Raw genomic sequence first — 179,227 nt, 5'->3', positions numbered from 1 at the left:
ACGTGTTACTCACCCGTTCGCCGCTCGTGTACCCCGAAGGGCCTTACCGCTCGACTTGCATGTGTTAAGCACGCCGCTAGCGTTCGTCCTGAGCCAGGATCAAACTCTCCGTTGAAGACTCTCAACTCCATCCTTGCGGATGTAATTGGAAGAATTAACCAGAGTCCGAAAACCTTGGCAAAATCAAACGCCAGCAAAAAGTATTTGCTGACTAAATGTCCAACCTTCACACACGGGGGTGTGGAAGGCCGGAACCAATAAATTATTGGCACTGACATTCATCGACACACTATTGAGTTCTCAAAGAACACACGCACACAGAACTTCGCGGGCTCTTTGTCCCGGTCGGTCTCAGTGGCTGCTTTCAAAGCTTAACCCCACCAACGCAGCAGAACCAAATCCGCTGATCAGGAGAGCCAATGTGATCAGTCAGGCGCTCGCCGTCCAACCTCGTTTCCCTGACCTCTCGGTCCGGGTTGGTGTCCGTGTCGCTCTGACTCGAATAAAGTTACGTGTTGGTCATTCGCATGTCAAATCGGCTGTTCAGGAGGGGTTTTCGCGAACCCTGCCCGTCATCTGCCGTTCAATCTGCGGTCCCGACCCGCTCGATCTCGGCTCCGAGCGAGCGCAGGTTCTCCACGAAATCCGGGTAGCCCCTGTCGATATGGAAGACATCGTGCACTTCGGTCACCCCATCGGCGACCAGACCCGCGAGCACCAGGCCGGCGCCGGCCCGAATGTCCGACGACCACACCGGCGCACTCGACAAACGCGGAATCCCGCGCACCACAGCATGATGCCCATCGGTGCGGGCATCGGAGCCGAGCCGGATCATCTCCTCCACGAAGCGGAAACGCGCTTCGAAAATGTTCTCGGTGATCATCGAGGTGCCGTCCGCGATCGCGGCCAGGCCGATGGCCATCGGCTGCAGATCGGTCGGGAAACCCGGGAACGGCAGCGTCGAGAAGTTCACCGCGCGCGGACGATCCGACTGCACGACGCGGAAACCGTCCGGCTCGAACGAGATTCGCGCACCCGCGGAACGCAACTTGTCCAGCACCAGGGACAGGTGCTTCGGGTTGATACCCGTCACCCGCACATCACCCTGTGTCATCGCCGCGGCGATACCCCAGGTGGCGGCGACGATCCGGTCACCGATCACGCGATGTGTGGTGGGCGACAACGCGTCCACGCCATCGATCGTCAATACCGAGGTGCCCGCACCGGAGATGCGGGCACCCATACGCGCCAGCATGTTGCACAGATCCACGATCTCCGGTTCCCGCGCGGCATTGTCGATGACCGTCTCCCCCTCGGCGAGCACCGCCGCCATGAGGATGTTCTCGGTCGCGCCGACGGACGGGAAGTCCAGGCGAATCCGCGCACCCTGCAACTGGTCGGCGCGCGCCACCAGGCAGCCGTGCTCGATCTCGCTGGTCGCGCCGAGCAGGCGTAGCCCCTGCTGATGCATATCCAATGGCCGCGAACCGATGGCATCGCCACCCGGCAGCGCGACCACCGCGCGCTTGCAACGCGCCATCAGCGGACCCAGTACACACACCGAGGCGCGGAACTGGGTGACCGCGGGAAAGTCCGCGTGGTACTTGGGCTCCGGCGGGGTCACGATGGTGACCGTCCCGCCGTCGACCGTCACATCACAGCCGAGCCCGCGCAGCACCTCAGCCATCAACGGGACATCGAGGATGTCCGGGCAGTTGGTGATCGTCGTCGTGCCCTCGGCCAGCAGCGCGGCGGCCATCAGCTTGAGGACGCTGTTCTTCGCGCCGCCGACCGCGACCTCACCGACGAGCCTGCTGCCCCCGGTCACCAGAAACCGTTCACTCACGACGGTCAGCCTAGTGGTCCGGCTCCGCGCTCGTGGCCTCTCCGCCCGGCCGCCAGAGGATGTCGCCATCCGGATTGGCCACCCGACCCAGAATGAACAGCAGGTCGGACAGTCGGTTGAGGTATTTCGCCGGCAGCGCGCCGGTGTCCTCCGGGTGCGCGTCGACCGCGGCCCACGCCGAACGCTCGGCGCGTCGAGCTACGGTGCGCGCGGTGTGCAGCAGTGCGGCCAGGGGTGTGCCGCCGGGCAGAATGAACGAATTCAACGGTGCCAGAGGCTCATTGAACTCATCGCACCACTTTTCCAGGCGGTCGATATAGGGCTGGGTGATGCGCAGCGGCGGGTACTTGGGGTCCTCGACCACCGGGGTCGACAGGTCCGCACCCGCATCGAAGAGGTCGTTCTGGATGGCGCGCAACACAGCCAGGATGCGCTCATCGGGATTGCCGAGCGAGATGGCGACGCCGAGCGCGGCATTGGCCTCATCACAATCGGCGTAGGCGATCAGCCGGGGATCGGTTTTCGAAACCCGCGAGAAATCGCTGAGTCCGGTGGTTCCGTCGTCGCCGGTCCGCGTATAGATCCGCGTCAGATGCACACTCACGGGTTCACCCTATTCCCGTCGACGGCCGTGCTCTATTACCGCCGGCGGCGAATGCGCTCCGACGGGCGGGACTCCACCCAGGACAGGAAGGCCGCGAGCGCACCGCGATCGAGGGCGAGCTCGTAACTGCCCTTCTCATCGGAGACCTCGACGATGGCCTCGTCGTTCATGATGTCGAACTCATCGCCCTCGGGCTTGCGGCGACCGGTGCCGACCTCGATGCCGAGCCGGCGAATCGTGCAATCCGGACCCAGCTTGAGACTGGAGAGTTTGTAGAAGACGAGGGTGTCCTCGCCGTAGCGGATCAGACCGTGCCGCCAACCCGCACCGTGCCCGCGCACCGGGAGTACCCGAAGCAGCGCCGCGGTGCCCCCGCGACGCAGCATGATCAGGCGATATGTGGAAGCCAGGGCCAAACCGACAAGCAACAGCACCAGAATGATCAGAACCACCATCCCGGTCCGCAAAGTTGCTCCGTCCCTTCACCTGTCGAGCACGATTCCGGCCGGCGGCCGAGCCCCGTGTTTGGTCGATAGTAGCGACCGTGTGAACACGAGGTTCGGCCATCCACCGAATGTGACGTATGCCCTGCTCAGCCCATGCTGAACGGTTCACCCCAAAGCAGCACATTGCCGATGAACGTCGTCTCGTCGATTTCCACCGCGACGAAGGACCGCGCCTGCGCGTATCCGCCGCAACCGTCCACCGCGAAAGTCTCGTCAACCCAGGTGACACTCGTATGCGGACCCGGAATTTTGTTGTAGCGCTTGTGCGATTCCTGCCCGTAGTCGTCCGGCCGTTCCAGATCCAGCATCGGCTGCACGACAGCCTGGCCCGGACCGAGTGTGATTCCGTCGCCGAGGCTCTGCGACAACGACGGCAAGGTCGTCGGGTTCCAGTCGTCCTCGCCGGCACCGTTGTTGTTCGGACTCAACGAAGCGATATCCACCTGGCAGCCCACGACATAGCCGGGGCTGATCTTGATCGTTGCCGAGGAGGCACTCGGACCGGTGAGGTCCACACTGGCCCGACCGGTCACCCACACATTGCGGTGCACCGGCGTATCACCAAGGGAGCCACTGATCTTCGCTGATTCCCCGTCGATCCGGATGGTCACCGAGGTGCCGTCCTCCAGAGCGCGGGTGATCATTCCGCCCGGCAGCGGAATGAAGGTGTCGGCCCGCGCGGTCCCGGGCCGGCCCGCACCGGCCGCGGCCAGTACCGCCAGCGCCGCTCCGAGAACCCCGCCGAACCGCGCGCGATTTCCCGTGCAGAACATTCGATCCCTTCCTTCGGAGTGGACCCGTCAGCCGATGCTGAACGGCTGGCCGTAGAGAGTCACCTTGGCGTAATCGACACCGATGATCTCGACCATCGACACCTGCCGCGCCTGCGCGAAACCACCGCACCCCTGAATCTCCATCGGAATGTCCTGGTAATTGATGGTGTACGCGCCACTCTTGACGAGCTCGATGTTGTTGATCGCGACCCACCGCACCTGTCCGGGCGACAGCGGAAAACTGAACCCGGCCACGAGATTGGGACTCGCACTGATGGTGACACCCGCGCTCAACTGACCGAGCGCAACCTGACAACCGACGATGTATCCGGACGTGAGGTTGGAAGAACCGTGTGTTCCGGAGCTATTGGTGCCCGGAAAACTCTTCGGACCGTTGTTTGGTCCCACGGTGCCGTCCGGCGTCTCCACCTCCGCGGTGACATTGCCCGCTCACCCAGGAGGTGCGGCCCGGACCGTTCGCCGCGATGGAGGGCGAAATGATCGCTCGCCCGCGTTCGCCGCACCCGGCGAGAAGAATCCGATGCCTACCGCGACAGCCATTGCCGCGATGGTCCATCTACTTATTCGAAGCCCGTTCATTCACCCCTCGCTCATCGTGGGGCGAGGCCACACCCGCTCATAAACGAAAAGAGCGGCGGCTCTGGGATATTTCCCAGAGCCGCCGCTCTTTTGCTGAGTGAAAACTCGCGTATTTAGACCTGTGCGGCCTTCTCCACCGCGCGCAGGCGGCCCTGGGCCTTGGCCTGCGCGTCCGGGCTCGCATCCACATCGGCGAGAACGGCCTTGGCGGCCGCCCCGTCGATATCGGCTGCGAAATCAGCGGATTCGGCGAGCACCCGCACCGAAGTGCCGGTGACCGAGAAGAATCCGCCGTGCACGGCCGCCACAATGCGCTCGTCGCTGTCGGACACGATGGTCACCGTGCCGGCTTCGACCAGCTGACCGAGCAGCGGTTCGTGGCCGGCGAGGATGCCGATCTCGCCCTCCGTGGTCTGCGCCGAGACGAACTTCGCCCGGCCCGACCACAGCAGTCGCTCTACGGCGACCAGATCAACTGACATATCCGCCATGGTGGACTACTTCCCGGCGATCTTCTTCGCGGCCGCCTCGACGTCGTCCAGGCCACCACAGGAGTTGAACGCCTGCTCGGGCAGGTGGTCGAACTCGCCCTTGCAGACGCGATCGAAGTCGTCGATGGTCTGCTCCAGCGGCACAACCGAACCCGGCTGACCGGTGAACTTCTCGGCCACGATGAAGTTCTGGCCGAGGAACTTCTCCAGACGACGGGCACGGCCCACGAGGACCTTGTCGCCTTCGGAGAGCTCGTCCATACCGAGGATGGCGATGATGTCCTGCAGTTCCTTGTACTTCTGCAGGATCCGCTTGACCTCGTTGGCCACCGCGAAGTGCCGGTCGCCGACGATCGAAGCCTCGAGGATACGAGAGGTCGAGGTCAGCGGGTCGACGGCCGGGTAGATACCCTTCTGCGAGATCGGGCGGGAAAGCTCGGTCGTCGCGTCCAGGTGGGCGAAGGTGGTCGCCGGCGCCGGATCGGTGTAGTCGTCGGCGGGGACGTAGATCGCCTGCATCGAGGTGATCGAACGGCCACGGGTCGAGGTGATCCGCTCCTGGAGCTGACCCATCTCGTCCGCCAGGGTCGGCTGGTAACCGACGGCCGAGGGCATACGACCCAGCAGGGTCGAGACCTCGGAACCGGCCTGGGTGAACCGGAAGATGTTGTCGATGAAGAGCAACACGTCCTGGTTCTGCACATCGCGGAAGTACTCCGCCATGGTCAGGGCCGACAGGGCGACGCGCATACGCGTGCCCGGCGGCTCGTCCATCTGGCCGAAGACGAGGGCGGTGTCCTGCAGGACGCCCATCTCTTCCATTTCCAGGTGGAGGTCGGTGCCCTCACGGGTACGCTCGCCGACGCCCGCGAACACCGAGGTGCCGGAGAACTCGCGAGCGATACGGGTGATCATCTCCTGGATCAGCACGGTCTTGCCGACACCGGCACCACCGAACAGACCGATCTTGCCGCCCTTGACGTACGGGGTCAGCAGGTCGATGACCTTGACGCCGGTCTCCAGGATCTCGGTCTTACCCTCGAGCTGGTCGAAGGCGGGCGGCTGGCGGTGGATGCCCCACTGCTCGCCGTCGCGGCCGAGGCCCGGGGTGTCCAGGCAGTCGCCGAGCGCGTTGAAGACGTGGCCCTTGACGACATCGCCGACGGGAACCGAGATCGGCTTGCCGGTGTCGCGCACCTCGACGCCACGCACCAGACCGTCGGTCGGCTGCATGGAGATGGTGCGAACGATGTTGTCGCCCAAGTGCTGTGCGACCTCGAGGGTCAGCGTCTTCGCAACGGACGCGAGCGCGATGTCCACGTTCAGCGCGTTGTAAAGCTCGGGGATGGACCCGCGCGGGAACTCGACGTCCACGACGGGGCCGATGACACGGGAGACGCGGCCGGTGCCAGCGCCCACCCGGGTTTCTTTAGTGACAGCTGCGGTCATTGGTTCTCTTCCGTGTCTAGTCGCGGTCCGAGCTCGACGCCAGCGCGTTGGCGCCACCGACGATTTCCGTGATTTCCTGCGTGATTCCGGCCTGACGCAGCGAATTCGCGGTGCGGGTCAGTGAATTCACCAGATCCGTCGCGTTATCGGTAGCAGCCTTCATCGCGGTGCGGCGCGCAGCCGACTCCGACGCCGCCGCATCGAGCAGCGACGAATAGATCCGAGTGTTGATGTACTTCGGCAGCAGCGCGCCCAGCAGGACGTCCGCATCCGGCTCGAACTCGTACTGAGCCGTCGGCTCGGAGTTCCCGTCGGTGAAGCTGTCCTCACCCAGTTCGAAGTTCTCGTCCACATAGCTCACCTGAATGGGAGCCAGTCGACGGACCTCGGGAACCTGCGACAGCATCGACACGAAACGTGTGTAGACGATGTGCAGTTCATCGACACCGGCCATGGTGCCCTCACCGTTAGGCGCGGCCACCTCGCCGTCGGCGCCTGCCATGAACGCTTCCACCAGGTGGTTGCAGGCGGCGGAGGCGTCGACATAGTTGGGCGACTGGGAGAAACCGGTCCACGCACCGTTCACCTCGCGGCGACGGAAGGTGTAGAAGGTCAGACCCTTCGCACCCATGACGTAGAGCACCGGCTCCTTGCCCTGCGAACGCAGCAGGGTCAGCAGCTCCTCGGTGCGCTTGAGCACATTGGAGTTGTAACCACCGCACATACCGCGGTCACTGGTGATCACCAGTACCGCGGCACGCCGCGCGTTCGGCCGCTCGGTGAGCAGCGGGTGGGTGAGATTGCCACTGGCGCTTGCCAATTCGGCGAGCACCTTGGTGATCTCTTCCGCGTACGGCTTGGCCGCCGCGACCCGGGCCTGCGCCTTGCTGATTCGCGAGGTCGCGATCAGCTCTTGCGCCTTGGTGATCTTCTTGATCGAGCTCACGGAACGAATTCGGGAGCGCAGTTCGCGCACGCTTGCCATTAGCGGTTCACACTCCCTTCATTCCTCGAGTCAGTCAGTCGCATTCGCTTCGCCCGTCTTACTTCTCGACGTGCTTGCGAGTGACGGACAGCGACTCGACCTCTTCGTGATCGAGCTTGCCGGCCTCGGCCTCGTTCACGACACGGCTGCCATCAGAAGCGAGGAAGCCCTGCTTGAACTTGTCGGTCGCGACCTTGATCGCATCGGCGATCTCGCCCTCGATCTTCTTCGAGCCACCCTGAAGGGCATCGAAGGAGGACTGCACGGTGCCGTGCAGGAACTCGAGCAGCTCGCCGTTGAAGCGACGGACATCGCCGACCGGAACCGAGTCGTAGTAGCCGGCGTCGACCAGGAACAGCGAAACGATCTGATCCTCGACCGCGACCGGGGAGTACTGGTCCTGCTTGAGCAGCTCGACCCAGCGGCCACCGCGCTCCAGCTGCGCCAGCGAGGCGGCATCCAGATCGGAGGCGAACGCGGAGAAAGCTTCCAGCTCGCGGTAGGAGGCCAGCTCCAGACGCAGCGAACCGGCGACCTGCTTCATGGCCTTGGTCTGCGCGGCACCACCGACACGGGACACAGAGATACCGACGTTGATAGCCGGACGGACACCCTTGTTGAAGAGGTCCGACTCCAGGAACACCTGACCGTCGGTGATCGAGATGACGTTGGTCGGAATGAACGCCGACACGTCGTTGGCCTTGGTCTCGATGATCGGCAGCGCGGTCATGGAACCGGCACCGAGCGCATCGGAGAGCTTCGCGCAACGCTCCAGCAGACGGGAGTGCAGGTAGAAGACGTCACCCGGGTACGCCTCGCGGCCCGGCGGGCGACGCAGCAGCAGCGAGATGGCGCGGTACGCCTCGGCCTGCTTGGACAGGTCGTCGAACACGATCAGGACGTGCTTGCCCTGGTACATCCAGTGCTGGCCGATGGCCGAACCGGTGTACGGCGCAAGCCATTTGAAGCCGGCCGAGTCAGATGCGGGGGCCGCGACGATGGTGGTGTACTCCATCGCGCCGTGCGCCTCGAGGGCAGCCTTGACGCCCGCGATGGTGGAGCCCTTCTGGCCGATCGCGACGTAGATGCAACGCACCTGCTTGGTCGGATCGCCGGTGGCCCAGTTGGCCTTCTGGTTGATGATCGCGTCGATGCAGACCGCGGTCTTGCCGGTCTTGCGGTCACCGATGACGAGCTGACGCTGGCCACGGCCGATCGCGGTCAGGGCGTCGATGGCGGTGATGCCGGTGGCGAGGGGCTCACCGACGGGCTGGCGCTCCAGCACGGTGGCGGCCTGCAGCTCGAGCACGCGACGCTCGTCGGACTCGATTTCGCCGAGGCCGTCGATCGGGGCACCCAGCGGGTTCACGACGCGGCCGAGGAAGTTGTCGCCCACCGGGACCGAGAGCACGTCGCCGGTACGGCGGACCTGCTGGCCCTCCTCGATGGTGTCGAACTCACCCAGGACGACGGCACCGATATTGGTGTCCTCCAGGTTGAGCGCTACGCCGAGCACGCCGCCGGGGAATTCCAGCAGCTCGTTCGCCATCGCGCCCGGGAGGCCGCTGATGTGAGCGATACCGTCGCCGGTGTCGGTGACGACGCCCACTTCCTCGATGGAGGTTTCCGGGGTGTAGCTCTGGGTGTAGCTCTCGATCGCGCTACGGATCTCATCGGGGGAGATCGTCAGCTCCGCCATGTTCTTCCTGCTCTCGCTGTGGTCTCGAATGTCGGTGTTTTGTTGCGCTGCCGCGGGTCTCAAGCGAGAGACTGGCGCAAGCGCTGCAGTCGGCCGACGGCGCTGCCGTCGATCAGGTCGTCGCCCACACGCACGACGACACCGGCCAGCAGGCTCGGGTCTTCCTGCACGTGCACCGTGACGGGCTTGTCGTAGATGCGCTGCAGCGAGGAGGCCAGGTGCTCCCGCTGCTGCGCCGTCAGGGTTGATGCGGAGCGCACATGCGCCACGATCTGGTCCCGGAGCGACGCCGCCAGGTCGGACAGGTGGTCGAAGGCCTCGCCGATATCGCCCTTCTTGCTGCGGGCGACCGCCTGCTGGACCAGTTCGAGGGTGATCTCCTCGACCTTGCCCGCGAGCAGACGCTGCACCAGTTCACGCTTGGCCGCGGGCGGCTTGCCGTGATCGGTCAGCGCCTGCTCCAGCGTGGGGTTGTCTTCGACGATCCGGCCCAGACGGAACAGCTCGTCCTCGACGGCGCCGAGGCGGCCGCGATCCTCCGCGGCACGCAACAGCGCTTCGCGGCCGAGCAACACCAGGCTGTCGACCAGGTCGCGGGCACGGGACCAGTCCTGTGCCACGGCGGTGGTGAGCACCGTCTGGGTGGCTCCACTGACCTTGCCGCCGAAGAGGCGTTCGGCCAGTTCGGCGCGGGCCGAGCTGGACACCGACTTATCCGCGAGCGCCACACGCAGCGAGCGCTGGTCGTCGAGGACGGCGACAACGGCGAACAGTTCGGAGCCCGTCGTGGCCGCGACGGTGTCGCTTCCGGTCAGAGCGGCCCGAAGAGCTTCCCGCGCACGGGAGCTCGCCTCACGGCTCGCTGCGTACATGCTTCCCACTTTCGGTTCGTTACCTTCCGACCCCGATGCCGGCGTTCGCGTCCAGTTCCTGGAGGAACCGGTCGATCGACGCCGCCTGCTTGGCCTCGTCGGCCACCGACTGACCGATGATCTTCTCGGCCAGGTCGACCGCGGTGCGGCCGAGCTCGGAACGCAGTTCGGTCACGATCTGCAGGCGCTGGGCCTCCAGCTGGGTGTGACCCGACGCCACGATGCGGTCGGCCTCGGCCTGCGCATCGGCGCGCAGCTGCGCCAGAATGGTCTGACCCTGAGTGCGCGCTTCCTCACGAATGCGCGCGGCCTCGAGGCGAGCCTCGGCCAACTGCTCCTGGTACTGCTGCAGGGTGGCCTGCGCCTCGGCCTGGATGGCCTCGGCCTTGGCGATACCGCCCTCGATCTTCTCCGTGCGCTCGTCGAGCACCTTGGTCAGGCGCGGGACGACGTACTTGGCGAAGACAAAAGCGATAACGATGAAGACGATCGCAGACCAGACGATGTCATACGTCTTGGGGACGAGGGGATTGATATCCTCCTCGGCCGCGAGCAAATAAATGCTGTTCATCGTTGATTCCTAGTCTTTTGCCGGAATCAGAAAATGAAGCCGGCGACGAGACCGATCAGTGCCAGGGCCTCGGTGAACGCGATACCCAGGAACATGGTGGTCCGGATGGTGCCCTGCAGCTCGGGCTGACGGGCGATGCCCTCGATGGCCTTACCGACAACGATGCCTACACCGATGCCGGGGCCGATCGCAGCGAGGCCGTAACCGATGGCGCCGAAGCCCTTGGACTTGGATTCGGCAACTTCAGCAGCCAGGTACGAGAGGGTGCTCATGTGTGTTCCATTCCCTTTCTGTCGCCCACCCGCCGGGCGGCGTGTGAAGCAGGTTTGTGGTTCTTGCTATGTGGTTGGTCAGTGAGAGTCGGCGTGCTGCGCCATACCGATGTACACAGCGGTCAGCAGCGCGAACACGTAGGCCTGCAGGAAGACAACCAGCAGTTCGAAGAGGGTGAAGCCGAGACCCGCGAGGAGCGAGAACGGGGAGAACACCTTCATCCACGAGGCGGCGTCGAACAGGAAGAACTGGGTGGCGCTGAAGAACAGCACCAACATGACGTGACCGGCCAGCATGTTCGCCATAAGACGGACGGTGAGCGTGAACGGACGCAGAATGAAGGTCGAGAGGAACTCGATAGGAATCAGCAGCACGTGCAGAGCAGGCGGCACATTCGGCACCACGATGCTCGAGCGCATGTACTTCAGGAAGCCGAACTTCTTGATACCCACGTAGTTGAACGTGATGTAGGCGACGGCGGCCAGCACGATCGGCATGCCGATACGCGCATTGGACGAGATGTTCAGCCCTGGAATGACGCCGGAGATGTTCAGGAACAGCACGGCGAAGAAGATCGACGCGATGAGCGGGAAGAACTTCTTTCCGGATTCCTTGCCCAGCACCTCATCGCAGATCTGTTCCTTGACGAACACCAGACCGGATTCGGCGACATTCTGCAGACCGCGCGGAACCAACCGCGGACGACGGAAAGCCGCGAGCATCACGATGATGAGAACGGCCGCCATGATGATGCGAATGAGCATCAAACGGTCGAGCTCGAAAGGCGTCCCCTCGAACAGCACTGCTGGAGGGAAGAAGTCGTTAAGCGACGGCGCGTGGAACTCGCCCGCCAAAATGGTGACGCTCAGCGTTCTCTCCCGTGGTCGGGCCGCAGGAAATCCTTTTCCTGCGGTTCGATCGGACATTGACGATCTGGTGGTCGACTCAGGTCGGCTCGAAGTTCGTCAGCAGCTGAGGGGCTAAGCCCGGGCGTCTGTACGCGCGTCGGCGACATCGTCGACGGTGCAGAACCGGTGACCCGAAGGGGCCGGTACGGCAGTAAGCATAACCTGTTCTCAGGCGGGTCTCAGGTGACCCCCCCTTGTGCTTCGGTCGGCTACAAGTAAAGAGTTTATCAAGTTATCTACGACAACGTGTAGGGGGTGGCATAAACAGCCGATGAACGGTGTCGTGGTTAGAGCTCACGCTCCGTCTCGACGGTCGGAACCCGTTGCCGCAGAAGGCCGTACGTCTCCGCACCGAGCACGATGAGCAGCGCGCCGACGACCGTCAGGAAGAGCGCGACGGGGCTGTAGAAGTCGAATTGCTTCAGTACCGCGACGATGGCGAGCACCAGCACGATCTTGCCGACCCAGCTGCCGAGGATCACGATGCCCTGTAAACCGGACTCGATCTTCGCGCTGAAGAGCACCGAGGCGGCGGTGGTGAGAATGAAGCCGCCGCCGATGGCAGCGCCGAGCAGCGCGCCCCACAGGCCGGGCATGCCGGCGATGATCGACGACAGAATTGCCGAAACCACCACCAGCACAGCCAATCCCATGAGGCCGTAGCGCAGGGCCGCCCGCAGCGGGGCGTCGGGACCGGGGGTGGAAGGCGTGCTCACGACAGCGAACTCTACCGGGCGGCCATATCCGGACCGCGCGGCGGTTTACGCCCGGCACGCGCCCGCAGCTCCCGCCAGGACGGGACGGAGGTGACGATCAGGGCGAATACCAGGCCGGCCGCGAAGAGCAGGGCGACCACGCGCCGATCCATCAATGACGTGCCGACCGCACCGAATGCGAGCACGCTCACCCACAAGTAGATCAACAACACGACGCGGCGATGCGAATGGCCGATCTGCAGCAAACGGTGATGCAGATGCATTTTGTCCGGGGTGGAGAAACTCACACCGGCGCGAACTCGGCGCACGATGGCAAGAACAAGATCAAGTACCGGAATGAACATGACCGCACCCACCAGCAACAACGGCGACAGCAGACCGACGATGTCGCGCGGGCCGTAACCCTGCAGCGGAATTCGGCCCGAAGCGCCCGTGGAGACCGCGGCCAGCATCAATCCGATGAGCATGGAACCGGTATCGCCCATGAATATTCGGGCCGGCTGAAAATTGTGCGGCAGAAATCCCAGACAGCCACCCGCCAGTGCGGCGGCCAGCAAGGCCGGCGGATACGTATCGGTGGAACCGCCCACTTCGTAGAGCAGCCCGACACTGAAGACGAAAACCGCCACCGACGCAATGAAACCCAGGCCCGCGGCCAAACCGTCGAGACCGTCCACGAAATTCATGGCATTGATGAGCGTGACGGTGATACCGACGGTCACCAGACCACCCTGCAGCGGATCGAGCACCACGGTCTCATTGGTGAAGGGGTTGTAGATGGCCACCCAGGACAGGCCCATCACCGCCATCACCCCGGCCGCGGTCACCTGTCCGACGAATTTGGTGAGCGCGTCCAGACCCCAGCGGTCGTCGATGATGCCGACCAGCACGATGAGCGTGCCCGCGGCGAGCACCGCGGGAATGTCCTTCGGATAGTCGAAGCCGCGGCGCAGTGCGGGCAGTTGATGCGCGAACAGTACGGCCGCGATCACACCCAGGTAGATGCCGAGTCCGCCCATGCGGGGAATCGGCTTCACGTGGACGTCACGCTCGCGCGGTACCGCCACCGCGCCGAAGGTGATGGCGCCCACCCGGATTCCGCCGGTGCTCAGGAAGGTCACCACCGCCGCGACGAACAGCACCAGCAGCAGCTCCCGCAGCGGGACGACCGCGCCCTGGCTGAAAACGCCCTGACTCAACAGCATTTATCGGGCCGTCACCGCGTGCTCTGGGAAAGCAGCTCCTCCGGCGAGATGCCGAGGACCTCCGCGACCTTCTCGGTGGGGACGGCGCCCTCCCGCAGAATGCGCGGGACGTCGGAGGTCAGATCCACGATGGTGGAGGCGACCGCGTGATCGGCCGGACCACCATCGAGGTACACCCCGACCAGATCGCCGAGTTGCGCCTTGGCCTCGTCGACGGTCTTGGCGGGCGGCTGCCCCGAAACATTGGCGCTGGACACCGCCAGCGGTCCGACCTCGCGCAGTACCTCGAGCGCGACCGGATGCAACGGCATCCGCAGCATGACCGTCCCCCGGGTATCCCCCAGGTCCCAGGCCAGCGAAGGCGCCTGCTGCACAACAAGACTCAGCCCGCCCGGCCAGAACGCGCGAATCAACTCGCGCGCCTGCGGCCGCACCGAGAACACCAGTCCGTCGATCGTCGTCCACGACCCGACCAGCACCGGCACCGGCATATCCCGCCCCCGCCGCTTGGCGGCGAGCAGCGCGCTGACAGCCTGACTGTCGAACGCATCAGCAGCCAGCCCATACAGCGTGTCGGTAGGAATCACAGCCAACCGCCCCGACTTCAACGCACTCCGAGCCGCAATCAACCCCGCGGCCCGAGAATCGGAATCGGCACAGTCATAGACGGTACTCACGGCCAACATCTTGGCACGGATCCCTCCCGCCCCCACCGTCGCGGTAGCGCTTGAATCTGCGGGCTACAGCGACAGCGCTGCCGACAGCGCCATATCGACCTGCTCCATCGCCTCCACAGAGGCGCGGCCGACGAGCGTCTCAAAGCGAGCAGGATCGCCGGTCGAGATGCTGCGACAGCGCGCCCAGCCACCGAGTTCGGTACCCAATCCGACCGCAAGCAGCAACAATGCGGGGCTACCTGGCTCGATATCGGTCACGTCCACAATGATCGGAACACCGGCGGTGTTCAATGCTTCGGCCGATACCACCAGGACACGCCTGGTACGCGAGATGGAGCGATAGTCCCAGACTTCACCGCGCCTCATGCAGCATGGCCGGGTCGCCGCTGCTCATCGGCGATCCAGCGGGCGTCACGCTCGGCTTCGATGTCAGCCTGAGCGGTCGCGGCACCTGCTGTGTCCCAATGAGTTTCGGCGGCTGCAGCTCGCTGTAGTAGGTGCTCCATCACCGCCCGAGCGGCCAGCCCCGAGGGCGTGGTGCCTTCTTCTTCCGCAACAGCCTTGAGAACCTCGAGGTAGTTCTCCGGGAGCTTGATGGTCAGCGGCTTCAGCGACATGCGATTCAGTGTACCCATTGGTGCACCGACTGGTGTGCTAATCCAAGATGCGGTGGGCGACGACGAAGCGGGGTTTGCCTGCGAGGTCGGGGTGTTCGATTACCGAGGTGAAGCCTGCGGCGGTGAGTAGGGCGGCTACGTCGGAGCCGTTGGTGTCGTCGTGTTCGATGGCGACTGCGCCGCCGGGGCGGAGGAGGCGGGTGATGTTGGGGATCATGGGGCGGATTACGGAGAGGCCGTCGGGGCCGCCGAAGAGGGCGCGGTGCGGATCGTGGTCGGCTACTTCGGGATCCAGGATCGCGGCTTCGGGGATGTAGGGCGGGTTGGAGACGACTATGTCGACCATTCCGGTCAGCTGTGTGAGCAGGGTCGGGTCGGTGACGTCTGCGGCGTGCAGGTCAATGGGGGTGTCACCCTCGTCGGCCAGTTGCAGGGCGTTGCGGCGGGCCCAGGCCAACGCTTCGGTGTCGAGTTCGACGGCGTGGACTTGGGCATCGGGGCGGGCATGCGCGATGGCCAGGGCCAAAGCGCCTGAGCCGGTGCACAAGTCGACCACGACGGGCTGGTGGGCGTGGCCTACCGCCTCGAGCTGGGCCAGGGCCCAAGCGAAGAGGAGTTCGGTTTCCGGGCGGGGAATGAAGACGCCCGGACCGACCGCCAAGTCGATCTCACCCATCGCCGCGGTGCCCGTAAGGTGTTGCAGCGGAACGCGTTCCGCGCGGCGGGCCACCAGTTTGCGGAATTCCTCGAGTTGGTCGGCGGTCACCATCGGCACCAGGGCCAATCGCATGCGATCGACCCCGAGCACATGTGCCGCAAGGTATTCCGCGTCGGCGCCGGGGCTGTGCACCCCGGCGGACTCGAGAATTGCAATGGCCTCGCGGATCGCTGGACGCAATGGCGCGCGGTGCCCCGCCGCCTCCCCGGAACTTTTGCCGATCAGTGGGAGCCTCGATCCTTCCGTACCGGGCCGCCGGCCAGGTACCACACGAGTTCTGGGGGTACCCCAGGAGTTACCCATATTCTCACGAAATCAGTTGTCCCGTCCCCGACCTGAGCGTTTGCCCGCACCTTGCGACGGCGCGTCTTATTCGGCGGCGAGGCGGGCGGCGCGGTCGGCTTCGCCGAGGGCTTGGAAGAGGTCGTCGAGGTTGCCGTCGAGGACCGAATCGAGGTTGTGCGCCTTGAAACCGATGCGGTGGTCGGCGATGCGGTTCTCGGGGAAATTGTAGGTGCGGATGCGCTCGGAGCGGTCGACGGTGCGGATCTGGGTGGCGCGCCCGGCGGCGGCTTCCTGATCGGCCTGCTCCTCCGCGAGGGCCTGCAGTCGCGCGGCGAGGACCTGCATGGCGCGCATCTTGTTCTGCAGCTGGGAGCGCTCGTTCTGGCAGGTCACGACGATGCCGGTGGGTAGGTGGGTGAGGCGCACCGCGGAGTCGGTGGTGTTGACGCCCTGGCCGCCCTTACCGGAGGAGCGGTATACGTCGACGCGCAGATCCTTGTCCTCGATCTGCACCTCTTCCACCTCATCGGGTTCGGGGTAGACGAGTACGCCGGCGGCGGAGGTATGGATGCGGCCCTGCGATTCGGTGACGGGGACGCGCTGTACGCGGTGCACGCCGCCCTCGAATTTGAGCTTGGACCAGACCCCGTCCAGGGACGGTTCCTTGGCCTTGATGGAGAGAGTTGCCTCTTTGTAGCCGCCCATATCGGTGATATTGGCGTCGAGCACCTCGACCTTCCAGCCGTGGCGTTCGGCGTACCGGATGTACATGCGCGCCAGATCGGAGGCGAAGAGCGCGGATTCCTCGCCGCCTTCACCCGACTTCACTTCCAGCACAACGTCATCCGCGTCGTGGGGGTCGCGCGGTGCGAGCAGGTCGGTGAGGGTCTTCTCGAACTCCTCGACCTGTGCGCGCAGTCCGGGGATCTCGGTGGCGAAGGACGAGTCGTCGGCGGCGAGTTCCTCGGCCGCGGCCAGATCGTCACGCGTGGCGGTGAGCTTGTTGTAGGCCGCCATGATGGGGCCGAGTTCGGCGAAGCGCTTGCCGACCCGGCGGGCCGCGCCCGGATTATTGTGCAGGTCGGGATCGGCCAATTGCGCTTCGAGAGCGCCGTATTCGGCCAGAATGTCGTCGATCGCGTTCGGGGCCGCGGACTTGTCGGCCATCGCGGTTGCTCCTTCGATAGGACTAGGGGCTACACCCACCCCAAGTTCGCGGCCCGCCCCGGTTCTGGACTGACGGAGCGGGGGAGCGAAGCGGAGGAGCGGAGGAGGGAAGAACCGGGGTCACGAGGGCCGCGAACCGCCGGAGCGAAGCGGAGGCAGAAAATACAGCGACGCCCGGCCTGCATGCTGCAGGACGGGCGTCGACAGAGTAGCTACTTGGCAGCCTTGTCGCGCTTGCCGTAGCGGGCCTCGAAGCGAGCCACGCGGCCACCGGTGTCCAGGATCTTCTGCTTGCCCGTGTAGAACGGGTGGCACTGGGAGCAAACTTCGACCGTGATCTGGCCGGACTCCTTGGTGCTCTTGGTCTGGAAGGTGTTGCCGCAGCCGCACACGACCGTCGTATCGACGTACGTGGGGTGAATTCCTGCCTTCATGGTGTCCTTTCGAATGGCGCCGGGTCGCCTCGCGAGGCGTGAACCGGAACCGACTAGGCATGGTTGCCAAACGGAAAGTATAGACAATGCCGGGGCACGAAAAATTCCGGGCCGACCGAGCCGAGCAGTGAACCAACCGACAGGTCGGTTTCGTGTAACCCCAAGAAACTTCGGGCACGCGGGTTCACGGTTCTCGAGCCAGGCTGAAGACGAGTAGTTCGCTACTCGGGAATACGAACACCGTTGTTCATAGAGTGGTTCGCAGGTGAGAGCCTCGCGACTACGGGAAGGACAGCTGTGACCAGGAAGGATGCGGAGATCGCCGCAGGGGTGGTCCTGGGAGCACTGCTGCTGATCGTGGTGGCGGGGTGGTGCGTCCGGCCCGGCGAGTCCGGTCGTGCGGTACGGAACCAAATCCTGGCCCCAACCCCACCGCACGGAGACGGCACACTCACCTACACAGCGGTCACGGTGCCGGGCGCAGATTCCGGCGCCGTGACCGCGTCGATTCTCGCCTTCATGATCTTCGGCGCGGCCTTGATAGGCATGGTGTTCTACGGCCCGAAGCCGGATCGGCTACCCGCGCAGCTACCCGTGAAACGGCAACAGCCCCACCGGAGTGGGGCTGTTGCCGAGCTCAACCAAGCGAAATCGCCTGCGGCCGAACCTTATTCGTCGATCGCGCCCGGGGCCGTCTTGGAGACGGTCATCAGGAATTCGACATTGCTCTTGGTCTTCTTCAACCGGTCGACCATGAGGTCGATGGCCTGATGCGAATCCAGGCCGGAGAGCACGCGGCGCAGCTTGTGCACCACGGCCGTCTCGTCGGGCGACATCAGTAGATCGTCGCGGCGAGTACTGGACAGGTTCACATCGACCGCCGGGAACACGCGGCGCTCGGCGATCTTGCGATCGAGCTTGAGCTCGGCGTTACCGGTGCCCTTGAACTCTTCGAAGATGACCGTGTCACCGGTGGAACCGGTCTCGACCAACGCCGTCGCGATAATGGTGAGCGAGCCACCGTTCTCGATATTGCGGGCCGCGCCGAGGAACCGCTTGGGCGGGTACAGCGCGGTGGAATCCACACCACCGGAAAGGATTCGGCCCGACGCCGGCGAGGAGTTGTTGTACGCGCGGCCCAATCGGGTGATCGAGTCGAGCAGCACCACGACGTCCTGGCCCATCTCCACCAACCGCTTCGCACGCTCGATGGCGAGCTCGGCGACCGAGGTGTGATCGCCCGGCGGGCGGTCGAACGTGGAGGCGATGACCTCGCCGCGCACGGAGCGCTGCATATCGGTCACTTCCTCGGGACGCTCGTCCACCAGCACGACCATCAGGTAGCACTCGGGGTTGTTGGTGGCGATCGCGTTGGCGATGTCCTGAATGACCATCGTCTTACCCGCCTTGGGCGGGGACACGATCAGCGCGCGCTGACCCTTACCGATCGGCATGATCAGATCGATGATGCGCGTGGTCAGCTTGTTCGGCTGAGTCTCCAGCCGCAGTCGCTGATTCGGGTACAGCGGGGTGAGCTTCTGGAATTCCGGACGGCGCTTGGCGGATTCGATATCCGAGCCGTTGATGGTGTCCAGTCGCACCAGCGGATCGAACTTCTGCCGCTGATTGCTCTGATCGCCGTCGCGCGGAGCGCGGACCGCACCGGTGATGGCGTCACCGCGGCGCAGGCCGTTCTTGCGGACCAGGTTCATCGACACGTACACGTCGTTCGGGCCGGCCAGGTAGCCGGAGGTGCGGACGAACGCGTAGTTGTCGAGGACGTCGAGAATTCCGGCGACCGGCTGCAGGACATCGTCCTCGCGGATCTCCAATTCCCTGCTCTCCCGGCTGGTTTCGCCCGGCGCGCCCTCGCGGTCGCGCCCACGGCGACGCTCGCGGAAGCGACGGCCCCGACGGCCGCGGCCACCTTCGTCGTCGTCATCGGCGACGGCGGGTCCGCGATTGCGGTCGCGCTCGCTGTTGCCGCCGCGCGCGGTGCCGTTCTGATTGCTCTGCTGGTTCTGGCCGCCGGACTGCTGATTGTTACTGCGCTCGCGGCGACGCTCACCGCCCTCGGACTCCGACTTGGCTTCGCCGGTGACAGCGGTCTCCGAGACAGCGGCCTCGGTGCCGGCATTGCCGGTGCGCTGGTCGGTGCGCTGATCGCGGCCCCGACGCTGGCGACCGCGGCCGCGCTGGCCACCATCGCGGCTGTCGTCGCCTTCGGCACGGGCGTTGTCGCCCTCGTCCCGCTTCGCCTCACGCGGCTCGGCGGTCTTCTCGGCGGCGCTCTCCCGAGCGGGCGCGGAGTTGTACGTCGGAACGTCGGACTTGACCCGGGCGTTCTCGACCTTCGCGGAGGACTTCTCATCCTGCGCGGGAGCATTCTCGGCCTTGACGGCCTTCGCGGGAGCAGCATCGGCCGGCGCGGATTCCCCGCCGGTCGGCGCGGAATCGCCCTTGCCCTTGGCATTTCGCGCGGTGGTGGCCTTGCCGACCACCGCGGTCGCCTTGGCGCCACCGGACTGATTCTCCTTGATGGCGGCGATGAGATCACCCTTACGCATTCCGGAAGTACCTCGAATACCGAGTTCCCCCGCAAGCGCACGCAACTGCGGCAACAACATTCCAGTCAGCCCCGATCGTGCGATGTCAGTGTGTTCGCTCATCTTCGAAATCTGTCCGGATTCACTTTCGCGATCCGAGGAAGTTGAATCACTTTCCACCCCGGGTGTCGCGAGCAGGTCCGTATCTGTCACGGAAATCCTTTCCTTCCCTCGACTGCCGTGTGCCTTATCGAGGGTTCCTCCTGCAGTCCGGTCGTATGCCGGACTCGGATGCCGTATCGCTTGTCGCGCCGGGTCGATGGGGGTACCACCGCGTGGGCTTCGCCACCGAGTGAAAAGGTGGGAGAGATCATTCCAGTGAACTGGCTACCCCCAAGTTTCGAGCCTCAAGCCTCGAGCCTGAGCAAGGAGCCTCTGGAGCGATTTGCCCTGATGAAGCACCGGCGTCTGACGCGCACGATGTACGGACTCGCTCAGGATAGCTCTCGACCTTTACATCGGCAAGGCAGGCGCGCTGTCAATCCACCAGGACGCCGTCGGCGATGCCCGGTTCGAGCACGCGCAGGCCGTCGGCAATGGCGAGTTCGCGCAGTTCCGCAGGGAATTCGCTGGTCCCGAGGGCCAAGACGGTCGGGCCGGCGCCCGAGACGGTCGCGGCGATGCCCGCTTCCCGCAGGCGTTCGATCCACTTGGTGGTGAGCGGTAGCGCGGCGGCGCGGTAGCCCTGGTGTAGCCGGTCCGCGGTAGCGGGGAGCAGCAGGTCAGGGCGCTGCGTCAGCGCGACGACCGCGAGGGCGGCGCGGCTGGCATTGAAGGCCGCGTCGGTATGCGGGACGGTGTCGGGCAGCAGTCCCCGGGTGTGCGCGGTGGAGGAGCGCTCCTCGGGAATCAGCACGACGGGCCGCAGCGACGGATGTGGTTCCAATCGCACCGCGCGGTAGACGCGAATGTGATGGTCCGCCACGCCATTTGCCTCGGCGGGGCAGTCGGTTTCGGTCCAGGACACCACGATTCCGCCGAGCACGCTGGCGGACGAGTTGTCCGGGTGGCCTTCGAATTCGGCCGCGAGCTGCACCATGACATCATCGCCATAGGCCAGTGCCGCATCGAATTTCGCGGCCAGACCGCGACCGGCGGCGAGACCGCCGACCACCGCCGACGCCGAGGAACCCATCCCCCGCGAATGCGGAATCACGTTGCGGCACAGCACGTCCAGGCCATCCGCCCAGACACCCGCGGCCTGCAGGCCGCGTTCGATGGCACGCACCACGAGATGCGAAGGGCCCCAGGGCACATCGTCCGCGCCCTCACCCTCGACCCGAATGCTCAACCCGGAATCGGTAGTGGTGACCACGATCTCGTCGTACAGCGCCAGAGCGATGCCGAGGGTATCGAATCCCGGACCCAGATTGGCGCTGGACGCCGGAACCCGCACGGTGACGGTGATTCCGGCGGGCAGCGTCCTGGTCATCAATTGACCTTCGCGCGAATTCAATTCAGCCCAGCTCGAGTTCGCGGGCCACGGCGATCGGGTCGACCTGGATCGGCTTGATCTCCGGCATGCCCTTGAGCGCGTTGTCCGGATCCTTGAGGCCATTGCCGGTGACGGTGCAGACCACGGTGAGCCCGGCCTCCATCCAGCCTTCCTTGCGGGCGGCGAGCAGACCGGCGACCGAGGCGGCCGAGGCCGGCTCGACGAAGACACCCTCGGTACCGGCGACCAGGCGGTACGCCTCGAGGATCTCGTCATCGGTGGCCGCGCGGAACGCACCACCGGATTCTTCTTTGGCGGCCATGGCCTGATTCCACGACGCCGGAGCGCCGATCCGAATCGCGGTGGCAATGGTTTCCGGATTCTTCACCGGCGCGCCATTGACCAGCGGGGCGGCACCCGCGGCCTGCACACCGAGCATGCGCGGACGCGAAGCGGTGATGCCGTCGGCGAAGTACTCGCTGTAGCCCTTCCAGTACGCGGTGATATTGCCCGCGTTACCGACCGGGAGCACATGCACATCGGGCGCCTTGCCGAGCACATCCACGATTTCGAAGGCGGCGGTCTTCTGGCCCTCGATACGGAACGGGTTGACCGAGTTCACGAGGCCGACCTCGGGGAATTCCGCGGTGACCTTGCGCGCCAGCTCCAGGCAATCGTCGAAATTGCCCTCGACCTGAATGATCTTGGCGCCCAGCATGACCGCCTGCGCCAGCTTGCCCATGGCGATCTTGCCCTGCGGGATCAGCACCGCGCAGTGCAGGCCCGCGCGGGTGGCGTAGGCGGCGGCGGAGGCCGAGGTATTGCCGGTGGAGGCGCAGAGCACGGCCTTCTTACCGCTGGCCTTGGCCTCGGTCATGGCCATGGTCATACCGCGGTCCTTGAAGGAACCGGTCGGGTTCGCGCCCTCGACCTTGAGGTACACCTCACAGCCGGTGAGCTCCGAGAGGTGCGTGGCGGCGACCAGTGGGGTGCCGCCCTCGAACAGCGTGACCGGCTCCCAGTCGGCGCCGAGCGGGAGTCGATCCCGGTACGCGGCGATCAGACCGGGCCAGGGGGCGTGCACCCTCGCTGTCGTACTCATTCCTCGGTGCCTTCCAATCTCAGAACACTGGTCACGGATGTGACGGAGTCCAGTTCAGCCAACGCGGCAACGGTATCTGCCAGGTCCGATTCCCGCGCGTGGTGGGTCACCACGACCAGGCGAGCGCCCGCGTCGTGACCTTCCTGGCGGACCGTCGAAATGCTGACCCCATGCTTGGCGAATTCGCCCGCGACCGCCTGCAACACGCCGGTGCGGTCTGCGACCTGCATATTCACGTGGTAGCGGGTGGGGGTGTCACCGATCGAGGCGATCGGCAGCTCAGCATAAACCGATTCGCCCGGCGCACGGCCACCGTAGAACTTGTTGCGTGCCGCCATCACCAGATCGCCCATGACGGCCGAGGCGGTCGGCGCGCCACCGGCGCCCTGCCCGTAGAACATCAGGCGGCCGGAGTTCTCGGCCTCCACCACAACGGCATTGAACGCACCGCTGACCGAGGCCAAGGGGTGTTTGCGCGGAATGAGCGCCGGGTAGACGCGCACGGAGATGGACTCCTTGCCGCCTTCGTCGGTGACGCGCTCGGCCATGGCGAGCAGTTTGACGGTGCAGCCGACGGCGGCGGCGGTTTCCAGATCCTCGGCGGTGATCTTGGAGATGCCCTCACGGTAGACATCGGCCGAGGTCACGCGGGTGTGGAAGGCGACCGAGGCGAGAATCGCTGCCTTGGCGGCGGCGTCGTAGCCCTCGACATCGGCGGTCGGGTCGGCCTCGGCGTAGCCCAGGCGGGTGGCCTCGGCCAGCACGTCGGCGTAGGCGGCACCGGTCTCGGCCATGGCCGAGAGGATGAAGTTGGTGGTGCCGTTGACGATTCCGACCACACGGTTCACCCGGTCGCCGGAGAGCGACTGGATGAGCGGGCGCACAACGGGAATCGCACCGGCGACGGCGGCCTCGAAGTACAGGTCGGCGCGGTGCGCCTCGGCGGCCGAGGCGAGTTCACCGGTGTGGTCGGCGAGCAGCGCCTTATTGGCGGTGACCACGGACTTGCCGGCTTCCAGAGCGGTCTTGATGAGTTTGCGGGCCGGATCGATGCCACCCATGACCTCGACCACGATGTCCACATCGTCGCGGGCGACGAGTGCTTCGGCGTCGGTGGTGAGCAGCTCGGCCGGGATACCGCGGTCCTTGCTCAGATCGCGCACCGAGACACCGCGCAGTACGACGGGCGCGCCGACGCGATTGCAGAGGTCCTCGGCCTGGTTGCGAATGATGCGAACCACTTCGGTGCCGACCGTGCCCATCCCCAGGACCGCGATCCCGATGGGATGATCCGATCCCCACACGCCGGTCTTGGCTGCAGTGTCCTTTTCACGGCTTGCCGTGGTGGTCATGCCTTCACCTCCAAGCTGAGTAGGTCCTCCACCGTCTCGCGACGAAGGATCAAGCGCGCCTTACCGTCTCGCACCGCGACCACGGCGGGCCGGGTGAGCATGTTGTAACGGCTCGACATCGAGTAGCAGTACGCGCCGGTCGCCGCCACCGCGACCAGATCACCCGGGCCGACATCGGCCGGGAGCCAGGTATCGCGAATGACGATATCCCCACTCTCGCAATGCTTTCCGACCACCCGAGCGACCACCGGAGCGGCATCGCTGGAGCGCGACACCAGGCGGCAATCGTATTCGGCCTGGTACAGCGCGGGCCGGATATTGTCACTCATACCACCGTCGATGCTGACATAGCGGCGGCGAGCGCCCGCGTCCAGCACCACATCCTTGGTGGTGCCGACCTCGTACAGGGTGACGGTGCCCGGTCCGGCGATGGCGCGGCCCGGCTCGACCGCGATCTGCGGCTTGGGCAGTCCGATCTGCGCCGCCTCGGCCGCGACCAGATCGCAGACCTTCGCGGCGAACTCGTCCAGCGGCGGCGGATCGTCACTCGCCAGGTACGAAATACCAAGGCCGCCACCGAGATCCAGCGTCGCCATGTGTGCGGTGCGTTCCACCCCGAACTTGTCGATGACATCGTGCAGCAGGCGCAGCATGCGGCGCGCGGCCACCTCGAAACCGTCGATCTCGAAGATCTGCGAGCCGATATGGCTGTGCAGACCGACCAGCTTCAGATTGTCGGATTCGAAGACCCGGGCAATGGCCTCCATGGCATCGCCGCTGGCGATGGAGAAGCCGAACTTCTGATCCTCGTGCGCGGTGGAGATGTACTCGTGGGTGTGCGCCTCCACGCCCACGGTGACCCGCACCAGCACCTCGACGACCTTGCCGGCACTCTTGGCGACGGCCTCCAGGCGCTCGATCTCGATGAGCGAATCGAGCACGATGTGGCCGACGCCCCGCGCGACCGCGAGCTCCAGCTCCGGAACCGATTTGTTGTTGCCGTGCAAGGCGATTCGCTCGGCCGGGAAGCCCGCGTGCAGTGCTACGGCGAGCTCGCCGCCGGAGCACACATCCAGGTGCAGGCCCTCATCGCGGATCCAGCGGGCGATCTCGGCGGAGAGGAAAGCCTTGGAGGCGTAGTGAACTCGCGCGTCCGGACCGAAGGCGCGCACCATATCGCGGCAGCGCGAACGGAAGTCGTCCTCGTCGATGACGAAGAGCGGGGTGCCGTACTCGGCGGCCAGCTCGTGCACCGGCACACCGGCCAGGTGTACGACGCCGTCGGCATCGCGAGAGGCGTTGCGCGGCCACACATTCGCGGGCAGCTCGATCATCTGCGCCGAATTCTCCGGCCGCTCGGGCAGATTCTGCGCGGGCGGGATATCCGCGTGACGGGGACCGGCGGGGTGGGCACTCATCTACATACGCTCCGGGGCAGTGACGCCGAGCAGGCCGAGGCCGTTGGCGAGGACCTGACGGGTGGCTTTGACCAGCTCGAGGCGAGCGGCATTACGGGGAGTGACGGGCTCGTCTCCCATGGGGAGCACCCGCATCTCCTTATCGGACTGGAACGGGTGGTACACGCCCGCAAGCTCTTCCAGGTAGCGCACTACCCGGTGCGGTTCGCGCATCTCGGCGGCGGTGGACAGCACGCGCGGGTATTCGCCGAGCGTACGGATGAGCGCGCCTTCGCGATCGGCGGTCATCGCGCTGAAATCCGGTGCGACCGAGGCGAAATCGAAGGCGGCGGAGTTGCCGATGATGTTGTTGGTGCGCGCGTGCGCGTATTGCACGTAGTACAGCGGGTTTTCGGTGTCCTGCTTGGTCCACAGGTCCAGATCGATATCGATGCTGGAGTTCACAGAGGAGCGCACCAGCGAGTAGCGCGCGGCATCCACGCCGATCGCCTCGACCAGATCGTCGAGGGTGACCACGGTGCCCGCGCGCTTCGACATGCGTACTGCCACATCGCCGGCGAGCAGATTCACCATCTGGCCGATGAGCACCTCGACGGTGTCCGGGTTGTCGCCGAACGCGGCGGCGGCGGCCTTCAGCCGGCCGATGTAGCCGTGATGATCCGCGCCGAGCATGTAGATGCAGAGATCGAATCCGCGCGAGCGCTTGTTCTGGAAGTACGCGATATCGCCGCCGATGTACGCCGAATTACCGTCGCTTTTAATAACGACGCGGTCCTTGTCATCGCCGTACTCGGTGGAGGCGATCCACCACGCGCCGTCCTTCTCGTACAGCTTGCCCGAGTCCTTGAGCGTCTGGATGGCCTGCTCGACCGCGCCGGAGGCGAACAGCGAACTCTCGTTGAAGTACACGTCGAAGTCGACGCCGAAGTCGTGCAGGTTCTGCTTGATCTGCGCGAACATCAGCTCGACGCCTTCGCGGCGGAACAGTTCGTGCCGTTCGCCCTCGGGCAGGTCGGCGGCACCCGGGTTCGCGGCGACGAGGGTGTCGGCGATCTCCTTGATGTACGCGCCGCCGTAGCCGTCCTCCGGGGTCGGCTGACCGGTGGCCGCGGCGACCAGGGAGTTGGCGAAGCGGTCGATCTGCGCGCCATGGTCATTGAAGTAGTACTCGCGGGTGACCTCCGCGCCCTGCGCGGACAGAATGCGGCCGAGCGCGTCACCGACGGCGGCCCAGCGGGTGCCGCCGAGGTGAATGGGTCCGGTCGGGTTGGCGGAGACGAACTCCAGGTTGATCTTCGTCCCGGCCAGCGCGTCGCCGGTGCCGTAGTTCGCGCCCGCGGTGAGGATGTTCTCCACGATCGCGCCCTGCGCGGCTTTGGCGAGGCGGATGTTCAGGAAGCCCGGTCCGGCGACCTCGGCGACCTCGATACCCTCGGCCTCACCGAGCGCGGCGGCGAGCAGATTCGCAAAGTCGCGCGGGTTCATTCCAGCCCGCTTGCCTACCTGCATGGCCACATTCGTGGCATAGTCACCGTGCTCGGGGTTACGGGGACGCTCCACCTTGACCTCGTCGGGCAGGACCGAAGGGTCGGATCCACGTTCGACAAGTACCTTCGCCGCGGTTGCGCGAAGGAGATCTGCAAGGTCAGCTGGAGTCACGAGTCACTATCCTATGGTCTGAGCAGGTGTACGCCGCGCGCGGGCACCTCACGGGCAGGCGCCCACCAAACGATGCGGCCGCATCGCTTGATTGTCCGAACACGTCGAAGAGAGCACAACTAGTTATGCCGAGCAGGACCAGTGCCAAGTCGGCCAAGGCTATTAAAGCCGCGGGCAAAACGTCCGGTTCCTACCGCAAGGGCGGATCCGGGGGCAAGCTGCCCGTGAAGCGGAACATTCCGTGGATGACCATTGCCGCGGTGGTGGCCGTCCTGGCGCTGATCGGCGGAATCGCCGCATTCCTGGTGCCGAAGTACAACGCCAAGGAGGAGATCAAGAATCCCTCCGCGTATATCGACGGCGTGGTGAAGAAGGATTACCCGGCCGGTCTGCACGTGGCCTCGACGCAGCGCGTGGCCTATGACCAGGCGCCGCCGTTCGGTGGCCCGCATGATGGTTCGTGGGCGGCGTGCATGGGCAATGTGTATGCCAAGGCGATTCGCTCGGAGAATGCCGTGCATTCGCTGGAGCACGGCGCGGTGTGGATCACCTATAACCCGGACAAGGTCGATGCCGCGACCATCGACACCTTGAAGAAGAAGGTCGACGGCCAGCAGTACATGCTGATGTCGCCGTACCCGGGCCTGGATACACCGATCTCGTTGCAGGCGTGGGGACATCAGCTCAAGCTGCAGAGTGTCACCGATGCCCGGCTGGACCGGTTCATCAAGGACCTGCGCCTGAACTCGAACACCTACCCCGAGGTCGGTGCGAGCTGCGCGAACCCGACCTTCGATACCGCGAACCCGCCGCCGTTCGATCCGTCCAAGCCGGGCCCGGACGCGGTGCCGCTGGACGGTAAGGGCCTGACCAAGGACACCACCGAACTGGGTGGCGCGGGCCAGAGTCCGGGCGGTATCCCGAATCTTCCGGGTGGTATCCCGGGTATGCCCGGTGGGCTGCAGTCGCTGCCCGGTGGTGACGCGACCGGCAGCATTCCGACGCTGCCCGGCGGTATCCCGGCCATTCCCGCCCCGACCGACGAGCCGCAGCCGGAGCAGCCGGCTCCGACGCAGTAATGCCACCGTTCTTGTCGCACGCGAACGAGCCCGGCGATTCCGAGGCAGCCGATCCGGTGGAGGCGACCGGCCGTAGTCAGCGTCCCGCGCTGATCGTGCTCGGTGTAATCGCCGTGCTGCTGGTCGGTTTCGCCGCGGGTCTGCTGGTGGGTAAGCCGCTGCATGATTCGACGCAGCAGCCGAGCGCGGTGGATATCGGCTTCAGCCAGGACATGTCGGTGCATCACGCCCAGGCGGTCGAGATGTCCGCGCTGGCATTGAGTGGTTCGACCGATCCCGCGGTGAAGCGCCTGGCCTATGACATCCTCACCACGCAGCAGAATCAGGCGGGCCGCATGCAGGCCTGGCTGCAACTCTGGAATGAGCCGCTGCTGCCCACCGGCGGTTATATGGGCTGGATGACGGATATGTCGTCGCATCATCACAGCGGCACCGCCGAACATTCGGGTCCGGTTTCGGTCATGCCCGGTATGGCCTCCACCGACGAACTCGCCGCCCTGCGCCTGGCCACCGGCCCCGCGCTGGACACCATGTTCCTGCAGTTGATGCTCCGCCATCATCAGGGCGGTATGCCCATGATCGAGTACGCCGCTCAGCGCGCCGAGGTCGATGTGGTCCGTTCACTGGCCGAATCCATGGCCAAAACCCAATCCAGCGAAGCCCAACTGATGACCCAAATGCTCACCGAGCGCCACGCGACCCCCCTCCCCCTCAACTGACGTAATGGCCCGGGCGCCTCAAAACGCCCGGTCCACCCACCTTTTTGGCGCAACGCAGGCAATGCGATACGCTTTCCCAGCCCACTCGGAAAGTCGAGAAGTCCGAGCGGGTCCACCCCCGCCCTCGTAGCTCAGGGGATAGAGCGTCTGCCTCCGGAGCAGAAGGCCGCAGGTTCGAATCCTGCCGAGGGCACCGGAAAGTAAGGCCCCGAACGGCATTCGCCGATCGGGGCCTTACTCGTTCCGCGGCCGAATCCGCCCGTCCGGGCAAATCTGTTGGGGGCCTGTGCAATTGGCCGTGGCTTCGATCGGTTGGGCTGTGCCGCTCGGTAAACTGGCGGGGCCGGGGCGAGAGACGCTGCGACGGGTTCGATCCGCCACGCTCGCTTACGGCTTGCACATCAAGGGCGTCTCCGATCTGAGGAGACGTATCGTGGACAACTCGGTGACGACGTGGGGTGTCGGTGACTACCCGCTGATGGCCGGGCAGCTCCGGCCCGCGGCCGTGGCCGCTGTCGACGCGGCCGCCATCACATCGGGTGATCGGGTGATCGATGTGGCGACCGGCACCGGTAATGCGGCTTTGCTGGCGGCGGAGCGCGGCGCGAAGGTGGTGGGCATCGATTTCGAGCCGGAGCTGTTGCGGCTCGCAGGTGAGCGAAGCCGAAGTGCGGCAATCGAAGTCGAATGGGTGCCGGGAGAGGTGGGAGACCTGCCGGTTCCGGATCGCTCCGCCGATGTCGTGCTGTCCGTGTTCGGTGTCATGTACGCGACCGATCATTCGGTCGCCGCCCGCGAGCTCGCGCGGGTCGCCGCTCCCGGCGCCAGGGTTGTACTCGCCTCGTGGATACCCGGCAGCACGATGCCCGCGATGGGGCAGGTCCTGAGCGATTATCTGCCGCCACCACCCGCGAGCAGCGGCCCGCCCAGTCGCTGGGGTGATCCCGCCGCACTGGCCGACCTCCTCGAACCGCATCGGCTGTGGCTCACCGCCACCACGCCCGAGCGGATTACGCTGTGTTTCTCCTCTTCCGGCGAGGCTGCCGATTTCCTGGTGCGCACGGCGGGTCACATCGTGAGCGAGCGGGATCGGTTGACCGCGGCGGGCCGGTGGGACGAATTGCACCGGGAGCTATGCCGATTCGTCGAGCAACGGGCCGAGCCCGGCCTCGACGGCCTCCGGCTGCCACTCGATTACCTGCTGGCTTCGGCGGTCAAGGCGCTGGACTGACTGGTCAGGCCGTCCAGAGAGGCGAAGCTGACACTCGCTGGGGTGTGTTGCCTTGCGGCCGAATATCCGGACAGACCGGTATCTTTTGGGAATGTCGGACATCCAGGAGGGGTGCGGAGACCTACCGCAGAGGCGACATGTGTGGCGAACCCGACTGATCACGGGCGCGGCGCTGGCGGGGCTGGCCGGAACGTTGATAGCGGGCGCGCCCGGACAGGCCACGCCGGTGCTGCCCGATCCGATCGCGGATGAAGCGGCCGAAGTGGCGGCCTTCTATACCCCACCGGCGGATCGGGTGGATGGCACGCACGGATCGGTGATCCAGTTGCGGCCGATCAATGGGGATCCGGGCGTGGCCGGCGCCCGAAACTACCTGGTGCTGTACCGATCCGTGGATATGCGGGGGAATCCGGTGGCGGTATCGGGAACCTTGGCCGTGCCGGATTGGGATGCCCCGCCGGGTGGGTGGCCGCTGATTTCGTGGGCGCACGGCACCACCGGGGTGGCCGACACCTGCGCCCCCTCGAAGGACACCTCCGCGGAATTCCCGGCGCACGATTACACCTCGCTGGTGCGAAAGGTGCAGGCGCAGTGGATCGCCGCCGGATACGCCATCGCGCAGACCGACTATCAGGGCTTGGGTACGCCCGGCCCGCACGGCTATCTGATCGGGCCGGCGGAGCAGCGCGCGGTCACCGATATGGCAAGGGCCGCAAGGGAAGTGGATCCGGAGATCGGCACCCGCTGGGTGGCGATGGGGCATTCCCAGGGCGGCCAGGCGGCGGTGTTCTCCGATGCGCAGGCACAGCAGTGGGCGCCGGAGTTGCAGCTGCTGGGGGCGGTGGCGCTGGCTCCGGCTTCACACCAGGGCATCGGATTGCAGGCTTCGCATATGGCGACGGCGATCGGTGTCTCGAATGTCCTGACCCCGGTCCTCGGTGGCTCGACTTCGTTCCTGCCCTTGATCATTCGTGGTGCGCAGACGGTCGCCGATATCGATCCGACCCGCTTCCTCACCCCGCGAACGGCGTCCATGGTGTCGCTGGCCGACTCCGGATGCATTGCGCAGCTACGTGATTCGCAGGAGTGGGGCGGCATTCCGGCGAATGAGGTCTTCTCCCCCACCGGCGATATGAGCGCCCTCACCCGCGTCCTGAATGAAAACGACCCCAGCACACTGACTTTCACGCAGCCGCTGTTGGTGCTGCAGGGTCGCGCGGATACCACGGTCCCCGCGCTCGCCACCGATGCCATGGTGGTGCAGCAGCGGACGGCCGGTCAGCCGGTGCAATATCGCACCTACCCCGGGGTGGATCATCGGGGCGTATTGGAGGCGTCCTACACGGACGCGCTGAACTGGGTGGACGGCCGCTTCGGCAGGTGACCGGGCGGCCGCAGCCGGTACAGCAGCGCCAGACCGGCGACACAGCCGAGGCTGATCGCCACCGAAACCCAGCCGGGTACAGCCGATGTCACGCCCGTCGGATCCCGGTACCAGCGCGGCGAATACGCGACCCGCGCGAAGCTGCTGCCGCGCAAGGCGACCACGAGACATGGCACCAGTAGCATCGCGAGGGCCACGACGGTGCTCACCGCCGACCGTGAATCCGCCGCGTCCGCGAAGCAGTAGCCCAGCAGCGCACCCACCGCGGCGATGCCGAGTAGCGGAACAATCGCATCGGCGCGTCCCAGCCCAGCGGTGAACGCGGCGAAGACGCCGAGCGCCGCCGAACCGAACAGCCCGATCAGCGGTGAGCCCCATTTGCGCCCGGCGTAGTAGCCCGCCACCACCGCGAACAGCGGCAGCGGCGCACTCCAGTCGGGACGCGGAACGGCGATGATGGCGCTGCCGGAATTGGCCACGGCCACCGCCGTGAGCACCACCGCGCCATCGCGCCCCGGCAGCAGCAGGGCCGCGAGCGCCGCGACGGCCACCATGCCCGCCGCGACCAGCGTGATCTCCATCGGCGTCGCGGAACGTTTGACCAACCACTCGGTCGATACCGCTGTCGAGCCGACCAGGAACAGCGCGGAAAGGATCGGGCCGATGGGCAGGTCCCCGCCGTCAGCTTCCTCCGATTTCGGTTCCGCGCGTTGGATAACCGCGCCCGCGGCCAGAGCCGGCACCGCGAGCGCCACCATCCAGAGCGGCGGAGTCCCGCTCGCCGCCCATTCGACGAGTGAACCGGCGGATCCGCTCGAGGTGGGTAGTGAGGTGAGGTCACCGATCAGAATGCTGGACAGTGCGCCGATGAGAAACGCGGGGGTGGCGATGGGCCTGCCGAAGACCGCGACGGCCAGGGCACCGAGCAGAATGCCGCCGAAGATCGAGTCGACGTAATTGACGGTGACGAGCGATTCGGTGAGCGCGTCGTTCAGACTCCACACGTGATCGGCGAGCAGAATCACGGCACTGCCGAAGGCGGCGATCCAGGCGGTGCGCCGGCCCAGCGCCACCGCGAGCGCCGCGGCGATTACCGCGAACATCGCGCCGGCGGCGGCCGCGCGCGGCATATTCAGGATCAGGAGATCGAGCTTCAGCGGCCCTTGATCGGCCCAAGCCAGATCGAGCGGGGCCATCAGCAACAACCCGGCGATCACAGCGCCCAGGAATGCCGAGGTGGCCTCGACAACTCCCGTATACCGACGAATATCAGGCATCGCAGTCACGCCTACGGGTTGCACCAACGCGAACTTCGCGCCCATCTCGTCACCCTTTCACCGGTGATCGAACGCTTCTCGCGCTTCGGTAGAACGAACAGCTAACTGTTTGCGAGATTAACAGCAAATGAGCATGTAGGTCAGGGCAGTGACTTTGCCCATGACCCGGCTCGGTGCGCACCCGTCGGTGACCGGCCGGATTGTTGCGAAGGACCGAATTCGCTAGGCGCAGCGGAAACGGAAGGTGGCGATCGGGGTGATTCCGGGGACCGCGGACACCTGCTGGGCGGGATCGCCGTCGAGGGCGCACCCGGACGGGGTGGCGACCTGGACGCGGTAGCAGCCGGAGCCGCCGATATAGGTGGCACTGCCGTCGATACCGGTGGTGACGGTCGCGGCGGCCGCTCCACCCGCGCACGGGGTGACATCGGCGGTGACGCCCGCGATCGGGAACTGTTCGACGCCGTACACGGTCTGTACCTTCACCGCGGAGTCCCCGGCGGGCGGCTGAGCCGAGGCCGGCGGGGCCATGACGGTTGCCGCGCCGATGACGGACATGACGAACAGCGTGCTGCGCACCGGGACTCCTTCGGTCGAACCGGGGCAATTCGCCCCCGCGTCAATATAAGTGGTCCGACCGCGCCCCGGGGGCCAGCGCGCCCGAGGGCACGTGGTGCTGTCACATTCGCGCCGTGCCGGTGGTCATAGTCCCGACCGTTCGATCTCGCCCCTTGGGCGGCAACACTTGTCGAGGACAGATCATGGCCACACTGCTGCGCACCCCCGTGAGTACGCTGCTCACCACCGATAACCGAGCCCGCGCCATCACCTATTGAGTGCACGACGATTCAGACGGCGAGAGCATCCCGTGCGGTGACCGTGCGGGGTACTCCATTGTTCAGTACGGCAGCGGCCGCGCACTGCTCGGAGGTGAATGCCACTGCGGCACCGAGGACTTCGAGTTCGACCCGATCCCCCACCGTCGGCGCGGCCACGCTGACGCGGCGCACCTGAATGGGTTCGGCCCGCCCGTCCAGGGCCAGGGTGAGCATGACGTCCGCGCCCCGGAATTCGACCCCGCGCACGGTGGCGCAGCCCGGATCGCCAAGCGAAACCACGTGCGCCACAAGCTGTTCCGGTCGCATCATGACGGTCGCAGCGCCCGCCGGGGCATCGGCCTGGACCGGAATACGACCCAAAGCCGTTTCGGCGGAATCGGCCCGCAGGATCGCGTCCAGCAGCACGGTGTCGCCGAGGAATCCGGCGGTGAACAGATCGGCAGGTGCCGCGTAAACCTGTTCGGGCGTACCGACCTGGGTGAATCGGCCGGTGCACATGACCGCGACCTGATCGGCGAAGGACAGCGCCTCCTCCTGATCGTGTGTGACCAGAATGCTGGTCATTCCCGCCGCGCGCAGCGTATCGGCCACGGCTTGCCTGGTGGCGGCGCGCAATCCGGTATCGAGGGCGCTGAACGGCTCGTCCAGCAGCATGAGATCGGGTTTGCGTGCCATGGCCCGTGCCAGCGCCACTCGTTGCTGCTGTCCGCCGGAGAGCTGGTGGGGCCGCCGATCCGCGTAATCGGCTCCGAGTGAGACCATTTCGAGCAGTTCACGCACCTGTGCCCGGTGTCGCCGCCGGCCGCCCAGTCCGCCGTCGAGTCCGTAGGCGATGTTCTGTCCTACTGTCAGATGTGGGAAGAGCGCACCGTCCTGCGCCACGTAGCCGATCTTGCGCCGGTGCGGTGGTAGCGAGAACCCGTCCCGGGTAACGACTTCCGATCCGACGGTGACCGCCCCGGAGTCCGGGTTCTCGAACCCGGCGATGACCCGCAGCAGCGTGGTCTTACCGCAGCCGGAGGAGCCGACCACCGCGGTGGCGCTGCCGTCGGGGACCTCGAGCCGGATGCCGTCCAGCACTCGGGTCGCCCCGAAGGTCTTGCACACGTTCTCGACGACAAGACGACTCATAGCCCGGCCGCCTTCCTGGATTGAGTGAACAGCAGATATGTGACCGGCACCGCCGCGATGATCATGATCAGCGCATAGGGTGCGGCCGCCTCGTAGTCCAGTTCGCTCGAGAGCGACCAGAACCGCATGGCCAGGGTGCGAGTTCCATTGGGAGCCAACAGCAGCGTGGCGGTCAGCTCGGTGGCCACGGCGACGAATACCATGGCCGCCGCCGAGGCCGCGGCCGGCGCGGTGAGCCGCAGTGTGACGCGCAGGAAGGTGACGGTCCGGGATTTCCCGAGCGCCTGCGATATCTCCTCCAGGCCCACCGGCACCTGGGCGAGTCCGGCCCGCACGCCGACCAGGGCGCGCGGCAGGAACATGAGCGTGTAGGCGGCCAGTACGGTGGCGGCCGTCTGATAGAGCGCGGGCAGCCAGCGAATGCTCACCGTCACCAGCGCCAGCGCGATCACAATGCCGGGCAGCGAACTGGTGATGTAGTTGCAGCCCTCGATGATTCGGGCGAAGCGGGAGGTGGAGCGCACCGCGATCCAGGCGACCGGGAAGGCGCACAGCGTGGTGATGACGGCGGCGGTGGCGGCCAATCCGACTGTCTGGCCCAGGGATTCACCGATATCGGCCATATCCCAGACCTTCGAGCCGCCGAGTCGCAGCCAGCGGAGAATGGTCCACAGCGGTACCCCGAGCGCGATCACCAGGGCGACCGCCAGCAGCAGGAATACTGGAATCCTGTTGAAGCCCAGGCGAACCCGGACGGCGGCACGCGGTACGCCGCTGCCGATGCGGGCGTAGCGGGCATTGCCGCGCGCGGCGGCCTCACCCGCCAGCAGCACCAGGCACAGCACCACCAGTACACCGGCGAGGGTGCTGCCCGCGGCTCCCGCGAAGCTCGATTGGTACTGCTCGAAGATAGCGGTGGTGAAGGTGGGGAACCGGATCATGGCGAACGCGCCGTATTCGGCGAGCAGGTGCAGCGAGATCAACAGTCCGCCACCGAGAATGGCCAATCGCAACTGCGGCAGCACGATTCGCACGAAGACCGCGAAGGGCCCGGAGCCGAGCGCCCGCGCGGACTCCTCCACGGCCGGATCCAACCGCCGCAGTGTGGCGGCGGCGGGCAGGTACACCAGCGGAAAATACGAGACGGTGGCGATGAGCACGCCCGCCCACAATCCGTGCAGCGAGGGGAAGGCGCTCACCCAGCCGTAGCTGTTCACGAAGGCGGGAACGGCGAGCGGGGCCGCGAAGATCGGCCCCCACCAGGCGGTGCCCGGTACGTCGGTGCGCTCCACGATCCAGGCCAGTGCGATGCCGAGCACCAGGCAGACCGGCACCGTGATGACCACCAAACTCACTGTGTTGCGCAGCAATTCACCGACCCGGGGCCGAAAGACCAGCTGTGCGGTCTCATGGAATCCGGTGCTGAAGAGCGTGGACACGATATAGCCCAACGGCACGAACGTCGCGGCTACCAGAAGTAGCGCGACGATCGTGACGAGCAGCCCGGGCCGGATGGCCCGGGTGGCGACAGCGGTCCGGACAGCCATGATTTAGAGCAGGCCCGCCTCGGTCATGAGCTGGGTGACCTTCTTGGCGTCCAGCTTGCTCGGATCGACCTTCGGCGCGTCGAGGGTGGCCAGCGGCGGCAGCGCCGGGTTGGCGGCGACGGTGGCCGAGACCGGGTACTCCATCGAGTCGCCGTCGCGCAGTACGGCCTGCCCCTTCTCCGAGGCGATGAAGGCGAGGAACTTCTGCGCGTTCTCCTGCTTCTTGCTCGACTTCAGCACGCCGCCACCGGAAATGGAGACGAAGGCGCCCGGGTCCTGGTTCTTGAAGTAGTACAGCTTGGTGTTGTTGCTGTTCTCCTTGGTATTGGCCTGATCGCGGTACCAGTAGTAGTGGTAGATCACGCCGCCGTCGAACTGGCCGGAGTTGACGCCCTTCATGGTCGTCACATTGTTCTGCGAGGCGATGGCATTCTCTTTCATGCCCTTGAGCCACGCCTTGGTGACGTCCTCACCCTTCAGTGCGAGCAGCCCGGCCACAATGGCCTGGAAATCGGCACCGGAGACGCCGGCGCTCCAGCGGCCCTTCCACTGCGGCTGCTGCAGATCGAGCAGCGAGTGCGGCAGCTGATCGGCGGGGAGCTTGCCGGTGTTGTAGACGAAAACGGTTGAGCGGGCGGCGATTCCGGTCCACTTACCGGTGGAGGGACGGAACTGCTCGGGCACCTGCGCGAGGGTGTCGGCGTTCACGTCGGCGAAAAGTCCGGCATTCTCGACCAGCGCCATGGCCGGGGAGTTCTCGGTGAGGAAGACGTCGGCGGGCGAGTTCTTGCCCTCGGCGACGAGCTGGTTGCCCAGGTCGGTGTCGCCGCCCTGGCGCATGGTCACCTTGATGCCGGTTTCCTTGGTGAAGGCCTCGGCCCACTCCTTGGTCAACGACTCGTGCTGGGCGTTGTAGACCAGGATCTCGTTGTCGTCCTTGGACGAATTGGAGCATCCCGTCGCCGCGAGCAGGGTGATCGCGGCTACCGCGCCGGACACCAGTTTCCATCGAGCCGCTGCCATGACCGTCCTTTCGACATGCCAATCCCCATTCCTGAGGTTTGGCTAACCAACCTACCGCCTCACCGGCCGGACAGGTCCGGCACCCCACCGAATTGCAACCGTTTTGCCGTAGTCTGCGGACATTCAGTGGTGGACCGATCGAAGGAACTCGATGACCCTGCCGCCCGGCGGAGAACCGTACAGCGCCGCAACGGACGACCAGCAAGCTTTTGGCAAATCTCGTGGGGGAGGTCGCAAACCACTACTCGTCGGGCTGGCCGTGGCAGCGGTCGTCGTAGTAGGTGGCGGTATAGCGACGGCGGTCTCGCTCTCCGGCAAGGATTCTCCCAGCGACAGTCAGCGCATCGACTCCGCCATTCACGACTTCTACGGCACCCTGTCGAGCAAGGGTCCGGCGGTCGCGGTCACCAAGGCGTGCACCGCGGACCGCGCGGAGTACGACGCGCTCCCGGCCTCCCAGAAGGCCGCGGCCGAACAGGGCAGGATGGAAATCCGCATAGTCGGCGTCGACCAGATCACCGTCACCGGCGACCGCGCCACCGCCAAAATGGTAGGCGCGCTTTCCGTTCCGGGATCCGATGACAAGACCACCACGGCCACCGAGCATCTCCGCAAGGAAGAGGGCGCATGGAAGGTGTGTTCGACCGACGGCAGGTGATCCGGTCATGAGTTGCTGCGGGCCGAATCGGCGGCGCGTACTCGGCGCGTTCGCGGCGGCGGCGCTGTTACCGCTGGCACGGCCGGTTTCGGTGCGCGCCCAGGTAGGTTCGGTGGTGGCGACGGATCTGGAGGTTGTCACGATCACCGAGCAGTCGGCGGTGCTCACCTGGACCACGTTGGGGCCGAACGAGAATGGCGATCCGGTGCCGGTCGAGACCGACACCGAGGTGTGGCTGGGTCCGGTCGACGGTGCGCTACGACAGGTGTTCGCCGACGCCGAGCCGACGGCCTTCCACTATGCCGACGTCACCGGCCTGGAACCCGGACGGCGCTATCGATTCGAGGCGCGGTCGTTCGGCGTTCCGGCCACACCGGCGTTGAATGTGGCTACCCGACTACCGAATACGCCGGAGGCGACCGGCGAGTTCACCACCGCGGTGCCACCGCCAGGCCGTTTACTGCGGACCATCGCACTCGCCAATGATGTGCACTACGGCGAGGAGATCAGCGGGCTCATCACGGCCGGCCTGCCGCCGGGCGTGCGCCAAGAGCCCGGTCTCGCACCGTATCCCGAGGTCATGCTGGCCGCGATCCTGGATGATCTGCATTGCCCGGATCGTGCGGCCGACCATCTGCTGATCGCCGGAGATCTCACCGCCGAGGCCACACCCGACCAGGTCGCAGGCGTGCATCAGCACCTGGCTTCCTGGGGTACGGCGGACCGAGATTGGTTCGCGTGCAGGGGAAATCACGATCGCCCACATCTCGGCAGCGACTACGCGAGCTGCGAGGCATATCTGGACCACTTCGACTGCTGGGGCGAATCCTTCACCCCGCGACAGCGATTGGGTGAATTCGAGGTGGGCGAATTACGCCTGCTGGCCCTGGACACCACCGAGCTCGACAGCGCCGGCGGCACCATCGACCACGCGCAATTCGATCGCCTGCGCGAAGTGCTGCTGGCCGACCCGGATCGCCCCACCCTGGTCTTCAGCCACCATCCGGTTACCACCGAATCCGGCTGGTCCAATCTCGCGGGACCGGGTTTCATCCTCAATGCCGCGAATTCGGCCGAACTGCAAGCCCTTTACCGATCGGCACCGGGTGTTTTCCTGCATCACTCCGGACATACCCACCGAAACCGCCGCACCCGACCGGATCTCGCCATACCGGTCGAGTTCCTGGAGGTGGCCGCGGCCAAGGAATACCCCGGCGGCTACTCCCTGCTGCGAATCTACGAGGGCGGCTACACCGTCAATTTCCACAAGACTCGCACCGCGAACGCCCGCCGCTGGAGCGCCCGGTCCCGCGGCGAATACTTCGGGCTGCTCCCCGAATACACCCTGGGTGCAACCGCCGACCGCAATCACACTGTGCTACGCGATTTCTCGGGGCTGGCCCGCGCACAGTAAGGCACAGGCCCCCATGAATTATCATGGGGGCCTGCACATTTGGAGCGAGCGGCGGGAGTCGAACCCGCGTATACGGCTTTGCAGACCGCTACCTGGCCACTCGGTCACACCCGCATCGAAATCAATAATGGCGGGCAGGACGATTCGGGACCAGGGTTCGAATCACGCTGATTTCAATCAGGGTTCGGGTGCGGGCTCCGGGCCGGGCGGCGGCTCGGGCGCGGGTTCCGGGGCGGGCGGGGGCGGCGGCGGGGCGACCCCGGCTTCGGAGTAGGCGTCCGGTCCCGGCGGGTTGGGATCGAACAGCGGCGGGTTGTTGCTGTCGATCATCGGGTTGGAGCAGCTCGCGCCCGGCTCCGGGTAGGTGTACTGGTTCAGCCGCAGCGCGCTGATGAACTGTGCGACACGCGGATCGCGGGCATCGCTGAGCTTCAACTGGTGGCCCCAGGATTGCAGCGAGATCGGAGTGTCCAGCCCCGGATACGGCGACATGAGCATGTAGGGCTTGGCGATCACCTGCCCCTCGAGCACAGCCCGGCCGTCCGCGTCGAGGGTGGCCGGGTTGTAGGCGATCCAGACCGCGCCGTGTTCGAGCGCGTGCACGGCATTCTCATTGCGGATCGCGACGGTGAAGTTCACACCGGTGCAGGGCAGCCAGGATCCGTCGTGTGCGCCACCGAAGGGCGGGGTCTGGGTGTAGGCGACACGCTGGTTGCCCGCGACGTGTACGCCCGCCGGGTAGTCCTTGCGGACCACGCCGTTGATGCGGGTGGAGGGGTCGTGGTCGGCGGCGGTGGGTGCGAATTCGTCGGTGGCGGTGGAGTCGCCACCCGCGTTCTGCGGCCATAGCAGCAGGCCCGCGACACCCGCGGCGATAATGGCGATGACGACTCCGAGCAGCATCGGCTGCCGATTGCGCTTGCGCGGAGCGAACTCTGGGAACGGCACACTGTACGGGCCCCGAGGTGTGGATGGTGTCGGGTCGAACTTCGGGCCGAGCGGGTTGGTCACGTACTGCCTCCTTGTAGCGCAAAGACTACGACACCGAAATGGGGCTCGGTGCGGCGGAATACGGGTGCTTCGCATGCGATGATCGTGGGCATGTCCCGGCCACGTCCTCTGCCCCTGGATCCCATCGAGGAGGCGCATCGCCAGTGGACCGAGCACGGCTGGGGTGAGGTGGCCGATGGGATGGCGGCGGTGACCTCGCTGGTGCGGGCTCAGCAAATCGTGATGGCGCGGGTGGATGAGGCGCTCAAGCCCTCGGGACTGACGTTTTCCCGCTACGAGCTACTGATGTTGTTGAGCTTCAGCAAAACCGGCGCGCTGCCGATGGCGGTGGCCAGTGCGCGTCTGCAGGTGCATCCGACGAGTGTCACCAATACGGTGGATCGGCTGGAAGCGGCGGGGTTGGTGAAGCGGGTGCCACATCCGAGTGACCGGCGCGCGACGCTCATCGAAATCACCGATGCTGGAAGGGAATTGGTCGCCAGGGCGACGACCCAGTTGAACGGTCAGGTGTTCGCGAATGCCGGTCTGGAGCCGGAGCGTTTACAGCTGCTGCTGCAATTGCTGGCGGAATTCCGGCAGACCGCAGGCGACTTCGGCAGTGGCGACTCGCCGACCCGCTGGGCCCCGCAGTAACCATCCAGCATCCGGTCAGCCAATTTCCTGCGTCATAGCCTTGGCATCGGACGGCAAAAGGTTCACCATTGAGGCCATGGTGCTGGTCCTCGGAGTGTCAGCTGGCGTGGCTGGTGCGCGTGCCATGCTCACCCATTCCGACCAGCCGCATCTACCTCCGATCGACCGTTGCCGGGTGCCGCGCCGCACCGGTGGCGGGATCGAGGAGGGGGTTTTCGAAGCCATTCGGCTCATGCGCGGATCCGCTGAGCAGCGTGATGAATTCATTACCGGTATCGCCGTGACCTGCCGCTGTTCGGCGCACGCGGATGCCATTCGCGGGACGGCGGGCCGCAATCGCCTGACCCTGATCGACGAGCCGGTCGCCCAGCTCCGCTATCTGCGATTCACCGGCAAGCTGCCCTCCGAGGGCTCGATTCTCCTATATGACCTGGGCGCTTCGGGTTTGACGCTGACGCAGATCGATTGCCGCACCGATGCGATCCTGGCCAGTAAACGCAGTACTGTCCTGGGCGGTGACGGCCATGACGCCCTACTTCGCTGGTTGCTGGTGCGCGGCGGCGTGACCGTCGATCTGGCCACCAGTCGCCGCTACAAGGAGGCCCTGGCCACCGATCGCGTGATCACCGTCTGTGATCCGATCAACGGTCACCGCGCCGTCATCACCCGCAGCGACTTCGCCGATCTGGTCGCCGCCGGTATTCACCATTCGGCCTCGTTCGTCCGGCAGATGATCGACGAGACCGGCGTACACCCCACCGCGATGGCATTACTGGGCGGCTGCACCCGCAACAAGAGCATCCGCGACGAACTGGAACAGCAGCTCGACCTCCCCCAGATCTATGACCCCGAACCAGAATTCGTCTCCACCCGGGGCGCGGTCCTGCTCGCCGCCGAACGCCCCTCGGCCCGCCGGGTCCGCAGCGTCCGCTTCAACCCCGTCCCCGCATTCCGCGGCGAAGACACCCCCTCCCGCCGCAAACTGGTCGCCGCGATAGCGGTCACCGCCACCCTCGGCGGCACGATCGCGGGCGCGCTCGCCATGAATCACGAGGGCGAGCACACCGACGGAAAACCGCCGACCGTCGAAGTGGTCGGCCCGCCCAAACACTGAATGAAGTACGGCGCCACAGCCTTTGCGCGCACAGCAAGAAAAGGGGTTTGGGGGAAGCCCCCAAACCCCTTTTCCTGGAGCGTGTTTCGGTTACCGGTTGCTGAAGTTGGCGGGGCGCTTTTCGACGAAAGCCGCCATGCCTTCCTTCTGATCCTCGGTGGCGAAGAGGGAGTGGAAGACGCGGCGTTCGAAGCGCAGGCCCTCGGTGAGGGTGGTTTCGAAGGCGCGGTCGACCGCTTCCTTGGCGATCATGACCGACGGAAGGGACATGGACGCAATGGTTTCGGCTACCTCGAGGGCGGTGGCGACCAGGTCGGCGGCGGGGACGATGCGCGAGACCAGGCCCGCGCGCTCGGCCTCCACGGCGTCCATATTGCGGCCGGTGAGGATGAGGTCCATGGCCTTGGCCTTGCCGACGGCGCGGGTGAGGCGCTGCGAGCCGCCCATGCCGGGGATGACGCCGAGCTTGATTTCGGGCTGGCCGAATTTGGCGGTGTCGGCGGCGAGCAGGATGTCGCACATCATGGCGAGTTCGCAGCCGCCGCCGAGGGCGTAGCCGGCGACCGCGGCGATGATCGGCTTGCGGAAGGCGACCAGTCGGTCCCAGCCCGCGAAGTGATCGGTGAGGAACACATCCATGTACGACTTGTCGGACATTTCCTTGATATCCGCGCCCGCCGCGAAGGCGCGCTCGGAGCCGGTCAGTACGACCGCGCCGATCTCATTGTCGTTCTCGAGCTCGTCGAGGGCGGCCGATATATCGGCCAGGACCTGCGAGTTCAGCGCGTTGAGGGCCTTCGGCCGGTTCAGCGTGATGAGGGCGACGCGCCCCTTACGCTCCAGCAGAATCGTCTCGAAGTCACGCCCACCCGCCTCCCGGCCGCCGCCCCCCACGGAATCGCTGCGCGATGCGGTCATCACTGTTCTCCTCCAGATCGCTTACGGATATCGGTGACGATAGCCGAGAAATCCTTGCCCGCTTCGTCCTGGTTGAAGCGGTTGTAGATCTCCGCGGCGAGCAAACCGATCTGTCCGTCGACCCCATTGGCCTGCAAGGCATTCGCGGCCAGGCCGAGGTCCTTGGTCATGAGCGCGGTGGCGAAGCCGGGCTTGTAGTCATTGTTGGCCGGGCTGGTCGGCACCGGTCCGGGAACCGGGCAGTACGAGGTGAGCGCCCAGGACTGGCCCGAAGCCGTCGACACCACGTCGAAGAACTTCTCATTGGTCAGGCCGAGCTTCTCGCCGAGCACGATGGCCTCGGACAACCCGATCATGGAGATGCCCAGGATCATGTTGTTGCAGACCTTGGCGGCCTGGCCGACGCCCGCGCCGCCGCAGTGTACGACCTTGCCGCCCATGACCTCCAGCAGCGGGAGGGCGGCGGCGAAGTCGGCGTCCGCGCCGCCCACCATGAAGGTGAGGGTGCCCGCCGCGGCACCGGCCACGCCACCGGACACGGGTGCGTCCAGGGCCCGATGTCCCGCTGCGACAGCGAGTTCCGCGGCCGACTTGGCATCGTCGACGTCGATGGTCGAGCAGTCGACGAACAGCGTGCCCGGCTTCGCGGCCGCGAGCACGTCGTTGTAGAGGTCGAGCACAATGCGGCCGTTGGGCAGCATGGTGATGACGATCTCCGATTCGGCAACGGCCGCAACGGGTGTCGTGACGACGGTCGCGCCGTCCTGGCGGGCCTGCTCCTGTGCGGCGGGCACGGGATCGAAGGCCAGGACCTCGTACCCGGCCTTCACGAGGTTGGCGGCCATCGGCCCACCCATGTGACCCAGGCCGAGGAATCCGACCTTCTTACCAACGTTCTCAGTGCTCACAGCTCGTCCTTCGGTGTGGCCAAACCCAATTCGCGATCGCCGAGGGCGCCGAAGTAGGCGTCCACATCGGCCTCGGTGACATCCGCGAGCGTCGCGGGCAGCCACTGCGGATTGCGGTCCTTGTCGATGACCTGGGAGCGGATACCTTCCACCAGATCGTGGGTGTTCAGCGAGGCGGCCGAGACCCGGTACTCCTGGTTCAGCACCTCTTCGAGGCTGTCGGCCTTGCGCGCGCCGCGCAGCGACCGCAGCGTGACCTTCAGCGCCACAGGCGATTTCGACAGCACGTCGACGGCGGCCTGAGCAGCCTCGGCGCGCCCGTCGGTCTGCAGCCGGTGCACGATCTCCTCGACGGTGTCCGCGCTGTAGCAGTAGTCGATCCAGTCCCGCTGTGCGATGAACTCCGAAACCGGTGCGGGCTGAGCGAATTTGGCGATGGCATCGTCCGCATCGAGGGTGCGCAGGGCTTCGACGAGCGCCGGAATGTGCTCCACGGGAACGAAAGCGTCGGCGAATCCGGCCGCGATGGCATCACCGGCGGTCATGCGGGCGGTGGTGAGCCCGATATGGGTGCCGATCTCGCCGGGTGCGTGCGAGAGCAGATAGGTGCCGCCGACATCCGGAATGAAGCCGATACCGGTTTCGGGCATGCCGACTTTGGAGCGCTCGGTGACAATGCGATGCGAGGCGTGCCCGGACAGGCCGACGCCGCCACCCATCACAATGCCGTCCATGATGGCCACATACGGCTTCGGGTAGTTCCCGATATAGGCGTTCAGAATGTATTCGTCCCGCCAGAACCGCCCGCTCGGCGAATCGGCCGATGTCCACGGCGAATCACCTTGTGCGACAGCGTTCTTCGCGTCGGTGTGAATGGCGACGATATCGCCGCCCGCGCACAGCCCGCGCTCCCCCGCGCCGGTGAGCAGCACGGTGCGCACCCGATCGTCGGTCTCCCAGGCGCGCAGTGCGTCCAGGATGGACAGCGCCATGGAGTGGTTCAACGCGTTGATGGCCCGGGGCCGGTTCAGCGTGATCAGGCCGAGCCCGTCGCGCTGTTCGATCAGAACCTCGGGTTCGTTCGCCTCGCTCATGCTGCTCCTACCACCGAGCGGGCGACCACGACCCGCATGATTTCGTTTGTGCCTTCCAGAATCTGATGTACGCGCAGGTCGCGGACGATCTTCTCGATTCCGTATTCGGCCAGGTAACCGTAGCCACCGTGCAATTGCAGGGCCTTGTTGGCCACCTCGAATCCGGCGTCGGTGGTGAACCGTTTGGCCATGGCGCAGAGTTCGACCTTGTCGTCGGCGTCGGCGTCCAGGGCGGCGGCCGCGCGCCAGAGCAGGGTGCGGGCGGCCTCCAGGGAGGTGCGCATATCGGCGAGCTCGAATTGCAGTGCGGTGTTGTCCAGCAGTCGCGCACCGAATGCCTTGCGCTGCGCCAGGTACGCCACGGTCTGATCCATGGCCGCTTGCGCACCACCCAGCGAGCAGGCGGCGATATTGAGCCGCCCGCCATTGAGCCCGTTCATGGCGATGCGGAAGCCATTGCCCTCCGCGCCGAGCAGGTTGGCCGCGGGCACCCGGGCCTGGTCGAGAATGACCTGCCGGGTGGGTTGCGCGTTCCAGCCCATCTTGCGCTCGTTCGCGCCGAACGAGAGTCCGGGTGTATCGGCGGGCACGATGAAGGCCGAAATCCCGCGTGCCCCATTGTCACTGGTGCGCGCCATGACCACATACACGTCACTGCTGCCCGCACCGGAGATGAATTGCTTTACGCCGGTGAGCAGATAGTCGTCGCCGTCGCGAACGGCCTTGGTGCTCAAGGCCGCCGCGTCGGAGCCGACACTCGGCTCGGTGAGTGCGTAGCTGGCGAGCAGATCCATGGTGGTCAGCCCCGGCAGCCACCGATTGCGTTGCGCCTCATCGCCGTAACTGTCGATCATCCACGAGGCCATATTGTGGATGGAGATGTACGCGGCGATGGCCGGGCAGCCGGTGGAGAGCTGCTCGAAGATGCGCACCGCATCCAGTCGCCGCAGTGCCGAGCCGCCCACGTCCTCGCGCACGTAGATACCGCCCAGGCCGAGCTGCCCGGCCTTGCGCAACACATCTATCGGAAAGTGTTTGCGCTCATCCCATTCCAGTGCGTTGGGCGCGAGCAGCTCGTCGGCAAAGGAGCGGGCGGTCGCGGTGATCGCCTTCTCGTCCTCGTCGAGTGTGAACATGAAGTCAGTCCATGGTCGGGATGACGAAGGCGTTGCTCTCCTTGAGTCCGGAGGGCCAGCGCTGGGTCACCGTCTTGGTCTTGGTGTAGAAGCGGATCGAGTCCGGGCCGTGCTGGTTGAGATCGCCGAAGCCGGAACGCTTCCAGCCGCCGAAGGTGTGGTACGCGATCGGCACCGGGATCGGGACGTTGATGCCGACCATGCCGACCTGTACGCGCGCGGCGAAGTCGCGGGCGGTGTCACCGTCGCGGGTGAAAATGGCTACGCCGTTACCGTATTCGTGCTCGTTCGGCAGGCGCAGCGCCTCCTCGTAGTCCTTGGCGCGCACGATGGTGAGCACGGGACCGAAGATCTCTTCCTTGTAGATCCGCATCTCCGGGGTGGCGCGGTCGAAAAGCGTTGCGCCGGCGAAGAAGCCGTCCTCACCGCCCTCGACCACCAGGCCGCGGCCGTCGATGACGAGCTCCGCGCCCTCGTCGACACCGATCTGCACGTAATCGTTGACGCGGTCCACGCCGTCCTGGCCGACCAGGGGACCGAAGTCCGCGCCCGGATCGTCGGAGAGGCCGACATTGAGCTTGGCGATGCGCTCGATCAGCTTGTCGCGCAGGCGATCCGCGGTCTCCTCGCCGACCGGCACGGCAATGGAGATGGCCATGCAGCGCTCGCCCGCCGAGCCGTAGCCCGCGCCGATGAGCTGATCGGCCACATCGTCGAGGTCGGCGTCCGGCATGATGATGGCGTGGTTCTTGGCGCCACCGAAGCACTGTGCGCGCTTGCCGTTGGCGGTGGCGGTCTCGTAGATGTACTGCGCGATCGGGGTGGAGCCGACGAAGCCGACCGCCTTGATCCGGTCATCGTGCAGCAGCGTGTCGACGGCTTCCTTGTCGCCGTTGACGACGTTGAACACGCCCGCGGGCAGTCCGGCCTCGAGGAACAGCTCGGCCAGGCGCAGCGGCACGGACGGGTCACGCTCGGAAGGCTTGAGCACGAAGGCGTTTCCGCACGCGAGCGCGGGTCCGGCCTTCCACAGCGGGATCATGGCGGGGAAGTTGAACGGGGTGATGCCCGCGACCACGCCGAGCGGCTGGCGCATGGAGTACACGTCGATGCCGGTGCCGGCGCTCTCGGTGTACTCGCCCTTGAGCAGATGCGGGATGCCGACGGCGAATTCGATGACCTCGAGGCCGCGCTGGATATCGCCCTTGGCGTCCGGAATGGTCTTGCCGTGCTCGGAGGAGAGCAGTGCGGCGAGCGAATCCATCTCGTCCTGCACCAGCGCCAGGAACTTCATCAGCACGCGCGCCCGCTTCTGCGGATTGTAGGCGGCCCAGACGAGCTGCGCTTGCGCGGCATTGGCGATGACGGCCTCGACCTCGGCCTTACTGGCCAGGGGTACCCGCGCCTGCACCTGTCCGGTGCTGGGATTGAAGACGTCCCGGAATTTGCCGGAGGTTCCGGCTACGTGCTGCCCGCCGATGAAGTGCGTGAGTTCGCGAACCATGCCAGTCCTGTCTCGATGTCACCGCCGGTATCCGCAGAGGTGGGACGCCGGCTCCGCACATAGGTCGCGCGGTCTTAGGTCACCATATAGTTGGACATCCATGTATTTCCAGAGATGTTGCTGTGGCGGATCTCACCTCACATTTGATTTGACGTCCTACTATTGGGGTATCAACGGTACGGCCGCAGAGGTGGAGGATCCCATGGCCGATCTGCATGTTCCGGCGAACCCGGTACGGTTCGTGACCTCGGCGGCGCTGTTCGACGGCCATGACGCGGCCATCAACATCATGCGCAGAATCCTGCAGGCGCAAGGGGCCGAGGTGATTCATCTCGGACACAACCGGGCCGTGAGCGAAGTGGTGGATGCGGCGGTCAGCGAGGACGTGCAGGGGGTCGCGGTCAGCTCGTATCAGGGCGGACACATCGAATACTTCGAGTACCTCGCCGCCGCATTGCGGGAGGCCGGGGCGGGGCACGTGCGCATCTTCGGCGGGGGCGGCGGGGTGATCGTGCCCGAGGAGATCGCGCGGCTGGCGGCGGCCGGGGTGACCATCTTCTCGCCGGAGGACGGGCAGCGGCTCGGACTGCCGGGCATGATCAATCAACTGATCGCGGGCTGCGATGTGGATCTGACGGTCACGCCCGCACCGGTCGAGGCGGTGCTGAGCGGAGACCGGGCGGCACTGGCCCGGACCCTCACCTGCCTACAACAGGATGCGCTGGCGGCGGCGGACCTGGCCGAGCTGACCGCGGCGGCGGCACGACGGCAGGTGCCCGTACTCGGCATCACCGGTACGGGTGGGTCCGGAAAGTCTTCTCTCACAGACGAACTCGTTCGACGGCTGCGCACCGATCAGCAGGACAAGCTGCGGGTGGCGGTGCTGGCGGTCGATCCCACCCGGCGGCGCGGCGGCGGTGCGCTGCTCGGCGATCGCATTCGCATGAATGCCCTGGACCCCGAACGGGTGTACTTCCGTTCGCTGGCCACCCGGGGTGAGCGCGAGCTGCCGCGGAATATCGATGCCATGGTAATCGCTTGCAAGGCAGCGGGTTACGACCTCGTCGTGCTGGAGACACCCGGTATCGGGCAGGGCGACGCGGCGATCGCCGAACATGTGGATGTCTCGCTGTATGTCATGACACCGGAGTTCGGCGCGGCCTCCCAGCTGGAGAAGATCGACATGCTGGATTACGCGGATGTGGTGGCCGTCAATAAATTCGAGCGGCGTGGCGCGGAAGACGCGCTGCGCGATGTGTCGCGGCAGCTGGTGCGCAACCGGGAGGCATTCCATGCCGCACCGGAGGATATGCCGGTATTCGGCACCAGCGCCGCGACATTCAACGATGACGGCGTGACGGCGCTGTACCAGCATTTGCGCGGACTGCTCGGCGAACAGGGACTGCCGCTGGAACCCGGTGTACTGGCGCGGGTGAATACCCGAACCTCGACCCGGTTCGCGCAGATCATTCCACCCGCCCGGGTGCGGTATCTGGCCGAGATCGCCGAGACGGTGCGGGACTATCACGCCGCGACTGCCCGGCAAAGTGCTGCCGCACAACGGGTTCAGCGCCTGGAGCTGGTGCTTGACGAACTCACCCCTTCGGCAGCTGCCTCCCCCTCGTCATCCCAGCATGCTTTTGGCCGGGATCCACTGACCGGGGTGGATCCCGGCCAAAAACGCGCCGGGATGACGGAAGGGGCAGCCGCCATCGGGGAGCTGCTGGATCGGGCACGCGCGGATCTGGCACCCGAAAGCGCCACGCTGCTGGCGGAATGGCCCGCTGTCGTCGAGTCATATCAGGGGGCGGAGCAGGTGGTTCGGATTCGGGGTAGGGAGTTGCGGACGCCGTTGCGGCGGGAGAGCTTGTCCGGCAGTTCGATTCCCCGAGTAGCACTCCCCCGGTACACCGATCATGGTGAGCTGCTGCGGTTTCTGCGGGCGGAGAATCTGCCGGGGAGGTTTCCGTTCACCGCCGGGGTGTTTGCGTTCAAGCGGGACAATGAGGATCCGGCGCGCATGTTCGCCGGAGAGGGTGACCCGTTCCGCACCAATCGGCGGTTCAAGGTGTTGTCGGAACATGCTGAGGCCAAACGGCTTTCGACCGCATTCGATTCGGTGACCCTGTATGGACATGATCCGGCGGAGCGGCCGGATATCTATGGCAAGGTCGGCACCTCCGGCGTCTCGATTGCCACCCTCGACGATATGAAGGCGCTGTACGACGGCTTCGATCTGGACGCACCGAGTACGTCGGTCTCGATGACCATCAATGGTCCCGCGCCCACGATTCTGGCGTTCTATCTCAATGCCGCCATTGATCAAGCGCAGGAACAGTTCTCGGCGGCACAGGACCGCGAGCCCACCGCCGAGGAGGCTGCGGAGCTGCGCGCGCAGACCCTGGCGACCGTGCGCGGCACCGTGCAGGCGGACATTCTCAAGGAGGATCAGGGCCAGAACACCTGCATCTTCTCCACCGAATTCAGTCTGCGCATGATGGCCGATATTCAGGAATGGTTCGTGCGCAACAGCGTTCGCAACTTCTACTCGGTGTCGATCTCCGGCTATCACATTGCCGAGGCCGGGGCGAATCCGATCAGTCAGCTGGCGTTCACGCTCGCGAACGGTTTCACCTATGTGGAGTCGTATCTGGCGCGCGGTATGCGGATCGACGATTTCGCGCCGAATCTGTCGTTCTTCTTCTCCAATGGCATGGATGCGGAGTATTCGGTGATCGGGCGGGTGGCGCGGCGCATCTGGGCGGTCGCCATGCGGGACCGGTACGGGGCCGATGAGCGCTCGCAGAAACTGAAGTATCACGTGCAGACCTCGGGCCGGTCGCTGCACGCACAGGAGATGAGCTTCAACGATATTCGCACCACGCTGCAGGCGCTGATCGCCGTCTACGACAATTGCAACAGCCTGCACACCAATGCCTACGACGAGGCGGTCACCACCCCGACCGAGGAGTCGGTGCGCCGGGCGCTGGCGATTCAGCTGATCATCAATCGCGAGTGGGGCCTGGCGATGAATGAGAATCCGCTGCAGGGCAGTTTCATCATCGATGAGCTCACCGATCTGGTGGAGGAGGCGGTGCTGAGCGAATTCGAGCGCATCTCCGAACGCGGCGGGGTGCTCGGTGCCATGGAGACCGGGTATCAGCGGGGCCGCATCCAGGATGAGTCGATGCTGTACGAGCGGCGCAAACATGAAGGGAGCCTGCCGATTATCGGCGTGAACACCTTCCGGAATCCGCATGCGGAGGAGCATCGGGTGCTGGAGTTGGCGCGCGGCACCGAGCAGGAGAAGCAGTCGCAGCTGCGCCGGGTGCGCGAGTTCACGGCCCGGAATCGGGATGCGGCTCCGGCGGCGCTGGCCCGGCTGGCGGAGGCGGCGAGTACGGACGCGAATGTGTTCGAGGTGCTCATGGATGCCGCGCGGGTGTGCACGCTGCAGCAGGTGACCGACACCTTCTTCACCGTGGGCGGGCAGTATCGGCGCAATGTCTGATGCGCGAATGTCTGACGTGTTTATCCAAGATCATGTCGGACCCCGCCGTTAGGCTCGAATTCGTGCAGGCAACAGGAACTTTCAGTGTGAAGTCGTTCGTACCCACCGAGGTCGTCCCGGACCCGGCCGTCGCGACCGGTGTGCCCGTGGGCGTCATGTTGATGGAGAAGCAGTTCGAGGGTGAGGTGGCGGGCCGCGCGGCGACCGTATTCACCGCCGCGTTCGATCAGGCCACCGAGACCGGAACGTATCTGGCCATGGAGTCTTTCGAGGGTTCGCTCAACGGCCGTGCGGGAGCGTTCAATTTCGCGCATTCGGCCACCACCACCGGTACCGACCGCAGCGAGCAGTTCTTCATTATCGTGCCGGGCAGCGGCACCGGTGAGCTGGCGGGTATCACGGGCGCGGGCAGTATCGATATCGACGCGGACGGTACTCACCACATCAGCTTCGACTACGAGACCGCCTGATCTCCCGGGTGTATCAGGAGTCCGGTTCGGCGGCGAAGGCGGCGAGCACGCTCTGCCCGATCTGTCGTTGAATCGGATCGGCGTCGGGGCCGAACATGTGCTCGTCGACCTCGACGGCCACCTGTTCGGCCTTTCGCAGTAACCGGGTGCCGGCGTCGGTCAGTTCGATTGTCGACGCCGTTCCCGCGCGGGCGGTGCTGTCCCGCACCAGACCATTGGCGACCAGGGTTTTCACCGCGGTGTGCACGCTCTGCACACTGATGCCGGACAGGCGGGCCAGGTCACTGAACGAGGCGCCGGGGATGACGGAAATGTGTGCCAGCAAACCGAATCTGGCGACGGTGAGGCCGAGAGGGGTGAGCGCGGCATTGAGTTCGGTCTCGACGCGCCGGGCCAGGGTGAGCAGGACAATTCCGGCGCTGGTGATCTGCGGTCGGGGACGGCCGTTCTCGGTGGTCACGGCTCCAGTCTCGCGCATGAACCGGTTGCGGCCGGGCAACCGTGCGCTTTTCACCAACCTTCAGTATGGTTGAAGGTGAACCGAAACCCGGCTACGCTTCGTGACCATGAGCGAATCTACTACGGATCGTAGTAATTCTTTTGGCATGCCCCGGGTCTCGCGTCGCGGACTCTTCGGTTCGGCAATCGTCGCGGCGGGCGCGGCCACCGCGGGCGTGGTCGCGGGCCGGGTCACCGCCCCGGGCGAAACCACCTCTCGCACAGTCGCTTTCCACGCCGCTCACCAGGCCGGAATCGCCACCACCGCGCAATCGCACGCCCTGTTCCTGTCCTGCGATCTGGCGAGCCGGGACCGCGGCGTACTGCGGGATCTGCTGGCCGCCTGGACCGCGACCGCCGCGGCCCTGACCGCAGGCACGCGGGTACCCGACAAGCCCGGCAGCGCAGCGGGATTCAGTGATCACACCGATTTCGCGACGGGGCTCGATCCGGCCCGGCTCACCATCACCCTCGGCCTCGGCCCGGCGGTCTTCGCGGAGTGGTCGGGGCTGGCGGATCGGCGGCCCCGGCACCTCACCGACCTGCCCGAATTTCCGGGAGATAAGTTGCGCGGCAGCTGGACCGGCGGTGACATCATGGCGCAGATCTGCTCCGATGATCCGCAGATCGTCAGTCACGCCTTTCGCGCGCTGCGCGCCCGCATGCCGGGATTGGCCAAGCTGCGCTGGACCCAGCACGGTTTCCTGAGCCGGCCCGCCGACGGCGGTACACCACGAAATATGTTCGGGCACAAGGACGGGACCGCGAACCCGAGTGCGGGCAGCACCGCCTTCGACGCGGCGGTCTGGGTGAACGCGCCCGAGGAGCCCGAATGGTTCCATGGCGGAACGTATCTGGTGTTCCGCAAGATCAGGATGAGCACCGCCGAATGGGATCAGCTCTCGCGCCCGGAGCAGGACCGGATCATCGGGCGGCGGCGCGATGACGGGTCGCCGTTGAGCGGCAGTGTGGAGACCGATCCGGTGGACCTGGACGCACGCGCCGCCAATGGTGAGCCCGTCATTCCGGCGGATGCGCATGTGCGGTTGGTGCACGGCATTCCCATGCTGCGGCGCGGATACAGCTACGACTACGGCACGCTGGTGGCGACCAGTGCGGCCACCGACTCCGGTGCTGCGGCGGAATCCGTCCCCGCGCACAGTCATCCGGACGGGACCGACCCCGACCACAAGCACGGTGGTCATGCCCAGCTCGATGCCGGACTGCTGTTCGCGGCGTATATGAACAATCCACCGGAGCAGTTCATCCGGGCGCAGCGGCTGCTCGCCGCGACCGATCGGCTCAATACCGTTATTCAACACACCGGCAGCGCCATCTTCGCCATGCCGCCGGGAATCACGCTCGGTCAGCCGATCGGGGCGGGACTCGGGCTGTAGCACTCCGAATTCGGCGTTTCGCCGTGCGGGGCGTGGAACAATCCGCATCAGGCCGACCCGGACGGAAGGGACATCATGGACCTCGCGGGCATGACAGTCGTCGACGCGCACATCCATCAGTGGGATCCGCTGACCACACCGCGCGAATTCAGCGGGCTCGCCAAACTCTTCCGGGCCATACCGGTTCCGATCGATTGGGCCAAGCGGCTGGCACCGCGCCGGGATCGCGAATTCGTCGGCGACCCCGAACCGTTCGTACACCCGTATCTGCCCGCCGACTATCGGGCCGATGCCGGGGACGTGCCGGTCGAGGGCATTGTGCATATCGAGGTGGAGTGGGCCGGTAAGGGTCCGCTGGCACCGGTCGGCGAGACGCGGTGGGTGGCGAGCCTGCCGTTCGGTGTGGATACGCCCGCGCTCGGCGCGATCATCGGTGCGGGCGATCCGGCCGCGCCCGGGTTCGCGGAGCTGCTGGACGCGCATATGGCGGCGTCACCGCTGTTCCGGGGCATTCGGACCCGGGTCGAATACCATCCCGATCCGAAGGTGCGCGCGCACAACAAGACACCCGGCGCGCTCACCTCCCCCGAATTCCTGAATGGCTTCGGTGCGCTGGCCGAACGCGGTCTCGGCTTCGAGGCGTGGGTGTATTCGCAGCAGTTACCGGAGGTGACCACGCTGGCCGGGCACTATCCGGACGCCACCATCGTGCTGAACCATCTCGGTACGCCCGCGGGCATTTTCGGGCCGGTGGGCAGGGAGACCGGACGTAATCCGGGGCAGCGGCGCGAGCTGTTCATTCGCTGGCGCGACGACCTGAGCGCACTCGCCACCCATCCGAATGTGATGGCCAAAGTAAGCGGCCTGATGATGCCGATCCTCGGGCATCCCGTGCCCCCGCGCGGCAATCCCACACCGGTACCCGTACTGCTGGAACGTATTTCGCCGCTGCTACAGCACGCACTGGATGTCTTCGGCGCGGATCGGCTCATCTGGGGATCCAATTTCCCTGTGGACAAACCGATTACGAGTATCGGCAATGCCGCCGAGGCGGTGGCGACCGCCCTCACCGAGCACGGCGCGGACGAGAAGGCATTGGAGCAGATCTTCCGCGGTAATGCCCAGCGCGTCTACCACATCGACAATCTCTGAACTCGGGTTCACTCGGGAAGTGCGAGGTATTGCGCGCCGAGCAGGTTGGCGGTGCGGGTTACATGGTCGATTATGCGGTCGGTGTCGGATTCGATGGCGCCGGTGCGCCAGGCGGTGAGAAGTTCCACGAAACCGCCTATGCCCATGAGGGTTCCCATGCGGAGGTCGGACTCGTCGAAGCCGGGGCGCAGGTAGGGGCGGCCGGTGGCGATGAGCAGGTCGGTGGCCTCGGTGAGCATGGTTTTGCGGCGCTCCTCCAGGATGCGGCTGCCGGCGTGATCGCCGAAGAGGATGCGGGCGGGGCTGTCCACCTGCAGGGCTACGGCGCGGGCGATCACCTCGTGCAGGATTTCCAGGGGTCGCAGGTGCACGTGTTCGGCCACTACGCCGGACAATTCGCCGAAGACCTCGAAGCAGACCTCGTCCCAAACCGCGGCGAGTAGTTCGTCGCGGTCGGCGAAGTGCTCGTAGAAGTAGCGATCGTTCAAGCCCGCGGCGGTGCAGATACCGCGCATTGTGACTGCGGCCCAGCCGTTTTCGAGCCATATCGCCAGCGCCGCGTCGATCAGTCTGCGGCGGCGTTCGGTACGGCGTTCCTGCTGGGTTCGACCGCCCCAGGTCCGGGCCGGTGCGGGCACGTTCATCATTGACATTTTGCCCTATCGAGCGCCTAATTGGGGGCAGGCGCGGCCAATGGTGGCAGATGCCACCAGTTGCCGCACCGGACCAGACAGCTCCGGGAGTTCCCATGCGACTCAATCCATTCGGCGGTTCCCGCCGCACTCGGCAGGCGGATGCGGTGGTGACCGGTGCGGGCAGCGGAATCGGCCGCGCCTTCGCCATCGAACTCGGCCGGCGCGGCGGGCGGGTGATCTGCTCCGATATCGATGCCGGCCGCGCCCGGGAAACCGTCGAATTGGTCGCCGCCACAGGCGGAAAAGCCTTCGACACGGTCTGCGATGTGCGCCGGATCGAACAGGTCGAGGCGCTCGCGAATACCGCCGAGGAATGGTTCGGCAAAACCGCCGATGTGGTGGTCAATAATGCCGGAATCGGCCGTGGTGGTGCGGTGGTCGGGGATACACCCCTTGACGAATGGCATCAGGTCCTCGATATCAATCTGTGGGGCGTCATCCACGGCTGCCATGTCTTCGCACCCCGGCTGCGCGCCACCGGACACGGCGCGATTGTGAATGTGGCCTCCGCGGCGGCCTTCGGTGCCGCACCGCGCATGGCCGCCTACAACGTCAGCAAGGCGGGCGTACTCGCCCTGTCGGAGACCCTCGCCGCGGAGCTCTCCGGCACCGGCGTCAGCGTTACCGCGCTCTGCCCCACCGCCGTGAAAACCAATATCCTGCAGGGTGTTTCGATCGGCGACGAAACCGTCTCGGAGTGGGGTGACCGGCTGCTGCGCTGGACCGGCCGCCCTCCCGCCGCCATTGCCCGCACCACCCTCGACGCCGTGGACCGTGGCCAGCTCTACGTGGTCCCGCAAATCGAGGCCAAGCTCATCTGGCAGTCCAAACGGCTACTGCCCGAACCCTATACCCGCGCCGCCGGACTGCTGGAGCGGCTGGTGCGGTAGTTCGGCCATTCACGAGAAGGAGTGAACAATGGCGTTCGCGTATTCCGACATGCTCACGGTGATCCAGGACAAACAGTGGGCGCTGGTCGATATCGACTGGGACGCACCGGGAGCCGAGCTCATCACCGCGGAGCAGCGGCCAGGACTCGCGGCCTTCATGGCCGATCTCGTGTGGATAGAACATGTAGGGGCGCGCGGCTTCGCGGCACTCACCAAACGCGCGCCCGAGGGGCCGCTCAAGGAGATCTACCGGTACTTCCACGCCGAGGAGCAGAAGCACGCCAATGCCGAGCTCGCGCTCATGCGGCGCTGGGGCATGTTGACCGGCGATCGGATGCCGGTGCCCAACAAGAACATTCGCATGGTCATCCAATGGGTGGATCGATACGGGGACGATCTCACCCTGCCGGTACTGGGCACCGTGATTCCGTCACTGGAGTGCGCACTGGATGGGGCGCTGGTCAAATTCCTGCTCGATGAGGTGCGGGATCCGCTGTGCCATCAGGTATTCCGGCATATCAACAGCGATGAATCCCGGCATCTGGCCGTCGGATTCCAGGTGCTCGAACAGCTCGGCGCGGGGCCGATGCGGCGAATCGCCATCGAGACAGCGGGTTTCGCACTGCGGCCGTCACTGCTCCTCGGGGCACTGCTGTACACGCCGCTGCTGTCGCGCATGTCCACGAACATCATGGCCATGGGCCTCGATGAGGAGAAACTGTGGAATGCGGTGCGGCGCTATGAGAAAGCGGGCGACCGCGCGCCGAGTATCAAACGGCTGCCGCTGTTCCATGTGGTGCGCACGCACGGTATCGCCACGATCAATCGGTGGCAGCCGATTCAGGGCATCAATGATGTGCTGAACAAGGCCATCGACTACTTCCCGGTGCGGGTGCTCGGCAAGCCGCCGACCTGGTCGCAGGGGCTCACCTACGATCCGGTCGCGAAATGAATGCCGTTGCGAGCGCTGCCGGTTACAGCGGGCCACAGATCCACTGCGAGCACTGGCGAAATCAACTCGAGCTTCGAGGTCGGCACGCGGCTGTGATCGGCGGCGGCGCGGCCATCGCGCGGGTGCTGCCCGGCGTCACCGCACAGGCGCGCAGAGTCACCGTCTTCCAGCATGATCCGATCTGGATTCTGCCCACACCACCGATTCCGGGCCGCCTGCTGCGCGAACTGCCGGACGATCTGCTCGGCCTGCTCCCCAGCGACAGCGCACCACCGCTACCCGGGGAAACCGGGCCGGAGTCACCGCGGCGCGGCCTGGCATCCCGAATCACGCTCGGAATCCCCGCGGCGATGCTCCGCCTGGCCGCCACCGCGAATCTGCGTGTGTCCGTGCGTGATTCCTGGATGCGCCGGCAACTCACACCCGACACCGCCATCGGTGTCCGCCTGCACAGCGGCTACTACCGGGCGCTGACCCGGCCCAATTGCAAGCTCGTCACCTGGCCGATTGCCCGGGTCGCGCCGCTCGGTATTCGTACCGTGGACGGCGTCGAACATCGGGTGGACTGCATCATCTACGCGGAGGACAGATCGTGAACAGCACCGTGGTGGATCACGAGATCATTATCGTCGGAGCCGGATTCTCCGGTATCGGGACGGCAATCGCATTGCGCGAGGCCGGCTTCGACGATTTCCTCATGATCGACGATGCCGACGGGGTGGGTGGCACCTGGCATTGGAACACCTATCCCGGTATCGCCGTGGATATTCCGTCGTTCAGCTACCAGTACTCGTTCGAACAGCAGCGCACCTGGTCCCGGGTGTACGCACCCGGACGGGAATTGAAGGCGTACGCCGAGCACTGCGTCCACAAGTACGGGCTGCGGCCGCGAATTCGGTTCTCCACCACCATTACCCGCGCCGACTTCGACGAGACACTGCATCTGTGGCGACTGCGCACCGGCGACGATGAAGAGCTCACGGCCCGGTACGTGATCGCGGCGACCGGGGTACTGACCCGGCCCAAGGCGCCGGAAATCGCTGGAGCGGAACGATTCACCGGTGTCACCATGCACACCGCGCGCTGGGATCATGACCAGGATCTGCGCGGTAAGCGGGTGGGGATCATCGGTACCGGGGCCTCCGCGGTTCAGGTGATTCCGGAGATCGCACCCGATGTGGCGGAACTCGTCGTCTTCCAGCGCACGCCGATCTGGTGCCTGCCGCGCCCGGATACCGCGCTACCGCCGATGGTGCATCGGCTGCTGGGACTACCCGGCGGCACCCTGCTGACCCGCTGGCTCAGCCAGGCATTCGTCGAACTCACCTTCCCGCTGGCCGCGCACTATTACCGGGTGCTGCCCATGGCCAAACTGGGTGAACGCTCCGGGCTGGCGCATCTGAAAGCCCAGGTGCGGGATCCGGAGGTACGCGAAAAGCTCACGCCGAAGTACGCGCTCGGCTGTAAACGGCCGTCGTTCTCCAATGACTATCTGAAGACGTTCAATCGCGCGAATGTGCGCCTGGATACCGACCCGATCAGCGAGATCACCGCCACCGGCGTGCATACCGCGGGCACACATCATCAGATCGATGTGTTGATCATGGCCACCGGGTTCAAGGTCATGGAATCAGGCAATATGCCGACCTTCGACCTGCACGGCATCGATGGTGTCCGCCTGGAGGACTGGTGGGACACCCACCGGCTGCAAGCCTACGAGGGCGTCAGCGTCCCGGGCTTCCCCAACTTCTTCAGCATCATCGGCCCCTACGGCTACAACGGCTCCTCGTACTTCGCGCTCATAGAAATGCAGACCCGGCACATCCTGCGCCTGCTACGTGAAGCCCGCCGCAAGCACGCCACCAAGATCGAAGTCACCCCGGAGGCGAACGACCGCTTCTTCCAGGAAATGCTGAACCGCCGTGGCACACAGGTCTTCTGGCAGGACTCCTGCGCCCTGGCCAACAGCTACTACTTCGACAAGAACGGCGACGTCCCCCTCCGCGCCATGAGCACCCCCGAAGGTTTCTGGCGCGCAGCCCATTTCAACCTCGACGACTACACCTTCGACACCCTCGGCCGAAGCCGCAGCACCGCGCCCACCACCAGCAGAGCCGCAGCCCACTAGCCCCCGTCACCACACCACAGCCCCCGTCATCCCGGCATGCTTCTGGCCGGGATCCACATCCGCAACAGCCCAACTCGTCTTGGTGGATCCCGGCCAAAAACGCGCCGGGATGACGGGGGATGGTGTGAGTTGACGAGAGATGGCGAGGGGATTCAGCCCTCCAGTGCGGCGTAGAGCGCGCGCAGGTGGCGGTATCCGGTCTCGGCTGTGCGCTCGTCCTCGGCGGTCATCCGGAGCACTCGGCGGAGCAGGACCGCGTCCAAATCCTCCGGGGCAGGGTGGAATTCCGGTTTGGGCAGTGCGGGGAGCTCGATTCCGTCGCCGTACAGATCGGCGGAATCCAGTGGCGCGCTTTCGCGTTGGACACTGCCGATGAGCGCGTCCAACTCCACGCCTCGCAGGGTCAGCAGATCTTTCGGCTGCTCGTCCAGGCGTTCGGCGATCACGTAGCAGATGGCCGCCACATGCTTGCACGGCCAGCCGGAATCAGGACAGGTACAGGAGAAGTCGAGTTCCGAGGCTGTACTCGGAAGTAGCAGTGGCCCAAGGGTTTTGGGCAACGCACCCGAGGCGATCTCACCGAGCATGCCGGGTGTGGCGCGCACCAGGTCGACCAGTTCCGCCAGGCGGTCGTCACGGAGCTGGCGCAGGGTGAGCACCGAGATGAACGGCCGCGGCTGACTGCCCTGCACCTCGGCGGCGACCGCGCCCGGCTCCAGGTGATAGCTGATGACCTGCCCGGTGCGGGCATACGACCGGCCGCGAGTGAGACGGCCGGGATCCGCGACATTCTCCACGGATTCGAGAAATGACCGCCCCCACCAGGTCCGAGCGAACGCCGCACCCTTGCGACTACGCGGAGACACCCCGCCGCTGACCGCGCGACGCGGCCCGAACTCGCTGAAGTCGATATAGGTGTTCACTCGCCCACCGCCTCGGCACCGAGCGCGAACAGTGCGCGTAGTTCGTCATCGCCGAGTTCGGTGATCCACTTCTCGCCGGCGCCGACGGTGAGGTCGGCGAGCTGGGCCTTGCCGCGCAACATATCGTCCACTCGCTCCTCGATGGTGTCGACGCAGACCAGTTTGCGCACCTGCACATCCTTGCGCTGGCCGATGCGGAAGGCGCGGTCGGTGGCCTGGTTCTCCACCGCCGGATTCCACCAGCGATCCAGGTGCACAACGTGATTGGCGGCGGTCAGGTTGAGGCCGGTGCCGCCGGCTTTCAAGGACAGCAGCATGATCGGCGGCCCGTCCGGGTCCTCCTGGAAGCGGGTGACCATATCGTCGCGGCGCTGTTTACTCACCCCGCCGTACAGGAACGGGACCTCGGCGCCGAAGCGTTCGGACAGGTACGGGCCGACCAGATCACCGAATTCGGCGAACTGGGTGAACAGCAGCGCCTTCTCCCCATCGGCGATGACGGACTCCAGAATGTCCTCCACCAGTGCGAGTTTCCCGGAGCGATGATGCCCGCGCCGCAGTACCGCGGAGCCGTCGCGCAGATAGTGCGCCGGGTGATTGCACACCTGTTTGAGCCGGGTCAGCGCGGCCAGCACCGCACCCTTGCGCTCCATTCCCTTGGCGGCCTTCAGCTTTGCGGACATATCGTCGAGCACCGCCTGATACAGCGCGGCCTGCTCCACGGTGAGATTGGCGCGCATGGTGATCTCGATCTTGTCCGGCAGATCGGAGATGACCGCCGGATCGGTCTTCACCCGCCGCAAGACGAAAGGTGAAGTGAGCGCGCGTAGGCGGGTGACAGCGTTCTCATCGCGCTCCCGCTCGATCGGCACCGCGAACCGGGCATGGAATTCGGCGGGCTTGCCCAGCAGTTTCGGATTCACGAAATCCATGATCGAGCGCAGTTCTTCGAGACGGTTCTCCACCGGAGTTCCGGTGAGCGCCAGCCGATGTCGCGCGGGCACCAGCCGCGCCGCCCGCGCCTGCCTGGTCCCGGCATTCTTGATGTGCTGCGCCTCATCGAGCACCGTCCGCTGCCACCCCTGCCGCTTCAACTCCTCCACATCGCGCGCCAGCAGCGCGTACGTGGTCACCACCAGATCCGAATCCGCCACCGCCGCATCGAATTCCGCCCCGGATCGCCGCCCGGCCCCGTGATGCACCAGCACCCGCAGATCCGGTGCGAACCGCTCCGCCTCCCGCTGCCAATTGCCGACCACGGACATGGGGCAGACGAGCAGGGTGGGGCCGACGGATCGCCCCGCGACCGCGACAGCTTCGGAAGTCGCTGCGGCGGGCAATGTTTCGCGCTCATGTACGAGCAACGCGAGCACCTGCACGGTCTTGCCGAGACCCATATCGTCGGCCAGGATCGCGCCGCAGCCGAGGCGGCTCATGGTGGCGAGCCAGGCCAGACCGCGCTGCTGATACGGGCGCAGCTGCGCCTTCAGGCCGATCGGATCCGGGACCGGTTCATCGGCTCGTTCGGCATCGAAAAGCTGTGCGGCCCAACCGGTCGCGGAGACCGGTTCGATCGGCACCCCGATCGCCGGATGCGCGGCCAGTTCGGCGAAGAGCGCACCCGCGGTGGTCTCGGTGGCATCGGTACGGCCCGAGACATAGTCCGCCGCCGCCACGAGCATGCGGCGATCGGCCTGCACCCATTCCCCGCGCAACTGCACCAGATCCGATTTGGACTGCACCAGCCGCGCCATTTCGGCGGGCGAGAGCGTGGTGTCACCGAGCGCCAGTTCCCAGCGGAACGATACGAGGCCGTTCAAACCGACGGCGCTCTCGGTGGCGGCCGGACTCTGCACCCGCAGCCGGAGGGTGGGCGCGGCAACCCGCCAGGAGCGCGGCAGCAGTAGTCGAATTCCCTCCGCCTGCAACACATTCGCGCCGTGCGCGACCAGATCCAGCACCACCTCGGTGGGCAGGAACAGGTCCATACTGCGCCCGTCGCCCGGCAGGTCCCGCAATCGCGGATACGCCTGCTTGGCCGCCGCCAGCTTCTCCCCCGCCAGCCGCACCAGGTGCGGATCCCCCGGCAGCAATACCGGCTGCGGAGCCTCGCCCTCCTCCCGCAGGCAGACCTCCAACCGCCACAGCGCCCCCGCCTCGGCGGCATCCTCCGCCTCGGGCTCGAGCAGCCGCAGCAGCAGCTCCGGTTCTCCCGCGGTCAAACTCGTGCGCCAGTCCTCCAATACCGCCGCCACCCGATGCGAACCACTATCCAGCGGAACAGCTTCCAGCAACGCCGTCAGCATGGGATGCGACCGCGGGTCAGGGTGCTCATTGTCGTCGGCAGCCGTGAAACCCGGCTGCGCGCCCGAGTCGGGTAGCTCACGCCACGCCTCGGGAACGGTCGATCGAGGGGTCGCGGCCTCGGCGGGCACGCCCATCCCACCGAAATCCGCGGGCAGCCTGGGCATGAGGTATTGCCGGGTAATGGGGTCGGTGAGTTCGGCGGTGAAATTGTCCAGGATTTCGGTGGGGCTGCCGGGGACCTGGAGCGCGCCGGGCATGGCCACGGCCAGTTCGGCGAGCCAGGCGCGCTGGCGCTGCCCACCGACGAGCCGCCAGCGGACCCACCATTCACCATCGTCGCGGCGCACTTCGGGGGTGATCCGGCCCGCGCGCACCCAGCGGTCGATACCGCGGGCGACATGTGCGAGATAGCGCAGATCCGCCGCGACCAATCCGGTCGGAAGATCTTGCAGGAGCACCCGCGCCGCCGCCTCCGGTGCCAGGGCGTGCGCGCGGACCTGCGCCTTCTCCGGACCGTAGCTGCCCGCCACCAGCACCTGCGCCCTATGCCGGAATTTCGCGGCGCGCAGGATCTTGCCCAGTGGATCCGGCAGCGCATCGGGATCGACGTCGCCACCGGCCGGGTCGTGCCAGAGCACCAAGCCCGATCCTGGTGACCACAGTCCGTGCAGCATCCGACCATCCAACCAGCAGCCACCGACACCCATGCGCTGCCATGCGCGCATCGGTCGGGAAAGCCGGACGAACCGGTCACGAGGGTTCGATCCGTAATCCCGCGAATCACGACCCCTACCGGGTCTTTATTTCTGCCACGAACCAAGACATACTGATATAACCCCAGGTCACCGCATACGGCGGTGTCGGCTGTGCGTATCGACAGTGAAGCCGGAGTGCGCATTGACAGCCGGGCGGGGCGCATCCTGATAACACCGCGACTCAATCCGGAGCCGTGGCACATTCGAGACCGAGGGAGGCCGTGAAGATGACGATCCTGCTCCAAGTGCTAGAGCAGTCCTTCACGCCGACAACGCCGTGGGAACGACGCAAATTCACATTCGTGGACACGACAAAAATCGTGGACATGCGCCTGGACGGCCAAGCCGGGGTGTGGCTCGATCTATCCCGACCAGGGGAATCCCAGCGTCTGGCGCGCACCCTGGAGGCGCGCGACGCCATTACATTTCTGCTCACCACCTTCGCCAAGATCGCCGAATGCGAGGAGCGCGGCGGATCCTGGCTCATCGGACATGACGGGATAAGGCCCGAATCCATTGCGGCCATGCGGTTCCCGCCACAGCTCACCGAGACCGCGGCGGACGATCTGCTCGCACACGCCTGGTTGTAATTCTTTTCTCCGGCGCGCCGGGGTGCGAAGTCGCGCGGATACGCGACCAGCCCGGTGCACTCGGGTACATCTGAGATGTGCGGTCCATCGGGACGACATCACGGCTGATTCTCGCGACGCTCGGCGCCGCGGTCATGGTGCTGACCACCACCGGGTGCGAGGTGATCGGCCCGCAGGTGCCGCCGGCGCCGGGGAGTCCCAGTCGGGTACACCTCGAACAATTGCTGGACGTGGTGCGCACCGTGCCCAAGCGGGTGTGGCCGGGCGGGTACGAGCGCGGTTGTAAAGCCGGGCAGCGCTGCGTCTTCGGGCCGGCGTGGACCGATGATCAGGACGGTCCGGGCGGGCATGACGGGTGCGATACCCGCAATAATGTTCTCGCCCGCCAGCTTTCGGGTGCGGCCTTCCGTTCCGGTGGCAAGGATTGCGTTGTCGTGGGCGGCACCCTGGATGATCCCTACACCGGTACGCGTATCACCTTCGACAAGGCCGATGCCCAAGCCGTGCAGATCGACCATGTCTTCCCACTGGCGGCGGCCTGGGATCTGGGTGCGTCGGGCTGGACGCCACAGCTCCGCCTGCGCTTCGCCAACGACCTCGATATGGAGTTGCTGGCCGTCGACGGAAAAGCCAACCAGGACAAGGGTGATCGCACCCCCGCCGACTGGCTCCCACCCGCCCGCGCCAACCACTGCTTCTACGCGGGCAAGTACCTCACCGTCGCCATCCGCTACGACCTACCCCTGACAAAAGCCGATCAGACCGCCCTACGCGGGATCGCGCGCCACTGCCCCTGATCGGCGCGGCCCACCCGTCATCCCGGCGGCAGGCTCTGCCTCGTCATACCGGCATTTTTTTGGCCGGGATCCACCCCACAGCGCCGCGTGAACCGTCAACGCCCTGTGGCGACAGGGCGTTCGGGGTCGTTGGACCATTGCGACCAGGAGCCGGGGTAGAGGGCGGCGTCGATGCCCGCTACCGCGAGGGCGGCGACCTGGTGGGCGGCGGTGACGCCGGAGCCGCAGTAGACCGCCACCGGTCCGGAGCCGAATTCGGTGAAGCGCGAACGCAATTCGTCGAGGGGCTTGAAAGTGCCTTCGGTGGTGAGGTTTTCGGCGGTCGGCGCACTGACCGCGCCCGGAATATGGCCCGCGCGTGGATCGATGGGCTCGACCTCGCCGCGGTAGCGTTCGCCCGCACGGGCATCGAGCAGCAGGCCGCTCCAGCCGGCGGCGGCGTCGGCGTCGACAACCGGCATTCCGCCGGGGGTCAGCAGCACGTCGCCGGGTTCGGGATCGGGCTCCTCGCCCGCGATCACCTTGCCGCCCACACGTTCCCAGGCCGGCAGGCCGCCGTCGAGAATGCGCACCCCGGCCACGCCCGCCCAGCGCAGCAGCCACCAGGCGCGCGCGGCGGCCATGCCACCGGTCGCGTCGTAGGCGACGACCGTGTCACCGGTGCGCACACCCCAGCTGCGAGCACATTTCTGCAGGTGTGCGAGGTCGGGCATGGGGTGACGGCCCTTGGCGGGCGAGGGCGGATCGGCGAGTTCGGTCTCCAGGTCGACGAAGACCGCGCCCGGAATATGACCGTCCAAATAGTGCTGCGGCCCATCGGGATCGCCCAGCGCCCACCGCACATCCAGCAGACGTATCCGGGAATCCCCGTCGGCGAGCCGCTCTCGCAGCTCCTCGGCCGAAATCAGCACCGCGCTCAACCCAACTCCTCTTCGCAGAATCTCCACTCCGAAAATCAGACGCCCCCACCCTACTGCGCTATTCGACGCGCGGTCGGAGCATCCAGCGGACCAGCAGACCTGCGACCAGAGCCCAGAAGGCCGCGCCGATACCGAGGAGGGTGACGCCGGAGGCGGCCACCAGGAAGGTGAGGGCGGAAGAGGAGCGGTGTTCGGCGGGGGTCAGGGCGGCGGTGAGGGCGGCCGCGAGAGTCGCGATGAGAGCAAGGCCCGCAACGGTTTCCAGGACACCCTTGGGAGCCGCGGCCACGAAGGTCACCAGGGCGCCGGAGGCCAGGGCCAGCAGCAGGTAGGTGCAGCCCGCGGTGGTGGCGGCGATCCAGCGGCGCTTGGGGTCCGGGTGCGCGGCGGGCGCGGCGGCGAGGGCGGCGCTCACGGCGGCGAGGTTGATGGCGTGGCCACCCGCCGGTGCACCGAGCATGGTGCCGAGGCCGGTGACGGTCATGGCCGAACGCCACGGCACCTTGTATCCGAAGGAGCTCATGACGGCGGTGCCGGGAATGTTCTGCGCGGCCATGGTTACCACGTAGAGGGGTATCGCCACACCGATCAGCGCCTGAAAACTCCAGTGCGGCATGGTCAATTCGATGCGCGGGGCCATGGCGGCCCACTCCAGGCCGCGGTGCGTCACCGCGATATCGATACCCGCGCCGACCGCCGCGACCGCGAAGGCCGCCGGTACTGCCCAGCGCGCGGCGAACTTCTGCAGGATCAGCCAGGTGGCGATTACCGGCACCACCACTGCCGGGCTGACGGTCAGCGCCTTCATCGGCGCGAGGCACAGCGGCAGCAGCACACCCGCGAGCATGGCCTGCGCGATCTCCACCGGAATGGCCGCGATGAGCGCGCCGAGCCGCTGCCAGAATCCGGTCAGCACAATGAGAATGCCCGCGACCGCGAACGCGCCCACCGCCGCCGCCCAGCCGCCCGAGACCGCGCCCGTACTGGCCAGCAGTGCCGCACCCGGCGTCGACCAGGCCAGGGTGATCGGCATGCGATAGCGCAGGCTCAACAGCAGAATGCCCACCGCCATGGTCACCGAGACGGCCATGAGTCCCGAAGCCGCCTGTGCCGCAGTCGCTCCCATGGCATCGAGCCCGGCCAGCACCACCGCGAAGGAGCTCGTGAAACCGACCAGCGCGGTGACGATTCCGGCCCCGATGGGCTGGCCGAGACCCGCCTCGGGAGTGACGTCGATGGCCGGAGTGTCGGCGGTGGTAGTGCTCATCGAGTCATGGTCCCGGTCCAGTCGGCCTCGGGTCACCAGCCAATCCACCGAAACTGGACTGAAATTCGCGCTAGAGGTCCGCGGTCGGACCGGGCGTGGCGCCTATCGCACCCACGTCGTCATTCGCGCCGACGAGTCGGTCGAGCAGTGGCGAGGTGCGCGGGCCGACCAGCGAGCGCATGATCAGCGCCATATTGGTGCGTTCCACCCCCGGAATCTTCAAGATATGCCCGGCGATCCGGTACAGATCGTCGGCATCCTGTGCCACCACCCGCACGGTCAGATCGGTCGGCCCGGTCATTCCACACACCTCGGTGACCTCGGCGATCTCCGCCAATTCGCCTACCACCGTATCGAGTTGATGCTGATCCACGACCACTGCCACGAAGGCTGCCAGGGGATAGCCGAGCGCTCGCGGATCCACTCGCCGCTCGAAGCTCGCCAGTACCCTGTTCGCCTCCCAGCGCGCCAGTCTGGCCTGCACGGTATTTCGGGAAAGACCAAGGCGCGCAGCCAATTCCACCCCGGTAGCGCGCGGATTGGCCACCAGTTCCAGCAGTAGCCGGGCGTCGGTGGCATCAAGTGTCCCGGTCAGCGGCTCCCTACTGGACATGAGAGACAGTATGACACGCCGCATCCGACGCTGACCGAGCATTCTGCGCAGTTTTGCCCGCAATACTTGCGCAGTTAGCTCGATAGAGGATGCTGGTGATACAGGACACACATCGTTGTTCACGGGACACAATCCCACCGAGATAACGGTGTACCCGGTGTTTCCCAGGAGGCGATACCCATGCCCGAGAAGAACACCTACCCGGTGCAACTCGTCCAGCCCGACGGCCGCCGCGTGCTCGATCGCACGCACTCCCCCTTGGTCGCCGATATCGGTGTCGACCGATTGCGCGCCATGTATCTGGATATGGTCGTGGCCCGGCGCATAGATACCGAGGCGACCGCGCTGCAACGCCAGGGCCAACTCGGATTGTGGCCGCCACTGCTCGGCCAGGAAGCCGCGCAGATCGGCTCGGCGCACGCACTGCTCCCCGACGATTACGTGTTCTGCTCCTATCGCGAGGCGGGCGTCGCCTACTGCCGCGGCATTCCGCCCGAACTGCTGACCCCACTCTGGCGCGGTGTCGCGCACTCCTGCTGGGATGCGGACGAATACAAGATGACCAATCCGGCGATCGTGGTCGGGTCGCAGGGATTACACGCCACCGGCTACGCCTACGCCGCCCATCTCGAGGGCGCGGAGATCGCCACCATCGCCTACTTCGGCGACGGGGCCACCAGTCAGGGCGATATCGCCGAGGCGCTCGGTTTCGCCGCCGCCTGGAGTGCACCCGTGGTGTTCTTCTGCCAGAACAATCATTGGGCCATCAGCGCTCCGGTACGCGTACAGAGTGCGACACCCATCGCGCGGCGCGCACTCGGCTACGGGATTCCCGGTGTGCAGGTGGACGGTAATGACGCGCTCGCCGTGCTGGCCGTGACCCGGCAGGCACTCATGCGCGCCCGCGCCGGCGGTGGGCCCTCGTTCATCGAGGCCATCACCTATCGCATGGGACCGCACACCACCGCCGACGATCCCACCCGGTACCGCACCGCCGCCGAACTCGAGGTGTGGCGGCAGCGCGATCCCCTGGATCGGATGAAACGACTGCTGCAGCGGGAAGACATGTGGGACAGCGATTTCGAACAGGAGGTCGTGGTCGCGGCCGATGCGGTCGCGGCCCGGCTGCGCAGCGCCACGCTCTCGATGCCAGATCCCGAACCCCTGGAACTCTTCGATCACGTCTACGCCACCCCGCATCGCCTGATCGAACAGGAACGGCGCGAGTACGCCGCCTATCTGGAGGGAGTCCGGTCATGAAAACCACCTTCGCCGGGGCCATCAATTTCGGACTGCGCCGGGCACTCGAGGATGATCCGAAAGTCCTTCTCATGGGTGAGGACATCGGGCGGCTCGGCGGCGTCTTCCGGGTGACCGACACACTGCAGAAGGACTTCGGCAACAATCGCGTCATGGATACGCCGCTGGCCGAATCCGGAATCATCGGAACGGCTTTCGGAATGGCACTACGCGGATTGCGGCCGGTGTGCGAAATACAGTTCGACGGATTCGTGTACCCGGCGTTCGATCAGATTGTCAGTCAGGTGGCGAAGATCCACTATCGGACGAAGGGAAAAGTGGTCGCGCCCATCACCATTCGTATTCCGTTCGGTGGCGGGATCGGCTCGGTGGAGCATCACTCCGAATCACCGGAGGCGTATTTCGCGCATACCGCCGGACTGCGGGTGGTGTCGCCGAGTAATCCGGCGGACGCGTATCTGATGATCCGCCAGGCCGTCGCACTCGATGATCCGGTGATCTTCTTCGAACCCAAGCGGCGGTATTGGGACAAGGCCGAGGTGGATTTCGAACGACTCGATCAAGGTGGCGGGCTCGCGCTGGACCAGGCGCGGGTGTGTACGCAGGGTACGGATGCGACGGTGGTCGCGTACGGCGGAACCGTCGCCACCGCGCTGACGGCCGCCGATATCGCTGCGGCCGAAGGACATTCGCTGGAGGTGATCGATCTGCGGAGCCTGTCGCCGATCGACTTCGACACCATCGCGGCATCGGTTCGCAAAACCGGTCGGTTGATCATTGTCCATGAGGCACCGGTATTCGGCGGACTCGGCGCGGAGATCGCCGCGCGCATCACCGAAAAATGCTTCTATCAATTGGAAGCACCCGTACTACGGGTCGGCGGCTTCGACATCCCCTATCCCCCCGCTAAGCTCGAACGGCACCACCTGCCCGACCCCGACCGCATTCTTGCCGCGGTCGATCGCACGCTCGCCGCCTAACGGTCATGCCTTCGGAGGAAGCTCGGTGGAAGAACAGCGTCAAGTAATGGAATTCGCATTGCCGGATCTCGGTGAGGGATTGGCCGATGCCGAATTGGTGTCCTGGACGGTGCAGGTCGGCGATACGGTGGAATTGAACCAGGTCATCGCCGAGGTCGAAACCGCGAAAGCACGGGTGGCACTGCCCAGCCCATACGCCGGGACGGTACTGGAATTACTCGCGAGCCCCGGGGATACGGTGCTCGTGGGCGCACCGCTCATTCGCATCGGTAGCGCGCTGACCGCCCAGCAGGTGAACGCCGACACGCGGGCCGAGCGGCTGTACGGGAGCACGGACGCCCAGGCGGAGCAGACAGCCGCGAGCCCGGATGCCATGTCCCGGAGCTCAGCTCAGGAGGCACCGGCCGAACGGCAGTCCGTACTCGTCGGATACGGGCCGGACACCGAACAGGTTTCGCGGCGGGCACGTACGGCCGCATCGAAACTCGCCGCGCCCGTGGGTGAGTCGACGGCCGGGTCCGCCTTCGGGACCGATATGGGACGGCCCGCCGCGACCCCCGGAGCACGCAAGCTCGCCCGGGAGATCGGCGTCGATCTGAGCGGGATCGCCGGCAGCGGACCGGAAGGCGCTGTGACCGTTGATGATCTGCGCACCGCAGGAGGCCGTGCGGGCGAACACATTCCGATCCACACCGCGCCGCCGGTACCGCCCATGCATGCCATGAGCGGTCCCCGAGCCACCCCCGCCGAACGCGAAACCCGAACGCCCATAACCGGAATCCGTAAGCGCACCGCCGCCGCCATGGTGTCCAGCGCGCAGCATATTCCGCAGGCGAGCACCTTCGTCACCACCGATTTCACCGGCTCCATGGAGCTGCTGGACCATCTGCGCGCCACGCCCACCTTCGCCGGGCTGACACTCACCCCGCTGGCGCTGGTCGCCAAGGCGACCCTGGTGGCGCTGACCGAATTCCCGGAGCTGAACTCCTCCTGGGACGAGGCGAACCAGGAGATCATCACCAAGCACTACGTGAACCTGGGGATAGCCGTCGCCACCGAGCGCGGGCTCATGGTCCCCAATCTGAAGGACGCGCACTCGCACACCCTGCGCGATCTCTGCATGGAGATCGGCGATATCGCACACGCCGCCCGCAGCGGGTCGGCCACCCCCGCCGACCTCACCGGCGGCACCTTCACCATCACCAATATCGGCGTCTTCGGCGTCGATACCGGTGTCCCCCTGGTGAATCCGGGCGAGGCGGCGATCCTGTGCCTGGGCTCCATCCGCAAACGCCCGTGGGTGCATCGCGACGAATTGGCGATCCGCTGGGTGACCACCCTGGGCCTGAGCTTCGACCACCGCCTCATGGACGGTGAACAGGGCTCCCGCTTCCTCGCCAATATCGCCGCCCTACTGGAGGACCCTCTCACCCTCCTCGGCCGCGTCTGACGGGGGCTAACCGACCACCAGAGGCTCGGCGGCGGCGCGGATGACGGCGGGAATCGGGACCGGCTTGCGGGTTTCGTCGTCCACATAGACGTGGACGAAGGTGCCCGTGGCGGCCAGGTCCAGGGAGTCGCCGTTGTCCCGGAAGATGGCCAGATCGTAGGCGATGCTCGAATTGCCCAGGCGGGCAATGCGAATGCCCACCTGCAGCTGGTCCGGGAAGCTGATCGAGCCCACGAAGGTGCAGGAGGTCTGGGCTACCACGCCGATCGCGGGTAGATCGCGGATATCGGTTCCGGTGGCATGGATCAGCCACGCGTTCACGGCCGTATCGAAGTAGCTGTAGTACGTCACATTATTGACGTGGCCGTAGTGGTCGTTATCGGCCCAGCGGGTCGGCACGGGCCACAGCACGGGGTAGTCCAGATCACTCACTGTGCCTATTTTGCCCTCCGCTTCGCTGCGGGCGAGTTCGCGGCCCCGGGAGTCCCGTTTCTTCCCTCCCTCCGCTCCTCCGCTTCGCTTCCCGTGTCCGCTCCAAGCGCGGGGAGGCGGAGCGCAGTCCAGAAACGGGACGGGCCGCGAACTTTGGGTAGGTTCTCAGGCCGTGCGCTGGTCGGGGGCGTTGCGGTGGTCGCGGGGGCTGATGCCGTGATGGCGTTTGAAGGCGGTGCTGAGGGCGAAGGCGCTGCCGTAGCCGACTCGGCGGGCGATGGATTCCAGGGTGGCGTCGGATTCGTGCAGCAGATCGGCGGCCAGGGCCAGCCGCCAGTCGGTGAGGAATGCCATCGGTGGTTCGCCGACCAGTTCGGTGAAGCGGCGAGCCAGGGCGGCTCGGGAGACGCCCACTTCCGAGGCCAGGGAGGCGACGGTCCAGGCGTGCGCGGGATTGTGCTGCATCAGGCGCAGGGCCTTGCCGACCAGGGGGTCGCCGTAGGCGTGGTACCAGGCTGGGGCATCGGCTCGGGCGAACCAGGCGCGCAGGGTGGCGATCAGGAGCAGGTCCAGCAGGCGGTCGAGCATCGCGCCTTGGGCGGGAAGGTCCTTGGCGGATTCGTCGACCAGCAGGTCCAGGACTCGGGAGTCGACTTCGCCGCGGCTCAGTATCGCGATCGGCGGCAGGGCGCGCAGTAGGCGACGGCTGGCGGCGGATTCCTGCTCGTAGGTGCCGGTGACCAGCACGGTCTGGGCGTCGGAGCTGGTGCCCCAACTGCGGATGCCCAGGCTCAGGGTTTCGCACAGCACCTCACCGTCGGGGGTGGTGGTGATCTGGCCCGGATGGATGATCACCTGCGGTTCGGTGCCCGGATCGTCGGCGACGGTGTAATGGTCGGGCCCCCGGAAGAGCGCGATATCGCCCGCGCGCAATCGGCGCGGCGGAGTCGGCTTGCCGCCCTTGGGGTCCGGCAGAATCCAGCCGCCACCGCGCACCATCGCCACCAGGGTCAGCGGGGCCTCGTCCCGAATGCGTAGCGACCACGGTGGGTCGAATGAGGAGCGCATGACGAAAGCCGCCCGCGCACGTGGTCCTTCGAGCAGGCTGGCCAACGCATCCATGGGTAAGACGATGGCAAATGCCGGTGCGCTTCTCAACCATGTTCGCGCTCACGGATTCTCGATGTAATTGTGTCATGACGAACAAAGACATCCTGAACAGCGAAAACACCATTCTGGTCCTCGGCGGCACCGGTAAAACCGGTAGCCGGGTGGCGGCCCGCTTGACGGCCCTGGGCGCGCCCGTGCGGATCGGTTCCCGTACGGCCACAGTCCCGTTCGACTGGACGGACCGGGAGACCTGGGGGCCCGTACTGGCCGGAGTCGGCGCGGTGTACCTGTCCTATCAACCGGATCTGGCGGTGCCGAGCGCGGCCGCCGATATCAAGGCGCTGACCGTACGGGCAGCCGCCGCTGGGGTGCGTCGCATCGTGCTGCTGTCGGGTCGCGGTGAGCCCGAGGCGCTGGAATGCGAAGCGATCGTTCGGGATTCGGGGCTGGAGTGGACCGTGGTGCGCTGCGCGTTCTTCGCGCAGAACTTCAGCGAGGGCGCGTTCGCGGATTACATTCTGGCGGGCGAGGTGGCCTTGCCCTCGGGTGATGTGCCCGAACCGTTCGTGGATGCCGACGATATCGCCGATGTGGCGGTGGCCGCGCTGACCGAGGACACCCATATCGGCGAGGTGTACGAGCTCACCGGTCCGCGCGCGCTGACCTTCGCCGAGGCGACCGCCGAGATCACCCGGGCGCTCGGCCGGGAGATCGCCTTCATCCCGCTGTCCCGCACGGATTTCGTTGCGGCCCTGACCTCTTACGGTGTCCCCGCCGATGAGGTGAGCCTGCTCGACTACCTGTTCGGCACCATTCTGGACGGGCGCAATTCGCACACCACCGACGGTGTTTTTCGCGCGCTCGGCCGCAAGCCCCGGAATTTCGCCGAATACGCCCGCGACGTGGCACTTTCCGGTGTCTGGTCGGTCACAGCGGATGCGTAATCTGTCGGTGCCCGGGCATACAATCAGTACGAAACAGGTTGTACTACAGGGTTTTCGGATCACAGCCCGGAGCGTCGATGAAGCCGCGAAAGGTTGTGGCTGACGAGGAGCTGCCGATCCCGGTAGCGTCGTGCCGATGGTCGCCACGACGCCCGCTCCTCCGATCCGGAACGCACGTATCGCCCTGTTCGTGGTCTTCGGACTGAACGGGATGCTGGCCGCGCTGTGGATCGTGCACATCCCGGCCGTCACCGAGCGGACCGGGGTGTCACACAGCCTGCTGGGCATGCTCATCCTGCTCTCGGCGGGCTTCGCCATTATCGGCATGCAGGCCGCCGGTCCGCTGGCCGACCGATTCGGCAGCCGCATCCTGACTGCCACCGCCGCCACCCTGCTCTCACTGGCATTGATCGGCCCGGGACTGGCGACCAGCCCCGTCACCCTCGCAATAGCCTTGGCGGCCTTGGGAATCGGCATGGGCATGCTCGACGTCTCGATGAATGCCCAGGCCGTGCATATCGAGCGCGCCTATGCCCGGCCGATCATGTCGGCCTTCCATGCCTTCTTCTCCCTCGGCGGGTTGGCCGGGTCGCTCGCCGGGGCGGCCGCCCAGCGCGCGCACTGGAGTATCCACACCACCCTCGCGGTCTCTGCCGCGGTGGGTCTGGCTCTCGTGGCGATCTGCACACCGCGCCTGCTTCCGCACGTGCGCGCGACCCCAGCGGGCGAAAGTGCCACTCCCCCAACGGAAGACGACGCTGCCGGACTTGACGCGGCAATGGACGGGCAGCCGATCGGTAGCGAAGAAGGCCTCTCGGCACGCCGGGATCGTGCGGCCGTCGGCGCGGAGCTCGAGACCGCCACGCGTGCGGACTTCTCTCGAAAAGTGCTGGTATTGGGCGTGATTGCGTTCGCCGTCCTGATGTCGGAAGGCGTAGCGGCGGATTGGAGCGCACTGCAACTCCGCGATCGACTCGGCGTGGATGTCGGCAGCGCCGCACTGGCGTATGTCGCGTTCTCCACCACCATGACCGCCGGGCGACTGGTGGCCGATCGGGTGAGCGGGAAGATCGGCCGGGTTGCGGTGGTGCGGTGGGGAACTGCGCTGGGGGCCTTCGGATTCGGGCTGATCGCCGTCTCCGGATGGCTACCGCTGACCTTGCTCGGGTGGGCGCTGGTCGGGATCGGCCTCTCCGGGGCGGTGCCGCAGGTGTTCACTGCCGCAGGGAATTTGGGCTCGGCCACGGCCGCGACGGATATGTCGCGGGTTGTCGGGCTCGGCTATCTGGGACTGCTCGCGGGCCCGGCCATCATCGGCTGGCTCACCAAGCTGGTGCCCCTGACGGCGGCCATGGCGGTGCCACTGACGGCACTGCTGTTGTGCGCGTGGGCAGCTGGAGCGGTGCGGACGAGAACCGAGTCCTAGTCGGTGCGGGGTTCGCGGGCTGATGCGCCCAGGTCTCCCATTTGTTCGGCGTGGGCCAGGAAGCCGTCGACCATGCGGTGGTTGAGGACCGCGAGGGCCTCGAGGTCTTCGGTGGTCCAGTCGGACAGGGCCTCGGTCATCCAGTGGCGCAGGACGTCTCGGACGGCGTCGACGGCGCGGCGGCCGGCCGGGGTGGGGCAGACGCGTTGGGCGCGGCGGTCGTCGGGGTCGGTGACTCGTTCCACGTAGCCCGCTTTTTCCAGGCGCTGGATCTGGCGGCTGACATGTGGGGCCTCGACATCGAGGCGGGTGGCGAGTTCGCCGAGGCGCATGGGTTCGGCGGCGTCGGCGAGTACGCGCAGGAGTGGGACACTGGCCCGATCCATGGTGATTCCGCACTTGGCCATGGCGAGGTCGTGGCGGCGAAAGCGCGTGAGCAGGTACGTGACGCGGGCCAGTGCGCCTTCGAGTTCCACGATGTGAGCTGCGTCAACTTGGTGGACAGAGGTGGCTTCCGGCGGGGACATGTGGTTATCTTACGAAATCCCTTTTACTTAATTTTGGTAAGTAATCTGAAGGACTGCCGTATGACTACGACCGCTGTCGGTCAGGTCGCCGGAACCCCCACCGACGACCGCTCGCAGAGCCACCTCACTCTGACCCTGCTTGCCCTCGGCGCCGCCGGCCTGGTCGTCTCGCTGCAGCAGACCGTGGTCATTCCACTGCTGCCGCACATGATGGTCCAGCTCGGCACCACCGCCGCAGGCATCCAGTGGCTGTTCACCGCCGCCCTGCTCTCGGGCGCGGTCGCCACCCCGCTGCTCTCCCGCTTCGGCGATATGTACGGCAAGAAGCGCATGGTGCTCATCGCCATGGGCCTGCTCATCGCCGGCTCGATCGTCTGCGCCTTCGCCACCACGCTCGGCGTCTACATCATCGGCCGTGCGCTACAGGGCACCGCCTCGGCCATGATTCCGCTGGCCATCGGCATTCTGCGCGATACCTTCCCGCCGGAGAAGATGGTCACCGCCATCGGCGTGGTCTCGGGCACCATGGGCGTCGGCGGCACCGTCGGCATGCTCATGACCGGTCTCATCGCCGATCACACCACCAATCCGCACCCGGTCTTCTGGATCACCGCCGCGCTCGGCGTGGTGGCGATGGTGCTGATTCAGTTCAGCGCCAAGGACACCGGCGTCCGGCACGGCGGCTCCCCCGATTACGCGGGCGCGGCACTGCTGGCCGGTCTGCTCATCACGCTGCTGCTCGGCATCAGCGAGGGCCCGCGCTGGGGCTGGTCGTCGGGCAGCGTGCTCGGCCTGTTCGGCGCGGCCATCGCACTGACCGTGGTGTGGGTGATCGTGGAGCTCAAGGTGGAGCAGCCGCTGGTGCGGTTGCCGCTGCTGGTCGGCCCGAAATCGCTGACCGCCAACCTGATTTCGCTACTGCTCGGTGCGGCGCTGTTCGGATCCTTCACGCTGGTCTCGAATTTCGTGCAGACCCCGGCCGACAAGGTCGGTTACGGTCTGTCCGGTTCGGTGCTGGCGGTCGGCCTCTACGGCGTGCCCAGCGCACTGCTCATGACGCTGTTCTCCTTCCGCACCGGACGGATCGCGGCGCGCATCGGCGCGGCCTACACCCTGGCCATCGGTTCGGGATTCGCCGCCGCGTCGATGCTGTGGACCGCCGCGTTCCACGAGCACGGCTGGCAGATGGTGGTGACGAATGTGCTGCAGGGCACCGGCTTCGGTATCGGTTACGCCGCGCTCGGCACCCTGGCCGTCATGCATGTGCCGATGAGTGAGAGCGGAATCGCCAGCGGTATCAACTCGCTGGTGCGTACCGCGGGCGGCAGTATCGCGGGCGCGGTCACCGGATCGATCCTGACCTCACAGGTCATCGCGCACACCAAGGTGCCGACGGTTGACGCGTACGTACTGTCGTTCACCATTCTCGGTGTCGCCGCGCTGCTGGCCGCGATCATCGCGGTGATGCACGGCCTGCGCCACGGCGGCGATTAGTCCGGTAGGACAACGTAATTCGAAGGCCGGTCGATACTCGACCGGCCTTCGGCATGTCAGGTGAGAACCTCGGTGCTGTCGCCGTCGACGACCACCACGTGATCGTCGGTGAGCGCCCAGTGCGCGACGCCGGAGGCCAGGTAGTCGCGAACCAGCTTGCGGGAGTGGCCCTCCGGATCGGTGGGTGAATCCAGGTGCGGGACTATCCGGCGCGGCACCAAACCCAGTCCGTCCCAGCGCGGTTCGATACCGCAGGCGGTGCGCACCTCGGCCGGATCATCGGCGAATTCCAATCCGTGCAGGTCCGGGGTCATGACGCAGGCTCCCGCGCTGTAGCCCGCGTAGACCAGGGCATCGGCCGCAAGCAGCCGGGGCAGCACGATATCCGCTCCGCTGCGGGCGAATTGGGCGCGCAGTACGAAGGTATTGCCGCCGCGCACCCACACCATCGGGAAGCCCGAGAGCGTCTGTTCCAAGGCTTCGGTCCTGCCGATGTAGTCGCGCAGGTCCAGCACCTCCGGCTCGAATCCCAAGCGGCGCAGCGGAAACAGATCACTGGTGACCGCGCTCTGCCAGGCCGAGGGCCAGGCATCACAGGCATTGGCCACGACCGCGACCCGGCCGGGCGGGCCGACCAGGGCGAGGAGCCGGTTCGCATGCGCGCCGAATCGATAGCTGGACAGGAACAGTCGCACCGGGACTCAGATGGTGAACGTCAGGCCGCGGACCAGGCGATTGCCCAGCTCGGTATCGCCCGCGACGGTGAATCCGCCGAGATGCGCGTCGGCCGTGGTGCGGCCGCCACGCAAGCGGGCGAAGAGTCCGGACCCCATGGTGAGCACGACATCGGCTGGGCCGTCCAGGTTTTCGACCAGGCTCGCCCGGCCGCCGACCACGGCGACATGCAGCGTCCGGGTCACCGGCCCGGTGAGTTCGAAGGTGATGCGCGCGCCGTCCTGAGCGCCACCGCCCTTCACCACCGACCGGCCGAGGCCGAAAATCAGTTCGGTGAAGGCGATTTCGGCACGCCCGCCACCCTCCGCGATCGAAACCTCGAGGGCATCTGCGATATCGAGTTCATGCATCCAGCAATCGAAGAGCCGGATTCGCATGAACCTGCCGTAAGGGGTCATACCCACCGGCGACGGGACGCTCTTCGCCCAGGCCTCCGGGCTGAGCCCGGCCAGGGTCTTCAATCGACCGCCGGTCACCTCGAGGAATCGCTCCAGCAGTTGCGACCCCGCGAGCGGGCGCAGCGATTCGACCCACTTCTCGTTGAGTGCGCCGATGTCATTGCGAATGTGTTCGCCGGAGACGTCCAGATCCGGCGTCGGCTCCCCCGCCAGCATGGATTCGGTGCCGATCACATGCGCGAGCACATCGAATACGGTCCAGCCGGGCAGCGGCGTGGACACGCGGAAGCGGTCTTCGGGTAATCCGTCCACTAGTCGGGTGAGTGCGTCCCACTGGTCGGACAAGGCGGCGGTGATCTGTCCGCGGTCCGGCACCGTGTCGGTCATGCGGTGGTCTCCTTCTCCTCGTCGGCGAGCCGGTCCAGTCCGGCTCGGATGGCGGCGGCGGTGCGCTCCTGGTCGTGCGGGCGGCGCAGTACGAAACCCTTTGCGAAGGTCAGGGTGTCACCCTTCCAGCGCGGCATCACATGCAGGTGGACATGGTGCACTGTTTGGAAGGCGGCCTTCCCGTCATTGAGGACCAGGTTGGCGCCGTCGGCGCCGAGTTCGCTGCGGCGCACGGCCTTTGCGAGCCGATGACCGAAGGCGAAGAGCTGTGCGCCGAGTGCCGGATTCAGTTCGTCGAGATCGCTCGCGTGCTGTTTGGGAATCACCAGGGCGTGACCCCGGGTTATGGGCCTTATGTCGAGAAACGCCATGAGGATGTCGTCCTCGAAGATCTTGGTCGCGGGCGCCTCGCCCCCCACGATCCGGCAGAAGATGCAGCCGCTCACCTCGCAGACATTACGGCGTAAGAGTGATGCGCGACACCCCTCGCATGAGCGGGTTGTCCGGTTTTCTCGCCGCACGGTGTGACGCCTATCTCCGCTACTCTCACCGCGGAGCAGGTACAGTAGCGAGAATTCTCACGAACTTACTCATAAGTAAGTTCGGCCCGCCGTTTGGACCGGTGACACGGCCCATCAGGAGTACCGGGTGGCCCGGCTCACCACGAGAAGGAAGTTTGACAAGTGGACACAACGCAGAGCGATCCGAGCGGAGCGCCCACCAGCGTTGATTCTCGTGCTCCGCACGGCGCGCGCGTCGGCGTAGTTCGGGAAACGAACGCGGACGAACGCCGTGTCGCATTGGTGCCGAAGATCATTCCGTCGCTGCTGAAGCAGGGCGTGCAGGTGATCGTCGAGTCCGGTGCCGGTCTGGGCGCACTCATTCCCGATGAAGCCTACGTCGAAGCGGGCGCCAGCATCGGCGATCCGTGGAACACCGATGTGGTCGTCAAGGTGGCCCCGCCCAATGACGGCGAGATCGCCAAGCTGTCGAGCGGCCAGACCCTGATCGGCTTCCTCGCGCCCCGCAATGCCGACACCAAGATCGGCGCCTTGAAGGCCGCGGGTGTACAAGCCTTTGCGGTGGAGGCGATTCCGCGTATCTCCCGCGCCCAGGTCATGGACGCACTGTCCTCACAGGCCAATGTCGCCGGGTACAAGGCCGTGCTGCTGGCCGCCTCGGAATCCACCCGATTCTTCCCCATGCTGACCACCGCGGCCGGCACCGTGAAGCCCGCGACCGTACTGGTGCTCGGCGTCGGCGTCGCCGGCCTGCAGGCCCTTGCCACCGCAAAGCGCCTGGGCGGCAGGACCACCGGATACGACGTCCGGCCCGAGGTCGCCGATCAGGTGCGCTCGGTCGGTGCGCAATGGCTCGACCTGGGTATCGACGCCGCCGGTGAAGGCGGTTACGCACGTGAGCTTTCCGACGAGGAACGCGCCGCGCAGCAGACCGCGCTGGAGAACGCCATCAAGGGCTTCGACGTGGTGATCACCACGGCACTGGTGCCGGGTCGTCCCGCACCGCGCCTGGTTACCGCCGCCGCCGTCGAGGGCATGAGGCCCGGCAGCGTCATCATCGATATGGCCGGTGAGACCGGCGGTAACTGCGAGCTCACCGAGCCCGGCAAAACCGTTGTGCGACACGGGGTCACCATCGCCTCGCCGCTCAATCTGCCGGCCACCATGCCCGAGCACGCCTCCGAGCTGTACTCCAAGAACATCTCGGCGCTGCTGGAACTGATGCTGAAGGACGGGGCGCTAGCACCCGATTTCAGCGATCAGGTGCTGGCCGATTCCTGCGTCACCCGTGAGGTGGAAGCCTGATGTACACCGAACTTCTCGCGAATATCGCGATCCTGGTGCTGTCCGGATTCGTCGGCTTCGCCGTCATCTCCAAGGTGCCCAATACCCTGCACACCCCGCTCATGTCCGGCACCAACGCCATTCACGGCATTGTCGTGCTCGGCGCGCTGGTGGTGTTCGGCAAGATCGAGCACCCCTCGGTACTCATGCAGATCATCTTGTTCGTCGCGGTCGTCTTCGGCACGCTGAACGTGATCGGCGGCTTCGTCGTCACCGACCGCATGCTCGGCATGTTCAAGGCCAAGAAGCCTGCTGCGCAAGAGAAGGCGGACAAGTAAGCCATGGATAATCTGGTCAATATTCTGTACATCGTCGCCTTCGCGATGTTCATCTACGGTCTGATGGGTCTGACCGGCCCGAAGACCGCGGTGCGCGGTAATCAGATCGCGGCGGTCGGCATGCTCATTGCCGTTGTCGCGACGTTCATTTCGATTCGCGACACCAATAACTGGATCATCATCGTGCTGGGTCTGGTCGTAGGTATCGGCCTGGGTGTGCCGCCCGCGCGATTCACCAAGATGACCGCCATGCCCCAGCTCGTCGCCGCGTTCAACGGCGTCGGCGGTGGCACCGTCGCGCTGATCGCGTGGGCGGAATTCCTCGAGACGGACGGGTTCTCACACTTCCCGGCCGGTGAGCAGCCGACCGCGCACATTGTGATCGCCTCGCTCTTCGCGGCGATTATCGGCTCGATCTCGTTCTGGGGTTCGTGCATCGCCTTCGCGAAACTGCAGGAACTGTTGTCCGGCAAGCCGATCAGCGTCGGCAAGCTGCAGCAGCCGCTGAACCTGCTGCTGTTCGCGGGCGCCATCGCGGCCGCGGTGGTCATCGGTATCGGAGCCACCAAAGACGGTGTGCCGCAGTACTGGATGATCCTGGTGCTGGTGCTGGCGGGCATTCTCGGCCTGATGGTCGTGCTGCCCATCGGTGGCGCGGATATGCCCGTGGTCATCTCGCTGCTCAACGCTCTCACCGGATTGTCGGCTGCCGCAGCCGGTTTGGCGCTGAACAACACCGCCATGATCGTGGCGGGCATGATCGTCGGCGCGTCCGGCACCATCCTCACCAACCTCATGGCCAAGGCCATGAACCGATCCATCCCGGCGATTGTCGCGGGCGGATTCGGTGGTGGCGGAACGGCTCCCGGCGCCTCGGGCGACGGTGAGCAGAAGCAGGCCAAGGCCACCTCCGCGGCCGATGCGGCAATCCAGATGGCCTACGCCAACCAGGTCATCGTGGTGCCCGGCTACGGTATGGCGGTCGCCCAGGCCCAGCACGCGGTCAAGGAAATGGCGTCGCTGCTCGAGGCCAAGGGTGTCGAGGTCAAGTACGCGATCCACCCGGTCGCCGGTCGTATGCCCGGGCATATGAACGTGCTGCTCGCCGAGGCCGAGGTGTCCTATGACGCCATGAAGGAAATGGACGATATCAACGGCGAATTCAGCCGTACCGATGTCGCCCTGGTCATCGGCGCGAACGATGTCACCAACCCGGCCGCCCGCGAGGACGCCTCGTCCCCGATCTACGGCATGCCGGTGCTCAATGTCGATCAGGCCAAGTCGGTCATCGTGCTCAAGCGCTCGATGAACTCCGGCTTCGCCGGTATCGACAACCCGCTGTTCTACGCCGACACCACCTCCATGCTGTTCGGCGATGCCAAGAAGTCCGTCGGTGCGGTCACCGAGGAACTGAAGGCGCTCTAGGGTTTTCCCGCGAATACCCCGTTCTTGACCTACAGGTCCAGAACGGGGTATTTTCGTGTCATGGGCCGCCCGCGCGAATTCGAAGCCGACTCCGTGGTGGAGCGGGCGATGGAGACGTTCTGGACCCATGGCTATGCCAATACCTCACCGGCACTGCTCGCCGAGGCGACCGGCATCGGAAAAGGCAGTCTGTACAACGCTTTCGGGAGTAAGCGGGAGCTGTTCGACCTCGCCTTCGCCTGCTATGAACGGATGGGCGCGCAGTTGGCCACGGAGGTGCTGTCGCAACCCGGCACCACCCGCGAAAGGCTGCGCGCCTGGCTGCGATTCGCGGTGGACACCGATCTCGAGGGTCCGGTGCGACGCGGATGCCTGGTGACCAATACCGCCGTGGAACTCGCCGGGCACGACGCGCAAGCCACCGCGGCCGTGGTCACCGGCACCGAACGGATGACCTCACTGCTGGCCGAACGCATCGAGCAGGGCAAGCGCGACGGCGATGTGCCCGCGGAGATCAATGCCCGGGGCTACGCCGAATTCGTCATGAATACCCTTACGGGACTGCGGATTACGGCCAAGACGGCGGATTCCGCAATGCTGTATCGGATTATCGACACCGCACTCTCCACACTCTGACCACACTCGACAAGGGCTGCCCCCGGCAGCCTTTTCTTTTGCCCTAGTTTTTGACCCTTAGTTCAAGAAAGGCAATATCATGGATCTCGGACTCAATGGCAAGACCGCGATTGTCACCGGCGCGGGCCGGGGCATCGGGCTCGCCGTCACACAGGCGCTCGCCGATGAGGGCGTCCGCGTCGTCGGCATCACCCGCACCATTACCCCGGAACTCGAAAAGGCCGCGGCGGCAACCATTTCCGCTGATCTGAGCACCATCGAGGGCGCTACCGCGGCGGTCGAGGAGGCGCTCGCGGAGCTCGGCGGCCTCGATACCCTGGTCAATAATGTCGGCGGCGGCGATCCGGACAAACTCGTCCTCGGCGGTTTCCTCGACATTCCCGCCGAGCAATGGCGAAACCTGTTCGACCTCAACCTGTTCGGCGTCGTCGCCGCGACCCGCGCGGCACTGCCGAGCGTGCTCGAACGGCGCGGGGCGATCGTGACCGTCTCCTCGATCAACTCGCGCATTCCGGCGGTCGGACCGGTCGGCTACAGCGAGGCCAAGGCCGCGCTGACCTCGTTCAGCAAGCGACTCAGCGAGGAGTTCGGGCCGCTGGGCGTGCGGGTGAACACCGTCTCACCGGGGCCCGTCGGCACCGATATCTGGCGCGCCCCGGGTAATCTCGGAGCCAAGCTCGCGGCGGCGAACGGCGTCGCGCACGAACAGTTCCTGGACGCGATGGGGCCACAGTTCGGTATCGCCTCCGGTCGTATCTCCGAACCGGAGGAGGTGGCCGCGCTGGTGACCTTCCTGGCCTCGGAGCAGGCCCGCAATATCATCGGCGCGGACTTCGTCATCGACGGCGGGATTCTGAAAGCCGCGTGACCGGCTACAGGTAGAGACCCGTGCCGTGTTCGGCCTTCCCATTGGCGACGGCGTGGATATCGCGTTCGCGCAGTACGTAATACGCCTGCGCCTGGATCTCCACCTCGAACTGGTCGTCGGCGCTGAACAGCACCTGATCGCCGACCTTGATCGCGCGCACATGTGAGCCGACGCCGCACACCTCACCCCAGGACAGGCGCTTGGCCACCTGGGCGGTCGCCGGAATGAGAATGCCCCCGCTGCTGCGCCGCTCGCCCGCATCCTGATTGAGCTTCACCATGACGCGGTCGTGCAGCATTTGGATCTCGAGCTGAGGATCGGACACCGCGCCACTGTACTGCGGCGCGGTGACCGCACTCGGACCGACCGGTCAGGCACCCGACGCGGCCGCGTCCTCGCGCGGGGCGACAATGCGGCGGATGGCGTCCTTGGTCCAGGTGCGGGTCAGTTCGGGATCGCTGTCCACCCCGAGGGCGAACTCGGCGACCTGCGGGACGGCGAGCGGATAGTTGATCATGCTCATCAGCAGCATGAGGCCGGCATATCCTTGCGGATCAGGCCCTTGTCCTGCGCCACTTCGACTTTGGCGCGCTTCTCCTGATAGCGGCCGCAGCGCAGTTCGCCCGCGGAGGCGTTCTCCGCACCCAATTCCAGGGCCTCCCACATGAGCAGGCGGAGCAGCTCTGGATGATCGCGGTGATAGTCGATGTGCTGATCGATCCAGATATCGAGGTCCTCGATATCGGTGTCGCCGCATCCTCGCTGCAGCATGATCTGGGCGCGGGCGAGGCGGCACTCGAATTGGTGGTCGGCGGGTACGGGTTCGCCTATGCCAGCGGGCTCATTACCGGCGGGCGATTCGGCGATCTGTACGGGCATCGGCGCATGTTCGTGATCGGGATGCTCGCCTTCGCCGCCGCCTCATTACTGTGCGGATTCGCCTGGAGCGCCTGGGAGCTGGTCGGATTCCGTGTGCTGCAAGGCATTACGGCCGCCGCCATGGTGCCGCAGATGCTGGCGCTGATCAACACCATGTTCGCGCCCGCCGAACGACCCAAGGCCATGGCGGCCTTCGGCGCCACCGTCGGACTGGGCGCGGTCGCCGGGCAGGTGCTCGGCGGGGTACTGCTGGACCTCGACCTGTTCGGGTGGGGATGGCGGAGCATCTTCTTCATCAACCTGCCCATCGGCGTGATCGCGGCGCTACTGGCGGCACGGTGGCTGCCCCGGCACGAGCAGAACCATCGGCCTTCGCTGGACCCGATTGGGGCGCTGGGCATCTCGGCGGCACTCGCACTGGTGCTGGTACCTGTCACATTGGGCCGGCCCGAGGGCTGGCCGGTGTGGACCTGGGTGTCCATGGCCGCGGCACTGCCGGTATTGCTGCTCACCCTTCGTTACGAAAGCGGGCTGGCACGGCGCGGCGGACAGCCGGTGCTCGATACCGGGCTCATTCGGGAGCGGGTGTTCGCGGCGGGCATGCTGATCTCGGGCGGATACCTGGCGTTCTTCGCCGGATTCATGCTCTGCCTGACACTGCTGCTGCAGAACGGCCTCGGCATGTCGCCGCTGGCCGCCGGGCTCACCTTCGCTCCACTCGGTATCGCCTTCGCCACCAGCTCGCTGTTCGCCCGCAAGGTGGCCGAGCGGATCGGGAATCGAGTCATGGTGCTGGGCACCGGCATCAGCCTCACCGGGCTCACGCTGACCGTGGGCGTACTCGCCTGGTACGGGTCCTCGATCACCGCGGCGGCGCTGATTCCCGGCATGATGCTGGTCGGCACCGGAAACGGTATGACCATTCCATCGGCCATCGGAGCGGTGCTGTCCTCCGGGATTCCGGCACACCAGTCGGGTATGGCGGCGGGCGTACTCACCACCGCGCAGCAATTCGGAAACGCCATCGGCGCAACGGTTCTGGGCATGATCTTCTTCAGCGCACTGGGCGACGCGCACGGGGTCGGCGACTTCGTGCACGCCATGGAGATCGTGGCACTGGTCGCCTTCGGGATCGTGGCGGCGGTGCTCGGCGCGGCACTCACCCTCCCCCGCGCCACCACCCGATGACAGGGACTGAACGACGTCGAGCTCAGCTACCCGCGCATCCGACGGCGGTAGGTGACCTTGTCGAAATTCATCAACCGCGATTCGGGAATCGGACAGACACCCTCGATCGGGGGGCATCAACTAGGTTCTCAACTGTGGCCCCGCACACCGATCTCGACTCGCTCCGCGCCCTGCTCCCGGACGGCATGCTGGTGACCGATCCCGATGTGCTCGGGGCCTATCGACAGGACCGGGCACTGGATCCGGACGCCGGGACCGCGCTCGCGCTGGTACGGCCCACGACCACCGAGCAGGTGGCGGCGGTGGTGCGCTGGGCGCATGCGCATCGGGTGCCGATCGTGCCGCGCGGGGCGGGGACCGGACTCTCCGGCGGGGCCACCGCGCAGCACGGGGCGCTACTGCTCAGCACCGAGAAGATGCGGGAGATCAGCGTCGACCCGGTCACGCGGACCGCGGTCGTGCAGCCCGGACTGTTGAACGCCGAGGTGAAGCGGACCGTCGCCGCGCACGGGCTCTGGTATCCGCCCGATCCCTCCTCCTTCGAGATCTGCTCCATCGGTGGGAACGCGGCCACCAACGCGGGCGGGCTGTGCTGCGTGAAGTACGGCGTCACAACCGATTACGTGCTCGGCATGCAGGTCGTACTCGCGGACGGGACCACCGTGCGACTGGGCGGGCCGCGACTCAAGGACTCCGCCGGGCTGTCGCTCACCAAACTGTTCGTGGGCAGTGAGGGGACGCTCGGGATCATTACCGAACTCACGCTGCGGTTGCTGCCCGCGCAGCCACCGCAATCGACGGTGGTCGCCAGTTTCCCGACCCTGGGCTCGGCTATGGAGGCGATACTCGCGATCACCGGGGCGCTGCGGCCGTCCATGCTGGAGTTCATGGACGCGGTCGCCGTCAACGCGGTCGAGGACGAACTGCGTATGGGCCTCGATCGCGCCGCCGCCGGACTACTGGTGGCGCGGTCGGACGCACCCGGTGAGCATGCCGGGCACGAGGCCGACATCATGCTCGCCGCCTGCGAAAAGGCCGGGGCCACCGAGGCTTTCCGCACCGACGATCCCGCCGAGGGCGAAGCCTTCTGCGCCGCACGGAGATTCGCTATCCCAGCCTTGGAACGTAAAGGGCCGCTACTGCTCGAAGATGTCGGCGTGCCACTCCCCCGGCTCGGGGATCTGGTGCATGGGATCGCCGATATCGCGCGCGAACGCGATGTGTTGATCTCGGTTATCGCGCACGCGGGTGACGGGAACACCCATCCGCTCATCGTGCACGATCCGAATGATCCGGCCGAGTCCGAACGCGCGCACCTGGCCTTCGGCGAGATCATGGAGCTGGCCATCGGGCTCGGCGGCACCATTACCGGGGAACACGGCGTCGGACGCCTGAAGAAAGCCTGGCTGCCCGATCAGCTCGGACCCGACGTGATGGCGCTCACCCGGCAGATCAAGAACGCGCTGGATCCGCACGGAATACTGAATCCCGGCGCGGTCCTCTGACCGGCCACTCGGAACAATCCGCACCACAAGGGAGTTCACACCGACCATGAGTACCCGGCTGGAACACAATGTCGACGACACCCGCTACGAGATCTACCTCGACGACACACTCGCGGGCTACGCCGACTACGCCGAGCGCGTCGACAGCGAGCGCAAGATCCGCGATATCCAGCACACGCTCACCTTCCCCGAATTCCGCGGTCGCGGCGTCGCCGCGCAGGTGGTCGAGTTCGCGCTGAACGACGCACGCGCACAAGGATTCTCGATCATCCCGACCTGCTGGTACGTGGAGAAGTACATCGGCGAACATCCCGAATACGCCGACCTGGTCGGCTAATTCGCGCGACCGCCATCCGGGCGCTGCGCCCGCCACACCAGGAACTGCCGGTCCGCGGTACACACCATCGCCTCGACCACCTTCTCGTTGTCGAAGCCCGGCAGCGCCTGCAGGCGACCCAGAAACGCCGGGTCCGCCGCCGAATGCGGCACCACACAACCCTTACCGGTGGCCCCGATCAATACGAAGAACACATCCTCCGCGAACGGCCCATCGGCCGTGGTAATGATCCGCACCTCCGCCAGCTCTCGCCACGCGACTTCTTCCACCCGTCCGTCGGCCAGGGTGCGCCGGACGAAGGTATCGGTGATTTCGACTCCGGCCATGGCTCCATAGTGCCCCCGCTTTCCCACTTCGAACAGTCTCGAAACCTCTTATTTCCCATACCAACACACAACGTTCGAGGGCAAAGCCTTGCGGCACCCCGGAATTGGGGGCGGTGTCACACGCCGGACACGCGCGAAGGCGGCACCGGGAACACCCGATACCGCCTTCGAGACTCGTCCTCGGACGAAGAGATCAGCGCAGGATCTGGCGGGACATGACGACGCGCTGGATCTGGTTGGTGCCCTCGTAGATCTGAGTGATCTTGGCGTCGCGCATCATTCGCTCCACCGGGAAGTCGGTGGTGTAGCCGGCGCCGCCGAAGAGCTGGACGGCGTTGGTGGTGACCTCCATGGCCACGTCCGAGGCGAAGCACTTGGCGGCGGCGGAGATGAAGCCGAGGTTCTTCTCGCCGCGCTCGGCGCGGGCGGCGGAGGTGTAGACCATGAGGCGGGCGGCCTCGACCTTCATGGCCATATCGGCGAGCATGAACTCGGTGTTCTGGAAGGACGCGATGGTCTTACCGAACTGCTTGCGGTCCTTGGTGTATGCGATCGCGGCGTCCAGGGCACCCTGCGCGAGACCGACAGCCTGCGCGCCGATGGTCGGGCGGGTGTGGTCCAGGGTCTGGAGGGCGGTCTTGAAACCGGTGCCGGGCTCGCCGATGATGCGGTCGCCGGGGACCCTGCAGTTCTCGAAGTACAGCTCGGCGGTGGGGGAACCCTTGATGCCCAGCTTGTGCTCCAGCGGGCCGACGACGAAGCCCTCGTCGTCCTTGTGGACCATGAACGCGGAGATACCGTTGGCGCCCTTGTCGGCGTCGGTCACGGCCATGACCGTGTACCAATCGGACTTGCCGCCGTTGGTGATCCAGCACTTGGAACCATTGATGATCCAGCCGTCGCCATCCGCCTTGGCGCGGGTGCGCATGGAGGCGGCATCGGAACCGGCCTCACGCTCGGACAGCGCGTAGGAGGCCATCCCACCCTCGACGATGGTCGGCAGCACCTGCTGCTTGAGCTCCTCGGAACCCTGCAGGATCAGGCCCATGGTGCCGAGCTTGTTGACCGCGGGGATCAGCGAGGAGGAACCGCAGACGCGGGCGACCTCTTCGATCACGATGCAGGTGGCCACGGAATCCGCGCCCTGGCCGCCGTACGCCTCGGGCACGTGCACGGCATTGAAACCGGCCGCGTTGAGGGCGGTCAGCGCCTCCTCGGGGAAGCGGGCATCGCCATCGACAGCCTTCGCGTGCGGGGCGATCTCCTTCTCGGCCAGCCCGCGAATGGCCGCGCGCAGCTCATCGTGGAAATCCTCGAGCTTGAACAGATCGAAATCGGGGTTGCCCGCCATGGGGGTTCGTCTCCTGTGCGTTCGGGTCGGATCGCCGCTGGTCGCCCAGCTTCTCCAGCATCTCGGCACTCAGTGCCAATCAAAGCCGAGTATACGCTGCAATATCGCGGCCACATGCGCATACTGCCCTATAAAAGCGTGGCACGCAGTGTCATCTATGCCACTGCGGGCAAATCACAACGTATCGAGACGACGCGCCAGAAGATCGGCGACCTGCCGAGACGACATATCGCGCGGGAAGACCGCCACCACCATCTGATCCGCCGCCGCACCCACACGACCCGTCTCACCCCGTGGAATCGTGGCCAGCGCCGCCCGCAGATCCGCCGGACTCGCCGCGGACTCCCCCCGCACCATGCGCCGCAAAAGATAGTTGTGCGTAGCCGTCACCGCAGCCGTGAACTGCACCAGCGCCAAATCGAATTCACCACGCAGCCGCTCCCGCAGATAGTCGGTGAACAACCGCTCATACCGGAAAACGGTGACAATCTCCCGCTCCCGCAAGGTAGGCACCTGCCGCACCACCTGATATCGCCGAGCCGCCAACTCCCGCCACTGCGTGAACCGCTCGAACACCGCAACCACAGCCTCGATCACCGCATCCCACGGATCCCCCTGCGCCCCATCGAGAAACGCCCGAGCCTGCGCCAACTGCGACTCATGATCGGCGAAGACCACATCCTCTTTGGACCGGAACTGCCGAAAGAACGTCCGCCGGGAAATCCCCGCCGCCTCCGCAATCTCATCCACAGTCGTTGCCTCATAACCCTTTTCGGAGAACAACTGCAACGCGTGATCGATGACGGTCAGTCGACGAGCGGTCGAGTCCGCGTCGTTTCGACCACGAGTGAGGGGTTCAGCAGGCACCAGCCAACCGTAGCGAGGGAAGCCTCCCATCCCGCGCAACCACTCTAAACTGCTTCGGTTATTGCGTTTGTTTCGTATAATGCGATCAGAAGAGGAGGTGTCCCATGGCAGGGATCGACGCCGTGAAACGCTCCGAACCAGGCGCAATAGACGCCGAAGTGGCCGGGCGGGCAATGAGAAGGATCAAGGATTACCTGATGCGCCATCCCGATGAGGAGTTCATCCCCGTCACCGGGGAGGTCGGCAGCGAGGACGCGTTGGTGCTGCCCCGAGCCGCGGTCAGCATTCTCGCGTTCATCCTCGCGCAGGCCGCAGAGGGACGCGGCGTATCGGTTGTGCCATCCCATGCCGAGCTCACCACCCAGCAGGCGGCCGCCATGTTGAATGTCTCCCGGCCGTTCGTGATCACCCTGCTCGACTCCGGCGAGATCCCGTTCCGCCTCGTCGGTACGCACCGCCGCATCCGATTCGACGATCTCAAGACATATCAGCAACGCAGCGCGGCCAAGAGCAGATCCGCCGCTGACGAACTGACACAACTCGGCCAGGAGCTGGGAATCTGACGATGGCCTTCGTGGTGATGTACGACGCCAATGTGCTCTACGGAAACACCGTGCGCGACATGATGATCCGCCTAGCCCCGTTTTCCGCACTTGTTGATCTTTAAAGTTTGTTCGGTGTGGCGTGTCGGTCGCGGTCGGCTGGGTTGGGGCGGCAGCGTGCTGGTGTGAGACAACGTGCGCGGTTCGGTGCGTCGGCGCCGAAGAAGATGCTTGGGTCGTTGCCGGTGGTGGCTGAGTTTTGTGCTCGGTTGAGGATCCGTGATGTGGTCGATGATGCCTGCCCGGTGGCCGATAGGGCGGTGCTGACGCATGGGCAGGTGATCGAGGCGCTGGTGGCCAACCGGCTTACTTCTCCGGCTCCGTTGGTGCATGTGCAGGCGTGGGCGCACGAGTGGGCGGTCGGTGAGACGCTGGGCGTCGAGCCCGGTCTGCTCAACGATGACCGGGTCGGGCGAGCGCTGGATGCGATCGCGCCGCGGTTGGATCAGATCGCCGGGTCGGTGGGGGTCAGGGCGATCGAGGCGTTCGGAATCGATGTGGCCAGGATTCATTGGGACATGACCTCGATCTCCATGCACGGCGATTACGAGCAGCTCCAGGAGGGCTTCGCCGCCCCGAAGTTCGGGCATCCCAAGGACCGCCGCCCGGATCTGAAACAGGTCCAGGCCGGGATCGCGGTTAGCGGGGACGGCGGCGTCCCGGTGTTCCACCGCGCCTTCGACGGCGGCGCGGGAGAGGTCGGCCAGGTCATCCCGGTCATGAAAGCGCTGCAGCAGATGGCTACCCGCCGTGATCTGCTGATCGTTGGTGACTCCAAGCTGATCTCCTATGCGAACCTGGCCGCCATGGACGGCCAGGGTGTGCGCTTTGTCGCCCCGGCGTCCAAAGCCTACGTCCCGGTCGCCGAGCTGGCGGGCCTGTTGGTGCTGGCGGCGACCGCTGTGGACTACGTCGCCGGCCGTGATGCGGACAAGCCCGCCGACCGGCGGGGCACCTGGCATGTCATCGAGGACCTGATGAGTTTGGCCGGGCCACGCAAGAAGGACTCGGTCTTGAGGTTGCGCAGGGTGTTCGTGCACTCCTCGGCACGCGAGGCGGCCACGTCCACTGCCCCGCGCCAACAAACTTCAGCGAGCCCGTGATGACCTGACACGGCTGGAACGCGGTCTGGGCTCACGCCACTACCCCACCCAGGCCAAGGTCGAAGCCCGTATCGCGGTGATCGGCAAAGACCGGCGGGTCGGCGCCTACCTGCGCACCACCACAGGCCCCGACCCCGACACTGGTAAACCAATCCTGGCCTGGCACTTCGACCGCGACGCGATCGACGCCGAGGCCGCCACCGACGGCTGGTACGCGCTTTTGACCAACCTGCCGCCCGACCAAGCCGACGCCGCACAGGTCCTGATCCTCTACAAAGGCCAAGAAGCGGTCGAACGCCGCTACTCAGCCTTCAAAGGCCCCGTCGCCGCCCTGTTCCTCAAAAACAACCGGCGCATCGCCGCCCTGGTTACCGTCATCTGTCTCGCCCTGCTCATCTTCTGCCTGATCGAACGCCAGGTCAGACAGGCACTGGCCACTCAGGGCCACACCAAGATCGAAGGGCCGGACGGGCCGCCATCCCCACCGCCCGTCTCATCCTCACTACCCTCGCCACCATGAAGATCATCCCCAGCGACAGGCACAACCCACCCGTCATTCCCCGACCCACCCCCATCCAGATGCGGTTGCTAGACCTCCTCGACATCGACCCACGCCAACTCCGCTGACGATTATTCACGTGCGACGCTTCTGGGTGGCGGCTGCCGTCAGCCGTTGTTTTCGCGGTCGTAGGCGGCCTGAGCGGCGGCGACCGTGCTGCCGTGTCGCTTGGCCCAGTCGGTGAGCTCCAGCAGCGACTTGTGGAGTTCTTGGGCCATTTCCGTCAGCGTGTACTCGACCTTGGGCGGAACGACCGGATAAACGGTGCGTACGAGCAAGCCGTCCCGCTCCAGCTTGCGCAGCTTGAGTGTGAGCATGCGGCGACTGATCCCTCTGATCGAACGTTCCAGCTCCGTGAACCGAACCGGACCCTGCGCAGCGGCTACCAGGATGCCGATGCTCCACTTCCCGGAGACGTGATCGAGGACCTCCGAGACCGGGCACGCCTCGCTGGCCAGGGCTGACACATTGATGTGACTCTGGGACATGAAAGTGCCTTCTTCCGCCGGGCTTGACAGTCATCAATCATGTACTCCGTATCAAATCGTGCACCAAACCGGAAGGCGGCTCGATGCTTCAGGAACTCACAGACCGCGCCGCGATCGTGGACGCCGTCATCGCGTACGCGACGGCCGTGGACACCAGGGACTGGGAGACGTTGGGTGCGCTGTTCACCGACGACGCTTGCTGGGAGTACAGCGGTTCGGGAGAACGGCTCTGCGGGCCTGACGCGATCGTTGCCAGGATCAGCTCCAGCTTGGAGCGATTCGACGCCACCCATCACCTGAACGGCAACCATGTTGCCGCAGTACACGGTGACGAGGCCGAGCACACGTGCTACTACCAAGCCCAGCATGTCCGCCATGGCCTGCCCGATGGCGAGAAGTTCCTTGGCGGGGGTCGCTACGACGACCGGCTGCGCCGCACCCCGGACGGCTGGCGGTTCACACACCGCAGGATCACCAACGTCTGGAGCGAGGGAAATCCCGCCGTGATCACGTCCTAACGACAGGCCGATCGAGTGGCTGGTCGCGGCTACGCAACGGAAGCCTGGGAAGGCTGCCGCCCACGCCGAAGCCAACCCGCCGCACACCCTCCGAGATCCACATGTGCGGAAAACGGGCCTAGCGCGGTCGGGAGTCGTACAGGCCAAATGGACTCATCGCATCCTTGATGAGGTCACACGAAATCTCGCCGCGAATCGCCCGGATATTCCCGCGGCGAAACTCTAGCGACTGCGGCAGTTGATCATCGACGCTGTTCCGGACTGTCTGGTCGCAGGTTACGAGCCCCTCATCGAAGGACTGAAGCTGCCAGATCCGGACGACCGGCATGTTCTGGCCGCAGCGATCAAAGCGGGAGCACAGGTCATAGTGACGTCGAATATCCGTGACTTCCCGGAAGATTCACTGGTCGCGTGGAACATCGACTCGAAAAGCCCGGACGGCTTCCTACTCGACCAGATCGCGTTGGACGACCGGATTGTCTGGGCCTGTGTACAGCAGATCGCCGACTCCCGGAACAACCCGCCGGAGACCGTCGACGACGTTCTCGATGAGTTGGAACGGGCTGGGCTGGTCGAGTCGGTCGCCGCGCTGCGCGACGGCCGACTCCTCTGATTTCAGCCCAGGAGTTGGGCTCGCAGGGCTTGGTCCTTTTCCAGGACCATTTTTTCCAGGTCGGACTGGAATTGCTCCATGCGGGAACGCAATTCGGGGTCGGTGGCGGCGAGGATGCGGACTGCGAGGAGGCCGGCGTTGCGGGCGCCGCCGATGGAGACGGTGGCTACCGGGACGCCGGCGGGCATTTGGACTATGGAGAGGAGGGAGTCCATGCCGTCGAGGTGTTTGAGGGGGACGGGGACGCCGATTACCGGGAGGGGGGTGGCGGAGGCGACCATGCCGGGGAGGTGGGCTGCGCCGCCCGCGCCGGCGATGATCACCTGGATGCCGCGGGCTGCAGCTTCTTTCGCGTAGTCCAGCATGCGCTGGGGGGTGCGGTGGGCGGAGACGACGCCTACCTCGAAGCGGATTCCGAACTCGGCCAAGGCTTCCGCTGCCGCGACCATGGTGGGCCAGTCGGAGTCGCTGCCCATGATCAGGCCAACTTGTGCGGTCTCAGGCATGATGCGGATCCCATCCGTCGGTCCAAATCGCGTGCGACATCCAGTGGGCCGCACGCTCCGCCTTTTCGCGGGTGATGGCGACATCGTCGCCGAGGATATTGATGTGGCCGATCTTGCGGTCGGGGCGCTCGCCCTTGCCGTAGAGATGCACCTTCGCCTCGGGGAGGCGGGCGGCCAGGTGATGCAGGCGCTCGTCCATGGACATCGACGGGGCCTCGGCGGCACCGAGGATGTTCGCCATGACGGTTACCGGGGCCAGGGGGGCGGTCGAACCCAGGGGGTAGTCCAGGACCGCGCGCAGGTGCTGCTCGAACTGGCCGGTGCAGGCACCGTCCATACCCCAGTGGCCGGAATTGTGCGGGCGCATGGCCAGCTCGTTCACCAGCAGATCACCGGAGCGCGTTTCGAAGAGCTCCACGGCCATGGCACCGGTGACACCGAGTTCGGCCGCCAGGCGCAAGGCCAGGGCCGCGGCCTCGGTGGCGCGGGACTCGGACAGACCGGGCGCGGGAGCGATCACCACGGCACACTGACCGTGCCGCTGAATGGTCTCCACCACCGGCCAGGCCGCGGCCTGACCGAACGGGGAGCGCGCCACCATGGCCGAGAGTTCGCGCTTCAGGTCCACCTTGGCCTCGGCCAACAGCGAAACACCATGCGCCAGTTGATCGGTGACGATGCGCTCGGTCTCGGCGGCATCGGCGGGCATCCACACGCCACGGCCGTCATATCCACCACGCACGGCCTTGAGTACGAACGGCCAACCCTGCGCGTCGGCGAAGGCGACCGCATCGGCGACCGAGGTCACCTCGGTGAACGCCGGAATCGGCACACCCAGCTCGGCCAGCTTGCGGCGCATGATCAGCTTGTCCTGCGCGAAGATCAGCGCGCTCGGCGGCGGCTGCACATTCACGCCCTCCGCGATCAACGCCTCGAGATGTTCGGTCGGCACACCCTCGTGATCGAAGGTCACCGCATTCGAGCCGACGGCCGCCTTACGCAGCGCCGCCAGATCCTGATGACTGCCGAAGATCACATCCGGGGTGACCTGCGCCGCCGGATCGTCGGGCCGCTCGGCCAGCACCCGCAACCGCTGCCCGAGCGCGATGGCAGCCTGATGGGTCATGCGCGCGAGCTGACCGCCACCGATCATGGTGACGGTGGGCATCGCGGAGGAATCGAAGGAACGTGCGCTCACGTTCGTCAATGTTGTCATGACACCTTGCCCCCGGATCCTGCGGGTTGCCCCCGGGGTCGGTGTGGGACGTAGACTCGCCTGGTGTCATTTGTCGACAAGGTGATAAACGTCCTGCCCACGCCGTTGCGGGACCTCGCGGACCGGCATTCCGAACTACTCAAGTTCGCGATTGTCGGTGCGACGACCTTCGTCATCGACATCGGCATTTTCTACCTGCTGAAGTGGACCGTACTCGATACCAAACCGACGATCGCCCGCATTCTGTCGGGCACCATCGCGGTCATCGTGTCGTACATCCTCAATCGCGAATGGACCTTCGACAAGCGCGGCGGCCGCGAGAAGCATCACGAAGCGCTGCTGTTCTTCGCGGTGAGCGGTATCGGCGTCCTGCTGGCCAGCCTGCCGCTGTACATCTCCAGCTACGTATTCGACCTGCGGCAGCCGAATGTGAGTTTCACCGTCGAGAACGTCGCCGACTTCTTCAGCGCGTTCATCATCGGCAATCTGCTGCAGATGGCATTCCGATTCTGGGCCATGCGGCGCTGGGTGTTCCCGGATGAAATGAAGGAACTCGCCGAAGAGTTCGAAGACCTCGTCAACGAGGAACAACTCGGACACAGCTGAGACTTGAAAACGAGGCGGCCCCACAAGCTATTCCGCCTCCCCGAGACTTCAGCGCCCGGCTAAGAGCCCCACAAGTCCCATTCGCGTACTGACGGTCAGGCGCAACACAGCTTCTGGACGTACCCCAAGAGTTACCCCACATTCACCAAATCAGTTGTCGCCCTCGCATAAACGGCCTCGATGAACCTCCAGGGCGACGGTCAGGCGGGCACCACCGAGGGGACTGTCATCGAGAGTTGCCGTGCCGCCGTGCAAGCGGGCCTGCTGCGCGACCAGAGCCAGGCCCAGGCCATTACCGGGATTCGGACTGGCGCGATGGAAGCGGTCGAAGACGCGTTCACGCTCCGGCTCGGGAATACCGCTGCCATTGTCATCGATGGTGAGGGTGACGGTATCGCCGCTGGTCCGCGCGGCAATACCGATATGGTTCGCGGAGCCGTGCCGGACGGCATTGGTAATGGCGTTCTCCAGCACCGAACGCAGGCCGGCGACCAGGCCGCGCAGTCGAATGGATTCCACGCCTTCGGTTTCGATGCGGACGCCGGGATTCGTTTGCAGGGCGTCATCGACCACCTGATCGACGAGTTGACCCAGATCGACTTCCTCCCAATCGGATTCGGTGGTCAGATCGCCGACGGCCAAGCGCTCCAGGGCATGCAGGGTCGCCTCGATAGCGGTTTGGCCGGCCAGCACCTCGTCGAGGATCTCGGTGCGCTCGGACTCCGAGAGCGGCATGCTGCGCAGTACCTGCAGGTCGGTGCGCATGGCGGTCAATGGAGTTCGCAGTTCATGAGCGGCCGTGGCGGCGAAATCCCTTGCGGTGACCAGGGCTTCGCTGGTGTGGCGGCGCTCATCGGCGATACGGCCGAGCATGGAGTTCATGGCGACCGCCAGCTCTGCGGTCTCGCTGGCCGACGAGGTCTTCGGGGAGGCCAATTCGAGCCGATCACCCAATTCCGCTGTCTCGGCGGTCAATCGGCGCAGCGGAGCCACCGCACGCGAGGCGAAGAACCAGCCCAGCAAGGCCGCGAGCACCGTCCCGGCCACCCCGATCGCGATGATCCGGGTGCGCTGCTTGGCCGCGGAATCCGTTGCCACTGTTCGAGGTACGGCCAGCACCACGGCTTGCCCGTCCACCGGAATGGTGCGGGCATACTCCATATTCGGGAGCGGGAGCGCCGGGAGCGACTCCAATTCACCCCCCGGACTGGTTACCGCGGGCACGGACGGCTGCGGCGGACCCGAGCCGGCCGGATCCTGGTTGGTGACAGTGACTTTGGGCCCATCGGCGGGGACCGTCCCCTCCGCCTGACGGATGGCCAGTGCCTGCACCACCGTGCCCACCTGTGTTCGAGCATCGCTACTCGCCACCGCGAACAGCACCGTACTCATCACCGCGACGACCACGGCCGCCGTGGCAGCACTGGCCAGCGCCACGCGGGTCCGCAGCGACCAAGGCCGCCGCAGGGACGGTGGCCACCTCGAGGAGCGACCTCCATTCACGCGTCGTCCCGCAGGACGAAGCCGACACCGCGGACGGTGTGGATGAGGCGGGGACTGCCGGTGGCCTCGATTTTGCGGCGCAGGTAGGAGACGAACACGTCGACAACTTTCGTCTGGGTTTCGAAGTCGTAGCCCCAGACCCGGTCCAGCAGTTGGGCGCGGGTGAACACCTGGCCGGGGGCGGCGGAAAGGGCTGTGAGCAGGTCGAATTCGCGTTTGGTGAGGTCGAGGCGGATGTCATTGGCGTAGGCGCGGCGGGCGCTGGGGTGAATGGTGAGCGGGCCGACCACGATTCGGTCGGAGCTGTGCGCGGGTGCCGGGGCGCGACGCAGCATGGCCCGCAACCGGGCGACCAGTTCGCCGAGATCGAACGGCTTGGTGAGATAGTCGTCGGCCCCGGCCTCCAGCGCGCCGATGCGATCGGTGACCTCCGCCCGCGCACTCAGTACACAGATCGGAATGTCATTGCCGAACGACCGCAACGCCGTCACCACCTGAACCCCGTCCAGCAGCGGCATATTCAGATCCAGCACCATGGCCTGCGGCGCGCTCGCGGTGATACGCGCCAGCGCGGCAGCCCCGTCCGTCGCGGTCTCCACCTCGAAACCGGACAGCCGCAGCCCCCGCGCCACCGACGCCAGCACCCGCGCGTCATCGTCCACAACCAGAATCAGCGGACTGTTCACAGCCCCGACCCTACTGACGCCACCCGTGCCCGGACGGTCGGCGAACCGCCCGGACCGCGCATCAATTCGACCCGACCGGCCACTCCCCGCCCTTGAGCGACTCGGGCAAACCGGGGCGAACCGCTCGCGATGCGGTGACTCAGCCCGCGCTACCGGTGGACGGTGCGGGCAGGGCGGGGACGATCGGCATGGCCGGAATGCTGTCGCGTGGGGCAATGACCACGCCCGGCTGACCCGGCTGCAGCGGGATGGCCGGTACCGCGCCGGGCGGAGGGCCGGGATGAACGCGGGTCACCGTGCCGTGGCCGTCACGGTCCTGGGTGATGATGACGGTCTGCGACGGGTCGTCGGTGGTGTATATGTCGTTCGGGCCGGAGGGATCGATCTGGATCCCGACACCGGGCTGCACGACCTCGGGGCCGGCGACTTCGGCAATACTCGGCTCGGCCACCGCCGCGACGCTCGGCTCGGCCACCTCGACCGCGGGCGCGCCCGGTTCGGCCGCATTGGCGACGGCCGGGGCCAGTAGAGCGGCGATGATCGCCACTCCCGCGACTCCGCCCGTGATCGCGCCGCGGCGAACTGTGTTCTTACGCATGGCAACTCCTTCGTCTCGTCGACGATCTCTCGCCGGTGTGTCCGACGAATCCGAAGGTATGGACCGATTACTCAGGCCCGGCCAGCGAATGGTTAGGGAATCGATAGAGATAGGTGGATCCCGGCCAAAAGCATGCCGGGATGACGGGATTGCCGACCGACAGCGGCGGCCTTTCGATGAAAACGCTCAACGCGGTTCTGTGACCGGGCCGTTCGCGGTGGGGCGGGCGGGGGCACCGGAGGAGCCGAGGAAGACGGCGAAGAGGGCGGGGCGGCGGCGTTGGAGCTCCATGCGGCCGCCGTCCGCCTCGATGAGGGCTCGGGCGAGGGCCAGGCCCACGCCGGTGGAGCCGGCGGCGGAGAAGCCTCGGTCGAAGATGTGGGGGGCCAACTCGTCTCGGACACCGTCGCCCTCGTCCGCGACCTCGACTACCACGAGGGGTTCCCGGGTGGCCAGGCCTCCCGTGACCGTGCGGACCGAGACCGTGCAGGTGCCGCCGCCGTGCATCAGGGCGTTGTCGACCAGGACCGCGACCGCTTCTCGGAGGCGGGAACCGGTTACGGGGGCGCGGAGGGTGGGGTCGCCCAGCAGGACGAGTTTGCGGCCCGCTTCGGCGAAGGGGTGTCGCCACTCCGCAACTACGCCACGGAGTTCCGCGACCACGGGCACCGGGTCGCGGTCGGCGGCACCTTCGTCGCGGGAGGCGCGGACCAGTTCGTCGATGGCGTCGGTGAGCCGATCCACCTGTGCCATAGCCTCTTCCGCCTCGTGCACGACGGCGGGATCGTCATGGGTGGAGAGTTCGTCCAGGCGGAGCCGGACCGCGGTGAGGCGGCTGCGCAGCTGGTGTGAGACATCGGCGACGAGGGCGTGCTCGCGTTGCAGCCGGCCCGCGATTTCGACTGTCGCGGAGTCCAATACGTCCGATACGCGATCGAGTTCGGTAATGCCGTGCCGTCGCGAATCCGCGCGGAAGTCACCCATGGCCAGGCGCGCCGCCCGCGCCGCCACATCACGCAGCGGATCCGCGACCCGCCGCGCGGTCACCACCGCCACCGCGATACCCGCCCCGAGCGAGATCAGCACCAGCGCCGCGACCGCGCCCAGCGCCTGCCGCTGCATCGAATGCATCGGCGCCGCAGGGGTTTCCAGCCGCAGCGAACCGGAGGTACCCATGGCCAGCGACTCCGCCAGCAGGTCGTCCACCGAGTCCGAGCCGACATCGATACGCGAGGCATTGTCCTGCGGTGTCGGATACACGATGGTGAGCCGGCCATCCTCCGGAATCAGCGGCCGCACCGACCGCAGATCCAACTCCCCGTGCACAAGTCCGTCGTCACGCTCCTGCGCCACCACCTCCACGGCGATCCGATCGAGCCGATTGCGCAGTTCATTGCGAGTTATGTCCTCCACCCACTGCCAGGCCGTGAAGGCCAGTGGCACACCGAGAACCAGTGTGGTGAGGGTCAGGGCAGCCACCATCGACAGCAGGATTCTGCGTCTCATGGTCGATATGCCTCGCTTCGCTCGGCGTTCGATTCGGGCACGCCAGGACGGCGCGGAGGGGAGCACGGACAAATCGGCGGCGCGAACCTAGTCGGTGTTGAAGCGGAAGCCTACGCCGCGCACCGTCACGATTCGGCGCTCCGCCACCGGCCCCTCGTCGCCGATCTTGCGGCGTAGCCAGGACATATGCATATCCAGGGTTTTGGAGCCGCGCAGATCGGCGTCACCCCACACCTCACGCAGAATGGTTTCGCGCGAAACCACCTGTCCGGCGCGGTCGATGAGCACCTTGAGCAGCTCGTACTCCTTGTTGGCGAGGTTCACTTCCATGCCGTTGACGAGTACGCGGCGCGCGGCGGGCTCCAGCCGGATTCCGCCCACTTCGACCGTTTCGTCCCCGATTCCACTGCGCCGCAACAGGGCTCGCACCCGCGCCAGCAATTCGGCGAGCCGAAAGGGTTTGCCCACATAGTCGTCCGCGCCCGCGTCCAGCCCGACCACGAAATCGACCTCGTCGGTGCGCGCGGTGAGCATCAGCACCGCGAGATCCGCCCCGCGCGCCCGCACCTGACGGCATACCTCCAGACCATCCATACCGGGTAGTCCGAGATCGAGTATCAGCAGGTCATGGCCGCCTTCGAGGGCGCGTTCCAGCACGGCGGGACCGTAACTCTCCACGGTCACCGCATAGCCCTCACGCCCGAGCGCTCGCGACAGCGGCGCGGCAATGGCCTCGTCGTCTTCGGCCAGCAGTACAGCGGTCACGGAGCAAGCCTACGGGTAGTTATCCGCGGAACCGTGATAGCCACCATTGCGTGGATCCGTTTTTCGTGAATCACCGTGCACCACATCGAAGACCTGGTGATAGAGCAGCGCGTGCACCTGCTGCACATGCGGAATGTCGTCGTACTCCAACGGATCCTCCGACGCCGACCCGACGATGAGCGTGCCGGTACCCAGCATTCGGTCGAACAACCTGTGCCGGAACTGCACATTCGAGATGCGGTTCATCGGAATGTCGATTCCGGTGTGGGTCAGCACGCCCTGCCGGATCAGGACACGCCGATCGGTGATGATGAAATGTGTGGACTTCCAGCGAATCAGCGGGACGACGCTGCGCCACAACACAATCACCAGCCAGAGCACCCCGATACCGATCAACAGACCGGACGCGAGAGTGCCCGCGGTATTGCGTGCGGCGACACCCAATCCGAATCCGGCCAATGCCGTGATCAGGATGAATGTCACTGCGGGCCAGAACAACATCTTCCAATGCGGATGACGATGCAGCAGCAGCTCTTCCCCGGCCGCCAATGCCTCCTCCGGATAACCCATGCGTGCACCCTATCGCGCGGAGATGTCAGAATGCCCCACGCCGAGTGGCGGACTGGAGCACAATCGTGCCGCATCCGCGTAGCATCGGCGACCACAGAACTCACCTTTCGTCGAGCTGTCCCGCGCAACACCATTCCGGCCGATCACGAATCGGCGCATGACACAGGAGGCGTGTGTGACCCGAGAGTTGACCCAGCTGGAGATCCTGCAAGAACTCGAACCGGTGGCGGAGCAGAATCTGAACCGCCACCTGTCGATGGCGAAGGACTGGCACCCGCACGATTACGTGCCGTGGGACCAGGGCCGCAATTTCGCCGCCATGGGTGGCGAGGACTGGGATCCATCGCAATCCTCGCTCACCGAGGTCGCCAAGATCGCCATGGTGACCAATCTGCTCACCGAGGACAATCTGCCCTCCTACCACCGGGAGATCGCCGAGAACTTCTCCCAGGAAGGCGCCTGGGGCACCTGGGTCGGGCGCTGGACCGCCGAGGAGAACCGGCACGGCATCGTCATCCGCGACTACCTCGTGGTGACCCGCGGCGTCGATCCCGTCGCGCTCGAAGAAGCCCGCATGATCCACATGACCAATGGCGCACAGTCACCCGAGGATTGGTGCGGCTTCCTGGAGAACGTCGCATACGTGACCTTCCAGGAACTCGCCACCCGCATCTCACATCGCAATACCGGACGCGTCTGCAATGACGCCATCGCCGACCGCATGCTGCAGCGCATCGCCGCCGACGAGAACCTGCACATGATCTTCTACCGCACGCTCTGCGGCGCCGGCCTGGACCTGGTACCTGATCAGGCCCTCGAGGCGATCACCAAGGTGCTCACCGAATTCGTCATGCCCGGCGCGGGCATGCCCAACTTCCGGCGCAATGGCGTGATGATGGCCAAGCACGGCATCTACGATCTGCGCCAGCACCTCGAAGAGGTGGTGCAGCCGGTGCTCAAGCACTGGAATATCTTCGAGCGCAACGACTTCGGGCCGCGGGGCGAGCAGGCGCGGGAGACCCTCGCCGCATATGTCACCAAGCTCGAAGCCGATACCGCCAAATTCGAGGAACAGCGTGATCGGCTGCTGGCCCGCGAGGCCGAGCGAGCCGAATTGCAAACAGTCTGAGCATCAGTCATCTCGGGCAGCTAGGGTGACCCCCGGCGAGACGAGAGGACTGCAAGGTGTGGGATGGCTACCTGGGCCGATACCGCCTGGACGAACCACTCGGCAGCGGCGGTTCGGCACAGGTGTGGCGGGCATTCGACACCTCCACCGACCGGACCGTCACGCTCAAGGTGCTGGCCTCGGTACTGACCGAGGATCCGGAGTACCGGCGGCGCTTCGAGCGTGAGGCCCGAGTCGCCGCCCGGCTGCACGGTCCGCACGTGGTGGCGGTGCGCGCCTACGGCGAACTCGAGGGACGGCTGTATATCGAGTCCGACTTCGTCGACGGACTCGATATCGAAGCACTGCTCGAATGGGAGGGGCCGTTCGCACCTCCCAAAGCAGTCACCCTCATCACACAGATCGCGTCGGCGCTCGACGAGGCCCACTCGATCGGCCTGGTGCACCGGGATATCAAGCCGCGCAACATTATTGTCGCGCCCGACGACACCGCCTACCTCATCGACTTCGGCACCGCGCTCGAGGACGGCCAGCCCGGCATCACCCAAACCGGCATGCTGGTCGGCACACCCGCCTATATGGCCCCGGAACGCTTTGCCGGAGAATCGACCTCGAGCTCGGACATCTACGCACTCGGCTGCGTCCTCTACGAATGCCTGACCGGCCAGCGCCCCTTCCGCGCCCGCAACCCCGCCCAACTCATGCGCGCCCACCTGGACGCACCCGTACCATTCGCCACCGACCTGGCACCGGAGGTCCCCGGCACCCTCGACCGGGTGATCGCCCGCGCCATGGCCAAAGATCCCGCGCAAAGATACTCCAGCGCAGGCGAATTCGCCGACGCCGTCCGCACCGCCGTCGACGCCCCCGACTCGGACGCAGCAACGCTGAAGTTCACCGTGGCCACCCCCGCGACCGCGCTGGAAGACCCGGTCTCGCCCGAAACCCTTGCGGCGCAACCAGTCGCCGCGACAACGGCGTCCTTCCCGCCTCAACACCTTGCGGCGCACGCATCCTCCGCCACGTCGTGGCCGCTTCCACTCGAAACCCACGCGACGGGACCGGTCGGCTCGAGCCCTGGGAACCACACGCCCACAACCGGTGTGGCGCAGCCGGCCACCGCGACTACCGACCCCCGGCGCGGGGCGACCTTCGCCGTCGTGGCCGTGGCCATCGCGGCACTCGTGGTGGCAGTGGCCACCATCGTCGGCGCGGCGATCTGGGTCGCCGGCCGAACCGGCTCCACCGGGCAGGAGTCGAATGACGGGGCAGCGGCGACGTCCGCGCCGAATGTGACCGGCCCGAACACGATTACATCGAACCCTGTACCGTCCGAGACCGCGCCGGAGTCGCCCGAAACCATGGCCGCGCAGCCTCCGACCGCGCAGCCGCAGGGCGACCTACCCGGCCCGCCGGTCCTCGTATTGCCCGGCCTCCCACCGATAACCGCACCCGTGTTCCCGTCCCTTCCGGTATTCCCTGTCCCGCCACCGAATTCCGGCCGGCCGGGGTCGGACCAGAACGGCGGCTCGAACGATCAGGGCGACCACAAGCCCGGCAAACCGCCGAAACAGCATGGATGAGAAGGGTTCTCGCGGCGGGATCAGTATTCGGCGCGCAGGTGGGTGACATCGCCGGCCGAGACGGCACGGTCGCCGATCAGGAGGCGGCCGTTCTCATCTACGCCGGTGGCGGTGCCGGTGAGTACCTCACCGCCGGGAAGCTCGGCTTTCACCTGGGAACCTATGGTGGAGCAGCGATCCCGGTAGGCGGCGGAGAGGTCGGTGATATCCCAGCCCGCATTCTCCCAGGCGGTGAAGCGCTGGGCGAATTCGCGCAGGATGGCCGCTGCCAGCTCGGTGCGATCGGCATCGGCCGCACCGGACAGCAGCAGCGAAGTCGCGTGTGGGACAGGTAGTTCCGCCTCGGTGAGGCTGACATTCAGGCCGACGCCCACCACGATCGCGGGATCGACGCCGACCGCGGCGAGCTCGGCCAGAATGCCGGAGAGCTTGCGGCCCTCCACCAGAATGTCATTGGGCCACTTCAGGACTGCCTTCACCCCGGTCGACGCGCGCACCGCGTCCACCACCGCCACCCCGGTCAACAGGGGCAGCCAGCCCAGCACCTCCGGATCGATACCGCGCGCCCGTACCAACAGCGACATGGCGATCTGGGCGCGCGACGGGCTCACCCAGGAGCGCTCGTGCCGGCCGCGGCCGCGCTCCTGTGATTCGGCGATCAATACCAGGCGATCGGTGTCCGGATCGGCGGCACGCGCAACCAGGTCCGCATTCGTCGACCCCGTCGACTCCACCGCGTCGATCGCGGTGAAGAACGATCCCCGCGGCGATGCGGCGAGAGTGCTCCGCAGCCGATCGATATCCAAGGGTGGCCTGTCCATTCCCGCAGGCTACTCCACCGACCATGAGCCGCTCGTCCTCGGCACGGAGGCCGGGTGCGACGGCGCACCCGTCGTTCTCGGCGGGTGCGCCGTCCTCGACCCCCGGGGTCTCGGTGGTGATTTCCTGCTCGGTGATGGTCGGCTCCGGTTCGGTGACAGTCCAGCTCGTCACCGCCGAGAACGCCGCCCGTTCTGCCTGATGTTTACTCCAGCCCCACATAACCGCTCCCCCTTACCGTCGGTTTCGGATGCGACTCCAGGGTCTCCCGGAAAGGGGTTGGGCACCAATGGTTTTTGTCATGGATCAGGCCATGACAAGGCGTTGAACTGGGGATTCAGGCGTGAATCAATGTTCCGGACCGGATAGGAACGACCCGCCGGACACCAGGTTCAGGACGCTTCGACCGGTTCCAGGCCGAGGAATCCGGAGGTGAAGCGGCGCACCGATTCCAGACCGTCGTCCAGGGCCTCCTGATAGCCCGCGCGCACCCAGCCGGTGATCGTGGCGGTGCCGTCGGTCCCGGGGGTCACACCGATCTCGGCGACCATCTCGGCGGTGGTGGGGACGCACACCGCCCACGAGAAGTGCGTCTCGTCAGCCCATTCCGTGGTGCGCTTGGCCACGTACTCGGGATCGGTGATGCCGCCGTCGGCGAGCGCGGGGCGGTCGTCGATGCGCTCATCCGCGCGCATGGCCCGCAAATACCAACTGCCCGCATTGATTTCGATGGGTTCCATCAGCGCTCCCGCCTGCGATCCCGGCGGTCCTCACGCCGTCCACGCCGCTGCTGATCGCGGCCACCGAACAACACCGCACCCGCCAACGGAATCGCCAGGAACACCCACCACTGATGCGTGATCAAGAAGAAGATCACACACAGAATCGGCACCACCGGCATGATCCGCTCCGGCAGATTCCCACCGAACCGCGACACCTTCACCGGGGCGGGCTTATCACTCACCAGCGCGGGCAGATCCGCGAACACCGGTTCCAGATCCCCGCGCGTCACCGCCGCCGCGACAACCCCACTGCGCTCGTCGAATTCGGCCACACTCAACCGCCCCGCGGCAAAATTGTCCGACAGCCGTTTCATGGCCTCTTCCCGCTCCGCGGTGCCGATGCGAATATCCGGTGGTTCAGCCATATATCGACCTTATCGCGCCCGGTCGAGCCCCGCGCCGCCCGGGAGAGGGGTCGCTGACGCGAGGGTCTTGGGGCTTCGCCCCAAACCCCGCAAACGAGCGCGCACAGAGCGGTTCGCACGAACCGGTGCGAACCACCGACCCACACATGCCGATGGGGCCGCTCACCAGGTGAGCGGCCCCATCGGGAATCCTGTTGCCGGACTATCGAATCCGGCGTGAGATCACTTGATCTCGGCGAGCACGGTGCCCTGGGTGATGGCGGCGCCGGCCTCGACGGACAGGCCCGTGATGACACCGGCCTTGTGCGCGGTGACCGGGTTCTCCATCTTCATGGCCTCGAGCACCACGACCAGATCGCCGACCTCGACGGTCTGACCCTCTTCGACCGCGACCTTGACGACGGTGCCCTGCATCGGAGCGGTCACCGAGTCACCGGACGCACCGGCACCCGCGGCGCCACCACGCTTGCGCGGCTTGGGCTTCTTGCGGACCACACCCGCGCCATTGCCGGCGGGCACGGCGCCGACCGAGAACTGGCCGGGCAGCGAGACCTCGAGGCGACGGCCGCCGACCTCGACGACCACCTTCTGGCGAGGAGCCTCGTCCTCGTCTTCGATCGGCACACCACCGGTGTACGGCTCGATGACATTGGTCCAGTCGTTCTCGATCCACTTGGTGTAGACGTCGAACTTGGTGCCGTCACCGATGAACGCCGGGTTCTCCACAATGTGGCGGTGGAACGGCAGAACCGTTGCCAGGCCCTCGATCTGGTACTCGGCCAGCGCGCGAGCCGCACGCTGCAGCGCCTGCTCACGGTTCTCGCCGGTGACGATCAGCTTGGACAGCATGGAGTCGAACTGGCCACCGATGACCGAGCCCTCGACCACACCGGAGTCCACGCGCACACCGGGGCCCGCGGGCTCCTTGTAGACCACGACCGGACCGGGGGCGGGCATGAAGCCGCGGCCCGCGTCCTCACCGTTGATACGGAACTCGAACGAGTGCCCGCGCGGGGCCGGATCCGACTTCAGTTCCAGCTCATGGCCTTCGGCGATGCGGAACTGCTGACGCACCAGGTCGATACCGGCGGTCTCCTCGGTGACCGGGTGCTCGACCTGCAGGCGGGTGTTCACCTCGAGGAAGGACACGGTCTCGCCCTGCACCAGGTACTCCACGGTGCCCGCACCATAGTAGTGCGCTTCCTTGCAGATGCGCTTGGCGGACTCGTGGATCTTGCCGCGCACCTCATCGGAGAGGAACGGCGCGGGGGCCTCCTCGACCAGCTTCTGGAAACGACGCTGCAGCGAGCAGTCACGGGTACCGACCACGATGACATTGCCGTGCTGGTCGGCCAGCACCTGCGCCTCGACGTGGCGGGCCTTGTCCAGGTACTGCTCCACGAAGCACTCACCGCGACCGAAGGCGGCAATGGCCTCACGGGTGGCGGATTCGAAGAGCTCCGGGATCTCCTCGATGGTCTGGGCGACCTTCATACCGCGACCGCCACCACCGAAGGCGGCCTTGATCGCGACCGGAACGCCGTACTCCTGTGCGAACGCGACGACCTCGTCGGCGTTCTTCACCGGATCCTTGGTGCCCGCCGCCATCGGCGCGCTGGCGCGCTCGGCAATGTGGCGGGCGGTGACCTTGTCACCCAGATCGCGAATGGACTGCGGCGACGGGCCGATCCAGATCAGCCCGGCATCGATCACGGCCTGCGCGAAATCGGCGTTCTCGGAAAGGAATCCGTAACCGGGGTGGATCGCGTCCGCGCCCGACTTGGCGGCCGCATCGAGAATCTTGTCGAAGACCAGGTACGACTCGGCCGAGGTCTGGCCACCGAGCGCGAAAGCTTCATCCGCGAGCTTCACGAACGGCGCGTCGGCGTCCGGTTCCGCATACACCGCGACGCTGGTGATACCGGCGTCCTTGGCAGCCCGGATCACGCGCACGGCGATCTCGCCTCGGTTGGCTACGAGGACCTTCGTGATCTGCGCGTTGGCATGGTTGGGCACTGAGCCTCCTGTGCTGGAGATAACTTCGTCTTGGGCAGTGTAGGCAGTCTGCCAACAACTACTGCACCGGGCCATGGCTACCCATGGGTAGGCCCGGGGGTCGAAACCTTACAAGCGCGGCGGTGTGGCGGGCACCTCACCCGGCTCGTCACCGGCGACGATCGGCGCACCGACCGCATTCGACCATTCGGTCCAGGAGCCGTCGTAGTTACGCACACCCTCGGTTCCGACGAGGTAGGTCAGGACGAACCAGGTGAGCGCCGACCAACGGCCGATGCGCGAGTACACCAGGGGCGCGGACCCGGCGGACACCCCACCGTAGATGACATCGAGCTCACCGCGCGGGCGGAATCGGGAATCCGGGAGCACCGATGCGCTCCACGGGATATTCACCGCGGTGGGGATATGCCCCGAGCGCAACGCCTGCTCCTCCGGACGGTCCAGGACGATCAATTCGCCGGTGTACTCCTCGAAGACCCGGGCATCGATGAGCGGGCCGCCGAAGTGGGCGATGACATCGGCGCGGAAGGCACGCGCGGTCTTGTCGTCGCGCGCGATGACGGGGTAGTCGCCCGGCACCGGATAGGGCACCTCGAAGGTGGTGTCGCGGGCCTCGGAGATCCAGGCATCCCGGCCGCCGTCCAGTAGGCGCACGTCTTCGTGTCCGAAGAGGTCGAACACCCACAGGGCGGCGGCCGCGGTGCCATTGGCCCGATCACCGTAGATCACCACGGTGTCGTTTCGACCGATACCTTTGGCACGCATGAGCGCGGCGAAGGATTCACTGTCCACGACATCGCGAGTTCGGGTATCGATCAACTCGTTTCGCCAATCGATCTTGATGGCACCCGGGACATGGCCGATGTCGTATAGCAATATGTCTTCGTTGGACTCGATGATCCTGAGTCCCGGCGCGCCGATGTTTGCGGACAGCCATTCCGTGGTTACTAGTCGGTGAGGATGTGCGTAGGAACCGAACGAGGGATGCGGATCCGGGGCGACGGGCACAGTGTGGTCCTTCACGCGTGGTGGGGTTGGGTATCGGCAGTTCGAATCTCAGCACCGATCGTAGGCAAGTGGCGGTAACGAAACTCGTTTCAGATCACGAATCGGATGATTGAGCGAATTAAGCGCAGCTTCATCCGATAAAGTCTCTCGAGAGGAGGGGTGAGCTATGTCCGATTCTTGGCCGCGACGACGACTGCTCGCGATCCTACGTGGCGCCAGCGAGCCTCTCGATGCGCAGGAACTGGCACGGGTAACCGGCCAACATGTGACAACGGTGCGTTTCCATTTGGATGTACTCACCCGGGAATCACTGGTCCGCCAATTCCAGCAGCCGCCACGCGGACGCGGCCGCCCACGCATCGGCTATACGGCCGTACAGCGATCGGTCGGCTATCAGGAATTGGCACAGGTACTGGCTGACCAGCTCGGCAGCGATCCACGCCGCCGCTCCGATGCCGCCATTGCCGCAGGCCGCGTCTGGGGTTCCAAACTGGAATCGGTGGACCAACCGGTCGAAACACTGGAGGACGCACGGGATCTCACCGTGACGGTCGCCTCCGAACTCGGCTTCGCACCCGAACGCGATCCCGCCGGGGAAACCGATGAGCATTCCCTCATCCGGCTCACCGCCTGCCCATTACGCGAACTCGCGCGCACCCACTCCGAAGTGGTGTGCGGCGTACACCTGGGACTCATGCGCGAAGTACTCGACCACAATGGCGCGCGCGACACCGTCACGGTACGACTGCATCCGTTCGTGGAACCCGAATTGTGTGTGGCCCGGCTGGAATTGATCGCCGCCGGAACCGCCGAAGGAGTACCCGGGGTGGAAAACGCCACCGAGGAACCTCAACTGGCGACCTCAGCGGGCCGGGTCGCTCCACAGCTGCGTAGCCCCGACACCCACCTGGGCAAGCAGTCTACGAACCAGCGGTAGACCGATACCGATCACGCTGGAGGGATCACCCTCGATGCGGTCCACGAACCAGCCGCCCATACCGTCCAGGGTGAAAGATCCGGCCACCTGTAGCGGCTCACCGGTCGCGATATAGGCGTCCAGCTCATCGGGCTCGGGTTTGGCGAAATGCACTGTGGTGGAGCTGCAATCGGCCGCCTCGCCGACGACCACGCCATTACGCACGCGCAGCACACTGTGTCCGGTGAGCAGATCGGCGCTGCGCCCGGCCATTTCGGCCCAGCGCGCCTTCGCGACCTCGGGGGTGAGGGGTTTGCCCTGCAGCCGCCCGTCCACGAGCAGCATCGAATCACAGCCCACCACAACGGAATCGGTGAATTCGCCGGTACCGGAATCGGCTTGCGCGGCGATCACGGCGGCGATATCGCGCGCCTTGGCCCGGGCCAGTTCGATCACCACTTGTTCGGGTGTCGTTCCGACGGGCAGCGCGGCGGCCACCGCGTCCTCGTCCACATTGGATACCCGGACCACCGGTTCGACGCCCGCATTGCGGAGCACGCCGAGCCGGGCCGGAGACTGGGATGCCAGCACGAAGGTGGTCACAGCCGCTGAAGCTACCGCCTCCGCGCTGTGACCGGCCACTCCGGGTCGGGCCGCAGGCCGGGAGGGATCAGGCGCGCAGGTGCGACAGCGCCGGGAAGGCGTACGGCGAGAACGGCGAAGTGCCGCGGTGCAGCAGGGTGGGGCGACCCCACATATCGGCCGGGCCATTGTCGGCCGCGGCACCCGAGGCGCTCGCGGCGGCGGCGAATACCGCGACCAGGGCGGCCAGCTCGAGATCGCTGGGGTTGCCCTTCAAGACCTGGATGAGTGGACCCGTATTCGACGGTTCAGTCTCGGCTGCAGCCGTTTCGACCGTTTCCGTCAATTCATCGACGGCTAGATCCAGTTCGGCGGCGCTCAGTACTTCTTCGTCAGCCATGGTCGTCACAGCGCCAGTCCTCCTGTCCAATTGCCGCGCGGGTGGCGCGGCTGTTCGCGGAATATGGGTTCGAAACCGCAAACGGTAATGTGCGACCCCCGGCTTCGAGGGCCCGTTCCTACCATCTTTGCTCGGATGGGGCGTTCCTGCGCGGTATGAGAACTACGGCACAAGTGGTACCGGTGTCCCAAGCTCAGTGTGCGCCCCATGCCGCACTTATCGTCGAATCAGAGCGGAATGTTGCCGTGCTTCTTCGGCGGCAGGGTCACCATCTTGCGCTCCAGCAGGCGCAGCGCCGAGACGATCTGGCCGCGGGTGTGCGAGGGCGGGATGACCGCGTCGACATAACCGCGCTCGGCGGCCACGTACGGGTTGACCAGCGTGTCCTCGTACTCGTTCTGGAGCTCCAGGCGCAGCGCGTCGACATCGGCGCCCTCGGCCGCGGCATCCTTGAGCTGCTTGCGGTAGACGAATCCGACCGCGCCCGAGGCACCCATGACCGCGATCTGAGCGGTCGGCCACGCCAGGTTCACATCGGCACCCATGTGCTTGGAACCCATGACGTCATACGCGCCGCCGTACGCCTTACGGGTGATGATTGTGATCTTGCCCACAGTGGCCTCACCGTAGGCGTAGAGCAGCTTCGCGCCACGGCGGATGATGCCGTTGAACTCCTGGCCGGTACCCGGCAGGAAGCCGGGAACGTCGACCAGGGTGATGATCGGGATATTGAAAGCGTCGCAGGTGCGCACGAAGCGCGCGGCCTTCTCCGAGGCATCGATATCCAGGCAGCCCGCGAACTGCGAGGGCTGGTTCGCCACGAAGCCGACACTACGGCCGTCGATACGGGCGAAGCCGACGATGATGTTCATCGCGCGCTCGGCCTGCACCTCGAGGAATTCGTCGTCGTCGACCAGGGCCTTGATGACCTCGTGCATGTCGTACGGCTGGTTCGGCGAATCCGGGATGATGGTGTCCAGCGCGAGGTCGTCCTCGGTGAGGTTCTCCTCGATCGCGCCGTCGATCGGATCGGAGGCCGGCAGGCGCGGGGCCTCGGCGCGGTTGTTGCTCGGCAGGTAGCCCAGCAGGTCCTTGACGTAGTCCAGGGCGTCCTGCTCGCCGGAGGCGACGTAGTGCGCGACACCGGACTTGACCATGTGGGTGTGGGCGCCGCCCAGCTCCTCCATGGTGACCTCTTCACCGGTGACGGTCTTGATCACGTCCGGGCCGGTGACGAACATCTGCGAGGTCTGATCGACCATGACGACGAAGTCGGTGAGGGCGGGCGAGTAGACGTGTCCACCCGCGGCCGGGCCCATGATGAGCGAGATCTGCGGGATCACGCCGGAAGCCTGGATATTGCGGTGGAAGATCTCACCGTAAAGGCCCAGGGAGACAACGCCTTCCTGGATACGCGCGCCCGCGCCCTCGTTGATGCCGACCAGCGGGCGGCCGGTCTTGAGCGCCAGATCCATGACCTTGACGATCTTCTCGCCGTAGACCTCGCCGAGCGAGCCACCGAAGACGGTGACGTCCTGGGAGAAGATGCAGACGTCGCGGCCGTCGATGGTGCCGTAACCGGTCACCACGCCGTCGCCGAGCGGACGCTGGTTCTCCAGGCCGAAATTCACACTGCGGTGCCGGGCGAGCGCGTCGAGTTCCACGAACGAGCCCTCGTCCAGCAGGGCGAGGATGCGCTCGCGCGCGGTCATCTTGCCCTTGGCGTGAACCTTGTCGACCGCGGCCTCACCCATCGGGTGCTGGGCCTCTTCCAGCCTGTTACGCAGGTCAGCCAGCTTGCCGGCGGTGGTGTGGATATCGGGGGCGCCCGCCGACCCCGGCGAAGGCTGCTGCTGGACACTCGTCATGCCCGGGAGTGTAACCAGTACCAGTGCGCCCTGGTAATACCGCGGGGGCTACTCGTGAGTACGGTTATTGACTGCTCGCCAGTAAAAACCCGCAGGTCGAGCATTGTTTTCGGGATGCGAGACGGCCCGCTCGCCGGGAAAATATCGAGCCTCGAGGGTGGTCCGCGCCGCACCCCGAGGGGCGGCTCGGAGCCGCCCGCGCCGGGATGCCTCACTACTCAGCCCAATACGCGATCCAGTGCGTCGACGGCCTCGTCGAGTTCGGCGCGGGTGACCGTGAGTGGTGGCCGGAAGCGGATGCCGCGCGCGCCCGTGCCGAGAATCAGCACGTGCTCTTCCTCGCGGAGCCGGGTGACAACCTCGTCGCGCAATTGCGCCGTCTTCAGTGTGATGGCGCACATGAGTCCGCGGCCGCGTGGTTCGATGACTTCGGCATGAGCTTCGGACAATTCAGTCAAACGTCGTAATAGGTGCGCGCCGAGCTCTTGCGCGCGGCCTGCCAGGCGCTCCTGCTCGATCACCTCGAGAATCCGGCACGCCCGCACCATATCGGCGAGATTGCCACCCCAGGTGGAGTTGAGCCGGGAGCTGACGTGGAACACATTGTCCGGCACCTCGTCGATGCGACCGCCCGCCATGATTCCGCAGACCTGAGTCTTCTTACCGAAGGCCACCACATCGGGTTCGAGGCCGAGTTGCCGATACGCCCACAGGCTGCCGGTCATGCCGACGCCGGTCTGCACCTCGTCGAGGATGAACAGCGCGTCATTGGCGTGGCACAGCTCCTGTACGGCCCGAAGGAATTCCGGTCGCAGATGCCGGTCGCCGCCCTCGCCCTGAATGGGTTCGGCAATGAAACACGCTATGTCGTGCGGGTTTTCGGCGAAGGCGCGAGCGGCCTGGTCGAGGGCGTGTCGTTCGGCGGCCTCGATATCGGGGTGCTCGTCACCCAGGTACGGGGTGTCGATGCGCGGCCAGTCGAACTTGGGGAAGCGGGCGGTCTTGACCGGATCGGTATTGGTGAGCGAGAGCGTGTACCCGGTGCGCCCGTGGAACGCGCCCGTCAGATGCAGCACCTTGGTGCCGAGTTCCGGTGCGCGCCCGTGCATTTCATTGTGCCGGGACTTCCAGTCGAAGGCGGCCTTGAGGGCGTTCTCGACCGCGAGCCCGCCGCCGTCGATGAAGAACAGGTGCGGTAGCCGGGGATCGCCGAGCACACGCGCGAAAGTGGCTACGAACCTTGCCATTTCGACGGTGTACACGTCGGAGTTGCTGGGCTTGTTGAGGGCCGCGGCCGCGAGCTCGGCCAGGAAGCGGGGGTTGCCGACCAGCGCCGGATGGTTCATGCCCAGCGCCGAGGAGGCGAAGAAGCCGAACATATCCAGGTATGCGGTGCCGTCGCGCGCGTCGACCAGCCTGCGACCGCACGATGCGCGCAGATCCAGAACCAGGTCGAAGCCGTCGGTGAGGATGTTCGCGGAAAGGATCTCGTGCACCCGGGCGGGGGTGACCGGATCACTGCGATATTCCAGGGTTTCGGCAACCGCCCCAAGCCGATCGAAGTCTAGGGTCACCCCCCCAGCGTAAGGGAATCTTTACTGTTCTGCCCGTAAATTTCGAAGTAATTACGAAGGATGTCTATTTGTCATAGAATGTCTGCAGAATGATGGTGCTTCGAGTCCGTACGTTGGCCGTCGCGCGAATCTCCTGCAGCAACTGCTCCAGATGCCTCGGCGATGCCACGCGCACCAGCAGCATGTAGCTCTCGTCGCCGGCCACCGAATGGCAGGCTTCGATGCCCGGAATGTGCTGCAGCAGTGCGGGTGCGTCATCGGGCTGCGACGGATCGAGAGGAGTGATGGCGACAAATGCCGACAGCATCTGCCCCAGCGCCTCCGGATCGACATTCGCCGTATAGCCACGGATCACTCCGCGCGCCTCCAGCCGCCGGACACGCGACTGCACCGCTGACACCGAAAGGTTCGCCTTCTCGGCAAGATTGGAGAGTGTGGCGCGACCATCGGCAATCAGCTCACGGATCAGCAATCGATCGATGTCGTCGAGTTGTGGTTTCGCCGGTGTATCCGCCATCAGCGAAGGCTAACTCAGCGAACCGAACTCGTGGCCGGAACCCATACTGGAGCTGCCGATGATCCCCGCAATTAGCGAAGATTTTACCCGCGAACCGCGTGCCCGCACCGAGGCGCTACTGCGCGCGCTCGGCGCGAAAGCGCCCGAACCCGGCGAACTCTCGGCGCGCACGCCGATTACCGGCGGCGAACTACTCACCCTGCGGCCCAGCTCGGCCGGTGAGGTGGATGCCGCCATCGAGAGCGCCGCCACCGCATTTCAGGATTGGCGGACCGTGCCCGCGCCGCAGCGCGCCGCCGTGGTGCGGCGACTGGCGCGACTGCTGGTCGAGCATCAGGACGAACTGGGCGAACTGGTCACCTTGGAGGCCGGGAAGATCGGGGCCGAGGCGCGCGGCGAGGTCCAGGAGATGATCGACATCTGCGAGTTCGCCATCGGGCTCTCGCGGCAGTTGTACGGGCACACCATGCCTTCCGAGCGGCCCGGGCACCGGTTGCTGGAGACCTGGCATCCACTCGGTGTGGTCGGGGTGATCTCGGCCTTCAACTTCCCGGTCGCGGTGTGGGCGTGGAATACCGCGCTCGCGCTGGTGTGCGGGGACACGGTGGTGTGGAAACCGTCCGAGATGACGCCGCTGACCGCGCTCGCGTGTCACTCGCTGATCCAGCGGGCGGCGATCGAGGTGGGCGCGAATCCCGAAGTGCACCAGTTGATTCAGGGCACCGGAGAGGTGGGTGCACAGCTGGTCGACGATCCACGGGTGGCCCTGGTCAGTGCGACCGGATCGGTACGCATGGGGCGGATCGTGGCCCCGCGGGTGGCCGCGCGGTTCGGGCGCTGCCTGCTGGAGCTGGGCGGCAATAACGGTGCGGTGGTGACACCTTCGGCGGATCTGGATCTGGCGGCACGCGGGATCGTCTTCTCGGCGGCGGGGACGGCCGGGCAGCGGTGCACCACTCTGCGGCGGCTCATTGTGCACGCGGATGTGGTCGGGCCACTGTTGGATCGCATCTCGTCGGCGTATCGGCAACTGCGCGTGGGCAATCCGCTCGAGGACGGGGTTTTGGTCGGGCCGCTGATCAATGGCCGGTCGTACACCGCCATGCAGGACGCGCTGGCGCGGGCGCAGGCCGACGGTGGTGAATTGATCTGCGGCGGTGAACGAGTCGACGGCTTCGGCGATGACGCGTTCTACGTTCGGCCCGCGATCGTCCGGATGCCCGCGCAGACGGAGGTGGTGCGCGAGGAGACCTTCGCACCCATCCTCTACGTGCTCACCTATCACGACCTGGACACCGCCATCGAGCTGCACAATGGTGTGCCACAGGGGCTTTCGTCGTCGATCTTCACCCGGAACCAGCATGAGGCCGAACGCTTCCTGGCCGCCGACGGATCCGACTGTGGTATCGCCAATGTGAATATCGGTACCTCGGGTGCGGAGATCGGCGGCGCGTTCGGCGGTGAGAAGCAGACCGGTGGTGGCCGGGAATCCGGCTCGGACTCCTGGAAGTCCTACATGCGCCGCGCGACCAACACCGTCAACTACTCCACCGAACTGCCTCTCGCTCAAGGCATCCGGTTCGAATAACTCAGTTCTGATCTTCGGAGGCGATCGCGCGGATCTGTGCTTCGTATGCGGCCCGGGTGGATTCATCCGCCGGGTGCAGGGCGCGGTCGCCATTGAACATGCGGCGGACCAGGCGGACAGCCGATTCCGGGGCGGCGGCCAGGGCCACGTCGATGGGGCCGAGGTAGTTCGGGACGGCGACCTCGGCCTTGCGGGTGCGGACGGTATGGACGATGGCCGCTGCCACGTCCTCCGGGTCGACGGTGGGCATGCCCGCGCCGAGCGCCAGGCCGGAGGAGAGCCGGGTGCGGACCGCTGACGGCATGATCGTGCTGACGCTGACCCCGTACGGTTCGAACTCCAAACGTGTTGCGGCGGAGAGCCCTACGGCGGCGAACTTGCTGGCGTTGTAGACCGCCAGGCCCGCGATCGGGATCTTCCCGGCCAGGGAGGCCACATTCACGATGTGTCCTTTGCCGCGGTCGACCATGCCGGGGGCGACGGCGCGCATACCGTGGATGAGGCCCCAGACGTTCACGTCGATGGTGGTGTGGCCGACCGCGTCCGGCTCGTCCAGGAAGGCTCCGGCGGGCATGACACCGGCATTGTTGACCAGGATGTCGATGCGGCCGAAGTCGGCGACGACCTTGTCCCACTGTGCGCGATTGCGCACATCCAGTTCGAATGCCTCGGCGCCCAAGGCCGTAGCGGCGGTCTGCGCGGCGACGGTGTCCACGTCGGCGATGGCGATCTCCGCGCCCTTGCTCGCGAACAGCTCGGCCGTGCACTGGCCGATGCCGCGGCCCGCACCGGTGATCAGTACCCGCGCTCCGGCGAGATCGATTGCCGGATAGTTCTTTCCGAGGATGCTCATGCGAAATCTCCCTGTTCGATGGTCTTGCGGGTGCTGATCAGGCTGTGTTCGAAGGTGGCGAGGCGGCGGCGGCCGTCCATGAAGTTGGGGCCCATGACGGCGAGGTCTTCGGCGGTGACGTCGACGCGCAGCACCTTGGTGCCGGCGGCCCGCAGCAGGGCGATTTCGGCATCGAGCTTCTCGCTCATGCGATTTCGCAGTTGACGCTCCAGGAAGTGGCCCGGACCGGTGGCGGGAATGCGGCCGGTCGAGGCCATCGGAGCGAGCACCACGACCTCGTCCAACCGGGCCGGAATGAGGAGATCGGCCGAGGCGGTGGAGGCCGCGCCGCCGTCGATGAAGGTACGGCCGGCGATCGGCACGGCCGGGAACCAGCCGGGGACGCCCCAGGAAGCCCGCAGTGCCGCACCGAGACTCGCGTCCGGGGCGGATGGGGAGCCGAAGGCGACGCGTTCACCGGTGGCATCGTCCATGGCGACCAGCCAGGTGGCGGGATGCTCGACCCAATCGCGGCCGGGGTTCAGTCGATCGGCGAGGCGTTGCAACCAGCTCGCATCGCCGCCGCCCTGTGGGAGCAGGCCGCTGCCCGCGGTGAGCAGGGCGTGGCCATTTCCGGGGCGCGCCAACAGTTCTCGTACGGCGCGGCCGGGGGCGTTCAGGCGCGGGCGCGGCAGTGGCGGGAATCTGCCTGGCTCACAACGCATATGGGCGGTGAGGATGGGGTTGGTGGAGGTGCCGCGCTGCATGGCGATCAGATCGTCGACACCGATACCGCTGCCGAGCATGGTCAGCATCTCGGCTCCGGCGGAGGTGCCGATCATGACGTCGGCCTCGCGCGGATCCCAATCCAGTACGTCACGAGCGGCTGCCAGTGCGGCGACGATCCAGGCCGCCCCGACGGTCCCCCCGCACCCGATGGCCAGGCCACGCCTCTGTGACCCGTTTCTGTTACTCATAGTCTCGAACACTAACAGCTTTCAAATACCGTGGGTATCCCAAATCCTCGAGTACCTAGAATGGCCGCATGGCACGACTGACCCGGACCGAGAGCCAGGCCCGCACCCGCACCGATCTGCTGGCCACCGCGCGCGACCTGTTCCTCACCGACGGGTACGCCAAGACCAGCCTGGAGCGCGTCGCAGAGGAGGCCGGGTACTCCAAGGGCGCGGTGTACTCGAACTTCCGCACCAAATCTGCGCTGTGCCTACAGGTGCTCGAGCTGATTCACGAGACCAAATTCGCCGAGGCCACCGAACTCCTGGGAGGCGAGGGCACCCTCGAACAGCGGCTCGAACTGTTCCAGGGCTGGGCCGAGCGCACGCTCGGTGATGTCGGCTGGACCATGTTGGAATTCGAGTTCGCGATTGTCGCCAAGGACGATCCGGAATTGCAGGCCGCGCTCGTCTCCAATCTCGGTGTGGTGCGCGGCACCATCGGCGCGCGACTGCAGGCGCTGGCCGATTCCACCGGCATCACACTCCCGTTGCCCGCCGCGGACGCGGCCACCGCCGTATTGAGTCTCGGTTTGGGACTTGGCATTCTGCGCGCCATCGACCCGAGCCTGTCCGCGCGACTGATCACCGATGCGATACGCGCCATGGTCAGCGGTGTCTTCACCGGCTGAGCGCTACGGCCGGAAGTGCAGCGTCCACTCGCCGCGATAGTGCAGGCGGGTGACGCTCACCGGCGGAATGTCTATGCGCCAGAAGGATTTCGCGGGCGCGTCGAGGGTGACGAGCAGGGCCGCGCGAATGATCGACGGATGGGTGATCGCGATGGTGGGTTCGCCCTCGACGGCGATATCGGCCAGCCATTCGCCGGTCCGCTCGAGCACCTCGACCACGGATTCGCCGCCATGCCCGCGATAGCCCGGATCGGTGAGCCAGAGGTACAGGTCCTCCTTCGGCACCGACATGAGCTCGCCTCCACGCCAGGCACCGGCGTCGAGATCGCGCAGCCGGTCGTCCTCGCGGCCCATGAGACCCATGAGCGCGGCGGTCTCCACGGTGCGGCGTTCGGGAGCGGTGAGCACCCGGGCCGCCTGTAGTCGACCGCAGGCCGCGACCGCGCGCCGCCCGGCGTCGGTCAGTGGTTCGTCGACCGGGAATCGTGCTTTGCGCATCGCCTCGGTCATCCCGTGACTGACCAGGTCGAGCCGGAGCACCTTCTGCACGATTCGCAGCCTACGCGCGGCCTCGGCGACCGTAATCCGATTGCCTGTCCTTCGCTCCCGGCCCGCGACCGGGTGATCTTGGTTGCCGCCCGGCCGCGCACGCGACTCGGCGACGGGAGGTCGGCGAGGTGTCGGTGGGCGGGTGCAGACTGGGGCAATGGATCGGTTCTCGCCTGCTACCCGGGAGTGGTTCGACGGTGCTTTTCCCGCGCCGACGGCCGCGCAATTGGGGGCATGGGAGGCCATTGCGGCGGGGCAACACACCCTGGTCATCGCGCCGACCGGGTCGGGCAAGACACTGTCGGCTTTTCTGTGGGCGATCGATCAGCTGGCCCACCGGGAGCCGGCCCCCAAGGCGAAGGGGCCGAAAGGTAAGAGCGGCGCGGCCGAGAAGCCCAAAACCTCTGTGCTCTATATATCTCCGCTCAAGGCGCTCGCGGTGGATGTGGAGCGGAATCTGCGGGCACCGCTGGTGGGGGTCACGCAGACGGCCAAGCGGCTGGGATTGGCCGCGCCGGAGATCAGCGTGGGGGTGCGGTCCGGGGACACCAGTCCGGCCGATCGGCGTGGGCTGTTGCGGACGCCGCCGGACATTCTCATCACCACGCCGGAGTCGTTGTTCCTCATGCTCACCTCGGCGGCGCGGGAGACGCTGAGCGAGGTACATACGGTCATCGTGGATGAGGTGCACGCCATTGCCGGATCCAAACGCGGTGCGCACCTGGCGCTTTCACTGGCAAGGCTGGATGCTCTATGCTCCGCCTCCCCGCGCTTCGAACGCCCGGCCCAGCGAATCGGACTGTCGGCGACGGTACGGCCGCCCGCGGAGGTGGGGCGATTCCTGGTGGGGAGCGCGCCCATCAGCATTGTGCGGCCGCCCGCGCCCAAGACCTTCGACCTGTCGGTGCGGGTGCCGGTCGCGGATATGACCGAACCCGATGCGGGAGCGGAGGATTCGGATCAGCCCGGATCGATCTGGCCGCACGTCGACGCGGCCATAGTGGATCTGGTGCTGGAGCATCGGTCCTCGATCGTGTTCGCGAATTCGCGGCGGCTGGCCGAACGGCTCACCGCGCGATTGAACGAGGAGTACGCGGGGCGGATCGGGGAAGAGGTCGAGACCGAGCACAAACCGCCCGCGCAACTGGGTGCGTCCACCGAGGTGATTCACGGTGCCGCACCACTGCTGGCGCGCGCGCATCACGGGTCGGTGAGCAAGGAGCAGCGGGCGCTCATCGAGGATGATCTCAAGAGCGGCAGGTTGCGCTGCGTGGTTGCCACCAGCAGCCTGGAGCTCGGAATCGATATGGGCGCGGTCGAATTGGTGGTGCAGGTGGAGGCACCGCCGTCGGTGGCGAGCGGGCTGCAGCGGGTCGGGCGCGCGGGGCATCAGGTCGGGGAGATCTCGCGCGGGGTGATCTTCCCCAAGCATCGCACCGATGTCATCCACTGCGCCGTGGCATCACAGCGCATGACCGCCGGGCAGATCGAAGAACTCAAAATTCCGCTGCATCCCCTGGATATTCTCGCGCAGCAGACCGTTGCCGCCTGCGCCCTGGAACCCCTCGATGCCGAGGCGTGGTTCGAGACGGTGCGCAGCACGGGAAGCTATGCGGCCCTGCCCCGTTCGGCCTACGACTCGGTGCTGGACCTGCTGTCCGGGCGTTACCCCTCGGACGAATTCGCCGAACTGCGCCCGCGCATTGTCTGGGACCGCGACGCGGGCACCCTCACGGGTCGACCGGGCGCGCAACGGCTTGCGGTCACCTCCGGTGGAGCCATCCCCGACCGCGGGCTCTTTCCGGTCTTCATGGTCGGCGAAAAAGCCTCCCGGGTAGGCGAACTCGACGAGGAGATGGTCTACGAATCCCGTGTCGGCGATGTCTTCGCCCTCGGCGCGACCAGCTGGCGGATAGAGGAGATCACCTTCGACCGGGTTCTGGTCACCCCGGCCTTCGGCCTCCCCGGCCGACTTCCCTTCTGGCACGGTGACGCCCTCGGACGCCCCGCCGAATTGGGTGCTGCGCTGGGCGAATTCGTCCGCACGGCGGGTAATGCGGTTGAACAGTCCGCCGGCACGAAACGCTCGGGCGGCGCACGCGGTCGAACCACCGAACCGGTCGAATTGGGAACGGCGTTAGCGGAGTTCACCGGCGATGCCGAGTCCACGCCCGGCAAGCGGAAGCGTGCGGCGGCGCAGAGCTCCGCCCGGAGTGGAACCACCGCTGAGAGCCGAGCCGCGGCCGATGGACCCGCCGAGTCCGAGTTGGAACGGGTTATGGCGGCGGCGGGGCTGGACTCGAATGCGACGGCGAATCTGGTTGCGCTGCTGGCGGAGCAGCGGGCGGCGACCGGGCAATTGCCCACGGATCGGACCATGCTGGTCGAGCGGTTCCGGGATGAGCTGGGTGATTGGCGGGTGGTGTTGCATTCGCCGTACGGGTTGCCGGTGCACGCGCCGTGGGCGCTGGCGGTGGGGGCTCGGCTGCGCGAGCGGTTCGGGGTGGATGCCGCGCCCACGCCGTCGGATGACGGGATTGTGGTGCGACTGCCGGACACCACCGATGATCCGCCCGGGGCAGAATTGTTCGTGTTCGAGCCGGATGAGATCGATGATCTGGTGACCGAGCAGGTCGGCGGGTCGGCGCTGTTCGCCTCACGGTTCCGGGAGTGCGCGGCGCGGGCACTGTTGCTGCCACGGCGGGATCCGGGTAAGCGCGCACCACTGTGGCAGCAGCGGCAGCGGGCGGCCCAATTGCTGGATGTGGCACGGAAGTTCCCGGAATTCCCGATCCTGTTGGAGACGGTGCGGGAATGCCTGCAGGACGTGTACGACCTGCCTTCGCTGCGGGAGCTATTGGGGCGGGTAGCGCGGCGGCAGGTGCGCCTCGTCGAGGTGGAGACGGCCACGCCGTCGCCGTTCGCGAATTCGCTGCTGTTCGATTACATCGGGCAGTTCATGTACGAGGGCGACAGTCCACTCGCCGAGCGGCGGGCGGCGGCGCTGTCGCTGGATTCGAGTCTGCTGGCGGAGCTGCTCGGGCGGGTGGAGCTGCGCGAACTCCTCGATGCCGATGTGCTGGAGCAGACCGCGCGGGAATTGCAGCGACTCACCCCGGAGCGGCAGGCGCGCGATATGGAGGGGCTGGCGGATCTGCTGCGGCTGCTCGGGCCGATCACCGCCGAAGAGGCCGCCGAACGTTGCGTCGAGGATCCACGGCCCTGGCATGCGGAGCTGGTGAAAGCCCATCGCGCCCTGGAGGTTTCCTTCGCGGGTTCGCGCTGGTGGGTGGCGGTCGAGGATGCGGCGCGGCTGCGGGACGCGCTCGGCGTGCCACTGCCGATCGGGGTTCCGGCCGCCTTCATCGAACCGGTCGCCGATCCACTCGGGGATCTGGTCGGCCGGTACGCCCGAACCCACGGGCCGTTCACCCTCACCCAGGTGGCGCATCGCTTCGGCCTCGGCACCGCGGTGGCGGCCACCGCCCTGCATCACCTGGCCCTCGAAAAACGGGTGGTGGAAGGCGAATTCACGCCCGGCTCGGCCGGAACCGAATGGTGCGACAGCGAAGTCCTGCGCCGGCTGCGCCGGCGTTCGCTGGCAGCGGCCCGCAAGGAGGTGGAGCCCGTCGCCACGGCCGCACTGGCCCGATTCCTACCGTCCTGGCAGCACATCGGCACCGGTGAACTGCGCGGTGTGGATGGTGTGGCGGCCGTGGTAGAACAGCTTGCGGGCGTACCGATTCCGGCCTCGGCCTGGGAATCGCTCATCCTGCCCGCCCGCGTCCGCGACTACTCCCCCGCCATGCTGGACGAACTCATGGCCACCGGCGAGGTGCTCTGGTCCGGTCACGGCGCCATTACCGCCAAGGACGGCTGGATCGCCCTGCACCCCGCCGAACAGGCGAGCCTCACCCTGCCCCCGCCGGATGAGCTGGACCTCACGGAAACCCAGATCAGCCTCCTGATGGCCCTGGGCGCCACCGTGATCGGCGGCCCACGCGTCACCCCCGAGATCGATGGACAGGCGGGTCGATCCGACACCCCGGCAGCCGATCTCGGAGCCGCTGTTGAAGCGGCGACAGGTACGGGCGCGGAACCGCAGCGCAGGACGTCCCCCGGGCAGACCGCGATCAGCACCGGCACTCCGTTGAACGCGCCCGGGTACCAGGTGGTCGATATGGCGGGCGGTGGCGCGTACTTCTTCCGGCAATTGGCAGATGCCAGCGGATTGGAAGACGAGACCGCGGTGGTCGCGGCGCTCTGGGAATTGGTGTGGGCCGGATATGTCGCCGGGGATACCTTCGCGCCGGTGCGGGCCATGCTGGCCGGGACCGCGCGGACGACGACGGCGCATCGGACGCCGCGGCGAGCTCCGCGCGGGCGAATGTATCTGCCGCGCACCGGAGTTCCGGCTAGGACGAGTCCGCCCGGTGTGGCGGGACGCTGGTCGCTGCTGCCGGAACGGGTGGCGGACAATACGGTGCGGGCGCACGCGACGGCGGATGTGCTGCTGGAGCGGTACGGCGTGCTGACACGTGGCTCGGTGCAGAGTGAAGGCGTGCGGGGCGGGTTCGCGCTGATGTACCGGGTACTCACCGAATTCGAGGACCGGGGACGGTGCCGCCGGGGGTACTTCGTCGATTCGCTCGGCGGTGCACAGTTCTCCACAACCGATGTGGTGGATCGGTTGCGCTCGTTCGAGACCGATCGGACAGGTGCGGATCCGGCGGGGAACGCGCTGGTGCTGGCGGCGTGCGATCCGGCGAATTCCTATGGGGCGGCGCTACCTTGGCCGAAGTCCGCCGTCGAGGGGGCGGGGCACCGGCCGGGACGCAAGGCCGGGGCGCTGGTGGTGCTGGTGGACGGGGAATTGGCGCTGTATTTGGAGCGCGGGGGTAAGACGCTGTTGACCTTCACCGAGGATCCAGCGGCGCGGGCGGCCGGTGCTGCGGCATTGGCGGGACTGGTGCATGAGCGGCGAGTCGATTCGCTGGTCATCGACCGGGTGAATGGGGAATCGGTGCACGGCAATGTGTTCGCCGAATTCCTGACGCAAGCCGGGTTCGCGGCCACGCCCAAGGGATTCCGGCTGCGGAGTCGCCCGTGAGTGTGAGCGATCATGCCCGAGGGTGACGCGGTCTTCCTGACGGCGGCGCGACTGCGCACCGCACTGGATGGAAAGATGCTGACGCGCAGCGACTTTCGCGTATCCAAGTACGCCACCCTCGATCTGCGCGGGCAGCAGGTGGAGAGCGTCGGCAGCTACGGCAAGCACCTCTTCGTCCGCACCCCGCAGCTCAGCATCCACACCCACCTGAAAATGGAGGGCGAGTACCGGGTCTACACCCCCGGACAGCGTTGGACGAGACCGGGTTTCACCGCCCGCCTGGTGCTCGCCACCGAAGACGCGGAGGCCGTGGGCTTCTCCCTCGGCCTGGTGGAGGTCCTGCCCCGCGCCGACGAACACACCGCCATCGACCATCTCGGCCCGGACCTGCTCGGCCCGAATTGGGATGCGGCCGAAGCAGTCCGGCGCTTATCCGAGCACCCGGCCCAGCCCATCGGCCTGGCCCTGCTCGATCAGCGAAACCTGGCCGGTGTCGGCAATATCTACCGCAGCGAGATCTGCTTCCTGCGCCGCGTCCACCCCGCCACCCCGGTAGGCGAGATCGAGGATCTACCGGCCTTGGTCGACGAGGCGCACACCGTACTCACCCGCGCCGCCCACCAACCCCCTTGGCGCGCACTGGCATACGGCCGTCAACGCCGCCCTTGCCGCCGCTGCGGCACGAACCTGGTCGTCCACCTACTCGGCGACGATCCGGCCCTGGCACGCGCGGACCGAGGAATCTACTTCTGCCCACGCTGCCAACCGGCCCCAAGCCCTTAACCCCATCAGGCCACGGTGCGACGATGCCCGGCGCGAACGGTGGTGGTTCGCACGAAAACCCACTTCTAGCTGTCGCTGGTCGTAGCGACGTTGTTGACAGGGCAGTCGCCCTCGCTACGGCCACACGCGGCGAAGTCGCAGAGACGGCACAGCCAAGGCTGTGGACGGTCGTTGCCGGGGGCCGAGCGTTGCTCGGCTCTGGCGAGGGTCACCGTGGTCAGCATCGTGTCCAGCGCTGCCGCGAGATTGTCGATCTCATCCGCGGACAACGCGGACAACGCGCTCGTCAGGGACTTCTCGCGCGTTTGGAGTATCCGTGCGGCCGTGTCCCGGCCATGTCGGGTGAGGACAACGGAGACAGCCCGTGCATCCTGTGCTCCGCCGCGCTCGACGAGGCCCTCGGCAGCAAGGCGGTCGATGAGCCGAACGGTGCCCGAGTGACTCAGGCCGAGAACGGAACTCAGCTGCGTTACCGATCCGCCGTCGAGGAACTGGTGCATGGCGGCCAGGGCGGCGGGGGCCGACGGGCCGAGCGCCGCGACCGCTTCGACGGCCGTGTTCATCCGGTCGGCGACCACGAGACTCAAGGCGCCCAGGACGTTGGCTGCATGCTGAAGGCTTGACTGGGTTTGCGTCACGGTTCTAGTTTATATGCATGAGTCATACACATTCCACGGGGCAGCGTACGAAGTCGACAGCAGCACTGTCGATGGTCAATATCGACAGTGCCGATCCAGCCAGGCTGGCGCGTTTCTACGCGGCCGCGTTCGGCTGGGAGGTCACCTACAGCGACGAAAACTACGGGATGGTCGAAGGCGACGGCATCAAGATCGGCTTCGGCAAGATCGAGGGATTCCGGCCCGCTCAGTGGCCGGATGAGGCCGGCACCAAACGCTTCCACCTCGACCTGCAGGTCGACGACCTCGACGAGGCGGCCGAGAGCCTGTGCGCGATCGGAGCCAGTCAACCCGAGTTCCAACCGGGTGCCGGCCGCTGGCGGGTGCTGCTCGATCCCGATGGCCAACCGTTCTGCCTGAGTCCCCGTCCCGAGGCCACGTCGTAGCGGCGCGCCGTGACAGAACTCGCGGAGTTGCTCGTCCAGGACGCCGAGGCGTGGCGTGCCTGGTTGGACAGCCACCATGCCGACCACCCTGGCGTCTGGCTGGTGCTGCACAAGAAGGGCGGTCGGACGACGGCCCTGACCTACGCGCAAGCGCTTGACGAAGCGCTGTGCTTCGGCTGGATCGACGGGCAGATCGCACGACGTGACGATGGCAGCTATCGCCAGCGCTTCACTCCGCGCCGGCCGAACAGCCCATGGTCCGCCAGGAATGTCGAGCACGTCGCCCGCCTCAGCCAGGCCGGGCGGATGCGATCAGCCGGCGTAGCCGAGGTCGAACGCGCCAAGGCCGACGGACGCTGGGACGCCGCATACAAAGGGCAACGGACCGCATCGATCCCCGAGGACCTGCAACGCGAACTCGACCGCGACCCCGCGGCCGCCGCGGCATTCGCCGAACTCGACGCCCGCAACCGCTACTCGATCATCTGGCGCATCAACGACGCCAAGCGCCCGGAGACACGCCAACGCCGCATCGCCACCTATCTGAACATGCTCCGTCGAGGAGAGCGCCTACACCGATGAACAAGCGGTCGGCCCACCGAAGCGACACGAGTCCCGTTCGATCACAGTCCTGACCACGAGCGGTCACCGACGCTCTCCCGACTACCCCTCATCGGCAGATCAGTGCGTTCGTCCGGTCGAGAAGAGCTCGGCTCGTTGAACTTTCAGCGTGCCGCATGGTTGCTTCGAACCAGAGGTCGAGGCATCCGGGCTCGGTCTCAACTTGCTGCCGCCAGCACCCTCCACACCTTTCTGGAACGCGAGCGGGCCTGCGGAGTCGCATACTCGATTCGCCGGCGCGCTTCGTGGGCACTGATCCGCAGCAGATCAGTCAACAGCTCGACGGTGTCCCGATAGCCGGTGCCGGTGGCGAGGCCCCGACGCTCGGCTTCGGCGACGGCCGCGCGCATGGCAGCATCCAGCCGCCTCCGGCGGCGTTCGGTTTCGACGAGGGTGCGCAGCAAGTCGACATCGGCCAATTCCGGCCATTCTGCGGCTGGAGCATCCGGCGCCAGCGCGGTCGAATGTATGTTCACGCGAGCCAGCCTACCGCAGCGTAGAACATATGTTCGATTATTCGTATTGCCGGACATGTAGCCGGATCCATCGCGCGGGGCGGTGGGCAGAACCCGCACAGGTCTATTGCGAGGGTTACGCGGGTAGCGCCTATCCCGAGGAGCGATCGGACGTAGTGGCCTTCCGCGAGGCATTCAGGAAACTCCAGCAGGCGAGTTTGGATACCAGTTCGAGCCGGGACATGATCGGAGAGGTAGCCAGGACGCATGAGAGCGAACGGTGATCCGAAGCGGGCCGAGTGGTTCAAGTCCAGTCACAGCTCGGGGGTGGGGAATGCGTCGAGGTCGCCTTCCTTCGTGCCGGCCGAGTGGGATGCCTTCACCGCCGGTATTTATGGCGGAAAGTTCCACCGTCCCAGCTGATTTCGGCGGTATTGGCGGCGAGTGTGCAGCTATGGCGGAGATTTGGGTGGATTACCGCCATGGCTGCACACTCGGCGACGGTTACTTCTCGACGGGGACCGGCTCCAGGATTTGGGGGCGGGGTTCGGGGGCGGCGGCGCGGAGGGCGTCGGCGGAGGCGTCGTCGGGGCGGGTTTGGGATTCGATTTCGGCTTGGACGCGGGCTACGTATGTTGCTATCTCGCGGGTGATTTCGGCTTCGTCCCAGCCGAGGACGGGGGCTACCAGGCGGGCCACCTGGTCGGCGCAGTCGACGCCGCGGTGCGCGTATTCGATGGAGATGCGGGTGCGGCGGGCCAGGATATCGTCCAGGTGCAGGGCGGCTTCGGCGGCCGCGGCGTAGACGGCCTCGACCTGGAGGTAGCCGGGGGACGCCTCGATCGGTTGCAGCAGTTCGGGTTTGCCGTCGGCCAGGCCCAGCACCTCGTCGATGAGCGAGCCATACCTGTTGAGCAGGTGCTGGATTCGGTACGGGTGGATGCCGTACTTCTCCGCCAGATGCGGGGCCTGGTTCATCAGCGCGTGGTAGCCGTCCGCGCCGAGCAGCGGCACCTTGTCCGTGATGGTGGGCGGGACGCGGCGCGGAATGTCCTGTGCCGCTTCGTCAACCGCGTCGTAGGCCATGACGCGGTAGGTGGTGTACTTACCGCCCGCGATGGCGACCAGACCGGGTGCGATACGGGCGACGGCATGCTCACGCGAGAGTTTGGAGGTCTGATCGCTCTCCCCGGCGAGCAGTGGGCGCAGGCCCGCGTACACGCCGGTGATATCGGTGTGCGTGAGCGGGGTGACCAGCACCTGGTTGACGTGTTCGAGCAGGTAGTCGATGTCGTTCTTGGTGGCGGCCGGATGCGCGAGATCCAGGTTCCAGTCGGTATCGGTAGTGCCGATGAGCCAGTGATCGGTGCCCCACATGATCACGAACAGCACCGAGGTGGGGGTGCGCAGAATGATCGAGGTATCGCTGGCAATGCGGTCGCGCGGGACCACAATGTGCACACCCTTGGACGATCGCACATGGAATCGGCCACGCTGATGCGCGAGAGTCTGCAGTTCGTCGGTCCAGACGCCGGTGGCATTGATGACGACACTGCCCCGAACCTCGGTGCGGCGGCCATCCTCGCTGTCGTGCACCTTCACACCCACCACACGATCGGCCTCCCGCAGGAAGCCGACCACCTGGGTGGAGGTGCGAATGACCGCGCCGTAATGCGCGGCCGTGCGCGCGAGAGTCATGGTGTGCCGGGCATCGTCGACCACGGTGTCGTAGTAGGTGAGGCCGCCGGTGAGTGCGTTGTGCTTGAGCGCGGGCGCGAGCCGCAATGCCGCCGACTTGGTCAGATGATGCTGTCCCGGAACGGATTTCGCGCCACCCATGGTGTCGTACAGCGTGAGCCCGGCCGCGACGTACGGCCGCTCCCAGCCGTAACGGGTGAGCGGGTACAGGAACTTCAGCGGCTTCACCAGGTGCGGTGCGAGTTTGGAGAGTGAGAGTTCACGCTCGTGCAGAGCCTCGCGGACCAGTCCGAACTCCATCATCTCCAGATAGCGCAGGCCGCCGTGGAACATCTTCGAGGAGCGGCTGGAGGTGCCTGAGGCGAGATCGCGGGCCTCGACCAGAGCAACCTCCAGGCCACGGGTCGCGGCATCGAGTGCGATACCCGCGCCGACCACGCCACCGCCGATCACCACCACATCGAAGGTGTCCTTGCCCAAGCGCGCCCAGGCTTCTTCACGCTGCTCGGGGCCCAGGAACTGCGATCGCGGGTTCTTCGTCATGCTCGACTCCTCCGGCCTTCGCCGCGGATGTTTCGGCGCGGCGGTTCGTATCGATGTCGACGCTCAGTTACTCGCACGCAACCGTAGTCCACACCGCTCGCGGATGGTGCGACCCGGCGGCGCCGGTGTCCGGGCCGGGCGAGCGTCATGGCGGCGCGCACGCGATCGCGGCGAGTAACCTGCTCGAATGCGTCGATATGTGGCTGCCATCGATTCCGGTACGACCTCCAGCCGGTGCATCGTCTTCGATCACCAGGGCCTGATCGCCGGGGTCGCGCAACGCGAGCACGAGCAGATATTCCCGCAGCCCGGCTGGGTCGAACACGATGCCGAAACCATTTGGCGCAATACCGAACTCGTGATCGCCGAGGCCCTCGACACGGTCGGCATCGGAGCGGGCGATATCGCCGCGGTAGGCGTCACCAATCAGCGGGAGACCACCGTGGTGTGGGAGCGGGCCACCGGGAAACCGATCCACCATGCCATCGTCTGGCAGGACACCCGCACCGCCGATCTGACCGTGGAACTGGCCGGAGCCATCGGCCCGAACAGGTACGCCGATCGCACCGGACTGCCGCTGTCCACCTACTTCGCCGGGCCGAAGCTGCGCTGGATCCTGGATCGGGTGCCGGGAGCGCGGGAGCGCGCACAGGCCGGGGAACTCTGCTTCGGCACCATCGACAGCTGGATCCTGTGGAATCTGACCGGCCAGCACATCACCGACGTCACCAATGCCTCCCGCACCATGCTGATGGATCTGCGCACGCTGCAATGGGATTCGCAGATCTGCGCCGAATTCGGTGTTCCGATGGCCATGCTGCCGACCATTCGCAGCTCATCGGAGGTGTACGGCGAGATCACCACCACCGCGCTGGCGGGCACACCGGTAGCGGGGATCCTCGGCGATCAGCAGGCCGCCACCTTCGGGCAGGCCTGCCTGTCCCCCGGTGACACCAAGAACACTTACGGCACAGGCAATTTCATGCTCATGAACACCGGCACCACACCGGTCTTCAGCGAGCACGGGCTGCTCACCACCGTCTGCTACCGGCTGGCCGATCAGCCCGCCGTGTACGCCCTCGAGGGATCCATCGCGGTGACCGGATCGCTGGTGCAGTGGCTGCGCGACAACCTCGGCATGATCACCGATGCCGCTGAGATCGAACCGCTGGCGAGCAGCGTCGAAGACAATGGCGGCTGCTACATCGTCCCGGCCTTCTCCGGCCTCTTCGCACCGCGCTGGCGACCCGATGCCCGCGGCGTCTTCGCCGGTCTGACCCGCTTCGTCAACCGCGGTCATATCGCGCGAGCGGTGTTGGAGGCCACCGCTTTTCAGACCCGCGAGGTGATCGAGGCCATGCGCGCGGACGCCGCGGCCCAGCAGCTGGATGTGGAGAAGGTGACCCTCAAGGTCGACGGCGGGATGGTGGCCAACGAACTGCTCATGCAGTTCCAATCCGACATCCTGGCCGCCACCGTGGTGCGCCCGGTGGTCACCGAAACCACCGCCCTCGGCGCGGCATACGCGGCGGGCCTGGCCGTCGGCTACTGGTCCTCCACCGACGACATCCGGGCCAACTGGGCCGAGGACAAGCGCTGGAATCCCACCATGACCGACGCCGACCGCGACCACTTGGTCCACGAGTGGAACAAGGCAGTGGAGCGCACCTACAACTGGGCTTGACGCTGAACCCCCTCTCGGGGACTTCGAGCCGGACCTGGGTGCGGCGACAGTTGCGTTGGCCGCCGGCGGTTTCGGGGGCGGACGGGTTGGCCCGTCCCCCCGGAGTTACCCCGACCGGAACCAAATCAGTTGTCGGCTTGTGCCTACGGACGAATTTTGTTGCTCAACCGATAGCGGCGTGCGCCTTGGCGAGGCGGGCTACGGCTTCCTCCAGGACGGGGGTGTCCGAGGTGGTGAAGCACAGGCGCATGGAGTGGGTGTAGTCGGTGGAGACGGCGAAGGCGGCGCCGGGGACGTAGGCGACGCCCGCGTCCAGGGCGTGCGGGAGCAGGGCCTGGGTGTCGGTGCCGTCGGTGAAGTCGGCCCAGACGAACATGCCGCCCGCCGCGTCGGAGGTGGTGATGCGGTCGCCGAAGGTGGTGCGGACCGCGTTCACCAGGGCGCGGGCGCGCTGACCGTAGACCTGGCGGACCGAATCCACGTGGGCGGCAAGCCAATCGGTGTCCGCGAGCAGTGTCGCGGCGATCTGCTGGGTGAGGGCGGAGCCGCAGAGGTCCGCGCCCTGCTTGAGCAGTTCCACGGCGCGACAGACCTGGGTGGGGGCCACCATCCAGCCGACGCGCAGGGACGGGGCGAGGATCTTGGAGGCGCTCGACAGGCGAATCACGTTGGGCGAGTGCGTCGCAACGGGCGCGGGCGAGGGACGGTCGAACCAGAGTTCACCGTAGGGATCGTCCTCGATCACCCAGAAGCCGTGCGCGGTGGCGAGTTCGGCCAATTCGACGCGACGCTGCGGGCTCATGGTGACGCCGCCGGGGTTGTGGAAATTACTGACCGTGTGCACGAAGGCGGGGCGCTCACCCTGCGCCAAGAGTTCGCGCAGGACATCCACGCGCATGCCCTCGGCATCGAGCGGCACTGCGACGATGCGCGCCCCGGCGGCCCGGAAGACCTGCAGCGCACCGACATACGCCGGATCCTCCACGATCACCAGCGCGCCCGGATCGAGCAGTACCTCGGCGAGCAGGGACAGCGCCTGCTGCGAGCCATGCGTGACGAAGACCTCGTCCACCGAGAGGGTGCGGCCCATGCGCGCCGATTCCCGGGTGGCCAGCACCTCGCGCAGCGGGCCCCAACCGGGGGATTCGGTGTACTGGAGTACCGAGCGATCACTCAGTGCGGCGTCGGCGGCTACCGCGATCCGGTCCCGGGGCATGAGCTGTGCGTCGGGCAATCCACCGGCCAGGCTGATGATCTCGGCGCGCGCGGTGAGCTTGAGCAGATCGCGAATCGCGGAACTCTGCAGGCCGTCGAGCCGCCGGGACAGCGGTGGAGTGATCGCGGACATGAAACACCTCCGAGGGAACGCCGGGGTATGCGAAATTCCACTGTGTCACAGGGGCGACCAGGATATGAAATTTCAATCCCGCATTGTGAGATGTATCAAGCATACGGCGGACCCGGAGCCGGGTCCGCCGCGGCCGGTCTATCGCCCGTCGATGGCGAAGATCAGGTGTTTGCCGTCCTTGTTCACGGTGGTGATGCGCTGCCGGTAAACGGTGGTGGTGCCGTCGGGGCGATGCTCGGTGAGATCGGCGTCGTAGGCGTCCGCACCGAGATCGGTAATGCGCAGGCAGTAGCTGGTGCCCTTGGGGATCACCTCGTCGATGGCCTGCTGAATGACCTCGGCGGGTGAGACGGTCGGAGAATCCGAGGTCACGAAGGAACGCGCCTTGGCACCATCGCGGTCGGCGTAGAAGGCGTGCTGGAAACCCAGAATCGCGTCCGCCCCCGAACCGTTGCCGCCCGGACCGTTGCCGATGGTCAGCGACCCCTCCCGCTTGGACGGGCAACTGAGCGCGGCCATACCGGAGGACGGCGCGGCGGTGGTGACCGTGCCGCCCGGACCGAAGGCCGCCTGCGTATCCTCGCCGCCACCGCTATCACCACGCGTCAGCGAGACGACCACCAGGGCGACCACCACGATCAAAGTCAGCGCGCCCGCACCGACCGCGATCGGCATCCAGGACTTCTTCTTCGGCTCGGCCTGCGGCACCGCGGTTTTCGGAGCCAGGCGCTGTGCGATCGGATCGTCCGCCCAGGAGAGCGACTCCTGCTTGCCACTCTTACCCGCTCCGCCCTTACCGGGCTCGGCCTTCTTGGGCATGAGCATCTTGGTGAGCGGGTCATCCGCCCACGACAGCGACTCCTCTTGCGGTGCGGCGGAATCCGAGGGCGGCTGACCGGAGTCGGCCGCGCGCAGCCAGGCCGACTCACGACCCAGCTGGGAGGTCTTGATACCACCACCGGTGGCCCAGCCCGACTTCTTCTTCGGCGCGGGCGACTCCGGCGCGGTGTCGTACCGCACCGTCTGCTCGGCGTCATAGCGCACGGTCTGCTCGGATTCGTCGAAACCATTGCCGTACAACGCATCCGCATCGCCCGGGTACGGCGTCGAGGAGTCCGGGGCGAGATACTCCGGTGCGGCCGCCGGCGTCCCGTCGGCGGGCCGCCACGCCAACTCCGGACTGGCCGGAGCCGGTGCGGGCGACCATCCCGCCACCTGCCCGTCGGGCACCGGACGGAACTCACCCGTCGGCGGGCCGAACTCACCCGCGGACCCTAAATCGGCAACCGGCGCACCGAATTCCGTACTCGGTGGCCCGAAAGTGTCTCCAGCGGTACCGAATACGGAGATCGGCGGCCCGAAGTCATTGAGCGACGGCCCGAATCCCGACAGCGGCGGCCCGAAATCGGAGTCGGTACCCGCGGCCGGAGCACCCGCCTCGTTCGACTGCGTGGTATTCGACTGCGCGTCGTCCTGCGATGCGGGATCTCGTTGCGCGCCCGCCTGCGCGTCGTGCTCGGTCCCCGGGCTCGGCGCTCCGGCGTCGGCGCCCGATGCGGGGCGGTCCGCCGACTCGTCCTGGCCGGAATCCATCACACGTCCTTTCGTCACACACGCGTGGGGCGGTCGCTTACGACCGCCCCACGCGACAACTCAACTCTTGCCGGGCACCGTGATGTGCCCGCGTTCTCAGTACTGGACCGAACCGCCCACCTGTGTGGTCATGCCGCCGATATCGGTGGTCTGTCCGGGGAAGTCGCCCACCGGCAGCCTACCAACCTGAGCGGCCGCGTCCAGGATGGTTGCGCCACCCGGCATCAGGCGGATGAAGTTCTCCGTATCGGCCTTCACCGCATTGGGCACGGTGGTGTCGAGAATGAACTCCATCTTGCGATCGTCACCCGTACCCGCGGTGGTGAAGGCCGTCACCTTGATCCGGTTGAGCTGGGTGAAGTCCAGCGACATACCGGCCTCACCGGTACCGCCCGGGGTGGTGTAGCCGATGGTGCCGACGTACCCGTCCAGATTGCTGAAGTGGTGGGTGTTGGCGGCGAAACCGGGCACCGTGGTGCCACCGTCGATATTCGCGCCGATCTCGGTGTGCGGACCGGTCATCTCGACCACGGGCGCGGCCGGCGCGGTCTCCACGGCCGGGGCCTGCCACTGCGGCTTCTGCACGGTCGGTTCGCCGGTGAGGGTGTTCAGCGTGGTGTCCGGCTGATCCTGATCGGTGGTGACCGCGGGCTGCGCGGTGCCCGGGTTGTTCGCCTGCGCGCCCGGGTTGTTGGCCTGGGTGTCCGGCTTGGTCGCCGGCGCGGGCGGCACCTGCACCGGAACGGCGGGCACCTGCTGGCCGGGGACCGGCAGCGGTGCCACTCGAGGCACGGTCACACCGGGCTGGGTCGGCTTGGAATCCTTCGGCGCGACACCGGCGGGCTGGGTGTCATCGGTCTTGGGCGTCTCACCCGAGGGCACCGTGGCACCGGGCTGCGTGGCGCCCGGCTGCGTCGTACCGGGCTGCGTGGTCCCCGGCTGGGTAGTGTCCGGCTTGGGCGAGCCCGGGGTGGTGACACCCGGCTGGTTCTGCTGCGGCTTGGTGGTACCCGGCTGCACATTCTCCGGCTTGGGCGCCGGAACCACCACGGCCTGTGGGTTTTCCGGGGCAGCGGGCTCGGTGGTCGGCTGCGACCCGTCGGGCTGATTGTCACTCGGCTGCTGGCCCGGCGCGACAGGGACCGCGCCCGGGTCCGTGGGGGCGGCATTGGCCGGTGCGCCCAGCAGGCTGACCACGGCGGCCGCTCCGGCCAACGACAGGGAGGTGCTGGCCTTGATCCGATTCGGCTTGCGGTGCTTCACTTTTCGCCCTATTCCTTCGTCCCTCATCGCCGCGATCGGGCATGCGGGGCGAGTACGAGTTGAGCACCGGCCGCGTCGGAAAGGGTTGACCCCCCGGCGTTCTCGCGACCGCCCTGCCGATCGCTTCCCGTCGCGAAGTGAATCACACCCGCGTAATGGGGGCAAGACGGCGGGCGGCATTACACCGGAAGTTAACCCGTCAGTCGAGGTCGTCGTGGCGCATGAGCTGACGTGCCGCCTCGGTCACCGAGCCGGTCAGCGACGGGTACACCGAGAACGTCTGGGCAAGATCGTTCACCGTCAGATTGTTCTGCACCGCAAGGGCGATGGGCAGAATCAGCTCCGACGCGATGGGGGCGACCACCACGCCACCGATCACCACACCGGTGGCGGGACGGCAGAAGATCTTCACGAAACCCCTACGCAGGCCCGACATCTTGGCACGCGGATTGGTGTTCAACGGCAGCATGACCGTGCGCGCGGGCACCTCACCATTGTCGATGGCGGTCTGACTGACACCGACGGTCGCGATCTCCGGACGCGTGAACACCGCTGACGCAACGGTTTTCAAGCGAATCGGCTGCACACCCTCACCGAGTGCGTGATACATGGCGATCCGGCCCTGCATGGCGGCCACCGAGGCCAGCGGCAGCAGGCCCGTGCAGTCACCGGCCGCGTACACGCCGGTCGCGGTGGTGCGGGAGACCCGGTCCACGCGCAGGTAACCACCCTTGTCGAGTTCGATACCCAGGCGCTCGAGACCGAGATTCTGGGTATTCGGAATCGAGCCGACCGTCATGAGCGCATGCGTACCGGTCACAGTGCGGCCGTCGGACAGTTTCACCACGATGCCGTCGGCGGTGCGCTCCACCGCATCGGCGCGGGCATGCTTGACCAGCTCCACACCGCGCTCGGCGAGTGCGTCCTCCAGAACCAGCGCGGCATCGGCGTCCTCGCCGGGCAGCACGCGGTCGCGACTGGAGACCAATTTCACCTTCACGCCCATTTCGGTATAGGCGGAGACGAATTCGGCACCCGTGACACCCGAGCCGACCACCACGAGCGTCTCGGGCAGCTCCTTGAGGTCGTACAGCTGACGCCAGTTGAGAATGCGCTCACCATCCGGCTCCGCGCCCGGCAGTACCCGCGGGCTCGCACCGGTGGCGATCAAGACCACCTCGGCCTCGATGACCAGCTGCTGGCCATCGCTCAGCGTCGCCTTCACCAGATGCGTTGCCAGACCCGGAGCTTGATCGATGAGCTCGCCGTGACCGCTCAGCACGGTGACACCCGCGGTCTGCAACTTCACCTTGATATCGGCGGACTGCGCCTGCGCGAGCGCCTTCACCCGCGAGTTCACCTCGGCCAGGCGCACCTGCGCCTGCGAGGGATGCACGGTGATGCCCAGGTCACGGGCGCGGCGCAGATCGGTCCGGACACCGGTGGAGGCGATGAAGGTCTTGGAGGGCACACAGTCCCAGAGCACGCACGCGCCGCCGATACCGTCACAGTCGATCAGCGTGACGGGCGCGCCGTGCTGTGCGGCGACCAGTGCCGCCTCATATCCGGCGGGTCCGCCTCCGATGATCGCAATGCGGGTCATGGTTCCCTCGCTTCTGGTGGGCTACCGGGATCTCCGGTGCCGCAGCACAACGTTATCGGCTCGCTTTCGTACAGGTCCGACCGCATCTGGAGACAAGTTCGTCACAGTCGGGACCCACCGGAAGGCAGATCGTGGCTGCTCCGGAGCGACCGGTTCGTATACGCGAACCGCCTAGGATCGGGATCAGGGGAGGTTGCCCGGGAATGTTCGATACGCTCTCACAGTGCCGATTTACGCCGCCTATGGATCCAACATGGATCCCGAGCAGATGCTCAAGCGCTGTCCGCACTCCCCCGTGTACGGAACCGGCTGGCTGGAGGGTTGGCGCCTGACCTTCGCCGGGGACGACATCGGCTGGGAGGGCCCGCTCGCGACGGTGGTCGAGGATCCGGGTTCCCGGGTATTCGTCGTCCTCTACGACGTGCCGGGTGAAGACGAGACGAGCCTGGACCGCTGGGAGGGCTCGGACTTCGGCATCCACAAGAAGATCCGGCTCCGGGTAACCCCCAACCAGGGCAACGCCACCCAGCCCGTGCTGGCCTGGCTCTACGTGCTGGACGCCTACGAGGGTGGCCTACCCTCGGCCCGTTACCTCGGTGTCATTGCCGAAGGAGCCGAAAAAGCCGGCGCCCCAAGCGAATACGTGCACGCCCTGCGCACCCGCAACAGCAAGAACGTCGGCCCGGGCACCTTCGGCCCGTAGGCACGACACCCCCAACCACGAAGTGGGGCCGACGCATTCAGCGTCGGCCCCACTTTCATGTCGCCCCCTCGAACGCCGCCGGGCCGCACCATCAGGTGCGGCCCGGCGTTCCATTCTCAGCGCCTGCCTCAGTAGGCGTTCAGGACGATATTCGTCATGACTCGGATGCCGACCTCGAGGGCCCGCTCGTCGAGATCGAAGGTCGGCTGGTGCAGGTCGAGTTGTTCGCCCTGACCGGACCAGACACCGAGGCGCGCCATCGCGCCGGGGACCTCTTCCAGGTACCAGGAGAAGTCCTCGCCGCCACCGGACTGCTGGGTGTCGGCGAGAGCGTCGGGGCCGATCTCGCGGATGGCAGCCTCGAACATGCGCACGGCCAGTTCGTCATTCACGACCGGGGGGACACCGCGCTTGTAATTGAGCTGCCAGCGCACACCGGTCGGCGCGAGCAGGCCCTCGACGATCTCACGCACCATCGGCTCGAGCAGCGACCAGGTGAAGTGATCGCCGGTGCGGACGGTGCCGGTGAGCATGCCGGTCTGCGGAATCGCGTTGGGCGCCTTGCCCGCCGACACCGCACCCCACACCATGACGGTGCTGGTGCGCGGATCGATACGACGGCTCAACAGTCCCGGCAGACCGGTGATGACGGTGCCGATGGCGTACACCAGATCGCTGGTGAGATGCGGGCGCGAGGTGTGCCCGCCGGGTGAGTCGAGGACGAGTTCGATGGTGTCGGCGGCGGAGGTGATGGCTCCCACCCGGATTCCGACGCGGCCGACCTCCAGGCGCGGATCGCAGTGCAGCGCGAACATCCGCGACACGTCCTCCATGGCACCGGCCGCGACCATATCGATGGCACCGCCGGGCATGACCTCCTCGGCGGGCTGGAAGACCAGCCGCACACCGACCGGCAGGTTCGGCACCTCGGCCAGGGCCAGCGCGGTACCGAGCAGGATCGTGGTGTGCGCGTCATGCCCGCAGGCATGCGAGACACCGGGCACGGTCGAGGCGAACGGCAAGCCCGTGTACTCCTGCAACGGCAGCGCGTCCATATCGGCGCGCAGGCCGATCCGCGGGGTATCCGGGCCGATATCGACGATCAGCCCCGTGCCGCTCGGTAGTTTGCGCGGTTCGAGTCCGGCCTTCACCAGCCAGGATTCGATGAATTCGGTGGTACCGAACTCGGTGCGGGAGAGCTCCGGATTGGCATGGATGTGGCGACGCCAATGGATCAGATCGTCGGCGTGCTCCGCGAGCCAGCCATCGACGATTGCCCGGCCATCGACCATGTCTTTCGGCAAATCCGCCATATCAACACCCACCGTGCCCATTTCAAAGCCCATGCCCATATCGACCACCGAGCTGCCCGTCGCGACGCTCGCGGTCCCCTGCGCAACGCAAGTGCCCGCGGCATTATGTCCTGAGGCTCGCGCCGCGGACCGGCCGGTTGTGCTCACCGAATGTCCTCCTGTCGAAGAAACTGCCGTTGTATGACTCGTTCCGACAACCTGTCCCGATGAAATTTGTCGCCTGTGAGTTGTATCGCGGTGCGGGCCAGAGCCGTTGCCCCGTCGATGACAGCCCGATCGGCCGAGGCGTTGACCGCCGCCACCGCGAACGCGGGCTGATGCGTCACCGCTCCCCCGGCATCGATGCCGATGACCGGGTGAATGCCGGGGATGACATTGGTGACATTGCCCATATCCGTGCTGCCCAGCGGCCGTGCGGCCTCGAGTTCCGGGGCTATCGGCTCGCGCCCGAGATCGCGGATCTGCTCGCGATAGGCACACAGTAGTGCGCTGTCGGGAGTGAGCTCGGTATATGTCGGCGCGAGCTTCCGGATTTCATGTGTGCATCCGGTCGCCAGGGCACCTGCCTCGAAACAAGCCGATGCGCGTTGCATCAGATCCTCGAGTGTCGCGGAGTCGACTGCCCGTAGGTAATACAGCAGTTCCGCGTGTCCGGGCACGATATTGGGGGCTACGCCGCCCGAGCCGACTATACCGTGCAGTTGCTGTCCGGGGAGCAGATGTTGTCGCAGCAACCCTAGAGCAACTTGCGCGATGGTGACGGCGTCCAGGGCATTCCGGCCACGTTCGGGCGCGGCGCTGGCATGGGATTCGCGGCCGAGATAGGTCACCGAGAGATCCGCCAGAGCAAGTGAATGCGCGCCCGCGATGTCCTCCGGACCCGGATGGATCATCAGCGCCATGGCCACCTCGTCGAAGACACCGCGGTCCAGCATGAGCACCTTGCCGCCACCGCTCTCCTCGGCGGGAGTGCCGAGCAGTTTGACGGTGATATCGCAGGCGTCCGCGACCGCGGCGAGACCGAGCGCCGCACCGACCGCCGAAGCGGCAATGATGTTGTGCCCGCAGGCATGTCCGATCTCCGGGAGGGCGTCGTACTCGGCGCAGATACCTACCACCAGGTCACCATGGCCGAACTCGGCGGTGAACGCCGTGGGCAGATCCGCGACCCCGGATTCGATCCGGAAACCGCGCTCACGCAACGGCTCGATCACCTTCGCGACGCTCCGGAATTCCTCGAAAGCCAACTCCGGCTCGGCATGAATCGAATGCGAAAGCGCCAGCAATCGCTCCCGCGAAACCTCGATCGCGGAATCCACAGCACCGAACAAAGCCGGATCAGCCGGAGCAACCGAGGTATTCATCGACGCAGCATTCCATGACGGCCCGGGTACACCGAGCCGACTTAGCGGGGGAAAAGAGTTCCGGTCATCGCCGCTGCGCGATGGTGGCATAAACCACAGTCTTACACCCCCGTCGCGCGATGGCTCATCCGGTGAGTCGGAAAACTCACGGCCGCCACCGCGCGCGGAGCGAAAAGTGCCAGCTCAGCTCGGGCTGAAACCCAGGTTCTCCGGGGTGGTCTCGACGGCCAGGCCCGCCAGGATGTGCTGGTGCAGGGCGCGCTTGATGACCGGGAGGTTCGGCTTGCGGTTGCCCTTGAGCGCATCGGCCTGGGCGACGGCGGCGGCCAGCAACGACTCGGCATCGGCCTTGCCGTCGACAATCTTGGCGGCGATGGCGTCATCCGCGCCGTAGCGGCGGCCGGTGGTCATGGCCTCCACCGCGACCTGATTGGTGAGGCGGCCGGTGACCAGCGCGTTCATCGCGACGGTGAACGGCATGCCGAGTTGCACCTCAGGCAGGCACCAGAAACCGCGATCCGCGCGCATCAGACGGAAATCGCAGGAGGTCGCGAGCATGGCGCCGGCACCGAACGCGTGACCGTTCACGGCGGCGATGGTCGGCATCTGGAAGGTCAGCAGGCGGGTGTACAGCGAGTGCACGCGATCCAGGTACCAGCAGTTCTGGTCGAAATTGCCGAACAGCCAATCGGTGTCGAGGCCATTGCTGAAGAACTTGCCGTTCGAGGTGACCACCAGTGCGGCCGGACCCTCGGACGCCTCGACCTCGTCGAGCAGGGCGTGCAGCTCGGTAATCAAGTCCGGGTGGAAGCGGTTCTCGCTGTCGATATTCTGTACCTCGGCACCGAGGTACAGCACGAACACGTCCCCATCACGCTTCAAATACGGCATAGACGCAGCGTAGCGGTGCCGTTCCCGGTAACTACCGACGGGTAGTTACCCAAGGTGACAACTGATTTCGTGCGGTCGGGGTAACTCGTCGGGTACGTCCAAAATGGTTTCCGCACCCAACCGGCGGCACGCGCGCGAGACGGTCAACGGCAGTCAGCCGGGCGCTGAAGTCTCGGGGAGGCGGGACAGGGACTAGGGTGGCTGCATGCTATCCGAGCAGGCCGCGAAGGCTATTGCTGATCGAACGGGAGTGGAGCGCCACCGCGTCGCGGTGGTACTCGGATCGGGTTGGCAGGAGGCCGCCGCGGAGATCGGCGAGCCGGCCACCTCGATCCCCATGGCCGAGGTTCCGGGCTTCGGATCACCTACGGCGCAGGGACATCAGGGCACCATTCACTCGGTCACGGTCAATGACTCGCCGGTTCTGCTGCTCATGGGCCGCCAGCATCTCTACGAGGGCCATGAGCCCGCGCAGGTCGTGCACAATGTGCGCACCGCGCTGGCGGCGGGCGCGGAGACCATCCTGCTCACCAATGCCGCGGGTGGTATCCGCGGCGATCTGCGTGTCGGCGAGCCGGTACTGATCAGCGATCACATCAACCTCACCCTGCGCACCCCCATCACGGGAGCGAATTTCGTCGACCTCGTCGACGCATGGGATCCCGAATTGCGTTCCATGGCAGGGGAAGTCGACCCCAGCCTGACCGAGGGTGTCTACGCGGGCCTGACCGGACCGCAGTACGAAACCCCCGCCGAGATCCGCATGCTGCGCACCATCGGCGCGGACCTGGTCGGCATGTCCACCGTGCTCGAGGCCATCGCCGCCCGCGAAGGCGGAGCCCGAGTCCTGGGCATCTCCCTGGTCACCAACCTGGCGGCGGGCGTCACCGGCGCGCACCTCTCGCACGCCGAGGTCCTCGCCGAAGGCCACGCCGCCGCACCACGATTGGGCAAACTACTGCGCGGGGTCCTCGAGCGCCTATAAGGCGAATAAACGAACACCGGTCGGCAGTAGCCGCTTCCACCGGACCGCAAGATCCGGTCAGGCACCGTCCACGCACCGGAACGATGCCCGGACGAGACTCTTCGGCACGATCACGGCGATGCGCCGAGACGAGATCAGGAGGCGTACATGCTGCGATTCGGCACCGCCGGACTACGCGGTCCATTGCAGGACGGTCCCGACGGCATGAATGTCGACACCGTATCCCGGGCCAGCGCCGGAATCGCCGACTGGCTCCGAAACCGCTGCCTGGGTGGTGGTTTGGTGATCGTCGGCCGCGACGCCCGGCACGGCTCCGCCGAATTCGCCGATGCGACGGCGGAAGTCTTCGCGGCGGCGGGTTTCTCGGTGCTTACACTCCCCCGCCCGCTCCCCACACCGGTGGTGGCCTACGCGGTGCGCGCACTGGGAGCCGTTGCCGGAGTGCAGATCACCGCCTCGCACAACCCTGCCACCGACAATGGCTACAAGCTCTACCTCGAAGGCGGCTCGCAGCTCGTTCCGCCCGCCGACGGTGAGATCGAGAAGTGCATCGATGCCGTCCACGGGCGCATCCACCGCACCGATCCCGCTGCCACCGCACCGAATCCGGGCATTCTCGACCTCCCCGCCGAGGCGTCGATCGAGGATATGGGCGAGGAGATCGTCCGCCGCTACCTCGCTCGCGTCGCGGCCCTTCCCGAAATCGTCGGCGGCCCACGCCCCCGGCCGAGCTCGTTCGCGCGCGCCGTGGCCACACATGACTCCACGGCCGGAGACGGGGCGGAGGCCGCACAGACGGAGTCCGGGCGAAACCCGGTGCCGCGCGCGGATATTCGAATCGCCCTGACCGCAATGCACGGGGTGGGCGGAGCGCTCGCGACCGCCGCACTGCGGGCGGCCGGGTTCGACGAGGTGCTGGTGGTAACGGAGCAATTCGCGCCCGATCCGGATTTCCCAACCGTATCGTTCCCGAATCCCGAGGAGCCGGGAGCCTCGGATCTGCTGCTGAACTTGGCCGAACGGCTCGATGCCGATATCGCGATCGCGCTGGATCCGGACGCCGACCGATGCGCGGTGGGGGTTCGCGGGCCGAACGGCTGGCGGATGCTGCGCGGCGACGAGACCGGAGTGCTGCTGGGCGACTTCGTATTGCGCACCGCCGCAGCGGATTCGCTGGTCGCCACCACGATCGTGTCCTCACGACTGCTGAGCGAACTGGCCGCGGCGCGGGGTGCGCGCTATGCCGAAACCCTCACGGGGTTCAAGTGGTTGGCTCGCGCGGGCGACGGCCTGGTGTACGCCTACGAAGAGGCGATCGGGCACTGCGTGGACCCGGTAACCGTGCGGGACAAGGACGGCATTTCCGCCGCCGTACTCGCCGCCGACCTGGTAGCGCAGCTGAAAGCACAGCGACGCACCATCTTCGACGTGCTCGACGATTACGCCGTCGAATTCGGCGTGCACGCGGGCGATCAGGTCTCCCTGCGATTGGCCGACGCGACGGAGGCGGCCGCTGTCGTGGAGCGATTGCGGACAACACCACCGGTGGAGATCGCCGGAGAAAAGGTGACCTGCACCGACATGTCCCAGCTACGCGGGCAGATGCGCACGGACGCACTGGTTTTCGAGGGTGAATCCCTACGCGTGGTGATTCGCCCCTCCGGCACCGAACCGAAGCTCAAATGCTATGTGGAAGTGGTGCGGCCGGTAGCTGCGGCGGCCGACCTCGCTGCCGCGAAAGCCGCTGCGGCCCTGCAACTCTCCGAGATCCGAGCCTTCTGCGAGAAGCTGTGATCCGTTGATCTTCAGCGGGGGCCGAATTGGCGGTCGCCGGCGTCGCCGAGGCCGGGGACGATGTAGGCGTCGGAGTTCAGGCCACGGTCTATGGAGGCGGTTACCAGGCGGACCGGGTGGCCCGACTTCTCCAGGGCGGCAATGCCTTCGGGGGCGGCGACGACGCAGATGACGGTGATGTCGTGGGCGTTGCGGGTGGCGAGCAGGTCGAGGGTGAAGACCATGGAGCCGCCGGTGGCGAGCATGGGGTCCAGCACGATGACCGGGGTGGCGGAGAGGTCCTCGGGGAGGGACTCCATATAGGGGGTGGGCAGGTGGGTCTCCTCGTCGCGCGCGACGCCGACGAAACCGATTCGGGCGTCGGGGATCAGGTTCTCGGCGGTTTCGACCATGCCGAGTCCGGCGCGCAATACCGGGACCAGCAGCGGGGGCGAGGACAGACAGGTGCCCTCGGCGGCGGCCACGGGGGTGACGATCGGGAAGCGGGTGACGGGGGCGTCCCGCATGGCCTCGTAGACCAGCAGACCGGTGAGATCACGCAGCGCCGCCCGAAATGTCGGGTTCGTGGTGTGCGCATCGCGCATGGTCGTGAGCAAAGCGGCAGCGAGCGGATGGTCCACGATGTCAGTGCGCATAGGAAAACGATAGGTCAGCACAGCGATTCGAGGTGATAGCCGCCCGAAATCACTCCGCACCGGAACCGATTCCCCGCCCCCGGCGTCCAATCTCATGCAGTACGTAATCAGCCAGCGACCGGCACGATGGGGGCATCCATGCACCGGATCACGATCGATCCCGACGGCCTCACCAACTATGCGGCCACGGCCACCGCCATGGCCGCGGCCCTCGCCACCGCCACCACCCGCGCCGCGGCCGCCGACCCGCTCCTACTCACCCCCGCGCTCGGTCTCATCGGCGCGGATTTTCTCACCACCTTCCGGGCTGCCCGCACCACTCACCTCGCCGCGCTCGGCACCCTCGCGACCGTCCTGACCAGCCTCGGCGCGGCAACCACCGGGGCCGAAGCCGCATACCTCACGACCGACACCGGCTACGCCTCCGCTTTGAAAGCGACCTGCCGGGAGGTGGAGGCATGATCGCCATGCGAATCGAGCTCGACAGGGCAATCCACCTCGAGGTGAACCGGTGAGCGCGGGACTCGAGGTGGAGGCGCTGGCCGAACCGATTGTGCGGCTGCTGGCGAGTTTCGGATCCGGGTCCACCGATGCCGCGGCCGCTGCGCTGCGGGAGTCGTCCGGGGTGGTGGATGGTGCTCATGAGGCGGGCCGATCCGGAATCAATGGGATGTACACGGCATGGAATGGGCGCGGCGGGGATGCCGCCATGGACAAAGCGCTACAGGTGCAGACGGGAGCCGCCACGGTCTCCGATCGGGGCGAGGCGATGGCGGCCGTGGTCGATCGAGCCGGAGCCGAGGTAGCCGCCGGGCAACGGGAGGTGGCGGAGATTCTGCGGTCGTTCCTGGCGAAGGTCGACGCGGTATCGGCGGCGGGGTTCAGCCCGGCCGCCCTCGCGCTGATCGTGGGGACGGCCATCGACCATGTGGGGCAGGCGCTGCGAATCGTGCAGCGGGTGCGCGCCGAACTCGAGGCCGAGACCATCTCCATGAGCGAATTGGCAACGCCGCCAAAGACTCCGGCACCCGCGATCCTCGCACCCGAGGCGACGAGTGCGGCCGCGGTCGAACCCGCGGCGAGCGGATCGGCGGTGGTGCCCGCGAGCGCGGGGTCGGCGCTCGGCGGCGGGCAGCAGGTCGCGTCGACGGTCGTCTCCTCCGGCGGGAAGGTGCTGGAGTCGGGGGCTTCGATGCTGAGCGGGTTGTCCACAACGGCCGCGTCCGTGGGTGATTCGCCGCCCACCAGCACCGATCGCTCACACCGCAGTACCCCGGAAACCCGCCCCAGCGGGACCAGGGTGAAGTTGACCCTGCCGGACGGCAGTACCGTGGAGGCCCCGAACCAGCAGGCCGCCGATGCGGTGCGCAGTGCGTTGAGCGCGGTCGGGACGCCGTATGTGTGGGGCGGCACCACGCCGGGTGCCGGTCTGGATTGCAGTGGTTTGACGCAGTGGGCGTACGCGCAGGCGGGCGTGCCGCTGCCGCGTTTGGCGCAGGAACAGGGTTACGGGCATCAGCAGGTGAGTCCAGGGGACTTGATGCCCGGCGATCTCGCGGTATGGGACGGGCATGTGGCCATGGTGATAGGCAACGGTCAGCTCGTCGAGGCAGGCGATCCGGTCCAGACGGGTCCGATTCGAACGGAGAACATGGGAATGGGATTCCTCGGCTTCTACAGGCCCACCGCGTGAGCGGGCAGGAGATTCCGAAGGTCACCGTGGCGGCGAGCGCCAATCGCGCGGGCACGGTGACGGTGCACGCCACCGATCAGGGTATGCCGGTGGAGATTCGGTTCGAGCGCGGTGAATACCGTTACGGCGCACAGGCTCTGGCGGATGAGATCCTGCGGCTCACCAAGCGCTCGGCCATTGCCGCCAAATCCCGTCGCCGCGAACTACTCGCCGAAGCCGGGGTGCCGCAGGAGACCCTGGACTGTCTCGGCCTGCCTACCCGGCAGGCCGCCGTCGACGAACTCGACCGCCTCGATGCGGCCGATACCGGTCCGACGAATTGGCTGCGCAACGCATGAGCGCCGAGATGGACGCACTGGTCAACGGCGTCACCAACCAGTTGGAAGCCCTGGAGTCCACCCTCGCCGGACTGCGCGAAGTGCGCGGCAGATTCACCAGCGAAGACCGTTCCGTCAGCGCCGAAGTCGACGGCGACGGCGCACTCACCGGACTCCGGCTGGCCGAATCGGTGACCTCCCGCCCACCCGCGGAAGTCGCCCGGTTGGTGGTGTGGGCATGCCGCGAAGCCGCCGCGCGCGCCACCGCACAACGCGCCGAAATCCTTGCCGGATTGAACGAGTCCCTCACTCCGGGAAATGTTGGGGGCGACCCGGATAGTGCCCGGAGCGACCACTAGATAGGCTTCCGGTCATGGCTTCTGGAGACATCGTCCCGATCGCGCTCGGCCTGACCAAAGGCGATCTCGTCACCCTGTGGGCACCGCGCTGGCGCGACGGCGATGATGAGTGGCAGGCATTCCTCGGCCACGAGGAGGATCTGTACGGTTTCGACTCCGTAGCGGAGCTGGCCGCGTTCATCCGAACCAATGCCGAGAACGATCTCGTCGATCATCCCGCGTGGAAGATCATCGCTGGTCTGTCGGCTGCCGAACTGGAGCCGGAGGAGCAGTACGTCTTCGATCTGGTCGGCGTGCCCGAGCTGGCCGCGGACGATCCGGATCCGGAGATCATCTCCGAACTCGAGGAGACCCTCGAGATGGTCCGCAATATCGGCGATGTCTGTGAACTCGATGTCGTGAACAAATTCTTCGGCTCGCACCCGGTACTGGGCGCACTGCCCGGCGGTGTCAGCGCCTTCGCCGGCAAGGAGGGCGAGGAGCTGTGGGATTCGATCGGCGCGGCCATCAACAAGGATTGGGACGCGGTCCTGGACGCCATCGACTCGGTGGTGGAGATCCCGGACGTCGACGCGGACGCGGTGGCCGTCGCGGAGGCGGAACTGCTTGCGGCGGAAGAGAACATCGTCGACGCCGAGGATGCCGCCGATACCGATGAGGATATCGAGCCGGTCGACCTCAATGCCGAAGACGAGGAAGAGGACGAAGACGAGGAGCTCTCGTTCTGGCATGAGGTCGGCATCGACCCGGTCAAGATCGTCACCTCCGAGGGCACCTGGTTCACGCTGCGCTGCTATGTGGACGACGAGCCGATCTTCCTCGGCAAGGACGGGTCGATCACGGTCTTCGGTTCCGAGCGCGCCCTGGCCCGCTACCTCGCCGACGATCACGAGCACGATCTGGTGCGGGTGAGCACCTACGGCGATGTCCAGACCGCGGCGGTCGACGGCGGGCTCGAGGTCGAGGTGGACGAGGAGAACGTCTACGTCCTGCCCGGCCTGGCCGACGATCTGGCCGAGGGCCCGAAGGCGGTGGACACCGATCAACTCGATCTGGCGGTCGAATTGTTCACCGACGCAGCCGATTACGCCGAAGAGGACAATGTCGAGACCGCTCTCGCCGTCTCCTCCCCGCTCGGCTGGTACGTCTCCTACCTGCTGAACCCGGACCCGAGCCGGATGGCCCCGAACCCGCCGTTCAAGGCCGAGGCCGATGCCTGGCGCGCCCTCGAGGAAGCCTTCGAGAGCCGCCTGAGCAAAGCTTAGGACACGAAAAACCAACGGCCGCTCGACCTTCCAGGGAAGGTCGAGCGGTCTTGTTTCTATCCGAGCAGTACCGCGTAGCCCGGCTTGATTACCTCGTCGATGATGCGCAGCCGCTCCGGGAACGGGATGAACGCCGATTTCATGGCGTTGATCGTGAAGCGCTCCAGGTCGCTCCAGCCGTAGTCGAAGGTGGTGGCCAGCTTGTGCATCTCCTCGCTCATGCTGGTGTCACTCATCAACCGGTTGTCGGTATTGACGGTGACCCGGAAGCGAAGGCGCGCAAGCAGATCGAAGGGATGCTTGTCGAGCGAGGGCACCGCGCCGGTCTGCACATTCGAGGACGGGCACAGCTCGAGTGGAATTCGCATGTCCCGCACGTAATTCGCGACCAATCCCAGTCTCGGCCCGTCCGCCGAATCGGTGATGTCGTCGGTGATGCGCACGCCGTGCCCGAGCCGGTCGCAACCGCAGAAGGCAAGGGCCTCATGGATGGACGGCAGCCCGAACGCCTCGCCCGCGTGAATTGTGAAGTGCGCGTTATTGGCTCGCATGTACTCGAACGCGTCCAGGTGCCGGGTGGGAGGGTACCCGGCCTCCGCGCCCGCGATATCGAAGCCGCCGACACCGCGGTCGCGCCAGCGCACGGTCAGTTCGGCGATCTCCCGGGAGCGCGCGGCATGCCGCATGGCGGTGAGCAGGCAGACGACCCGAATCGGGGTGGCAGCCGCGGCGGCGAGCGCCTCGCCCTCGCGGAAACCCGCGATGGTGTACTCGACGACTTCGTCGAGCGTCAGCCCGTTGTCGAGGTGTTGTTCGGGCGCGAAGCGAACCTCGGCGTAGACGACCCCGTCCGCGGCGAGGTCTTGCGCGCATTCGCGCGCCACCCGCCGCAGACCGTCGGGGGTCTGCATGACGGCGACGGTGTGCGCGAAGGTCTCCAGATAGCGTTCCAGCGAACCGCTGTCGGCCGCGTCGCGGAACCAATTGCCGAGGGTTTCGGCATCACCGGCGGGTAACTGGTCGTAACCGCAGTCGCGAGCCAGCTCCAGTACGGTCGCCGGGCGCAGGCCGCCGTCCAGGTGATCGTGCAGGACCGCCTTCGGCGCCTGGCGGATCGAAGCGAGAGTGAGGGGCGTCGGTCCAGTCATGTAGAAACGGTAGCCGCATTCGTGTTCTGCGGCATGGGAGTTCGCCCGTGTGCACCCTCTCGTAGGCGTGTCGTTGCCCGCGCGTTGCTGGGGGTAACAAGAACTTCATCTGGAAGCCGCCCACGGATCCCGGAGTGGCCCCGCACAATTCCCGCGACGGCCCGCCGAATGTGGCAGGCGGGCCGTCAGTAGCCGCAGGCGACGCCGTTGCCGTCGGGATCGAGCTGACGCGTATACCCGGGTTGCCCGGCCAGCAGCGGGGCCTTGCCCTGCGCGCGCACCTGCTCGCAATTGACGTAATACGGGTAGGGGGCCGGCTGCGAGGTAGGCGGCGGAGTGTTGTTGATCCGCGGTTCGGCCGAGGCGACGGCGGGCAGCACCGCCGTACAAACGATCGCACCGAGACAAGCCGCAACCGAGCCCCGCAATCTGAAATCGCTTCTATTCATCACTCCCCCAGGCTAGGCCCCTCCCCCCACACATAGCTGCCGCGCCGGTCACAAACTGGACAATTGATCACCAGGAACCGAGTGCAGCGGGCAGCCCAGAAACACCGCCACCAGTTCCTGCTGATCACTCGACCAGCTCGGGGCGCGGGGGATTGGTCGGCGGCCACCGCACCCGCCGGCACCGACCTGCCGGACAGCGTGGCGAGACTATTTGCGCGAGCCACGGACCGGCCGCCGCGCGGTGCGGGGCATCGTCACCCCCGAACCGATCCGCCGCCCCTCGCCCAGCACCAGGGAAGTGCCCATAACCGCGAGTGTGCACTCATGGTGGTGGCGCACGGCGTGTTGCCGCCGTGGGTGCACACTCGCGGGGCTAGGGGGTGATGCGAGCAAGTACCAGGGGGCTCTGCGGGATGGAGGTGTCACCGATATCGAAGACCGAATGGAGGGTTTCCAGGGCGGTGGGGATGGCCTCGGGAGTGTCCGTGTGGAGGGTCAGCAGGGGTTGGCCCGCGGTAATGGGATCGCCTGGTTTGGCGTGCATTTCGATGCCCGCGCCCGCCTGGACCGAATCGCCTTGGCGGGCGCGGCCGGCGCCCAATTGCCAGGCGGCTATGCCTATGTCGAGGGCGTCGAGGCGGGTGAGGGTGCCTGAGGCCGGGGCGACAACGGTTTCCGTGTGCAGGGCGCGGGGCAGGGGTGCGTCGGGGTTGCCGCCCTGGGCGGCGATCATGGCGCGCCAGTGGTTCATGGCGCGGCCGTCGGCCAGGGCGTCGGCGGGGTCGATGCCGTCGATTCCGGCCTGCAGCAGCATTTCCCGGGCGAGGGTCAGGGTTAGTTCGACCACATCGGCGGGGCCGCCACCGGCCAGGACTTCGACGGATTCGGCTACTTCCAGGGCGTTTCCGGCGGTGCGGCCGAGCGGGGTGTCCATGGCGGTGAGCAGGGCCACGGTGCGCACGCCCGCGTCGGTGCCGAGTTCGACCATGGCCGTGGCCAATTCGCGGGCCTGGCCGAGTTCCTTCAGGAACGCGCCGCGGCCCACCTTCACATCGAGGACGAGCGCGCCGGTGCCCTCGGCGATCTTCTTGCTCATGATGGAACTGGCGATCAGGGGGATGGATTCGACGGTTCCGGTGACGTCACGCAGTGCGTAGAGCCGTTTGTCGGCGGGGGCGAGATCGGCTCCGGCGGCGCAGACGACCGCGCCGATGGCCGGATCGGCGAGGATTTCGCGCATGCGGTCGACCGAAATGTCGGCCTGCCAGCCGGGAATCGCCTCGAGCTTGTCCAAAGTGCCGCCGGTATGGCCCAATCCGCGGCCGGAGAGCTGCGGGACGGCCGCACCGCAGGCCGCCACCAGCGGTGATAGCGGCAGGGTGATCTTGTCCCCCACGCCGCCGGTCGAATGCTTGTCGACCGTGGGCCGGGTCAAATCGCTGAAGTCCAGGCGCTTTCCGGAGTCGAGCATGGCGGCGGTCCAGCGCGCGGTCTCCCGTCGCGTCATGCCGCGCAGCAGAATCGCCATGGCCAGCGCGGACATCTGTTCGTCCGCGACCTCGCCGCGGGTGAACGCGTCCACCACCCAATCGATTTGCGCGTCGCTGAGTTCCCCGCCGTCGCGCTTGGCCCGAATCACCTCTACCGCCGAGTGCACACTCATGCCCCCAACCCTGGCATGCGGACGGCGGGTTCGCGGGCTACTGCTGTCCGGCTTCGAGGTCGTCGGGGCCGAAGGCGTCGGGCAGGAGGGTACTCAGAGGAACGGGCGAACCCTTGTGGTCGATGAGCGCGTCGGCTCCGCCGTGTTCGTACAGCAGTTGGCGGCAGCGGCCGCAGGGCATAAGGATTTCGCCCCTGGAATCGCAGACGGAGACCGCCCGCAATCGTCCCCCACCGGACGAAATCAAGTTACCGACCAGTACACATTCGGCGCAGAGCCCCAAACCGTATGAGATATTTTCCACATTGCAGCCGCTCACAACGCGGCCGTCCACGGTGAGAGCAGCGGCCCCGACGGGGAACCTGGAGTAGGGCGCATAGGCATTCCGCATGACTTCAAATGCTTTGTGGCGCAGCGCATTCCAAGCGATTTCCGACATATCGGACCATCCTCCCACACCCATGACGGGACCGCCCGGAAAGCCACCGAACAAGGCCTCGAAAATCAGGAAAGGCAAACCTAACTCAGCATTTTCTGAGCCAACGAGCGGCACGCCGAATTAGTTCCGGTCAACCCCTGGGATTAGAGTTCACGACAGATCGGTTCAGGTTCCCGACTGCGGGCCTGCAGCACTGCCACCGGACGTCATTCCGGCTGTGAGCTGGTGTTATTCGACAGTCCAATGGCTCCGCGCCGGATCTGACCGGGTCCATCAACGACGTTGGAGGCACCGCACTCTATGACCACGCTAGAAGCTCCGGCCAAGCCGAAGCGGACCCTGTACCGAGGCGACCCCGGCATGTGGTCCTGGGCTCTGCACCGCATCACCGGCGTGACGATCTTCTTCTTCCTGTTCGTCCACGTTCTGGATACCGCTTTGGTGCGCGTCAGCCCGGACACCTACAACCAGGCGATCGAGACCTACAAGAACCCCATCGTCGCCCTCATGGAGATGGGTCTCGTTGTCTGCGTGCTGTTCCACGCGTTCAACGGCATCCGCGTCATCCTGGTCGACTTCTGGTCCAAGGGACCCCGCTACCAGCGGCAGATGCTCTGGATCGTGCTCACGATCTGGATTCTCGTTGCGGGCGCCGGCATCGGCCGCCAGCTCTTCTACCTGCTGACGAATTGAGCCACTGACCATGACCGCACCTGTTCTCGGTAAGTCCTACGACCGCCCCGCCAGCCTGGACGCGCCCCGCGCCCCGCGGCGGCAGGGTGGCAACAACTTCGAGAAGTACGCGTGGCTGTTCATGCGCTTCTCCGGCCTGCTGCTGGTCGTCCTGGTCATCGGCCATATGACGATCATGCTGATGCTGGACGGCGGCGTGCACCGGCTCAACTTCGCCTTCGTCGCCGGTCGCTGGGCCTCGCCGTTCTGGCAGATCTGGGACCTGACCATGCTGTGGCTGGCGCAGCTGCACGGCGGCAACGGTCTTCGCACCGTGATCGACGATTACGCGCGCAAGGACTCCACCCGCTTCTGGCTGAAGACCGCGCTGGTCGTCTCCATGATTCTCGTCATGGCGACCGGCACCTACGTGATCTTCACCTTCGACCCCAACATCAGTTAGGAACAGGCCGCCCCGATGAGTGAATCCCGTCCGATTCAGGAGCACCGCTACGACGTCGTGATCGTCGGAGCCGGTGGCGCGGGTATGCGCGCGGCGATCGAGTCCGGACCCCGCGTCCGCACCGCTGTCCTGACCAAGCTCTACCCGACCCGCAGCCACACCGGCGCGGCGCAGGGCGGCATGTGCGCCGCACTCGCGAATGTCGAAGAGGACAACTGGGAATGGCACACCTTCGACACCGTCAAGGGTGGTGACTACCTGGTCGACCAGGACGCCGCGGAGATCATGGCCAAGGAGGCCATCGACGCGGTGATGGACCTCGAGAAGATGGGTCTGCCGTTCAACCGGACCCCCGAGGGCAAGATCGACCAGCGTCGCTTCGGCGGTCACACCCGTGACCACGGCAAGGCCCCCGTGCGCCGCGCCTGTTACGCCGCCGACCGCACCGGTCACATGATCCTGCAGACGCTGTACCAGAACTGCGTCAAGCACGACGTGGAGTTCTACAACGAGTTCTACGTGCTCGACCTGGTCATGACCGACTCCGAGCGCGGCCCGATCGCGACCGGTGTGGTGGCGTACGAGCTGGCCACCGGTCAGCTGCACATCTTCCACGCGAAGTCGATCATCTTCGCCACCGGTGGTTCGGGTCGTATGTACAAGACCACCTCCAATGCCCACACCCTCACCGGTGACGGCATGGCGATCGTGTTCCGCAAGGGACTTCCGCTGGAGGACATGGAGTTCCACCAGTTCCATCCGACAGGTCTCGCGGGTCTGGGCATCCTCATCTCCGAGGCGGTCCGCGGCGAGGGCGGCATTCTGCGCAACGCGTCGGGCGAACGATTCATGGAGCGCTACGCCCCCACCATCAAGGACCTCGCACCGCGTGACATCGTCGCCCGTTCGATGGTGCTCGAGGTGGCCGAGGGTCGCGGTGGCGGCCCGAACAAGGATTACGTCTTCATCGACGTGACCCACCTCGGCGAGGACGTGCTCGAGGAGAAGCTCCCCGACATCACCGAGTTCGCCCGCACCTACCTGGGCGTCGACCCGGTCAAGGAGCCGGTGCCGGTCATGCCGACGTGTCACTACGTCATGGGCGGCATCCCGACCCGCATCCGCGGTGAAGTGCTGCGCAACAACACCGATGTGGTCCCCGGCCTGTACGCCGCCGGTGAGTGCGCGTGCGTCTCGGTGCACGGCTCCAACCGTCTCGGCACCAACTCGCTGCTGGACATCAACGTGTTCGGCCGGCGCGCCGGTATCGCCGCCGCCGAGTACGCCCAGCGCAGCGAATTCGTCGAGATGCCGGAGAACCCGGCGCAGATGGTGCAGGACTGGCTGGCGCTGATCCTGTCCGATCACGGCAACGAGCGCGTTGCGGATATCCGCACCGAACTCCAGGCCACCATGGATGCCAACGCGGGCGTGTTCCGCACCGAGGACACCCTCAAGCAGGTCCTCACCGACATCCACGGCTTCAAGGACCGCTACACCCGGATCACCGTGCAGGACAAGGGCATGCGCTACAACAGCGACCTGCTCGAGGCCGTCGAGCTCGGCTTCCTGCTGGAGCTGGCCGAGGTCACCGTGGTGGGTGCGCTGAACCGTAAGGAATCGCGCGGCGGCCACGCCCGTGAGGACTACCCGGACCGCGACGACACCAACTACATGCGGCACACCATGGCCTACAAGACGGGCCCGGAGCTCATCTCCGACATCCGTCTCGACTACAAGCCGGTGGTGCAGACCCGTTACGAGCCGATGGAGCGTAAGTACTGATGACTGCCACACTCGACAAGGCGGCTCCCCAGAAGCCTGCGCCCGTGCCCAACGGCTCGACCATGATCACGGTCAAGATCGCGCGCTTCAACCCCGAGAACAATCTCGGTAACCACTGGGAAGAGTTCCGCGTCCCGGTGCTGCCGACCGACCGGTTCCTGAACGTGCTGCTCTACATCAAGTCCTACCTGGACGGCACGCTCACCTTCCGCCGCTCCTGCGCCCACGGCGTCTGCGGTTCCGATGCCATGCGCATCAACGGTGTGAACCGGCTGGCCTGCAAGGTCCTCATGAAGGACATGCTGCCCAAGAGCGGCAAAGACCTCACCATGACCGTCGAACCGATCCGCGGCCTGCCCGTGGAGAAGGACCTCGTCGTGGACATGGAGCCGTTCTTCGACGCGTTCAAGGCGGTGAAGCCGTACCTGATCACAACCGGTAACGAGCCGACCCGTGAGCGCATTCAGTCCCAGCACGACCGCGCGCGCTTCGATGACACCACCAAGTGCATCCTGTGCGCCTGCTGCACCACCTCCTGCCCCGTGTACTGGAGTGACGGTAGCTACTTCGGCCCGGCCGCGATCGTGAACGCGCACCGCTTCATCTTCGACAGCCGTGACGAGGCCGCGCGTGAGCGCCTGGACATCCTGAATGACGTTGAGGGCGTGTGGCGTTGCCGCACCACCTTCAACTGCACCGACGCGTGCCCCCGTGGCATCGAGGTCACCAAGGCGATCCAGGAAGTCAAGCGCGCCCTGCTGTTCGCACGCTAGGAAGTCCCACTCCCGGGGCCCTCAGGGGTAGACCCCTGAAACCCCGGGCCGCCAAACCCTAAGGCCGCCCGCATCTTTCGATGCGGGCGGCCTTTTTTCATGTCCGGATCAGTTGCCCGCGAAGGCCGCCAGGGACTCCCAGGACCAGGTGAAGGTGCCCGCCTCGAGATCCGCGAGAACGCCTTGTAGCCAACGGAGTTCGGCCTCGGCGACGGCGCGCTGATATTCGTCTTCCAGGGTGACTATGCGAGGTAGGCCGATCTGCGCGGATTGCGCTGCGTCCGAGGCTATTTCGGCGATGCGTTCGCGGATGGCCTCCGCTCGCCGTTCGAGTTCGGCCTTGGCCTGGTCCGGGCCGAGCAGCATCAGAAACGACAGTGCCGCAGGGAATTCGGGGAATTCATTGCGCGGTTGCGCGACCATTTCGGTGAGCCAGGTCCGGAAGGCCGTGCGGCCGGTGTCGGTGATCTCGTAGACGGTGCGCTCCGGGTACTGCTGATCGCGTCCGGTTTCGCGCACCGCCACCAGCCCGGCCTCCTGTAGTCGCGCGATGGTCTTGTACAGCGCGGCCCGCTGCCCCACATTCACCACCTTGTCCTTGCCCCACTCCTTTATGCGGCGCTGGATGGCGTAGGGGTGCATCGGCTCCATGTGCAGGATGCCGAGCAGCGCCATCGCCAGGGGCGAGCGTTTGAACTGCGGCGATGCTGTCATGCCCTCATCTTACTGGGTTCCGGACAACTAGATTTCCAATTACTAGTTGCACAGACACTAGTTCATATGCCACTATTGAGGAGCAGGCGAACCCGACCCGCTCCACCAGCTCGAAAGGCACAGATCATGAACACCACCACCCGCATCCACACCGACCACGGCACCACCAAGCGCCTCGGCGACTGGACCGCCGAGAAGCACTCCGAGGTCAAGGCCCGCTACGGCAGCGTCGTCATCGATCTGCGCTCGCCGCTCATCGACGGTGACGACGACATCGTGGTGCACGCCGATCTCGATCACGCCATGGTCAAGCTGCTGGTTCCGGACGACGCGGTCATCGACCAGTCCGAGCTGGAGTGGACCGGTCGCGGCCGGGTCAAGGACTTCACCCGGCAGGCCGGTGCCGCCGGTCGCGTCATCCGCCTGACCGGCGCGGTCAAGAGCGGCGAATTCCGTATCCACCGTGGCGGTATCGCCATCCTGTCGGCGCTGTTCAGCCGCGAATTCGTCGAGGATGCCCGCCAGGCCAACCGCGAGGGCCGCACCCCGACCCTGATCGACCCGGCCAACGCCCCGCGCTGAGCGCTCCACCCATAACCCCGAAGGCCGTCCGCACTGCAATGCGGACGGCCTTCGCCGTGTATCCGGATGTGGTGCAGCCGAATCCGGGGCGCCCGCTACTGCGCGCACTGCTCAGCCGCCCGGGAGCCGCGCACCGTCACAGACCACTCGAGGCCCGCTCAGCTTGGCAATCTGCTCAGTTGGGCGGGCGTTTGTTGTCTGGATCACAGGGGGGGTGCTTGCATCGAGGTATGTTCACCGAGGCTCAGCTGTACTCGCCGGTCACCCAGGGTGCCGACGGCGATGTGGTGGTGCACCTGAGCGACGAGCATCCCGGTGTGCACGATCCGGAGTATCGGGCGCGACGCAATGCGATTGCCGCGCTGGCACTGGATTACCGGCCGGGCACGCCGGTTCCGCGGATCGATTACACCGAGGAAGAGCAGCGGGTGTGGCGGATCGTCTCCGTCGAATTGGCGCGCAAGCGAGAGCAATACGCGAGTGCGGAGGTCATTGCCGCGGCGGAGCGGCTGAATCTGCCGGCCGATCATATTCCACAGCTCGACGAGGTGACCTCGAAGTTGTTCCCGCTCACCGGTTTCCGCTACGCCCCGGCCGCCGGTTTGGTGCCGCTGCGCGAGTTCTTCGGTTCCTTCGCGGAGCGAATCTTCCACTCCACCCAGTACATTCGCCATCATTCGGCCCCGCTGTACACCCCGGAACCGGATGCGGTGCACGAAATCCTGGGCCATGCCAATCAATTGGCGAGTCCGCGCTTCGCCGCCATCTACGAGACGGTCGGCGCGGCGGTCGATCGGCTCACCACCGATCGGGCGCTGAAGTTCCTGGCCGATGTGTTCTGGTTCTCGATGGAGTTCGGCGTGGTGCGCGAGCAGGGTGAAATCCGTTGCTACGGAGCGGGTTTGCTCTCCTCGTTCGGAGAGATCGAGGAGTTCCGCGAGGCGCGCTTACGGCCGTTGGATATTCGGGAGATGGGTACCGCCGTCTACGACATCACGCGCTATCAGCCGATCCTGTACTGCGCGGAGTCCATCGCCGAGATCGAGGATGTGGTGGGCGATTTCTTCGCCACCGTGGATGACGAGGTGGTGGCGGAGCTGACCGGGCAACCGGTCTAGATCCGCATACCGGATTCCAGGAAGGTGACGACCCGGACGATCTGTTCCTGGCTGAACGGCTCACGTCCGATGAGCGCGAACATGGCTCCGGTGAGCGCGCCGACGAGTGCCCGCACCTCGAAATCCTGTTCGTCGCGGTCCAATCGGCGTGCGACGATGCCGGACATGAGGGCGATATTGCGTTCGAATTCGCGGGTCACGGCGCCGCGCAACTCGGGCACCGAGTAGACCAGCGCCACCCGTTCCTTCTCGAATTCGAAAGTCTCCGGGTCGATTTCGGCGAAGGCTTCGATGGTGGCATCGCGAATGGCGGCCAGGATCGGCTTGTCCACGGGTTGGCGGTCGATGGCCTGGATCATTACCGGGTCCAGGTCGTCGGCGAGCACCAGCTCCTCTTTGGAGGGGAAGTACCGGAAGAACGTGCTCGGCGAGACGTCGGCGGCCTCGGCGATCTGCTCGATGGTGGTCTCGGTGTAGCCCTGTTCCCGGAAAAGGCGGAACGCCTCGGTGCGAATGGTGCGCCGAGTGCGTTCCTTCTTCCGTTCCCGCAGGTTCGGCCGGGGCCGTCCTGCGGGTTCTTCGGAAATCACTGCGTGGGTGGACTCAGCCGGCATGAACCGATTGTGCAGCATCGGACTCGGGCTCCGCCCGCACCACCGCCTCACGGGTGAGGATCGCGGCGAGCGCGGTGGCGACGGCGCAGATGGCCGCGCAGACCCAGAGCATGACGCTCATGCCGTCCACGAAGGCGGACTGCACATGGACGAGGATGTCCGGATTGCCGAGTTGCTTGGCCACGCCGACGCCGGCATTGACGCCGTCGGAGATCGGTTCGTGGTTCAAATCGCCCAGGCTGGAACGGTATTGGGTGGACAGGATGGTGCCCAGGATGGCGACGCCGACGGTGCCCGCGGCCTGGCGCAGCGCCTGCAGTAGCGCCGATCCGGAGCCCGCGCGTTCGGCGGGCAGGTCGTCCATGGCCAGGCCCATGGCATTGGGCATGACGAATCCCATACCGACGCCGAGCAGGGTGATCGCGGCGGCGGCGAAGCCGTATCCGCTGTCCAGGGTGATCATCGCGCCCAGGCCGAGACCGATTGCCAGCAGCGCGAATCCGACGGTGAGCACGGTCCGCTTGCCGAGGGCGTGGACGAGTCTCTCCGAGACGCGCGCGCCGACCGCGAGTCCGCCGATGAGCGGCAGCAGGCGCAGTCCACTGCCGAAGGCATCCGCGCCGAGCACCGCTTGGAAGTACTGCGGCATGGTGAAGAACAGGCCGAACATGGCGAAGTTGACCAGGATCATATAGATGGTGCCCCAACGGAATCCGGGTGCGCGGAAGAGTCCGAGATCCACCAGCGGGTGTTCGGTGCGCCGCTGTTGCAGCAGCAGCGCGGCGAAGGCCAGCACGCCGGCGCCGATGGCGGCCCAGGCGAGGCCGTCGCCCCAGCCCTGTTCGCCGCAGCGAATGAATCCGTATGTGAGGCCGAGCATTCCGGCCGCGGACAGCACCACGCCGGGCAGGTCGATGCGGAAGGGGTGTTCGCTGCGGGACTCGGGCACCAGCAAGGCCACGGCGATTGCGCCGACGATGACCAGTGGCACATTGAGCAGGAAGGCCGAGCCCCACCAGAAGTGTTGCAGCAGCCAGCCGCCGACGATGGGTCCGAGCGGCATGCCGATGGCACTGGAGGCGATCCAGACGGTGAGGGCGCGCTGGCGTTCCTGGGGGTCGGGGAAGAGGCCGGGCAGGACCGCCATGGACAGCGGCATCATGGCCGCCGCGCCGATGCCGAGCACCACGCGGGCCGCGATGAGTTGCCCGGAGGTGGCGGCGAAAGCCCCGGCCACAGCGGCGCCACCGAATAGCAGTAGAGCCGCGAGCAGGAACTTCTTGCGGCCGTAGCGGTCGCCGAGGGCGCCCGCGGGGAGCATGAAGGCGGCCAGGGCGAGGGTGTAGGCGCCGCTGAACCACTGCAGCGTGGAGGTGTTCGCGTGCAGGTCGACGGCGAGGGTGGGTAGCGCGACGGTCAGCACGGTGACGTCGAGGCCGATGGTCAGCATGGCGACCGCGAGGGCGCCCAGGGCCAGCCAGCGGCGCACTCCTGGCTCTTTCATGACAGTTCCAATCAGTTGATTCCAACTAGATAATGAAAGCGTCTCTCATTTGCTAGACACTGTCAATGCTTGCCATGTCATGTCGCGACAGCAGCCCGGTGGACTGTTAGCTTCATCCGGTTAGTTTTTGAATTCCCGGATCCCGCAACGGGTCTGGAGATATGAGGCTCGAAATGACCGACCAGGCAACAGAAATCGTCGAAACACCGCTGCACCTGCAGGGTCGCGATGCCGTAATCGCCTCTGCCGCACCGGAAGACTGGCGCGAGGAAGCCCCCGACTACCACCTCAGCGCCACCGTCATGCCCGCCGAACGCACCACCCGGCACGCGCCGGATTCGCTGGAGCACATTGTCGAAGAGCTGGTGAAGGTCTTCGAGATGGAGGTCTCGCACAAGAAGGATCCGGCCAAGTGGGTATCCCTGGTGGCCGAGCACTACCGCGGCCGGGTCAATGGCGGCGAATGGCAGGATGCCGAGGAGTTCGCCAGGGTCGGGTCGTACAACATCCTGATCGGCGAGAACCCGTATTACCCGGGTGGGGAGACCTTCGAGTCCTCGCACGACATCTTCCACACCGCGTTCCCCGGCGGATTCTTCTGGGAGGTCCTCGAGGTACTGGCCGGGCCGCCGACCGTCACCTTCAAGTGGCGGCATTGGGGCCGGTACACCGGCGAGTACAAGGGCCATCAGCCGACCGGTGAGCTGATCGAGATGACCGGTATCACCATCGCCAAGGTCGGTGAGGATCTGCGCATCCTGGAGCTGGAGCACTTCTACGACAACAACAAGCTGCTCGGACCGCTCGCACACGGCTGCCCGGTGACCAAGTCCGACGGATAGCCGGGATGCGCCTTTAAGCTCGTTGGCGATGAGCATCCGCAGGCATTCGCGCCATAACCCCAGTTCCGCCGGGTATCGCCGGTATCGCGTCTTCGTCCTCGCCGCCGCGGCGGCGGGGCTCACTGCGGTCACGGGAGTGTCGTACGCCCCGCTACCCGATGCAGTGGCGCTACCGCCGACCACCACCACGACGACGCCGTTCACCACACCCAATACCGACAATTGCCCGAACAAGACCACTCCCCCGGCCCCGATCGATACCTCCGAGGTGCCCGCGCCGGGCGAGTCCGCGCCCAAACCGCTGCCGATTCCGAATCCGCCGATCGGCGGGGACCGGATGGGTGGTTGCGGGGTGGTGCTGCCTGCGGGCGCACCCGGTCTGCCGGAGGGGATTTCGGCGACGGGCTGGGTGGTGTCTGATCTGGATACCGGCAAGGTGCTCGCGGCCAAGGATCCACACGGCCGGTATCGGCCCGCCTCCACCATCAAGGTGCTGCTGGCCGATGTGGCGCTGCGGACCCTGGATTTGAACAAGGTGGTGGTCGGCACCCAGGAGGATGCCAATGCGGACGGCACCCGGGTCGGTATCGGCCCGGGTGGGCGGTACACCAATCGGCAGCTGTTCCAGGCGCTCGTCATGGCGTCGGGAAATGATGCGGCGCATGCCATTTCGGCGCAGCTGGGCGGGGATGAGGCCACCGTCGCCAAGATGAACGATATGGCACAGCGGTTGCGCGCCTTGGATACTCGCGCGGCCACGCCGTCCGGGCTGGACGGTCCGGGGATGAGCACGTCGGCATACGACCTGTCGGTGTTGTTCCGCGATGCCATGACGCTGCCGTTGTTCGCGGAGTTGATCCACACCGAGCAGGTGGATTTCCCCGGCTATCCGGCCGACCCGAAAAACACTGATGACAAGGATCATCCGGGTTATCCGATCGGCAACGACAATCATCTGTTGTTCGAGTACGACGGTGCGCTGGGCGGTAAGACCGGGTACACCGACGATGCCCGGCAGACCTTCGTGGCGGGTGCCGAGCGCAATGGGCATCGACTGGCGGTGACGCTGTTGAAGGCCGATGTGCTGCCGTTCCGGCCGTGGGAGCAGGCGGCCAAACTGCTGGATTACGCCCTCGCGCTGCCGTCGGGTGCGAGTGTCGGGAATCTGCCCGAGGTGAGCGCCAAATCGGTGGATTCGACTGTGGTGGTGGCGAGTCCGCCGGTGGTGGCCTCGACCGAGGCGTCCGATGATTCCGGTTCGGACCATCGCGGGCTGCGCAATATCTTGATTGCCGGTGGCGTCATTCTGGTGCTCGTACTGCTGGCGGGTGCGCGTCGAATGAATCGTCCCAGGCGTTGATCCCGCAATAGATTCAGCGTCGGCGCAGCGCCGAAATCGCCGCTCCGGCAAGCGCTCCCGCACCCAGCAGGGCCGCCGCCGCACCGGTCGTGATCCCCGGGCCCGCGCCCCGGGGTTCGATAATGGCCGGTGCGGGCGGCGGAATATCCACCGGCACATCGTTTTCGGTGGCGGTTGCGGCCCAAGCGGTGGCGAAGAGAATGATTCGCGCGGTGAAGTAGCTGAAGACCATGAGGCCGATAATGGGTCCGAAGGTCACGCCTGCCGGGCCGTTCACCACCGATTTCAGCACGACCGAGGCGAGTTGTTTGAAGCCTTCGAAGACGATGGCGGCGAAGAGTGCCGCCCGCGCCGCGCTGCGGAAGGTGACCGGATACCGAGGCATGCGCGCGATAATCCAGACGAAGACGGCCCAGTTCGCGCCGATGGCGAGCACTAGCGACAGCAGCGTCAACAACAGTGTGACAAACGAGGATTCGCTGATATGCCAGCGCGTCAGTAGTTTGCTGATGAGTCCGCTGGAGGCCAGGACGGAGAGTCCGAGCGAGACCCCGATCGCCAGGAACAAGCCGATGAGCGCCAGCAGATCCGAGAGTTTGGTGACCGCCCAATTGCGCGGTTTGTACGGTTGTTCCCACTGTTCGGTGAGCGCGGCCCGCAGGTTCCCGATCCAGCCGAGCCCGGCGTACGCGCCCGCCGCCAAACCGATCGCGCCGACGCCGGCCCGCGAACGCACGGCCTGCTGAATCAGATCGTTGATCTGGTCGCCCGCCGCGCCGGGAAGATTCTGGACGATCTTGTCCTGAATATCGGTGAGCAGCTGCGGATTTCGCGACAACACGAAACCGGCCACCGCGAAACCCACCATCAGCAGCGGAAACAGCGACAGCACAGTGAAATACGTAATGCCCGCTGCGTAGTAGTCGCCGCGCTGGCGTTGATAGCGCCCACCGGCGCGCACCAGATGATCGAGCCAATGCCGCCGCTGGATCTCATGCTCGATCCGGGCCTTGATACCGCCGAACACCGCCACCTCCGCAACGCCCGGCGCACGGTATGGGACCTCGGGCGTCGTCCGGTCCCATACCCGCGCCTGAGTTTCTACTGGCGAACTACCTCGTGTACGCGGAGGTAAACATATTCGCCCTGGTCAGGCGTTAACTCTCGCACCTCCCGGCACGCGGGCACGGGAACCGGGCTGCGCGTCGGCCGAATCGCGACCCGCACCACAGCGGGTCGCGGTGTGACATCAGCGCGGCAGGAAGCCGACGCGGTCGTAGACCTGGGCGAGGGTCTGGCTCGCGACCTCGCGGGCCCGTTCCGCACCGGCGGCCAGGATGCGGTCCAGTTCGCCCTGGTCGGACATGTATTCGTCGACCTTGGCGCGCAGCGGCGTGACGAATTCGACGAGGGCGTCGGAGGTATCGGATTTCAGGTCGCCGTAACCCTTGCCCGCGTAATCCTGTTCCAGGGTGACGATGGGGGTCTGGGTGAGCGAGCTGAGGATAACCAGAAGATTGCTGACGCCCGGCTTGGTCTCCACGTCGTAGCGGATCTCGCGTTCGGTATCGGTGACCGCGGAGCGGATCTTCTTGGCCGAGACCTTGGGATCGTCCAGCAGATTGAGGATGCCCGCATCGGAGGAGGCGGACTTGCTCATCTTGGACGTCGGATCCTGCAGGTCGTAGATCTTGGCGGTGCCGGTGACGATATGCGCCTCGGGCACCACGAAGGTCTTCTTGTAGCGAGTGTTGAAGCGCTGCGCCAGGTTTCGGGTCAGCTCCAGGTGCTGACGCTGATCCTCACCGACCGGTACCAGCTGCGGGCGGTAGAGCAGGATATCCGCGGCCATGAGCACCGGGTAGGTAAACAGGCCGACGGTCGCGTTCTCCGCGCCCTGTTTGACCGACTTGTCCTTGAACTGGGTCATCCGGCTGGCCTCGCCGAAACCGGTGAGGCAGCTCAGCACCCAGGTCAGCTCGGCATGCTCGGGCACCTGACTCTGCACGAACAGGGTCGACTTCTTCGGGTCGACGCCGACGGCCAGCAGCTGCGCCGCGGAGACCTTGATGCGCCTGCGCAGTTCCTTGGGGTCCTGCGGCACGGTGATGGCGTGCAGGTCCGGGATGAAGTAGAAGGCGTCGTAGTCGTCCTGCAACCCGACCCAATACTGCACCGCGCCAAGGTAATTACCGAAGTGGAACGAATCGCTGGTCGGCTGGATCCCGGACAGGACCCGCTGCTTGCGCTCGGCGGTGGGCTCAGGGCTCGACATGCTCCGATCCTCCCACGCCGCTCAAGCTCTATTTAATTTGCCTCCGCTGCGCTCCGGCGGTTCGCGGCCCCCGAAGCCCCGTTTCTTCCCTCCCTCCGCTCCTCCGCTTCGCTCCCCCGCTCCACTCAGTCCAGAAACGGGGCGGGCCGCGAACTCGAGGGGTCAGCTCACGCGAGATGCCTGCGGCAAGGGGTCGACGCCCGGCATGATCGATTGCCCGGCGGCGATGAGTCGCTGTTCGCGGCGGGTGGCGAGCCGGTACAGCGGATAGCTGGGTCCGGTCAGCGAGCCGCGCAGCAATTTCGGGGCGAGCGGCGGTGAGAAGTGCGCGGTGCGGACCGCTCGGGCGAGGCCGCGGCAGGCGAGTTCTTCGCGCAGGCCCCAGTTCAGGCCGTACATTTCGCGGATGCGCGGCGGGAGGCTGCTCTGGACGAGCAGGTTGAAACCGCCCAGGGCCTGTTGGACCGGTATGGGCATGGGATGCGCGATGCGCTGTCCAATGAGATAGGAGCCGACCAGTTTGGCTTCTTCGGTGAGGAAGGGTTCACCGGAGGCGAGGTAGCCGTCGAAGTAGCGGCGGAATTCGGCGTATTCGGCGGGTGCGGCCTCGCGCGGCATGCCGAAGAGTTCACCCCAGCGGCAATAGTCCTGATAGAGGCCCTCGCGTTCGCCCGGGGTGAGTTTGCGGACCAGCAGATCGTGCATGACCTCGGCGGAGTCGAAGGTGAAGGCCATGGTCATGAACATCAGCTGCGGATCGTGCGCGGAGTAGCGGGTGCCCTGCGGATTGTGCGTGCCCGCGTCCTCGGGGAGTGCGCCCTGCACGGGTGCGTGCCGCTTGCGGGTGAAGCTGCGCGCCCGGTCGGCCTCCTCGCGGGTGCCGAGTGAGACGGCTTCGAAGAGCCTGCCGGTCAAGGCGAGTCGCGTATACGGGGTGGTTCGATGCTGGGTGTTCTCGGCGGTGCCGACGTAGAGCAGCGGGTGTACGGCCCCGATGACCAGGGCGCGCTGCCCGTAGGTGAGCCCTACCGCGCGCTTGCGCATGACCCGTCTGATCATCGAATCGTCGGAGAAGTAACCGGACTGTGCAGGCATCGTTGCCTCCTGGGGCGGTGTGTGGCCCGAGCCACGTCATCTGGAAATAGATTCCCCCAGAATCACAATTCTGGCAAGACCTACCACCAGAATTGCCGCCATGTGAGAATCAACCCGTGACCGGGCAACGGACCTATGGCGGTATCTCCGCGGCGGAACGCCGCGCCCAGCGCCGCACCACCCTGCTCGATGCCGCCCTCGACATCCTCGGTACCCAGGGCCTGGACAGACTCACCGTCTCCGCCCTGTGCGCGGGCGCGGGCCTCAATGAGCGCTACTACTACGAGAACTTCGACAGCCGCGACGCGGTGCTCTCCGCATTGTTCGACACCATTGCCGAAGAGTTGGCCGCCGCCCTGATCACCGCGGTCCACACGGCCGCCGACACTCCCCGCGCCAAGGCACACGCCGCCATCACCGCAGGCATCGAACTGCTCACCGATGATCCTCGAAAAGCCCACGTGGCCTTGATAGTCAGCTCGGCGACCCCCGAACTCCGCACCCGCACAGTCCACACCACCAGAGCCTTCGCCAATCTCGTTGCGGCAGAAGGCATCGACTTCTACGGCCTCACCGAATCCGACCCCAACCCCGTCATCAGTTTCCGCGCGACATATCTGGTGGGCGGCCTGGTTCAGACGCTCACCACCTGGCTGCAGGGCGACCTCCCCCTTACCCGCGATGAGCTGATCGACCACACCACAGATGTTTTCGTCCTCCTCGGCGAGGACCTGGCCGCGCGCCTGCGGAGTTAGCCCGAAACGCACAGTGCCCCCGGCGAATTCACCGGGGGCACTGTTACGCGGCGATCAGTTCTTCGCGCCGGTCCTGGGGTCCAGGAGCAGGGTGGGCTGGTTGGCCTTGAAGTCGAACATGGGGTCCAGGGCGCCGGCGCGCTCGTCGTAGGAGTCGTTGCCGATGCGGCCGGTCTTCCAGTTGTCTTCGATGAATCGCAGGATGGAGGACTGGTCGGTGACCGAGTGGTCCACGAAATTCGGCTTGGCGTAAGGGGATACGACGAGCAGGGGCAGGCGGGGGCCGTAACCGCAGCGGCCCTGGAATTGCGCGGGCTTGTCGGCGGTACCGCAGACGCCGGGACCGTTGAGGGCGTCCTCGGCCGAGATTGAGGAGAGTCCGGCGGGGGCGGACTTGTGGTCGTACCAGCCGTCGGAGTCGTCGTAGGCGATGACTACCGCGGTGTCCTTCCAATCCGGGAGCTGCTGCAGGTGGTTGATGGTCTCGACCAGGAATTGCTGCTCGTCCAGGGGATCGGAGTAGGCGGCGTGGCCGTCCTGGTAGCCGGGGGCCTTGAGGTAGCTGACGGCGGGCAGGTGGCTGGCGTCGGCGGCGGCCCAGAAATCGGTCAGGTCGTACTGGTGGTTGGCCTGATCGGTTTGGCCGATCTTGTCCACGGCGGACGGCGGCAGGTGGTGCGGGTTGGCGGTGGAGGCGTAGTACTGGAAGGGCTCGTGGTGCGGGATGTAATCGCCCTTGGTGTCGAATGCCTTGTCACCGGTTTTGCCGGTACCGCCCAGGGCCACACCGACATTGTGGGTGGCGCCGCAGACCGCCTTGCCGTCCTTGGTTTCGGTGGGTTTGAAGCCGCCCTGGAAGAAGCCCCAGCTGATGTTCTTCTGGTTCAGCAGGTCACCGATATTGGTGCCGGTGAGCTGTACCTGATCGCGGCTGGAGCAGTCGTCGCCGAACGGCTGCGGATCACCGATGATGGTGCCCTGCCCGCCGCCCGCGTTGTCGAGCACCTCACCCTCGGTGAAGGGTTTGCCGTCGGGCATGAATTCCTTTGTGACACCGTGGGTCTGGCCGGAGACCAGGTTTACCGCGCCGGGCGTGGACGGCCCGAAGGTGGTGTTGTAGGAGTTGTCGCTCATGGCAAAGTGCTGCGCGTAATTCCACAGCGCGGTAACGGAATTGCCGTCATAGTAGTCCATCACCAGGCCGGGTACGCCGAAGGTCGGCGGCTTACAGGCGGCGACCTCGGTGTGTTCGACGAACTGGTCCATCTTGCCGCCGTTGAACGCGGCCTGTTCGTCCTTGTACTCGTGGTCCTGATCGCAGGTCACCTGCTGGGCCGGACCGCCGAGTCGCTGCGGCTGGAACTTGTTGGGGTTCTTGGTCAGTAGGTCCGCGGTGAGTCCGTCCACCGCAGGCGTATTCGGCAGCGCCGTGAACTGGGTGCCGTCGGTATTGGCGGCCTTGGGGTAGGTGCCGAAGTAGTGGTCGAAGGAGACGTTCTCCTGGAAGATCACCACGAGATGTTTGATCGGGGTCGTGGTCTCCGCGGCCGAATTGCCGTCCGAGGAGCCGGAACACGCGGTCGCGGTGAGCGCCAGCAGTGCGGTGCAGGCGGCTGCGGCACGAGTCCGCCGGACGATGCGTCGGCGAGCCGAGGCATACATGGGACCTCCCAGTGTTCGGATCGCGAAGTTCGACGATCGCGTTAGCGTGACCATGTCAGCGCCTGTCACACACAGGTGTTCGGGGGGATGAAGCGGCGGGGAAACTCCGGTTAACCCCGCCTGTCCATCAGCTGTGAGTCGGCTGCGAGAGCAGTGCGACCGCATCGATTCCGCCCGGCGCGGCATCCTGCAGGATCACCCGCAGCGCGGTCCCCTTACCGGACCAGTGCGCGGCGGCATCGGTCATGGCCTCGCCGAACCATTCGCGCTCGCCGGGCTGATCCGCAAGCAGCAGTGCGGCATTGCGCACCACCACCACGTATCCCGAAGCCGGGCCGACGAACTCGTCCAGATCCCGCAGGCATTCATCGAAGGCGTCCTTGTTCTGCCCGAAGTAGTACGGGAACTGGAACGCCGCCGCGAACTCATCGAAAACCTCTGCGACCGTGCGCATCTTGCGCCCCCGCAACTCACGGGAGAGATAGTCGTCGGGCAATTGCTCACGCACACCGGAGAATTCGGCCGCCCCCACCGGCAGCACCCCCAGCACCGGAGTCGCGGACTTACCCGCCACCTCGGAAACACTTGCGACGGAGAGGAACTGCGAGAGCGTCATAGCCTCGGTCATCAGCGCATCCTCGTAAAGGTGTTGTAGTGATCCCCGGTGTAAAAAGCCGACCCGTCACTCCCGGTGATAATCCGCTCGGCATCCCGCCCCTGCCCAGCCTTCTTGGGATTGACATCCCACTCCTGATAACTGATCTTCTTCCCGCCCGAATCCTTAGCGGGAAGATCCCCACCCCGATTCATCCAGGTATCCCCACCATGCGTCCCAGGCGCATTAGCGGACCCCGGCCACCGCCCGGCATCAATCTCCACTAGCGTCTGATACGCCCGATCAGGCACCCCGGGCGCCCGGGTAACCTGCTGATCCACCACCCCGGGCACGGTCGTCCGCGGCCCGGGTTTGACTGCGGTAGTGGTCTTTCCGGCCACAGTCGAGGCAACAGTCTGGTTCGAGCTGGTGGTGGTATGCCCGCCGCGCGAGAGCAGCACCGCGGCCAGCACCATGACCAGCGCCCCGCTTAGGACAAGCCAAGCACGAGTCTTCTTGGAGACGTTCACCGGTCCTGCACCCCGTTACTTACCCTGCTGGCAGCGCGGCTATCAGTCATGACTGACGAATCTACGTCACCGACCCGGCGGCTGGCCGGTGGCTGATCCCTAACTGGTCGGATCAAGTCGAGACGCTGGGCATGATCCGCCCGCATACCGCAATTGAGCGGGAGGGATGGTGGCGCGTCGATCGCTGCGAGTGGCGGTGATGACCGCGCTCACGCAGGCCGCGACCAATTCGGGTTGGTCCGCGGCGACGTGGTGCCCGGCCCAGTCTGCCACTACCAGCAACGCGTCCAACTTCTCGGCCAGCGCCCGTTGCCCGGCCTGCCATTGCTGATCGAGCTGGTCGAGTGTGAGCGGAGCGTATTCGGCGGCGTCAGCGGGAGTCAGACGTGTCCACCGTCCCGGTGCGCTCGCCAGCACCGCGGCGGGCACCGGCCCCCACACGGCCGCATCCAGCTCGGCGATCGATCCCGCGATGTCCAACATCGACGACCCCGGATTGTCCTGGCCCCCTTCATATGTCGGCCAGTCAGAACCCTTCAGATGCTCGAGCGTCGTGCCATCCACAAGCACCAGCCCCGCCGTATACGCCCCGTAGCGGGCGGCGTACATCATGGCGATCAGGGCTCCGAGGGAATGACCGACCACCACATGCGGCGATTTGATCGCAAGCTTGTCGAGCACACTGCGCAGCTCATCGGCCAACGCTCCGAGTGTTCGTGGTTGACCAGCCAGATGCGAGGGCAGCGGATCACTGGTACCGATGCCGGGGCGGTCATAGGTGACGGTGGTACGCAGATACAGTCTGGGCAGCACCTGATCCCACTGGTCTTGTGATGTGCCGAGGGCGTTTACGTGAACCACGGGCACCGAGGTGTCTCCCGTCGAGACACTCGCGGCCAGCCGATAACCAACATCAACCATCTCGATTCGCCTCACCCACAACAGATACCATCGCCCCGCCGCCCCACATGCACGATCGATCGATTGCCTCACCCTGTTTCGCAGTTGAGGAGCGGGCGGCCCGGCTCGATGTGATCACGGTGAGCCCCGAAAAGACCTATGCCCGAAGGGCTATTTGGGCTAAGCCTTCGCTGCCGGAATAGGTACTCAGCTGACCCTCGTTTCAAGCGCCTTACGAATCAGCGCGCGGGCAGGCTCGCCAGTAACCGATTGTTCAGCGAGCAGCCTGAATGCCTTGCCGTATATGGCTATTTCTCGCGGTGATGTGATCGTGAGTGCCGCGGTGATTCCTTCGGCCATCACCACCCGTTCGTCGTAGATGACGAAGTTCGTCGGAGAGACGAGGTACGGGGAAGCCAACGGAACAATCCCCAGGAGCACCCGGGGCAATGCCATCGCGGTCAGCAACCGGTCGAGCTGACCGAGCATCACGTCAGTGTCACCTACTGTTGTGTACAGGGCCGTCTCATTGATGAGGTAGTGAACTCGGCGATCTCCCCCGTAGAGGTACTGCTGTTGTCTGTCCATTCGCGCGGCGACAGCCTCGTCCGTATCGGCCGGTGTTTCGTTGAACTCGGAGACCTGACGAAAGATGGCGGCGGCGTAGTCGGGTGTGTGGAGCAGGCCCGGAATCAACGCGGGATCGTAACCGCGGATCAGTCTGGTCTCCGACTCGATAGAGTGAATCTTCTTCTGTTCTCGCCGTATCCCTCCGCCGAGCGCCCGCCGCCAGTCAAGGTAGGCGGCATCAACGTTGCGGAGTGTGGCGATAAGTTCGGGAACTCGCGAGACCGTGTCCGCATGGCTGCACCAGGCGCGTATGTCGTCTTCGGTCGGCATTTGTTTGCCGTACTCGATCTTCGACACCTTGGACGGAGGCCAGCCCGCCATCACGGCGAGCTGGCGTCCACTCAGGCCCGCATCGTTGCGGAGATCTCGAAGCTGCTGCCCCAGGGCCTGGCGCGCTTGTTGGACAGTGGTCACGTGGCGACGGTAGCCCCGTCGTATTCGGCGTACGGGACTGCACGCGACCACAAAGAGTCACGTACCGAAGCGCACCGGCGAACGATCACCGGATCGGTGGTCACAGCAGCGCCCGACGCCGCACCTCTCGGATCGAACAACGTGAAGGCGACTGTGTTCTCATCGAACATCCAGTAGTCATCAGTCGGCAGTTCCTCACCGTCGACGGCATGTCGCGGCAATAGCCGAATCTGTTCTCCCGCTTCGATATTCAGCGGCGAAACCGCCAAACTCCATCGGACGTAGTCGACGTGCGGGACGGTCACAACGCGAAGGCGCGTGAACGACACCCCGTGCTGGGTCCGCTCCCGCACCAGGTCCAGCCAGCTCCGAAGCCATTGGAAGTCATCGGGTTGTCCAGCGAGGAACTTTCGGAAGGGTCCTGATTCCTCAGGGGTGCTGTACGAGTCCTGAACTTCGATATGGAAGGCAGTGTTCCGACAAGTCCTGAACAGGTCTCGGAATTCATCACCGGCTAAGTGGAGCATCGCGCCGCACCTCCTTGCCCTGAGGCACCTCCACACACGCTTCGTGGTCCGGAATATCCATGTGGTTCAAAGCTTCTCGATCTGTGACGGCACCCCCGGTAAGGGTAAAAGTACCGTGCCCGGTGTCGTGCAGGACCGTGCCAAGACATGTTCCCGGCTCCAAGAACCCGAGCAACGGGTGTGGAATCTCGATCAACTCGGGATGTCCTGGCACACGCCAACCTTGGACGATGTATGCCCCTTGTTCGGTAGCCCACAGCGTCGGGGAGTGGTCGCCCTGGGTGTTCTTGCCGAGGAAGCGAGGGAGCATGGCGTTACCTCCGTATGCGGTTGTTCGAACCTTCAGTATGGCTAGAAATTCAGAGCATCACGGCTAGTTTTTCAAGCAATCTGGAGCAATCTTCTCGACCTTGTGGAACACCAATCCCTAGCGTCATGACCAGGCGTTCGGGGCCGGTGCGGTCGACCCGCCCCCGGACTGCCTCACCAACAACGGACAGGGGCCGACGTGAGCAACAACCAACGGCGAGACAAAGTGGTCATCTACGTAAACCGTGGCGTGCTGACGAGCAAAGCCGATCTTGACTGGGCAACCTTCTACGCACGTCAGCGCGCCCAAGAACTGAATCTGAGGGTTGCCGAGATTCTTGTACTCGGCAACAGCGATGGCTCGCACATGCAGACGCTCTACAACGCGGTCCGACAGGTCGATTCGGCGCGTGTGATCACTCCGGATCTTGGGCACGTCGGAGGGAATTCGGATCACGTCACCGCCTTTGCGGAGCTGCACACCGTCACCCCGACGAAGACGTACCGCTGGCGGCTCGGACTCTCATCGACGGAACTTGCCGACGCGTTGAACCCATCGCAGAGCCACACCGACGCTCGGGAGCCTCGGGAGGAGGTGGGGTCATAGCCGAACTCAGGACACCTTAGAAACGCTGTCTACCAACGTGCTTCACGACAGGCCCCCGGCACCTTCGCGACCGCGCCGGGTTTCGACATCGGTCCACACCGAAAACAGCAGAGGCACAGCGTGATCAAGGAACCTTCCCCTGACCCGGTGAACCATGGCAGCTTGCCGCGCTGATGCTTGGCGGCGAATTGACTTGCCCCCGACAGCCTTTGTGCTGCCGGGGGCTCGTCGTTTCAGCGCTACAGAACCTCTGCAACGGCCTGGATTACGGCGGGGCGCTCCGGTCCCGGTACATCCTTCAGGGCCTCGCGAATGAGCCGGATCTTGTTCTTGGTGACGACGATCTTGGCCACGCCGGCGGCGACCGATGCGGTTGCACCCGTCACGGCGGAGGCGATCGCGATAGCGGTTGGGACGTCCACTGATTTCCTCTCTGACGCTGGTCGAGAGAGGGGTTTGGGCGAACCTCAGCTCGACCAGACATGTTTCTACGCCTGGTGAACCAAGGTCCGACCTTCCGGCCTTAGGAGGGAACTTGTAGGCAGCCACAGCTGCCGGGTCTTCGTTTGGAGCTCAGTCTTCTGTAGATCTATCTCCCGGCGATGCCGCCCCGCGCCGGTGCTTAGGCGGCGAACTTGTGGCCCCAATGGTGCCAGCCAATGGGGGGGACAAGCCCGAAAGGCTGACGCTACTCAACGCCTTTCAAGATCGCAATCTGCTGCTGAACAACCTTTTTCAGGTATCCCAGATAGGAACCTGTTGCCCGCGTGGAGCGTCCAACGAAGCATGGACGATGAACCAATCGAGTTCCGGCCCAACATAACCGCCGCAGGAGAGCCTCCGCCGCCGACGCTCACGGCCATGTACGACAACCGCCGAGCCAGGTAGTGGCACGAGGATCAACCAGAGTCCCAGGCGTCGGAGAACCTCAACGCTCGAAGGTGGGGTCGACCACCTAGAAACAACAAGACCCCGGCCGACATGACCAGGGTCTCCAGAAATCCCCGGGAGGGAATTCAGTCAGACCAATACGCGTTCAGCGGCTCGACTCAGAGTCGGAATATCGCTGAACTCCACAGTGACTGGCGCATGATCGGACCAGCACCAGGGTGCCGCCGAGTAGCAGCCAGGCCCGGGCCTTGGAGGAGATGTTCACCGGTATTGCACCGTGACCGGTGCGTGGTCGGACCAGCGCTCGGCGTACGTCGCGGCCTTCTCGACCACGGCTTGCTTTGCGCGCATGGCGATATCGCCGCGCGCCAGCTGGTAATCGATCCTCCACCAGACCGACTCGACTTTACAAACCCTAGAATCGCCCTTGATCTGGAGAGGAACCGAGATGCAGCCCCCATTACGCGCCTTGCTGGTAGCGCGGCTATCCGTCATGACTGACGAATCTACGTCACCCACGCGTCAGCTCGAGCACGGACGCAACACTGCCCAAGTTCGCGGCTGGACCGAGGCCGGAACAGCAACCGACTTGGACGTGTCCGCCACCAAGTACTCACCGTTCGATCGGCCGGTGCTCGGCGACTGGCTGAAGAACCGAGCGCATGAGTTCGATGTGATCGTGGTGTGGAGGCTTGACCGGCTGGTGCGGTCTTCCAAGGATCTTGCCGACTTGATCGCATGGTGCGAGGACAACGGCAAGAGCCTGGTCTCAGCTACCGAAGGTTTCGACCTAGCCACACCGTTCGGTAAAGCGATGGTTGCGATCATCGCCGCGCTTGCAGAGCTGGAAGCTGGCACGCTATCAACCCGAGTCAAAGACTCGCATAATGCTTTGCGGAAGATGGACCGGTGGCCCGGTGGGCAACCACCATTCGGGTACATGATCGTAGATCATCCTCGGGCGGGTAAGACGCTGGCGATTGATCCTGTCACCTCCAAGGCTGTACGGATTATGGGGGAAATGACTATCGCCGATAAATCTCAGTGGGAGATCGCAGCGCGGCTTACCGCTGATGGATTCCCGACACCCGCACGGCACTACCACAAAGAGGGAGCTAGCCGGAAAACTGAGGTATCAGACGACTGGAACCAATCAAGCGTAGGGAAAATCCTCAAGTCTCCCGCAACCCAGGGATTCAAGCTGGTTGGCCGTTCAGTGAAAGAACGGCGGCTTGCACGTGGTGCTGACGGAATGCCTATAAAATATTGCGCTAAGGGGATCTTCACTGATGAGGAATGGAACCAGATTCAGGCAATCCTGAAAACCCGTTCGCGTACCCGTGAGCGTTCCCACGGTGCAGCTCCCTTGCTTGGCATTGTTTACCATAGCGTGTGCGAAGACCGGTTGTACCGAGCCAGCACCACCAACCCCAACGGCAAGACGTATTCGTATTACCGGTGTGTACCTAAGTCGGGCAAGCCCCGATGCACCGCAGCCACATTCGTTGAATCCGTAGTACAAAGAATCTTGGATGACGCCGTATATATGGAACTCTACGACCTCCCGATAACAGTCCGGAAGGTTATTCCGGGAGAGGATCACACAGACGAACTCGAAGCAGTTACCCGAGCTATGACCAGCATCCGTGACGAGAAAGACCTTGGGTTCTATGACTATGACGGAGGGGACGGAGACTACCGGGAGCGCCTCGGGGCTCTGGTGGAGAAACGCAAGTTGCTTCAGTCGCTCCCGCAGCGTCCAGCCGAGTACATAGAAGAACCGACCGGAGAAACATACGCGGACGCATACCAGCGGATGAATCCGGAGGAACGCAGGGCACTGCTCATGAAGGCGGGCATCCGGCTATATGTCACTAGCCTGCAACCAGCTGATGTCAGACTCCACGTGCCTGATGAATTGTACGACGCTCTGAGCATTCCGAAAGATGTAGCGGAAAGACACAGGGAAGAACGCAGGAACAGTCTGCCCGCCTACATATCCGCAGACGGGTATTGGGCCTCTCCGATCAAAGATGATGAGGACAAGTGACAAATACCGAACAAGAACTAGCCGAGACGCTCCAGAGCGAAGTAGAGATCGTGGGTGAGTCTTTGGTGGACAGTCCTACTTTGCTCCAAGCATGGATCATAGAGCGTGGAGACGCCCGATACGTGCTGGAATCCAGGTCCCCGAGAGTCAAACTGCATCAACAACTGTATGAACCATTGGCAGCGTTCCTGGCCGCGAACCCGCATAAGTTGGTCTATGAGGATGAATACCGAGACACATCAATGATGGGTTATCAAAGAATCATCCGAATTTACCGGATCAACTGAAACAAGTAAACCCACGGTCGGAGCATGTCCTTAGCAAGCTCCGACCGCGGGCACTAAAGAGGATACACGATGAACAACACAGAGCTAATACAAGCGCGCTGGTCTAAGCGGTTTGAGAAGACGTTGTACTTCGTCACCGCTCCCGGCACAGCCAAAGGGCAGCCTTTCAATGCTGCCGAACTATCCGAACTTCGTAATGAAATTGATCGAGTCCTAGGGGACACCAATAGTGACGACAAGCAATAACCTATCCAAGTTTGAATGGATGAAAGCGTTTGCCTACAACGGGCAAAAGATGCCCGCTGAAGCGGCCATCGTTATCTGGCACCACATCAACTCCGTGACACTGGAATGGAAAGTGAGCTATGAGGACATGGCCCATGCCTCCGGCAAGTCCGCTGACGCCATGGAAGCTCAGGTAAAGAAGCTGGTTACTGCCGGTTGGCTGGCGATCGCCGAGCGCGGCGGCAAGGGCAAGAAGACCAAGTACCGGCTTGCAGTGCCGGACGGCTTCGACTGGTCCAGATGCACCCAGGACCACAAAATGGATGGGGGTGTACACACCCCCAATAAGGGGCGTACACACCCGGTAGTTGGGGGCGTAGACACCCCACTATATAGAGATAATAAATCTACTACAGACATTAACATGTATAGAGAACTAGATGGGGGTGTGGACACCCACTGTTGGGATGGGTGGAAAGAGAACCCGGCTGCCAGTGAAGCAGTCACCACAACCGATCACAGTGTAGAAATCGGCACTACCGATGAATGGCCCGGTTCCGCCACCGCAACCAGACGCCAAGAGCAACAGACTCAGCTTAGTTAATAGCGCCTTTCTAAGCCCCCACAACCGTCTAGGCATACTCATGTATGCCCTAGGCGGTTTTCTTTCGTCCACGGCTAAACGAGGCGGCAGTTTTGCCGCCTCCGGTAGACTTCCCATCTATGGACAAGACTGCGGCAGATAGTTTCGAAGGTATCCACGGACAGTTGACCACCGTCCGTGAACACTTAGCAGATATCCAAGTGTCCCTTGCCGGAGTCAAGGAAGCACAGAACGAACACAGCCAGATGCTCCAAGAGATTTCGTCTCGGTTACCGATCAAATCTGATCAGTAGCCTACCGAGCTGCTAAGTCGCACTCCGAGAGCTATTCGGACCATGTTTCGATCGCTTTCCGAATCAACGCCCGCGCTGCATCACCCGTGACAGATTGAGTTGCCAGAGCATCAAACGCGCGACTGTATATCGCGATCTCTCGGGGCTGAGTTATGCTCAGCTCCGCTGTTACCCCCTCCACGGTCACAAGCCGAGTGTCGAACATGACGAAGTTCGTTGTCTGCATCGGTGGACCGGACTGAACTGGGACGATACCGAGCAAGACTCGCGACAGGCCGATTACCGCCATAAGTCGGTCTAACTGTCCGATCATGACGGTTTTAGTGCCAACCGACGTATACAACGCTTGCTCAGAGACGAGTATGTGAAAACGCCGTTCGCCACGGTATAAGAATTGCTGACGTTCGATCCGCTTCGATACAGCGTCGTCTACATCGTCGGGAAGTCGGTAAAACTTGACGTAGTGCCTCAGAACGCTTTCAGCGTATTCGGCAGTTTGGAGAATGCCAGGGATGATCACCGGCTGAAATATCCGTACAAACTTCGATCGCTCGGCAAGCCTCACTGATTTCTGCTGTCCACGCTTCAGCCCTGTTGCGTGCTGTCGCTTATATTCCATATAAGCGGCGTCCATGTTATGGACGGCGGCTAGGAGGTCTTCGAGTTGGTCACCCGAGCCGGTGTGAGCACAGTAGGCGCGTACATCAGCATCGGACGGCTTGACCCGGCCGTACTCAATCTTGGAAACCTTCGTTTCATGCCACCCTGACAGGCGCGCAAGCTCGCGGCCGGAGATCCCCGCCCTTCGGCGTATCTCTCGAAGCCGCTGCCCGAGCGCCCGCCGGGCCTCGTCAATGCCTCCACTCACCGCCGGACGTCGGCCGCGTGCTCGGAGACATACTCTGCGAACGGCGTTGCCAGCGGCCACAGGTGCTCTTTCACCTGTCGATACTGGTCAACGATCCGCGGATCTGCGGTTAGCGCCGAAGCGCCAGCCGCACTCCCGTTCTCATCAACAAGATTGAACACAACCCGCTTGTCATCCAACAGCCAGAAGTCATCCGATGGCACAGCCCCGGCCAGATGTCGAGGCAGATACCGAATGTCTTCGCCCGCTTCAGCATTCAACCGGGTTAGCGCGAGCAACCATCGCTGATAGTCCACGTGCGGGATGGTAACCACACGCACACGGGTAACACGCACGCCCCGGGCGGTTGTTGCCCGTACTAGCTGCGT

General features: G+C 65.8%; 180 protein-coding genes, 2 tRNA genes, 1 rRNA gene and 1 pseudogene (1 of these 184 cut by a window edge). 72 read left to right on the top strand and 112 right to left on the bottom strand.

All coding sequences use genetic code 11. The features are described 5' to 3' along the window. The 22 genes from GFY24_RS16240 to rpmE form a co-directional block, all read right to left on the bottom strand. Positions 1-115, bottom strand: a 16S ribosomal RNA gene (locus GFY24_RS16240); the annotation flags it as partial. Between the two features lie 468 nt (positions 116-583). Continuing rightward, positions 584-1,846 carry a UDP-N-acetylglucosamine 1-carboxyvinyltransferase gene (gene murA / locus GFY24_RS16235; protein ID WP_309230918.1) on the bottom strand — a complete coding sequence of 421 codons (1,263 nt, stop codon included), beginning with the start codon at positions 1,844-1,846 and terminating at the stop codon, positions 584-586. A 10-nt stretch (positions 1,847-1,856) separates the two neighbouring features. After that, positions 1,857-2,450 carry a cob(I)yrinic acid a,c-diamide adenosyltransferase gene (locus GFY24_RS16230; RefSeq protein ID WP_309230917.1) on the bottom strand — a complete coding sequence of 198 codons (594 nt, stop codon included), beginning with the start codon at positions 2,448-2,450 and terminating at the stop codon, positions 1,857-1,859. 35 nt (positions 2,451-2,485) lie between these two features. Next, entirely contained in the window at positions 2,486-2,905 is a 420-nt protein-coding gene (locus GFY24_RS16225; RefSeq protein ID WP_194852893.1) for a DUF2550 domain-containing protein, read from the bottom strand. Positions 2,906-3,042: 137 nt separating this feature from the next. Continuing rightward, entirely contained in the window at positions 3,043-3,729 is a 687-nt protein-coding gene (locus GFY24_RS16220) for an MspA family porin (protein WP_153805852.1), read from the bottom strand. Between the two features lie 27 nt (positions 3,730-3,756). Beyond that, positions 3,757-4,023: an MspA family porin gene (locus GFY24_RS16215; RefSeq protein ID WP_375336052.1), complete on the bottom strand. Its 267-nt coding sequence runs from the start codon at positions 4,021-4,023 to the stop codon at positions 3,757-3,759. Positions 4,024-4,442: 419 nt separating this feature from the next. Beyond that, complete coding sequence (locus GFY24_RS16210) at positions 4,443-4,820, bottom strand: F0F1 ATP synthase subunit epsilon (protein ID WP_153805850.1); 378 nt, start codon at positions 4,818-4,820, stop codon at positions 4,443-4,445. 6 nt (positions 4,821-4,826) lie between these two features. Then, positions 4,827-6,269, bottom strand: coding sequence for a F0F1 ATP synthase subunit beta (gene atpD / locus GFY24_RS16205; RefSeq protein WP_153805849.1), 1,443 nt, complete (start codon positions 6,267-6,269; stop codon positions 4,827-4,829). A 16-nt stretch (positions 6,270-6,285) separates the two neighbouring features. After that, positions 6,286-7,254: a F0F1 ATP synthase subunit gamma gene (locus tag GFY24_RS16200; RefSeq protein ID WP_153805848.1), complete on the bottom strand. Its 969-nt coding sequence runs from the start codon at positions 7,252-7,254 to the stop codon at positions 6,286-6,288. A 58-nt stretch (positions 7,255-7,312) separates the two neighbouring features. Continuing rightward, positions 7,313-8,953, bottom strand: coding sequence for a F0F1 ATP synthase subunit alpha (atpA, locus tag GFY24_RS16195; RefSeq protein ID WP_153805847.1), 1,641 nt, complete (start codon positions 8,951-8,953; stop codon positions 7,313-7,315). Positions 8,954-9,012: 59 nt separating this feature from the next. Beyond that, positions 9,013-9,825, bottom strand: a complete 813-nt coding sequence (locus tag GFY24_RS16190) for a F0F1 ATP synthase subunit delta (protein WP_153805846.1) — start codon at positions 9,823-9,825, stop codon at positions 9,013-9,015. A gap of 19 nt (positions 9,826-9,844) precedes the next feature. Next, positions 9,845-10,396 carry a F0F1 ATP synthase subunit B gene (locus tag GFY24_RS16185; protein ID WP_153805845.1) on the bottom strand — a complete coding sequence of 184 codons (552 nt, stop codon included), beginning with the start codon at positions 10,394-10,396 and terminating at the stop codon, positions 9,845-9,847. 26 nt (positions 10,397-10,422) lie between these two features. Then, entirely contained in the window at positions 10,423-10,668 is a 246-nt protein-coding gene (locus GFY24_RS16180) for an ATP synthase F0 subunit C (RefSeq protein ID WP_067562316.1), read from the bottom strand. Between the two features lie 78 nt (positions 10,669-10,746). Next, a complete protein-coding gene (gene atpB, locus GFY24_RS16175) occupies positions 10,747-11,595 on the bottom strand; it encodes a F0F1 ATP synthase subunit A (RefSeq protein ID WP_153805844.1) in 849 nt (282 codons plus the stop codon). A 269-nt stretch (positions 11,596-11,864) separates the two neighbouring features. Next, positions 11,865-12,293: a hypothetical protein gene (locus GFY24_RS16170; protein WP_309230916.1), complete on the bottom strand. Its 429-nt coding sequence runs from the start codon at positions 12,291-12,293 to the stop codon at positions 11,865-11,867. An 11-nt stretch (positions 12,294-12,304) separates the two neighbouring features. Beyond that, entirely contained in the window at positions 12,305-13,498 is a 1,194-nt protein-coding gene (locus GFY24_RS16165) for a glycosyltransferase family 4 protein (RefSeq protein ID WP_153805843.1), read from the bottom strand. A gap of 11 nt (positions 13,499-13,509) precedes the next feature. Beyond that, entirely contained in the window at positions 13,510-14,175 is a 666-nt protein-coding gene (locus GFY24_RS16160; RefSeq protein WP_309230915.1) for an L-threonylcarbamoyladenylate synthase, read from the bottom strand. A 63-nt stretch (positions 14,176-14,238) separates the two neighbouring features. Next, the gene (locus tag GFY24_RS16155; protein ID WP_153805841.1) at positions 14,239-14,541 is read right to left on the bottom strand and encodes a type II toxin-antitoxin system PemK/MazF family toxin; all 303 of its coding nucleotides are present in this window, start codon (positions 14,539-14,541) and stop codon (positions 14,239-14,241) included. Further along, complete coding sequence (locus tag GFY24_RS16150; protein WP_153805840.1) at positions 14,538-14,792, bottom strand: hypothetical protein; 255 nt, start codon at positions 14,790-14,792, stop codon at positions 14,538-14,540. The genes GFY24_RS16155 and GFY24_RS16150 overlap by 4 nt, the downstream gene beginning before the upstream one ends. Before the next feature lie 37 nt (positions 14,793-14,829). Next, the gene (prmC, locus tag GFY24_RS16145) at positions 14,830-15,690 is read right to left on the bottom strand and encodes a peptide chain release factor N(5)-glutamine methyltransferase (protein ID WP_228566348.1); all 861 of its coding nucleotides are present in this window, start codon (positions 15,688-15,690) and stop codon (positions 14,830-14,832) included. Positions 15,691-15,879: 189 nt separating this feature from the next. Next, complete coding sequence (gene prfA, locus GFY24_RS16140; protein WP_153805838.1) at positions 15,880-16,962, bottom strand: peptide chain release factor 1; 1,083 nt, start codon at positions 16,960-16,962, stop codon at positions 15,880-15,882. Positions 16,963-17,174: 212 nt separating this feature from the next. Next, positions 17,175-17,396: a 50S ribosomal protein L31 gene (gene rpmE / locus GFY24_RS16135; protein WP_040856062.1), complete on the bottom strand. Its 222-nt coding sequence runs from the start codon at positions 17,394-17,396 to the stop codon at positions 17,175-17,177. A 297-nt stretch (positions 17,397-17,693) separates the two neighbouring features. Here rpmE and GFY24_RS16130 point away from each other — a divergent pair, with 297 nt between their 5' ends. Further along, positions 17,694-18,167 carry a hypothetical protein gene (locus tag GFY24_RS16130; RefSeq protein ID WP_153805837.1) on the top strand — a complete coding sequence of 158 codons (474 nt, stop codon included), beginning with the start codon at positions 17,694-17,696 and terminating at the stop codon, positions 18,165-18,167. Here the strand turns inward: GFY24_RS16130 and rho are convergent. The 6 genes from rho to argS all read right to left on the bottom strand — a co-directional run bounded on the left by rho (position 18,065) and on the right by argS (position 26,968). Further along, the gene (gene rho, locus GFY24_RS16125) at positions 18,065-20,155 is read right to left on the bottom strand and encodes a transcription termination factor Rho (RefSeq protein WP_309230914.1); all 2,091 of its coding nucleotides are present in this window, start codon (positions 20,153-20,155) and stop codon (positions 18,065-18,067) included. The two genes, GFY24_RS16130 and rho, sit on opposite strands and share 103 nt — an antisense overlap. A gap of 325 nt (positions 20,156-20,480) precedes the next feature. Further along, positions 20,481-21,434 (bottom strand): homoserine kinase, encoded by a 954-nt coding sequence (thrB, locus tag GFY24_RS16120; protein WP_153805835.1) that lies wholly within the window; start codon positions 21,432-21,434, stop codon positions 20,481-20,483. Positions 21,435-21,459: 25 nt separating this feature from the next. Then, positions 21,460-22,539, bottom strand: coding sequence for a threonine synthase (gene thrC, locus GFY24_RS16115; protein ID WP_153805834.1), 1,080 nt, complete (start codon positions 22,537-22,539; stop codon positions 21,460-21,462). After that, positions 22,536-23,891, bottom strand: a complete 1,356-nt coding sequence (locus tag GFY24_RS16110) for a homoserine dehydrogenase (RefSeq protein ID WP_153805833.1) — start codon at positions 23,889-23,891, stop codon at positions 22,536-22,538. The genes thrC and GFY24_RS16110 overlap by 4 nt, the downstream gene beginning before the upstream one ends. Then, complete coding sequence (gene lysA / locus GFY24_RS16105; RefSeq protein WP_153805832.1) at positions 23,888-25,309, bottom strand: diaminopimelate decarboxylase; 1,422 nt, start codon at positions 25,307-25,309, stop codon at positions 23,888-23,890. Before lysA ends, GFY24_RS16110 begins: the two co-directional genes overlap by 4 nt. Beyond that, entirely contained in the window at positions 25,310-26,968 is a 1,659-nt protein-coding gene (argS, locus tag GFY24_RS16100; RefSeq protein ID WP_309230913.1) for an arginine--tRNA ligase, read from the bottom strand. Between the two features lie 125 nt (positions 26,969-27,093). On the opposite strand from argS, the gene GFY24_RS16095 reads away from it, so the two are divergent. The 5 genes from GFY24_RS16095 to GFY24_RS16075 all read left to right on the top strand — a co-directional run bounded on the left by GFY24_RS16095 (position 27,094) and on the right by GFY24_RS16075 (position 31,381). Further along, positions 27,094-28,047 (top strand): DUF3105 domain-containing protein, encoded by a 954-nt coding sequence (locus tag GFY24_RS16095; RefSeq protein ID WP_153805831.1) that lies wholly within the window; start codon positions 27,094-27,096, stop codon positions 28,045-28,047. Continuing rightward, on the top strand, positions 28,047-28,766 hold the full coding sequence (locus tag GFY24_RS16090) for a DUF305 domain-containing protein (RefSeq protein WP_153805830.1): 720 nt from the start codon (positions 28,047-28,049) through the stop codon (positions 28,764-28,766). The genes GFY24_RS16095 and GFY24_RS16090 overlap by 1 nt, the downstream gene beginning before the upstream one ends. Before the next feature lie 120 nt (positions 28,767-28,886). Then, positions 28,887-28,959: transfer RNA gene (locus GFY24_RS16085), tRNA-Arg, on the top strand. A 240-nt stretch (positions 28,960-29,199) separates the two neighbouring features. Then, positions 29,200-29,997 (top strand): class I SAM-dependent methyltransferase, encoded by a 798-nt coding sequence (locus tag GFY24_RS16080; protein ID WP_153805829.1) that lies wholly within the window; start codon positions 29,200-29,202, stop codon positions 29,995-29,997. Between the two features lie 139 nt (positions 29,998-30,136). Next, on the top strand, positions 30,137-31,381 hold the full coding sequence (locus tag GFY24_RS16075) for a S9 family peptidase (protein WP_194852891.1): 1,245 nt from the start codon (positions 30,137-30,139) through the stop codon (positions 31,379-31,381). Here the strand turns inward: GFY24_RS16075 and GFY24_RS16070 are convergent. The 5 genes from GFY24_RS16070 to GFY24_RS16050 form a co-directional block, all read right to left on the bottom strand. Beyond that, positions 31,336-32,658, bottom strand: a complete 1,323-nt coding sequence (locus GFY24_RS16070; RefSeq protein ID WP_153805827.1) for a hypothetical protein — start codon at positions 32,656-32,658, stop codon at positions 31,336-31,338. The genes GFY24_RS16075 and GFY24_RS16070 overlap by 46 nt on opposite strands. A gap of 222 nt (positions 32,659-32,880) precedes the next feature. Next, positions 32,881-33,237 carry a hypothetical protein gene (locus GFY24_RS16065; RefSeq protein WP_153805826.1) on the bottom strand — a complete coding sequence of 119 codons (357 nt, stop codon included), beginning with the start codon at positions 33,235-33,237 and terminating at the stop codon, positions 32,881-32,883. A 269-nt stretch (positions 33,238-33,506) separates the two neighbouring features. Continuing rightward, entirely contained in the window at positions 33,507-34,628 is a 1,122-nt protein-coding gene (locus tag GFY24_RS16060) for an ABC transporter ATP-binding protein (protein WP_153805825.1), read from the bottom strand. After that, positions 34,625-36,175 (bottom strand): iron ABC transporter permease, encoded by a 1,551-nt coding sequence (locus tag GFY24_RS16055; protein WP_153805824.1) that lies wholly within the window; start codon positions 36,173-36,175, stop codon positions 34,625-34,627. The genes GFY24_RS16060 and GFY24_RS16055 overlap by 4 nt, the downstream gene beginning before the upstream one ends. Before the next feature lie 3 nt (positions 36,176-36,178). Then, positions 36,179-37,198 (bottom strand): iron ABC transporter substrate-binding protein, encoded by a 1,020-nt coding sequence (locus GFY24_RS16050; RefSeq protein ID WP_153805823.1) that lies wholly within the window; start codon positions 37,196-37,198, stop codon positions 36,179-36,181. 151 nt (positions 37,199-37,349) lie between these two features. Here GFY24_RS16050 and GFY24_RS16045 point away from each other — a divergent pair, with 151 nt between their 5' ends. Together GFY24_RS16045 and GFY24_RS16040 are read left to right on the top strand one after the other, a co-directional pair. Further along, entirely contained in the window at positions 37,350-37,856 is a 507-nt protein-coding gene (locus tag GFY24_RS16045) for a hypothetical protein (protein ID WP_153805822.1), read from the top strand. 7 nt (positions 37,857-37,863) lie between these two features. Beyond that, positions 37,864-39,270, top strand: coding sequence for a metallophosphoesterase (locus GFY24_RS16040; RefSeq protein WP_153805821.1), 1,407 nt, complete (start codon positions 37,864-37,866; stop codon positions 39,268-39,270). 40 nt (positions 39,271-39,310) lie between these two features. Here the strand turns inward: GFY24_RS16040 and GFY24_RS16035 are convergent. Beyond that, a tRNA-Cys gene (locus GFY24_RS16035) sits at positions 39,311-39,384 on the bottom strand. 63 nt (positions 39,385-39,447) lie between these two features. Continuing rightward, positions 39,448-40,281 carry a DUF3105 domain-containing protein gene (locus GFY24_RS16030; RefSeq protein ID WP_309230912.1) on the bottom strand — a complete coding sequence of 278 codons (834 nt, stop codon included), beginning with the start codon at positions 40,279-40,281 and terminating at the stop codon, positions 39,448-39,450. A gap of 90 nt (positions 40,282-40,371) precedes the next feature. Between GFY24_RS16030 and GFY24_RS16025 the strand changes: the two genes are divergently transcribed. Beyond that, positions 40,372-40,914 (top strand): MarR family winged helix-turn-helix transcriptional regulator, encoded by a 543-nt coding sequence (locus tag GFY24_RS16025; protein WP_153805820.1) that lies wholly within the window; start codon positions 40,372-40,374, stop codon positions 40,912-40,914. A gap of 106 nt (positions 40,915-41,020) precedes the next feature. Continuing rightward, complete coding sequence (locus GFY24_RS16020) at positions 41,021-42,028, top strand: hypothetical protein (protein ID WP_309230911.1); 1,008 nt, start codon at positions 41,021-41,023, stop codon at positions 42,026-42,028. A gap of 90 nt (positions 42,029-42,118) precedes the next feature. Here GFY24_RS16020 and GFY24_RS16015 read toward each other — a convergent pair whose 3' ends face one another. The 5 genes from GFY24_RS16015 to GFY24_RS15995 are packed head-to-tail and all read right to left on the bottom strand — an operon-like array spanning position 42,119 to position 47,588. Continuing rightward, complete coding sequence (locus tag GFY24_RS16015) at positions 42,119-42,946, bottom strand: enoyl-CoA hydratase (protein ID WP_153805818.1); 828 nt, start codon at positions 42,944-42,946, stop codon at positions 42,119-42,121. Further along, positions 42,946-43,854 (bottom strand): 3-hydroxyisobutyrate dehydrogenase, encoded by a 909-nt coding sequence (gene mmsB, locus GFY24_RS16010; protein ID WP_309230910.1) that lies wholly within the window; start codon positions 43,852-43,854, stop codon positions 42,946-42,948. The genes GFY24_RS16015 and mmsB overlap by 1 nt, the downstream gene beginning before the upstream one ends. After that, complete coding sequence (locus GFY24_RS16005; RefSeq protein WP_153805817.1) at positions 43,851-44,948, bottom strand: enoyl-CoA hydratase/isomerase family protein; 1,098 nt, start codon at positions 44,946-44,948, stop codon at positions 43,851-43,853. Before GFY24_RS16005 ends, mmsB begins: the two co-directional genes overlap by 4 nt. After that, on the bottom strand, positions 44,945-46,084 hold the full coding sequence (locus GFY24_RS16000; RefSeq protein ID WP_153805816.1) for an acyl-CoA dehydrogenase family protein: 1,140 nt from the start codon (positions 46,082-46,084) through the stop codon (positions 44,945-44,947). Before GFY24_RS16000 ends, GFY24_RS16005 begins: the two co-directional genes overlap by 4 nt. Before the next feature lie 4 nt (positions 46,085-46,088). Then, on the bottom strand, positions 46,089-47,588 hold the full coding sequence (locus GFY24_RS15995) for a CoA-acylating methylmalonate-semialdehyde dehydrogenase (RefSeq protein WP_153805815.1): 1,500 nt from the start codon (positions 47,586-47,588) through the stop codon (positions 46,089-46,091). Positions 47,589-47,790: 202 nt separating this feature from the next. Between GFY24_RS15995 and GFY24_RS15990 the strand changes: the two genes are divergently transcribed. After that, positions 47,791-51,099: a methylmalonyl-CoA mutase family protein gene (locus GFY24_RS15990; protein WP_153805814.1), complete on the top strand. Its 3,309-nt coding sequence runs from the start codon at positions 47,791-47,793 to the stop codon at positions 51,097-51,099. Positions 51,100-51,161: 62 nt separating this feature from the next. Next, positions 51,162-51,569: a DUF3224 domain-containing protein gene (locus tag GFY24_RS15985; protein WP_309230909.1), complete on the top strand. Its 408-nt coding sequence runs from the start codon at positions 51,162-51,164 to the stop codon at positions 51,567-51,569. Between the two features lie 13 nt (positions 51,570-51,582). On the opposite strand, the gene GFY24_RS15980 is transcribed toward GFY24_RS15985, so the two are convergent. After that, positions 51,583-52,029, bottom strand: coding sequence for a MarR family winged helix-turn-helix transcriptional regulator (locus GFY24_RS15980; protein WP_309230908.1), 447 nt, complete (start codon positions 52,027-52,029; stop codon positions 51,583-51,585). A 145-nt stretch (positions 52,030-52,174) separates the two neighbouring features. Here GFY24_RS15980 and GFY24_RS15975 point away from each other — a divergent pair, with 145 nt between their 5' ends. Next, on the top strand, positions 52,175-53,464 hold the full coding sequence (locus GFY24_RS15975) for a Dyp-type peroxidase (protein WP_228566347.1): 1,290 nt from the start codon (positions 52,175-52,177) through the stop codon (positions 53,462-53,464). Between the two features lie 75 nt (positions 53,465-53,539). Further along, positions 53,540-54,616, top strand: a complete 1,077-nt coding sequence (locus GFY24_RS15970) for an amidohydrolase (protein ID WP_153805810.1) — start codon at positions 53,540-53,542, stop codon at positions 54,614-54,616. Positions 54,617-54,624: 8 nt separating this feature from the next. On the opposite strand, the gene GFY24_RS15965 is transcribed toward GFY24_RS15970, so the two are convergent. Beyond that, positions 54,625-55,260 carry a TetR/AcrR family transcriptional regulator gene (locus tag GFY24_RS15965; protein WP_153805906.1) on the bottom strand — a complete coding sequence of 212 codons (636 nt, stop codon included), beginning with the start codon at positions 55,258-55,260 and terminating at the stop codon, positions 54,625-54,627. 104 nt (positions 55,261-55,364) lie between these two features. Between GFY24_RS15965 and GFY24_RS15960 the strand changes: the two genes are divergently transcribed. Genes GFY24_RS15960 through GFY24_RS15945 form a run of 4 tightly spaced genes read left to right on the top strand, consistent with a single transcriptional unit; the run spans position 55,365 to position 59,281 of the window. Then, the gene (locus GFY24_RS15960; protein ID WP_153805809.1) at positions 55,365-56,201 is read left to right on the top strand and encodes an SDR family NAD(P)-dependent oxidoreductase; all 837 of its coding nucleotides are present in this window, start codon (positions 55,365-55,367) and stop codon (positions 56,199-56,201) included. 28 nt (positions 56,202-56,229) lie between these two features. Beyond that, positions 56,230-57,153 (top strand): ferritin-like domain-containing protein, encoded by a 924-nt coding sequence (locus GFY24_RS15955; RefSeq protein ID WP_153805808.1) that lies wholly within the window; start codon positions 56,230-56,232, stop codon positions 57,151-57,153. Further along, positions 57,150-57,749 (top strand): hypothetical protein, encoded by a 600-nt coding sequence (locus tag GFY24_RS15950; protein WP_153805807.1) that lies wholly within the window; start codon positions 57,150-57,152, stop codon positions 57,747-57,749. Before GFY24_RS15955 ends, GFY24_RS15950 begins: the two co-directional genes overlap by 4 nt. Continuing rightward, positions 57,746-59,281 carry an NAD(P)/FAD-dependent oxidoreductase gene (locus tag GFY24_RS15945; protein ID WP_309230907.1) on the top strand — a complete coding sequence of 512 codons (1,536 nt, stop codon included), beginning with the start codon at positions 57,746-57,748 and terminating at the stop codon, positions 59,279-59,281. The genes GFY24_RS15950 and GFY24_RS15945 overlap by 4 nt, the downstream gene beginning before the upstream one ends. Positions 59,282-59,433: 152 nt before the next feature. On the opposite strand, the gene GFY24_RS15940 is transcribed toward GFY24_RS15945, so the two are convergent. Both GFY24_RS15940 and GFY24_RS15935 read right to left on the bottom strand, forming a co-directional pair. Next, the gene (locus tag GFY24_RS15940; RefSeq protein ID WP_309230906.1) at positions 59,434-60,204 is read right to left on the bottom strand and encodes an SWIM zinc finger family protein; all 771 of its coding nucleotides are present in this window, start codon (positions 60,202-60,204) and stop codon (positions 59,434-59,436) included. Beyond that, positions 60,201-63,185 carry a DEAD/DEAH box helicase gene (locus GFY24_RS15935; RefSeq protein ID WP_153805806.1) on the bottom strand — a complete coding sequence of 995 codons (2,985 nt, stop codon included), beginning with the start codon at positions 63,183-63,185 and terminating at the stop codon, positions 60,201-60,203. The genes GFY24_RS15940 and GFY24_RS15935 overlap by 4 nt, the downstream gene beginning before the upstream one ends. 308 nt (positions 63,186-63,493) lie before the next feature. Between GFY24_RS15935 and GFY24_RS15930 the strand changes: the two genes are divergently transcribed. Beyond that, positions 63,494-63,856 carry a hypothetical protein gene (locus tag GFY24_RS15930; protein WP_153805805.1) on the top strand — a complete coding sequence of 121 codons (363 nt, stop codon included), beginning with the start codon at positions 63,494-63,496 and terminating at the stop codon, positions 63,854-63,856. Positions 63,857-63,990: 134 nt separating this feature from the next. Beyond that, positions 63,991-64,653 (top strand): HNH endonuclease family protein, encoded by a 663-nt coding sequence (locus tag GFY24_RS15925; protein WP_153805904.1) that lies wholly within the window; start codon positions 63,991-63,993, stop codon positions 64,651-64,653. Positions 64,654-64,748: 95 nt separating this feature from the next. On the opposite strand, the gene GFY24_RS15920 is transcribed toward GFY24_RS15925, so the two are convergent. From GFY24_RS15920 to GFY24_RS15910, 3 genes are all read right to left on the bottom strand, one after another. Further along, the gene (locus GFY24_RS15920) at positions 64,749-65,561 is read right to left on the bottom strand and encodes a sulfurtransferase (protein WP_153805903.1); all 813 of its coding nucleotides are present in this window, start codon (positions 65,559-65,561) and stop codon (positions 64,749-64,751) included. Positions 65,562-65,631: 70 nt separating this feature from the next. Further along, entirely contained in the window at positions 65,632-66,840 is a 1,209-nt protein-coding gene (locus GFY24_RS15915) for a benzoate/H(+) symporter BenE family transporter (protein ID WP_153805804.1), read from the bottom strand. A gap of 70 nt (positions 66,841-66,910) precedes the next feature. Next, on the bottom strand, positions 66,911-67,453 hold the full coding sequence (locus tag GFY24_RS15910; RefSeq protein ID WP_153805803.1) for an Lrp/AsnC family transcriptional regulator: 543 nt from the start codon (positions 67,451-67,453) through the stop codon (positions 66,911-66,913). Positions 67,454-67,633: 180 nt separating this feature from the next. Between GFY24_RS15910 and pdhA the strand changes: the two genes are divergently transcribed. Genes pdhA through GFY24_RS15895 form a run of 3 tightly spaced genes read left to right on the top strand, consistent with a single transcriptional unit; the run spans position 67,634 to position 71,143 of the window. Further along, positions 67,634-68,713 (top strand): pyruvate dehydrogenase (acetyl-transferring) E1 component subunit alpha, encoded by a 1,080-nt coding sequence (pdhA, locus tag GFY24_RS15905; RefSeq protein ID WP_153805802.1) that lies wholly within the window; start codon positions 67,634-67,636, stop codon positions 68,711-68,713. Then, the gene (locus GFY24_RS15900; protein WP_153805801.1) at positions 68,710-69,693 is read left to right on the top strand and encodes an alpha-ketoacid dehydrogenase subunit beta; all 984 of its coding nucleotides are present in this window, start codon (positions 68,710-68,712) and stop codon (positions 69,691-69,693) included. Before pdhA ends, GFY24_RS15900 begins: the two co-directional genes overlap by 4 nt. Positions 69,694-69,739: 46 nt before the next feature. Then, on the top strand, positions 69,740-71,143 hold the full coding sequence (locus tag GFY24_RS15895) for a dihydrolipoamide acetyltransferase family protein (protein ID WP_153805800.1): 1,404 nt from the start codon (positions 69,740-69,742) through the stop codon (positions 71,141-71,143). Between the two features lie 6 nt (positions 71,144-71,149). On the opposite strand, the gene GFY24_RS15890 is transcribed toward GFY24_RS15895, so the two are convergent. Together GFY24_RS15890 and GFY24_RS15885 are read right to left on the bottom strand one after the other, a co-directional pair. After that, positions 71,150-71,566: a thioesterase family protein gene (locus tag GFY24_RS15890; protein ID WP_153805902.1), complete on the bottom strand. Its 417-nt coding sequence runs from the start codon at positions 71,564-71,566 to the stop codon at positions 71,150-71,152. A 174-nt stretch (positions 71,567-71,740) separates the two neighbouring features. Beyond that, positions 71,741-72,697: an AraC family transcriptional regulator gene (locus GFY24_RS15885; protein WP_153805799.1), complete on the bottom strand. Its 957-nt coding sequence runs from the start codon at positions 72,695-72,697 to the stop codon at positions 71,741-71,743. Between the two features lie 74 nt (positions 72,698-72,771). Between GFY24_RS15885 and GFY24_RS15880 the strand changes: the two genes are divergently transcribed. Next, positions 72,772-73,629 (top strand): NAD(P)H-binding protein, encoded by an 858-nt coding sequence (locus tag GFY24_RS15880; RefSeq protein ID WP_153805798.1) that lies wholly within the window; start codon positions 72,772-72,774, stop codon positions 73,627-73,629. A 136-nt stretch (positions 73,630-73,765) separates the two neighbouring features. Then, the gene (locus tag GFY24_RS15875; RefSeq protein ID WP_153805797.1) at positions 73,766-75,055 is read left to right on the top strand and encodes an MFS transporter; all 1,290 of its coding nucleotides are present in this window, start codon (positions 73,766-73,768) and stop codon (positions 75,053-75,055) included. Here GFY24_RS15875 and GFY24_RS15870 read toward each other — a convergent pair. After that, on the bottom strand, positions 75,052-75,582 hold the full coding sequence (locus tag GFY24_RS15870; RefSeq protein WP_153805796.1) for a MarR family winged helix-turn-helix transcriptional regulator: 531 nt from the start codon (positions 75,580-75,582) through the stop codon (positions 75,052-75,054). The genes GFY24_RS15875 and GFY24_RS15870 overlap by 4 nt on opposite strands. Positions 75,583-75,642: 60 nt before the next feature. Between GFY24_RS15870 and GFY24_RS15865 the strand changes: the two genes are divergently transcribed. Continuing rightward, on the top strand, positions 75,643-77,076 hold the full coding sequence (locus GFY24_RS15865; protein ID WP_153805795.1) for an MFS transporter: 1,434 nt from the start codon (positions 75,643-75,645) through the stop codon (positions 77,074-77,076). Between the two features lie 56 nt (positions 77,077-77,132). Here the strand turns inward: GFY24_RS15865 and GFY24_RS15860 are convergent, their stop codons facing one another. The 3 genes from GFY24_RS15860 to GFY24_RS15850 are packed head-to-tail and all read right to left on the bottom strand — an operon-like array spanning position 77,133 to position 79,042. After that, entirely contained in the window at positions 77,133-77,771 is a 639-nt protein-coding gene (locus tag GFY24_RS15860) for a Type 1 glutamine amidotransferase-like domain-containing protein (RefSeq protein WP_309230904.1), read from the bottom strand. 6 nt (positions 77,772-77,777) lie between these two features. Beyond that, positions 77,778-78,596: a maleylpyruvate isomerase family mycothiol-dependent enzyme gene (locus GFY24_RS15855; RefSeq protein ID WP_153805794.1), complete on the bottom strand. Its 819-nt coding sequence runs from the start codon at positions 78,594-78,596 to the stop codon at positions 77,778-77,780. Beyond that, positions 78,593-79,042: an HIT family protein gene (locus tag GFY24_RS15850; protein ID WP_309230903.1), complete on the bottom strand. Its 450-nt coding sequence runs from the start codon at positions 79,040-79,042 to the stop codon at positions 78,593-78,595. The genes GFY24_RS15855 and GFY24_RS15850 overlap by 4 nt, the downstream gene beginning before the upstream one ends. A gap of 237 nt (positions 79,043-79,279) precedes the next feature. Between GFY24_RS15850 and GFY24_RS15845 the strand changes: the two genes are divergently transcribed. The 5 genes from GFY24_RS15845 to GFY24_RS15825 all read left to right on the top strand — a co-directional run bounded on the left by GFY24_RS15845 (position 79,280) and on the right by GFY24_RS15825 (position 83,668). Next, a complete protein-coding gene (locus GFY24_RS15845; RefSeq protein ID WP_309230902.1) occupies positions 79,280-80,422 on the top strand; it encodes a Re/Si-specific NAD(P)(+) transhydrogenase subunit alpha in 1,143 nt (380 codons plus the stop codon). After that, entirely contained in the window at positions 80,422-80,739 is a 318-nt protein-coding gene (locus GFY24_RS15840; protein WP_153805792.1) for an NAD(P) transhydrogenase subunit alpha, read from the top strand. Before GFY24_RS15845 ends, GFY24_RS15840 begins: the two co-directional genes overlap by 1 nt. Positions 80,740-80,742: 3 nt before the next feature. Beyond that, entirely contained in the window at positions 80,743-82,164 is a 1,422-nt protein-coding gene (locus tag GFY24_RS15835; RefSeq protein ID WP_153805791.1) for an NAD(P)(+) transhydrogenase (Re/Si-specific) subunit beta, read from the top strand. A gap of 60 nt (positions 82,165-82,224) precedes the next feature. Continuing rightward, positions 82,225-82,800, top strand: a complete 576-nt coding sequence (locus GFY24_RS15830) for a TetR/AcrR family transcriptional regulator (RefSeq protein ID WP_153805790.1) — start codon at positions 82,225-82,227, stop codon at positions 82,798-82,800. A gap of 79 nt (positions 82,801-82,879) precedes the next feature. Further along, positions 82,880-83,668 (top strand): SDR family oxidoreductase, encoded by a 789-nt coding sequence (locus tag GFY24_RS15825; protein WP_153805789.1) that lies wholly within the window; start codon positions 82,880-82,882, stop codon positions 83,666-83,668. A 4-nt stretch (positions 83,669-83,672) separates the two neighbouring features. Here GFY24_RS15825 and GFY24_RS15820 read toward each other — a convergent pair whose 3' ends face one another. From GFY24_RS15820 to GFY24_RS41110, 3 genes are read right to left on the bottom strand one after another with little or no spacing between them, the layout of a single operon-like run. After that, positions 83,673-83,993, bottom strand: coding sequence for a co-chaperone GroES (locus GFY24_RS15820; protein WP_309230901.1), 321 nt, complete (start codon positions 83,991-83,993; stop codon positions 83,673-83,675). A gap of 45 nt (positions 83,994-84,038) precedes the next feature. After that, on the bottom strand, positions 84,039-84,200 hold the full coding sequence (locus GFY24_RS15815) for a hypothetical protein (protein ID WP_153805788.1): 162 nt from the start codon (positions 84,198-84,200) through the stop codon (positions 84,039-84,041). Beyond that, entirely contained in the window at positions 84,191-84,439 is a 249-nt protein-coding gene (locus GFY24_RS41110; protein WP_194852889.1) for a hypothetical protein, read from the bottom strand. Before GFY24_RS41110 ends, GFY24_RS15815 begins: the two co-directional genes overlap by 10 nt. On the opposite strand from GFY24_RS41110, the gene GFY24_RS15805 reads away from it, so the two are divergent. The 3 genes from GFY24_RS15805 (at position 84,356) to GFY24_RS15795 (ending at position 87,577) form a co-directional block, all read left to right on the top strand. Further along, the gene (locus GFY24_RS15805; protein ID WP_153805786.1) at positions 84,356-85,735 is read left to right on the top strand and encodes an MFS transporter; all 1,380 of its coding nucleotides are present in this window, start codon (positions 84,356-84,358) and stop codon (positions 85,733-85,735) included. The genes GFY24_RS41110 and GFY24_RS15805 overlap by 84 nt on opposite strands. A gap of 185 nt (positions 85,736-85,920) precedes the next feature. Then, complete coding sequence (locus tag GFY24_RS15800; protein ID WP_153805899.1) at positions 85,921-87,240, top strand: FAD-binding oxidoreductase; 1,320 nt, start codon at positions 85,921-85,923, stop codon at positions 87,238-87,240. Between the two features lie 46 nt (positions 87,241-87,286). Then, positions 87,287-87,577: a GNAT family N-acetyltransferase gene (locus GFY24_RS15795; RefSeq protein ID WP_153805785.1), complete on the top strand. Its 291-nt coding sequence runs from the start codon at positions 87,287-87,289 to the stop codon at positions 87,575-87,577. Here GFY24_RS15795 and GFY24_RS15790 read toward each other — a convergent pair. The 3 genes from GFY24_RS15790 to GFY24_RS15780 form a co-directional block, all read right to left on the bottom strand. Then, the gene (locus tag GFY24_RS15790) at positions 87,574-87,903 is read right to left on the bottom strand and encodes a hypothetical protein (protein WP_153805784.1); all 330 of its coding nucleotides are present in this window, start codon (positions 87,901-87,903) and stop codon (positions 87,574-87,576) included. The genes GFY24_RS15795 and GFY24_RS15790 overlap by 4 nt on opposite strands. 193 nt (positions 87,904-88,096) lie before the next feature. Then, positions 88,097-89,254, bottom strand: coding sequence for an acyl-CoA dehydrogenase family protein (locus GFY24_RS15785; RefSeq protein ID WP_153805783.1), 1,158 nt, complete (start codon positions 89,252-89,254; stop codon positions 88,097-88,099). A gap of 174 nt (positions 89,255-89,428) precedes the next feature. Then, entirely contained in the window at positions 89,429-90,121 is a 693-nt protein-coding gene (locus GFY24_RS15780; protein WP_309230900.1) for a TetR family transcriptional regulator, read from the bottom strand. Positions 90,122-90,225: 104 nt separating this feature from the next. Here GFY24_RS15780 and GFY24_RS15775 point away from each other — a divergent pair, with 104 nt between their 5' ends. The 3 genes from GFY24_RS15775 to GFY24_RS42030 all read left to right on the top strand — a co-directional run bounded on the left by GFY24_RS15775 (position 90,226) and on the right by GFY24_RS42030 (position 92,346). After that, positions 90,226-90,684 (top strand): helix-turn-helix domain-containing protein, encoded by a 459-nt coding sequence (locus tag GFY24_RS15775; RefSeq protein ID WP_153805781.1) that lies wholly within the window; start codon positions 90,226-90,228, stop codon positions 90,682-90,684. 206 nt (positions 90,685-90,890) lie between these two features. After that, the gene (locus GFY24_RS42035) at positions 90,891-91,826 is read left to right on the top strand and encodes an IS1634 family transposase (protein ID WP_228566375.1); all 936 of its coding nucleotides are present in this window, start codon (positions 90,891-90,893) and stop codon (positions 91,824-91,826) included. A gap of 76 nt (positions 91,827-91,902) precedes the next feature. After that, positions 91,903-92,346, top strand: a complete 444-nt coding sequence (locus tag GFY24_RS42030) for a hypothetical protein (protein ID WP_228566345.1) — start codon at positions 91,903-91,905, stop codon at positions 92,344-92,346. A gap of 146 nt (positions 92,347-92,492) precedes the next feature. On the opposite strand, the gene GFY24_RS15765 is transcribed toward GFY24_RS42030, so the two are convergent. Beyond that, positions 92,493-92,873: a helix-turn-helix domain-containing protein gene (locus GFY24_RS15765; protein WP_153805780.1), complete on the bottom strand. Its 381-nt coding sequence runs from the start codon at positions 92,871-92,873 to the stop codon at positions 92,493-92,495. A gap of 83 nt (positions 92,874-92,956) precedes the next feature. Between GFY24_RS15765 and GFY24_RS15760 the strand changes: the two genes are divergently transcribed. Beyond that, a complete protein-coding gene (locus GFY24_RS15760) occupies positions 92,957-93,391 on the top strand; it encodes a nuclear transport factor 2 family protein (protein WP_153805779.1) in 435 nt (144 codons plus the stop codon). Between the two features lie 238 nt (positions 93,392-93,629). Further along, on the top strand, positions 93,630-94,004 hold the full coding sequence (locus GFY24_RS42025; RefSeq protein ID WP_228566344.1) for a PIN domain-containing protein: 375 nt from the start codon (positions 93,630-93,632) through the stop codon (positions 94,002-94,004). Positions 94,005-94,006: 2 nt separating this feature from the next. Here GFY24_RS42025 and purE read toward each other — a convergent pair whose 3' ends face one another. Both purE and GFY24_RS15745 read right to left on the bottom strand, forming a co-directional pair. Next, complete coding sequence (gene purE, locus GFY24_RS15750) at positions 94,007-94,510, bottom strand: 5-(carboxyamino)imidazole ribonucleotide mutase (RefSeq protein ID WP_153805778.1); 504 nt, start codon at positions 94,508-94,510, stop codon at positions 94,007-94,009. Then, complete coding sequence (locus GFY24_RS15745) at positions 94,503-95,726, bottom strand: 5-(carboxyamino)imidazole ribonucleotide synthase (protein ID WP_153805777.1); 1,224 nt, start codon at positions 95,724-95,726, stop codon at positions 94,503-94,505. The genes purE and GFY24_RS15745 overlap by 8 nt, the downstream gene beginning before the upstream one ends. Positions 95,727-95,789: 63 nt before the next feature. Here GFY24_RS15745 and GFY24_RS15740 point away from each other — a divergent pair, with 63 nt between their 5' ends. Then, positions 95,790-96,332: a GtrA family protein gene (locus GFY24_RS15740; protein ID WP_309230899.1), complete on the top strand. Its 543-nt coding sequence runs from the start codon at positions 95,790-95,792 to the stop codon at positions 96,330-96,332. A gap of 150 nt (positions 96,333-96,482) precedes the next feature. Here the strand turns inward: GFY24_RS15740 and GFY24_RS15735 are convergent, their stop codons facing one another. From GFY24_RS15735 to GFY24_RS15710, 6 genes are all read right to left on the bottom strand, one after another. Beyond that, the gene (locus GFY24_RS15735) at positions 96,483-97,769 is read right to left on the bottom strand and encodes a HAMP domain-containing sensor histidine kinase (protein WP_153805775.1); all 1,287 of its coding nucleotides are present in this window, start codon (positions 97,767-97,769) and stop codon (positions 96,483-96,485) included. A 62-nt stretch (positions 97,770-97,831) separates the two neighbouring features. Next, complete coding sequence (locus GFY24_RS15730) at positions 97,832-98,521, bottom strand: response regulator transcription factor (protein WP_309230898.1); 690 nt, start codon at positions 98,519-98,521, stop codon at positions 97,832-97,834. Between the two features lie 139 nt (positions 98,522-98,660). Further along, a complete protein-coding gene (locus GFY24_RS15725; RefSeq protein ID WP_153805774.1) occupies positions 98,661-99,119 on the bottom strand; it encodes a hypothetical protein in 459 nt (152 codons plus the stop codon). Between the two features lie 186 nt (positions 99,120-99,305). Continuing rightward, the gene (locus GFY24_RS15720) at positions 99,306-100,625 is read right to left on the bottom strand and encodes a HAMP domain-containing sensor histidine kinase (protein WP_153805773.1); all 1,320 of its coding nucleotides are present in this window, start codon (positions 100,623-100,625) and stop codon (positions 99,306-99,308) included. A gap of 87 nt (positions 100,626-100,712) precedes the next feature. Beyond that, positions 100,713-101,390: a response regulator transcription factor gene (locus GFY24_RS15715; RefSeq protein ID WP_309230897.1), complete on the bottom strand. Its 678-nt coding sequence runs from the start codon at positions 101,388-101,390 to the stop codon at positions 100,713-100,715. A 9-nt stretch (positions 101,391-101,399) separates the two neighbouring features. Then, entirely contained in the window at positions 101,400-101,960 is a 561-nt protein-coding gene (locus tag GFY24_RS15710; RefSeq protein WP_153805772.1) for a PH domain-containing protein, read from the bottom strand. Positions 101,961-102,135: 175 nt separating this feature from the next. Here GFY24_RS15710 and GFY24_RS15705 point away from each other — a divergent pair, with 175 nt between their 5' ends. Both GFY24_RS15705 and GFY24_RS15700 read left to right on the top strand, forming a co-directional pair. Next, positions 102,136-103,089 carry an acyl-ACP desaturase gene (locus GFY24_RS15705; protein ID WP_309230896.1) on the top strand — a complete coding sequence of 318 codons (954 nt, stop codon included), beginning with the start codon at positions 102,136-102,138 and terminating at the stop codon, positions 103,087-103,089. Between the two features lie 56 nt (positions 103,090-103,145). Then, positions 103,146-104,672: a serine/threonine-protein kinase gene (locus GFY24_RS15700; RefSeq protein ID WP_153805770.1), complete on the top strand. Its 1,527-nt coding sequence runs from the start codon at positions 103,146-103,148 to the stop codon at positions 104,670-104,672. Between the two features lie 20 nt (positions 104,673-104,692). Here the strand turns inward: GFY24_RS15700 and GFY24_RS15695 are convergent, their stop codons facing one another. Then, the gene (locus tag GFY24_RS15695; protein WP_153805769.1) at positions 104,693-105,493 is read right to left on the bottom strand and encodes a biotin--[acetyl-CoA-carboxylase] ligase; all 801 of its coding nucleotides are present in this window, start codon (positions 105,491-105,493) and stop codon (positions 104,693-104,695) included. Positions 105,494-105,516: 23 nt separating this feature from the next. Here GFY24_RS15695 and GFY24_RS15690 point away from each other — a divergent pair, with 23 nt between their 5' ends. Further along, on the top strand, positions 105,517-105,693 hold the full coding sequence (locus GFY24_RS15690; protein WP_153805768.1) for a hypothetical protein: 177 nt from the start codon (positions 105,517-105,519) through the stop codon (positions 105,691-105,693). Positions 105,694-105,883: 190 nt separating this feature from the next. On the opposite strand, the gene GFY24_RS15685 is transcribed toward GFY24_RS15690, so the two are convergent. The 4 genes from GFY24_RS15685 to GFY24_RS15670 all read right to left on the bottom strand — a co-directional run bounded on the left by GFY24_RS15685 (position 105,884) and on the right by GFY24_RS15670 (position 109,662). Continuing rightward, a complete protein-coding gene (locus tag GFY24_RS15685) occupies positions 105,884-106,231 on the bottom strand; it encodes a hypothetical protein (RefSeq protein WP_153805767.1) in 348 nt (115 codons plus the stop codon). Continuing rightward, positions 106,231-106,638 carry a DUF1707 domain-containing protein gene (locus tag GFY24_RS15680; RefSeq protein ID WP_153805766.1) on the bottom strand — a complete coding sequence of 136 codons (408 nt, stop codon included), beginning with the start codon at positions 106,636-106,638 and terminating at the stop codon, positions 106,231-106,233. The genes GFY24_RS15685 and GFY24_RS15680 overlap by 1 nt, the downstream gene beginning before the upstream one ends. A 222-nt stretch (positions 106,639-106,860) precedes the next feature. Continuing rightward, on the bottom strand, positions 106,861-108,654 hold the full coding sequence (locus GFY24_RS15675) for an acetyl/propionyl/methylcrotonyl-CoA carboxylase subunit alpha (RefSeq protein ID WP_309230895.1): 1,794 nt from the start codon (positions 108,652-108,654) through the stop codon (positions 106,861-106,863). A 108-nt stretch (positions 108,655-108,762) separates the two neighbouring features. Then, positions 108,763-109,662, bottom strand: coding sequence for a sulfurtransferase (locus tag GFY24_RS15670; protein ID WP_309230894.1), 900 nt, complete (start codon positions 109,660-109,662; stop codon positions 108,763-108,765). Between the two features lie 166 nt (positions 109,663-109,828). On the opposite strand from GFY24_RS15670, the gene GFY24_RS15665 reads away from it, so the two are divergent. Further along, on the top strand, positions 109,829-110,599 hold the full coding sequence (locus tag GFY24_RS15665) for a metalloregulator ArsR/SmtB family transcription factor (protein WP_153805764.1): 771 nt from the start codon (positions 109,829-109,831) through the stop codon (positions 110,597-110,599). Here GFY24_RS15665 and GFY24_RS15660 read toward each other — a convergent pair. From GFY24_RS15660 to GFY24_RS15640, 5 genes are all read right to left on the bottom strand, one after another. Further along, on the bottom strand, positions 110,525-111,181 hold the full coding sequence (locus tag GFY24_RS15660) for a nucleoside triphosphate pyrophosphatase (protein WP_309230893.1): 657 nt from the start codon (positions 111,179-111,181) through the stop codon (positions 110,525-110,527). The genes GFY24_RS15665 and GFY24_RS15660 overlap by 75 nt on opposite strands. 67 nt (positions 111,182-111,248) lie before the next feature. Further along, positions 111,249-111,560, bottom strand: coding sequence for an acyl-CoA carboxylase epsilon subunit (locus GFY24_RS15655; RefSeq protein ID WP_153805895.1), 312 nt, complete (start codon positions 111,558-111,560; stop codon positions 111,249-111,251). 227 nt (positions 111,561-111,787) lie between these two features. Beyond that, positions 111,788-113,428, bottom strand: coding sequence for an acyl-CoA carboxylase subunit beta (locus GFY24_RS15650; RefSeq protein WP_153805762.1), 1,641 nt, complete (start codon positions 113,426-113,428; stop codon positions 111,788-111,790). Between the two features lie 218 nt (positions 113,429-113,646). Then, positions 113,647-114,960 (bottom strand): L-lysine 6-transaminase, encoded by a 1,314-nt coding sequence (gene lat, locus GFY24_RS15645; protein ID WP_153805894.1) that lies wholly within the window; start codon positions 114,958-114,960, stop codon positions 113,647-113,649. 106 nt (positions 114,961-115,066) lie between these two features. Further along, positions 115,067-115,519: an Lrp/AsnC family transcriptional regulator gene (locus tag GFY24_RS15640; RefSeq protein ID WP_067562135.1), complete on the bottom strand. Its 453-nt coding sequence runs from the start codon at positions 115,517-115,519 to the stop codon at positions 115,067-115,069. A gap of 58 nt (positions 115,520-115,577) precedes the next feature. On the opposite strand from GFY24_RS15640, the gene GFY24_RS15635 reads away from it, so the two are divergent. Next, positions 115,578-117,107: an aldehyde dehydrogenase family protein gene (locus GFY24_RS15635; RefSeq protein WP_153805761.1), complete on the top strand. Its 1,530-nt coding sequence runs from the start codon at positions 115,578-115,580 to the stop codon at positions 117,105-117,107. 1 nt (position 117,108) lies between these two features. Here the strand turns inward: GFY24_RS15635 and GFY24_RS15630 are convergent, their stop codons facing one another. Both GFY24_RS15630 and GFY24_RS15625 read right to left on the bottom strand, forming a co-directional pair. Continuing rightward, the gene (locus GFY24_RS15630) at positions 117,109-117,960 is read right to left on the bottom strand and encodes an SDR family oxidoreductase (RefSeq protein WP_153805760.1); all 852 of its coding nucleotides are present in this window, start codon (positions 117,958-117,960) and stop codon (positions 117,109-117,111) included. Continuing rightward, entirely contained in the window at positions 117,957-118,916 is a 960-nt protein-coding gene (locus tag GFY24_RS15625) for a patatin-like phospholipase family protein (RefSeq protein ID WP_153805759.1), read from the bottom strand. The genes GFY24_RS15630 and GFY24_RS15625 overlap by 4 nt, the downstream gene beginning before the upstream one ends. Positions 118,917-118,984: 68 nt before the next feature. Between GFY24_RS15625 and GFY24_RS15620 the strand changes: the two genes are divergently transcribed. Then, positions 118,985-119,584 (top strand): TetR/AcrR family transcriptional regulator, encoded by a 600-nt coding sequence (locus GFY24_RS15620; RefSeq protein WP_153805758.1) that lies wholly within the window; start codon positions 118,985-118,987, stop codon positions 119,582-119,584. 3 nt (positions 119,585-119,587) lie between these two features. On the opposite strand, the gene GFY24_RS15615 is transcribed toward GFY24_RS15620, so the two are convergent. Continuing rightward, the gene (locus GFY24_RS15615; RefSeq protein WP_309230892.1) at positions 119,588-120,133 is read right to left on the bottom strand and encodes a histidine phosphatase family protein; all 546 of its coding nucleotides are present in this window, start codon (positions 120,131-120,133) and stop codon (positions 119,588-119,590) included. 157 nt (positions 120,134-120,290) lie between these two features. Between GFY24_RS15615 and GFY24_RS15610 the strand changes: the two genes are divergently transcribed. Both GFY24_RS15610 and GFY24_RS15605 read left to right on the top strand, forming a co-directional pair. Further along, on the top strand, positions 120,291-125,243 hold the full coding sequence (locus tag GFY24_RS15610; protein WP_153805757.1) for an ATP-dependent helicase: 4,953 nt from the start codon (positions 120,291-120,293) through the stop codon (positions 125,241-125,243). Between the two features lie 12 nt (positions 125,244-125,255). Continuing rightward, on the top strand, positions 125,256-126,026 hold the full coding sequence (locus GFY24_RS15605) for a DNA-formamidopyrimidine glycosylase family protein (protein WP_153805756.1): 771 nt from the start codon (positions 125,256-125,258) through the stop codon (positions 126,024-126,026). Between the two features lie 65 nt (positions 126,027-126,091). Here the strand turns inward: GFY24_RS15605 and GFY24_RS15600 are convergent, their stop codons facing one another. Continuing rightward, on the bottom strand, positions 126,092-126,664 hold the full coding sequence (locus GFY24_RS15600; protein ID WP_153805755.1) for a MarR family transcriptional regulator: 573 nt from the start codon (positions 126,662-126,664) through the stop codon (positions 126,092-126,094). A 71-nt stretch (positions 126,665-126,735) separates the two neighbouring features. Between GFY24_RS15600 and GFY24_RS15595 the strand changes: the two genes are divergently transcribed. Both GFY24_RS15595 and GFY24_RS15590 read left to right on the top strand, forming a co-directional pair. After that, positions 126,736-127,089: a VOC family protein gene (locus tag GFY24_RS15595; RefSeq protein ID WP_194852888.1), complete on the top strand. Its 354-nt coding sequence runs from the start codon at positions 126,736-126,738 to the stop codon at positions 127,087-127,089. 9 nt (positions 127,090-127,098) lie between these two features. Then, a complete protein-coding gene (locus tag GFY24_RS15590) occupies positions 127,099-127,671 on the top strand; it encodes a YdeI/OmpD-associated family protein (RefSeq protein WP_309230891.1) in 573 nt (190 codons plus the stop codon). A 197-nt stretch (positions 127,672-127,868) separates the two neighbouring features. Here the strand turns inward: GFY24_RS15590 and GFY24_RS15585 are convergent, their stop codons facing one another. Both GFY24_RS15585 and glpD read right to left on the bottom strand, forming a co-directional pair. Continuing rightward, positions 127,869-128,186 (bottom strand): DUF222 domain-containing protein, encoded by a 318-nt coding sequence (locus GFY24_RS15585; RefSeq protein WP_309230890.1) that lies wholly within the window; start codon positions 128,184-128,186, stop codon positions 127,869-127,871. Positions 128,187-128,669: 483 nt separating this feature from the next. After that, positions 128,670-130,406 carry a glycerol-3-phosphate dehydrogenase gene (gene glpD, locus GFY24_RS15580; RefSeq protein WP_153805752.1) on the bottom strand — a complete coding sequence of 579 codons (1,737 nt, stop codon included), beginning with the start codon at positions 130,404-130,406 and terminating at the stop codon, positions 128,670-128,672. A gap of 187 nt (positions 130,407-130,593) precedes the next feature. Between glpD and glpK the strand changes: the two genes are divergently transcribed. Then, positions 130,594-132,090, top strand: coding sequence for a glycerol kinase GlpK (gene glpK / locus GFY24_RS15575; protein ID WP_153805751.1), 1,497 nt, complete (start codon positions 130,594-130,596; stop codon positions 132,088-132,090). Positions 132,091-132,253: 163 nt separating this feature from the next. Here glpK and GFY24_RS15570 read toward each other — a convergent pair whose 3' ends face one another. From GFY24_RS15570 to GFY24_RS15555, 4 genes are all read right to left on the bottom strand, one after another. Beyond that, positions 132,254-133,438 (bottom strand): PLP-dependent aminotransferase family protein, encoded by a 1,185-nt coding sequence (locus GFY24_RS15570; RefSeq protein ID WP_153805750.1) that lies wholly within the window; start codon positions 133,436-133,438, stop codon positions 132,254-132,256. Between the two features lie 138 nt (positions 133,439-133,576). Further along, positions 133,577-135,031, bottom strand: a complete 1,455-nt coding sequence (locus tag GFY24_RS15565; RefSeq protein ID WP_153805749.1) for a hypothetical protein — start codon at positions 135,029-135,031, stop codon at positions 133,577-133,579. Positions 135,032-135,127: 96 nt separating this feature from the next. Continuing rightward, a complete protein-coding gene (locus tag GFY24_RS15560) occupies positions 135,128-136,294 on the bottom strand; it encodes a hypothetical protein (RefSeq protein WP_309230889.1) in 1,167 nt (388 codons plus the stop codon). A 199-nt stretch (positions 136,295-136,493) separates the two neighbouring features. Beyond that, positions 136,494-137,897 (bottom strand): NAD(P)H-quinone dehydrogenase, encoded by a 1,404-nt coding sequence (locus GFY24_RS15555; protein ID WP_153805748.1) that lies wholly within the window; start codon positions 137,895-137,897, stop codon positions 136,494-136,496. A gap of 223 nt (positions 137,898-138,120) precedes the next feature. On the opposite strand from GFY24_RS15555, the gene GFY24_RS15550 reads away from it, so the two are divergent. Further along, a complete protein-coding gene (locus GFY24_RS15550) occupies positions 138,121-138,600 on the top strand; it encodes a gamma-glutamylcyclotransferase (RefSeq protein WP_309230888.1) in 480 nt (159 codons plus the stop codon). Positions 138,601-138,728: 128 nt separating this feature from the next. Here the strand turns inward: GFY24_RS15550 and GFY24_RS15545 are convergent, their stop codons facing one another. The 3 genes from GFY24_RS15545 to GFY24_RS15535 form a co-directional block, all read right to left on the bottom strand. Continuing rightward, the gene (locus GFY24_RS15545; RefSeq protein WP_153805889.1) at positions 138,729-139,892 is read right to left on the bottom strand and encodes a M20 family metallopeptidase; all 1,164 of its coding nucleotides are present in this window, start codon (positions 139,890-139,892) and stop codon (positions 138,729-138,731) included. A 164-nt stretch (positions 139,893-140,056) separates the two neighbouring features. Further along, entirely contained in the window at positions 140,057-141,277 is a 1,221-nt protein-coding gene (locus tag GFY24_RS15540; protein ID WP_228566343.1) for a M20 family metallopeptidase, read from the bottom strand. Positions 141,278-141,460: 183 nt separating this feature from the next. Continuing rightward, complete coding sequence (locus GFY24_RS15535) at positions 141,461-142,168, bottom strand: enoyl-CoA hydratase/isomerase family protein (RefSeq protein ID WP_153805746.1); 708 nt, start codon at positions 142,166-142,168, stop codon at positions 141,461-141,463. 205 nt (positions 142,169-142,373) lie between these two features. Here GFY24_RS15535 and GFY24_RS15530 point away from each other — a divergent pair, with 205 nt between their 5' ends. Beyond that, on the top strand, positions 142,374-143,153 hold the full coding sequence (locus GFY24_RS15530; protein ID WP_153805745.1) for a purine-nucleoside phosphorylase: 780 nt from the start codon (positions 142,374-142,376) through the stop codon (positions 143,151-143,153). A gap of 147 nt (positions 143,154-143,300) precedes the next feature. Continuing rightward, positions 143,301-144,947, top strand: a complete 1,647-nt coding sequence (locus GFY24_RS15525; RefSeq protein WP_153805744.1) for a phospho-sugar mutase — start codon at positions 143,301-143,303, stop codon at positions 144,945-144,947. 11 nt (positions 144,948-144,958) lie between these two features. Here GFY24_RS15525 and upp read toward each other — a convergent pair whose 3' ends face one another. After that, positions 144,959-145,582 (bottom strand): uracil phosphoribosyltransferase, encoded by a 624-nt coding sequence (upp, locus tag GFY24_RS15520; protein WP_153805743.1) that lies wholly within the window; start codon positions 145,580-145,582, stop codon positions 144,959-144,961. A 138-nt stretch (positions 145,583-145,720) separates the two neighbouring features. Here upp and GFY24_RS15515 point away from each other — a divergent pair, with 138 nt between their 5' ends. The 5 genes from GFY24_RS15515 to GFY24_RS15495 are packed head-to-tail and all read left to right on the top strand — an operon-like array spanning position 145,721 to position 149,216. Continuing rightward, entirely contained in the window at positions 145,721-146,044 is a 324-nt protein-coding gene (locus tag GFY24_RS15515) for a type VII secretion target (RefSeq protein WP_194852887.1), read from the top strand. Positions 146,045-146,093: 49 nt separating this feature from the next. Next, positions 146,094-147,275, top strand: a complete 1,182-nt coding sequence (locus GFY24_RS15510; protein WP_309230887.1) for an NlpC/P60 family protein — start codon at positions 146,094-146,096, stop codon at positions 147,273-147,275. Continuing rightward, entirely contained in the window at positions 147,272-147,613 is a 342-nt protein-coding gene (locus GFY24_RS15505) for a hypothetical protein (protein ID WP_309230886.1), read from the top strand. The genes GFY24_RS15510 and GFY24_RS15505 overlap by 4 nt, the downstream gene beginning before the upstream one ends. After that, positions 147,610-147,951 carry a YbaB/EbfC family nucleoid-associated protein gene (locus GFY24_RS15500; protein ID WP_153805741.1) on the top strand — a complete coding sequence of 114 codons (342 nt, stop codon included), beginning with the start codon at positions 147,610-147,612 and terminating at the stop codon, positions 147,949-147,951. Before GFY24_RS15505 ends, GFY24_RS15500 begins: the two co-directional genes overlap by 4 nt. 14 nt (positions 147,952-147,965) lie before the next feature. Then, complete coding sequence (locus GFY24_RS15495) at positions 147,966-149,216, top strand: primosomal protein (protein ID WP_153805740.1); 1,251 nt, start codon at positions 147,966-147,968, stop codon at positions 149,214-149,216. Positions 149,217-149,272: 56 nt separating this feature from the next. Here the strand turns inward: GFY24_RS15495 and GFY24_RS15490 are convergent, their stop codons facing one another. The 4 genes from GFY24_RS15490 to GFY24_RS15475 all read right to left on the bottom strand — a co-directional run bounded on the left by GFY24_RS15490 (position 149,273) and on the right by GFY24_RS15475 (position 152,915). Continuing rightward, positions 149,273-150,364, bottom strand: a complete 1,092-nt coding sequence (locus GFY24_RS15490) for an adenosine deaminase (protein WP_153805739.1) — start codon at positions 150,362-150,364, stop codon at positions 149,273-149,275. A gap of 185 nt (positions 150,365-150,549) precedes the next feature. After that, entirely contained in the window at positions 150,550-150,813 is a 264-nt protein-coding gene (locus GFY24_RS43340) for an excalibur calcium-binding domain-containing protein (RefSeq protein ID WP_153805887.1), read from the bottom strand. A 373-nt stretch (positions 150,814-151,186) separates the two neighbouring features. Further along, positions 151,187-152,476, bottom strand: a complete 1,290-nt coding sequence (locus GFY24_RS15480) for a thymidine phosphorylase (RefSeq protein WP_153805738.1) — start codon at positions 152,474-152,476, stop codon at positions 151,187-151,189. 37 nt (positions 152,477-152,513) lie between these two features. Beyond that, entirely contained in the window at positions 152,514-152,915 is a 402-nt protein-coding gene (locus tag GFY24_RS15475; protein ID WP_153805886.1) for a cytidine deaminase, read from the bottom strand. 300 nt (positions 152,916-153,215) lie between these two features. Between GFY24_RS15475 and sdhC the strand changes: the two genes are divergently transcribed. The 4 genes from sdhC to GFY24_RS15455 are packed head-to-tail and all read left to right on the top strand — an operon-like array spanning position 153,216 to position 156,608. Continuing rightward, positions 153,216-153,608, top strand: coding sequence for a succinate dehydrogenase, cytochrome b556 subunit (gene sdhC, locus GFY24_RS15470; RefSeq protein WP_153805737.1), 393 nt, complete (start codon positions 153,216-153,218; stop codon positions 153,606-153,608). A 10-nt stretch (positions 153,609-153,618) separates the two neighbouring features. Then, entirely contained in the window at positions 153,619-154,050 is a 432-nt protein-coding gene (locus GFY24_RS15465; protein WP_153805736.1) for a succinate dehydrogenase hydrophobic membrane anchor subunit, read from the top strand. Positions 154,051-154,065: 15 nt separating this feature from the next. Beyond that, positions 154,066-155,835: a succinate dehydrogenase flavoprotein subunit gene (gene sdhA / locus GFY24_RS15460; protein ID WP_153805735.1), complete on the top strand. Its 1,770-nt coding sequence runs from the start codon at positions 154,066-154,068 to the stop codon at positions 155,833-155,835. Further along, positions 155,835-156,608: a succinate dehydrogenase iron-sulfur subunit gene (locus GFY24_RS15455; protein WP_153805734.1), complete on the top strand. Its 774-nt coding sequence runs from the start codon at positions 155,835-155,837 to the stop codon at positions 156,606-156,608. The genes sdhA and GFY24_RS15455 overlap by 1 nt, the downstream gene beginning before the upstream one ends. Positions 156,609-156,716: 108 nt before the next feature. Here the strand turns inward: GFY24_RS15455 and GFY24_RS15450 are convergent, their stop codons facing one another. Continuing rightward, on the bottom strand, positions 156,717-157,322 hold the full coding sequence (locus GFY24_RS15450; RefSeq protein WP_153805733.1) for a PadR family transcriptional regulator: 606 nt from the start codon (positions 157,320-157,322) through the stop codon (positions 156,717-156,719). Positions 157,323-157,448: 126 nt separating this feature from the next. Between GFY24_RS15450 and GFY24_RS15445 the strand changes: the two genes are divergently transcribed. Both GFY24_RS15445 and GFY24_RS15440 read left to right on the top strand, forming a co-directional pair. Beyond that, a complete protein-coding gene (locus GFY24_RS15445) occupies positions 157,449-157,904 on the top strand; it encodes a hypothetical protein (RefSeq protein WP_153805732.1) in 456 nt (151 codons plus the stop codon). Positions 157,905-158,134: 230 nt separating this feature from the next. Beyond that, positions 158,135-159,022: a phenylalanine 4-monooxygenase gene (locus GFY24_RS15440; protein WP_153805731.1), complete on the top strand. Its 888-nt coding sequence runs from the start codon at positions 158,135-158,137 to the stop codon at positions 159,020-159,022. Here the strand turns inward: GFY24_RS15440 and GFY24_RS15435 are convergent. Next, positions 159,019-159,636, bottom strand: coding sequence for a TetR family transcriptional regulator (locus GFY24_RS15435; RefSeq protein ID WP_228566342.1), 618 nt, complete (start codon positions 159,634-159,636; stop codon positions 159,019-159,021). The genes GFY24_RS15440 and GFY24_RS15435 overlap by 4 nt on opposite strands. Continuing rightward, a complete protein-coding gene (locus tag GFY24_RS15430) occupies positions 159,626-161,140 on the bottom strand; it encodes an MFS transporter (RefSeq protein WP_153805729.1) in 1,515 nt (504 codons plus the stop codon). The genes GFY24_RS15435 and GFY24_RS15430 overlap by 11 nt, the downstream gene beginning before the upstream one ends. A gap of 173 nt (positions 161,141-161,313) precedes the next feature. Between GFY24_RS15430 and GFY24_RS15425 the strand changes: the two genes are divergently transcribed. After that, positions 161,314-161,982 (top strand): ester cyclase, encoded by a 669-nt coding sequence (locus GFY24_RS15425; protein WP_153805728.1) that lies wholly within the window; start codon positions 161,314-161,316, stop codon positions 161,980-161,982. Positions 161,983-162,010: 28 nt separating this feature from the next. Then, complete coding sequence (locus GFY24_RS15420) at positions 162,011-163,342, top strand: D-alanyl-D-alanine carboxypeptidase family protein (RefSeq protein WP_153805727.1); 1,332 nt, start codon at positions 162,011-162,013, stop codon at positions 163,340-163,342. Positions 163,343-163,355: 13 nt separating this feature from the next. Here GFY24_RS15420 and yhjD read toward each other — a convergent pair whose 3' ends face one another. The 3 genes from yhjD to GFY24_RS15405 all read right to left on the bottom strand — a co-directional run bounded on the left by yhjD (position 163,356) and on the right by GFY24_RS15405 (position 166,712). Then, positions 163,356-164,369 (bottom strand): inner membrane protein YhjD, encoded by a 1,014-nt coding sequence (yhjD, locus tag GFY24_RS15415; RefSeq protein WP_309230885.1) that lies wholly within the window; start codon positions 164,367-164,369, stop codon positions 163,356-163,358. A gap of 222 nt (positions 164,370-164,591) precedes the next feature. Continuing rightward, positions 164,592-165,617 carry a tryptophan--tRNA ligase gene (gene trpS, locus GFY24_RS15410; protein ID WP_153805726.1) on the bottom strand — a complete coding sequence of 342 codons (1,026 nt, stop codon included), beginning with the start codon at positions 165,615-165,617 and terminating at the stop codon, positions 164,592-164,594. Positions 165,618-165,779: 162 nt separating this feature from the next. Then, positions 165,780-166,712, bottom strand: coding sequence for an oxygenase MpaB family protein (locus GFY24_RS15405; protein ID WP_153805725.1), 933 nt, complete (start codon positions 166,710-166,712; stop codon positions 165,780-165,782). A 116-nt stretch (positions 166,713-166,828) separates the two neighbouring features. Between GFY24_RS15405 and GFY24_RS15400 the strand changes: the two genes are divergently transcribed. Further along, positions 166,829-167,467 carry a TetR/AcrR family transcriptional regulator gene (locus GFY24_RS15400; protein WP_309230884.1) on the top strand — a complete coding sequence of 213 codons (639 nt, stop codon included), beginning with the start codon at positions 166,829-166,831 and terminating at the stop codon, positions 167,465-167,467. A 54-nt stretch (positions 167,468-167,521) separates the two neighbouring features. Here GFY24_RS15400 and GFY24_RS15395 read toward each other — a convergent pair whose 3' ends face one another. From GFY24_RS15395 to GFY24_RS43725, 6 genes are all read right to left on the bottom strand, one after another. Continuing rightward, a complete protein-coding gene (locus GFY24_RS15395) occupies positions 167,522-169,129 on the bottom strand; it encodes a phospholipase C (RefSeq protein ID WP_153805723.1) in 1,608 nt (535 codons plus the stop codon). A gap of 127 nt (positions 169,130-169,256) precedes the next feature. Next, positions 169,257-169,757: a barstar family protein gene (locus tag GFY24_RS15390; RefSeq protein ID WP_153805722.1), complete on the bottom strand. Its 501-nt coding sequence runs from the start codon at positions 169,755-169,757 to the stop codon at positions 169,257-169,259. Then, on the bottom strand, positions 169,757-170,200 hold the full coding sequence (locus tag GFY24_RS15385) for a ribonuclease domain-containing protein (protein ID WP_153805884.1): 444 nt from the start codon (positions 170,198-170,200) through the stop codon (positions 169,757-169,759). The genes GFY24_RS15390 and GFY24_RS15385 overlap by 1 nt, the downstream gene beginning before the upstream one ends. Before the next feature lie 153 nt (positions 170,201-170,353). Beyond that, on the bottom strand, positions 170,354-171,175 hold the full coding sequence (locus GFY24_RS15380; protein WP_153805721.1) for an alpha/beta fold hydrolase: 822 nt from the start codon (positions 171,173-171,175) through the stop codon (positions 170,354-170,356). Positions 171,176-171,361: 186 nt separating this feature from the next. Further along, positions 171,362-172,198, bottom strand: coding sequence for a helix-turn-helix transcriptional regulator (locus tag GFY24_RS15375; RefSeq protein ID WP_309230882.1), 837 nt, complete (start codon positions 172,196-172,198; stop codon positions 171,362-171,364). Beyond that, a complete protein-coding gene (locus GFY24_RS43725; RefSeq protein ID WP_153805720.1) occupies positions 172,195-172,725 on the bottom strand; it encodes a DUF6879 family protein in 531 nt (176 codons plus the stop codon). Before GFY24_RS43725 ends, GFY24_RS15375 begins: the two co-directional genes overlap by 4 nt. Before the next feature lie 508 nt (positions 172,726-173,233). Between GFY24_RS43725 and GFY24_RS15365 the strand changes: the two genes are divergently transcribed. Then, positions 173,234-173,641, top strand: coding sequence for a hypothetical protein (locus tag GFY24_RS15365; protein ID WP_153805719.1), 408 nt, complete (start codon positions 173,234-173,236; stop codon positions 173,639-173,641). A gap of 239 nt (positions 173,642-173,880) precedes the next feature. Here GFY24_RS15365 and GFY24_RS15360 read toward each other — a convergent pair whose 3' ends face one another. Further along, complete coding sequence (locus GFY24_RS15360; protein ID WP_153805718.1) at positions 173,881-174,063, bottom strand: hypothetical protein; 183 nt, start codon at positions 174,061-174,063, stop codon at positions 173,881-173,883. A gap of 730 nt (positions 174,064-174,793) precedes the next feature. Beyond that, a pseudogene (locus GFY24_RS15355) lies at positions 174,794-174,922 on the bottom strand (exodeoxyribonuclease III); the annotation flags it as partial. 103 nt (positions 174,923-175,025) lie between these two features. Here GFY24_RS15355 and GFY24_RS15350 point away from each other — a divergent pair. The 3 genes from GFY24_RS15350 (at position 175,026) to GFY24_RS15340 (ending at position 177,991) form a co-directional block, all read left to right on the top strand. After that, on the top strand, positions 175,026-176,582 hold the full coding sequence (locus tag GFY24_RS15350; RefSeq protein WP_194852886.1) for a recombinase family protein: 1,557 nt from the start codon (positions 175,026-175,028) through the stop codon (positions 176,580-176,582). A 516-nt stretch (positions 176,583-177,098) separates the two neighbouring features. Continuing rightward, entirely contained in the window at positions 177,099-177,698 is a 600-nt protein-coding gene (locus tag GFY24_RS15345; RefSeq protein ID WP_153805716.1) for a hypothetical protein, read from the top strand. Positions 177,699-177,817: 119 nt separating this feature from the next. Then, positions 177,818-177,991, top strand: coding sequence for a hypothetical protein (locus GFY24_RS15340; RefSeq protein ID WP_153805715.1), 174 nt, complete (start codon positions 177,818-177,820; stop codon positions 177,989-177,991). 31 nt (positions 177,992-178,022) lie between these two features. Here GFY24_RS15340 and GFY24_RS15335 read toward each other — a convergent pair whose 3' ends face one another. Together GFY24_RS15335 and GFY24_RS15330 are read right to left on the bottom strand one after the other, a co-directional pair. Then, complete coding sequence (locus tag GFY24_RS15335) at positions 178,023-178,859, bottom strand: helix-turn-helix transcriptional regulator (RefSeq protein ID WP_309230881.1); 837 nt, start codon at positions 178,857-178,859, stop codon at positions 178,023-178,025. Further along, on the bottom strand, positions 178,856-179,227 hold the 3' portion of the coding sequence (locus GFY24_RS15330) for a DUF6879 family protein (protein ID WP_309230880.1). It continues 165 nt past the right edge of the window; 372 of the gene's 537 nt are visible here — the last part of the coding sequence; its start codon lies beyond the right edge, outside the window — the gene reads right to left on this strand; its stop codon occupies positions 178,856-178,858. The genes GFY24_RS15335 and GFY24_RS15330 overlap by 4 nt, the downstream gene beginning before the upstream one ends.

Origin of the sequence: Nocardia sp. SYP-A9097 (assembly GCF_009649815.1) — a bacterium.
Taxonomy (GTDB): domain Bacteria; phylum Actinomycetota; class Actinomycetes; order Mycobacteriales; family Mycobacteriaceae; genus Nocardia.
This window is presented reverse-complemented; position numbering and strand designations above follow the sequence as displayed.

Coding starts and splice junctions, on each gene's coding strand:
- GFY24_RS16225 (WP_194852893.1), bottom strand. CDS start 2,905: ATGGTGGTTCTGATCATTCTGGTGCTGTTGCTTGTCGGTTTGGCCCTG.
- GFY24_RS16220 (WP_153805852.1), bottom strand. CDS start 3,729: ATGTTCTGCACGGGAAATCGCGCGCGGTTCGGCGGGGTTCTCGGAGCG.
- GFY24_RS16210 (WP_153805850.1), bottom strand. CDS start 4,820: ATGGCGGATATGTCAGTTGATCTGGTCGCCGTAGAGCGACTGCTGTGG.
- atpD (WP_153805849.1), bottom strand. CDS start 6,269: ATGACCGCAGCTGTCACTAAAGAAACCCGGGTGGGCGCTGGCACCGGC.
- GFY24_RS16200 (WP_153805848.1), bottom strand. CDS start 7,254: ATGGCAAGCGTGCGCGAACTGCGCTCCCGAATTCGTTCCGTGAGCTCG.
- atpA (WP_153805847.1), bottom strand. CDS start 8,953: ATGGCGGAGCTGACGATCTCCCCCGATGAGATCCGTAGCGCGATCGAG.
- GFY24_RS16190 (WP_153805846.1), bottom strand. CDS start 9,825: ATGTACGCAGCGAGCCGTGAGGCGAGCTCCCGTGCGCGGGAAGCTCTT.
- GFY24_RS16185 (WP_153805845.1), bottom strand. CDS start 10,396: ATGAACAGCATTTATTTGCTCGCGGCCGAGGAGGATATCAATCCCCTC.
- GFY24_RS16180 (WP_067562316.1), bottom strand. CDS start 10,668: ATGAGCACCCTCTCGTACCTGGCTGCTGAAGTTGCCGAATCCAAGTCC.
- atpB (WP_153805844.1), bottom strand. CDS start 11,595: ATGTCCGATCGAACCGCAGGAAAAGGATTTCCTGCGGCCCGACCACGG.
- GFY24_RS16165 (WP_153805843.1), bottom strand. CDS start 13,498: ATGCTGTTGAGTCAGGGCGTTTTCAGCCAGGGCGCGGTCGTCCCGCTG.
- GFY24_RS16155 (WP_153805841.1), bottom strand. CDS start 14,541: ATGAGGCGCGGTGAAGTCTGGGACTATCGCTCCATCTCGCGTACCAGG.
- GFY24_RS16150 (WP_153805840.1), bottom strand. CDS start 14,792: ATGTCGCTGAAGCCGCTGACCATCAAGCTCCCGGAGAACTACCTCGAG.
- prfA (WP_153805838.1), bottom strand. CDS start 16,962: ATGGCCGACAAGTCCGCGGCCCCGAACGCGATCGACGACATTCTGGCC.
- rpmE (WP_040856062.1), bottom strand. CDS start 17,396: ATGAAGGCAGGAATTCACCCCACGTACGTCGATACGACGGTCGTGTGC.
- thrB (WP_153805835.1), bottom strand. CDS start 21,434: ATGACCAGGACGCTGCCCGCCGGAATCACCGTCACCGTGCGGGTTCCG.
- thrC (WP_153805834.1), bottom strand. CDS start 22,539: ATGAGTACGACAGCGAGGGTGCACGCCCCCTGGCCCGGTCTGATCGCC.
- GFY24_RS16110 (WP_153805833.1), bottom strand. CDS start 23,891: ATGACCACCACGGCAAGCCGTGAAAAGGACACTGCAGCCAAGACCGGC.
- lysA (WP_153805832.1), bottom strand. CDS start 25,309: ATGAGTGCCCACCCCGCCGGTCCCCGTCACGCGGATATCCCGCCCGCG.
- GFY24_RS16095 (WP_153805831.1), top strand. CDS start 27,094: ATGCCGAGCAGGACCAGTGCCAAGTCGGCCAAGGCTATTAAAGCCGCG.
- GFY24_RS16090 (WP_153805830.1), top strand. CDS start 28,047: ATGCCACCGTTCTTGTCGCACGCGAACGAGCCCGGCGATTCCGAGGCA.
- GFY24_RS16070 (WP_153805827.1), bottom strand. CDS start 32,658: ATGCCTGATATTCGTCGGTATACGGGAGTTGTCGAGGCCACCTCGGCA.
- GFY24_RS16060 (WP_153805825.1), bottom strand. CDS start 34,628: ATGAGTCGTCTTGTCGTCGAGAACGTGTGCAAGACCTTCGGGGCGACC.
- GFY24_RS16055 (WP_153805824.1), bottom strand. CDS start 36,175: ATGGCTGTCCGGACCGCTGTCGCCACCCGGGCCATCCGGCCCGGGCTG.
- GFY24_RS16050 (WP_153805823.1), bottom strand. CDS start 37,198: ATGGCAGCGGCTCGATGGAAACTGGTGTCCGGCGCGGTAGCCGCGATC.
- GFY24_RS16045 (WP_153805822.1), top strand. CDS start 37,350: ATGACCCTGCCGCCCGGCGGAGAACCGTACAGCGCCGCAACGGACGAC.
- GFY24_RS16040 (WP_153805821.1), top strand. CDS start 37,864: ATGAGTTGCTGCGGGCCGAATCGGCGGCGCGTACTCGGCGCGTTCGCG.
- GFY24_RS16025 (WP_153805820.1), top strand. CDS start 40,372: ATGTCCCGGCCACGTCCTCTGCCCCTGGATCCCATCGAGGAGGCGCAT.
- GFY24_RS16015 (WP_153805818.1), bottom strand. CDS start 42,946: ATGACCGCATCGCGCAGCGATTCCGTGGGGGGCGGCGGCCGGGAGGCG.
- GFY24_RS16005 (WP_153805817.1), bottom strand. CDS start 44,948: ATGAGCGAGGCGAACGAACCCGAGGTTCTGATCGAACAGCGCGACGGG.
- GFY24_RS16000 (WP_153805816.1), bottom strand. CDS start 46,084: ATGTTCACACTCGACGAGGACGAGAAGGCGATCACCGCGACCGCCCGC.
- GFY24_RS15995 (WP_153805815.1), bottom strand. CDS start 47,588: ATGGTTCGCGAACTCACGCACTTCATCGGCGGGCAGCACGTAGCCGGA.
- GFY24_RS15990 (WP_153805814.1), top strand. CDS start 47,791: ATGGCCGATCTGCATGTTCCGGCGAACCCGGTACGGTTCGTGACCTCG.
- GFY24_RS15975 (WP_228566347.1), top strand. CDS start 52,175: ATGCCCCGGGTCTCGCGTCGCGGACTCTTCGGTTCGGCAATCGTCGCG.
- GFY24_RS15970 (WP_153805810.1), top strand. CDS start 53,540: ATGGACCTCGCGGGCATGACAGTCGTCGACGCGCACATCCATCAGTGG.
- GFY24_RS15965 (WP_153805906.1), bottom strand. CDS start 55,260: ATGAACGTGCCCGCACCGGCCCGGACCTGGGGCGGTCGAACCCAGCAG.
- GFY24_RS15960 (WP_153805809.1), top strand. CDS start 55,365: ATGCGACTCAATCCATTCGGCGGTTCCCGCCGCACTCGGCAGGCGGAT.
- GFY24_RS15955 (WP_153805808.1), top strand. CDS start 56,230: ATGGCGTTCGCGTATTCCGACATGCTCACGGTGATCCAGGACAAACAG.
- GFY24_RS15950 (WP_153805807.1), top strand. CDS start 57,150: ATGAATGCCGTTGCGAGCGCTGCCGGTTACAGCGGGCCACAGATCCAC.
- GFY24_RS15935 (WP_153805806.1), bottom strand. CDS start 63,185: ATGCTGCACGGACTGTGGTCACCAGGATCGGGCTTGGTGCTCTGGCAC.
- GFY24_RS15930 (WP_153805805.1), top strand. CDS start 63,494: ATGACGATCCTGCTCCAAGTGCTAGAGCAGTCCTTCACGCCGACAACG.
- GFY24_RS15925 (WP_153805904.1), top strand. CDS start 63,991: ATGGTGCTGACCACCACCGGGTGCGAGGTGATCGGCCCGCAGGTGCCG.
- GFY24_RS15915 (WP_153805804.1), bottom strand. CDS start 66,840: ATGAGCACTACCACCGCCGACACTCCGGCCATCGACGTCACTCCCGAG.
- GFY24_RS15910 (WP_153805803.1), bottom strand. CDS start 67,453: ATGTCCAGTAGGGAGCCGCTGACCGGGACACTTGATGCCACCGACGCC.
- pdhA (WP_153805802.1), top strand. CDS start 67,634: ATGCCCGAGAAGAACACCTACCCGGTGCAACTCGTCCAGCCCGACGGC.
- GFY24_RS15900 (WP_153805801.1), top strand. CDS start 68,710: ATGAAAACCACCTTCGCCGGGGCCATCAATTTCGGACTGCGCCGGGCA.
- GFY24_RS15895 (WP_153805800.1), top strand. CDS start 69,740: ATGGAATTCGCATTGCCGGATCTCGGTGAGGGATTGGCCGATGCCGAA.
- GFY24_RS15885 (WP_153805799.1), bottom strand. CDS start 72,697: ATGGATGCGTTGGCCAGCCTGCTCGAAGGACCACGTGCGCGGGCGGCT.
- GFY24_RS15880 (WP_153805798.1), top strand. CDS start 72,772: ATGACGAACAAAGACATCCTGAACAGCGAAAACACCATTCTGGTCCTC.
- GFY24_RS15875 (WP_153805797.1), top strand. CDS start 73,766: ATGGTCGCCACGACGCCCGCTCCTCCGATCCGGAACGCACGTATCGCC.
- GFY24_RS15870 (WP_153805796.1), bottom strand. CDS start 75,582: ATGTCCCCGCCGGAAGCCACCTCTGTCCACCAAGTTGACGCAGCTCAC.
- GFY24_RS15865 (WP_153805795.1), top strand. CDS start 75,643: ATGACTACGACCGCTGTCGGTCAGGTCGCCGGAACCCCCACCGACGAC.
- GFY24_RS15855 (WP_153805794.1), bottom strand. CDS start 78,596: ATGACCGACACGGTGCCGGACCGCGGACAGATCACCGCCGCCTTGTCC.
- GFY24_RS15840 (WP_153805792.1), top strand. CDS start 80,422: ATGTACACCGAACTTCTCGCGAATATCGCGATCCTGGTGCTGTCCGGA.
- GFY24_RS15835 (WP_153805791.1), top strand. CDS start 80,743: ATGGATAATCTGGTCAATATTCTGTACATCGTCGCCTTCGCGATGTTC.
- GFY24_RS15830 (WP_153805790.1), top strand. CDS start 82,225: ATGGGCCGCCCGCGCGAATTCGAAGCCGACTCCGTGGTGGAGCGGGCG.
- GFY24_RS15825 (WP_153805789.1), top strand. CDS start 82,880: ATGGATCTCGGACTCAATGGCAAGACCGCGATTGTCACCGGCGCGGGC.
- GFY24_RS15815 (WP_153805788.1), bottom strand. CDS start 84,200: ATGCTGCTGATGAGCATGATCAACTATCCGCTCGCCGTCCCGCAGGTC.
- GFY24_RS15805 (WP_153805786.1), top strand. CDS start 84,356: ATGATCGCGGTGATAGTCGATGTGCTGATCGATCCAGATATCGAGGTC.
- GFY24_RS41110 (WP_194852889.1), bottom strand. CDS start 84,439: ATGCTGCAGCGAGGATGCGGCGACACCGATATCGAGGACCTCGATATC.
- GFY24_RS15800 (WP_153805899.1), top strand. CDS start 85,921: ATGCTGGTGACCGATCCCGATGTGCTCGGGGCCTATCGACAGGACCGG.
- GFY24_RS15795 (WP_153805785.1), top strand. CDS start 87,287: ATGAGTACCCGGCTGGAACACAATGTCGACGACACCCGCTACGAGATC.
- GFY24_RS15790 (WP_153805784.1), bottom strand. CDS start 87,903: ATGGCCGGAGTCGAAATCACCGATACCTTCGTCCGGCGCACCCTGGCC.
- GFY24_RS15785 (WP_153805783.1), bottom strand. CDS start 89,254: ATGGCGGGCAACCCCGATTTCGATCTGTTCAAGCTCGAGGATTTCCAC.
- GFY24_RS15775 (WP_153805781.1), top strand. CDS start 90,226: ATGGCAGGGATCGACGCCGTGAAACGCTCCGAACCAGGCGCAATAGAC.
- GFY24_RS42035 (WP_228566375.1), top strand. CDS start 90,891: ATGCTTGGGTCGTTGCCGGTGGTGGCTGAGTTTTGTGCTCGGTTGAGG.
- GFY24_RS15765 (WP_153805780.1), bottom strand. CDS start 92,873: ATGTCCCAGAGTCACATCAATGTGTCAGCCCTGGCCAGCGAGGCGTGC.
- GFY24_RS15760 (WP_153805779.1), top strand. CDS start 92,957: ATGCTTCAGGAACTCACAGACCGCGCCGCGATCGTGGACGCCGTCATC.
- purE (WP_153805778.1), bottom strand. CDS start 94,510: ATGCCTGAGACCGCACAAGTTGGCCTGATCATGGGCAGCGACTCCGAC.
- GFY24_RS15745 (WP_153805777.1), bottom strand. CDS start 95,726: ATGACAACATTGACGAACGTGAGCGCACGTTCCTTCGATTCCTCCGCG.
- GFY24_RS15725 (WP_153805774.1), bottom strand. CDS start 99,119: ATGCGTAAGAACACAGTTCGCCGCGGCGCGATCACGGGCGGAGTCGCG.
- GFY24_RS15720 (WP_153805773.1), bottom strand. CDS start 100,625: ATGAGACGCAGAATCCTGCTGTCGATGGTGGCTGCCCTGACCCTCACC.
- GFY24_RS15710 (WP_153805772.1), bottom strand. CDS start 101,960: ATGGGTTATCCGGAGGAGGCATTGGCGGCCGGGGAAGAGCTGCTGCTG.
- GFY24_RS15695 (WP_153805769.1), bottom strand. CDS start 105,493: ATGGACAGGCCACCCTTGGATATCGATCGGCTGCGGAGCACTCTCGCC.
- GFY24_RS15690 (WP_153805768.1), top strand. CDS start 105,517: ATGAGCCGCTCGTCCTCGGCACGGAGGCCGGGTGCGACGGCGCACCCG.
- GFY24_RS15685 (WP_153805767.1), bottom strand. CDS start 106,231: ATGGAACCCATCGAAATCAATGCGGGCAGTTGGTATTTGCGGGCCATG.
- GFY24_RS15680 (WP_153805766.1), bottom strand. CDS start 106,638: ATGGCTGAACCACCGGATATTCGCATCGGCACCGCGGAGCGGGAAGAG.
- GFY24_RS15665 (WP_153805764.1), top strand. CDS start 109,829: ATGTCCGATTCTTGGCCGCGACGACGACTGCTCGCGATCCTACGTGGC.
- GFY24_RS15655 (WP_153805895.1), bottom strand. CDS start 111,560: ATGGCTGACGAAGAAGTACTGAGCGCCGCCGAACTGGATCTAGCCGTC.
- GFY24_RS15650 (WP_153805762.1), bottom strand. CDS start 113,428: ATGACGAGTGTCCAGCAGCAGCCTTCGCCGGGGTCGGCGGGCGCCCCC.
- GFY24_RS15640 (WP_067562135.1), bottom strand. CDS start 115,519: ATGGCGGATACACCGGCGAAACCACAACTCGACGACATCGATCGATTG.
- GFY24_RS15635 (WP_153805761.1), top strand. CDS start 115,578: ATGATCCCCGCAATTAGCGAAGATTTTACCCGCGAACCGCGTGCCCGC.
- GFY24_RS15630 (WP_153805760.1), bottom strand. CDS start 117,960: ATGAGCATCCTCGGAAAGAACTATCCGGCAATCGATCTCGCCGGAGCG.
- GFY24_RS15625 (WP_153805759.1), bottom strand. CDS start 118,916: ATGAGTAACAGAAACGGGTCACAGAGGCGTGGCCTGGCCATCGGGTGC.
- GFY24_RS15620 (WP_153805758.1), top strand. CDS start 118,985: ATGGCACGACTGACCCGGACCGAGAGCCAGGCCCGCACCCGCACCGAT.
- GFY24_RS15610 (WP_153805757.1), top strand. CDS start 120,291: ATGGATCGGTTCTCGCCTGCTACCCGGGAGTGGTTCGACGGTGCTTTT.
- GFY24_RS15605 (WP_153805756.1), top strand. CDS start 125,256: ATGCCCGAGGGTGACGCGGTCTTCCTGACGGCGGCGCGACTGCGCACC.
- GFY24_RS15595 (WP_194852888.1), top strand. CDS start 126,736: ATGGTCAATATCGACAGTGCCGATCCAGCCAGGCTGGCGCGTTTCTAC.
- glpD (WP_153805752.1), bottom strand. CDS start 130,406: ATGACGAAGAACCCGCGATCGCAGTTCCTGGGCCCCGAGCAGCGTGAA.
- glpK (WP_153805751.1), top strand. CDS start 130,594: ATGCGTCGATATGTGGCTGCCATCGATTCCGGTACGACCTCCAGCCGG.
- GFY24_RS15570 (WP_153805750.1), bottom strand. CDS start 133,438: ATGTCCGCGATCACTCCACCGCTGTCCCGGCGGCTCGACGGCCTGCAG.
- GFY24_RS15565 (WP_153805749.1), bottom strand. CDS start 135,031: ATGGATTCCGGCCAGGACGAGTCGGCGGACCGCCCCGCATCGGGCGCC.
- GFY24_RS15555 (WP_153805748.1), bottom strand. CDS start 137,897: ATGACCCGCATTGCGATCATCGGAGGCGGACCCGCCGGATATGAGGCG.
- GFY24_RS15545 (WP_153805889.1), bottom strand. CDS start 139,892: ATGGTCGATGGCCGGGCAATCGTCGATGGCTGGCTCGCGGAGCACGCC.
- GFY24_RS15540 (WP_228566343.1), bottom strand. CDS start 141,277: ATGAATACCTCGGTTGCTCCGGCTGATCCGGCTTTGTTCGGTGCTGTG.
- GFY24_RS15535 (WP_153805746.1), bottom strand. CDS start 142,168: ATGCCGTATTTGAAGCGTGATGGGGACGTGTTCGTGCTGTACCTCGGT.
- GFY24_RS15530 (WP_153805745.1), top strand. CDS start 142,374: ATGCTATCCGAGCAGGCCGCGAAGGCTATTGCTGATCGAACGGGAGTG.
- GFY24_RS15525 (WP_153805744.1), top strand. CDS start 143,301: ATGCTGCGATTCGGCACCGCCGGACTACGCGGTCCATTGCAGGACGGT.
- upp (WP_153805743.1), bottom strand. CDS start 145,582: ATGCGCACTGACATCGTGGACCATCCGCTCGCTGCCGCTTTGCTCACG.
- GFY24_RS15515 (WP_194852887.1), top strand. CDS start 145,721: ATGCACCGGATCACGATCGATCCCGACGGCCTCACCAACTATGCGGCC.
- GFY24_RS15500 (WP_153805741.1), top strand. CDS start 147,610: ATGAGCGCCGAGATGGACGCACTGGTCAACGGCGTCACCAACCAGTTG.
- GFY24_RS15495 (WP_153805740.1), top strand. CDS start 147,966: ATGGCTTCTGGAGACATCGTCCCGATCGCGCTCGGCCTGACCAAAGGC.
- GFY24_RS15490 (WP_153805739.1), bottom strand. CDS start 150,364: ATGACTGGACCGACGCCCCTCACTCTCGCTTCGATCCGCCAGGCGCCG.
- GFY24_RS43340 (WP_153805887.1), bottom strand. CDS start 150,813: ATGAATAGAAGCGATTTCAGATTGCGGGGCTCGGTTGCGGCTTGTCTC.
- GFY24_RS15480 (WP_153805738.1), bottom strand. CDS start 152,476: ATGAGTGTGCACTCGGCGGTAGAGGTGATTCGGGCCAAGCGCGACGGC.
- GFY24_RS15475 (WP_153805886.1), bottom strand. CDS start 152,915: ATGTCGGAAATCGCTTGGAATGCGCTGCGCCACAAAGCATTTGAAGTC.
- sdhC (WP_153805737.1), top strand. CDS start 153,216: ATGACCACGCTAGAAGCTCCGGCCAAGCCGAAGCGGACCCTGTACCGA.
- GFY24_RS15465 (WP_153805736.1), top strand. CDS start 153,619: ATGACCGCACCTGTTCTCGGTAAGTCCTACGACCGCCCCGCCAGCCTG.
- sdhA (WP_153805735.1), top strand. CDS start 154,066: ATGAGTGAATCCCGTCCGATTCAGGAGCACCGCTACGACGTCGTGATC.
- GFY24_RS15455 (WP_153805734.1), top strand. CDS start 155,835: ATGACTGCCACACTCGACAAGGCGGCTCCCCAGAAGCCTGCGCCCGTG.
- GFY24_RS15450 (WP_153805733.1), bottom strand. CDS start 157,322: ATGACAGCATCGCCGCAGTTCAAACGCTCGCCCCTGGCGATGGCGCTG.
- GFY24_RS15445 (WP_153805732.1), top strand. CDS start 157,449: ATGAACACCACCACCCGCATCCACACCGACCACGGCACCACCAAGCGC.
- GFY24_RS15440 (WP_153805731.1), top strand. CDS start 158,135: ATGTTCACCGAGGCTCAGCTGTACTCGCCGGTCACCCAGGGTGCCGAC.
- GFY24_RS15435 (WP_228566342.1), bottom strand. CDS start 159,636: ATGCCGGCTGAGTCCACCCACGCAGTGATTTCCGAAGAACCCGCAGGA.
- GFY24_RS15430 (WP_153805729.1), bottom strand. CDS start 161,140: ATGAAAGAGCCAGGAGTGCGCCGCTGGCTGGCCCTGGGCGCCCTCGCG.
- GFY24_RS15425 (WP_153805728.1), top strand. CDS start 161,314: ATGACCGACCAGGCAACAGAAATCGTCGAAACACCGCTGCACCTGCAG.
- GFY24_RS15420 (WP_153805727.1), top strand. CDS start 162,011: ATGAGCATCCGCAGGCATTCGCGCCATAACCCCAGTTCCGCCGGGTAT.
- trpS (WP_153805726.1), bottom strand. CDS start 165,617: ATGTCGAGCCCTGAGCCCACCGCCGAGCGCAAGCAGCGGGTCCTGTCC.
- GFY24_RS15405 (WP_153805725.1), bottom strand. CDS start 166,712: ATGCCTGCACAGTCCGGTTACTTCTCCGACGATTCGATGATCAGACGG.
- GFY24_RS15395 (WP_153805723.1), bottom strand. CDS start 169,129: ATGTATGCCTCGGCTCGCCGACGCATCGTCCGGCGGACTCGTGCCGCA.
- GFY24_RS15390 (WP_153805722.1), bottom strand. CDS start 169,757: ATGACCGAGGCTATGACGCTCTCGCAGTTCCTCTCCGTCGCAAGTGTT.
- GFY24_RS15385 (WP_153805884.1), bottom strand. CDS start 170,200: ATGGTGCTGGCCGCGGTGCTGCTCTCGCGCGGCGGGCATACCACCACC.
- GFY24_RS15380 (WP_153805721.1), bottom strand. CDS start 171,175: ATGGTTGATGTTGGTTATCGGCTGGCCGCGAGTGTCTCGACGGGAGAC.
- GFY24_RS43725 (WP_153805720.1), bottom strand. CDS start 172,725: ATGCTCCACTTAGCCGGTGATGAATTCCGAGACCTGTTCAGGACTTGT.
- GFY24_RS15350 (WP_194852886.1), top strand. CDS start 175,026: ATGACTGACGAATCTACGTCACCCACGCGTCAGCTCGAGCACGGACGC.
- GFY24_RS15340 (WP_153805715.1), top strand. CDS start 177,818: ATGGACAAGACTGCGGCAGATAGTTTCGAAGGTATCCACGGACAGTTG.